Origin of the sequence: Hydrosulfovibrio ferrireducens (assembly GCF_046883345.1) — a bacterium.
GTDB classification, from domain to species: Bacteria; Desulfobacterota; Desulfobulbia; order Desulfobulbales; family Desulfurivibrionaceae; genus Thiovibrio; species Thiovibrio ferrireducens.
This window is the reverse complement of record NZ_JALKCW010000025.1, coordinates 56862-287547: the sequence shown is the minus strand read 5'-3', so window position 1 is coordinate 287547 and position 230686 is coordinate 56862. Positions and strand designations below refer to the sequence as shown.

The 230686-nt window shown below is 58.4% G+C and carries 215 protein-coding genes, 3 tRNA genes, 1 other RNA gene, 3 pseudogenes and 1 riboswitch (2 of these 223 only partly in view); of the genes and pseudogenes, 114 read left to right on the top strand and 108 right to left on the bottom strand.

The genetic code is table 11. The annotated features are described in order from the left end of the window. The 7 genes from MWR57_RS13540 to MWR57_RS13510 all read left to right on the top strand — a co-directional run. Positions 1–176, top strand: the final stretch of a protein-coding gene (locus MWR57_RS13540) for a branched-chain amino acid ABC transporter permease (protein WP_423125355.1). The gene continues 880 nt to the left of window position 1, outside the view; the window shows 176 of its 1056 coding nt (coding positions 881–1056); its start codon lies beyond the left edge, outside the window; the stop codon is at positions 174–176. Then, positions 176–937, top strand: a complete 762-nt coding sequence (locus tag MWR57_RS13535; RefSeq protein WP_423125354.1) for an ABC transporter ATP-binding protein — start codon at positions 176–178, stop codon at positions 935–937. Before MWR57_RS13540 ends, MWR57_RS13535 begins: the two co-directional genes overlap by 1 nt. Continuing rightward, positions 930–1655: an ABC transporter ATP-binding protein gene (locus tag MWR57_RS13530; protein WP_423125353.1), complete on the top strand. Its 726-nt coding sequence runs from the start codon at positions 930–932 to the stop codon at positions 1653–1655. The genes MWR57_RS13535 and MWR57_RS13530 overlap by 8 nt, the downstream gene beginning before the upstream one ends. 12 nt (positions 1656–1667) lie before the next feature. Beyond that, a complete protein-coding gene (locus MWR57_RS13525; RefSeq protein ID WP_423125352.1) occupies positions 1668–2966 on the top strand; it encodes a phenylacetate--CoA ligase family protein in 1299 nt (432 codons plus the stop codon). Positions 2967–3196: 230 nt separating this feature from the next. Continuing rightward, entirely contained in the window at positions 3197–4375 is a 1179-nt protein-coding gene (locus MWR57_RS13520; protein WP_423125351.1) for a pyridoxal phosphate-dependent aminotransferase, read from the top strand. Between the two features lie 177 nt (positions 4376–4552). Next, positions 4553–5263 carry a TerC family protein gene (locus tag MWR57_RS13515; RefSeq protein ID WP_423125350.1) on the top strand — a complete coding sequence of 237 codons (711 nt, stop codon included), beginning with the start codon at positions 4553–4555 and terminating at the stop codon, positions 5261–5263. Between the two features lie 4 nt (positions 5264–5267). Beyond that, positions 5268–6488 carry an MFS transporter gene (locus MWR57_RS13510; protein ID WP_423125349.1) on the top strand — a complete coding sequence of 407 codons (1221 nt, stop codon included), beginning with the start codon at positions 5268–5270 and terminating at the stop codon, positions 6486–6488. Here the strand turns inward: MWR57_RS13510 and MWR57_RS13505 are convergent. Next, positions 6451–7278: an amidohydrolase family protein gene (locus MWR57_RS13505; RefSeq protein WP_423125348.1), complete on the bottom strand. Its 828-nt coding sequence runs from the start codon at positions 7276–7278 to the stop codon at positions 6451–6453. The two genes, MWR57_RS13510 and MWR57_RS13505, sit on opposite strands and share 38 nt — an antisense overlap. A 221-nt stretch (positions 7279–7499) precedes the next feature. On the opposite strand from MWR57_RS13505, the gene MWR57_RS13500 reads away from it, so the two are divergent. The 10 genes and pseudogenes from MWR57_RS13500 to MWR57_RS13455 all read left to right on the top strand — a co-directional run bounded on the left by MWR57_RS13500 (position 7500) and on the right by MWR57_RS13455 (position 23025). Beyond that, on the top strand, positions 7500–7916 hold the full coding sequence (locus MWR57_RS13500) for a secondary thiamine-phosphate synthase enzyme YjbQ (protein ID WP_423125347.1): 417 nt from the start codon (positions 7500–7502) through the stop codon (positions 7914–7916). An 81-nt stretch (positions 7917–7997) separates the two neighbouring features. Continuing rightward, a pseudogene (locus MWR57_RS13495) lies at positions 7998–8090 on the top strand (hypothetical protein); the annotation flags it as partial. A 38-nt stretch (positions 8091–8128) separates the two neighbouring features. Next, entirely contained in the window at positions 8129–8515 is a 387-nt protein-coding gene (locus MWR57_RS13490; RefSeq protein ID WP_423125531.1) for a hypothetical protein, read from the top strand. Between the two features lie 266 nt (positions 8516–8781). Continuing rightward, complete coding sequence (locus tag MWR57_RS13485; protein WP_423125346.1) at positions 8782–15408, top strand: YDG domain-containing protein; 6627 nt, start codon at positions 8782–8784, stop codon at positions 15406–15408. A 17-nt stretch (positions 15409–15425) separates the two neighbouring features. Further along, positions 15426–17111 carry a ShlB/FhaC/HecB family hemolysin secretion/activation protein gene (locus tag MWR57_RS13480; protein ID WP_423125345.1) on the top strand — a complete coding sequence of 562 codons (1686 nt, stop codon included), beginning with the start codon at positions 15426–15428 and terminating at the stop codon, positions 17109–17111. Positions 17112–17296: 185 nt separating this feature from the next. Then, complete coding sequence (gene hrpB, locus MWR57_RS13475; RefSeq protein WP_423125344.1) at positions 17297–19891, top strand: ATP-dependent helicase HrpB; 2595 nt, start codon at positions 17297–17299, stop codon at positions 19889–19891. A 373-nt stretch (positions 19892–20264) separates the two neighbouring features. Beyond that, positions 20265–20894 (top strand): bifunctional 4-hydroxy-2-oxoglutarate aldolase/2-dehydro-3-deoxy-phosphogluconate aldolase, encoded by a 630-nt coding sequence (locus tag MWR57_RS13470; RefSeq protein ID WP_423125343.1) that lies wholly within the window; start codon positions 20265–20267, stop codon positions 20892–20894. A gap of 49 nt (positions 20895–20943) precedes the next feature. Next, positions 20944–21894 (top strand): aldolase catalytic domain-containing protein, encoded by a 951-nt coding sequence (locus MWR57_RS13465; RefSeq protein WP_423125342.1) that lies wholly within the window; start codon positions 20944–20946, stop codon positions 21892–21894. 118 nt (positions 21895–22012) lie between these two features. After that, positions 22013–22486, top strand: a complete 474-nt coding sequence (locus tag MWR57_RS13460; protein WP_423125341.1) for a hypothetical protein — start codon at positions 22013–22015, stop codon at positions 22484–22486. Between the two features lie 23 nt (positions 22487–22509). Then, positions 22510–23025 (top strand): O-acetyl-ADP-ribose deacetylase, encoded by a 516-nt coding sequence (locus tag MWR57_RS13455; RefSeq protein WP_423125340.1) that lies wholly within the window; start codon positions 22510–22512, stop codon positions 23023–23025. Here the strand turns inward: MWR57_RS13455 and MWR57_RS13450 are convergent. The 4 genes from MWR57_RS13450 to MWR57_RS13435 all read right to left on the bottom strand — a co-directional run bounded on the left by MWR57_RS13450 (position 23022) and on the right by MWR57_RS13435 (position 25174). Continuing rightward, positions 23022–23249, bottom strand: a complete 228-nt coding sequence (locus MWR57_RS13450) for an RNA-binding S4 domain-containing protein (protein ID WP_423125339.1) — start codon at positions 23247–23249, stop codon at positions 23022–23024. The genes MWR57_RS13455 and MWR57_RS13450 overlap by 4 nt on opposite strands. Before the next feature lie 17 nt (positions 23250–23266). Beyond that, complete coding sequence (locus MWR57_RS13445; protein ID WP_423125526.1) at positions 23267–23584, bottom strand: cupin domain-containing protein; 318 nt, start codon at positions 23582–23584, stop codon at positions 23267–23269. 172 nt (positions 23585–23756) lie between these two features. After that, positions 23757–24221 carry a bactofilin family protein gene (locus tag MWR57_RS13440; RefSeq protein ID WP_423125338.1) on the bottom strand — a complete coding sequence of 155 codons (465 nt, stop codon included), beginning with the start codon at positions 24219–24221 and terminating at the stop codon, positions 23757–23759. A 62-nt stretch (positions 24222–24283) separates the two neighbouring features. Further along, positions 24284–25174 carry a M23 family metallopeptidase gene (locus MWR57_RS13435; protein WP_423125337.1) on the bottom strand — a complete coding sequence of 297 codons (891 nt, stop codon included), beginning with the start codon at positions 25172–25174 and terminating at the stop codon, positions 24284–24286. A 311-nt stretch (positions 25175–25485) separates the two neighbouring features. On the opposite strand from MWR57_RS13435, the gene MWR57_RS13430 reads away from it, so the two are divergent. The 6 genes from MWR57_RS13430 to MWR57_RS13405 all read left to right on the top strand — a co-directional run bounded on the left by MWR57_RS13430 (position 25486) and on the right by MWR57_RS13405 (position 28784). Beyond that, positions 25486–26025: a Smr/MutS family protein gene (locus tag MWR57_RS13430; protein ID WP_423125336.1), complete on the top strand. Its 540-nt coding sequence runs from the start codon at positions 25486–25488 to the stop codon at positions 26023–26025. 24 nt (positions 26026–26049) lie between these two features. Next, complete coding sequence (locus MWR57_RS13425; protein ID WP_423125335.1) at positions 26050–26268, top strand: hypothetical protein; 219 nt, start codon at positions 26050–26052, stop codon at positions 26266–26268. A gap of 112 nt (positions 26269–26380) precedes the next feature. Continuing rightward, a complete protein-coding gene (gene htpX, locus MWR57_RS13420; RefSeq protein ID WP_423125334.1) occupies positions 26381–27229 on the top strand; it encodes a zinc metalloprotease HtpX in 849 nt (282 codons plus the stop codon). A gap of 3 nt (positions 27230–27232) precedes the next feature. Next, a complete protein-coding gene (locus tag MWR57_RS13415) occupies positions 27233–27847 on the top strand; it encodes an HAD family hydrolase (protein WP_423125333.1) in 615 nt (204 codons plus the stop codon). Between the two features lie 37 nt (positions 27848–27884). Continuing rightward, on the top strand, positions 27885–28322 hold the full coding sequence (locus MWR57_RS13410; protein WP_423125332.1) for a phage protein GemA/Gp16 family protein: 438 nt from the start codon (positions 27885–27887) through the stop codon (positions 28320–28322). Positions 28323–28433: 111 nt separating this feature from the next. Then, complete coding sequence (locus tag MWR57_RS13405; RefSeq protein WP_423125331.1) at positions 28434–28784, top strand: hypothetical protein; 351 nt, start codon at positions 28434–28436, stop codon at positions 28782–28784. 7 nt (positions 28785–28791) lie between these two features. On the opposite strand, the gene MWR57_RS13400 is transcribed toward MWR57_RS13405, so the two are convergent. Beyond that, positions 28792–29370, bottom strand: a complete 579-nt coding sequence (locus tag MWR57_RS13400) for a DoxX family protein (protein ID WP_423125330.1) — start codon at positions 29368–29370, stop codon at positions 28792–28794. Between the two features lie 262 nt (positions 29371–29632). Here MWR57_RS13400 and MWR57_RS13395 point away from each other — a divergent pair, with 262 nt between their 5' ends. Both MWR57_RS13395 and MWR57_RS13390 read left to right on the top strand, forming a co-directional pair. Further along, positions 29633–30559, top strand: coding sequence for a pentapeptide repeat-containing protein (locus MWR57_RS13395; protein WP_423125329.1), 927 nt, complete (start codon positions 29633–29635; stop codon positions 30557–30559). Positions 30560–30596: 37 nt separating this feature from the next. Continuing rightward, positions 30597–31202: a methyltransferase family protein gene (locus MWR57_RS13390; RefSeq protein WP_423125328.1), complete on the top strand. Its 606-nt coding sequence runs from the start codon at positions 30597–30599 to the stop codon at positions 31200–31202. Positions 31203–31285: 83 nt separating this feature from the next. On the opposite strand, the gene MWR57_RS13385 is transcribed toward MWR57_RS13390, so the two are convergent. The 3 genes from MWR57_RS13385 to MWR57_RS13375 form a co-directional block, all read right to left on the bottom strand. Beyond that, entirely contained in the window at positions 31286–31543 is a 258-nt protein-coding gene (locus MWR57_RS13385) for a hypothetical protein (protein ID WP_423125327.1), read from the bottom strand. Between the two features lie 179 nt (positions 31544–31722). Next, complete coding sequence (locus MWR57_RS13380; protein ID WP_423125326.1) at positions 31723–32514, bottom strand: C40 family peptidase; 792 nt, start codon at positions 32512–32514, stop codon at positions 31723–31725. After that, positions 32511–33518, bottom strand: coding sequence for a helix-turn-helix transcriptional regulator (locus MWR57_RS13375; RefSeq protein ID WP_423125325.1), 1008 nt, complete (start codon positions 33516–33518; stop codon positions 32511–32513). The genes MWR57_RS13380 and MWR57_RS13375 overlap by 4 nt, the downstream gene beginning before the upstream one ends. 108 nt (positions 33519–33626) lie before the next feature. Here MWR57_RS13375 and MWR57_RS13370 point away from each other — a divergent pair, with 108 nt between their 5' ends. Both MWR57_RS13370 and MWR57_RS13365 read left to right on the top strand, forming a co-directional pair. Beyond that, positions 33627–33842 carry a hypothetical protein gene (locus MWR57_RS13370; RefSeq protein WP_423125324.1) on the top strand — a complete coding sequence of 72 codons (216 nt, stop codon included), beginning with the start codon at positions 33627–33629 and terminating at the stop codon, positions 33840–33842. A gap of 150 nt (positions 33843–33992) precedes the next feature. After that, positions 33993–35222 (top strand): cyclic di-GMP phosphodiesterase, encoded by a 1230-nt coding sequence (locus MWR57_RS13365; protein WP_423125323.1) that lies wholly within the window; start codon positions 33993–33995, stop codon positions 35220–35222. Between the two features lie 377 nt (positions 35223–35599). Here MWR57_RS13365 and MWR57_RS13360 read toward each other — a convergent pair whose 3' ends face one another. Then, positions 35600–36013, bottom strand: a complete 414-nt coding sequence (locus MWR57_RS13360; protein WP_423125322.1) for a PilZ domain-containing protein — start codon at positions 36011–36013, stop codon at positions 35600–35602. Positions 36014–36221: 208 nt separating this feature from the next. On the opposite strand from MWR57_RS13360, the gene MWR57_RS13355 reads away from it, so the two are divergent. From MWR57_RS13355 to MWR57_RS13325, 7 genes are all read left to right on the top strand, one after another. Further along, entirely contained in the window at positions 36222–36482 is a 261-nt protein-coding gene (locus MWR57_RS13355; RefSeq protein WP_479723981.1) for a cupin domain-containing protein, read from the top strand. 23 nt (positions 36483–36505) lie between these two features. Next, complete coding sequence (locus tag MWR57_RS13350) at positions 36506–37603, top strand: phosphotransferase enzyme family protein (RefSeq protein ID WP_423125320.1); 1098 nt, start codon at positions 36506–36508, stop codon at positions 37601–37603. Then, on the top strand, positions 37600–38127 hold the full coding sequence (locus tag MWR57_RS13345; RefSeq protein WP_423125319.1) for a DOMON-like domain-containing protein: 528 nt from the start codon (positions 37600–37602) through the stop codon (positions 38125–38127). Before MWR57_RS13350 ends, MWR57_RS13345 begins: the two co-directional genes overlap by 4 nt. A gap of 132 nt (positions 38128–38259) precedes the next feature. Beyond that, a complete protein-coding gene (locus tag MWR57_RS13340) occupies positions 38260–39669 on the top strand; it encodes a protein kinase domain-containing protein (RefSeq protein WP_423125318.1) in 1410 nt (469 codons plus the stop codon). A gap of 101 nt (positions 39670–39770) precedes the next feature. Further along, positions 39771–40013, top strand: coding sequence for an AbrB/MazE/SpoVT family DNA-binding domain-containing protein (locus MWR57_RS13335; RefSeq protein WP_423125317.1), 243 nt, complete (start codon positions 39771–39773; stop codon positions 40011–40013). Next, a complete protein-coding gene (locus tag MWR57_RS13330; protein WP_423125316.1) occupies positions 40007–40315 on the top strand; it encodes a type II toxin-antitoxin system PemK/MazF family toxin in 309 nt (102 codons plus the stop codon). Before MWR57_RS13335 ends, MWR57_RS13330 begins: the two co-directional genes overlap by 7 nt. Before the next feature lie 69 nt (positions 40316–40384). Further along, the gene (locus tag MWR57_RS13325) at positions 40385–41290 is read left to right on the top strand and encodes a DUF4238 domain-containing protein (RefSeq protein ID WP_423125525.1); all 906 of its coding nucleotides are present in this window, start codon (positions 40385–40387) and stop codon (positions 41288–41290) included. 68 nt (positions 41291–41358) lie between these two features. Here MWR57_RS13325 and MWR57_RS13320 read toward each other — a convergent pair whose 3' ends face one another. The 3 genes from MWR57_RS13320 to MWR57_RS13310 all read right to left on the bottom strand — a co-directional run bounded on the left by MWR57_RS13320 (position 41359) and on the right by MWR57_RS13310 (position 43311). Beyond that, positions 41359–41730 carry a type II toxin-antitoxin system VapC family toxin gene (locus MWR57_RS13320; protein WP_423125315.1) on the bottom strand — a complete coding sequence of 124 codons (372 nt, stop codon included), beginning with the start codon at positions 41728–41730 and terminating at the stop codon, positions 41359–41361. Next, positions 41727–41933 carry an AbrB/MazE/SpoVT family DNA-binding domain-containing protein gene (locus tag MWR57_RS13315; protein ID WP_423125314.1) on the bottom strand — a complete coding sequence of 69 codons (207 nt, stop codon included), beginning with the start codon at positions 41931–41933 and terminating at the stop codon, positions 41727–41729. The genes MWR57_RS13320 and MWR57_RS13315 overlap by 4 nt, the downstream gene beginning before the upstream one ends. Positions 41934–42159: 226 nt before the next feature. Then, positions 42160–43311 (bottom strand): THUMP domain-containing class I SAM-dependent RNA methyltransferase, encoded by a 1152-nt coding sequence (locus MWR57_RS13310; RefSeq protein ID WP_423125313.1) that lies wholly within the window; start codon positions 43309–43311, stop codon positions 42160–42162. Between the two features lie 228 nt (positions 43312–43539). Between MWR57_RS13310 and MWR57_RS13305 the strand changes: the two genes are divergently transcribed. Then, positions 43540–43740: a hypothetical protein gene (locus MWR57_RS13305; RefSeq protein ID WP_423125312.1), complete on the top strand. Its 201-nt coding sequence runs from the start codon at positions 43540–43542 to the stop codon at positions 43738–43740. 179 nt (positions 43741–43919) lie between these two features. Here the strand turns inward: MWR57_RS13305 and msrB are convergent, their stop codons facing one another. The 3 genes from msrB to MWR57_RS13290 all read right to left on the bottom strand — a co-directional run bounded on the left by msrB (position 43920) and on the right by MWR57_RS13290 (position 47625). Further along, complete coding sequence (gene msrB / locus MWR57_RS13300) at positions 43920–44984, bottom strand: peptide-methionine (R)-S-oxide reductase MsrB (RefSeq protein WP_479723975.1); 1065 nt, start codon at positions 44982–44984, stop codon at positions 43920–43922. A gap of 188 nt (positions 44985–45172) precedes the next feature. Continuing rightward, the gene (truA, locus tag MWR57_RS13295; protein ID WP_423125311.1) at positions 45173–45970 is read right to left on the bottom strand and encodes a tRNA pseudouridine(38-40) synthase TruA; all 798 of its coding nucleotides are present in this window, start codon (positions 45968–45970) and stop codon (positions 45173–45175) included. A 482-nt stretch (positions 45971–46452) separates the two neighbouring features. Further along, positions 46453–47625: an MFS transporter gene (locus tag MWR57_RS13290; RefSeq protein WP_423125310.1), complete on the bottom strand. Its 1173-nt coding sequence runs from the start codon at positions 47623–47625 to the stop codon at positions 46453–46455. Positions 47626–47908: 283 nt separating this feature from the next. Here MWR57_RS13290 and MWR57_RS13285 point away from each other — a divergent pair, with 283 nt between their 5' ends. After that, positions 47909–48385, top strand: a complete 477-nt coding sequence (locus MWR57_RS13285) for a glycine zipper domain-containing protein (protein WP_423125309.1) — start codon at positions 47909–47911, stop codon at positions 48383–48385. A 290-nt stretch (positions 48386–48675) separates the two neighbouring features. Here the strand turns inward: MWR57_RS13285 and MWR57_RS13280 are convergent, their stop codons facing one another. The 12 genes from MWR57_RS13280 to MWR57_RS13225 form a co-directional block, all read right to left on the bottom strand. Further along, on the bottom strand, positions 48676–50685 hold the full coding sequence (locus tag MWR57_RS13280) for a proton-conducting transporter transmembrane domain-containing protein (RefSeq protein ID WP_423125308.1): 2010 nt from the start codon (positions 50683–50685) through the stop codon (positions 48676–48678). A 437-nt stretch (positions 50686–51122) separates the two neighbouring features. Continuing rightward, on the bottom strand, positions 51123–51875 hold the full coding sequence (locus tag MWR57_RS13275) for an NADH-quinone oxidoreductase subunit B family protein (RefSeq protein ID WP_423125307.1): 753 nt from the start codon (positions 51873–51875) through the stop codon (positions 51123–51125). Between the two features lie 154 nt (positions 51876–52029). Continuing rightward, positions 52030–53559, bottom strand: a complete 1530-nt coding sequence (locus MWR57_RS13270) for a hydrogenase large subunit (protein WP_423125306.1) — start codon at positions 53557–53559, stop codon at positions 52030–52032. Further along, complete coding sequence (locus tag MWR57_RS13265) at positions 53556–54998, bottom strand: proton-conducting transporter transmembrane domain-containing protein (RefSeq protein WP_423125305.1); 1443 nt, start codon at positions 54996–54998, stop codon at positions 53556–53558. The genes MWR57_RS13270 and MWR57_RS13265 overlap by 4 nt, the downstream gene beginning before the upstream one ends. 160 nt (positions 54999–55158) lie before the next feature. Then, positions 55159–55803, bottom strand: a complete 645-nt coding sequence (locus MWR57_RS13260; protein ID WP_423125304.1) for a hydrogenase — start codon at positions 55801–55803, stop codon at positions 55159–55161. Positions 55804–55810: 7 nt separating this feature from the next. Next, positions 55811–56719: a respiratory chain complex I subunit 1 family protein gene (locus tag MWR57_RS13255; protein WP_423125523.1), complete on the bottom strand. Its 909-nt coding sequence runs from the start codon at positions 56717–56719 to the stop codon at positions 55811–55813. Positions 56720–57050: 331 nt separating this feature from the next. Further along, positions 57051–59036 carry a proton-conducting transporter transmembrane domain-containing protein gene (locus tag MWR57_RS13250; protein WP_423125303.1) on the bottom strand — a complete coding sequence of 662 codons (1986 nt, stop codon included), beginning with the start codon at positions 59034–59036 and terminating at the stop codon, positions 57051–57053. After that, positions 59033–59719, bottom strand: a complete 687-nt coding sequence (locus MWR57_RS13245; protein ID WP_423125302.1) for a helix-turn-helix domain-containing protein — start codon at positions 59717–59719, stop codon at positions 59033–59035. The genes MWR57_RS13250 and MWR57_RS13245 overlap by 4 nt, the downstream gene beginning before the upstream one ends. Before the next feature lie 412 nt (positions 59720–60131). Next, complete coding sequence (locus MWR57_RS13240) at positions 60132–60833, bottom strand: GIY-YIG nuclease family protein (protein ID WP_423125301.1); 702 nt, start codon at positions 60831–60833, stop codon at positions 60132–60134. 265 nt (positions 60834–61098) lie between these two features. After that, positions 61099–61437: a type II toxin-antitoxin system PemK/MazF family toxin gene (locus MWR57_RS13235; RefSeq protein ID WP_479723980.1), complete on the bottom strand. Its 339-nt coding sequence runs from the start codon at positions 61435–61437 to the stop codon at positions 61099–61101. Continuing rightward, entirely contained in the window at positions 61437–61673 is a 237-nt protein-coding gene (locus MWR57_RS13230; protein ID WP_423125299.1) for a CopG family ribbon-helix-helix protein, read from the bottom strand. The genes MWR57_RS13235 and MWR57_RS13230 overlap by 1 nt, the downstream gene beginning before the upstream one ends. Positions 61674–61736: 63 nt before the next feature. Next, positions 61737–63851, bottom strand: a complete 2115-nt coding sequence (locus MWR57_RS13225) for a peptidase U32 family protein (RefSeq protein ID WP_423125298.1) — start codon at positions 63849–63851, stop codon at positions 61737–61739. Between the two features lie 269 nt (positions 63852–64120). Between MWR57_RS13225 and MWR57_RS13220 the strand changes: the two genes are divergently transcribed. Continuing rightward, positions 64121–64615, top strand: coding sequence for a cytochrome c3 family protein (locus tag MWR57_RS13220; protein WP_423125297.1), 495 nt, complete (start codon positions 64121–64123; stop codon positions 64613–64615). An 8-nt stretch (positions 64616–64623) separates the two neighbouring features. Here MWR57_RS13220 and MWR57_RS13215 read toward each other — a convergent pair whose 3' ends face one another. After that, positions 64624–65163 carry a hypothetical protein gene (locus tag MWR57_RS13215; protein ID WP_423125296.1) on the bottom strand — a complete coding sequence of 180 codons (540 nt, stop codon included), beginning with the start codon at positions 65161–65163 and terminating at the stop codon, positions 64624–64626. A 116-nt stretch (positions 65164–65279) separates the two neighbouring features. Here MWR57_RS13215 and MWR57_RS13210 point away from each other — a divergent pair, with 116 nt between their 5' ends. Then, a complete protein-coding gene (locus MWR57_RS13210; RefSeq protein WP_423125295.1) occupies positions 65280–66122 on the top strand; it encodes a rhomboid family intramembrane serine protease in 843 nt (280 codons plus the stop codon). A gap of 34 nt (positions 66123–66156) precedes the next feature. Here the strand turns inward: MWR57_RS13210 and MWR57_RS13205 are convergent, their stop codons facing one another. The 15 genes from MWR57_RS13205 to MWR57_RS13135 form a co-directional block, all read right to left on the bottom strand. Continuing rightward, positions 66157–66678 carry a hypothetical protein gene (locus MWR57_RS13205; RefSeq protein WP_423125294.1) on the bottom strand — a complete coding sequence of 174 codons (522 nt, stop codon included), beginning with the start codon at positions 66676–66678 and terminating at the stop codon, positions 66157–66159. Between the two features lie 322 nt (positions 66679–67000). Continuing rightward, positions 67001–67537, bottom strand: coding sequence for a hypothetical protein (locus MWR57_RS13200; RefSeq protein WP_423125293.1), 537 nt, complete (start codon positions 67535–67537; stop codon positions 67001–67003). Positions 67538–67656: 119 nt separating this feature from the next. After that, complete coding sequence (locus MWR57_RS13195) at positions 67657–70125, bottom strand: heavy metal translocating P-type ATPase (protein WP_479723979.1); 2469 nt, start codon at positions 70123–70125, stop codon at positions 67657–67659. Between the two features lie 80 nt (positions 70126–70205). Next, a complete protein-coding gene (locus tag MWR57_RS13190; protein WP_423125291.1) occupies positions 70206–70754 on the bottom strand; it encodes a SelL-related redox protein in 549 nt (182 codons plus the stop codon). Between the two features lie 106 nt (positions 70755–70860). Next, a complete protein-coding gene (sbtA, locus tag MWR57_RS13185; RefSeq protein WP_423125290.1) occupies positions 70861–71130 on the bottom strand; it encodes an SbtA family thio(seleno)oxazole RiPP natural product precursor in 270 nt (89 codons plus the stop codon). A 159-nt stretch (positions 71131–71289) separates the two neighbouring features. Beyond that, positions 71290–71949, bottom strand: coding sequence for a response regulator (locus MWR57_RS13180; RefSeq protein ID WP_423125289.1), 660 nt, complete (start codon positions 71947–71949; stop codon positions 71290–71292). Between the two features lie 12 nt (positions 71950–71961). Continuing rightward, positions 71962–72405: a response regulator gene (locus tag MWR57_RS13175; protein WP_423125288.1), complete on the bottom strand. Its 444-nt coding sequence runs from the start codon at positions 72403–72405 to the stop codon at positions 71962–71964. Positions 72406–72421: 16 nt separating this feature from the next. Continuing rightward, on the bottom strand, positions 72422–74851 hold the full coding sequence (locus MWR57_RS13170) for an ATP-binding protein (protein ID WP_423125287.1): 2430 nt from the start codon (positions 74849–74851) through the stop codon (positions 72422–72424). A gap of 11 nt (positions 74852–74862) precedes the next feature. After that, entirely contained in the window at positions 74863–76026 is a 1164-nt protein-coding gene (locus MWR57_RS13165) for an ABC transporter substrate-binding protein (protein WP_423125286.1), read from the bottom strand. 126 nt (positions 76027–76152) lie between these two features. Then, entirely contained in the window at positions 76153–76893 is a 741-nt protein-coding gene (locus MWR57_RS13160) for an endonuclease/exonuclease/phosphatase family protein (protein ID WP_423125285.1), read from the bottom strand. 81 nt (positions 76894–76974) lie between these two features. Then, positions 76975–78567, bottom strand: a complete 1593-nt coding sequence (gene sbtM, locus MWR57_RS13155; RefSeq protein ID WP_423125284.1) for a thio(seleno)oxazole modification radical SAM maturase SbtM — start codon at positions 78565–78567, stop codon at positions 76975–76977. Positions 78568–78717: 150 nt separating this feature from the next. Continuing rightward, positions 78718–78796: riboswitch (cyclic di-GMP riboswitch) on the top strand. Between the two features lie 261 nt (positions 78797–79057). Further along, complete coding sequence (locus tag MWR57_RS13150; protein ID WP_423125283.1) at positions 79058–79900, bottom strand: ribonuclease H-like domain-containing protein; 843 nt, start codon at positions 79898–79900, stop codon at positions 79058–79060. Positions 79901–79908: 8 nt separating this feature from the next. Continuing rightward, positions 79909–80646: a SagB/ThcOx family dehydrogenase gene (locus MWR57_RS13145; protein ID WP_423125282.1), complete on the bottom strand. Its 738-nt coding sequence runs from the start codon at positions 80644–80646 to the stop codon at positions 79909–79911. A gap of 169 nt (positions 80647–80815) precedes the next feature. Beyond that, positions 80816–82954, bottom strand: coding sequence for a sensor domain-containing diguanylate cyclase (locus tag MWR57_RS13140; protein WP_423125281.1), 2139 nt, complete (start codon positions 82952–82954; stop codon positions 80816–80818). Between the two features lie 17 nt (positions 82955–82971). Continuing rightward, on the bottom strand, positions 82972–83796 hold the full coding sequence (locus MWR57_RS13135) for an alpha/beta hydrolase (RefSeq protein ID WP_423125280.1): 825 nt from the start codon (positions 83794–83796) through the stop codon (positions 82972–82974). A gap of 214 nt (positions 83797–84010) precedes the next feature. On the opposite strand from MWR57_RS13135, the gene MWR57_RS13130 reads away from it, so the two are divergent. Both MWR57_RS13130 and MWR57_RS13125 read left to right on the top strand, forming a co-directional pair. Next, positions 84011–84811, top strand: a complete 801-nt coding sequence (locus MWR57_RS13130) for a nitroreductase family protein (RefSeq protein ID WP_423125279.1) — start codon at positions 84011–84013, stop codon at positions 84809–84811. A 26-nt stretch (positions 84812–84837) separates the two neighbouring features. Then, positions 84838–85008 (top strand): hypothetical protein, encoded by a 171-nt coding sequence (locus MWR57_RS13125; RefSeq protein WP_423125278.1) that lies wholly within the window; start codon positions 84838–84840, stop codon positions 85006–85008. Positions 85009–85166: 158 nt separating this feature from the next. On the opposite strand, the gene MWR57_RS13120 is transcribed toward MWR57_RS13125, so the two are convergent. Next, positions 85167–85664, bottom strand: a complete 498-nt coding sequence (locus tag MWR57_RS13120) for a YchJ family protein (protein WP_423125277.1) — start codon at positions 85662–85664, stop codon at positions 85167–85169. 111 nt (positions 85665–85775) lie between these two features. Here MWR57_RS13120 and MWR57_RS13115 point away from each other — a divergent pair, with 111 nt between their 5' ends. From MWR57_RS13115 to MWR57_RS13105, 3 genes are all read left to right on the top strand, one after another. After that, positions 85776–86957: an NAD(P)/FAD-dependent oxidoreductase gene (locus MWR57_RS13115; protein ID WP_423125276.1), complete on the top strand. Its 1182-nt coding sequence runs from the start codon at positions 85776–85778 to the stop codon at positions 86955–86957. An 84-nt stretch (positions 86958–87041) separates the two neighbouring features. Continuing rightward, entirely contained in the window at positions 87042–87350 is a 309-nt protein-coding gene (locus tag MWR57_RS13110) for a HigA family addiction module antitoxin (protein ID WP_423125275.1), read from the top strand. 109 nt (positions 87351–87459) lie between these two features. Continuing rightward, on the top strand, positions 87460–88131 hold the full coding sequence (locus MWR57_RS13105) for a hypothetical protein (RefSeq protein ID WP_423125274.1): 672 nt from the start codon (positions 87460–87462) through the stop codon (positions 88129–88131). A gap of 407 nt (positions 88132–88538) precedes the next feature. Here MWR57_RS13105 and MWR57_RS13100 read toward each other — a convergent pair whose 3' ends face one another. The 9 genes from MWR57_RS13100 to MWR57_RS13060 form a co-directional block, all read right to left on the bottom strand. After that, positions 88539–88814, bottom strand: coding sequence for a type II toxin-antitoxin system RelE/ParE family toxin (locus tag MWR57_RS13100; RefSeq protein WP_423125273.1), 276 nt, complete (start codon positions 88812–88814; stop codon positions 88539–88541). 2 nt (positions 88815–88816) lie between these two features. Continuing rightward, the gene (locus MWR57_RS13095; RefSeq protein WP_423125272.1) at positions 88817–89080 is read right to left on the bottom strand and encodes a hypothetical protein; all 264 of its coding nucleotides are present in this window, start codon (positions 89078–89080) and stop codon (positions 88817–88819) included. A gap of 145 nt (positions 89081–89225) precedes the next feature. After that, positions 89226–90245 (bottom strand): 4Fe-4S binding protein, encoded by a 1020-nt coding sequence (locus MWR57_RS13090; protein ID WP_423125271.1) that lies wholly within the window; start codon positions 90243–90245, stop codon positions 89226–89228. A 110-nt stretch (positions 90246–90355) separates the two neighbouring features. Further along, positions 90356–90877 (bottom strand): type 1 glutamine amidotransferase domain-containing protein, encoded by a 522-nt coding sequence (locus MWR57_RS13085; RefSeq protein WP_423125270.1) that lies wholly within the window; start codon positions 90875–90877, stop codon positions 90356–90358. Positions 90878–90936: 59 nt separating this feature from the next. Beyond that, positions 90937–92736, bottom strand: coding sequence for an ABC transporter ATP-binding protein (locus MWR57_RS13080; protein ID WP_423125269.1), 1800 nt, complete (start codon positions 92734–92736; stop codon positions 90937–90939). Positions 92737–92901: 165 nt separating this feature from the next. Further along, complete coding sequence (locus MWR57_RS13075; RefSeq protein WP_423125268.1) at positions 92902–94686, bottom strand: ABC transporter ATP-binding protein; 1785 nt, start codon at positions 94684–94686, stop codon at positions 92902–92904. Positions 94687–94697: 11 nt separating this feature from the next. After that, positions 94698–96812, bottom strand: a complete 2115-nt coding sequence (locus tag MWR57_RS13070) for a CHASE2 domain-containing protein (RefSeq protein ID WP_423125267.1) — start codon at positions 96810–96812, stop codon at positions 94698–94700. Between the two features lies 1 nt (position 96813). Next, positions 96814–97734 carry a M48 family metalloprotease gene (locus MWR57_RS13065; RefSeq protein WP_423125266.1) on the bottom strand — a complete coding sequence of 307 codons (921 nt, stop codon included), beginning with the start codon at positions 97732–97734 and terminating at the stop codon, positions 96814–96816. Next, positions 97724–98224, bottom strand: a complete 501-nt coding sequence (locus MWR57_RS13060; RefSeq protein ID WP_423125265.1) for an SH3 domain-containing protein — start codon at positions 98222–98224, stop codon at positions 97724–97726. Before MWR57_RS13060 ends, MWR57_RS13065 begins: the two co-directional genes overlap by 11 nt. Positions 98225–99243: 1019 nt before the next feature. On the opposite strand from MWR57_RS13060, the pseudogene MWR57_RS14460 reads away from it, so the two are divergent. Next, positions 99244–99945 (top strand): annotated as a pseudogene (locus MWR57_RS14460) (methyl-accepting chemotaxis protein); the annotation flags it as partial. A gap of 364 nt (positions 99946–100309) precedes the next feature. Here MWR57_RS14460 and ppnP read toward each other — a convergent pair. Beyond that, positions 100310–100624, bottom strand: coding sequence for a pyrimidine/purine nucleoside phosphorylase (gene ppnP / locus MWR57_RS13050; protein ID WP_423125263.1), 315 nt, complete (start codon positions 100622–100624; stop codon positions 100310–100312). A 215-nt stretch (positions 100625–100839) separates the two neighbouring features. Further along, positions 100840–101778, bottom strand: a complete 939-nt coding sequence (locus MWR57_RS13045; protein ID WP_423125262.1) for an Lcl C-terminal domain-containing protein — start codon at positions 101776–101778, stop codon at positions 100840–100842. Between the two features lie 126 nt (positions 101779–101904). On the opposite strand from MWR57_RS13045, the gene glgX reads away from it, so the two are divergent. The 4 genes from glgX to MWR57_RS13025 all read left to right on the top strand — a co-directional run bounded on the left by glgX (position 101905) and on the right by MWR57_RS13025 (position 106788). Then, positions 101905–104004: a glycogen debranching protein GlgX gene (gene glgX / locus MWR57_RS13040; RefSeq protein ID WP_423125261.1), complete on the top strand. Its 2100-nt coding sequence runs from the start codon at positions 101905–101907 to the stop codon at positions 104002–104004. 7 nt (positions 104005–104011) lie between these two features. Beyond that, complete coding sequence (locus tag MWR57_RS13035) at positions 104012–104518, top strand: GDSL-type esterase/lipase family protein (protein ID WP_423125260.1); 507 nt, start codon at positions 104012–104014, stop codon at positions 104516–104518. A gap of 125 nt (positions 104519–104643) precedes the next feature. Continuing rightward, the gene (locus MWR57_RS13030) at positions 104644–106194 is read left to right on the top strand and encodes a sigma 54-interacting transcriptional regulator (RefSeq protein ID WP_423125259.1); all 1551 of its coding nucleotides are present in this window, start codon (positions 104644–104646) and stop codon (positions 106192–106194) included. Positions 106195–106203: 9 nt separating this feature from the next. Next, positions 106204–106788 carry an epoxyqueuosine reductase QueH gene (locus MWR57_RS13025; protein ID WP_423125258.1) on the top strand — a complete coding sequence of 195 codons (585 nt, stop codon included), beginning with the start codon at positions 106204–106206 and terminating at the stop codon, positions 106786–106788. Positions 106789–106887: 99 nt separating this feature from the next. On the opposite strand, the gene MWR57_RS13020 is transcribed toward MWR57_RS13025, so the two are convergent. After that, positions 106888–107658, bottom strand: a complete 771-nt coding sequence (locus tag MWR57_RS13020; protein ID WP_423125257.1) for an outer membrane protein assembly factor BamD — start codon at positions 107656–107658, stop codon at positions 106888–106890. A gap of 142 nt (positions 107659–107800) precedes the next feature. After that, positions 107801–108130 carry a thioredoxin gene (trxA, locus tag MWR57_RS13015; RefSeq protein ID WP_423125256.1) on the bottom strand — a complete coding sequence of 110 codons (330 nt, stop codon included), beginning with the start codon at positions 108128–108130 and terminating at the stop codon, positions 107801–107803. A 182-nt stretch (positions 108131–108312) separates the two neighbouring features. On the opposite strand from trxA, the gene MWR57_RS13010 reads away from it, so the two are divergent. Next, positions 108313–108567 (top strand): hypothetical protein, encoded by a 255-nt coding sequence (locus MWR57_RS13010; protein ID WP_423125255.1) that lies wholly within the window; start codon positions 108313–108315, stop codon positions 108565–108567. Here the strand turns inward: MWR57_RS13010 and MWR57_RS13005 are convergent. Continuing rightward, positions 108521–109183: a class I SAM-dependent methyltransferase gene (locus MWR57_RS13005; protein ID WP_423125254.1), complete on the bottom strand. Its 663-nt coding sequence runs from the start codon at positions 109181–109183 to the stop codon at positions 108521–108523. The two genes, MWR57_RS13010 and MWR57_RS13005, sit on opposite strands and share 47 nt — an antisense overlap. A gap of 159 nt (positions 109184–109342) precedes the next feature. Here MWR57_RS13005 and MWR57_RS13000 point away from each other — a divergent pair, with 159 nt between their 5' ends. The 10 genes from MWR57_RS13000 (at position 109343) to MWR57_RS12955 (ending at position 117010) form a co-directional block, all read left to right on the top strand. Next, positions 109343–110878, top strand: coding sequence for a methylenetetrahydrofolate reductase C-terminal domain-containing protein (locus MWR57_RS13000; RefSeq protein WP_423125253.1), 1536 nt, complete (start codon positions 109343–109345; stop codon positions 110876–110878). Between the two features lie 97 nt (positions 110879–110975). After that, complete coding sequence (gene purF / locus MWR57_RS12995; protein WP_423125252.1) at positions 110976–112412, top strand: amidophosphoribosyltransferase; 1437 nt, start codon at positions 110976–110978, stop codon at positions 112410–112412. Between the two features lie 14 nt (positions 112413–112426). Then, positions 112427–113398, top strand: a complete 972-nt coding sequence (locus tag MWR57_RS12990) for a KpsF/GutQ family sugar-phosphate isomerase (protein ID WP_423125251.1) — start codon at positions 112427–112429, stop codon at positions 113396–113398. A gap of 501 nt (positions 113399–113899) precedes the next feature. Further along, positions 113900–114466 carry a 4Fe-4S binding protein gene (locus MWR57_RS12985; RefSeq protein ID WP_423125250.1) on the top strand — a complete coding sequence of 189 codons (567 nt, stop codon included), beginning with the start codon at positions 113900–113902 and terminating at the stop codon, positions 114464–114466. Positions 114467–114479: 13 nt separating this feature from the next. Then, a complete protein-coding gene (locus MWR57_RS12980) occupies positions 114480–114956 on the top strand; it encodes a hydrogenase iron-sulfur subunit (RefSeq protein ID WP_423125249.1) in 477 nt (158 codons plus the stop codon). Continuing rightward, positions 114953–115621, top strand: coding sequence for a methylenetetrahydrofolate reductase C-terminal domain-containing protein (locus tag MWR57_RS12975; RefSeq protein WP_423125248.1), 669 nt, complete (start codon positions 114953–114955; stop codon positions 115619–115621). Before MWR57_RS12980 ends, MWR57_RS12975 begins: the two co-directional genes overlap by 4 nt. Positions 115622–115782: 161 nt before the next feature. Continuing rightward, positions 115783–116061, top strand: a complete 279-nt coding sequence (locus MWR57_RS12970) for a type II toxin-antitoxin system Phd/YefM family antitoxin (protein ID WP_423125247.1) — start codon at positions 115783–115785, stop codon at positions 116059–116061. A gap of 28 nt (positions 116062–116089) precedes the next feature. Then, positions 116090–116365 (top strand): type II toxin-antitoxin system RelE/ParE family toxin, encoded by a 276-nt coding sequence (locus tag MWR57_RS12965; protein ID WP_423125522.1) that lies wholly within the window; start codon positions 116090–116092, stop codon positions 116363–116365. Positions 116366–116508: 143 nt separating this feature from the next. Next, positions 116509–116751 carry a type II toxin-antitoxin system Phd/YefM family antitoxin gene (locus MWR57_RS12960; RefSeq protein WP_423125246.1) on the top strand — a complete coding sequence of 81 codons (243 nt, stop codon included), beginning with the start codon at positions 116509–116511 and terminating at the stop codon, positions 116749–116751. After that, entirely contained in the window at positions 116744–117010 is a 267-nt protein-coding gene (locus MWR57_RS12955; RefSeq protein ID WP_423125245.1) for a type II toxin-antitoxin system RelE family toxin, read from the top strand. The genes MWR57_RS12960 and MWR57_RS12955 overlap by 8 nt, the downstream gene beginning before the upstream one ends. 91 nt (positions 117011–117101) lie before the next feature. Here MWR57_RS12955 and MWR57_RS12950 read toward each other — a convergent pair. From MWR57_RS12950 to MWR57_RS12920, 7 genes are all read right to left on the bottom strand, one after another. Next, positions 117102–117186 (bottom strand) — tRNA-Leu (locus tag MWR57_RS12950). 32 nt (positions 117187–117218) lie between these two features. Next, the gene (gene secG / locus MWR57_RS12945; protein WP_423125244.1) at positions 117219–117560 is read right to left on the bottom strand and encodes a preprotein translocase subunit SecG; all 342 of its coding nucleotides are present in this window, start codon (positions 117558–117560) and stop codon (positions 117219–117221) included. A gap of 16 nt (positions 117561–117576) precedes the next feature. Then, a complete protein-coding gene (tpiA, locus tag MWR57_RS12940; RefSeq protein ID WP_423125243.1) occupies positions 117577–118335 on the bottom strand; it encodes a triose-phosphate isomerase in 759 nt (252 codons plus the stop codon). 184 nt (positions 118336–118519) lie between these two features. Continuing rightward, entirely contained in the window at positions 118520–119704 is a 1185-nt protein-coding gene (locus MWR57_RS12935) for a phosphoglycerate kinase (RefSeq protein ID WP_423125242.1), read from the bottom strand. A 26-nt stretch (positions 119705–119730) separates the two neighbouring features. Next, the gene (rimI, locus tag MWR57_RS12930; RefSeq protein WP_423125241.1) at positions 119731–120165 is read right to left on the bottom strand and encodes a ribosomal protein S18-alanine N-acetyltransferase; all 435 of its coding nucleotides are present in this window, start codon (positions 120163–120165) and stop codon (positions 119731–119733) included. Between the two features lie 103 nt (positions 120166–120268). Continuing rightward, positions 120269–121477: a type I glyceraldehyde-3-phosphate dehydrogenase gene (locus MWR57_RS12925; RefSeq protein ID WP_423125240.1), complete on the bottom strand. Its 1209-nt coding sequence runs from the start codon at positions 121475–121477 to the stop codon at positions 120269–120271. A 147-nt stretch (positions 121478–121624) separates the two neighbouring features. Continuing rightward, entirely contained in the window at positions 121625–123010 is a 1386-nt protein-coding gene (locus MWR57_RS12920) for a DNA recombination protein RmuC (protein ID WP_423125239.1), read from the bottom strand. Positions 123011–123240: 230 nt separating this feature from the next. On the opposite strand from MWR57_RS12920, the gene MWR57_RS12915 reads away from it, so the two are divergent. The 6 genes from MWR57_RS12915 to ispD all read left to right on the top strand — a co-directional run bounded on the left by MWR57_RS12915 (position 123241) and on the right by ispD (position 127548). Further along, a complete protein-coding gene (locus tag MWR57_RS12915; protein ID WP_423125238.1) occupies positions 123241–123903 on the top strand; it encodes a nitrite/sulfite reductase domain-containing protein in 663 nt (220 codons plus the stop codon). Positions 123904–124049: 146 nt separating this feature from the next. Next, a tRNA-Ile gene (locus tag MWR57_RS12910) sits at positions 124050–124126 on the top strand. Between the two features lie 190 nt (positions 124127–124316). Next, complete coding sequence (locus MWR57_RS12905; protein ID WP_423125237.1) at positions 124317–125198, top strand: Nif3-like dinuclear metal center hexameric protein; 882 nt, start codon at positions 124317–124319, stop codon at positions 125196–125198. Beyond that, positions 125195–125914: a zinc ribbon domain-containing protein gene (locus tag MWR57_RS12900; RefSeq protein ID WP_423125236.1), complete on the top strand. Its 720-nt coding sequence runs from the start codon at positions 125195–125197 to the stop codon at positions 125912–125914. The genes MWR57_RS12905 and MWR57_RS12900 overlap by 4 nt, the downstream gene beginning before the upstream one ends. Before the next feature lie 87 nt (positions 125915–126001). Beyond that, an RNA gene (rnpB, locus tag MWR57_RS12895) (RNase P RNA component class A) lies at positions 126002–126358 on the top strand. A gap of 11 nt (positions 126359–126369) precedes the next feature. Beyond that, positions 126370–127548, top strand: a complete 1179-nt coding sequence (gene ispD, locus MWR57_RS12890; protein ID WP_423125235.1) for a 2-C-methyl-D-erythritol 4-phosphate cytidylyltransferase — start codon at positions 126370–126372, stop codon at positions 127546–127548. Here the strand turns inward: ispD and thpR are convergent. Continuing rightward, positions 127545–128087 (bottom strand): RNA 2',3'-cyclic phosphodiesterase, encoded by a 543-nt coding sequence (gene thpR, locus MWR57_RS12885; protein ID WP_423125234.1) that lies wholly within the window; start codon positions 128085–128087, stop codon positions 127545–127547. The two genes, ispD and thpR, sit on opposite strands and share 4 nt — an antisense overlap. Positions 128088–128235: 148 nt before the next feature. Between thpR and aroD the strand changes: the two genes are divergently transcribed. The 3 genes from aroD to aroA are packed head-to-tail and all read left to right on the top strand — an operon-like array spanning position 128236 to position 131045. Then, on the top strand, positions 128236–128946 hold the full coding sequence (gene aroD, locus MWR57_RS12880; RefSeq protein WP_423125233.1) for a type I 3-dehydroquinate dehydratase: 711 nt from the start codon (positions 128236–128238) through the stop codon (positions 128944–128946). Continuing rightward, positions 128936–129757, top strand: coding sequence for a shikimate dehydrogenase (locus tag MWR57_RS12875; protein WP_423125232.1), 822 nt, complete (start codon positions 128936–128938; stop codon positions 129755–129757). The genes aroD and MWR57_RS12875 overlap by 11 nt, the downstream gene beginning before the upstream one ends. 13 nt (positions 129758–129770) lie before the next feature. Further along, positions 129771–131045: a 3-phosphoshikimate 1-carboxyvinyltransferase gene (gene aroA, locus MWR57_RS12870; RefSeq protein WP_423125231.1), complete on the top strand. Its 1275-nt coding sequence runs from the start codon at positions 129771–129773 to the stop codon at positions 131043–131045. Between the two features lie 62 nt (positions 131046–131107). Here the strand turns inward: aroA and MWR57_RS12865 are convergent, their stop codons facing one another. Then, positions 131108–134368, bottom strand: coding sequence for a bifunctional diguanylate cyclase/phosphodiesterase (locus MWR57_RS12865; RefSeq protein WP_423125230.1), 3261 nt, complete (start codon positions 134366–134368; stop codon positions 131108–131110). A gap of 103 nt (positions 134369–134471) precedes the next feature. Next, entirely contained in the window at positions 134472–136136 is a 1665-nt protein-coding gene (locus tag MWR57_RS12860; protein ID WP_423125229.1) for a glucose-6-phosphate isomerase, read from the bottom strand. A gap of 294 nt (positions 136137–136430) precedes the next feature. Here MWR57_RS12860 and MWR57_RS12855 point away from each other — a divergent pair, with 294 nt between their 5' ends. From MWR57_RS12855 to cobO, 3 genes are all read left to right on the top strand, one after another. Next, positions 136431–137318, top strand: coding sequence for a DnaJ domain-containing protein (locus tag MWR57_RS12855; protein ID WP_423125228.1), 888 nt, complete (start codon positions 136431–136433; stop codon positions 137316–137318). A 92-nt stretch (positions 137319–137410) separates the two neighbouring features. Then, positions 137411–139258: a M48 family metallopeptidase gene (locus MWR57_RS12850; RefSeq protein WP_423125227.1), complete on the top strand. Its 1848-nt coding sequence runs from the start codon at positions 137411–137413 to the stop codon at positions 139256–139258. A 9-nt stretch (positions 139259–139267) separates the two neighbouring features. Beyond that, positions 139268–139792: a cob(I)yrinic acid a,c-diamide adenosyltransferase gene (gene cobO, locus MWR57_RS12845; RefSeq protein WP_423125226.1), complete on the top strand. Its 525-nt coding sequence runs from the start codon at positions 139268–139270 to the stop codon at positions 139790–139792. 16 nt (positions 139793–139808) lie between these two features. Here cobO and MWR57_RS12840 read toward each other — a convergent pair whose 3' ends face one another. Continuing rightward, positions 139809–140486 carry a hypothetical protein gene (locus MWR57_RS12840; RefSeq protein WP_423125225.1) on the bottom strand — a complete coding sequence of 226 codons (678 nt, stop codon included), beginning with the start codon at positions 140484–140486 and terminating at the stop codon, positions 139809–139811. 233 nt (positions 140487–140719) lie between these two features. Here MWR57_RS12840 and hemG point away from each other — a divergent pair, with 233 nt between their 5' ends. Then, entirely contained in the window at positions 140720–142084 is a 1365-nt protein-coding gene (gene hemG, locus MWR57_RS12835; RefSeq protein ID WP_423125224.1) for a protoporphyrinogen oxidase, read from the top strand. A gap of 21 nt (positions 142085–142105) precedes the next feature. On the opposite strand, the gene MWR57_RS12830 is transcribed toward hemG, so the two are convergent. Together MWR57_RS12830 and dnaA are read right to left on the bottom strand one after the other, a co-directional pair. After that, positions 142106–142294, bottom strand: a complete 189-nt coding sequence (locus MWR57_RS12830; RefSeq protein WP_423125223.1) for a hypothetical protein — start codon at positions 142292–142294, stop codon at positions 142106–142108. 66 nt (positions 142295–142360) lie between these two features. Continuing rightward, complete coding sequence (gene dnaA, locus MWR57_RS12825; RefSeq protein ID WP_423125222.1) at positions 142361–143701, bottom strand: chromosomal replication initiator protein DnaA; 1341 nt, start codon at positions 143699–143701, stop codon at positions 142361–142363. Positions 143702–144181: 480 nt separating this feature from the next. Between dnaA and MWR57_RS12820 the strand changes: the two genes are divergently transcribed. The 18 genes from MWR57_RS12820 to MWR57_RS12735 all read left to right on the top strand — a co-directional run bounded on the left by MWR57_RS12820 (position 144182) and on the right by MWR57_RS12735 (position 160218). After that, a complete protein-coding gene (locus MWR57_RS12820) occupies positions 144182–145252 on the top strand; it encodes a hypothetical protein (protein WP_423125221.1) in 1071 nt (356 codons plus the stop codon). Further along, complete coding sequence (locus tag MWR57_RS12815) at positions 145252–147903, top strand: cytochrome ubiquinol oxidase subunit I (RefSeq protein WP_423125220.1); 2652 nt, start codon at positions 145252–145254, stop codon at positions 147901–147903. Before MWR57_RS12820 ends, MWR57_RS12815 begins: the two co-directional genes overlap by 1 nt. 251 nt (positions 147904–148154) lie before the next feature. After that, positions 148155–148406, top strand: coding sequence for a FeoA family protein (locus MWR57_RS12810; protein WP_423125219.1), 252 nt, complete (start codon positions 148155–148157; stop codon positions 148404–148406). Beyond that, positions 148406–150589 carry a ferrous iron transport protein B gene (gene feoB / locus MWR57_RS12805; protein WP_423125218.1) on the top strand — a complete coding sequence of 728 codons (2184 nt, stop codon included), beginning with the start codon at positions 148406–148408 and terminating at the stop codon, positions 150587–150589. Before MWR57_RS12810 ends, feoB begins: the two co-directional genes overlap by 1 nt. A gap of 27 nt (positions 150590–150616) precedes the next feature. After that, complete coding sequence (locus MWR57_RS12800) at positions 150617–150796, top strand: FeoB-associated Cys-rich membrane protein (protein ID WP_423125217.1); 180 nt, start codon at positions 150617–150619, stop codon at positions 150794–150796. A gap of 65 nt (positions 150797–150861) precedes the next feature. Continuing rightward, the gene (locus MWR57_RS12795) at positions 150862–151752 is read left to right on the top strand and encodes a selenium metabolism-associated LysR family transcriptional regulator (protein ID WP_423125216.1); all 891 of its coding nucleotides are present in this window, start codon (positions 150862–150864) and stop codon (positions 151750–151752) included. Between the two features lie 81 nt (positions 151753–151833). Beyond that, positions 151834–152640, top strand: a complete 807-nt coding sequence (locus MWR57_RS12790) for a PCP reductase family protein (protein WP_423125215.1) — start codon at positions 151834–151836, stop codon at positions 152638–152640. Between the two features lie 86 nt (positions 152641–152726). Continuing rightward, a tRNA-Arg gene (locus MWR57_RS12785) sits at positions 152727–152803 on the top strand. Positions 152804–153312: 509 nt separating this feature from the next. After that, on the top strand, positions 153313–153594 hold the full coding sequence (locus tag MWR57_RS12780) for a helix-turn-helix domain-containing protein (protein ID WP_423125214.1): 282 nt from the start codon (positions 153313–153315) through the stop codon (positions 153592–153594). Positions 153595–153724: 130 nt separating this feature from the next. Continuing rightward, on the top strand, positions 153725–154639 hold the full coding sequence (locus tag MWR57_RS12775) for a hypothetical protein (protein WP_423125213.1): 915 nt from the start codon (positions 153725–153727) through the stop codon (positions 154637–154639). A gap of 40 nt (positions 154640–154679) precedes the next feature. Continuing rightward, positions 154680–155900 carry a site-specific integrase gene (locus MWR57_RS12770; protein WP_423125212.1) on the top strand — a complete coding sequence of 407 codons (1221 nt, stop codon included), beginning with the start codon at positions 154680–154682 and terminating at the stop codon, positions 155898–155900. A 43-nt stretch (positions 155901–155943) separates the two neighbouring features. Then, positions 155944–156126, top strand: a complete 183-nt coding sequence (locus MWR57_RS12765) for a hypothetical protein (protein WP_423125211.1) — start codon at positions 155944–155946, stop codon at positions 156124–156126. A gap of 216 nt (positions 156127–156342) precedes the next feature. After that, on the top strand, positions 156343–157425 hold the full coding sequence (locus MWR57_RS12760; RefSeq protein ID WP_423125210.1) for a metallophosphoesterase family protein: 1083 nt from the start codon (positions 156343–156345) through the stop codon (positions 157423–157425). Next, complete coding sequence (locus MWR57_RS12755; protein ID WP_423125209.1) at positions 157422–158168, top strand: metallophosphoesterase; 747 nt, start codon at positions 157422–157424, stop codon at positions 158166–158168. The genes MWR57_RS12760 and MWR57_RS12755 overlap by 4 nt, the downstream gene beginning before the upstream one ends. A gap of 3 nt (positions 158169–158171) precedes the next feature. Continuing rightward, entirely contained in the window at positions 158172–158576 is a 405-nt protein-coding gene (locus MWR57_RS12750; RefSeq protein ID WP_423125208.1) for a hypothetical protein, read from the top strand. 3 nt (positions 158577–158579) lie between these two features. Continuing rightward, on the top strand, positions 158580–159101 hold the full coding sequence (locus MWR57_RS12745; protein WP_423125207.1) for a hypothetical protein: 522 nt from the start codon (positions 158580–158582) through the stop codon (positions 159099–159101). Between the two features lie 27 nt (positions 159102–159128). Then, positions 159129–159455, top strand: coding sequence for a hypothetical protein (locus MWR57_RS12740; RefSeq protein WP_423125206.1), 327 nt, complete (start codon positions 159129–159131; stop codon positions 159453–159455). Between the two features lie 196 nt (positions 159456–159651). After that, complete coding sequence (locus MWR57_RS12735; protein ID WP_423125205.1) at positions 159652–160218, top strand: hypothetical protein; 567 nt, start codon at positions 159652–159654, stop codon at positions 160216–160218. Positions 160219–160482: 264 nt separating this feature from the next. On the opposite strand, the gene brxL is transcribed toward MWR57_RS12735, so the two are convergent. The 9 genes from brxL to MWR57_RS12690 form a co-directional block, all read right to left on the bottom strand. Continuing rightward, on the bottom strand, positions 160483–162552 hold the full coding sequence (gene brxL, locus MWR57_RS12730) for a BREX system Lon protease-like protein BrxL (RefSeq protein ID WP_423125204.1): 2070 nt from the start codon (positions 162550–162552) through the stop codon (positions 160483–160485). Positions 162553–162566: 14 nt separating this feature from the next. After that, on the bottom strand, positions 162567–165065 hold the full coding sequence (gene pglZ / locus MWR57_RS12725) for a BREX-1 system phosphatase PglZ type A (RefSeq protein ID WP_423125203.1): 2499 nt from the start codon (positions 165063–165065) through the stop codon (positions 162567–162569). Continuing rightward, positions 165062–166321: a Shedu immune nuclease family protein gene (locus MWR57_RS12720; RefSeq protein ID WP_423125202.1), complete on the bottom strand. Its 1260-nt coding sequence runs from the start codon at positions 166319–166321 to the stop codon at positions 165062–165064. Before MWR57_RS12720 ends, pglZ begins: the two co-directional genes overlap by 4 nt. Further along, entirely contained in the window at positions 166314–169850 is a 3537-nt protein-coding gene (gene pglX / locus MWR57_RS12715; RefSeq protein WP_423125201.1) for a BREX-1 system adenine-specific DNA-methyltransferase PglX, read from the bottom strand. The genes MWR57_RS12720 and pglX overlap by 8 nt, the downstream gene beginning before the upstream one ends. Before the next feature lie 276 nt (positions 169851–170126). Further along, positions 170127–171797, bottom strand: a complete 1671-nt coding sequence (locus MWR57_RS12710) for an ATP-binding protein (protein WP_423125200.1) — start codon at positions 171795–171797, stop codon at positions 170127–170129. 9 nt (positions 171798–171806) lie between these two features. Continuing rightward, on the bottom strand, positions 171807–175346 hold the full coding sequence (gene brxC, locus MWR57_RS12705; RefSeq protein WP_479723978.1) for a BREX system P-loop protein BrxC: 3540 nt from the start codon (positions 175344–175346) through the stop codon (positions 171807–171809). A 13-nt stretch (positions 175347–175359) separates the two neighbouring features. Further along, positions 175360–175971, bottom strand: a complete 612-nt coding sequence (locus MWR57_RS12700; protein ID WP_423125198.1) for a DUF1788 domain-containing protein — start codon at positions 175969–175971, stop codon at positions 175360–175362. Continuing rightward, positions 175968–176561 (bottom strand): DUF1819 family protein, encoded by a 594-nt coding sequence (locus MWR57_RS12695; RefSeq protein WP_479723977.1) that lies wholly within the window; start codon positions 176559–176561, stop codon positions 175968–175970. Before MWR57_RS12695 ends, MWR57_RS12700 begins: the two co-directional genes overlap by 4 nt. 90 nt (positions 176562–176651) lie before the next feature. Next, positions 176652–176897, bottom strand: a complete 246-nt coding sequence (locus tag MWR57_RS12690; RefSeq protein WP_423125196.1) for a hypothetical protein — start codon at positions 176895–176897, stop codon at positions 176652–176654. 334 nt (positions 176898–177231) lie between these two features. On the opposite strand from MWR57_RS12690, the gene MWR57_RS12685 reads away from it, so the two are divergent. Genes MWR57_RS12685 through MWR57_RS12675 form a run of 3 tightly spaced genes read left to right on the top strand, consistent with a single transcriptional unit; the run spans position 177232 to position 179231 of the window. Further along, on the top strand, positions 177232–177675 hold the full coding sequence (locus MWR57_RS12685; protein ID WP_423125195.1) for a LexA family protein: 444 nt from the start codon (positions 177232–177234) through the stop codon (positions 177673–177675). A gap of 8 nt (positions 177676–177683) precedes the next feature. Beyond that, complete coding sequence (locus MWR57_RS12680) at positions 177684–178982, top strand: Y-family DNA polymerase (protein ID WP_423125194.1); 1299 nt, start codon at positions 177684–177686, stop codon at positions 178980–178982. An 18-nt stretch (positions 178983–179000) separates the two neighbouring features. Further along, complete coding sequence (locus MWR57_RS12675; RefSeq protein WP_423125193.1) at positions 179001–179231, top strand: thermonuclease family protein; 231 nt, start codon at positions 179001–179003, stop codon at positions 179229–179231. A 63-nt stretch (positions 179232–179294) separates the two neighbouring features. On the opposite strand, the gene MWR57_RS12670 is transcribed toward MWR57_RS12675, so the two are convergent. Together MWR57_RS12670 and MWR57_RS12665 are read right to left on the bottom strand one after the other, a co-directional pair. Beyond that, positions 179295–182810: a DUF4020 domain-containing protein gene (locus MWR57_RS12670; RefSeq protein WP_423125192.1), complete on the bottom strand. Its 3516-nt coding sequence runs from the start codon at positions 182808–182810 to the stop codon at positions 179295–179297. A gap of 238 nt (positions 182811–183048) precedes the next feature. Continuing rightward, positions 183049–184038, bottom strand: a complete 990-nt coding sequence (locus tag MWR57_RS12665) for a site-specific integrase (protein ID WP_423125191.1) — start codon at positions 184036–184038, stop codon at positions 183049–183051. Positions 184039–184396: 358 nt separating this feature from the next. On the opposite strand from MWR57_RS12665, the gene MWR57_RS12660 reads away from it, so the two are divergent. The 3 genes from MWR57_RS12660 (at position 184397) to MWR57_RS12650 (ending at position 186605) form a co-directional block, all read left to right on the top strand. After that, positions 184397–184618: a two-CW domain-containing protein gene (locus tag MWR57_RS12660; protein WP_423125190.1), complete on the top strand. Its 222-nt coding sequence runs from the start codon at positions 184397–184399 to the stop codon at positions 184616–184618. Positions 184619–184854: 236 nt separating this feature from the next. Beyond that, positions 184855–185409, top strand: a complete 555-nt coding sequence (locus MWR57_RS12655) for a YcbK family protein (RefSeq protein WP_423125189.1) — start codon at positions 184855–184857, stop codon at positions 185407–185409. 98 nt (positions 185410–185507) lie between these two features. Further along, on the top strand, positions 185508–186605 hold the full coding sequence (locus MWR57_RS12650; RefSeq protein WP_423125188.1) for a L,D-transpeptidase family protein: 1098 nt from the start codon (positions 185508–185510) through the stop codon (positions 186603–186605). A gap of 15 nt (positions 186606–186620) precedes the next feature. Here MWR57_RS12650 and MWR57_RS12645 read toward each other — a convergent pair whose 3' ends face one another. The 6 genes from MWR57_RS12645 to MWR57_RS12620 all read right to left on the bottom strand — a co-directional run bounded on the left by MWR57_RS12645 (position 186621) and on the right by MWR57_RS12620 (position 191873). Further along, a complete protein-coding gene (locus tag MWR57_RS12645) occupies positions 186621–186983 on the bottom strand; it encodes an EamA family transporter (RefSeq protein WP_423125187.1) in 363 nt (120 codons plus the stop codon). After that, complete coding sequence (rffA, locus tag MWR57_RS12640) at positions 186983–188119, bottom strand: dTDP-4-amino-4,6-dideoxygalactose transaminase (protein WP_423125186.1); 1137 nt, start codon at positions 188117–188119, stop codon at positions 186983–186985. Before rffA ends, MWR57_RS12645 begins: the two co-directional genes overlap by 1 nt. Continuing rightward, a complete protein-coding gene (locus MWR57_RS12635) occupies positions 188116–188808 on the bottom strand; it encodes a WbqC family protein (protein ID WP_423125185.1) in 693 nt (230 codons plus the stop codon). The genes rffA and MWR57_RS12635 overlap by 4 nt, the downstream gene beginning before the upstream one ends. Beyond that, complete coding sequence (locus tag MWR57_RS12630) at positions 188805–189749, bottom strand: glycosyltransferase family 2 protein (RefSeq protein ID WP_423125184.1); 945 nt, start codon at positions 189747–189749, stop codon at positions 188805–188807. The genes MWR57_RS12635 and MWR57_RS12630 overlap by 4 nt, the downstream gene beginning before the upstream one ends. 145 nt (positions 189750–189894) lie before the next feature. Next, positions 189895–191556: a hypothetical protein gene (locus MWR57_RS12625; protein ID WP_423125183.1), complete on the bottom strand. Its 1662-nt coding sequence runs from the start codon at positions 191554–191556 to the stop codon at positions 189895–189897. Then, the gene (locus MWR57_RS12620) at positions 191553–191873 is read right to left on the bottom strand and encodes a hypothetical protein (protein ID WP_423125182.1); all 321 of its coding nucleotides are present in this window, start codon (positions 191871–191873) and stop codon (positions 191553–191555) included. The genes MWR57_RS12625 and MWR57_RS12620 overlap by 4 nt, the downstream gene beginning before the upstream one ends. A 122-nt stretch (positions 191874–191995) precedes the next feature. Between MWR57_RS12620 and MWR57_RS12615 the strand changes: the two genes are divergently transcribed. Next, positions 191996–193633, top strand: coding sequence for an ABC-F family ATP-binding cassette domain-containing protein (locus MWR57_RS12615; protein ID WP_423125181.1), 1638 nt, complete (start codon positions 191996–191998; stop codon positions 193631–193633). Between the two features lie 154 nt (positions 193634–193787). Here the strand turns inward: MWR57_RS12615 and MWR57_RS12610 are convergent, their stop codons facing one another. The 6 genes from MWR57_RS12610 to zwf all read right to left on the bottom strand — a co-directional run bounded on the left by MWR57_RS12610 (position 193788) and on the right by zwf (position 200273). Further along, positions 193788–194192: a hypothetical protein gene (locus MWR57_RS12610; protein WP_423125180.1), complete on the bottom strand. Its 405-nt coding sequence runs from the start codon at positions 194190–194192 to the stop codon at positions 193788–193790. Positions 194193–194350: 158 nt separating this feature from the next. Next, a complete protein-coding gene (locus tag MWR57_RS12605) occupies positions 194351–195001 on the bottom strand; it encodes a bifunctional 4-hydroxy-2-oxoglutarate aldolase/2-dehydro-3-deoxy-phosphogluconate aldolase (RefSeq protein ID WP_423125179.1) in 651 nt (216 codons plus the stop codon). A gap of 47 nt (positions 195002–195048) precedes the next feature. Then, positions 195049–195852, bottom strand: coding sequence for a hypothetical protein (locus MWR57_RS12600; RefSeq protein ID WP_423125178.1), 804 nt, complete (start codon positions 195850–195852; stop codon positions 195049–195051). Between the two features lie 93 nt (positions 195853–195945). Next, a complete protein-coding gene (gene edd, locus MWR57_RS12595) occupies positions 195946–197802 on the bottom strand; it encodes a phosphogluconate dehydratase (protein WP_423125177.1) in 1857 nt (618 codons plus the stop codon). A 13-nt stretch (positions 197803–197815) separates the two neighbouring features. Continuing rightward, a complete protein-coding gene (pgl, locus tag MWR57_RS12590) occupies positions 197816–198511 on the bottom strand; it encodes a 6-phosphogluconolactonase (protein ID WP_423125176.1) in 696 nt (231 codons plus the stop codon). 310 nt (positions 198512–198821) lie between these two features. Then, complete coding sequence (zwf, locus tag MWR57_RS12585) at positions 198822–200273, bottom strand: glucose-6-phosphate dehydrogenase (protein WP_423125175.1); 1452 nt, start codon at positions 200271–200273, stop codon at positions 198822–198824. A 42-nt stretch (positions 200274–200315) separates the two neighbouring features. Between zwf and MWR57_RS12580 the strand changes: the two genes are divergently transcribed. After that, positions 200316–201107 (top strand): 3'-5' exonuclease, encoded by a 792-nt coding sequence (locus tag MWR57_RS12580; RefSeq protein ID WP_423125174.1) that lies wholly within the window; start codon positions 200316–200318, stop codon positions 201105–201107. Positions 201108–201131: 24 nt separating this feature from the next. On the opposite strand, the gene MWR57_RS12575 is transcribed toward MWR57_RS12580, so the two are convergent. From MWR57_RS12575 to MWR57_RS12555, 5 genes and pseudogenes are all read right to left on the bottom strand, one after another. Beyond that, positions 201132–201389 (bottom strand): TFIIB-type zinc ribbon-containing protein, encoded by a 258-nt coding sequence (locus tag MWR57_RS12575; RefSeq protein WP_423125173.1) that lies wholly within the window; start codon positions 201387–201389, stop codon positions 201132–201134. Positions 201390–201404: 15 nt separating this feature from the next. Next, a complete protein-coding gene (locus tag MWR57_RS12570) occupies positions 201405–201626 on the bottom strand; it encodes a hypothetical protein (RefSeq protein ID WP_423125172.1) in 222 nt (73 codons plus the stop codon). Positions 201627–201910: 284 nt separating this feature from the next. Then, positions 201911–202114: a hypothetical protein gene (locus MWR57_RS12565; RefSeq protein WP_423125171.1), complete on the bottom strand. Its 204-nt coding sequence runs from the start codon at positions 202112–202114 to the stop codon at positions 201911–201913. Continuing rightward, positions 202111–202797 (bottom strand): DedA family protein, encoded by a 687-nt coding sequence (locus MWR57_RS12560; protein WP_423125170.1) that lies wholly within the window; start codon positions 202795–202797, stop codon positions 202111–202113. Before MWR57_RS12560 ends, MWR57_RS12565 begins: the two co-directional genes overlap by 4 nt. Positions 202798–202936: 139 nt before the next feature. After that, positions 202937–205674, bottom strand: a pseudogene (locus tag MWR57_RS12555) (cation-transporting P-type ATPase). Between the two features lie 146 nt (positions 205675–205820). Here MWR57_RS12555 and nhaR point away from each other — a divergent pair. Next, positions 205821–206726 carry a transcriptional activator NhaR gene (gene nhaR / locus MWR57_RS12550; protein ID WP_423125169.1) on the top strand — a complete coding sequence of 302 codons (906 nt, stop codon included), beginning with the start codon at positions 205821–205823 and terminating at the stop codon, positions 206724–206726. Here the strand turns inward: nhaR and MWR57_RS12545 are convergent. The 4 genes from MWR57_RS12545 to MWR57_RS12530 all read right to left on the bottom strand — a co-directional run bounded on the left by MWR57_RS12545 (position 206713) and on the right by MWR57_RS12530 (position 211057). Further along, positions 206713–207684: a tRNA dihydrouridine synthase gene (locus MWR57_RS12545; RefSeq protein ID WP_423125168.1), complete on the bottom strand. Its 972-nt coding sequence runs from the start codon at positions 207682–207684 to the stop codon at positions 206713–206715. The two genes, nhaR and MWR57_RS12545, sit on opposite strands and share 14 nt — an antisense overlap. Positions 207685–207863: 179 nt before the next feature. Next, the gene (locus tag MWR57_RS12540; protein ID WP_423125167.1) at positions 207864–208238 is read right to left on the bottom strand and encodes a YdbL family probable chaperone protein; all 375 of its coding nucleotides are present in this window, start codon (positions 208236–208238) and stop codon (positions 207864–207866) included. 25 nt (positions 208239–208263) lie between these two features. Beyond that, on the bottom strand, positions 208264–208464 hold the full coding sequence (locus MWR57_RS12535; RefSeq protein ID WP_423125166.1) for a hypothetical protein: 201 nt from the start codon (positions 208462–208464) through the stop codon (positions 208264–208266). 16 nt (positions 208465–208480) lie between these two features. Further along, positions 208481–211057, bottom strand: coding sequence for an intermembrane phospholipid transport protein YdbH family protein (locus tag MWR57_RS12530; RefSeq protein ID WP_423125165.1), 2577 nt, complete (start codon positions 211055–211057; stop codon positions 208481–208483). Between the two features lie 543 nt (positions 211058–211600). Here MWR57_RS12530 and MWR57_RS12525 point away from each other — a divergent pair. Both MWR57_RS12525 and MWR57_RS12520 read left to right on the top strand, forming a co-directional pair. Next, positions 211601–212131: a YIP1 family protein gene (locus MWR57_RS12525; protein WP_423125164.1), complete on the top strand. Its 531-nt coding sequence runs from the start codon at positions 211601–211603 to the stop codon at positions 212129–212131. Between the two features lie 105 nt (positions 212132–212236). After that, positions 212237–212611, top strand: a complete 375-nt coding sequence (locus tag MWR57_RS12520) for a YajD family HNH nuclease (RefSeq protein WP_423125163.1) — start codon at positions 212237–212239, stop codon at positions 212609–212611. A 108-nt stretch (positions 212612–212719) separates the two neighbouring features. Here MWR57_RS12520 and MWR57_RS12515 read toward each other — a convergent pair whose 3' ends face one another. Continuing rightward, positions 212720–213820 carry a SprT-like domain-containing protein gene (locus MWR57_RS12515; protein ID WP_423125162.1) on the bottom strand — a complete coding sequence of 367 codons (1101 nt, stop codon included), beginning with the start codon at positions 213818–213820 and terminating at the stop codon, positions 212720–212722. 181 nt (positions 213821–214001) lie between these two features. Next, positions 214002–214706: a ribonuclease HI gene (gene rnhA / locus MWR57_RS12510; protein WP_423125161.1), complete on the bottom strand. Its 705-nt coding sequence runs from the start codon at positions 214704–214706 to the stop codon at positions 214002–214004. Between the two features lie 589 nt (positions 214707–215295). On the opposite strand from rnhA, the gene MWR57_RS12505 reads away from it, so the two are divergent. After that, positions 215296–215463 (top strand): hypothetical protein, encoded by a 168-nt coding sequence (locus MWR57_RS12505; RefSeq protein ID WP_423125160.1) that lies wholly within the window; start codon positions 215296–215298, stop codon positions 215461–215463. After that, complete coding sequence (locus MWR57_RS12500) at positions 215460–216338, top strand: radical SAM/SPASM domain-containing protein (protein WP_423125159.1); 879 nt, start codon at positions 215460–215462, stop codon at positions 216336–216338. The genes MWR57_RS12505 and MWR57_RS12500 overlap by 4 nt, the downstream gene beginning before the upstream one ends. On the opposite strand, the gene rlmN is transcribed toward MWR57_RS12500, so the two are convergent. Further along, complete coding sequence (gene rlmN / locus MWR57_RS12495; RefSeq protein ID WP_423125158.1) at positions 216335–217432, bottom strand: dual-specificity RNA methyltransferase RlmN; 1098 nt, start codon at positions 217430–217432, stop codon at positions 216335–216337. The genes MWR57_RS12500 and rlmN overlap by 4 nt on opposite strands. Positions 217433–217593: 161 nt before the next feature. Between rlmN and MWR57_RS12490 the strand changes: the two genes are divergently transcribed. From MWR57_RS12490 to MWR57_RS12460, 7 genes are all read left to right on the top strand, one after another. Then, the gene (locus MWR57_RS12490; protein WP_423125157.1) at positions 217594–218271 is read left to right on the top strand and encodes a TetR/AcrR family transcriptional regulator; all 678 of its coding nucleotides are present in this window, start codon (positions 217594–217596) and stop codon (positions 218269–218271) included. Next, positions 218268–219548: an efflux RND transporter periplasmic adaptor subunit gene (locus tag MWR57_RS12485; RefSeq protein WP_423125156.1), complete on the top strand. Its 1281-nt coding sequence runs from the start codon at positions 218268–218270 to the stop codon at positions 219546–219548. Before MWR57_RS12490 ends, MWR57_RS12485 begins: the two co-directional genes overlap by 4 nt. A gap of 7 nt (positions 219549–219555) precedes the next feature. Beyond that, positions 219556–220284 (top strand): ABC transporter ATP-binding protein, encoded by a 729-nt coding sequence (locus tag MWR57_RS12480; RefSeq protein WP_423125155.1) that lies wholly within the window; start codon positions 219556–219558, stop codon positions 220282–220284. Further along, positions 220281–221648, top strand: coding sequence for an ABC transporter permease (locus MWR57_RS12475; RefSeq protein ID WP_423125154.1), 1368 nt, complete (start codon positions 220281–220283; stop codon positions 221646–221648). Before MWR57_RS12480 ends, MWR57_RS12475 begins: the two co-directional genes overlap by 4 nt. A 205-nt stretch (positions 221649–221853) precedes the next feature. After that, positions 221854–223326: an efflux transporter outer membrane subunit gene (locus MWR57_RS12470; protein WP_423125153.1), complete on the top strand. Its 1473-nt coding sequence runs from the start codon at positions 221854–221856 to the stop codon at positions 223324–223326. Positions 223327–223439: 113 nt separating this feature from the next. Beyond that, on the top strand, positions 223440–224399 hold the full coding sequence (locus MWR57_RS12465) for an RluA family pseudouridine synthase (RefSeq protein ID WP_423125152.1): 960 nt from the start codon (positions 223440–223442) through the stop codon (positions 224397–224399). Between the two features lie 125 nt (positions 224400–224524). Beyond that, on the top strand, positions 224525–225106 hold the full coding sequence (locus tag MWR57_RS12460) for a hypothetical protein (protein WP_423125151.1): 582 nt from the start codon (positions 224525–224527) through the stop codon (positions 225104–225106). A 165-nt stretch (positions 225107–225271) separates the two neighbouring features. On the opposite strand, the gene MWR57_RS12455 is transcribed toward MWR57_RS12460, so the two are convergent. Beyond that, on the bottom strand, positions 225272–226633 hold the full coding sequence (locus MWR57_RS12455) for a sensor domain-containing diguanylate cyclase (protein WP_423125150.1): 1362 nt from the start codon (positions 226631–226633) through the stop codon (positions 225272–225274). Between the two features lie 413 nt (positions 226634–227046). On the opposite strand from MWR57_RS12455, the gene MWR57_RS12450 reads away from it, so the two are divergent. The 4 genes from MWR57_RS12450 to MWR57_RS12435 all read left to right on the top strand — a co-directional run. After that, a complete protein-coding gene (locus MWR57_RS12450) occupies positions 227047–228147 on the top strand; it encodes an alkene reductase (protein WP_423125149.1) in 1101 nt (366 codons plus the stop codon). A 79-nt stretch (positions 228148–228226) separates the two neighbouring features. Beyond that, positions 228227–228913, top strand: a complete 687-nt coding sequence (locus MWR57_RS12445) for a hypothetical protein (protein WP_423125148.1) — start codon at positions 228227–228229, stop codon at positions 228911–228913. A 140-nt stretch (positions 228914–229053) separates the two neighbouring features. After that, entirely contained in the window at positions 229054–229602 is a 549-nt protein-coding gene (locus MWR57_RS12440) for a class I SAM-dependent methyltransferase (protein ID WP_423125147.1), read from the top strand. Positions 229603–230027: 425 nt separating this feature from the next. After that, positions 230028–230686 carry the 5' portion of a hypothetical protein gene (locus MWR57_RS12435; RefSeq protein WP_423125146.1) on the top strand. 142 nt of this gene lie beyond the right edge of the window, so the window shows 659 of its 801 coding nt (coding positions 1–659); the start codon lies at positions 230028–230030; its stop codon lies beyond the right edge, outside the window.

Below are 230686 nucleotides of genomic sequence, written 5' to 3'. Positions count from 1 at the left end.
GCGCCTTGGTCATGGGCTCGTTGCTCAACATCATGTCCCTGCGCGGGATGTTCGGTTCCTACGACGATGCGGTCTTCGGCCTTATCCTCATCGTGATCATGCTCTTCGCTCCCCGCGGCCTGCTCGGGCTTTCCCTGCCCCAAGGCCTCAAACGCCTGCTGAAGCGAGGTGAGTGATGCTGCTTGAAGTCAACAATCTGAACCGCCGCTTCGGCGGACTCCAGGCGGTGAGCGATGTCAATTTTTCCGTGCACCCCGGGATGATCAAGGCGGTGATCGGCCCCAACGGCGCGGGCAAGACCACGCTCTTCAACCTGATCTCCGGCGCCCTGCCGCCAAGCTCCGGCGCCATCCATTTCAAGGGCCTGCCCATCCATGGATTGCCGCCCTTCCGCATCGCCGAGCGCGGCATGGCCCGCACCTACCAGAATATCAAGCTTTGCCCCGGAATGACCGCTCTCGAAAACGTGATGATCGGCCGCCATTGCCGGAGCCGGGCCGGGTTCATCTCCGGAATGCTCAATCTGCCCTGGACCAGGCGGGAAGAAATAGCCATCCGCGAGAAGAGCCTTGAGCTGCTGGCCCTGCTCGACATCGCCGACCTGGCCGAGGTCGAAGCGACCAGCCTGGCCTTCGGCCAGCAACGGGCCGTGGAGTTCGCCCGCGCCCTGGCCATGGAACCGGAGCTGCTGCTCCTGGACGAACCGGCTGCCGGGCTCAACATCTACGAAACCGCCGAAGTGGCCCGGCTGATCAGCACCATCAACCAGCGCGGCATCACGGTCCTGCTGGTCGAACACGACATGTCCCTGGTTATGGATATCTCCCACGAAATCGTGGTGCTCTCCTTCGGCCAGAAGATCGCCGAGGGCACCCCCGCCGAGATCCAGCATAACAGCGAGGTGATCAAAATCTATCTGGGGGAAGACGATGCTTAGGATAAAAAATCTGGAGGCAGGCTACGGCAAGCTCCGGGTGCTCAAGCGCATCTCCCTGCACGTCAACCCCGGCGAGATCGTCACCCTCATCGGCGCCAACGGCGCGGGCAAGACCACCCTGCTTTCCACCATCACCGGGCTGGTCCGGGCAACGGCCGGCGAAATCGTCCTCAAGGGGCAGAACATCGAAACCCTCAAGGCCGAAAAAATCGTTTTCCGGGGCTGTTCGTTGGTGCCCGAGGGCAGGCAGGTTTTCGCCACCATGAGCGTGCGGGAAAACCTGGTCCTGGGCAGCTATGTGCAGCACCGGCAGGGAAAAGAGCAGTTGCGGGAAGGGATTGAATACATCTACGACCTCTTCCCGGTGCTGCGCGAACGCAAGGCTCAATTGGCCGGCACCCTTTCCGGCGGCGAGCAGCAGATGCTGGCCATGGGCAGGGCGCTCATGGCCAAACCCGCCCTGATCATGCTGGACGAACCCTCCACCGGCCTGGCCCCGCTGGTGGTGAAAAACATCTTCCGCATCATCGAACGGCTGCGGGAAGAGGGCAACACCGTGCTGCTCATCGAGCAGAATGCCAAGGCCGCCCTCAAGGTGGCGGATCGGGGCTATGTGCTGGAAACCGGCAAGATCATCCTCGAAGGCCAGGCGGACGAACTGCTGGCCAACCGGGATGTGCAGCGGGCCTATCTGGGAAGGGATGTGAAGGAAAATTAGCAGGAGGCGACCATGTACTGGGATGAGAAAAACGAATGCATGCCCCGCGAGGATCTCGGGCAACTCCAGCTTGAGCGGCTCCAGTCCACCCTCTACCGGGTGGCCACCCATGTGCCGTTCTACCGCCAGAAGTTCAAGGAACTCAAGGTCGACCCGGACGGCTTCCGTTCGCTTTCCGAGCTCACCAGCCTGCCCTTCACTACCAAGCAGGACCTGCGGGACAACTACCCCTACGGCCTGTTTGCCGTGCCGCTCCGGGATGTGGTCCGGGTCCATTCCTCCTCCGGCACCACCGGCCAGGCAACAGTGGTGGGCTACACCCAAAACGACCTCAAGACCTGGGCAAACCTCATCGCCCGGATTCTTACCGCCACCGGGGTGACCAACGATGACGTGGTGCAAATCGCCTTTGGCTACGGCCTGTTCACCGGCGGCTTCGGCATGCACTACGGGGCCGAACGGGTGGGCGCCTCGGTGATCCCCATATCGAGCGGCAACACCAAGCGGCAGATCCAGATCATGCAGGATTTCCGCACCACCGCCCTGATCTGCACCCCCAGCTATGCTCTGGTCCTGGCCGATGCCATGCAAGAGCTGGGGATCAACACCAGCTCGCTTAGCCTCAAATACGGGCTATTCGGCGGCGAGCCCTGGTCCGAGGCGATGCGCCAGGAGATTCAGAACAAACTCGGCATCATCGCCACCGACAACTACGGCCTCTCCGAGATCATGGGCCCGGGAGTGGCGGGCGAATGCCGGGAATGCAGCGGATTGCATCTTGCCGAGGACCATTTCCTCTTCGAGGTCATCAACCCCGAGACCCTGGACCCGGTCCGGCCCGGCGAGATCGGCGAGCTGGTGATCACCACCCTGACCAAGGAGGCCTTTCCGGTCATCCGCTACCGCACCCGCGACCTCACCCGGATCATCGAGGAGCCCTGCCCCTGCGGCCGCACCCTGCGGCGGATGCAGCGGGTCTTGGGCCGCACCGATGACATGCTGATCGTCAAGGGGGTGAACGTCTACCCCTCGCAGATCGAGCACATCCTCTTTGAGATCGAAGGAACCCGGCCCCATTACCAGATCGTGGTGGAGCGGGAGGGCAGGCTGGACAAGATCACCGTCCTGGTCGAGGTGGTGGAGTCGATCTTCTTCGACGAGATGAAAAAACAGCGGGAGATCATTGAAACGATCAAGCGCCAGCTCGCCTCGGAGCTGGGCATCGGCGTGGAGGTCAAGCTGGTGGAGGAAAAAACCCTGGAGCGCAGCGACGGCAAGGCGAAACGGGTGGTCGACAAACGGAAATTGTAATACACTGAAAAATTGCAACAAGGCTGGACCCCGGCATTCGCCGGGGTGACGATTCTTTTTACGAATCAAGCGATACTGTTGCTTCGGTGGTTAAATATCTAAACCGTCATTCCCGCGAAGGCGGGAATCCATGGGTGTGGATGCCCGACTAAGGCATTCGGGCATGACGTATTTACTCGCCGGGTCAATAACAAACAACTTTGCGTTACAACTCTTTCAAGGTGAACCCCATGGCCATCTCCCAAAAAATGCTCGCTTTCGCGGAACGCTCCTCCTGGATCCGCAAAATGTTCGAGGAAGGCGCAAAACTCAAGGCCCAATACGGCGCGGACCAGGTCTGCGATTTCAGCCTCGGCAACCCCGACCTGCCGCCGCCCGCCCAATATCAGGAGGCAGTACGCAAGGTGACTGCGGCGGAAGGCCCTGGCAGCCACGGCTACATGGCCAACAACGGCTACCCCTTTGTCCGGGAGGCGGTGGCAAAACAGATCGGCGCCGAACAGGGCATGGCCGTGGGCCAGGACGATATCTTGATGACCGTGGGCGCGGCCGGGGCCATCAACGTGACCATGAAAGCCCTGCTCGACCCGGGCGACGAGGTGATAATCCTCGCCCCCTTCTTTGTCGAATACAACTTCTATGTGGACAACCACGGCGGGGCAACGAAGATCGTCAACACCGCGCAGGATTTCAGCCTGGACCTGGCAGCCATCGAGGCGGCCATCACGTCCAAAACCAAGGCAATCATCATCAACAGCCCCAACAACCCCACCGGCCAGATCTATTCGTCCGCGGAGCTTGCCGGACTGGCCGAAGTGCTCAAAAAAGCCCCGCAGACCGTCTACCTGATCAGTGACGAACCCTACCGCAAGATCGTCTACGACAATCATACCGTGCCCAGCATCTTTGCCGCCTACCCCAACAGCCTCATCGTTTCTTCCTATTCCAAGGATCTCTCCCTGCCCGGCGAGCGCATCGGCTACATCGCGGTGCATCCTGAAATCGAGGGCAAAGCCCAGTTGCTCGGAGCCATGACCCTGGCCAACCGGATTCTGGGCTTTGTCAATGCCCCGGCTCTGATGCAGCGGGTGGTTGCGGAGCTGCAGGGAATCACGGTGGACACCAGTATCTATACCCGCCGCCGCGAGCTGTTCTGCAAGGTGCTGAGCGAGGCTGGCTACGAGTTTGTCCCGCCCAAGGGCGCCTTCTACATGTTCCCCAAATCGCCCATCGGTGACGATGCCCAGTTTGTCGGGCTGCTGGCCGAGGAGAAGATTTTGGGCGTGCCGGGGAGGGGCTTTGGGATGCCGGGTTATTTCCGCCTTGCCTTCTGCGTGGAGGATGCGGTGATCAGCCGCTCCGCCGAGGGTTTCAAAAAGGCATTGGCCAAGGCCAAGACTCTGGCCTAACAGAGCAGAAGGACAACCCCCTTCGACAGGCTCAGGCCGAACGGAAAAAATCAATCATCAGTAGTAAAAAAATCCGCTCCTCCTGAGCCCTTCGGCAATCTCAGGAGAGCCCTGCCGAAGGATCGTCATGCCACCTTGGTGGCAAACAAAATAAAGCATCACATCGAGGTTGCACACATGGGAGACGCATTGGCGCTACTCGCCCTGTTGGTTGGGCTGGAACTGGTTCTCGGAGTAGACAACATCCTGGTCATCTCGATCTTTGTCGGCCGCTTGCCCGCGGAAAAACGCGACTCCGCCCGGTTGGCCGGGCTCGCCTTTGCCCTGATCGCCCGGATCGGCATGCTGGTCGCCCTGCTCGGCCTGGCCAACCTCACCAACACCGTGCTGCTGGATTTTTCCGTCCGGGATCTGATTCTGATCGCAGGCGGGCTCTTTCTGCTCTTCAAGGCGGTGAAGGAGATCCACCACACGGTGGAGGCCAAGGATGAAACGGGCGGGCCGGGCATGGTCATGGGCGGCTTTGGTGCGATCATCAGCCAGATCGTCCTTTTAGACATCGTTTTTTCCATCGACTCGGTGATCACCGCCATCGGCCTGACCAATCAGATCTGGATCATCATCAGCTCGGTCATTGTCTCCTTCGTGGCCATCCTCTTTTTTGCCCGGCCCATCGGCGAGTTCATCCTCCAGCATCCGGCCATCAAGATCCTCGCCCTCTCCTTTTTGATCACCATCGGGGTGACCATCTTCATGGAAGGGCTGCACAAGCACGTGCCCAAGGGCTATATCTATCTGCCCATGGGATTTGCCCTCCTGGTCGAGATCCTGCAGATGCGCTACGATCACAACCGCAAAAAGATCCTTACCGCCGGGCAGACATCCTAAGGGCATGACAACGGAGCGGAAAACCATCCATTACGGCTGGCACATCGTCTGGACCGGAACCTTCTGCATCTTCGCCTGCCTCGGTCTGGGCCGCTTCGCCTTGGGCATGATCCTGCCGGCCATGGGCCAGTCGCTGCATCTTTCCTACAGTCAGATGGGATTGGTCGGCACCGTGAACTTCGCGGGCTACCTGGTGGCGGTTCTGTTCTGCGGCGCCCTGGTCGACCGGATCGGCTCCCGGCGCCTCATCGTCATGGCCCTTGCCGCCATCGGCATCACCATGATTCTCATCGGCCGCAGCACTTCCTTTGGCATGATCCTTCTCTGCTACACCATCACCGGCATGGGCAGCGGCGCGGCCAATGTGCCGATGATGGGCCTTATTTCCCAATGGTTCGCAAAAAGCCACCGGGGCAGGGCCACCGGCTTTGTCGTGATCGGCAGCGGCTTTGCCATCCTGCTTTCCGGCAGGCTGGTGCCGTTTTTGAATCGTTTGGGCGGAGCGGAGGGGTGGCGGTTGAGCTGGCAGGTGCTGGGCGGGATCATCCTGCTGGTGGCGGGGCTCTGCCTGCTGATGCTGCGCAACACCCCGCAGGAGAAAAACCTGCACCCCTTGGGTGAAACCGGGCATGAGGCGGAGGAGAGACTGAGCGGAGCAGAGACCACCGTCCGCTTGCGGGACATCGTCCAACTGGGGGGGCTCTACTTTTTGTTCGGCTACACCTACGTGATCTACGCGACCTTCATCGTTACCTCCCTGATCCAGGAACACGGGTTCTCGGAAACGGAGGCGGGCAGTTTCTGGTCCCTGGTCGGGGGGTTGAGCCTGCTTTCCGGCCCGGTCTTCGGCGCCCTTTCCGACCGGATCGGCCGCAAATACACACTGGCCATGGTCTTCGCCATCCAGACCGCGGCCTACCTCCTGGTTTCCCGCCCGCTGGCCACGCCGTTTCTCTACCTGTCCATCGGCTGCTTCGGGGTGGTGGCCTGGTCGATTCCCTCGATCATGGCGGCCCTGGCCGGCGATTACGCCGGTCCGCGCAAGGCGGCCAGAATCTTCGGGCTGATCACCTTCATTTTTGCCCTGGGCCAGATCGCAGGCCCGGCAGTGGCCGGGTTGCTGGCCGAAAAAAGCCTCGGTTTTGGCAGCAGCTTTTTCATGGCCGCCTGCTTCACCGCTGTCGGCGTTATTCTTGCCCTGACCCTGAGGGCTCCGGCCAAGTAGTTTTCAGGAGCCTGGCCGCGTTTCCTCCCCTGATCTTTGCCTCCCTCTCCGCGCCAAGCCCTAGGGCGGCAAGCTGCGCCAGCACTTCCTGCTGCCCGGCCCAGGGCGAATCGCTGCCAAACAGCAGATATTCCTCCGGATGGGCCAGGGCCATATTCCTGGCCCGGTCCGGAGGCAACAGATGCAGGGCGTAGGAAAGATCAAGATACACCTCCCTGCCGATCAGCAGCTCCTCCACCTCGTCCCAGAGATCCCAGGCCCCGAAATGGGTGGCGACAAATTTCAGCGCCTCCACCCGCTCCACCACGGCCACGATCTTTATGGGATCGGCGATCCGCTCCCTGGGAAAACCGATGTCAAAGCCGGTGTGCATCACCAGGATCAACCCCTCGGCCGCGATCCTTTCATAGAGCGGCCACATCCGCTCCTCATCCAAGGCAAAATTCTGGTAGTAGGGGTGCATCTTGATCCCCGCAAACCCCGCCGCCCGGATGGCGCTGATCTGGGCCAGGGCATCGGCTGCCTCGGGATGGAAGGAGGGAAAAGGGATGATCCGGGCGGAGCGGATAGCTTGCGACCAGGAGAGAATCGAGGCAAACTGTTCGGGTCGGGTGGCGATGGAACAGATGACGCTTTTCTCGATGCCGGCTTGGTCCATGCTGGCGAGAAGCGAATCGAGCCGCCCGTCGAGGCAGGCCGTGACCTGGCCCGCCTCTTCCAAGGCCGGAATGGCCCGGGCCGCCACCTGATCCGGAAAAATGTGGGTGTGGAAATCGATGATCTGGGTCATGGAGAGGCCCCTGTTTGGCTGTGGTATGTTGGCGAAATTGCCGATTGTACCACGCCGGCATTTTCTTGCCACCCCCTGCCCTGCCCTGGCATATATTTTCAATATTGACAGATTGCCGGGGAAAATGCCATGCTCCGGGGAGAGTTTTCCCCCGCAATCCCGGCGTGAATGACCACCGGCAACCTCAAACCCCTCTTTTCCGAAAATATCAGGATTCCCCCATGAAAAGCTTTCGCAAGGAACTTCTCTTCAATGTCCCGGGCCGCCGCGCCTTTATCAATATCACCCCTCAGGTCGCGGAATGCCTGCGGGAATCGGGAATCAAGGAAGGGCTGGCCCTGGTCAACGCCATGCACATCACCGCTTCGGTCTTCATCAACGACGATGAACCGGGATTGCACCACGACTACGAGGTCTGGCTCGAAAAGCTTGCCCCGCACGAGCCTGTTTCCCAGTACCGCCATAACGGCTACGAAGACAATGGTGACGCCCATCTGAAGCGGCAGATCATGGGCCGCGAGGTTGTGGTGGCCGTAACCGGCGGCGCCCTCGACTTCGGCCCCTGGGAGCAGATTTTTTACGGCGAGTTCGATGGCGGCCGCCCCAAACGGGTGCTGGTAAAAATCATCGGCGCATAGGCACCTCACTTGCCCAAAAGAGCGCTTACCATCCCCAACCTCTTGAGCATCCTGCGGATCCTCCTTGCCCCCCTGCTTCTGGTGGCGGCGGCAACGGATCTCCCCGGCCCTTTTCTTTTCCTCTTCCTCCTCTCCCTTGTAAGCGACGCCCTGGACGGCTTTCTGGCCCGGCGCCTGAACCAGGTTTCCGAGTTGGGCGCCCAACTCGACAGTTGGGCGCCCAACTCGACAGTTGGGGCGACCTTGCCACCTATCTTGCCGCACCGGTCGGGGCGTGGCTGCTTTGGCCGACGCTTATCCGGAGGGAGCAGATCTTTATCCTCCTCGGCCTGGGCGGCTTTCTCCTCCCGATCCTGCTGGGTTTTTGCAAATTCCGCCGCCTCACCAGCTACCATACGAGGGCGGCACGATTCGCCGCAGTCCTTCTGGGCATTGCCGCCCCGCTGCTCCTGGTTGGCGGCCCTGCTTACCCCTTCCGCTTCGCCATAATCCTCTTCCTGCTGGCCGAACTGGAAGAGGTGGCGATCACCCTGCGCCTGAAACACTGGCAGGCGAATATCCCGAGCTTTTGGCACTGTTGCCGGCGGCCGCCCGAGTAACCAACCGAAGGGGATTGCCATGGCGCGCCCCCAAATCACTTCCCCGGGAAAACGGTGATCTATATCTGGTGCCTCTATGATTGGGCAAACTCCTCCTTGGTACTCACCTTTGTTTATTTATGCCACCGACTTTACCCAGAAGATGACACACCTCTTCCAGAATCGATCTAAAATTAATGTAACCACAGGGACTATTCATGATAAAATAGGTTTTAAGGAGAAGAGAAAGGCCACGGGAAAATAATTCCGAAAATGGAACAAAAACCATGGGCCGCATCTATTTCTTGAGGTGGAACACATGGCAGGGCGCACCTGCCCGCGTAGCAACACATACCCCCAGCAAACGAACAGGGGGGCTGTTGCGCCACCTTGCCCTGGCGCTGGCTTTCCCTGCCTGCGCCCTCGCCCTGCCCGACGGAGGGCAGATCAGCGCCGGCAGCGGTAATATCGGCCAGAACGGCACCACCCTCACGGTTACCCAAACCAGTCCCAAACTCGCCATCAACTGGCAAGGCTTCAACATCGGTCAAAGCGAGACCGTCCATTTCAATCAGCCCGGCAGTAGCGCCATCGCCCTCAACCGGGTGCTCGGCCAAGCCCCCAGCCAAATCCTCGGCAACCTCCGCGCCAACGGCCAAGTCTTCGTCTTGAATCCCAACGGCGTCTTGTTCGGCAGCACCGCCCAAGTGAATGTAGGCGGCCTGGTCGCCTCCAGCCTGAGCCTGAACGATGCCGATTTCCTGGCAGGTAGCTATACCTTCCGCACTAGCGGTGCGGCGGGATCAGTGGTCAACCAAGGCGCGCTCACCGCCGCGAATAGCGGCTACCTCGCCCTGCTCGCACCCGAAGCGCGCAACGAAGGGGTGATCAGCGCCACCCTCGGCACCGCCTTGCTCGCCGCGGGCGATACCGTGACGCTCCATCTCCACAACGGCTCGCTGCTTTCCTACACCATTGATCACGGCACGTTGAACGCCTTGGCCGAGAACAAACACCTCATTCGCGCCGATGGCGGCCAAGTCATCCTCTCTGCCCAGGCAGCCGGCCTCCTCACCCGCTCGGTGGTCAACAACACCGGCATCATCGAAGCACACACCATCCAGAACCAGGGCGGGGTCATCACCCTGTTGGGCGATAGGCAAGGTGGCCAGGTGAACGTCAGCGGCACGCTCGATGCCTCCGGCCGCAACATCGGCGAAACCGGCGGCACCGTCAAAGTGCTGGGCGACCACGTCGCGCTGTTAGACTCCGCGCGCCTCGACGTCTCCGGCGCTTCCGGCGGCGGCACCGCGCTGGTCGGCGGCAACTTTCAGGGCAAGGGCCCGGAGCCAAACGCCACCTCCACCTTTTTCGCGCCGGGTGCGCAGCTCAACGGTGACGCCCTGACCAACGGCAACGGCGGCAAGGTGATCCTGTGGGCCGATGATACCATGCGTGCCTTCGGCTCGATTTCCGCCCGAGGCGGCGCCCAGAGCGGCGACGGCGGTTTCGTCGAAGTTTCCGGCAAGCAGTCGCTGGGGTTTGCCGCTGTTGTCGATACGAGCGCGCCCTACGGCAGAACAGGCTCGCTGCTGCTCGACCCGGCTTACGCGATCATCAGCTCCAATCCAGACGGGACGGTGGGAGACACTCAAACGATCAATGCAACCTCGTTGGTAACCAACCTCAACAGCACCGATATCACGGTGCTGGCCGACACCAAGGTGACGGTGGATGCCGCCGTTAACGCCAGCGCCAACGCCAACGCCCACAATTTGGCGCTCGACACGCCCACCATCGATCTCAACGCGGCGATCACGCTCAAAACCGGGGGGATTCTTTCGGGAACAGCGAGCACGGTCAACGTCAACAGCCCCACCGCCAGCATCCAAAACGGGTTGGATGTGGCCGCAAGCGGCGGCACCGTCAACGTGCTGGCTGGGACTTACAATGAATCCCCGACCATCGCCAAATCGGTCACCCTTCAAGGCGACACGTCCGGCAGCCGGCCCTTGCTTGAATTGCCCAGCGGCACGGCGGGCACGTTGACCATCAGGGCCAGCAACGTGACCGTTCAAGGTCTGCAAATCAACAAAGATGACCAGGACTCGGATACCGCTTTGATAACGATTCCGCGGGGCGGGAGCGCGCCAAACTATACCATTGCCTATTCGGACATCGGGCTGAACAATCTCCTCTTCACCAAGGGCCGCCGTGCCGCCTTCATCACCGGCCAAAACATCACCGTTGAAAACAGCACTTTTAGCAACCAACTCAGGGACGCACTCTACTTTGATGCCGTGGCCGGGACCACCACCATCACGGACAACCAATTCAGTGGCGCAGCCGACTCCAAGAAAGCCATTGTCATCGAGGGACTTACGGGAATCCCGAGCAGCAGCGGCACCGTGAACATTTCCGGAAACACCCTCAACGGCAAGGCCAATTTTTTCGTCTATAACTCCTGGGGCGACCCCGCCAACCAGATCAGCCTCAACCTAACCAACAACACGATCATCAGTTCCAGCAGCAACGGCATCGCGATCTACGATCCCCGCGAGTACGATCCGTTGTTTGACCCGGCCAACTTCGCCAAAATCGCTTCGGTGGTGGTGACCGGCAATGACCTGTCCGGGGTAGCGGCCGGACAATATGGCGTTGTCGGCATCAGCGACACGGACTACCCCGTGGCCGTGAATGCCTCCGGCAACTGGTGGGGAACCGCCAACCCCGCTACCGCCGCCGCCCAAATGACAGGACCGGTTGATTTCACCCCGATGCTGGCGTCCGGCACCGATACAAATGCGGGTGCGCCCGGATTTCAGGGTGACTTCTCGACGTTGATCGTCCATACCGTCGGGCAGCAATCGGGCGCGACCGGCCGTATCCAGGAGGGCGTAAATCTGGTCAATGCCGCCGGCATGGTGGAGGTTCTCGCCGGCACCTACCCGGAGGCAGTCGATATCTCCACCAACAACGTGACGCTGAAACTCGACGGCAACACAACGATCAATTCGCTGGCGGACACAGCAGCTTCCACGTTCGTCAATCTGCAGAGCTTCGCGTTGACGACCGGAGATACCACAAGCACACAGTACGATGGCGCAATCAGCGGCACAGGCAGCCTGACGAAACAGGGTAGCGGGACATTCACACTCTCCGGCAGCAACACCTATAGCGGCAACACGACGATCAGCGGCGGTACCCTCTCGATCAGCGCGGACAACAATCTGGGGGCGGCGCCTGGTGGGCCGACCCCGGGTTCCCTGACCTTGAACAACGGCACGCTGCAAACCACGGCCAGTGTCACACTGGATGCAAACCGCGGCATTGCCTTGACGGGAGCCGGGATTTTCGACACCGACGCACCCTCTGACACGCTCATTTTCGGGGTTATCGCCGGTGCCGGTACGCTGACCAAGACCGGCACAGGCTTACTGACACTGGCTGGCGTAAACACCTACACCGGCGCGACATCGATCAATGGAGGCAAGCTGCTCATCGGAAATGACACCGGACTGGGAACAGCACCAGGCACGGCGACGCCGGGACATTTGACCTTTAATGGCGGCACGCTGCAAATGTATAATTTTCCCCCTCTCACCGTTGCCTTAAATGCGAACCGAGGCATTGCTCTGATGGCGGGAGGGGGAGAGATCGAAATCGGATCGGGGAACACGACGACCTATGCCGGAATCATCTCGGGCAGCGGGACATTCAGCAAAGGTTTGGATGGCACGCTGGAACTCTCCGGGACCAACAGCTACACGGGCCTGACCACGGTGAGTGCCGGCACGTTGCGGCTTACCGGCGGCGCGGCGATCGCGGATACCGGCGCGGTGGATCTGAACACCTCCGGGGCGGTGTTGCGGCTGTTGGCCAACGAGACCATCGGCTCGCTGACGGGTATTGCGGGAACGAGCGTGATCTTTGAGAATAATTCCACGTTGACCACGGGGGATGCAGGCAACACAACCTTTGCTGGGGTGATGAGCGGCGCGGGGGGCAATCTGAGCAAGCAGGGGGCAGGGACCTTCACCCTCTCAGGGCTGAATACCTATACCGGGCTCACCACGGTGAATCAGGGGACCCTGGCCTACGGGATTACCGACGCCCTGGACGCAGGACCGGTGACCGTGGACGGCGGCACGCTGAATATTGGCGCCTTCTCGGACACGGTGGCCGCGGTCACCCTGGCCAGCGGCAGCATCACCGGGACGACCGGGGTGCTGACCGGCACGAGCTACACTGTACAGAGCGGCACGGTCAGCGCCATTCTCGGAGGGACGGCGGCGCTGACCAAGACCACGGCCGGCACGGTGACGCTCAGCGGGGCAAACACCTATGGCGGGACGACGACGGTGAACGCGGGCACGCTGGTCGCTGCCAACGCTACCGCGCTTGGCGCAACAGCGGGCAGCACCACGGTGGCGAACGGGGCAACCCTGGAAATTGCCAATGTCGCCATGGGTGACGAAGCCGTGACCTTGAACGGTACGGGCATGGGTGGTGCCGGAGCGTTGACCGGCTCCGGCACGGCGTCGCTTTCTGGACCTGTCACCCTTGCCACCGCCAGCGCCCTGGGCGCGGCGGCCGGAAATGCGCTGACGCTCAGCAACACGATCGAAGGCGCCGGCGCGCTTGATGTTCTGGGGGGCGGCACCGTCACCCTGGGCGGAACCGTGGGAAACAACACGGCCCTTGCCTCGTTCAGCACCGCCGCCGGGACTGCCTTGGCGGTTAACGGCGGCTTGGTCCGCACCACCGGCGCGCAGACCTATGGCGGCGCCACCACCTTTGGCGGCGCGACAACCCTGCGCACGACAGCGGGGGGGACTGTCAGCGCGCCCGGCGCCATAACCGCGACCGCCGGGATGCTCACCCTCGACACGGGCGCGGGCGACGCGACCTTCACCGACAGCGGCAACGATTTCAGCACGGTTGCGGCAACCAGCGGCAGAAACATCTCCCTGGTCGACGCAAACAGTCTCACCCTGGCGGGCATTGCCGCCACCGGCCTGGTGGATGCGCGCACCCAAACCGGCGACCTGACCTTAAACAACGCCATCGTAACGACCAGCACCAGCGCCAATGCGGTCACTCTGGTCGCGGATGTCGCTGCCACACCAAACGCCACGGGCAGCGGCGGCAACTTCAAAAATCCCGGTTCATCCGCCATTACCACCGGCGATGGCGGCGCCTGGCGCATCTATACCGGCAACCCAACCGGCACCAGTCGCGGCGGACTGGCCGAAGCGGGTAAACGCTACAACATTGATGATGGCAGCGATCCGCTTGCCTCGGGGAATCGACTCTACTTCCGCATTCAACCGACCCTGACCCTGACCGCCGAGAATAAGACCAAGACATACGGCGATGCGAATCCCGCCTTCACCTACAGTTACGCAGGCCTGATCGAAAGCGATTCGGTCGCTGCCGCCATCAGTAGCGGGCCCAGCTACACCGTCGGCGGCACCACCTCCACCTCCGGACAGTTAACCGCGGACACTCTTCACAATATCACCCCGAGCGCAGCAACCGCCACCAGCCTCGGCTATTCCTTGGCCTATGCCAACGGCGCACTTACGGTGAACCAGAAAGCCCTGACCATCTCCGCAACCGGCGTAAACAAGGTGTATGACGGTGGCTTAGGGGCGATTGTCACCTACGCAGACAACCGCGTGACAGGCGATCTTCTCACCATCGGCGGCACAGCCGCCTATCTCGACAAAGACGTCGGCGTCGGCAAAACCGTGGATGTAAGCGACATCACTCTGGGCAACATGGATGCAGGCAACTACACCTTCAACACCACCGCCACGACCATTGCCGATATTACCCGCGCAAACCTCGCAATCGCCGGGATTACCGCAGCGAACAAAGTATACGACGGCACCACCACCGCCACCTTGGGCGGCGCGGCCACGGTCAGCGCTTTGGGCGGCGACGCCGTTTCCTTGGGCGGCAGCGGCAGCGGTGTTTTCACCGACAAAAATGTTGCTCTCGGCAAAACCGTCATTGTCAGTGGCTACAGCATCAGCGGCGCGGATGCCGGTAACTACACCCTGCTGCAACCGACCGGCGTGACCGCCGACATCACCGCCCGCCCTCTGACCGTCACCGCAACGGGGGTGGCCAAGGTGTATGACGGCACCACAGCGGCGATTGTCACCTACGCAGACAACCGCATAACCGGTGACCTTCTGACTATCAACGGCACAGCCGTCTATCTCGATAAAAACGTCGGCACCGGCAAGAGTGTGAACGCAAGCAACATCGCCCTAGACAATGCGGATGCAGGCAACTACACCGTCAACCCCACCGCCGCGACCACCGCCGATATCACCCCCCGCGCCCTGGTGGTTGCCGCAAATGATGCAACTAAATTTTATACCGGTATTTCCTTCATGGGCGGCAATGGGGTGACTTACACCGGCTTCGCCAACGGCGAAACCGCCGCCGTGCTCGGCGGCGCCCTGGCGTATGGTGGCACCTCCCAAGGCGCAATCAACCCGGGCACCTACCTGATCACCCCACTGGGATTGACCTCTGGCAACTATAGCATCAGATACACAGATGGCGTATTGACGGTGAAGCCGGCGCCGGCAGCGGGAGGAATGCTGGCCGCTATTGCCGAGGCAGTGGTTGCCTTGCCCGGTGAGGAGGCTAACCTGCTTACCGCGTTCAATGCGGCAAGGATGGCAGCGATAGCACCAGTTGCTCCTGTCTTCGTTCCCGCAAGTATCCCCGACGTTTTCGAACCCCACAGCACCGGCGTCAGCATTGAAAACAATCACACCGTCGAGCAGGTTGGCAGTCTTACCCTGGTGAACGGCGGAGTCAAATTGCCTGTCGGCACGAAGAGTTCCCCAGGGGAAAAGGAAAAGCCCGATGCCAAGACCAGCGGCGAGTAATTAAAAAGGACAGCTCTGTGAACATCCGACACACCCAACACTGCACGCTGTCCGCCCTGACCTTGATCTTCTTGGCGACCCTGTCCGCCCATGCGGCCCCGGCTGCCCCGGACGCCGGGCAGACGATCCGCGAGTTGCAAAAACAACCCGAGTTGAACGCACCGAAGACAACACCTCCCTTGCAGCTTGAAGAGAATATAACGCGCAGAGACTCAGCCCAGGGCGATGTGCGCATCGTGGTAAGCGGTATCCGTGTTTCCGGCAGCAACACCTTTGCCGCGGCTGAACTGGAAGCCCTGGTCGCCGACCTGATCGGCGGCGAGCACACCCTTGCCGAGCTCTATCAAGGGGCGGCACGGATCACCGCCTACTACCGGGAACGTGGCTATATCATCGCGCGGGCCTATCTGCCGGCCCAGGAGATTCAAGACGGCGTGGTGGTGATCGCCGTGGTGGAGGGTCGCATCGGCGAGCAGCAAATCAACAATCAATCGCGACTGTCCGATGCCCGGGCAAACGGCTATTTGCGTGAAATCAAGAGCGGGGAGGCGCTGCGGGCCGCACCGGTGGAGCGCGCCCTGCTATTGTTGAACGATACGCCCGGAGTGGGCTTCACCCGCGCCACGCTGCAACCCGGCGCCAGCGTCGGGACATCCGACCTTGTCGTGGAGATCGACCCTTCCGCGCCCTATTTCGCCAGGGTCGCAGCGGACAACTTCGGCAATCGTTATACCGGAGAAAACCGCGTGGATGGCGCGCTGGCCCTGAACAGCCCGCTGAAAATGGGTGATCAGTTCACCGTCCGCGCCCTGGCCAGCGACCAAGATCAGACCTATGCCCGCGTCGCCTATCAGGTTCCGGCAGGCAGCAGCGGGTTACGCCTGGGTGCGGCGTATTTCAATACCCGCTATCGTCTGGGCAAGGAATTCGCCCCATTGCAAGCACACGGCACGGCTACCGGGACCAGCCTGTTCGCGGTGTATCCATTCATCCGCAGCCAGGGAAGCAATCTCTCCGGCACCTTGACTTTAGAAGACAAAAAACTCGACGACTTCACCGATGCGCCGGTTACCGCAGCCGCCCAACACATTCGCCTCGCCAGCCTTGGCCTGGCCGGCAATTATCACGACCTGCTGGGAGGGGGTGGGGTTACTTCCTGTGATCTTGCGCTGGTCGCGGGCCACTTGGGCATGGATACCGAATCGCAGGCAGCCGACGAACTCTCTGCCCGCCGCAATGGGGGATTCACCCGATTGGCCTATAATGTCACGCGATTGCAACGATTGACCGATCGTGATGCGTTGTCCGTTTCGCTCTCAGGTCAGTGGGCCGGCAAGAACCTCACCTCTTCCGAGAAATTCTTTTTGGGCGGGGCCTACGGCGTGCGGGCGTATCCGCAAGGGGAAGCCGAAGGCGACCAAGGCTGGTTGACGACCCTGGAACTGCGCCATCGCTTTCTGCCCGATCTCCAGGGTGTGGTCTTCTACGATGCGGGATCGGTGCGGATAAACCACGATCCTTTCCTTGCCGGGGAAAACACCCGCACCATCTCCGGCGCCGGGGTGGGGGCGAATGCCAATTTTCTTGGTTTGCAGATCAATGCCTATGTGGCCTGGCGCATACATGGCGGCCAGCCCAACTCGGAGCCCATCAGCTTGAATCGCAATCCGAGATTATGGGTGCAGGCGAGTTGGGCACTCTAACAGGATGTTGAAAAAAGCCGTCCTGGCTTTTTTCAAGCACGATCCATCCCTGGATCGCACGCAGGGCAGCGAAAAACGAGTTTTTCAACACCCTGCCCAGCATGGGAAGAGCAGAGCTACTTATTGACCATAGCCCCCCTCTTTGGTAGCATCGCGCATGGCTCGAATGTCGCGGGTTATAGTAAATGGGATCCGCCCCAATCACCTGCGCGGCAACGGCAATTACGTATGGTGTCCCAATAAGCACCCTCCCCATCCACGAAATCATCCCCACGCTGCGGACGCAGCTCGCCAGCCGCGAGGCGGTGGTGCTCAGCGCTCCCCCAGGTTCGGGCAAGACCACGGTGGCACCCCTGGCCCTGCTGGGTGAACCCTGGCTAGCGGGAAAAAACATCCTGATGCTCGAACCGCGCCGCCTGGCCGCCCGGCTGGCCGCCGGTTTCATGGCCCGGCAGATGGGGGAGGAGGTCGGGAAGACCGTGGGCTACCGGGTCCGTTTTGAGGCAAAGGTCTCGCCGGCAACCAAGGTAGAGGTGGTTACCGAAGGGGTGCTCACCCGGAGGATGCAGGACGATCCCGAGCTGGCCGGGGTGGGGCTGGTGATCTTCGACGAGTTCCACGAGCGCAGCCTGCAGGCAGATCTGGCCCTGGCCCTCTGCCTCGATGTGATGACCGGGTTGCGCGACGACCTCAAGCTCCTGGTCATGTCCGCCACCCTGGACACCGAGGCGGTCAGCCGATTGCTGAATAACGCCCCGGTGGTTTTGGGCACGGGCCGGAGCTATCCCGTGGGCGTGGAATACTGCCCGGGTGCACCGCCTGCGCAGCCCCAGCCCCGCGAAATCGCCAAACAGGTGGCCGCGGCCATCCACAAGGGGCTGACCGAGCAGCCGGGCGATATTCTGGCCTTTCTCCCCGGCGCGGCGGAAATCCGGCATACCCAGGCGCTGCTGACCGCCGGACTGCCTCCAGGGGAAATCGCCATCCATCCCCTGTACGGCGACCTGAGCCTAACGGCCCAGACCGCTGCGGTGCAGCCGGACCCGAAGGGACGACGACGCATCATCCTGGCCACCCCCATTGCCGAAACCAGCGTCACCATCGAGGGCATCCACACCGTGGTGGACAGCGGCTGGAAACGGAGCCCGCAATTCGACCCCAACAGCGGCTTGAGCCGGTTGACCACCCAACGCATCTCGCACGCCTCGGCCACCCAGCGGGCCGGGCGTGCCGGACGCCGCGGCCCGGGGCACTGCTATCGGCTGTGGAGCATGGGCGAGGACCACGGCCTCAAGCCCTTCGACCCGCCGGAGATCATGAGCGCCGACCTGAGCCAAATGGTTCTGGATCTGGCCCGCTGGGGGGTGCATAAACCTGACGGACTGCGCTGGCTCGACCCGCCGCCGGCAGGGCATTTCGCCCAGGCGCAGTCGGTGCTGCTCACCCTCGGCGCCCTGGACCGCCAGGGACACATCACCCCGCTTGGCAAAAAAATGGCCGAGCTCCCCACCCATCCGCGCCTGGGCCATATGCTGCTTGGGGCTGCCAAGCACAACGCGACCGATTTGGCTTGCGACTTGGCCGCCCTGCTCTCGGAACGGGACATCATCAAGGGGCGGGAGCGTTCGGCGGACATCGAAGACCGCATCCACGCCCTGGCCGCCTTCCGCACCGATGGCCCGGCCGCGGCCAGAGCCCTTGAGGCGGACACCGATGGATGCCGCCGGGTGGCGCAGACCAGCAGACAGCTTCGGGAACATCTGCCCAAACCCGCCAGACCCAAAGGCAATGACAAGGCAGCGCCGGCGGCGAACGCGGGCGAACTCCTTGCCCTGGCCTTCCCGGACCGGATCGGTCAGCGAAGGAACGAGGGGAGGGGGCAATACAAACTCACTTCCGGCCGGGGAGCGGTTCTCCCTGCGCATGACCGCCTCGCCGGCCAGGAATATCTGGCCGTGGCCGAACTGGACGCGGGCCGGATCGAAGGGAGAATCTTTCTCGCCGCCCCCCTTGCCAGGGAGGCTATCACCTCCCTTTTTGATGCCAGGCTGCAACGGGAGGAAAAGGTTTTCTGGGAAGAACAAAGCGGCACGGTCAAGGGGCAGCGCCTCCTGCGCCTGGACGAACTTGTCCTGGAGACCGCCCCTCTGGCAAAGCCTTCCGCCGAAGCGGTGCTGACCGCCCTCTTGTCCGGCATCCGCACCCTCGGGCTTGGAGCCCTGCCTTGGAACGACAAGGCACGGGAGCTGCAGGCCCGCATCATCTGCATGCAAGGCTGGCAGCCGGAGGCGGGCTGGCCGGAGGTTTCCGATGCCAGCCTGCTCGAAACCCTTGAGCAATGGCTGGCGCCCTACCTCACCGGAATGCGAAGCGCCGAACATCTCAAAAAACTCGACCTCTTCGCCATCTTGGCCGCCAAGCTCGACTGGCAACAGCAGAGCCGATTGGAACGAGAGGCCCCCACCCACCTCACGGTGCCCAGCGGCTCCAAGGTCCGGCTGCGCTACACCCCCGGCGAGCCGCCGGTGCTGGCGGTGCGCCTCCAGGAGATGTTCGGCTTGGCAGATACCCCAAGAGTCTGCAACAATACGGTGCCGGTGCTGCTCCATCTCCTCTCCCCGGCCCAACGCCCCATGCAGATCACCCAGGATCTGCGCGGCTTCTGGGAAGGAGCCTACCATGAGGTGAAAAAAGAGCTCCGAGGCCGCTATCCTAAGCACCACTGGCCGGACGATCCCTGGCAGGCCCAACCCACCAGCCGGATCAAGCCCCGAAAATAGACGAAGTTTGAGGGAAGCAAACTCCGTGCGCTTCGAGCCCTGCATGGTACAATAATCCCGCGAAAAAAATCTGCTAACCTGAGCAATCTCAGTAAAGCCCTTTGTTTTCATATGCAGTCAAAATCCCATTGTCACGCAGCCGAGCACCGGAGAGGCTGCCGAAAAAGGGCTTTGCACTGTTTGAGGCGTTAGCCGAGTTTGCAAAGCCCCGGCAGCATCGAGGAGCACAGGGCATCCCGCCTACGGCGGGACAAGTGGCGGGGGTGCCCTTTCTTTGGTTCGTTTCTTTGGGCAAGCAAAGAAATGAACAGGAGAATCACGCATATTCCTCCTGTTGCTAAGATTGTTGAGTAATCACAGAAAGGAGCAACCCATGGAATTAAAAGTTCCGGTCATCGGCATACTGCGGGGAGTGGAAGGTGATTTCTTCGGCGAGGTCATGCAGATCTCCTTTGCCGCCGGGCTCACGGCCATGGAAGTCACCATGAACACGCCCGGCGCCGAGAAGATAGTTGCCGAATACCGTCCTGCCGTGCCCGATGGCAAGCTGCTGGGCATGGGCACCATCCGTAATCTCGAAGAAGCCAGGCGGGGTGTGGGTGCCGGGGCCATGTTTCTCGTCACCCCCAATCTGGATACGAGAGTGATCGAATATGCCAAGGCGGAAGGCATCCCCATTGTCGCCGGAGCCCTGACTCCCACCGAGGTCTACGCCGCCTGGTCCGCCGGCGCCGATCTGATCAAGGTCTTCCCCTGCGGCGCCATGGGCGGCCCCCAGTATATCAAAGACCTCCTCGGCCCCTTCGATCACCTCCGCCTCGTTGCGGTGGGCGGGGTGAGCCTGGCCAATCTTGCGGAATATTTCGGGGCGGGCGCTGCGGCAGTCGGGGTTTCCACCAGCCTCTTCGGCGCCAAGGCGTTGCGGGAGAAGAACCTCGACCAGATCGGGCACAACGTAAAAAATTTCATTGCACATTGCCGCCCGGCAAAAGATCGGGTATGATCCCTTCCTTTACTTGCTAAAATAGCGTCTTTTTCAAGGAGACTTCCCCATGTTCAGACCGGAAATCAAGGTTATCGACTGTACTGTCCGCGACGGCGGCTTGATGAACAAATGGCAGTTTGACGACACCTTTGTCAAACAGGTGTACCATGCCCTGGCCGACGCCGGGGTCGATTACATGGAGATCGGCTACCTCAGCTCCGAATCCGCCTTTGACCGCAAAGAAGTCGGCCCCTGGCGCTTTTGCGGGGAAAAGGATCTGCAACGCATCATCGGGGATTCGGAAAAGAAGATCAAACTCTCGGCCATGGCGGATATCGGCAGGATCGACTACGACGATATCCCGGTGCGCTCGGAAGGCTCCCTGGACATGATCCGGGTGGCTTGCTATGTTCACCAGATCGACAAGGCCGCAGCCCTGGCGCACCATTGCATGGACAAAGGCTACGAGACCACGATCAATCTGATGGCGGTTTCCACCGTGGGCCCGCGCGATCTGGAAGAGGGGCTCAACGACCTGGCCAAGTGCCGGGTTCCCATCATCTATCTGGTGGACAGCTTCGGCGCCTTCTACCAGGAGGACATCGAGGTGCTGGCCAAGATGTACATGGAGCGGATGCCGGAAAAAACCATCGGCATCCATGCCCACAACAACCAGCAACTGGCCTTTGCCAACACCATCTCCTCCATCATCTGCGGGATCAATTACCTGGACGCCACCCTGTACGGCATCGGCCGCGGCGCGGGCAACTGCCCCCTGGAGCTGCTGCTTTCCTTCCTGAAAAACCCCAAGTTCCAGGTTCGCCCCCTGATCAAGGTGATCGAGGAGCAGATCCTGCCCTGGCGGGAAAAGATCGACTGGGGCTATTTCATCCCCTACATGGTTTCCGGGGTTCTCAACCAGCACCCCAGAGCGGCCATGGCCTGCATGGAATCAGACAAGAAAAACGAAGTGACCGAGTTCTATGATCAGATGACCAGCGCCGCCGCAGGCATCTGAGTTTTCCCCAGCGCAGGCAATAAAAAAGGCAGATCCCTTCGCGGGATCTGCCTTTTTTATTGCCACCCTTCCCCCTCTTTCGGCATATAATTGAGAAAAGAAACAAGAGGAGGATGCCATGCGTACACATTTTCCCAAGCTCATCGCCTTGTTGGCGCTACTCCTGGTCGTTGCCGCCTGCGGCCGGCCCACCTTTATTTTCCAGGAGGATCTCCGCATCAACGAGGCCCTGGAATCGTATCATCCCTTGCCGGGGTATACCTACTACTACAGCGGCCCGGAAAATTTTCCCCTGGCCATCCTGGGCATCAGGCCGGAGTTCCGCCTGAACAGGGAGTTTTGGATCCCGGTGGACCTGACGGAAAAGAAGCTGCAAGGCTGGATGGAGATCATCGACAACCCCCATCGCAACCTGCAAACCAGGTATCACGGCAAGGTGATCCGCACCCCGGAGGGGGAGGAGATCGGCATCTGGTATTCGCCCCAGGAATGGAGCACGGTGAAGATGGGAGCGGATCGGGAGGTTACCATCTATTCCCCGTTCAACACCCTGTATCACACAGTCACCGGCAACGAAGGCGGTTTCCCCTGAACTTCCGACGAAAAGAGCCAACCATGCCACGCAGCGGAATCCAACTGACGGAAGAGGATATCACCGGGATCAAGGCGGATGCCATCGTGAATGCGGCCAACAATTCCCTGCTCGGCGGCGGCGGGGTAGACGGCGCCATCCACCGGGCTGCCGGGCCTGGGCTGCTGGCGGAATGCCGAGCCCTGGGCGGCTGTCCGACTGGGGAGGCGCGGATCACCAAGGGCTACAACCTGCCTGCCGCCTGGGTCATCCACACGGTGGGACCGGTCTGGCACGGCGGAAGCCAAGGGGAACCAGAACTGCTGGCCCGCTGTTACCGAAATTGTTTTGCCCTTGCCCGCGAATATGGCCTGAAAACCATCGCCTTTCCCGCGATCAGCACCGGGGTCTACGGCTATCCCAAGGAAGAGGCGGCCCGCATTGCCGTGCGGGAGGCACGGCGAGCCCTGGCAGAAAACGCACATCTCGCCGACATCCTCTTTGTCTGCTTTAACAGCGCAACACGCCTGGCTTACGAGAAGGGTTTGGCTAAAACCTAAGCGCCCGCCTTCACGACAACCTCCAAGACCTCCCCGCCAAACTCCACCAGATCTCCGGGCACAAGCTGCCGCCCGCGCCTGGTTTCCACCTCGCCGTTGACCTTTGCCTCGCCCTCCTGGATCCGCAGCTTGGCCTCGCCGCCGGTATCAACCACCCCGGCCAGTTTGAGAAACTGCCCCAGCCGAATAACCTCGTCGCGCACTGCCACCTGCTGCCTGTCCATACTCTCTGTTCCTTTCCTTAAAACGGCGGGGCGATGGTCACCAGAATCCGCAGATCGGTGTGCGCCCGGACGCCATGGGGCTCGTTGATGTCGCAGAGCAGCAAATCGCCTGCCTGCGCCGGAATGGCCTGGTCATCCTTGCCGAGGAATTCCCCTGTTCCCTCCAGCACCTGGATGGAAAGCTGGCCCTCCGTATCATGGGAATGCACCGGGAAAACCTGGCCGGCACTGAGGTTGAAATTCAGGATTCGAAACCAGGGCGAATCGTGCATCAATACCTTTTTCATGCTCCGGCTGTCAAAAATCCTGGTCTCGGCAAGACTCTTTTTTTCCATCATCGCGGCACCTCCTGTGGGCAGCTTACCTGCATTATCTTGCTCCCATCATACCACGAGCAGAACCCTCTTCTCCTTGACCTGAATCAAAAACCTCGCGATGCATCACAAAAAAAAACCGCCATCCGGGATTCGCATGGCGGCAAACAGAACTATGACCCAGTGCTGCTGATTACTTGGCGGCAATCCCCTTTTTCTTGACCGGGGCTTGGGCAGCGGCTTCCTTCATCCGCACATCCCAATCCTCTTCCGTAGCAGACGAACCGGGCACCAGCCGCAGCTCCTGGCTCCGGGATTTGATTTCCCCGTTGAGCACGGCGCCGGACTCCACCGCCAGGTCCATGGTTTCGACCTTGCCTTCGATAAAGCCGCTTTTCACCACATAGAGCTTTTGGACATTGACCGTGCCCTCAACCCGTCCCGAACAGACAAAGGTGGAGACAACCACGTCACCGGAGATGGTCCCGCTTTCCCCGAGAATGAGATATTCCCCGCGGATGTTTCCCTCGGCCTTGCCGTCGAGCCGCAGCTTGCCCTTGAACGAGATATCACCGGCCAGTTGCATGTCCGCACCGATGACGCTGGTGATCGTCTCCGGCTTTGCCTCTCCGATGCCCTGCCTGCTAAAAAATCCCATACCGATCACCTGTCGCGGATTTCCTGAAGAATTTCACTCCGGACGCAACGCCCGGAGCCGCATCATTTGGCCATTGCCGCGGCCTGCTTCGTCTGCAAGGCGGCGGCGCGGGAAGGCACCTGGATAAACTTGACCGGATCGATCAACTTGTCCCGGTATTTTATTTCATAATGCAGATGGGCCCCGGTGCTTCTCCCCGAGTTGCCCACCAGTCCGAGGCCCTGCCCTCTGGTCACGGCCTCGCCGGTCTTGACAAACCCCTTCTGCAAGTGGAAATAGCTGGTCTGGAATCTGTTGCCGTGATCCACGACGATAAAGTTGCCGTGCCCGTTGTCATAACCGCTGGCGACAACAACGCCGCCCGCCGGGGCAATGATCTTGGCGCCGGGATTATTTCTGATGTCAACCCCGCTGTGGAAGGCGGGTTGCCCGTTGATGGGATCGAGCCGTCCGCCGAACTGGGAGGTAATGGTTCCCCGGACCGGCGCGCCCAAAGGCACGGACTGGATGGTATCCACATAATGGTCCACCCTCAGGGTCAGGCCTTCGTAGGAATCCTGAGGCTGCCGGGTGAAAGGTCCGCCCGCGCCTTTCGCGCTTTCGTGCACTTCGAGATTCACCCCCACCGAAGCGAGGATCGATTCGATAACCCGGCTCTTGTGTTTCAGGTCGGTCAGGGCGGCGTTCAACAGGGCCTGCTGCTCTTGCTCCTGCTTGGCAGTCCGCGCCTGCAGGCTGGCGTTCGAGGCGACGGTGACGTCCAGCTCCTTTTGCACTTGCGCAAGCTGCTTGCGCAACACGATATTTTCCCCGGAGGAAAACCAACCGAACCCGCTGCCGAACAGGAAAAAACAACAGAGACCCAGCACAACCTTGACGGTCTGTCTGGAAAGGGCAAACGAACGGATTTCTCCCCGTTCGCCGGTCACAATACAATGTATCTGTTTATCCATGCGGCAGAGGCCCTCTCTGGTTTGCGGTCCGGCGGTCAAACCTTACCCGCACCCACGGCAACCGGCCCGGGCGCGAAAACTATCTCCTCGAAAAAGGAGGGAAATTTACTACGGCTTGGGAAGAGAGTACCAGGAATGGGAATGGCAAACCAGATTTTTTTTGGCCCTTTGCGCAGGGGGATCCGCAACCCTTTGCAGTCCCTGCCTTTGGCCGGGTATTTTTTGTCTCTTGTCTCTTCTCCTGAAAAACGCTATGCATATTTTTAGATACGCAACACTTTCTTCTTCCCCTCTTTCCTTTGCCGAGATCGATGCGCAAACCAAACCGCTCCCCACGGCAGGCAGAGCCCGCCGTCAGGGGCTCGAAAAAAAAGACCGGGAAACAGCCCATCCGCAAATTGACGGCCAGCGAGGACCTGGGCGTTCTTTTTTGCCAAGGCCAGGAAAACGACCTCCCGCACAGCTTCGCCAGCGCCCTGGCGAGCGGGATTCCCGCCGCAACCCTTACCGAAATCCTCACGGAAAAAGAGGAACTGCCAACCCCTGCCCAAGCGCTGCAAGCAACGATACAAAGCTCTCCCCCGCCCCAGGAGAGGCTCGATCTCCATGGCTGCACCGGTTCCGAGGCGGAAATAAAAACGGAAAATTTCCTGGCCCGAGCCCGGCGCAATCATCTGCAAACCGTCCTGGTTATAACCGGCAAGGGGCTCCACTCGCCGGAAGGCTCGGTGCTCAAGGACGTCATCGAGGCCAGGCTGAAGATCATGAAAAGCAACGGAACAATCCTCGCCTATCTCTGGGAAAAAAAGGACCGGGACAAAAGCGGGGCCCTGCTCGTCTACCTGCCTTGAATTGCAACCACAAGGATTATTGCCATGCCCCTCCATCAGGTCGCTGTTTTTAACCCCTTCCCCTTTGTCGTCGGCCAGAGGATTCACATTGCCGGGGGTCCGCGCAGCGGCGACTGGCAGGTGATCGGCCTGGGCGAACGCAAAGTCCAGCTCCGGTGCCCGGTTTCCGGCCGGGAGGTGGAGTGGGACCGCTTCTGTTATCTTGCCGAAAACCGCGAACAGGAATGGCCCATGCCGCGCTGACATTTCAAGCCATAGTCCCCTTGACTTGGATACGACACGAATTATATTCCCTGACACTACGAGGGCTATACGAACGGCTGAACATGCCCACCAACAGGCAACGAGGATATCCATGGGAAACACGATAAAAACAGGCATGTTGATGGCGGCCTTGACCGCCCTCTTCATGGTGGCCGGACAGGCCATGGGCGGCCAAAGCGGCATGACCGTGGCTCTGCTCATGGCCCTGGCAATGAATTTTTTCGCCTACTGGTTCAGCGACAAGCTGGCCCTGAAAATGGGCGGCGCCCGAGAGGTGGAGCAGAGCGAGGCGCCGGTGCTGCACAGCCTGGTTGCAGGGCTGGCGATGCGGGCCGGACTGCCCAAGCCCCGCGTCTATGTCATCGACAGCGACACCCCCAACGCCTTTGCCACGGGCAGAAACCCCGCCCATGCCGCGGTGGCCGTAACGCGTGGGTTGATGACCATTCTCAGCCGCGAAGAGCTGGAAGGGGTTCTGGCCCATGAACTGGCCCATATCAAGAACCGCGACATCCTGATCAGCTCCATGGCCGCGGTCATGGCCGGGGCCATCAGCTCCCTGGCCACCATGACCCAATGGGCCATGCTCTTCGGCATGGGCAGAAGCACCGACGACGAGGAGGGCGGCGGCGGGATGCTCGGCGCCATCGTGATGATGATCGTCGCCCCCATTGCTGCGGCCCTGATCCAGATGGCCATCTCCCGCAGCCGCGAATACCTGGCCGATGCCACCGGCGCCCAAATCTGCGGCCATCCGGCCTCGCTGGCCAACGCGCTCAAGCGCCTTGAAGAGGTCAACCATCAGCGCCCCATGGAGGTCAACCCGGCCACGGCCCAGATGTACATCGTCAATCCTCTCTCCGCCGGGACCCTGGCCAGCCTGTTCAGCACCCATCCGCCCATGCAGGAACGGATCCGCCGCCTTCTCGCCATCCGCTGAGCCATGCCCCACGCCTCCTCCATCACCACCATCCTCTTCGACTATGGCGGCGTTTTGGCCGAAGAGGGATTCACCCTGGGGCTTGAGGTCATGGCCAGGGAAAACCATCTTGACCCGGCTGAATTTTTCCGCACCGGTGTCGAAGCCATTTACAGTTGCGGCTACGTCACCGGCAAGACCACGGAACAGGCCTACTGGGAGCTGCTCCGCAGCCAGACCGGCATCAGAGGCGAAGACCGGACGCTGACCGAAACCATTCTCAGCCGCTTCATCCTGCGGCCCAGGATGCTTGGCGCGGTCCGCGCCCTGCGGAAACAGGGGCTGAACCCGGTCATCCTCAGCGACCAGACCGACTGGCTTGAGCGCCTCAACGCGCGTCAGCCGTTCTTCCAGGAATTCAGCCGAGTCTTCAACAGCTTTCATCTCGGGAAAACCAAGCGCGAGCCGAGCCTGTTCACCGACGTCCTCGCAACCCTCAAGGTCGAACCCGGACAAGCCCTCTTTGTGGATGACAACCCGGGCCACATTGCAAGAGCGGCAGCCCTTGGCCTGAAAACCCATCTGTTCCTAAGCGAGGAGCTGTTTTTTGCCGACCTTGCCCGGCTCGGCCTGGCCTGAAGCGGGCCGGAAAATTTAGGAGAAGGAGCAGAACGGAGTGCTGGATCACAAAAAACTCGCCGTCATCCATATTGTCAAAAAAGAGCTGGGCGCAAGCGACGAGGAATACCGCGACACCCTGGAAAAGGTGGCGGGGGTCCGCTCGGCCAAGGATCTGGACGATGCCGGCTTCCAAAGGCTCATGCGCTATTTTGCCAGAAGCGGCCATTATCGCGCCAGACGGGAGGGCATCACCTTCCGGCAGAGGATGTACATCAAGCACCTGGTGGAAGATCTTGCCTGGGATCCCAACCATTACGCCAATTTCCTGAAAAAATACTACAAAACCGGGGAACCGGGGACACTATCCAAGACAGAGGCCAGCAAGGTGATCGAATCGCTGAAGCATATTCTGGCCGGACAAAAAAAATGGGAAGGAAAGGAAAACGAACTATCCAGCCTGGAGCCAAAAAATGAAAAAAACCACGGAGCGTAACTGTTCAGCAGTGGTGCAGATGCTAGGAAGAGGTCGGCGAAGTGTGCTAGTGCACATGAGCTGGCCGATGACAACGCAGATGCGGTGCTGCTGGACAGTTACGGGACAACAATGACGGCATTCAAGGATGAATGGGACCTGGGCATGGCGCTTGAGGTTCTGCACAGCGAAACCGTGGACGGCAAGCTGTGGAGCGAGGCGGTGAAATGGCTGTTTCTCTTTGGCCCCCCGCCAATCCGGGAGATGATCAGCCAGGCCTCGAGCATTGCCACCGGCGAATTTTTTCCCGAACTTTCCCCAATCGGCTACACCGACGAGGGGGAACCGCTGTATGACATCAAGAAACTTGCCGAGAGCCTGGGGATGAGTGAAGAGGAGGCCTTGGCCAAGATGGCGGAACTGGAAGCGGAACACGATGTCCAGAGCCTGTATGAAGCGCCAAAGGCGCGGACAATCCAGTAGGCGGGATTCAGAAGACGAGTCCGCCCCGCCGTTTGTCCCTGGCCAGCATCCGATCCAGGGAAAGCATCCCCCCGCCCCGCACAACAAGGGCCAGGGCAATCCCCAGCACCAGGAGATGGTATTCATACCCCTCGCCCTGCTGCTGCCCGAGCCAGTTCATGAAAAACCCATGCTGCAGATGGTTCATTTTCAGGCAGATGGCGATGGCTACGCCGATGGCCAGGGCCCACACCCTGGTAAAAAGGCCAAACACCAGCAGCAGCGAACCAAACACCTCGGAAACCATCAAAAGGATAATGGCCCAGAACGGAAAGCCCAGGGCGGAAAAAGTGGTGACCGTTGCGCCGTAGCCGGGCCCCCCGAACCAGCCGAGAACCTTTTGCGCGCCGTGGGGGAAGATCACCACCCCCAGAGCCAGACGGATCAGGAGTTGCGCAGGGCTGTTATCTGTCGCTGCCAGGGTTTTCACCATCTCCAAACCTCTCAATAAAAACCGGTTGTACTTGTAGAGCCGGATTGCCGTGGAAAGAGCGGCTTCCGCCCCGAAATCCAGAAAATGAGACAATTTATCAACATACCCGTTCACCCGCGAAATTTCCAGTTGAAAAACTTGGACCCGTCTCGGCAAACAGGGAAATTTCGCACAATGGGCATGGCGTTTTATTTTTTTTTCAGGTAAGTTAAAAAAGTTTACCGAAAGAGCGGAAACGCAACGGATGTCAGGTGTCGCCACGGCGAGGCTTCCCCCCTTTCCGGGCCGGAATGCATCCCGTTTTCGCAGGGAAACCCTTTGCCGCAGCCATTGCCGCACCCCGGATGATGACACAGTGAACCACGAGGAGAGAACATTGAACGCTCAATTCCGTTATTTTTTCCTGCCTTTGACCCTGCTTCTTTTTCTTGTTGCCGGTTGCGGCATAATGCAAGAGGAGACAAGCACCTCGGAAAAAACACCCGCTGGGGCAGGAACCAAAATCACCGGCGCGGAACTGATCGATCTTCTTTCGGACAACACCATTTCCATCCATGAATACGGTGAAACCGCAATCATCGCGATGTACGCCAGCGGCAAGATGTACGCCGAGAAGAGCAAAACGGAGAAAAATGACGGGACCTGGGCAACGGAAGACGACAAGCTCTGCCTCCGATTCAAGCGCTGGGGCTTCGGCGAGGAGATCTGCTACGATGTGTTTCGCAAAGGGGAAGAGTATCACCTGTATACGGAGAGCGGCATAAAATCGAGTTATTTCACCATAACACCCGGCGTTAAAGAAAGACCGGCAGAGAAACGCGCCGCCTCCAAGCGGAAGCAGCCAAGCAGACGGACCGCCGCCACCACCTCTCCCGATGTGGTGGTGGAGGAACCGATCGCCCCGCCGGTATCCACCCCCACAATCCAGGAGACCAACCAGGGCTCCAGTCCGCAAGCGGCCAACCGGGATCTGGGCATGATTTACCGCGGCATGAGCCAGAACTGCCCGGGCTGCAACCTGCAGGGCGCCAACCTGGCCGAAGCCAGCCTGATACGCGCCAACCTGGCCGGGGCCAATCTCACAAACGCCACCCTCGTCAAGGCCAACCTCAAATGGGCAAACCTGAAGGGGGCTAATCTGACAAGCGCCGACCTCTCCGGCGCCAACCTGGCCGGGGCAGATCTGGCCGGAGCCAACCTGGAGCGCGCCGACCTGACCGGGGCCAACCTCGAACAAGCCAACCTCCGGGGCGCGACAATCACCGGCGCCATCGGCCTTGACCTGAAAAAGGCGATCCGATAGAAACCTGTCTCAACTCTTTCGGGGAGAACGAATCATCATGCATACCGCAGCGGAACGCTACCGGCTTGGGTTTAGCTGGATTGCCGGGCTTTTCTTCGTCTTCAGCGTTCTTTTTTCGGACTCGCCGTACAGGGAAAGCCAACTATACGAGTTTTTGGAACTTGTGGGCTATGTGCTGATTGTCTTCGCAACCCTGGGCAGGATCTGGGCCACCGTTTACATCGGCGGACGAAAGGACGAAGAATTGTGCCAGGACGGCCCGTACTCCATCTCCAGAAATCCGCTCTATCTCTTTTCACTGTTTGGAGCGGTCGGCATCATTTTGAGCGCCCAGAAACTGACCCTTCTGGCGATCATCCTCCCATTTTTTGTCTATTATTACTTCGTCATCAGGGGTGAGGAGACACGGTTGCTCCATTTTTTCGGACAGGAGTATGCCGACTATTCCAAGCGAGTCGGCAGAATCTTGCCGACCTTCAAGACATACACCTCCCAGGAGAGCTTTACCGTCTACCCGAAGGTACTGTTCCGCTCCATGATCCATGCGAGTATATTCATGTGGATATTCATGCTGCTGGAGATTCTTGAATACTGCAAGGACCGCACTGCCCTGATCCCGACCCTGTTTACCTTGCCCTTCTGAAAAAATCACCCCGGACACTGAAATCCATGGGGAGAGGAACCTCCACCACCGAAAAACACGCCTGAGCCAGGATCAGCCAATCCTCACTTGGCCCGGCGCACCGCCCTGGTCATGGCCGGCCACTGCCGCGGCGCCAGGCACAGAAAGGGATAGAGCAGCCAGCGCAGCTTGCCGAGGCGGGCAACGGTCACATCCTTGCACCGGCAGCAATCGCAGGAGGCGGCAAGATCCTTTTCCTCGCCGAGCCATTGATGCTGATACAGCAAAAACACATGGGAATTGGCTTTGGCGCATTCCTCGCACAGCCACTGAATGGTTCCGTTTATCTGCCACTTCTGCATTAGAGATTTCCTTCCTGAGTCCTGATCGTTTGCCAGCCATTCCGAAGCAATACTCCCAACACCACAACTATCGGTATCCTTTCTCTTTTCTTTAATATTTCCACACCCAAGCATCATTTTTGCCCGCGGCGGGAAGCAGGCGGCAAAATCAGAAACCATGCAGGAGACAGGGGGACCGGTCACCCATCCTTGCCCAGGTAAGTCCGCGCCCCCAGATAACACCCTTCGTAATAGCCGTTGCGCAGCGAACTCTGCCGGATGGTCTCCCCTTTTTTGGGCGCGTGGATGAATCTGCCGTTTCCGGTATAGATCCCCACATGGGATACCGTCCTATCCCCGTTGGTGGCAAAAAACACCAGATCCCCAGGGGCGAGGTCTTCACGGCCCACCGGGATTCCCGCCTGGAACTGGGCTCTGGAATTACGCGGCAGATTGAGGCCGTTGAGCTTGTAGGTGGTCATGGTCAGCCCGCTGCAATCAAAGCCCCTTTCCACCGACTCCCCGCCCCATTCATAGGCAATCCCGAGAAACCCCTGCGCGGTGCTCACCAGCATCCTCCGCAAGGCGGCATCCTCGTAGTGGCGGAAGCGGGCGGCGGCATATTCCCCCGGCGCGACCAGATAGTATGCCTCAATCACCCCGGCCTTGCGCAACCGCGCGGCCTGGGAAGCCGCTTCCTTCCGCGAGGGATAATCCCCGAACCGCACCTTGTACAAGCCGTCGGCATGGCGGTAATAATAGGCGTCAAGCCCCAGTCCATCAAGTTTTTGCATCAACCGGACCGCGTTATCCAGCTTGGCAAAGGCGCCGACCTGGATGGTGTGCCCCAGCAGGGCCAGTTCCTGTTTCGTGGCTGTCCGGGCCGCGCCTCCATCCTCCGGCCCAATCGGAGCGCAGCCGGCAAGCCCAGCCAGAAAAAGGATCAGCAGCAGCCAGCGGACCATCCCGTCCCCGCGCCCAACCGTGCTCACGAAGCCACCTCTTTCGTGGCCGGTCCGTAATCCGCCAGCGCGGCACCAAGCTCCCCACGCAACGCATCAACCAGTTCCTTGGGGGCAAGAACCTTTGCCCCGCTTCCCCAGGACAACACCCAGCGCCTGACCTCGTAGAGGTGGCGGGCAGGAAAACCGAGCACCACTCCCCCGTCTTTTTCCCGGACCAGGGTCTGCCCGGGATGCCATTCCCGCTCCAGAACGTAGGGGGCATGCTCCTTGGAAAAACGGATCTTCACCGTCACCTCTCGCTCCCCGCTGAAAATACCGAACTGGGTCCCGCTATAGCGCGCATGGTCGAACCCTTTGGGCACCGAAAACCTGTCGGCAAGGAGCAGGACCGTTTCGATTCTGGACATGGCAAAGGTGACAATGGCGCCCCGCCTGTGGCAGTGGCCGATGAGGTACCACTCCCCCTGGTAGCGCGTCAGATGGTAGGGATCAACCCGCCGCTCGGTGCTCTCCCGCCCGCCTGGTTTGCGATAGGAGATGGCCACCGTCCGGTTGTTCCCCAAGCCCGCCGACACCGCCTCCCACACCTCCGGCGCAAGCCGGGTTTGCCGCTCCGGGATCACCGAGAGCTTGTCTTCCACCCAGCCGGGATGGATGGAGACCTTATCGGGCAGGGAATCCTCGATTTTGCGGAACACCTTCTGGAGCTTGCGGTATATGGGCGTATCCTCATGCATCCGCAGGGCTTTTTCCGCGATGCAGATGGCGAACAGATCGCTCTCGTTCAAGGAGATGGCGGGCAGGGCGTAATTTTCCTCGGTGTAGTAATAGCCCCGCTTGGTGGCATCGTAGGCAATGGGCGCATCCCGCTGACTGCGCAAATAGTCGATATCCCGCAGAATGCTCTTGGCGCTCACCTCATATTCGGCCGCCATGGAGCCGCAGTTGGCCATGATCCCGCTTTTCATCCCCTCGCGGATCTTGCGGTCGATGAAGAGCAGGCGTAAAAGCTGAGTTTTGTCTTTTGCCATATTGTTTGCAAAAAAAAGTTTACAGGTAGGACACCATTTGTCCTACCTGGCATGATAGGCTCTGTTCAGAACAAAACACAACCCAACTTTTTCATCTGGAGGAAAAAAATGTATCATACAGAGCACGGCTTCACGCAAGGATTTCTCTCCGCCCTTAACCGGTGCATGACAACTTCCTTTTTCACCGCGCCCCATGGGCCCAAAAAGGAGAGCACAAACCACCCCGCCCTGGAGATGGTTCCCAGGTGCCCAAAAATCATTGCCCAGGAAAGATATCTCGCCATCCCCACCTTTATCCGGCAAGGCAAAAACCTGGGGTTGTAAAAAACGGGGCCCGCAATCGGGCCGCTGCATATTGGTCCGGGCGCACAGCAACCTTCTTGCCCCTCGCCGGGCCTTGGCGTATAGTAATGGGAGTGGATCCGCAATCTATTCCGAAACCATAACGCCCAATGCCGCCAGCCCGAGCCTGCCATGATCAAGAAGGTTCCCATCGAAGAACTCCAGCCCGGGACACATATCAAGCGCTTTGATTGCGGCTGGCTGGATCACCCCTTTCTCTTCAACCGCAAAAGGATCAAAAGCCGGGAGGATCTCGAACGCCTCAAGACCTGGGGCGTGACCCATGCCTACATCGAAATCGAGCCGGGCCCTGATCCGGCCCCGGTTGAGAGTACGCCGGAAAAATTCCCGCCGCCCGTGGAGTTCAAGCACATTATCACCCCGCAAACAGCGCGGGTTGACCGCGAACTCAAGCATATCCCGGTCCACCATGAGATTGTCCGGGCTCAAAAAGTACGCCAACAAGCAAGTCTGGCCGCAAGGAACATCCTCGCCGACGTCCGGGCCGGAAAGAAGGTTCGAACCCACGAGGCCGAGGCGGCAGTGGGCGAGATGGACAACTCCATCTGCCACAACAAGGACGCGCTTTTCCTGCTCATGCGCTTGCGCAAAAAGGATGAATACACCTTCGACCATTCGGTGAGCGTGGGCGTCCTGCTCCTGGCTTTTTGCCGGACCATGGGCTTTGACCAGGAAACCACCAGGGCCATCGGGTTGGGCGGGCTGCTGCATGACGTTGGCAAGATGGCCGTTCCCCTGGCCATTCTCAACAAACCCAGCGCTCTCAGCGATGCGGAGTTTAAAAAGATCCAGCAGCATGTGGTCTGCTGCAGGGAAATACTGGCCGACACCCACAACCTTCCGCTGTCCGCGGCCCAGATCGCCATGGAACACCATGAGCGATTCGACGGCACCGGCTATCCTTACGGCCTGAACGGTAAGGCCATCAGCCTGGGCGGACAGATGGCCGCCATTGCCGACGTTTTCGACGCCCTGACCTCGGACCGCTGCTACCGCAACGGCATCGACCAGGTGGAGGTGCTGCGCAAACTCTATGGCTGGAGCCGCAGCCATTTCAACGAAGAATTGGTGCACCGCTTCATCCGGTGCATCGGCATCTATCCGGCCGGCACCCTGGTGCAGTTACAAAGCGGCATGCTCGGCGTGGTGGTTGAATCGACCGACAGCCTGCTGTGCCCAGTGGTTCGTCTCGTCTATGACACCAAACGCGACTGGGCGGTCAGCCCGAAGGACATCGATCTTTCCAAGCCCAACGGCAAGGGCGGCGAAGAGCGCATCATCGGCTATGAATGCGCAAAACGCTGGCGAATCAACCCTCTCAAGATTCTCGGCATCACCTGATTTCCCAAGAGAGTACCGACCTTCCCCCACCCCGGTTTACTGACTGTTCCCCATATATTTTCCAGGCCAGCTCAGGTAGAGTGTCGGATATCTGTCCCCCCTTCCCTGACGGACGCTCCTGGCATCAGCACACAAAGGAACCGGCATGAGCCACTGCAACCTGTCGAAAAAATGCGTTTTCTTCACTGTGCACGAAGAGGAACAGGAGATGCGCGAGTATTTCACCGGATTGTACTGCTCGGGGAATTTTGGCGATTGCGCACGGTACAGAGCGGCGCTCAGCATGGGGCAGGAACTGGTGCCGGATGATATCTTCCCGAACGAAGATGATTTTCTGAGCCTTTTCGCCTGGTCGATGCAGCAACCGGGCAATCCGGTCAGCAGGCGCTGTCGCCAACGCGGCCCGGACCGGCGGCCGATTCCCGGGTCAGAAAAGACCGCAGCTTCTTCCGGTCGTCTTCCGGCAATTCGTCAAACTCGCAGCCAACGCTGACGCTGCTCACCATGGGAAGGTCCAGAATCCAGCGCACGGTAAGCGGCATGGCCCTGTCGCAGACAATCTCATCCCCCTTGACCAGCCGGGCCAGAACGAGCTGACGGCCAAGCTCCAGAGCATTCCACTCCTCCCGTTTCAGGGTGAAGTGCACCCCCCCCAGGCTCAGATCGAGAAGCAACGCGGAAAAGGAAAATCGCTCGAAATCAGGAAAAACAAAGACCCCGCAAATATTTTCTCCCGGAGAGAAATACACCCTCTCTTCTTTTCTTTTCTCTTCAAAACCGCCAGTCATCATCTTCTCCCCTGTGGCCAAAGACAGGCCTCGCCGCCGCCCCCTGACCATAATTGCCGAACCATCCCGGTTGCTTCCATTTTTATATCTGGCGATACTTTTTTTGGCAAGCCATACCTCGCGCCCCTGGTCTTAGGAATTGACAAAGAGAGAGCCCACGGCTATCTGTTAACAACAATCCCTAACCCTTCACCAAGGATCCGCCATGCCGATCACCATTGAAAAACTCTCCCCAAAAAAACGCGACTCCCTGCGCCTGGACGGCTGGCCGATCTGGCAATGCGAGCCTTCGACCTTTCCCTGGCATTACGACCAGGAAGAATCCTGCTATATTCTCGATGGCGAGATCACCGTGACCACCGCGGACCAGACCGTGCACATCGTGCCCGGCGATTATGTGACCTTCCCCCAGGGGTTGGATTGCCAGTGGCAGGTGCATACCGCGGTTCGCAAGCATTACCTGTTCCGCTAGAGCGGACCTTACCGGCAATCCCCGTGACCGATCCCGCCGCCATCGTCCGACAGTTCGCCTTGCCAGGCGAGATACGATCCGTGGCTGAGTACGGCTCCGGCAATGTCAACGACACCTATCTGGTCCGGGTCGCAGACGGCCAGACCACCCTGGACTTTATCCTGCAACGCCTCAACCCCGCGGTCTTCCCAAAACCCGAACACATCATGCACAACCTGCGGGTGCTCGACGACCATGTCCGCCCCAAACTGCGGACGCAGCCGAACCGCCGCTGGGAGCTGCCGAACATCGTCCCCTGCCGGAACGGCGCTGATTATTGCCGGGATCAAACCGGAGCCCTGTGGCGGGTCCAGACCTTTATCGCCGGATGCAAGAGCTTCGCCACCATCAAAAGCGAGTCCCAAGCCGAAGAGTCTGGCCGGGGGCTGGGCTTCTTCCATGGGCTGATCCACGACCTGCCCGTGCATCTGCTGCACGACACCCTGCCAGGCTTCCATGTCACCCCCGGCTATCTGGCCGCATACGAGGCCCTGGCCGCCTCGCCGCCCCGGCCCGATCACTCGGAGCAGGCCATTTTCTGCCGCCGCTTCATCGGTGAACGCCAAGACGGGGCAGAGGTGCTCGAAGCCGCGCGCCTGCGGGGAGAATTGGCCCTCTGCCCGATCCACGGCGATCCCAAGCTGGCCAACATCCTCTTTGCCCGCGACACCGGCCAGGCCATCAGCCTCATCGATCTGGACACCGTCAAACCCGGGTTGCTCCATTACGACATCGGCGACTGCCTCCGCTCCTGCTGCAATCCGGCCGGCGAAGAGGCGGACCTTGCCGGAATCACGTTCAACCTTGCTTACTGCGCTGCCATCCTGCGGGGCTACCTGCCCGAGGTCGCCTCCTTTTTTTCCGTTGCCGATTATCACTCCATATATGACGCGGTCCGCCTCATCGCCTTTGAGCTTGGGTTGCGCTTTTTTTCCGACCATCTGGCTGGGGATGTCTATTTCAAGGTCCGAACCCCTGGCCAGAACCTGCGCCGGGCCATGATCCAGTTCACCCTTTGCCAGAGCATCGAGGCCCAGGAGCGCGCGATCAAAAAAATCGTCGGAGAGCTGCAACCAACATGACCGCTTTCAGCCTGCACCCTTTTCCAGGCCAGGATTCCGGCGGAATAACCATCCAGGGCGCTATCGAGCGCGCGGGTCAGGTCCTGGCGTTTTCCTTTCTCCTGCAAGGAAAGGTGGATGATCTCATTCTGCCGGCCGCAACCGGAGCGAACCGGCGCGACAACCTCTGGCAAGCCACCTGCCTGGAGCTGTTCTGGGCGGAAGAGAGCAACGAAAACTACTGGGAACTGAACCTTGCCCCGAGCGGGGGTTGGAATGTCTACGCCTTTACCGGCTACCGCACCGGCATGCGCCAGGAAGAACGGATTACCGCGCCGTTTGTCGAAATACAACATACAGCGAAGAGCTTCTCCCTAACCGCCACACTGGAGATCGGCAATCTCCATGCACATGATGCCCCCCTCCGGATCGGAGTCAGCACCGTGCTCAAGCACCGGGATTCCCGGCTGAGCTACTGGAGCCTGGCCCACCCGGCAGAAAAGCCCGATTTCCACGCTCCCCAGTGCTTTCTCTTTCGGATGTGATTCCCGCCCCGACGCCACACCATCTTGATGGCGAAGCACCGGGCCGATGCCGCAAAAAACTTGCCATGCGCCTGGCCGGTATATATCCTAATCCGACAGCCGAGCAATTTCAGCCAGGAGCAGACAGACAGGGTGAACACAGAGATTCCGAAAACCATCGGCCGTTATCGCATTGTGCGGCAAATCGGCTTGGGCGCCATGGGCGAGGTCTATCTTGCCCTTGACGAACTCATCCACCGCAAGGTCGCCATCAAGCGCATGCGGGTCGACCGCTGTAAAAACGAGCAAAAACGGCAGAAAACCCTGGAATCCTTTCTGCACGAAGCCCGCATTGTCGGAAACCTTGACCACAGCCACATCACTGCGGTGTACGATATCGGGGTGCAAAACGGCGCACCCTACATCGTCATGGAGTATATCGAGGGCGACAACATCAAGGAGCTGATCCGCGGCAAGGCTGCCTTCTCCAGCGAGGAAAAACTCCGCCTCATCGCCATGGTGGCCCGCGCCCTGCATTTTGCCCATAAGCGGGGCATCCTCCACCGGGATATCAAGCCGGCCAACATCATGATTTTGCAGCAGAGCCGACTTCCCAAGATCACCGACTTCGGGATTGCCCGGGTGATGGACACCTCTTCCTTCGGCTGCATCGAAAGCAACATCGACGAAAAAGGCTTGATTCCCGGCACCCCGTTGTATATGTCGCCGGAGCAAATCCGCAACGAAGAGCTGGACACACGGAGCGACATCTTCTCCCTTGGGGTGCTCGCCTACGAATGGCTCAGCGGCGAAAAGCCCTTTGCCGGGCAGGATCTCAATACTCGCCTGCAATCAGTGCTCACAGACAACCCGAAACCGCTCAGCGATTTCCCCGGCATTGACCCCGAGATCAGCAGCATCATCCTGCGAGCCCTGGCCAAATCCCGGACCGAACGCTACCAGAGCGCCGATGAGTTCGGGGACACCCTGGAACTCTATCTCAACTCTCAGGAGAAGAAAAAAACCGAGGGAAAAACAGGATTTTCCTTTGATAAAAAGGAGATCGTCGAGCGATTGCGTCAGCGCTACCTCTTTTTTGCCGACTTCAGCGACGAGGAGCTGTACGAGATATTCCGCACCTCCAGCAAGGAGGAGTTTGCCATGGGCGATTATCTTCTCCGCGAAGGCACCTCGGGCTCAGAAATGTACATCATCATTTCCGGCGCCGTTATCGTGCTGACCGAAACCGAAGGCAAGCGGGTGGAGCTTGAAACCCTGCGGGACGGCAGTTGTGTTGGGGAAATGTCGATGATCGACCACCTGCCGCGCTCCGCCTCGGTGGTGGCGTTCAAAAAAACCGTGGCCCTAGCCTTAAATGAAACGGTACTCCGCCACAACAACCCCAAGCTCTGCCTCAAGCTCTACCGGAACCTGGCCACCACCCTGTCCGAACGGCTGCGGGCCAGCGAAACCAAGTATCTGGCCCTGCTGGCCACCCACCATGCCTGGGGTGATAAAAGTGGGCTGGAGCCCTCCGAGTTTGAGGCAGAAGCGGATTTCTAAAATAAATCTGCCTCAGTTTTTCGGAACCATCGTGAAAATATCATTGTTTTCCCTTTCATCGTGTTATAATTTTGTTATAACAAATATGGAGGTGCAAAAAAATGCAAACAACTATCCGCAAGGTGGGAAATTCACGCGGAGTGCTGATTCCGGCGGCCTTTCTGGCGGCATGCGGAATCGGCACGGAGATCGAAATGCGGCAGGAAGGCCGACGCATCATCATTGAGCCGATGAACCCTCCCCCGAGACTCGGGTGGTTTGACACCTATCAAGCCGACAAAGAGGTGGACGCCTGGGCGGGAATTACCGAGACCCCGGCGGAAAGCGAGGAGTGGCAATGGTGAAGCGCGGGGAAGTGTACTGGGTAAATCTTGACCCCACCGTGGGCACGGAAATCAAGAAAACCCGCCCGGCGCTGGTGGTCTCGCCCGATGACATGAACGAGGTATTGCCCAGGGTGATCGTTGCGCCGCTGACCAGCAAAGGCCAGCCCCTGGGCTGCCGCCCGGAGATAACCTTAGGAGGCAAGCAGGCCAGGATTCTTCTGGACCAGTTGCGTTGCGTGGATAAACTCCGCCTGGCTGGGAAAATGGGCGAAGTGGATATGGCCTTGTGGCATCCGCTTCTCCTGGAGATGTTGGCCTGACAGCGAAGATCCACCGGAGGTTCCTTAATTAGGGCAACCAAGGAGCCAAGGGTGGATTCACACGTTCACATGAGGCAAGAGAGCTTGTGGCATAGCAATCCCGCTCGTAGACACCATTTCATTCCGCGGTTCTACTTGCGAGCTTGGTGCGGAGAGCAACGGCAATTGTGGGTTTACGGTCGGAATCGGGTGGGAAAGCTCTTTCTGAAGCGTAGGCCTGATAAGGCGGTTGGTTATGTAGAGGACCTTTATGCACTGAGGCCCGAAGGTGTGCATCCAGCGCTCGACTACGCTCCGGACGCTATTGAGAGAGATTTTTTCTCGCGGCTCGACAACGATGCGGCTGTTGTTTACGCGAACCTTGTTGCGAATGGACCGACGGTCCTTTCTAAGGAGGAGCGGCAAACGTGGGCGTTGTTCCTCAATTCGCTGCTAGAACGTAATCCGCGGCGGCTTGACGAGTTGCGCAAGGTACTACCTGAGACAATCGAAGAGAGCAAGCAGCAATGGCCATCGTCTCGCCTCGGGGCAGACTTAGAAAGCATGGATTGGAATGCGGTGGCGCACAACAACATGCTCTCGGCACTCGTTGCATATATCGAGAATCCAGAATTTATCGAACACATTTCTGCAATGGAATGGCGGGTCTTATGCCTGCGCCAGGACTCTGAGGATCACTTCTTGACAAGCGATTCCCCGTTAGTGGTGAATGGTGGTTTATCAGGAGCTCCGGTGAAGCTACTTTCTATTGCGCTGACACCAAAACACCTGCTAGTGATTCACCCAGCGGTGCCGGAGTTCGACTTTGAGTTCCTTGGGAAGTTGGCCATGATGCATGGCTTTCAAGTCACGAAGCAAGCTGGGAAGCACGTGTTTTCATCAAGGGAGATTCGCAACGGGAAGTATGTGAAATACCTCAAGGGCGCAGAAGAACTGTTTGCGAACCGCGATGGGCAGACCAAGTCGCCTACGTAGGATCGAAATTCCGGGGACACCTTACTTAATTTCCGGGAATTCCAGTGACCTCCACGACCCATCCATTTTTATTTCTGAAAATAATTAACGCCTGGAATATTCTCGAAATGTACATCTTGGGTCCAAATTGTTGCATTGCTGTCCATGGCGGTGGCAAGGATAATACTATCAGCCATTGGCAGCTTGTATTGCAGGCTTATTCTGGATGCGGCAATTGCCAGTCTTGTTGTAAGCGTAACAACAGAACCTTTTTGCATTGCCGCGACAGCTTGTAATGCTTCATTCTCTCCAGATTCTCGCAGAACCACCTTCGATACTTCGTAAATAGTGATGGATGGGACAACAAGTAACTCAATATCCTGCAGGGGAATTTGAAAATGTTTTGCTGAAGGCTCGTCGGCGAAATATGCCAACCAACCTGAAGAATCAACAATGTTCATACCCTGTCATTCTCTCGCTCAAAATCAATATTGATCCCTTTAAGGAATCCTCGAAGATCGGCAATGTCCCGTTCTGGAATAAGTTCAATTCTCCCTGCATATTCGACAACCTGCATTTTTTGCCCAGGACGAAGATGCAATGATTCTCGCACCTCACGGGGAATAACCACTTGGAACTTTGGTGAGACTGTCACTGTTTGCATGATATACCTCTATCGATAGATTTATGGTATTACAATATACGCATCGATACGGATTTGCAACTCATTGAGGCAACAAGACGCCCAGTAAAAATGGGCCAGATTTTTATTCTGCAGAAACGTAAACGTTCAGCAGTGCCGCAGATGCGCGAAAGAGGTCGATTCGCCATACTCCAGTATGCGAATCGACCGATGACAAAGCAGATGCAGTGCTGCTGGACGTTTACAATCAATACATCTCATACTTGGCCAACACCCCATCCAGCCCGCCGTTACTCAACGGCTTCTTCCAGGCGGGTTTGAGGCCGATCTTCTTCACCAGCTCCCGGTCGCCGAAATAGAGATAGGCTGTTGAGCCGGTGCATTTATGCTTGAGAAAACTACCCAGCTCCCCAACCAGGGCAGCGGCCTCTTCCTGGGCGCCTAGCCTCACCCCGTAGGGGGGATTGGCGACGATGACCGCATTGCTGATCGGCTCAAGTTCCTGGAAACGGCTGGTGCGCACCACCACCTCTTTGCCGTAGGGCAACTGACCGAGATTGATCCGCGCCGCCTTCACCGCTAGTTTTGCGGCGTCGCTGCCCGTGATCAGCCCCTCGGGCAAATCGCGAATCTGTGCATCCGCCTCGGCTTTCACCCGTTGCCAGGTCTCGGGCTCAAAATCGGGCATGCGCATAAAGCCAAAGCTCTCCCGCAGATACGAAGCGGGAATCCGGCAATACCGCATCAAGGCTTCGCAGAGCAGGGTGCCGGAGCCGCACATGGGGTCGATCAGGGTGCGCTCGCCGTCCCACTGGGTCAGGTCGATGATTGATGCAGCCAGGGATTCCTGGATGGGCGCTTCCACCGACTCCTGCCGGTAGCCCCGCCGGTGCAGGGAGGCGCCCGAGGCGTCGAGGCTGATCACCGCCGTGTTTTTATGGATATGGAGGTTAAAGACCAGATCGGGGTTGCGCTTGTCCACGTTGGGCCGACCGCCGAATTTCTCCTGGAACTGATCGACGATGGCATCCTTGAGGCAGAGCGAGGCGTACTGGGAATGGGTGATCTTGCTGTCGCTCACCGTGGCGGTGATGACAAAGGTCTGCTCCCGGTCGAACAGCTCGACCCAGGGGATGGTCAGCGCGGTTTTGTAGAGGTATTTGGTGCTGTGGCAATCGAAATGCAGAAGCGGGGCCAGCACCCGGGTGCAGAGCCGGGTCTGGTAGACGATCCGGTACAGGGCCTCGGGGGTGGCGGTGAAATAGACGCCCCGGTACACCGGGTTGACCTGGGTCGCGCCTAGGGCCGTAAGCTCGCGCTCGGCAAGGGGCTCGACATTCTCCGCGACCTGGGCGAAGTAACTGTTGTTTTTCTGATAGACAAAGGGTTCCAACACCATAACCTCGCGCAGCAGGAATTTATTTGCAGCAGGCGAAAATCCCGCCTCCCCATGAACATGCGATGGTACACCGAAAAACGCGGAAATGCCAGGGGCAAGGCAAAACCCCGCCCCATTTGCCGACCTCGCCCAACCGCCTGTTTTCTTCTCTTGCAATCCGGGAAAAGACCGGGTAACTCTGGCTGCGGAAAGTCAGTTGCTTACCATACGTTTTTGGGAGAAAAGACCATGGAATTCGACTCATTTGAACAGGCCTTGCATATCTGCATGACCGCCGCGCCCGGCAGCGACGAGCAGGAGGCCGCCCTGATCTACTGCCTGGACAACGCTCCGCCCGAGCTCAAGGACAAGATCGCCGCTGCTCTGGCAAATTTCCACAAGGGCCACGCCGATGGCTGCGGATGCGGCTGCAATCACGATCACGATTAAATAAGGAAGCAAACCCTCCAGCTATCTCGCAACTGGTCACGGGGTGAACCCACAAAGAATACACCCCAAGAACTAAGCGATCACAGGGTGGTGCAGATGCGCGGAAGAGGTCTGCGACGTGTGCTGTTGCACATGAGCAGGCCGATGACAAAGCAGATGCGGCGCCCTATGGTCGCTTACTATTTCTTTTGGAAAAGCGGGACAAACTCGCCGTACCCTTCCTTTTCCAGATCGGCCACGGGGATAAACCGCAGGGCCGCCGAATTGAGGCAATAGCGCAATCCCGTGGGCGGCGGGCCATCGGCAAAAACATGCCCCAGATGCGAGTCGGCTTCCCGGCTGCGCACCTCGGTCCGCTTGACAAAGAGCTTCCGGTCTTCTTGCTCGACGATCCGCTCCGGCGACAACGGTCTGGTAAAACTCGGCCAGCCCGTGCCTGAGTCAAACTTATCCAGCGAGCTGAACAGCGGCTCGCCGGAAACAATATCCACGTAGAGCCCGGCCCGCTTGTTGTCCCAGAATTCATTGCGAAAGGCGGGCTCGGTGCCCTCTTCCTGGGTGACCTTGTACTGCAAGGGGGTGAGCCGGTGGCGCAGTTCCGCCTCGCTCCATTTCTTGGCCGCCCGGCTCTGATCCCCCCAGACCTTTTCCAAAAATTGATCCCGCCCGGAGCCGCTGCGGTACACGCGGTAGCGGATGGGGTTCTTCTTATAATAATCCTGGTGGTACGCTTCCGCCGGGTAAAACCGGGTGGCAGGCACAATCGGGGTCACGAGGGGCTTGGCAAAAACCTTGCGGCTGGTCAGCTCGTTTTTGGATTTTTCTGCCTGCTGCCTCTGCTCCTCGTCCAGGTAAAAAATCCCCGAGGTGTAGGCGCGGCCCCGGTCGACAAACTGGCCACCGTTGTCGGTGGGATCGATCTGGCGCCAGAAAACATCCAGCAATTTCGTGTAGCCGACCTTGGCCGGATCATAGACGATCTCAATCGCCTCGATATGCCCGCCAGCCCCATAATTTTCATAGGTGGGGTTTTCCGTCCTGCCCCCGATATAGCCGGAGGTGACCGAAACCACCCCGGCCAGTTGCTCAAAGGGCTTTTCCATGCACCAGAAACACCCCCCGGCAAAGATCGCCTTTTTGGTTTTTTCCGCCGCGCCTGCCCCTGATGCGGCCAACAGGCTCAGCATGGCAACGCCCAGCACAAGAAGAGACGCGTTTTCCACGAGCTGTCCGATCATTTTCATGCGCTCACCTCTTTGGTAATTTTTCCAGACTTGCTCAATAGAGATGGACTTGCACTTCAAACAAGTGCTTCGACAAGCACAGCACGAACGGAATATATCTATCTTAAGACAAAACCGTTCGCCCTGAGCCTGTCGAAGGGCTGTTGTTACTGTTCCACAAACAATAAGCACGCACCGAAAAAAAACGATCAGAAAAAAGCCGGAGGCACTGTCTCCTGGGCCAGGAAACCATCCAAATCCTCCTGGTCGTAGAATGCCCGCTCAAAGAAAAGCCCCTGGCTCGGGGCGGTGTACTGCTTGAGGACCACCGGCTTTTCCAAAAAATTCCCCACCTCGGCCACGGTGAGCTGCCCCTTGCCGACCTCAACCAGCACCCCGACGATGCGGCGCACCATCTTCCAGAGAAAATGCGAGCCCACGATGCGAAAGAGGATGAGATCCTCGGTTTCCGCGATCTGGGCCTTGTGGACCATGACCAGCGGGGATTTCTTCTTGATCACCTGCAGGTCGGTGAAGGAGGTGAAGTCGTGCATCCCCACCATACTGGTCGCCGCCTCCTGCATGAAACCGGCGTGCAGCGGCTCCGGGATCTGCCAGACATAGTCCCGGCCCAGGGCGGTCTTGCGTTTGGCGATCTGGTAGAGATAGCTGCGGCCTATGCAGTTATGCCGGGCATGGAAGCGCGCCCCTGCCCTTTTGCATTCCACAATGGCGATATCCTTGGGCAGGAGTTCATTCAAGCGTTCCCCGATCTCCTTGGGGCTGTGCTCGGTATGCGCCTCCAGATGGGCGGTAAACCGCAGCCCATGCACCCCGGTGTCGGTGCGGCCGCTGCCCTGCACATCCACCTCGCCTCCGAAAAGTTCGGCCGCCGCCTTAAGCAGGCTACCCTGAATGCTTTTGGCGTCATCCTGCTTCTGCCAGCCGCTGTAGCGGCCTCCGTCAAATTCCAGGGCCAGCTTGAATCGTTTTGGGTGTTCATTCATCGTGATGGTCCTCTAAAAAAGTAGCCCGGAGATTCCGGGAAGAATGATGATGTTTTTTCTGTTATTCGCGCTTTCTTCTTTTGCGTGCCCAAAAGAAGAAACAAGAAAAAGGCACCCCAGCCAGTCCTGGCCCTGCGGGCTTCCCTTGCTTCTCGACGAGGGCGGGACGCTAAAAAACTCGGGCTTCGCCCTCAGACGACAGTTTTAGCGTCTTTTTCCGCCCCCGTCTGCGAGGCGCGGCAGGACAAATGGGGGGGGGAAATCCCATTGGCACGCAGCCGAGCACCGGAGAGGCTGCCGAAAAAGGGCTTTGCACTGTTTGAGCGCAGCGAGTTTGCAAAGCCCCGGCAGCCTCAAGGAGTACCCCATGCGGGGCATAAACTCCGGGCATCCCGCCTTCGGCGGGACAAGGGACACAGGGGGCCCTTTCTTTGGTTCGTTTCTTTGGGCAAGCAAAGAAATGAATTGACGAACTCATCTGCTTACTTCTCAATTTCCTGCCACCCCACCGCCTGCCGCCGCGTCGCGCTGAACCCGATAAAGGCGAAGCTGCCCGCGACAAAACAGAGGACAAACAGGCCGCTGCCCATGAAGGAAGCGCCATAGCCCCACTCCCGGTTCAGGCTCCCGGAGATCACCGCGGCAAGAAAGGTGGCCAGGGTGCGCACCCCGTAGAGCAGGCCGGAGTTGCCGCCCAACCGGCCGGAGGGAAAAAGCAGCGCCACCAGCACCCCGAGTTCCAGCAGAGCCACGGTATCACCCAGGTTGTGGAGCAACCGGATGACCACCAGGCTCCGGATGCCGACCGCCAGCGGGGTCAGCATCTGAAACACCGCGGAAAAGGCCATGCCCCCGAGAAAAAAGAGGAACACCGACCTCCGTTTGTCATGATATTTGCCGACCAGGGGAACAGCCAGGGCCATCCACAGCCCCATGCAGGCAAAGACCAAGCCTATCTGCCGGGGGAGCAGCCCGAATTTTTCCTTCAGCAGCAGGGAAAAAGAGGTCTGCTCCACCCCGAAGTGGGTGCCCAGGACAAAAAGACAGGCGATCAGCAGCAAGGGCTTGAACTGGAGGACATCCCCGCTGTATTCCTTAAAGGAAAAGACAATGGGCTCATAATCAATTAGGAACAGCGAGAGCAGAAAGATGGCTCCTGCCCCGGCCACGGCAAAAACAAAGATCAGCTCCGGCGCGGTCTGCACCACAAGGCCGCCGGCCAGGGGGCCGAGACCGAAGCCCAGATAGGTGCTCAACTGGTAAGTCGCCACCCTGCGGCTCCGCTGAATCTGCCCGAAATGCTTGAGATACAGGGATTCGCTCACCACCACCAGGGCCGCGCTCCCCAAGCCCCCGACGCAGACCGCCGCCAGAATCCAGCCAAAGGAGCGGGCAGTCAGGAGGGCGCCAAAATACCCCCCATAGAGCAAGGCACCGCAGAGCATGGTTCGCCGGGGCGAAAAAATATCGGAAAACAATCCCAGCGGCAGCATCAACGCCATGGAGGAGAGGGAAAAAAAGCCGATGGCCATGCCGATCTGCAGGTCGCTCAGGCCGTAGCCCTTGAGAAGCAGGGGCAAATAGGCCAACACCAGCCAGTGCGTGAAGTAGATGAGAAAACGGATGGCGATGGAGAGCAGGATCTGGCGGCGCATGGGGAGTCCCTGGTAAACGGAATCTATTCTCCCTTCTAGCATGCTTGAGCCAAAGAGGCAATTCCTGATGGATCCGCACCCAGGGAAAAGGATGACGGATGGATTGCACCCCCCGCATTGACCCGATGTCCGCACGGGAGAACCCGACATCGGGTCGACATTGCCCCAACCACGCCCCATATCGGCTGGAAAAACCGCTTATCCCGGCGTACGGTGAAGCTGAAAACAGGGTGTGCACTTTTTGCAACACAGTCTAAAAAGTTTATTCTCGCAAGGAGGGAATATGCTGAAACGAACACTGCTCGCAGTAACATGTGCCGGATTATTGCTTACCAGCCAGAATGCCATGGCAGACAGCGCAGCGCAAACCGGGGCTTTGGGCGGCGCGGCCGGGGGCGCCATTCTCGGTCAGGCCATCGGCCGCAACACCGAGGGTACCCTGCTGGGCACCGCCATCGGCGGGGTACTCGGCTATATCGTCGGCAATGAGATGGACAAGAACCAGGGCCAGACGGTCCGAGTATACTCCCCGCCTCCCAAGGTTGTTTACCGCTACGAGGACGACTACCCGGAGGTCCGGGTGCGGACGCGGGTATACGAGAGGCCTGTGGTATACTACCAGCCGGAACGGGTGGTCAGACAGACGGTGATCATAGACCGCGATCACCATCCCCGCCACCGGGGCCAGGGCCGTGACCATTGGCGGGAATCCAGATATCGCCCGGAGCATCGTGGGTATTCTGAACGGGGCAGGTGGTAAGACCGCCCCTCCCGGGACATCTCCCGCAGGACAGCAGGTTTAGCACACGACAACCGCAACAACCCGACAGGCGGCTTCTCCATTCGGGGAAGCCGCCTGCGCCTTTTCAGAAGCCATTCGTTATAACGGAACAACCATCGCAACTGTCCAACTTGGAGCAAAAAAAGAACATAGGCCAAGAAAACCAGCCAACCAGCAGTGGTGCAGATGCCAGGAAGAGGCCGGCGAAGTGTGCTGTTGCACACGAGTCGGCCGATGACAACGCAGATGTGGTGCTGCTGATTGGTTGGTTACGCCCGCAGCCACAACAGCAACAGGCAAAGAGTCAGGGCCGAATAGAGCAGATACACACCGATCCACCCCTGATGGAGAAAGGAACGAACAGCAAAGGCGGCTCGGGATAAGGCCCGGCAAACGGGATGGATCAGACGGTCCAGAATCAGATCCGGGGTATGGGTAACAAGACTGGTTGCGGCAGGGGAAAAGCCAATGGCCCGGCCGCCGGCAATGTCGCTCCGCAAACCCCAACGAAAAAGGCTGACCAGCATCTCCGCAAAGGAAACCGCCGTATACTGCATGCGTGGCGTTCCCTCTCTGTAACCGCATCCCCAGGTCGCTGGCCGATTCTCGCGGCCAGGCTCCGGAAAAGACTTCTGCCGAAGAAACAAGCCAAGAGAGAAGGCCAGCAGCAGGAAGGCGCAGAGGCTAAGCCAGTACACCGGCGCCAGACTCCCGATCAGCATGCTCTCCGCACTCCCGGCCGCCGAGAAGGTGGCAAGCGTCATGCCCGCCCAGGCGCCAACAGCCCGCTGCAATAGGGGAACAATCGCCCAGGGAGCCAGACCGATGAACAGGCAGCAGAGAAAGAGGATGGCCATGGGCAACAGCATGCTGCCCGGCGCCTCGCTGGGCGTTGTGGAAAAACGACGGCGCGGCGTGCCCAGAAAGGTGACGCCAAAGACCTTGACAAAGCAGGCCACGGCCAGACCGCCGGTCATGGCCAGGGCCGGAGCGGCCAGGATCGTCAGGGAGAGCGGAAAGGGTACGCCTTCGGTCTGACTGTGCAGCAACCCAAGGTAGATGAGCCATTCGCTGACAAAGCCGTTGAGCGGCGGCAGGCCGCAGATGGCCACGGCCCCGCCGAGAAAGAAAAAGGCGGTGCGCGGCATGGTGCGCAGCAATCCGCCGTAACGGTCGATTTCCCTGGTGCCGGTTGCCTGGATCACCGCGCCGGCCCCGAGAAAGAGCAAGGACTTGAACAGGCCGTGGTTGACCACATGGAGCAGAGCCCCGGCCAGGCCGAGGACGACGAGGGCTGGGCTGTGGAAGGTTTTTCCCAGCAGGGCGCAGCCCAGGCCGATCAGGATGATGCCGATATTCTCCACGCTGTGATAGGCAAGCAGCCGCTTGATGTCATGCTGGGCCAGGGCAAAGACCACGCCCATTATGGCCGAAACAACGCCGAGAGCGAGAATGACCCCGCCCCACCAAGCCGGCTGGCCGGTGTAGAAGCCCGCCACCCGGATCAGTCCGTAGATCCCCATCTTGATCACCACCCCGCTCATCAGGGCGGAAACATGGCTGGGCGCGGCGGCATGCGCCCCGGGCAGCCAGATATGGAGAGGCATGATCCCTGCCTTGAGGCCAAAACCGAACAGGGCCAGCAGAAAAATCGCCCCGGCCTGAAACGTGGCGCCGTCAAGGGTGGCGGCCTGGGGGAAAGCAAAGCTGCCGTTGGGTCCGGCCAGAAGAATGAACATGGCAAAAAGAGCCAGGGTGCCGGTGTGGGTGGCGGCAAGATAGACGTAGGCCGCCCGGCGGGCCGCTTCGTTTTCCTGCTCGGTAAGGATCAAGAAAAAGCCGCCGAGGGCCATGACCTCCCAGGCCATGAGGAAGAGAAGGCCGTTGCGGCTCACCGGCACAAGGGCAATGGCCGCGCCCAAAATGCCGTAAAAAAGACGGAGCCTGCCCGCCGCCACGCCATGCCGGGACAGGGGGAAGTAGCCGAGCCCGTAAACACCGCCCAGGCCAAGGATAAGCAGGCCGGGCAACAGGAAGAGCGCGGCCAGGCCGTCCAGTTCGATGAGAAAACTACCGCCGGGGATGGACCAGGCGGCGGCCAGCATGGGCGCGGGAGTTTGCCAGGCCCCGGCAAGCGAGGCGCCAAGGGAGAGGATTACCCCGGCCAAAAGAAGGCTAACGGAAAGAATTTCACCGCTCCTTGCCCACCTCCCCCACGCCAGGGCAGGCAGACCGGAGCAGAAGATCAGGCTTACGGCGGCAAGGTAGCACTCGACCAATGTCCCATCCTCCCTCTCTTCAGTTCAAACGTTGTATAGAGGTTCTTGCAAAAATGCCTTCTTGTGCCGAAGGCTCTTGCGAGCCCTTCGGCAAGCTCAGTTGGTAGGTCGGGTAGAGCAAAGCGAAACCCGACAGTATTGTTATCGGAACACTCAATACTCGCCTCATCACACAATAACCTTCGCCGCCCGTGGGTTACGACGACACAGAAAAAATGTCGCGCCTCTTACCCGTGACCGGCGGTATTGCATGTGTGGCCTTCTGCGCTAACTGTATCGTGTCGGATTTCGCTGCGCTCTACCCGACCTACGCCCCTTCGACAGGCTCAGGGTGAACGGAAAAATCAATGATTTCAAGCCGACTACCGTTCGCCCTGAGCCTGTCGAAGGGTGTTTTGGCGGTAATCGGACGAATGGCCGTTTAGCATGAACACGGCCTATCTCCTGCCAAGCAAGCGCAACAACCCATCCAAGATGGTATAAGGATGCGGCGGACAGCCGGGGATATAGAGATTCACCGGCAACAGGGAATCGAGCCCCGGGCTCACCTCGCTGCTCCCCGAAAACGGCCCCCCATTGATGCCGCAGGCCCCGACCGCAATGACGATCTTTGGCGCAGGCGTCGCCTCATAGGTATCCAGCACCGCGCTGCGCATATTCTCCGTGATCGGCCCGGTCACCAGGATGCCGTCCGCGTGGCGGGGGGAGGCGACAAACTGGATGCCGAAGCGCCCCAGGTCGAAAACCAGGGTGCCGAGCACGTTGCAATCCGCCTCGCAACCGTTGCAGCCTCCGGCGGAAACCTGGCGCAGCTTGAGGGAGCGGCCGAACAGCTTCAGCCGCTCGGGCTCAAGCGGTTGTGCCAGTGCATATTCCCCGCCGCTGTACAGCAGATCCTGCCGCTGCCGGACGGCAAGGCGGTAGTCGTTGCCAAAGGTGATCCGGCCATGGGGACAGGCCGGGCAATCGGCGCAGAACAAGCAACGGCCCAGATCAAGAACCAGCCGGCCATCCACCTGCTTGCAGGCCCCGGAGGGGCACAGCGTTTCACAGGCTTTGCCGCAATCGGGCGGGCAATCTCCGCTGAACGTGGGCAACCCCCGGAAGCGCGGGGGCAGAACCGGCTCCGCCTTAGGGAACTTTCCCGTTCTGAAGCCCTGACGCCACCGTTCCCGTATTATCTGCAGCATATTCTTTTGTCCTCAGATTCTCTTTTTATCCCCCCCTTTCACAAAGGGGGGCGAGGGGGGATTTTACGAATTGGCCTGTTGAATCCGTCGTTTTAAAATCCCCCTCAATCCCCCTTTGTCAAAGGGGGAGGTGAAAAGCACGGCCTTCGGACCGCTATAGATCAAACCCACAGTAGGACAAATTAAAACTCTTGTTGCACAAGGGAAAATCAGAAATCTGCTCATCGCGCATCGCCATGGCCAACCCGCTCCAGTTATGGAAGGAGGGGTCAACAATCTTGTAGCGCCGCAGACGGCCATCGCCATCGGTGAGACCGACGTGCACCACCTCGCCCCGCCACCCTTCCACCATGGAGATTGCCAAGGCATTACCCTGAAGCGGCCCCATCTGCGCCCGGATGGGACCTTCCGGCAGAGTATCCATGATCCGCCGGAGCAGCTCGATGGAAACAGTGATCTCCCGGCTGCGCATCCTGGCCCTGGCCATGGCATCCCCGGTTTCCTCGGTGATCAGGTCATCAAACAACTGGCGGTAGACCCCGGTTGGATGGAAAAAACGGCTGTCGCGGGGCACGCCGCAGGCCTTGGCCGCAACCCCGACCAGGCCGAGATCCTCGGCCACCGAGCGGGACACCCTGCCTCTTCCTTCAAACCGGCTCAGAACCGAGGGCGCATCAAAAAAGAGGTCCAGAGCGCCCATGGTATTGCCCTCGATACCCTTGAGCCGGGCCAGCATCTCTCCGGCCAGAGCTGGTTCGAGATCAAAGAGCACCCCGCCCGGCCGCACCAGCCCCCGGCCAAACCGGCTACCGCACAAGGCTGCGGTCAGGTTGAGGTAGTCGCCGCGCAACCGGCCGCAATAGGAGAAGGTGGGCAGAAAGCCGACATCGCCGGCCAGAGCGCCGATATCCCCCACATGGTTGGCCAGCCGCTCCAGCTCAAGGGCCACGGCGCGGATGGACTGGGCTTGGGCAGGAACCTCGCAGCCGCTTAAGGCCTCAAGTACTTGGCAATGGGCCAAGCCATGGCCGATGGAGGTATCGCCGGCAATGGTTTCCATCTGCGCCATGGTGGACGGATGGGGGCCGTTTTGCAGCATCCGCTCGATATCCCGATGCTGATAGCCGAGCGAGATCTCAAGGTGCATCACCTTCTCGCCGTAGCACTGGAAACGGAAATGACCCGGCTCGATGATGCCGGCATGGACCGGACCGACCGCCACCTCGTGCACCCCTTCCCCGTCCACCCGGTAAAACTCCATCTCCCCGATGCGGGGATGCTGATCCGCCGGACGGCCCCAAACATCGGCCCCGCTCCGCCAAGCGCTGTGAAAGCGGAGCGGCTTGAGCCAGGGATGCCCTTCCGGCACTACCCCGTATTGCTCGGCGATTTCCCGCTCGAAAAGATGCATCTGCGGGCAATCCGGGGTCAGGGAGGGAAACCGCTCGCTGATGCGGGTCCGGTACACGGCGACACAGGCGTTGCGATCCCGGGCGACCAGGGCGAAAAGCTCCAGATCTCGCCCCCCTTCGGCAACGGGCACTCCAAAACAGGCCGCCACCCTTCCCTGTTTCCGTACCTCCGCCAGCAGGCAGTCCCTGAAATCCCCAAAATCAAGAATTGTCACCGAATCCAGAGCGACGGCCTCGCCGTTTTTCAGCAGTTGCGGGTTCAGGTTCCTCATGGCTTCACCTCCAGCAGGGCGGCCGCTTCGGCAAAGAGCTTCCTGGCCGGCTCGGGCAGGGAGAGCCCCAGGAAAAGAATGATGAGGAGCAGGACCAACGGGGTGCCGGTGGTCATGAGAGTCTCCCGGTAGTTGGTGTCTCCCTTCCGCTCCAGAGGCGTGCCGAAAACCACCGAGAGCACCGTGCTGCCCATGCCGATGAAGATGACGGCCAGAAAGAAGAGAAACAGAGCGCCGGTGAGATAATGGCCGCCGGAAAAAATGCCCCGGAGGATGGTGAACTCGCTGATAAACGGGGCAAAGGGCGGCGAGCCGGTGATCGCCAGAAAGCCGAGGAGAAACAGGCTGGCGGAAACCGGCACCAGGGTGATGGCGCCCTGGACCTCACCCACCCGCTTGCTCGCGAAACGGCGATGGATGTTGCCGGCGGACAAAAAGAGCACGCCCTTGGTCAGGGCATTGTTCATCAGATGCAGCATGGCCCCGAAGGTGGCGACTCCGCCAATGGCAACGCCAATGGCGAGTATCCCCATGTGCTCGACGCTGGAATAGGCGAGAAGCCTTTTGAAATCCGGCTGCCGGATGACAAACACCGCGGCAAAACCGAGGGAGACAAGGCCCATGGCCAGGAAGGCCTCGCGGGCCATGGCCCCATCGCCTGCGGCATCCATGATCTGCAGGGTGCGCAGCAGAGCAAGAAAGGCCACGCTGGTAAGGCCTCCGGCCAGAAGCGCGCCGACCAACCCCGGCGCTTCGCCGTAGGCGTCCGGTTTCCAGGTGTGCAGGGGGGCAAAGCCGGCCTTGGTGCCGAAGCCGACGAGCAGAAAGACGAAGCCGGCCCGGAGCCACGGCGTGGAATAGTTTGCGGCCCCAAGCAGGATGTCGTCGAACTGCAGGCTGACCTGCGCGCCTCCGGCCAGGGCGGCGTAGGCGACAAACAGGATGCCGAGCATGGCCAGGGCAATACCCACGGAGCAGAGGATCAGGTATTTCCAGGTGGCCTCGATGGAAAGGCGGTTGCGGTTGTAATAAATCAGCGGGGCGCTGGCCACGGTGGTCGCTTCCACCGCCACCCAGAGGAGGCCGAGATGCCGGGCTACGGCCGCCAGGCTCATGGCGGAAAGAAAAAGAAGCAGGCAACTGACAAAGATCCTGTTCCCCCAGGCGATGCGGTAACGCAGGTAGCCGACGGCATAGAACGAACAGCCGCAAAAAAGCAGGCTGACAATGAGCAGGATGAGGCGGCTGAACGGATCGACCACGATCCAGTTGCCGGCCAGGGGCAGCGGCGCGCCCTGCCCGGACTGAATAACAAAAAAAGTCAATATCAGGTGCCCCAGGCCGCAAACCGGCAGCAACAGAGGCCGCAAACGGTCCGAAGGGAGACAAAAAGCGGCAAGGCCGCCGCAGAAAGGCAGGAGGAGCAGTGCGGCTATCATGTTATTCCCTTAAGTAACTATCCAGCTTGATGCCGGAATTGGACGAAAACCACATAATGTAACTATTCAACAGTGGTGCAGATGCGCGGAAGAGGTCTGCAAAGTGTGCTGCTGCACATGAGCAGGCCGATGACAAAGCAGATGCGGTGCTGCTGAATAGTTACTCCCTCAAGGAAGAAAGTTGGCCGGTATTCATGGTGGAAAATTCCCGGTTGATCTGGTGCATGACAATCCCCATGACAAAAACCGCGACCAGCAGATCGAGCAGCACCCCGGCCTCAACCATCAGGGGCATGGCCTCGGCCAGAAGCATGCCGAAGATGAACACCCCGTTTTCAAAAATCAGGTAGCCAAGGGCCTGGGTGATGGCCTTGCGCCGGGTGATAAGCATGAGAAACCCGGTGGCCAGGGTGGCCAGGCCGACAGGGATGAAGAGCGAACCCCGGTGCGCCTCGATAAGCGGCAGCCGATCGCTGAAAATAAACGCCCCGGCCGTGGCCAGGGTGCCGAGGAGCAAGGTCGGCACATAGCCGAGCAGCGGCTCCATTTCCCTTTTGATATGCACCTGGCGGATGGCTCGTAACAGCAAAAAGGGAATGGCCAAACCCTTGAGCAGAAACGCCCCGCCGGCCAGAATCAGGGCATGGCCCGTAAATCCGTGGAGAAACAGGGGCAGCAGCGAGAGAATACCGCCCTGGATGGCCACGGTCCGGATGCAGGCGCCCAGGCGGCTGCTCCCCAGGAGAAAGAAGTTAAACAGGATGACCAACAACAGCAGCAGATTGGCCGGATTGTAGTTATCCATTATTCCCTTACCTCAAGAGCAGAATCAGCGAGAAAAAAGAAAGCAGCATGGTGCCGACCAGCAACTGCGGCACCCGCAGCAGCCGCAACCGCGCCATGGTGGATTCGACCACCCCGACGACCACGGCCAGAAGCAGCATCGAGCCGCTAAAGAGCAGGGCGTCAAGCAGCACATTTCCGGTGGCGCCGGGAAACACGAGGCGGACAACCAGCGCGCCCAGAACAAAGAGCTTCATGGCGGCGCCGTAGAGAATCATGCCGAAATCAGGGCCGCTGTGGTCGAGCACCATGACCTCGTGGATCATGGTCAGCTCCAGATGGGTATTGGGGTCGTCGAAGGGGATGCGGCAATTTTCCACCAGGACCACGACAAACAGGCAGGCCAGGACCAGAATCAGGGAGGGGCCCGCGCTCTGCCAACCCGCATTCAGGGTTTGGCCGAACATGGCGTCCAGGGAAAGGGCGCCGGAAAGCCTGGCCAAAACGATGAAGCAGAAGAACACCGTCGGCTCGGCCAGACAGGAAAAGGTAACCTCGCGGGCCGCGCCCATGCCCTCAAAAGAGGAGCCGGTGTCCAGGGCCGCGCTGGCCGTGAAAAAACGGGAGAGCCCGAAAAGATAGACGAAGAAGATCAAGTCGCCGGCAAAGGAGAGCGGCGCGCCTATGGCGCCGAAGGGGACCATGAGCGCGGCAAGCACCGGCACGGCAAGACCGAGCACCGGCCCTGCCCGGAAAACCCAGGTGGTGGTGCGGCTGATGACCAGACCCTTACCCAACAGTTTCCAGATATCGTAGTAGGACTGCAAAAACGGGGGGCCAACCCGCCCGGCAAAAAGGGCCTTGGTCTTGCCGATCACCCCGGGCAACAGGGGGGAAAGGCCGAAGAGCAGGAGAAGGTGCAGGAACAGTTCGAGCATCACGGTTCTCTCTTTAAAAGTGCGGAATGCAAAATTAACAATGACGCGATGACACCATGAGTTGGAGCGGCGCAAGCCGCTCCTCTGTTTTCCCCATTGTCACGCAGCCGAGCACCGGAGAGGCTGCCGAAAAAGGAGTTTGCACTGTTTGAGGCGCAGCCGAGTTTGCAAACTCCCGGCAGCATCGAGGAGCACAGGGTATCCCGCCTGCGGCGGGACAAGTGGCGGGGTGCCCTTTCTTTGGTTCGTTTCTTTGGGCAAGCAAAGAAATGAACAGTCCTGGCGTTGCCGGAATACATGGCTGATATTCGCTGGCAATCAAATTCCCTTTTCATCGTTGCCCCACCCAAAAAAGTAGGAGGATCGTGGCGCTGAAGATATAAAGCAGATACACATGCAACTGGCCTGCCTGCAGGCCGCGAAAGCCGCTGCAAACATCAGCGGCCCACCGGAAGAAAGGCTTGAACAATCGGGCCAGCACCGGATCCGGCGCGGCAAAGAAAAAGCGCGTCACCTCCGGAAAAAATCCGATGGTCCGGCCATCTTCGGTGGATGGCGTGAGACAACTGCAGAACAGGGCGCTTTGGGGCAGCTCGGTATAGCTTTCCGCACTGTAAGACATCCGGCTCGTGGGAAAGGCAAAGCCGCAGCCCCAGGTGGTCGAGGTTGGCACCGGCTCGCGCCCCTGCCGCCAGCGAAGCAAGGTGTACGCCGCCAGAATACAACCAAGCAGCACAACCGCCATGATCCCCAGCCACCAGGGTTCAAAAGCCGTGTCGGCCAGCATGGTTGCCGCAGCCGGATCAAGCAAGGTTGCAGCCCGTCCCGCCACCTGGAGCAGCAAAACCGGCATGATACCGCCGGCCAGACAGAGCAGGGCCAAACCGGCCATGCTGCTCCACATGGGCCAGCCTGCCTCAAGCGCCCGGGCAGCCGCTTGGCTGCGCGGCTCCCCGGCCAAGGCGATGCCGATGATCCTGGTCATGACGACAATTACCATGCCGCCCACCAAGGCAAGAAGGCCGATGAGCACCAAGGGGAAAAATCCGGGCAGGCCGGAGAGCACGGTGCCGCTCTCAAGCAAGGCCCGGTAGATGAACCATTCGCCGACCAAGCCATTGAAGGGCGGCAGCGCGCTGATAGCCAGGCCGCCGCAGACAATGAGCAATCCGGTAACGGGCATGCGGCGCATGAGGCCGCCCATCCGGTTGAGATCCCGGCTGCCGCTGCCGTGCATGAGCGAACCGGCCCCCATGAAGAGCAGGCTTTTGAACAGGGCGTGATTTAAAAGGTGGATCAGCCCCCCGGCCAGGGCAAAGGCGGCGGCGACATGGTGCCCATTGGCCCGGCTCTGCATCCAGAAACCGAGGGCCAGCAAGATGATGCCGATGTTTTCCACGGTGGAATAGGCAAGGCTCCTTTTCACATCGCGCTGCATGGCTGCCATGGCGATGCCGAACAGGGCGCCGATGATGCCGATGGCCATCAACAGGCCACCCCACCAGGCAGGTCCGGCAGGCAAAAAACCGGACAAGCGGAGCAACCCGTAGATAGCGGTCTTCACCATGACCCCGCTCATGAGCGCGGAAACATGGCTGGGCGCGGCCGGGTGCGCATCGGGCAGCCAGACATGAAAGGGGAAGATGCCTGCCTTGCTGCCGAAGCCGATGAGCAGTAGCAGAAAAAGCGCGGAGGCAACCGGGAGCGAGAGTTGGCCGAGCACCTGAAAAGAGGCGAATTCCAGGCTGCCGGAAAGCGCGGAGGCCGAGAGAAAAAAGGCAAAAAGAAACGCCGCGCCGAGATGCGTGGCGAGCAGATAGGTCCATCCGGCCTCCACCGCTTCCGCCAGATCGTACTCGCTGATCACCAGAAAAAAGGAGGTAAGCGACATGCACTCCCAGGCAAAAAGAAACAGCAGCCCGTTGGCCGCGGTCACCACCAAAGTCATGGAAAGGATGAGCAGGTTGTACCAGGTCCAGTGCAGCCCCGGCCTCAGCCGTTCTTTGCCGCCCTTCATATATTCGGCCCCGTAGAGGGCGCCGGTCAGGCCAACGATGAAGAGAGGCAGCAGGAAGAAGGCGGAGAGGCCGTCCAGCCGCAGGGAAAACGCCCCGCCCGGCATGGACCAGGGAAGAAAAAATGTTACCGCCCCTCCTCCAAGCAGGCTCTGCCCCGCCGCAACCAAGCCGCACAGGCACCCGAGGATGGCGCTGCCGCTGCCGAGGAGAGTGGCAGTTTTATCACCGCCGCGCCCAGGCAGCAGTGCCAACAGCGCGCCCAGGATGAAAAGAAAGAAGGCAACACACAGAAGATTCATGCGGCAGGTCCCTGGTGAAAAATCATGGCTTCCTGCGCGCCGATGAACTCAAGGAGTTTCTTGCGGGTGGGCTGCTCCCGGATGCCGTGCAGAAAAGGGGCGGCCATGGAAAGCCGCCACAGTTTACGTTCGAGGATGGCCAGTTCGGCATTATTGGCGGGCAGCACCAGAAAAAGCAACTCGGTTTTGCGGTGGTCCAGCGCCTTGAAATCCACCGGATGTTCGAGAAAGGCGAGAATCACCATGCTCTTTTCCAGATAGACCGGCAGGGCGGGGTCGGGGGACATCCAGGCAATGCCGTCCATGGAGGAGGAGGCCACCGATTCCCGGGAGAGCAGGGAGATCTTGATCGCCTTGGCATCAAAGGTCGTGGAATAGGGCTGGGCCGCCAGCAGCTCGTCGATGATCTCATCGCGATTGCTGCCGTGGATGCGATAGAGGACCGCACCATTTTCCAGGGCATCGACCAGGGAGATTCGGTGATCCGTCTTCCGGCGAGGCGCGGCAACGCCGGGCTTCTGACTGTCGATCCAGTCCACCACCTCATCGGCCTTGAAGCGCCATTGCCCGCCGATCTTGACGGCAAAGGGGATCTGGTTGTCGTTCACCATCCGGTAGATGGTCTTCTCAGAAACCCCCAGCTTTTCCGCAACACCCTTTATGGAGATAAATGTTTTATCCATTTCTGTCCAATATTGTCCAAACATGACTAAGCATTGGTATCCTTTAAGCTGTTGCCAAGGGGTTGTCAATATTTTTCAAGAAAACGGGAGGGATGGGAGAAAATTGAGGAAAAGCAAGGGAACCAGCATTGTCCGACGAGAAACTTGCAGACTCCCCCAAAAAATCCCCTCTCCCCTTGCGGGAGAGGGATAGGGTGAGGGGGAAGGTGCTGATTGGGATGCCGTTGCCAACTTAAATCAATAGCAAATCAATAGGGGACAGACTGCGGTTGTTTTGCTTGAAGCTATAGTAAAACGTGGTCTGTCCCCTATTTGCACACCTATTTGCACAGGCACAATGGGGACAACCCCGGAGAAATAGGTATTATGTCCCCAGATTACAGATGTTCCCAGATTACGTTTCTTCTCCTCCCTAAGAATTAATAAAACTAACAATGGATCGCACTTCATCAATGGTGGTAGTGAACCACTCGTCCCCCGGAGCATCCTCTTTCCAGCGCCCCCTTGCTTTAAGCACGGCATGAATGGCGTCCTCTACTTGGGCAACCCGTTTGACCTGCCAGCGCCCAATAATCTCTGGTTTCTCAAAGAATCCAGCCCCCTTGCATTGCCCAAACACGCGTGCCTCCACTTCAACGGCTGAGGTGAACCCAACCTTGATTGGGAAGGCTTCATTGCCTTTCTTGATCGCCGGGAAGGTGAAAGCATATATCCAGCCGTTGAATTCTACATCGGCTTGTTCCTCAATGGCTTCGTCTTCGTCCTCGACAGCTTCTAGCGTCAACTCCGTGTCTGACTTGAGGCGATACATCCCTGACTGTCCCAGCCAAACAAAAGGTGATTCCGGGCCACGCTTTGCTCGCAGAGAAGTGAAGAACCGAAGTCCTGTGCCGACTTGGTGCATTTTCCCTTCCGTGTCACGCGCTGGGTAACTTAGGCCCATCTGATCTTCGGTCAAATATCGGCCCAGGACTCTGTTGAGGATAAGGTTCAGCTTGAAAGGCTCACCCGACAGTGCTTCAGGTTCTTGTGCTAGTTCCGGCAGCAGATGATAACGCGCAAACTTGTAGCAGAACGATGCATTTGGTTGGAATTCGATCGGTAGTGGTTTCATTGATGCTCCGCTGGTGTTGATTCCGGGGACATAATACTTAATTCCTGTCAACTAGAGGGGGTCGAAGGGGGCGGAGGTAGTTTATTAGCTTAATCTTCCCCTGCCATGTCTGGAAAAGTCAGACTGTGCCTCGCGTTCTCTGTCACCTGAGCCGACACTGATTTTGTAGTTCAGGCATCGCGGGATTACAAGCAAAAACCATAACGAGAATGCCTCAAAGAGGCGAGTGGAAGAGCCAAACCGGAAATCAGGCGAGACGCTAATCCTATAGCTTCAGGACTAACCGCAACCCATCATCAACCTGGTTCATAATTGCATTTGGAAGGGTGTGAACCTTTTCGGTTAAGAATGATTTATCCATGGTGATTATCTGAGAGACATTGATCACGCTTTCTCGCGGTAGTTGCGAGTTTTTGGCTGTGAGCAGGATATTTCCCGGCGCGGCTGCTAAACGGATATTTGAGGTGATTGCCACGGCAATCAGGGTGTTGATTTTGCTTTTGTTGAATTCGTTTGCTTGGACAATGAGTATCGGCCTTTTATAACCGGGAGTTGAGCCAACCGGGTCAGGAAACGAAGCCCACCAGATTTCCCCCCGATTTATTACCATTCTTCTTTATCTATAGAGCTGAATTGCATTGCTGAAAGAGCGTCATCCAGTTGCGCAGGCTCGGATGAATACACTGCATCGAGTTGTCTGGTGATCTGGCCGGAAGGATGCTGTTCAAGATATTGGGCAACGGCTTCGGAAAAGAGCTGGCTTCGGGAAAAGCCGTGGCTTTTGGCGAACTGATCCGCGGCACGAAATAATTTGTCCGGTATGGAGATTGCTGTTTTCATGTTTCAAGTATAACCATAGTTATACCGTGCGTCAAATTGTATTTTTTATATGAGGGGAAGGATTCAAGCCAGGCCGCGCCGGTAGTTGAAAGTGGTGGTTTCCGGCAGGGGTTGATCGGCAGCACAAGCGGCCAGCACCTGCTTGCCCCTGGCGGACATGGCTCCGCACTGACTCAGATCAACGATGATCCGAGTGCAGCCCAGCCCTTTAAGTTCGGCGAGATGGCCCAGCAGGGAAAAATCCTGCTCCGCCAGAACCTCGGTGAGGTCGTGGTGCTGAAAAACGCGGTACCCCTCGCCCCCTTCCGCCCGCAGCACCGCGCCGGGCCGCACCCCGCGCACCGGGATGCGGGAAAGCATCACCACCAGCGGACTGTAGGCGGTGATCGCCAGGGGGGGAAGATGTTCGCTCCGGCGGAAGAATTCCTGCAGGTTTTTGCGGTCGTCCTCCAGATCGGCGGTGAGTTCAGCCATACCCAGCTCCTGCCAAGCAAGGGCGGCCTGGCTGTTCAGGGTGTAGCAGCGGAAGCCGCCCAGCAGGGTCAGATCGGAGAGGCCGGCAAACAGGGGGAGATGCCCCAGGTTGTTGACCCGGAAGCGGCAAAAGCCCTGCCCTGCCAGCATCCCCACCGCCCTCCGGTATTCGTCCCACTCGACTCCGAAAAGCATGGGGGGAATCTCCCATATGACCCGCCCCTGCCAATCAGCGCGGTGGAGATCCACCTTTTTCAAACCCGCCAAGGTCTCCGGGGTCAGCATCAGCTCAAGTTCGGCAACCCCCGGTTCGTCGAGGACACGCATATCCTGGGGTTCCCGACCGCGCACGGTCAGGGTCTGCACAGAGGGTGCCGGGGGAGCAGCTCCAGGCAACAGACTGGCCAGCGCCTGCGCACGGGCCTGGGCCAGGATTTCTTTTTGGGCCGGGCTCTTTTCCGGCACTGCCACCTGATCCAGCGTGGCCCGACAGGCTTCCGGGCTCAGAGTAAAAGCGGCCTTGCCCCCTACCTTGAAGATCGTGTCTCCCACCTGAAAAAAGCCGCCCTTGTCGGGGATTCGCACCCGGACAAAATCCCCGGCCTTGACGACTTTTTGTTTTTTCTGCTCAAGCCAGAGCTCCCGCACCGTAAAGCCGGTGCCTGCCTGATCGTTTTGCGGCTGGACGCGAATCCGGTCCCCCACATGCAGCCGGTCGCTGGTCGTAAAACCGATCATGCCGCCGCGCAGCGAAGTCACCTGGCCGAGATGCTTACCCAGAGTCCCTTGCGTGGCGGAATCGGCAATCGCCGAGGGGATAGAACCGGTAAGAAACCCCTTGGTGGACTTACGGCCAAAGGAAAGGGCCAATTGCTCCTCGGCCTCCTGCATCGCCTGCTTGCGCCCGCTTTCCGGGGCGTCCAGCACCAGGCGGTAGGCCGCCACCACCCGGGCCACGTATTCGGCGCTCTTCATCCGCCCCTCGATCTTAAGGCTGATGACCCCGGCCTTGAGCAACTGGGGCAACAGGGAAAGGGCGGAAAAATCGCTGGTGGAAAAATGGTAGCCCGGCTGTTCCCGGTTGCGATAGCTCCGGCGGCAGGGCTGGGCGCAGCGGCCCCGATTGCCGCTCATGCCGCTTACCGCGGAAGAAAAGAGGCACTGGCCGGAAACGGAAAAACAGAGGGCGCCGTGGACAAAATGCTCCAGTTCGATAGTGCTCTGTTGCCGGATCGCCCCGATCTCGGCCAAGGAGAGCTCCCGGGCCAGCACCGCCCGGGTAAAGCCCATCTGCTCAAGCATCCTGACCCCGGCCGCGTTGTGCACAGCCAACTGGGTTGAGGCGTGCAGGGGCAAACCGGGGAAATGGGTGCGGGCCAACCGCCAGACCCCGAGATCCTGGATGATCAGGCCATCGACCCCGATCCCGGCCAGATCGGCCACAATCCCCACCACCCGGGGCAGCTCCTTTTCCTTGATCAGGGTGTTGAGGGCGATGTACAGCCGACGGTGGTGGTGGTGGGCATGGGTGGTCATCTTCTCCACCTCGTCCACAGTAAAATTCTTGGCCTTGGCCCGGGCGGAAAACTCCTGCAGGCCGCAGTATACGGCATCGGCCCCGTTCTCCAGGGCGGCGAAAAATGACTCCACGCTCCCCACCGGGGCCAGAAGCTCCGTTTTGCTGCTTGATTTCCGATGCGTCATCTTTCCCGTCCCTGTATCACAAGCACACCCGCGCATTCTGTCTTCTTTTTACCGGGGGCCAGACTACCACGCCCGTCAAAACAGGGGCAACGGAAATCGATGGCTGCCCGGCACGGCCACCCGACATCCCCTGCCCAGCAGCCGATGTCGCCAGACATCACCCCATGTCCTCTAGGAAAACCTCTGGGGCGTGGATAGGATACAGACAACAGGAAAGGGATGTACCAGGGGCCACCCCTGGAAACAAAAAAAACTTAGGAGGAACCACGATGAAAAAAACAATGATTGCTCTTGCCATGGTGTGCGCGGCCGGTCTGACCATGACCATGACCGGCCTGAATACGGCCCAAGCCGCTGGAAAAACCGCGGCCCCGGCCCAGGATCTGGTGATCAAGGGGAAGAAGCCCGCCCTTTTCAGCCATGCCAAGCACACCGCCCTTGGCCTTGATTGCGGGTCCTGCCATCACGATGCCAAGCACCAGCCCATAACCGAGGCGGCCATCGCCGGACTGGGGAAGACGGATGGCTTGCAATGCGCAAGCTGCCACAATGCGAAGTTTGCCAATGCCAAGCTCCAGAAGCCCATGGACGTGTTCCATGCCCGGTGCAAGACCTGCCACGCCACCGGAGTAAACGGCAAGAAGGGCCCCACCGGCTGCATCGTCTGCCATACAGCGGCTGCCGCTGCTCCGGCACAGGCTGATACCCCGGCCGCAGCTCCTGCCCCGGCCAAGAAAAAAGGCAAGGCCGTGGAAGGCTGCTAACCGGCGGCTCAGCCGATCAGCGTACCCCGTTGCCGCAGAAACTCCAGCAGCAGTTGCTCCAGGCCATACTGCTGCTGGAGCAGGCGGCCGACTCCCTGGTCCAGCCTGTGCATCGGGGCTGGGCCAGCACCCTGCCTGATCTGCCCGCAGTCATAATTCAGGCAGAACATGGGCTTGAACAGAAGCAGACAGCCCCGCTCTCCGAGAAAACAGCACTCCCCGTCCTCCCGCAGGATTCGCACGCAAACCCCGGCCAGGAGATTGATCAGCAATTGGATCACGTCATTCTCCCCGGCCATGAAGCTGCTGCAGCACCCGCCGCCAACCTTGGCGCCGCAAACGGAGCAGAGGGCGCCGAGGTCCAGGTCGGCCATGATCCGGCTCAGCTCTTGCTGGCAAAGCACCGCCTGGGACAGCAACCGGGAAAACGGTTCGGCAGCGGCCAGCTCCGGCCCAAGATCGGCATAGAGCCTTTGCGCCACACCGAGCCGGGCATGGATGCTGCCGCCGTAAAAATCCTGCAAGGTAAAACGAGCCTGAGACTCCATGGTGGTCTCCGCCAATGACTCAGACCATGCAGTCACGCTTTTTCTGGTTTTTTCAGGCCAGGTGTGGTTAGCTGGAGCGATACACAAATGAGCCCAACAACCATCCAAGCCTCCCTATGACAGACTCCCGCAAGACCTCGCAACTCTGCCCCAATTGCCGCCGCCTCATCAGCCGGGATGAACCCTTCTGCCCGTATTGCGGCATCAGGACTCCCGGCGTCTGGTGGAAAAACCACGCCTTTCTGCGGCTGTTCCACGACCAGGATCTCTTTCTCACGGGTTTGAGCGGTCTCAACATCGCCCTCTTTGTCCTCTCGCTGCTCATGAATCCGCGCGGCATGTCCATGGGCATGAACCCCTTCGGCTTTCTCTCCCCGGACAATCGCAGCCTCCTGCTGCTGGGCGCGACGGGCACCATGCCCATCGATGGCCTGCACCGCTGGTGGTCGCTGGTTTCCGCCAGCTACCTGCACGGCAGCCTGCTCCATCTCGTTTTCAATCTCATCGCCCTGCGGCAGATCGGCCCCCTGGTGATCCAGGAATACGGCCTGCCGCGGATGTTCACCATCTATACCCTGGGCGGCATCGGCGGCTTTCTGCTCTCCTACCTGGCCGGAGTTCCCTTTACCATCGGCGCTTCGGCCGCGGTCTGCGCCCTGATCGGGGCGGCGCTCTATTACGGAAAGAGCCGGGGCGGCAGCTATGGCCAGCAGGTGTACCAGCAGATCGGCGGCTGGGCCATAGGCATCTTCGTTTTTGGCCTGCTGGTGCCGGGGATCAACAACTGGGCCCACGGAGGCGGCATGGCAACGGGCATCCTCTGCGGGCTGCTTCTGGGCTATCAGGAAAACCGCCGCGAGCTGCTCAGCCACCGGCTGCTTGGCGGAGCCTGCGCCGGGGGAACGCTCCTGATCCTGCTCTGGGGTGTGGCAACCTCGGTCATCTACCGCTTTTTCTGAGCCATACGATCACGAATGGCGAGGGGACGGACGCCTATTTTCTGCGTTGCCGCGCCTTGGCAAGGCATCGGGGGCAGATGCCGTGGGAGAATTTGGCATCTGTCCGCTGAGAGATGTAGGACTCGATCTCTTTCCAGGATTCCTGGGCCGAGGAATCCCCGCCCGTGGTTCTGATCTTCTTGCATTCCATGCAGATGGGCAGCAGCCCCTGAATGGTCTGCTGGATCTCGCTGATCATCCTGGCATGGAGCGTGATGCCGAGAAATACGAAGACCGCCCCGAGCAGAAAGATAATGCTGACCCAAAACATGCCCAGGTTCGCCTTGCCCAGGAGCACGCTCATGGCGACCACCACATAGCCGGCGAGAAAAAAGAACATCAAGAGCCGGTTTATCCTGAGAAACCGCAGCACATAGGCCTGACTGCGCTCGGCAATGAGCGGGGTCGCCTTGAACAGCCCCCGCAGATGCACAATGCTGATCCCGAGGATCACGGCACCGCAGGCGATAAAAAATACCGCGATGCGGGTCTGCCAATCCAAGGCCTGCCAATCCATGTTTTTCCTCTGAATACCGTTCCGACTCCTCCACGATCCGCCCCCATTATGGCTCTGTTCCAAGGCCGGACCAACGCGAACCACGATACAATCATTTTTTCCGGTTTCCATCAACAGGTTATTTCACGACTCCCCCGGAAGCATCTACGGCACGGGGCAATAAAAAAAAGGCAGGTCTCCCTGCCTTTTTGAAAATTGTTTCCGGAACGCAACCTGCGTTCGTTCAGCGAATGCCGGAGGACGCCGTCTACTCCGCTCTCTCACTTTATACAATGGAAAAACCGGAGCGGCGTCATCCGGGCAAAAAGGAGAAGGGCACAGGCTACTTCTTCATCATCATGTTCTGCTGGTCCATCATCCCCTGCATCATTTCCTGCATCATTTGCATTCTTTTTTCCATCGTGGCCATGCATTGCTCCATCATCATGCCCTGGCCGCCCATCATCATCCCCTGGCCACCCTGACCACCCATCATCCCGCCCTTGCCGCCCATCATCATGCCCGGACCACCCTGACCACCCATCATCCCGCCTTTGCCGCCCATCATTCCCATCATGGCCTGCATGCCCTTCTGCATTTCCGCCATATGCTCCTGCCGGAGCTTCTGCCGCTCGGCCGGGGTTTTCGCCTCCATCATCTTCTTGCGCATCTCCTGCATCCGCTGCATGCGGGCATCCATTTCCTGCATCATCTTGTCGGTGGCGGCCTGATCCTGGACCGCCTTGTCGGCCGCCGGGGCCGGCGCAGGCGCCTTGGCCGCGGCGCCGTTCTTGTCCGCCTCATGATGCTCGTCAACAGCATAAGCAGGGGTTACGGCAAAGGCCAACAACAGCGCGGTTCCGATCATCATCTTTTTCATGGTTTCCCTCCTTGCTTTTCTTGATCGCCATGCCCGAAAGCCGGAACTTCCAGACTCCTTCGTGCCCCAATAAAATCAGCACTTCCTCCCGATCCGGGGGAAGAACACCCTGTAAAAGTTTACAATTTCACCCGACGCAACCGCAGGGCATTGGCCACCACGGAAACCGAGCTGAAACTCATGGCCGCCGCCGCGATCATTGGGCTAAGCAGCATGCCGAAAAAAGGAAACAAGACGCCTGCGGCAATCGGCACGCCCAATGCGTTGTAGATAAAGGCAAAGAAAAGATTCTGTTTGATGTTCGCCATGGTGGCCCGGGAAAGCCTGCGGGCCCGCACAATGCCGCGCAAATCGCCCTTCACCAGGGTAACGCCGGCACTTTCCATGGCGACATCAGTGCCGGTGCCCATGGCGATACCGACTTGCGCCTGAGCCAGGGCCGGCGCATCATTAATGCCGTCGCCGGCCATGGCCACGATCTTGCCTTCGCCCTGAAACCGCTTGACGATCGCCGCCTTTTCCTCGGGCAGCACCTCGGCCACCACCTCGTCGATATCAAGCTTTCGGGCCACGGCCTCGGCGGTAACCTTATTATCCCCGGTAAGCATGACCACCCGTATTTTCTCGCCATGCAGTTGCTTGATGGCCTCCGGGGTGGTTGCCTTGATCGGATCGGCAACCGCCAGCAGGCCGGCGATCTTGCCGTCCACGGCAACGAACATGACGGTCTGCCCCTCGGCTCGCATCACCTCGGCCTTTTCCAGCAAGGCACCAGGGGCGACCTTGAAATCCTCCAGCAATTTCGCATTACCCAATAATACTTGCTGCTCGCCAACCTTGCCGGAAACCCCCTTGCCGGTGTGGGAGTTGAAGTCGTGCACCTCGCCGATCTCCGCCCCCCTTTCCCGGGCGCCATCAACAATAGCCGCGGCCAGAGGGTGCTCGCTTCCTTTCTCAAGGCTTGCCGCTAAAGACAAGAGGGGGGCTTCAGCAAACCCCTCGGCGGAAACCACTCCCACCAATTTCGGTTTTCCTTCGGTAAGGGTGCCGGTTTTGTCCACCACCAGGGTATCGACCTTGCGCAGAGTTTCGATGGCCTCGGCATTCTTAAACAGCACCCCCATGGTGGCGCCCTTGCCGGTGGCGACCATGATCGACATGGGGGTGGCCAGCCCCAGGGCACAGGGGCAGGCAATAATCAAGACCGAAACCGCCACGATCAAGGCATAGGCCAACCGCGGTTCCGGCCCCCAGAAAAACCAAACCGCAAAGGATGCCGCGGCAATGGCAATCACAATCGGGACAAAATAGCCCGACACCATATCGGCCATTTTTTGAATCGGGGCCCGGGAGCGCTGGGCCTCGGCCACCATATGGACGATGCGGGCCAGCACGGTGTCGCTGCCCACCCGTTGGGCCTGCATGATAAAGGAACCGGTGCTGTTCACCGTGGCCCCGACCACCGGATCGCCGCTTTTTTTGCTCACCGGCAGCGGCTCGCCGGAAATCATCGATTCGTCCACGTTGCTTGTGCCTTCCAGGACCACGCCATCCACCGGCACCTTTTCCCCAGGCCGCACCCGCAACCGATCACCTGCCTGGACATGCTCAAGCGGAATATCCTCTTCCCGGCCGTCGGCAAAAACCTTCCTGGCCGTCTTGGGCGCCAGACCGAGCAAGGCTTTGATCGCTACGCCGGTGCGGCTGCGAGCCCGCAGCTCCAGAACCTGACCCAATAAAATGAGGGTTACGATCACCGCCGCCGCTTCAAAATACACTCCCACCGCCCCTGCATGGGTAAGCATGGCCTCGGGAAAAAAACCAGGAAAAAGCACACCAACCACGCTATAGACATAGGCTACCGACACACCGAGACCGATGAGGGTGAACATGTTGAGGTGCCTGTTGACCACCGACTGCACACCCCGGACATAAAAAGGCCACCCGGCCCACAGCACCACCGGGGTGGCCAGCAGAAGTTCCAGCCACTGAAAGACCTTTGCCGAGGCCAGGGTATCAAGGAGGTGAGCCCCCGGAATCAAATCCCGCATGGCAATGATCACCACCGGCACAGTAAAAATTGCCCCCACCATAAATCGGCGGCGCATATCATCGTACTCCTGGTTCGCCTCTTCCCCGGAGGCAGAGAGCGAACGATGTTCCAAGGCCATGCCGCATTTCGGGCAATTCCCCGGCGTATCCTGCACTACTTCAGGGTGCATGGGGCAGGTATATTCGGTTTTACCCGCTCCAGGGGACGGGGGAATAATCGGTTCAAGGGCCATGCCGCACTTGGGGCAATTCCCCGGCGTATCCTGCACCACCTCCGGGTGCATGGGACAGGTGTATTTCCCTGCGCCAGGGGATTGATGGATTATGGGCTGTTTCTTTGCTTCCTCTCCCCCATAGGCTGCGGGATTCTCCTTGAATTTTGCCAGGCAGCGGGCACTGCAAAAATAATGTGTCCGCCCCTCGTGTTCATAAGGGGTAAACGCTTGAGGATCCTCCGTGCTCATGCCGCAGACCGGGTCGGTGTAACGCGCCGCCGAGTCATTCGTTTTGTGCTGGTGACCTTCCCCGGATTTCATGTCCATATACTTTCCCCCTCCCTGGCAGCTCACAGAATCAAGAATCGTGACCTTTTTCTCCCGAGGGCCTGCCCACGGCGCTAACCTGTGCCGCCCGGCCTGCCTCGGATCGTTGCCAAAAGTTGCCCCACGGAAGGTCGATCCGCCGGCCCTTCTCCCACATGGTGCAGGCGGATGATGCCGCTCGGGTCGATGAGCACGTCACCGCCGCGCTGGGAAATATCGCCCTCCGACCTGTGCAACTTTTGCCCGGCAATCATCGCCTTGGCATAGGCCAGCCAGCTTTTCACCCCCCAGATATCCCAGAAGGAAGCGGCAAGCATCCCGTAACCGCTGTAAAGTTCCCGTTTTTCATCGACCAACAAAGGCCAGACCAGACCGGACTCCTCGGCATACTGCCGGGCCAGAAAGCCCGCTTCAAAGGTAACCACCGCCACGGCAACACCGAGTTCCGCCAGCTTTGCTTCGTGCTCCCGCAACCGCGAGAGATGGGCGCGGCAGGGCAGTCAGCCGAGGTGGCGGTGAAAAACCAGCAACAGCCAAGAGCCTTTATAGTCAGCCAGATGGTGCATCTCCCCTTGACTGTCGGGAAGCGCAAACGGTACGGCGGGTTTTCCGGTCAAATCCATGGTGTCTCCCCCTCAAAAATCACTCACGCCGCCAATAAAAAAGGCAAGTCTCCCTGCCTTTTTTACAAATATCTTCGAACGCAACCTGCGCTCTATTTCAGCCGCCTCAGCCGCTTTTTCCGGATTTACTTTTTTCTTCTTCCTTCTTCTTTTTGGCTTTTGCCGCTTCCTCTTCCGGCGTGCCTTTCTTTTCCACTGCTCCTTTTTCCGTCCCAGCCTTGGCCTTTTCCTCAGTGCTCACGGCACTGCCCTTGCTGCCGCCTCAGCCGCTGCCGCCGGCGCCATTCGCCGCAGGGGGCGCGGCCAGGCCGGCCCCGGTCAGCAGGCTGGCAATGCCAAACCCCGCCAAAAATTTTTTCAGATCCTTGGTTTCCATAAGACCCTCCTTGCAATCGCTCGCGTAGTGGAGAAATGAGAAAACCGGATTCTTCCGGCCCCCTGCTTGACCGAATCAGGATAGGACTGTCCGATCAAATCCTGGTAACAGTATCAGGAAATCCCATGCAAAAAGCAACAAAAAATCCCGCGGGCACCGCTAACATTCCTTGAAGGGATCGGTATTCTCGGGCGGTTTCGGGTAGAGTTCCGGGTAGAGCTTGTGGCTGCAATCCGGGCAGATCGAATGGCTGAACTCGGCATTGGAGTGTTTCTGGATATATGCCTCCACCTGTTGCCAATATCCCGTGTCGTCCCGGATTTTTTTACAGGAAGCGCAGATCGGGATAAACCCGCTCAACAGCTTCACCTTTGCCAGCGCCTCCTGCAGTTCGGCAATAACCTGCTCCTTTTCGTTCTCGATCCTCTTGCGCTCAATGGCGTAGCGGATGGAACGGACAAGCATCTCCCCGTTGACCTGTCCCTTGACCAGATAATCCTGCGCCCCGCAGTTCACCGCCTCAAGGCCAACCTCGTGATCCGCCAATCCGGTCATCACCACAATGGGCAGATACTTCACCCCCGAGGCCAGCTTCCGGACAGTATCCATGCCCTGGCTGTCCGGCAGTCCGAGATCGGAGATGATGATGTCGAAGGCGCCCTCCCCTGCCAGGCGAATCCCATCGTCGAGCCGGGTAACATGCTGGATGGCAATATCCCCCGTTGCCGCGCTCCCGCCGGTTGACGACTCCCGCAGCATCTCCCGGATAAGAAACGCATCGGCCTGATCATCTTCGATAAGAAGAATCCTGATTTTCATGGGGGCACCTTCCTATTGTTCTTTCGCCGGCATCCTGACGATGGTGAACCAAAATTCCTCGATCATGGCCACCACCTTGGTAAAGGCCGCAAAACTGATCGGCTTGGTGATGTAACAGTTGGCGCCCAGATCGTAGCATGCGGCAATGTCGGCCTCCGCCTCCGAGGTGGTGAGCACCACCACGGGAATAGAGCGCAGGGCCGGATCACCTTTAATCTCCCGCAGCGCCTCCTTGCCGTCTTTCCGCGGCATATTGAGATCGAGCAGCACGATATCCGGCCGCACCGCTTCGGCGTACGGCGGTTCTTTCCGTAAAAATTTCAGGGCTTTTTCGCCGTCATCCACCACATGCAGATTGACCAGCATCGTGGCCTCCCGCAGCCCTTCCCTGGTCAATTCCACATCGCCGGGGTCGTCTTCCACCAGCAGGATGTCTATCCGGTGCGGATTGGTCATGATTGCATCCTCTCTCTCACGTACTCTGCTCCTCCTCTTCCTGGCTCCGCACTCCCGGCAGGGTGAAGAAAAAGGTCGATCCCCGGCCCGCGGCGGATTCCAGCCAGATCTTCCCGCCATGCCGCTCGACGATCTTCTTGCACAGCGCCAACCCGATACCGGTGCCGGAATATTCCTCACGGGTGTGCAAGCGCTGGAAGAGCTGAAAAACCCGCTCGAAATGCTGCGGCTCGATGCCGATCCCGTTGTCATGCACCGAAAAAAGCCATTCGCCCTCACGCGCAACCGCTGCCACGTCAATCTCGGGCGCCTCCCCGGAGGCGCAATATTTGATGGCATTGCCGATCAGGTTCTGAAAAACCTGGCCCAACTGCACCGCATCCGCCATGACCGTGGGCAGATCGCCCACGCTGAGACGGGCGGAGCTCTCCTTGACGGCAAGCTCGAGATCGAGCTGCACCCGCGCCAACAGCGCGTTGCAATCAACCGGTTCGAACTCCTTCCCCTTGGTGGTTACCCGGGAGAACGCCAGCAAGTCGTTGATCAGAGTCTGCATCCGCTGGGCGCCGTCGACGATATAGCCGATGTAGGCGTCGGCCTTCTCGTCCAACTGGCCCTGGTACTTCCGGGCCAGCAGCTCGGTGAAGCTGCCGATCTTGCGCAACGGCTCCTGCAGGTCGTGGGAAGCCACATAGGCGAAATGCTCCAGCTCCTTGTTGCTCCGCTCCAGGGAAACGGCGTATTGCCTCAGCCCCTCCTGGGCCTGGCGCAGCTCGGTGATATCCCGGAAAATGGCATACAGGTATTGGTGTTCGCCAAGAGTCAAGATCTGCGCCGACACCGCAATATTTCTGACCTCTCCGGACTTGGTCCGGTGCTCGGTTTCAAAGTTGTCGGACTCATCCCGCCTGATTTTTTCAATGCGAGCCTGAATCTCCTCGGGCCGTTCCCTCACCTCGTAATCCGCCAGCGAGAGTCCGGCAAACTCTTCCCGGCCATATCCCAACTGACGGTGGGCCACGTCATTGAATTCAACGGCCTTGCCCGTTTCCAGATCGATAATCAAAATGCCGTCCGGCGACTCGTCGAAAATGGCGCGGTACCGCTGCTCCGATTCGTGGAGCAGGGTTTCGACCCGCTTGCGCCTGACCATCTCCCAGGCGCTGCCCATGTAGAGAATGAGCTGCCGGATATCATCCGCATCATAGGGCTCTTCCTTGTTGCCGACCCCGAGGACCGCGACGATGTTCTCCCCGTCGAAGATGGGAATGCTCAGGTGCCGCAACAGCGGAAAATGCCCTTCGGGCAGCCCGTTTTTTTTCGTCAGCTTCGGATAATCGTTGTGCACCACCGGCTGCCGCTGCCGCACGCAATCGGCCCAAATTCCAGCCTGCTGCAATGGGTAATGCGGGGTTTTCTCCGTCTTGCATGAATCCACGACCGCCTCGGACCATTGAAAAAGGCGCAGGGTCTGCTGGTCCTCATTGAAAAAATGCAGATAGCCGACCTTGCTGCGGGCCAGCCGCACCGCCTCCTCCAAGGCATAGCGGATCAGTTCCTCCTCGGTGTCGAACTTCCGCTGACTGAGAGCAAGCAGGACCGCCAACCGCTCTTCGTTCAACCTCAGCTCCGCATTGGCACCGGACAGATCCCTGGTCCGATCCTCCACCCGCGCCTCAAGCTCAAGGTTCAGACGGTGCAAGGCCAGGTTGCTTTCCTGCAGACGCTGGGCCATGGCGTCAAAGCCCCGGGAAAGATTGCCCAACTCGTCCTTGGCCACGCTCCCGATACGGTAGCCGAGATCACCACCGCTGACCGCGGCAAAGGCTTCGTTTAAAACCCGGACCGGGACCGAAAAGGAACGGATGATCAAAAAGGAAAGGACCAGCAGCAGAATCGCAATGGAGCCAACCACCAAGACGCCTGTCATCTCAATCCGGCGGGAAAACGCGAGAGAGCGGTCATGGTTCAGGTCATGGAGGGCGTGCGCCGCCGGAGCGGCCACGGCCAGATCCTGAAGAATCCTGGCCGTAAGCCGGTCGTGGAAGCTTTTCTCCTGCCCGGAAAGGTGCAGCCCCTTGCCATGATTGGGATGCGGCCCGTACTGGGCAAAAAGAAAACCCAGGTTGCGGGCGGTTCGCGAGAGGTGCTCCAGCAATGCCTGTTCCTCGGCCGAGCCGAAGAGCGCTGTTTCCGCCTTGATCTGTCTGTCCAGAAAGGTATGCTTATCCACCCACTGGACATGGGCGCGTTCCTCAAAATAGATATGGTGCTCGTAGGTCAGGATGGACAGATCGGAAAGGGTGGAAGCCAGTTCATCGGCAACGATGGCCTTGTGGGTGGCCCGCTCCACCTGACTGGTCGCCCAGAGAAAGAGCGCGGTCAGGGTCAGCAGCAGGACCACCGGAATAATGCCGATCAGGATGAGTTTGTTCCGAATCTTCACCAAAACCCCCCTCAACGCTTGAAAACCGAGACCGCATCCGGCTTGATGGCCCGCAGATATTCCGGCAGGACCAGATCCAGATAATTGGGCATGCCGCCCCTAAGCCCCTGGGAGCCGCCGCGCTCCACCTGCCAGCGGTACTGGTCCTCCAGATGGACGAAGAGGAAGTTGGGCAGGGCAACATCGATGGTTGTTCTCGCCCAGAGGCATTCGATCTCCCGGGGGGAAATCCTGTTCTCCTTGCCCACCAGCTCCTTGGCCGTGGCCGGGTCGTTCTTCACGAATTGTTCGGCCCGGATCAAGGCGCGCAAGAGCCTGGGAGTTGCCTGGAGATTGAGCGGGATATCGGGCCGGGTGGAGAGGATGCCGAGGATGGGATTGAGTCCGGGCTCGGCAAAGACCACGCTTTTGTCGCCAAGGGCCGTGGCCGCGGCATTGATCATCCTGTTGGTCATGGAAAACCCGTCGATCTCGCCCTTGGCCAGGGCGGACTGAAAGGCCTCCGGCTCCATGAACACCCGGTCAACCTCGTTTTGCGCCAACCCATGTTTCATCATGAACAGGTCAAGGAAAAGCTGGCTCAGCACTCCTTTTTTCACCCCGATCCGCTTGCCTTTGAGATCCTGGGGCGTACCGATGCCCAGGTCGCGGCGGGCGATGATCCGGGTGGAATCATAATCGGACAAGAGCGTGGCCAGGATGGCGAAGGGGGTGCGCTGCGGGTCGGCCAGCACAATGGGCGGCGCCCCGCTCACGGCAAAATTGCAATCACCCTGCAGCATGAAGTCAAAGGCCTGCTTCCCGTCGAGGTCCTTCAGGGTGACCGTGAGGCCCTCTTCGGCGAAATAGCCCTGTTCCAAAGCGATCCGGGGCAGGATATCGGTGACGCTGCCATGGCACAGCATCACGGCCAGCGGTTCCTGCCGCCCCGGGGAGCTTGTCTCCTCTTGCTGTTTGCAGCCTGCGGCCGCAAGCAGCAGCACGAGCCCCGCGGCAACCACAATGCGCCAGCCGGAGTCCCATGCCGGGATTTTCACCTGAGCTTGCATGCCGCACCTCCCCATGATGATGGTTTTGCAACACATGGCCCAGCCTTGCACGCTCGCGCCCCCTCTTTTCCCTTGGGCCGCGGCGCTTTTGGCCGGGTTCCTCTGTTGCTCCCTGTCATTTTTCAAGCCTGCCAGCCTCCGGCTTCACCGCCTGCAATGGTTCTTCGGCCTCCGCACAGGAAAGACACACTGATATGCTCAGGAAAATAACCGCCAAAGTCAACGAAAAAACTCGTTCGGCAACACCCTAACTTACATCTGCAGATCAACAATAACGGGCAAATGATCGCTGGCGACCTTTGAGACGCGAAGACGGCAGCGCTTGCCGCCCAGCACGGTGATAGGCCCCCGGCAAAACACCTTGTCCAGGCCGGTGGAGGGAGAAAAGGAGGGGTAGGTCAGGATGGCATTCTGGTAGCCGAGGCCATGATTGGTCGCGCAGACAAAACCCAGCGCCTCGGTAAACAACGGCGCGAGCCGCGTCCACCAATCGTTGAAATCACCGGCCACCACGCAGGGAGCCTCGACGGTGAGGCTGGTAAACTCCGGAGTCCGCACCAGCCGCCCCACCTGCTGAGGGCGCTCCTTGAAAGAAAGCCCCAGATGCAGATTGAACACCGGCAACAGCGGGAAGGCTGCCCGTGAGGGCAATTCCAGCTCGGTGAACAGACAGCCCCGGGACTTGCGGCCATCGAGGGTCAGATCAATATTGCGCTCACGGGCGATGGGATAGCGGCTCAGGGTGGCGTTGCCGTACATCCCCTTGCGCAACTGGACATTCAGCCCCACCGCGAAGTAGGGATAATTGCAGCTCTCGGCCAATTCCCGGGCCAGATTCAATTCCCGCGAGCGGGGCACTCCCACGTCCACCTCCTGCAGCAAAACGATATCGGCATCGTAATGGTCCAGAACCTTGACGATGCGCTCCGGGCGAAACCGCCGGTCAACGCCGATGGCCCGGTGGATGTTATAGGAAAGAATTCGCAAATCCATGGGTAGTGCTCCAGCCCTGATTAAACAGGATACGTGCGTTAACGAAGTTGTTTTCTGCCCAAAAAGCGCAGAAACCACCTTCTAGCTTTCTAAAAAACAGTAGGGGTCGCGCTGGGTGAAGACATCGAGGCCGAAGCCGTGGCTCACGGCGAGGCATCCTCCGCAGGCGGACCGCAGGCGGCAATCCCGGCAGGCCAGGCACCCAGCCCGGTATTTCCTGGCCGCTGGCGCATCATAGATCTCCGCCAGGGATTGACGGAAGATGTTGCCGATGAGCGAGGGGAACTTCCGGCAAGCATGCACTTCGCCATCGGGCAGCAAGGAAACGAAATTAAAGGCCGCGCCGCAGCCGAATCCGGCGCACCCTCCCAGCAGAGGCTCCCCTTTTTCGGCACGGAGCAGATTGAAAAGATTATCCTTGAGCCCCATGTCCGGGTTCTCTTGGGCCGCGGCCACATAGCGTTCCAGAAATCCACGGTACTCGGCAACCGGAACCGACTCCAGCAGGGAACCCTCGCCGACCATGGCCAGCCGGTTAAAAACAAAAAGATCGACCCGGTCGCGGAGCAGCTCGGCCAGGGGGAGAACCTGCTCCATATTGCCCCGGGTCAGGGTGAGCATCACCATGGAATAGATATCCAGCTCGCGCAAAAGCTCAAGAAACTTGAGAACCCTGGCAAAATAGCCCTTGCCCCGGATGAAGTCGTTATGCTCGGCCAAGCCCTCAAGGCTTACCTGATAGAAGACCGGTTTCCGGATGGCCAGCAGGGGCAGGAGATGCTCTTTTGTGGTGGCGTTGCCCAGGATGGCCACGCCAAAACCCCGATCCACCGCCGCCTGATACAGCTCGAGAAAATGGGGATACAGCAAGGGATTGCCGCCGGAAAAGCTCACCTGCCCCCGCACATGGCGGCTTTGGCAGAAGGCCAGCAGATCATCGAGCACCGCAAGGCCGCTGGCCAGGGGCAAGGGAGCGCGGTCGCTCCGGTCGTAGCAATGCTTGCAATGCAGATCGCAGACCTGGGTGATGTGCCATTGCAGGGTGAAAACCTCGGCGCTCAGAAAGCGGGGCTCCACCTCCTCGGTGATGGGGAAGCTCTCCGCATCCCTGCGGATGCGCGAGGGGGGGGCAAGCAGAATCCCCTTGTCCGTTGCCCGCTCAAGCGTTGCCAGAACAACCCCGACCGGCAACTCCCCAAGGGTTGCGGCCTGACGGGGCTCAATCCCTTCGGCAACCAGCTTCAAGGCCAGCAGATCCTCTTGCGCGGCCGCCTGCGCCTGGGGTGTTCCCGTTGCCGGATCGAGCCAGACTAAAATCATCTCCGGATGCTGGACGGGCTGCCCCCCATCTTCCCCGAGCAGGGCGGGCAAACCGCTAAAGGAGGAATGAAGCAGTTGCAGCGAAGGATTTATCGTGCGCTGCTCCACTTCGGCGGGCAGGGAGGCGCCTTCCTGGCCCGCCCGGTACAGGGCCAGCTCCAACCGGGCCAGATCCGCGAGATATACAGGAGCATCCGGGAATGTCGCCGCAGGATCGGCAAGCAGTCCGGACAGTTCGGCAGGGTTTTCGGCAGGACTCAGGAAAGCGATGAATTCCTGCCACTGCGGGTCGGCCAACAGCCTCCGGCAGGCAGGAAAGATTGCGGCATGGTTACAGGCTATGGTGTTGGACATGATACCCTTCCGTGGTAATGGGAAACCCTATTTTTCGGGATCAGTGTACCACAAGCCGGGGAAAAACCAACCTCCTCCCTGATCGGCGGGAAAAACAGATTGACAGGAGCAGAGGCACTGTGCCACTATGAACGCACAGCGAAACGCTGTCTTGGAAAAAGGCAAACCCGGAGTAATCCGGGGACGCAAAGCCAACGGGTCCGCCAATGCGGATGGCCGGGTTGCCGATAGGGAAAATGGATTGCTCACACCCATCTCCGGCAACAGAGGTGGGTTTTTTTATGCCCTCTCAGATGTAACGCACCAAAAAACCAGGTTGGGGGGGGGACCTTCAACCCTGGGTGCTTCGCTCCGGAGCGGGCGAATCACCTTATAGCCACGCGCGCACTGCCCAAACACCGTATCTACCCTGATTCTCTGCCTTGCTACAAAACGCGTGGCTCCTCCCTGGGAGAGAGCCCGGCACCCGCCGGGCTCTCTCCGTTTTTCTTCAGTACCCGCCCCGCATCCGTCCCTGCAATCGCGCGATGAGCGCCACATCCGGCAGAAATGCCCTCTCCGGTGGAATCGGCATGTCCAACCGGTGGCTTTCGGCAAACGGGGTTCCCGCCAGTTTCAGGTTATAGGCCTGCACTAGCAGCGATTCAAGGTTCACCGTATCTTCCACGTTGTAGGCAAGCAGGGTTTCCAGCACCCGGGGCTCCCGCGTCCGGCAATATTCCCGCCAGAGCAACACGGCAAAGTACCCGTCCACCCCGGTCAGCTCCCCGCGATCAAGCCCCATCTGTTTTTCGCATCCCTTGAGGCCGCCGACAAATCCCAGCCCCTGCAACAGGGGGCGCAGATCGATGTGGGCCTGGGTCAGCCTGAAGCCGAAATGACGCTCGAGCATGGGAACGTCAAAGGCCTTGCCGTTGTAGGTAACGATCAACCGGTACCGCTGGATGTCCTCGGCAAACTCCGCGAGATTTTCCCCCTGGACATAGGTAAAGACCTCTTTCCCGTCGTAGAGGCTGATGGTGGTGATGCAGTGGTCGTTAAAACTTAAGCCCGTGGTCTCGATGTCGAGATAGGCCACGGAATCCCGGTAATGCGGAAAGATCCGCCACCGCTGGGCCGCTGGCAGTTGCCGGAGAAAATCAAGGGGCGCCTGCTGCGCGGCCTGGGCGCGGCTGCGGGCCAGATGGTCTTGGATGAGCCGCACCTTCTGGCCGGAAAGAAACGCAGGGTACGGCTCGACAAATTTGTCCCAGGTGGTGACCCCGGCCTGCCAGAGCCGCCGCTCCGTGGTCTCGCCGATCCCTGGGATATGCACAAAGGTATTAAAGAGCATCGGTCTCCCTATCCCTTCCGGCCTAGGGAGGCGAGATAGAGCACCGACTCCTCCTGGCCGTCCACCCCGAGCAGACCATTCACCTCCTCATCGAAAAAAGCGGCGACCGGACAACCACCCAGGCCGAGAAAGCCCGCGGCCAGCAGCAGGTTCTGGCAGATATGCCCGGCGTCCAGCAAAATATAACGCAACCCCCGATGCCCGTATTTGGCCATGTTCCGCCGGAAGATGGCGGTCCAGATAAAATTGACCGGGGCCTGGGCCAGAAAGCTCTGCCCCAGGCAGGCTTCAGCCAGCGGTTGCCCGGGCGGCAAGACGGAAAGACGCTCTAGCCGGAAGCCCTGCACATCAAAATGGTAGATACCGGGCGCAAGCCCCTCCACCCGTTGGCTGGCCAGATAGGTCTCCATTGGGTACAGGGCTCCGGCAGAAGGCGCGGTGCGGAAAAGATAGGACCCGGCTTGGCCGGTTATGCCTTGGCTGGCCCAGAGCAGCAAGGCCAGCTCCTCCAGGGAGATGGATTCGGCGACAAAGCTGCGCTGCGAACGGCGTTGCTGGAGAAGCGAGAGAAGATCCGCGCCCTGCTGCGGCCAGGCCCTGGGCAGCTCCACCACCTCCGCCTCCGGGTAGGTCTTCCAGCGCTCTGTTCTCTGGATTGCGGGGGGCGCTTGCCCGTCCTTCGCTTCCCTGGCGCATTTTGTCGCCTGCAAATATTTGTGGCCCAGAGATTCTTTCAGTTCCGGCATACGCTCTTTCCCCATACGACACAGCGGGGCGCAGGCAAAGAACCTTGCCGGGCCCAACAATCGCCGATACATTTTGATGTGTGTGGTTGAAAAATCCGTCGTCATTCCGGCAGAAAGCCGAACGTACCTGAACGTGCGAGGCTCCGAGCCAACGAAGGCAGTCAGCCCATCATTCCTCTTCCCAGAGAACCACCCGGTTGCGCCCCTGTTTCTTGGCCCGGTACAACGCCTGATCAGCCCGCCTGATCAACCGCTCCTTGTCCGTTCCATGGTCGGGATAGACGGCAAGGCCCAGGGACAAGGTAATCCGCACCGGACCGCTTTCGTGATGGAGCACCATTTTTTCGATCTCCTGCCTGATCCGCTCGGCCATCTGGAGGCCTCCCCGCTCGCCGGAACCCTCCAAAACAAGGACGAACTCCTCGCCGCCGTATCTTCCTGCCAGATCCACGCTGCGCGCCGCTTTACGCAGGATGGTGGCCACCTCCTTGAGCACCTTGTCGCCAAAGGGATGGCCATAGCTGTCGTTGATCTTCTTGAAATGGTCGATATCGCAGAGCAGCAGGCTCAAGGCCCCTGCCCGCCGCTCTTCCCTCACCAGCATCACGTCAAAGCCATGCTGAAAGGTGCGGTGATTGATCAGGCCGGTGAGCCCGTCGATGGTGGCCAGCCGGTTGATCTCCTCATGGGCCTGCCCCAGATCCACCTTGACCGCCACCTGGGCTGCGATCAGCTCCAGAATCTCCTGCCGGGGCTTGGTGAAGACCTCCGCTGCTTTCACCGCCACGGTGAGCGCTCCGGTGGCCTCCCCCTTCTCTTTTTGCAGGGGCAGGACCAGCAGCGAATTGTAGCCGGTGAGCAGATGATCGTGGCCGAACACCTGAGTCGGCCCGTGGCACTGGGCCTTGGCCGGCAGCGGCCGGTTGATCTTGAGCACCTGGCCCACCAGCCCCTCTTCCCGGGAAAATTCACGGCCCATGAGCTGCTCGGCCCCTTCCCCCTCGGCCAGGGCCACGCAATGCCCGTTGCCGCAAACCAGGCTGATGGAGATAAAATCAGCGCCCACCAGGGTCCGCACCGCCTTGATGGTTGCGCCCAGAACCTGCTCCAGCCCCAAGGCCCCGTTCAGTTCCCGCATGGCGAGACAGACCCGCTGGATGGCGCTGCGCTCATGGGCCATGGCCTGAAACTGCCGTGAGGTGGCCACGTCGAGAGCGAGCTTCCGGGCGGCCAGGGTCATGATGTTTTTTTCTTTCTCGGACCAGGGTTCCTGGCCGGGGCGATCCACGCAGAGAATTGGGGCGATCTTCTTGTCGTCAAACCCGAGCCATTCCTCGGCGTCATCGGGCAGGCGGACCGCGAGAATCCCCCCCACCTCGATCTGCTTCAGATAATAGGGCACCCCCAGGGAAGGCGTGGCCGGGGCCAGGCTTACCAGCTCCTCCGCCCCCATCAGCGCCCCGGTAATGCCCGCCCCGACCTCAAACGGCCCGGGGGCTATGTCTTTTCTGGTGGTGGCGATGCTGCGCAGCCGGTACTCCTTGCCTTCGGGGTCCGGCCAGAGCAGGGCCACCGTTGACAGGGCCAGGGTCTGGCGGATGAGTTCGAGCTGCAGGTCAAAGGCGGCGGTGATGGTTGCCACCGCGGGCTGACTGCCCGCCTCGGGATCTTCGATGAGATCGTTGTCCGGCAACACGTTGAGAATGCCGGGCGTCTCGTCAAACAGGCCAAGATCCCGGGCATACTGCCGGCTGGCGGTATCCCTTTTCGCCCGGATCAGCGCCTTGCGCATCCGCTGGCGGTAGGCCTTGCTGCTCATGAACACGCTGAGCCCCAAGCCGGCGGCGGTGTAAGCCGCCAGATTTCCGGCCAGCCCGGTTGTTTCCTGAAAATCAAAGGCCCACAGCCCTGCCTCCATGGCGATCACGGCCACAAGGGGCGCGAGCAGGGCTTGCAGGGGGAAACTGATCACCAGCCAGCCGATGAGCCCGACCGGCAACAGGATCAACTGGGGGGCAACCTGGCCGAAACCGCGAAAAAAAATCCAGACGCCAACGGTCCAGAGCAGAGGCCCGGCCGTGCCGAAGAGAGAAGAATCCGTGGGCGAATCCCCCCCTCCCTGCCGCATCTCCAGGAGGGAAAAAACCAGGACCAGACCGGCAAGAATCAGGGCCAGACCGGGGAAATCGGAGCCTGGCTCGTAGAGCCCCACGGCAACCGCGCCGCTTCCCAGCAGCCCGACCGCGAAACCAGCCCGCCGGAACACGGTGCCGGGGCTCCGGTTTGCCTGGCGCCTTCCTCGTGCCATGCCCCCCCCCGGGTTTCTCAACCGCGAATCCCGGAGCGCCGCGGCCCGTGGGATTTGCCGACTCTTTTGATGAATTGCTTGATTGCCTGAAAATAGAGCTTCCCGGTCCGCTCCAGAATATTGTTGTGATCGGCGCCGGGAATCATCTGGAACTCCTTGCTCCGCGCCCCGCAGAGACTCTGCAGCTCCTCGGCCTCGGAGAGGGGGATGATCTGGTCGTGCTGGGCATGGAGAATATAGGTGGGCTTTTGCACCCGGGCGATTTTTTGCAGATTGCCGAAGCCGTCCTCCTCGGTAATGCCCAAACCCTGCGGATCAAGACCGATGGTGCGCAAAAGGGGCAGGGTCCGGGCAATGCCGCTTTCGACAATGAGCCCGGCCACCGCCTCTTCCGAGGAGGCCAGTTCGATGGCCGAAACGCTGCCCAAGGAGCGGCCCATCACCACCAGATGGCCGGTGCGCCCCTGGCCGGCCAGCCAGGCCAGCACCCAGTGCAAGGCGCGATGCGCGTCTTCAATCATGGCGCCCACGCCGGGAGTACCGGTGCTCCGCCCGTAGCCACGGTAGTCAACGGCCAGGAAATTAATACCCTGTTCATTATACCGGGGGCCGACATCGTCATAATCGGAAACCACCTCGCCATTGCCGTGGAAAAAGAGGAGGTTGACCGCAGCCGGGTCATCGGTCAGAAAAAACCGCGCCCCGAGCTTTTCCCCTGCTTCCACCCCTATCTCGTGATCCTGGGCGGTGGCCGGCGGGGGTGTCGTTTCCTGCCTGGCATAAAACAACGCCGCGAGAACCTCGGGGCGATCAAGTTTTTCGTATGTTCGTTTCTGCTCCATCTTCTCCCCTTTGCCTGCGCACCATCAGGTGCCGGCCTCCCGTGAGCGCCCCACCGGCTACCTCTTCAACTATACCCATTCAGAATGGCAATATCTACCCAATTTTCTTGACTTTTTCTTTTCTCTCCCCCCAGCCCTCCCGGGCAGGAAAACAGTTTGCGCATCCTCGGCAGGATGTTTATGGTAAGGGAAATTCTTTGCAGGAGAGAACCACATGGCCATGCTTACCATCGACCGTAACAAATGTAAAAAAGACGGGATCTGCGTGGCGGAATGCCCGTTCAACCTTATTTCGCTCACCGGCGAGGAAGGCTTTCCGGATATTCGCCCGGCCGCCGCCCGCCTCTGCATCCAGTGCGGGCACTGCGTGGCGGTTTGCCCCCATGACGCCTTAGGCCTCGCGGGCATGAACCGGGAAGACTTCCAGCCCATCGGCTACGGCTCCCCTCCCACCCTTAAAAAAGTCGGGCAACTGCTCACCGGACGGCGCTCGATCCGCACCTACGAGCAGCAGTCCATTCCCCGGCCGCATATCGAACAGCTCCTCGACCTGTGCCGCTGGGCCCCGTCCGCCAAGAACAAGCAGCCGGTGCATTGGCTGGTGGTGGAAAATCCCGAGGAGGTGCAACATCTGGCCGGACTGGTCGTGGACTGGCTGCGCACCACCGCAAACTATCCCGGCATCGTCACCGCCTGGGATCAGGACAAGGACATGGTCCTGCACGGCGCCCCCCATCTGCTGGTGGCCCACGCCCATACGGACAGCCTCAAGCCGGAGATCGACTGCACCATCGCCCTGACCTATTTTGATCTGGCCGCGGCCAGTTGCGATATCGGCACCTGTTGGGCCGGCATCCTGATGAGCGCGGCGATTGCCGGGCATCAACCCCTGCTCGACGCCCTGGCCCTGCCCGAGGGACACCGTCCCTACGGGGCCATGATCTTCGGCTACCCGAGATTTCCCTATTTCAAGATCCCGCCCAGAAAAGAAGCACGGGTCATCTGGCGCTCGTAACCCGCCCGCACACCACAAGGACACGCATGGACAGCACCGTCGAGAAAAAAAAGCCCAACCCGGAGCGGGTAGCCATACTCCGTTCCCTGCCCCTGGAGATCAAAAGCCGGATCACCGGGGAAGAGGCCCAGGCCTTCATGTACGATGAGGACCTGCCGGATAGCCTTCTGGAAAAGCTGAAGGATTATCTGGAGTAAAATGTGACCGTACCGTTCGCGGTGAGCTTGTCGAACCGCCGTTTTCTTGTCACGGCAGGCCTTCGACAGGCTCAGGCCGAACGGTAACACTTTTAATGGAAAATCCCATATTCAGCTCCGTCACCCCGGCGAAGGCCGGGGTCCAGAGGCTCTTTACATTATTTAGCCTGGCAGCATTTCTTGTACTTCTTGCCGCTCCCGCAGGGGCACGGTTCGTTGCGCCCGATCTTTTCGCTGGTCACCGGGACCCTCCCCGGATTCACCTTGCCGTCCACATACAGCCACTGCCCATCTTCGCAAACAAACTTGGCCCGCTCATGCAGCCGGTGGTCCTGGCCATGCCCGGAAAAATTGGCGATAAACTCCACCACCCCGGCCTGTTCCCCAGCACCTCCTGCCTCGGTCTCCAACACCTCGATCCCGTGCCAATCGAAACTCGCCTCATCGGATAAATCAAGACTGGCCGGACGGGTGCTCCGGTGCCAGGAGCGCAGGATGTAGGGAACATCCTGCTCGGCAAAAGCGGTGTAGCGTGAACGCATGAGCGCCTCCGCGGTCGGGGCGGACTGGCTGCCCTCCAAAAACGGTCCGCAGCATTCGGCAAACTTCAACCCGCTGCCGCACGGGCAGGGGCGATTCAACTCTTTCTCGGTCATTCCTATACCTTCCTTTTTATATATTTGCGGGAATACTTGTACATCCCCAACGGACTGTGCCACAATATATCTATTCTCCCCTCCCTTCAACCTCCTTCTGAGATGCCCGCCATGAAAACGAAAACCTATCTGATCATCGGCAACGGCGTAGCCGGAACCACCGCGGCGGAAACAATCCGCAAGCAGGACCCCACAGGCAGCATCACCATCCTCAGCGAAGAGGACATCCCTTTTTACTACCGGATCCGGCTCAACGATTTCATTGCCGGGGAGGTGAGCGAAGACAAACTCATCGCCAAGAAAAAGGCCTGGTACCAGGAGCAGCGCCTCGAGCTGCGGCTCAATACGCGAATCGCCGGGCTCGATGCGGCGGCACAACGACTGACCAGCGACAGAGGCGAAAAACTATCCTTCGACCGTCTGCTCCTCGCCACGGGCAGCCATTCCTTCCTGCCGCCCATCAAGGGCATCGGCCAGCAGGGGGTCTTCGCCCTCCGCCACATCAAGGACGCCCGGGCCATCCTGGCCCAAGCCGGAAAAAGCGAGGAGGTGATCCTCATCGGCGGCGGCCTGCTCGGGTTGGAAGCAGGCAATGCCCTGCGCAGGCTGGGCAAGAAGGTCACGGTGGTGGAATTTTTTCCGCGCCTGCTGCCCCGCCAGTTGGACAGCAAGGGGGCAAAACGGCTCCAGAAGCTCATGGAGAAGATGGGCTTTGCCTTCCGCCTCTCGGCCATGACCAAGACCATCACCCACAGCAGCACAGGGAAGGTTGACGGCATTGTCCTCGAAGGCGGCGATACCCTGCCCGGCCAGATGGTCATCGTTTCCGCCGGGGTCCGGCCCAATCTGGAGCTGGCCCAAAGTGGAGGTCTTGATTGTGACAAGGGGGTCACGGTAAACGACCGACTGGAGACCAGCGCCAACGGTATTTATGCGGCAGGCGATGTGGCCGAACACCAGGGGGTGGTTTCCGGCATCTGGCCCGCGGCCATGCAGCAGGGCAAGGTGGCGGGAGCCAACATGGCGGGCGGCGAGGCCCTATACCAGGGCGCCACCATGAGCAACATCCTTAAGGTGGCAGGCATCGACGTGGCCGCCGCAGGCAACATCGACGCGGAAGGCCGCTATGAAGCGCAGGTGGTAAGCTCAGGCAGCATTTACAAAAAATTGGTCATCGAAAATAACCGGATCATCGGCTGCGTCATGGTGGGGGATACCGCAAATTTCAGCACCATCACCCGCTACATCACGGAACAGCGGGATATCACCACGCTCAAAAATAGCCTGCTGTGAGCTCCGCATACTATCCATTGACGACAGCAACTTCGATGAATAGTACAGAACCATGACCACGGTCGGCACAAACAAGCTGACACTATGACCAAGCGAGATTTTCCTCCCGTCCACCCCGGCGAGATACTGGTGACCAAGTTCCTGGAACCGATGGGTATCACCCAGTATCGCCTGGCCAAGGATATTGGCGTAACCGCCCGCAGGATCAATGAGATTGTGCATGGCAGACGCTCCATAACAGCCGACACGGCGCTCCGCCTTGGCCGTTTCTTTGGGATGGAGGCCCAGTTCTGGCTTAACCTGCAGACCCATTATGATATGGAAGTAGCCCAGGAAGCACTGGCGGACCGGCTGGATACAGAGGTTCACCCATTTTCGCACGCGGCAGAATAAGGGACAAGATTTTGCTACGGTACCCTCCCGAAAATACACTTGACACTACACTCAAACTCATATATTTTTAGAAAAAATGTTAGTCTTAGTTTTTTTTGGAGGTAGTACTATGGATGCAATTGCGGATCTTCAAAAAGAAAAAAGTAAAATACTATCAGCCATTTCTCTGGCAGCAAGCGAAGAAAAAACAGCACTAGTGTTGTCGGAAAGCCAAAAATTAGAAAAAGTTGAGCTTCTGATTAACCGCCACAGACAAATCATCTTAGAGCTAGAAGAGTTACGAGGCAACAAGTTTGACTTCCCGTCCTTGGTCAACACCACAAAACAAGAGCGATACAAAAAAAATGCTGAATTACGACCAGTTAGACCTATCGACTCAAGAGAACTTGGAGAAAAACTACGAAAGAAATTTCTCGAAAAATTAGAGTGGATGGGCACCCGCCTCCAGTTAATCAAGGGAAAAACTATTTATCGCACAAAATCAGGCAAGCGAGTGGGTATTGCGGTAGCTACAGAGCGGCAACCGAACAGATGGTTCCTTGGCTTACCCGTCGGGGGTTTTGATCATGCGGTGCTTCTATGCCAACGTAAAAACGAAGAGGTAATCGAAGTCCCACTACCAGAAAAATTCTTTATTAAATATGGCCAAGTTATGAGTCAATCCAAAGGCCAGCTCAAATTTAATGTTGTGCATAGGGACGGCGATTTGCTGATACAGGTGCCAGGAACAGACGGTATAAGCGGGAACTCTTTCTCGGGCGACTACACTTTCTTACTGTAGTTTCAAGTGTCTCCACATAAACTTAGCAGACAAGATAGTTCCGACAAGATGAAACTCAAAAACAATTTGGCATAACAATGGGGGGGCAATCGGAATGTGAGAGCGTCGGCGACCATGACGCGGCACCGCAACAGGCTACCACCGGCGTTCAAAAAACAAGAACTTTAAGGGAAAACAAAATGTCTTGGCAAAAGATAGTGATAGTTATAGTGGGACTACTTCTGGTACTCATTGCGTGGCTTGGACGGTACACCTTTGTTGCCGAAGGAGCAGCCGGACACGCCTATCGCCTTGATCGCTGGACTGGCGAAATCGTCTGGGTACAGGGTGAAGACGGCGGAATTGTTCCGTTCAGAAAATAGGGAAACTCCTCAGTGCTTATGTCATCAGGTGCCTTGAAGCACCTCCTACCGATACACCGCATCATGGCTGCCAACATCAAGCAGGATGATTTCCTTTTCCGAAATCAGGAGGGTCAGGGTTAGGCGGTAACTGGAGGTGATGCTGATTGCCTGCACACCCTGTAGCTTGCCGCCAAGGTGGTGGTACCGCAGATGCGGTTGAAAGGGATCGCGCTCCAGATCACCGAGAATCGTTGCGAACTTTTCCCGCAATTCCGGGTGGTGTTTGAAAAATTTGCCGGCCGCGCGGGTGAAGCCGGAGGTCCAGACGAGGGTGTACATCCTCAGCCTTCCATGCCCAGCTCTTTCAGCAACTCCGCAGCGGTGCCCCGTTGCACCCGCCCGGCACGCAGGTCTTCCAGCGAGGCCAACACTCGCGCCGTATACGCCTCATCCTCCGCCTCCAGCAACGCCTGATAACGATCCTCGGAAAGCACCACGTATTGCGGCTGATTATTGCGGATCACATGGAGGTCGCCCTTGGCAATGCAATCATCCACTGCCGCAATGCCGCGGCGCTTGATCTCTTGAGCGGGTATGGTGTTCATAGCATGGACTCCTTTTGATACTCATTCAAGTACCAAAATACCACATCTCGCCGGGAAAAACAAATCTCTTTCCGTTTTCTGATTAACAGGCCTTTGCCTTGTGCAGTCGGTGGATACCGCCCTGCCGATTGTTCGCCGCAGTCTCTTACGGATGCCCCATCTGGTCTGCCAACGGGTAGTAGCTCTTAAAAATTTCCAGAGGGATTGCCGATTGCCAATGGCCGGTTATGTTGGCCACCGCCCAAACGATGAAAAAGAGAGCAAGAACCCCCAGCGGCAGGAGCCACGCCGGCAGTTTTCCGCCACCGTAGGTTGAAACCTGCAGGCAGTTGCTGACCGGGCAGGTAGCCACGCATTCCAGGCAACCCAGGCATTCGGGATTGGTCACGACGGTATGCTCGGCCACCCGGATTGAGCCGGGACAGACCTTCTCGCACCTCTTGCAGTTGATGCAGGTTTGCTCGTCCCGGCTGATCCGCAACGGACCAAACCAGGCGAGAATACCCATGAGCGCCCCGTAAGGGCAGAGATAGCGGCACCAGAAATTGCGCAGAAAAAAAGAGGCTCCGACCAGGATACTCAGCACCCAGATGGTCGTTGTGGTCGGGGCAATGAAAAAGAGCAGCATCCGGGCATCCACCACCAGGTTGTACGGGGTGCTGGAGAAGGCCTCGATGGCGGCCAGGTCCATCTTCGCCAGGATAAGCCAGGAGAAGAAGGCCAGCAGGAGGTATTTGAGGCTGAGCAGGGGATAGTCGAGCCAGTCCGGCGGAGTCAAAAGCATTTTCAGCCGCCGGGCAACCCGTTCGACCACATGGGAGACAAAGCCCACGGGACAGATCCAGCCGCAGAAGCCCTTTCTAAAAAAAATGGCGATCAGCAGGGCGGCGATGAAGAGCGTCAAGGCGGCCGGGTGGATGCGGTCATAGATTCCGGTAAGCAGGAAGCGTTTGAGACTGACCAGGCCGCTGATGGGCAGAAAGCCCTCGACCGCCGGCGGACGCGCCACAAAAGTCGCTGAATTGCCGAGGGTCCATTGATAGAACTGATAAAAACGGTACCCAGCGTAGAGACAGGTCAGCAAAAAAGCGGATTGCACCAGCAGCCGCAGGGTGTGTAAATCAATACGGAACCGGTCCGCCGGTTCTTTCTGCCTGGAACGCATTGCCATCTCCTTGAAAAAAACTGGGGGAGTTTTGCTTCCTTGACCAAACACCTTTCAACATCCTATCAATCGGCACTCATTCAACCGGAGGCGACGGCGGTTGCATCGGCTCAGGCAGCCAACCCCTTGATGATGGCCCGCAGGAAGGCGGGCAGGTCGTCGGGGGTGCGGCTGGTGATAAGATTGCCGTCCACCACCACCTCCTGGTCCAGGTATGTGGCGCCGGCATGCACCAGATCAGCCTTGATGGCAAAGAAGCCGGTGACGCTCCTGCCGTTCAGCACCTCGGCCGAGGCCAGCATCCAGCCGGCATGGCAGATGGCGGCGACAACCTTGCCGGCTTCCGCCATATCCTTGACCAGCTTGACCATGGCCGGATGGCGGCGCATATGGTCCGGGGCGTAGCCGCCGGGGATGACCAGACCGTCGAAATCATCGGCCCGCACCTCCTTGATGCCCGCATCGGCGGTGGCCTTGATGCCGGCGGCGCCGCTATAGCTCATGCCGCCCTCCGGGCCGACCACCGTCACCTGGGCGCCGGCCTCCTTGAGGCGATAGTAGGGGTACCAGAATTCGCGGTCGTTATAGGTCTCCTCCACCAGCAGTATTACCTTCTTGCCCTCCAGTTCCATGCGGCACCTCCTTATGTTATGGGTCGTGCGGAATGCTTAGTTATATCATGAAACCATGGTCATGCTCCTGACCCGGCGCTGAAAATGGTCAGCAGCCTCCGGTACGCCCCATTGGCCGCCGCCAGTTCCGCGTGGCTCCCCTGCTCGATGATCCTGCCCTCGGCCATGACCAGGATATGATCCGCCCTGCGGATCGTGGAAAGCCGGTGGGCGATAACGATGTTGGTCCGCCCGGCAAAGGTCGCGCCAATGGCCTGCTCGGTGAGCATCTCGCTTTCCGGGTCCACGCTGGCCGTAGCCTCGTCCAGCACCAGGATGCGCGGTTCGCGGGCGAGCACCCGGGCAAAGGCCAGCAATTGCCGCTGCCCGGCGGAAAGATCCATGCCGCCCTCGCCCACTCTGGTGGCAAGCCCCTCGGGCAACTGGCGGACAAAGCGGGCCAGTTGTGCTTTTTCCAGAATACCCCACAGGGCTTCGTCTGTTTTTTCTCCATCGAGCAGGATATTCTCCCGTATGGTGGCTGGCAGGAGAAACACATCCTGCATGACCAGCCCCACCTGGCTTCGCAGCCAGTTCGGGTCCAAAGCGCGCAGATCGACGCCGTCCAGGAGAATCGCTCCGGCGTCCGGATCGTAGAACCGCTCCAGCAGATTGATGATCGTGGTCTTGCCGCTACCGGTGGCGCCGACGATGGCCAGGGTCTGACCGGAGGGAATCTTCAAGGAGAAATTTTCCAGCACCGGATGCTCCGGCGCATAGCCGAAGCGCACCTCCTTAAACTCGATCTCGCCCTTGCCGGAAGCTGGCCTTAAGGGAGAGGCGGCCAAAGGCAGGGTCTCCTTGGAGTCGAGCAACTGAAAAATGCGCTCCGCCGAAGCCAGGGCCGACTGGACGATGGAATATTTCTGCGACAGCTCGCGCATGGGCTGAAAAAAGAGGCGCATGTAGGAGAGAAACGCCACCAGCATCCCGATGGTCATCTTCCCGGCCATGACCTGGCTGCCGCCGTACCAGAGGATGGTGCCGATGGTCAGCGCGCTCATCAGCTCGATGAGCGGCATGAACACGGCAAACACCTTGATCTGATAGAGGGCCTTGGCAAAAAATGTTTGGTTGAGCTGGGAAAATTGCGCCTGGCTGGACTCCTCGCGGCGGAAAAGCTGGATCAGCGAGACGCCGGAGAGCGATTCCTGCAAGAATGAGTTGATCTGGGCAAGATGGGTGCGGATCTGCCGAAAGGCATCGCGGGCCAACCGGCTGAACCAGAGGGTGTTGCCCACCATCAGCGGCAGGAGCAGGCAGATACCCAAGGCCAGCCGCCAGTTCATCCAAAACAAAATCCCCAGAATGCCGAGGAGTTTGACCCCGTCGTTGAACAGGGTGACGATCACCGAGGTGAACATCTCGTGCATGTTCTGGACATCGTTGGTCAGCCGGGTTACCAAACGGCCTGCGGGGTTGCGGTGAAAAAACTTCAGATCGAGATGCAGGAGATGGACAAACATCATCTGCCGCATCCGGTGCATGATCCTCTGCCCGGTCCACTCCAGAATCAGCACCTGGACAAAGTTGCCGGAAAACTCGAAGGCCATGAGGCCGCAGAAGAGAAGAGCAAGGTGCTTGAGCCCCGCAAGGCGGAACTCTGTAGCAGCGGTGGTGTTGAGGATGAAATCGTCCACAGCCAGCCGGATCAAATAGGGCAGGGCCAGGCCGCAACCCACCACGGCAAAGGAAAGGAGCACGGCCAGCAGAGCCCCGAGCCAGTAAGGCCTGCCCAAAAAAACAATCCGCCGCCACAGGCTGAGATCGCCGAACTTGCCCAGTTGGTCTTCTTCGAAATATCCGTAATTATCGTGCAATGTTGACCTTCTTGCAAAAATCCAACAAGTTCCCTCTCCCCTTGCGGGAGAGGGTTAGGGAGAGGGGGAAACAGGTAGTAGATCGGCAGGGTGCAACTTCACCCACCCCCTGCCCCCTCCCGTCGAGGGAGGGGGAATTCAATGTGGCAGAGTTTTGCCCGAGGCTCAAAGCGGCAGCTCCTCTTCGCGATGACTCTGCATCTGCTGCTGGTGATACATGGTCCGGTAAAAATCGCTGCTTGCCAGCAGCTCGGCATGGTTGCCCTGGGCCAGCAGCCGCCCTTCCTCCAGAACCATGATCCGGATCGCATCCCGCAAAGGGGCGATCCGGTGCGAGACGATGAGGCAGGTCCGCCCCGGCAGAAAATCGGCCAGGCCGGAGATGATCTCCTGCTCGGTTTCCAGATCCACGGCAGATAGGCTGTCGTCGATGATCAGCATGGGCCGGTCGAGAAGAATGGCCCGAGCCAAAGCGATGCGCTGGCGCTGGCCGCCGGAGAGCTTGACGCCCCGCTCGCCGATCCGGGTCTGGTACCCTTCGCTGAAGCCGAGGATCTCCTCGTGGATGCGGCAGATTTTAGCGGCACCCTCGATCTGCTCTTGGCTGGCCGCCGGATTGCCGAAACCGATGTTCGCGGCCACGGTGTCGGAAAAAAGCAGCACATCCTGCGGCACATAGGCCACCCGTTCGCGCACCGACCCCAGAGACAACCGATTGACATCAACGCCATTGAGAAAAATGGCGCCGTCCGCCACGGGATACTGCCGGGCCAGAAGATGGCACAGGGTGGATTTCCCCGAACCGCTCCTCCCGACCAGACCGACGATCTCCCCTGCCCGGATCGTACAACTGACCTCGGCCAGGGCCGGTTGCTCCTGGCCCTCGTATTGGAAATGGAGGGTCCGGAGGGTGATCTCCGTTTGCCCTGCGGGAAAAGCGAGGGGCTGGGGGGGATCGACCAGGGTGGGCTTGGCGTTCATGACCTCGTCCAACCGCCCCAACGAGGTGAGCCCGCGCTGGAAGAGATTGGCCACCCAGCCCACCGCCATCATGGGCCAGGTCAGGAGGTAGAGATAGGAGATAAAGGCGACAAAATCACCCACCGTGATGACGCTGCCGACCACCAACCGCCCGCCGAAAAAGATCACCAGCAGCAGACTGGTATTGCCCACCAGCCCGGAAATGGGAAACAGCGTGCCGTGCACCCTGGCCAGACGGAGGTTGTCCTGCTGATACTGGCGCCCGAGGCGGCCAAAGACCTCGGCCTGCGGCGCTTCCTGGGTGTAGGCCTTGAGCAGACGGATATTGGTGATGGTGTTGCGGGCAAATTCGGTGAGATGGGAAAACTGCTCCTGCACCTTCAAAAAACGGCGGTGCAGCCGGGCGGACAACACCCTGGTCAACACCGCCAGCAGGGGCATGGGAATGACGGCGATCAGGGTGAGCTGCGGGCTGATATAGGCCATGCAGGCCAGGGCGGCGATGCCCATGATCGCCGCGTCGGCGCAGGCGACCACGCCCATGCCCCCGGCCAACTGCACCGCGGCCAAATCATTGGTGGCCAGGGCCATGATCGCGCCCACCGGTTTCTTTTGAAAAAATGGCCGGTCCAGGGTGAGGAGATGGCGGAAAAAATCATCGCGCAGGTCGCGCTCCACCATCCGGGAAAATCCGAGAATCAGGTAGCGCCAGACAAACCGGCACGAGGCAATGCCCACGGCAAGCGCGAAGATGGCAAAAGCGCTTTGCGCCAGGGCCGTCTGGCTGGCCGCTCCCTGGGACAAAAGATCCACCGCCCGTTTCACCAGCCGGGGGATGCCCAGTTGCAGAAGATCGACAATCAGCAGGGCGACAAGCCCGCCGACAAGGCGGAAGGAATACCGCCGGACAAAGGGGCGGATACGTTCCAGGGGGGAGGCGACCCTCGCCCCTGGAACATCGCTCTGCATCTCGCCCGGTCTCATTTGGAATTCATCCGCCAGACCCCGTCCCAGGCAAGGGGCGGATTGGCCAGCATTTCCCGGCAACGGGCGGCATAGCGTCCGGCCACCACATCGTCCGCCCCCATATCCTGGAAGGCTTCCCTGGCCTTGGCAACCTCGCCCTGGTAATACAGGGCAAGCGCCGCGGCGAAACGATCACGCAGCGTCCGTCTCGCATCGCCCGGAGCAAGGGGCTCGAACACGGTGATGGGCTCCTTGCGCCCCACCACCCCAACCCTGGCGATCTCCCGCACCGTTATGCCCGCGGGCAACTGGCGGCAACACGATTCGGAGATGAGGATCTGGGTGTCGAATTCCTTGTTGACCCCCTCCAGCCGGGCCGCGACATTGGCGTTGTCGCCCAAAATGGAGTAATCGAAGCGTTGACTGGAGCCGAGATTACCCACCACCACCGGCCCGGTGTTGATGCCGATCCGCATGAACAGGTCGCAGCCGAACCGCGCCTTGAAGTCCGGCCGCAGCTCGGCCAGCCGCTCCTGGCAGCGCAGGGCGGCCTGCACCGCGCGGCCGGCATGATCGGCCTGGGAAAGCGGCGCGTTCCAAAAGGCGATGATGGCGTCTCCCTCATACTTGTCGATGGTTCCGCCCGAAGCCAGGATAATGTCGGTCATGGCGGAGAGATATTCGTTCAGGAGCAAGGTGAGGCGCTCCGGCTCCAAACGCTCGGACATCCCGGTGAATCCGGCCAGATCGGAAAAGAAGATGGAGAGCTCCCGCTTCTCGCCCCCCAAGCGTAGCCGCTCGGGGTTTGCCACCAATTGGTCGATCACGGTGGGATGGAGATACTGGCTGAAGGCGCGCTTGATGTAACGCTTTTTCCGCCCTTCGGTGGCGAAGTTGAACACCACTCCGCTGATCAGGGCAAGCAGCACCGCCGTGGCCTGGACAGCAACAGGCAGCCAGAGTCCTTTCCCATAGGCAATAAAGCCTGCAACAAAGGGCAAGGGGAGCAGGAGGACAAAGGCCAGGGAGGATTGCCAGGCGTTGCGGCAAAAAAGAATGATCATTGCGGCCAGCACCCCGAAGAACAGGGTCAGGAATACCGCCAGCCAGACCGGGCTGTCGCGGAGAAAATCCTGGGACAGCAGGTTGTCCAGCATGGTGGCGTGGATCTCGACCCCCGGATAGACCCCGTCAATGGGAATGGCCCGCAGATCATACAGCCCCGGCGCAGTCATGCCCAGAAAAACATACGTGTCCTTGAATTCGGCCGGATCGATGACCGGGATTTCCCCGGCGGCAAGCTGCAGCTCGGACTGCACCACCGCAGCCAGGGAGATGGTTGTGACCGTGCCCGATGCCCCCCTGAAATTGAGGATGGACTGCCCGGTTTCATCGAGGGGCACACCGAGTTCCCCCACTTGGAGGTGTTTTTTGCCAAGCGACAGGGGAACCGGGCCGGGGAGGGAAGCAAGATAGGCGGCCAGGGCCAGGGAAGGCACGGGTTGGCCGGCGAGGGTGACAAAGAGGGGTGCTCTGCGGAACACCCCGTCCGGATCGGGACGGGTGCTGATATTGGCCAACATTGCGCTGCTTGCGGCCAGTTCAGGCACCGGCATGGTCACCGACTGGGGCAGCACCGGCGCGCGGCTTCCGGCGAGCCACTGGGAAAAGCCGGAAATGGTGAGCACGGAAGGGGCTGAGCCATTCTCCGCCTGCCCCTGTCCGGGAGGCGCAAGGGTGCAACTGAGCACCACCGGCCCGTTTTCCCGCATGGCCAGGGCCAGGGCTTGATCATCGCCCACGCCGTGTACCGACGGTTCGCTGAACAGCATATCAAAGGCGACCACCCGAACCCCGGCCCGTTTGCAAAAGGCGAGGAGCGTGGCATACGCCTCCCTCGGCCAGGGCCAGGAGAGGTTGTTTTCCTTGCGGCCCCAGTCCAGGCTTTTCTGGTCAAGGGCGATGATCCGCAAGCGGCTGGTGGCCGCAGCCGGTTGGGCAAAATGGGCAACCCGCCACTGCCAGGCCGCATGCTCGAAACCGGTGAGCGCGCCCTGCTGCCAGAGAAAAAACGCCATCGCACAGACGATCAGCCCGAGGGTAAGCCCGGTACAACCTTTCTTGATCACGTCAGATGCTGCCCAGAAGGCGCTGGAACCGTTGCTGCCGCAGGGCCATGCCGGTTGGGGTCTTGACTCCGGCAAGCTGGGGTGCAAGGTCGGCCATCCGGTCCGCCGGGTCGGGATGGGTCTTGGCGAAATCAAGCCCCTGCGGGTTGAGCCGCTGCTTCATCTCGCCAAGCATCCCAACCAGGGCCCGCTGGTCATAGCCGGCCCGGCCGAGAATCTCCAGGGCCGCGACATCGGCCTCCCGTTCAAAGGCCCGGGAATAGCCGCTGTTGACCAGGGTTGCGGTGACATCGTGGATGGAATCCTCGAATATTCCGGTGAGTTGCGCCAGTTGCACCCCTCCGGCCTGCTTGGCCCCTTCCGTGGCCATGATGGAAAAAGCGCTGGTCAGCCTGCTGGTCTTGATGGCCTGCAGCCCGTGCTTTAGTTGAATATGGGCGATTTCATGGGCCAGCACCGCGGCCAGGGTGTCCTCGTCCTTACAGCAGCGCAGCATGCCCCGGCTGATAAAGATCAAGCCTCCCGGCGCGGCAAAGGCGTTGATCCCCTCATCCTCCAGGAGGACAAAATGATAGCCGCCGTAGGTTTCCGGCATGTCGGAGACCCTGGCCAGGGACTGGCCGACCAGATTGAGGTACTGCACGGTCTGGGGGTCGGTGCGGGGCTGGTATTTCCCCAGCAGGGTGGCGCCCACCGCGCGGCCCACATAGTATTCCTGCTCCGGAGTGATATCGGTGAAGGCCTTTTCCAGGGCCACGGCGGTTTTCTTGAGCGCGCCCACCTGGGACTCGCTGAGCCTAAACCCGCCCACCTGGACCGCTCCGAGGCCGTCAATCACATCGGTGGTCTTGCACCCGGCAACCAGCACCGGGCAAGCGCAAAGCAACACAACCGCGAGGAGAAAGGTTCGTTTATTTGCCATGGCCGGCGCCTCCCTCTGGGCTCTGCAAGCCGCCCTTGGCAAGGAATTCCCGCATGGCCTCGGGACTCACCTGAATCCGCTCCATCCAATCCACCGAGGCATAATCGAGATTCTTGCCCCTGGCCTTGTACTCGGCCTCCACCTGCGCATTGAAGCCCTTGCCGCCCAGGGCCAATTCATCCTCCGAGGCTCCACCCCCAAGCCGCTCTCCGGGCTTTAGGGTAATGGGCTTGGCGATGAGGCTGGCGCTGTGCATCCAGCCTTCCCGCCCTTGCCGTTGATCCCGCACCTTGAACCAAAGGCCTTGCTCCGCCAGCACGTTCACCCGCTCACCATAGCCGAGGGTGGCAATGATCTTCCCGAATGGCATGGGGGAAACCCTTACCGCGCCCTGCCGCACGGCGACGCTCCTCCAGCCCTGCCCGGCCCAAACAGCCGTGGCGGCAAGGGAGAGCACCAGAACCAATACTAGCTGTATCCGGAGGCCCATGATGTTTTTCCTGAAAAAATTTGCTGTTTTGAACAACGGCCACTGCTCATCCTAGCACAGGAAATTCCCCGAGACAATGGGACAGCAAGTCATTTTTTCCGGTTGAACCATGCCGGAACATATTCCTTTTTTCCGCTACACCACAGCTTGCAATCCACTCCCTGTTCCCCTAAACTATTTTTATTTCCTTACGCGAGGCACGCAGACTCATGCTCCGCGGCAAGGAACACACATGCTCCCGGCCCGCATGCCAAAATAGGGGTTGAAAACAATAATTATAATTACTATATAATGGGCAACTAAAATTGCCTCGTTGTCACAGACACCCGCAATCCTTTGTCCACAGGCCAATTCTATCCCCTCTCTGGAGCAGACCGATGAATTTTGCACATTTTTCCCTGGCCAAAAAACTGGCAGCGGGCTTTGGCTTGCTGGTTCTTCTTTCCACCATCGGCGCAAGCTTTGCCGTGTTCAAATCCTCGCAGATGGTGACCTCCGTCAAAGACCTGGAAAACACCCATCTTCCCTTGGCCTATCTGGGCGGCGACCTGGCCCTTTTGGTCAGCCGCCAGCAGCTTGCCGCGGCAAACTTCGTCATCCACAAGGACGCTGCCTACCGGGATCGCTTCGACAGCCTGGATAAAGAAGCGGACGAAACCTTTGGACGCGTCCGCACAACCATTCAGGCAGACGAAGAATTGGTGCAGGCTGGCTGGCTTGAGAAGATCGAGACCATCGTTCAGTTGCACGACACGCTGGCCCCGGCCGGCCGGGAGATGATGGACGCGGCCCAGGCGGAAAACCCTGCCCTGCTCTCGGAAAAGGCAGAAGCCGAGGAGGCGGCAGGGGACAAGATCCGCGAGGCCATCTCCGGATTCGGTGCAATCAACACCACCGAAGGGGAACATGTCGCCAACCAGGCCCTTACCGAAGGCCGCACGCTCCAGACCCTGATGATCCTCATTGCCATCGGCATCTTCATCGGCGGCTGCGCCCTGACCTTTGTCATCACCCGCGGCATCACCGTACCCCTGAGAAAAGCAATCAACGGGCTGACCGCGGGCGCCAATCATATCTCCGCCGCATCCGGGCAGGTGGCGAGCGCAGGCCAACAACTGGCGGAAGGCGCCACCGAACAGGCGGCCGCCCTTGAAGAAACCTCCGCCTCCATGGAAGAGATTTCCGCCATGACCAAAAACAGCTCGGACAACGCCCTTGAGGCCAACACGGTGATGAGCGAAGTAAACAGTGTCGCCAACCAGGCGGCCGCCTCCATGCAGCAACTCACCTCCGCCATGGGCGAAATCTCCGTCGCCAGCGAGAAGACTTCCAAAATCATCAAAACCATCGATGCAATCGCCTTCCAGACCAACTTGCTCGCCCTCAATGCCGCCGTGGAAGCGGCCCGCGCCGGCGAGGCCGGAGCCGGCTTTGCCGTGGTGGCCAACGAGGTTCGCAGCCTGGCCATGCGCGCCGCGGAGGCGGCTCGGGAAACCGCGGATCTCATCGAACAAACGGTACACAAGGTCCAAGAAGGCACGGTGCTCGTTCACAAGACCAACGATGAGTTCAGCAAGGTTTCCACCGGCACCGGCAAGGTTTCGGTGTTGATCAATGAAATTTCCTCCGCAACAAAAGAGCAGACCGAAGGGGTCGGCCAGATCAACAAGGCCCTGCAGGAAATGGACACCGTGGTGCAGAGCAATGCCGCCACCGCCGAGGAATCGGCTTCCGCCTCGGAGGAACTCTTTGCCGAAAGCAACACCCTGCTCGGGCATGTCCGCGAACTGCAAACCTTGATCACCGGGGAGGGCGGACCCAGTTCCGGCGCAATGGTTTCCCAGACGCCAAGCAACCCGGCGCGCGGCAAAAACACAGGGCTCCGGCCGGCAATGCAGCAAAAACAATCACAGCCCCGCGCCATCTCGCACAGCGCAAAAAAGACGGCCAAAGAGGTAATCCCCTTTGACGAGGAAGAATTCGAGGATTTCTAAACCGGAATGAAATGGCGGGGCAACAACAGGCCCGTTACGGAAAAAAAAGCCACCGGCGCAACCGCGTCGATGGCTTTTTTTGTTGGCGATTCTACTTTAAAAACGAACAACAATAATCGGTAAGGCTTCGCACCTTCAAGCCGAACTTGGAGTGGGACGGCACCTCGAAGGATTCTCCGCCCTTGACCGTCTTCCACTCCGACGTCCCAGGCAGCAGAACCTCCAGTTCGCCGGCCATGATCTCCATGAGCTCCTTGTCCGCCGTGTTGAATTCATATTCTCCGGGCAGCATGACGCCCAGGGTCTTCTGGGAGCCGTCGGCAAACACCACCGTCCGGCTGGTGACCTTGCCGTCAAAGTAGACATTGGCTTTTTTTACGATGGTGACATTGTTGAATTCAGGCATGGGTGTGTCCTCTCTTGTCTTGCGGTTTCTCAATAAAAAAATTCCCGTCCGGAGAGAAACGGGAAGATATGATGTTCCTTCCAACCTCCTAGCTTCTTTATAACCGGGCCGGACAAATTGCAAGATTTTGTTGCGCGCCCTTTCCCATGCCCCGGATAAGAAAAAAGGCCACCCGTGGGCAGCCTTTTTCGTATACGCCTTATGTGTTTACCGGATCACATGGTGCGGCACACCCTGCCGAACCCGCCCGGGATGGTGCCCGAGGCCCAGAATGCCCTGGCCTGCTTGAAATCCATAAACCAGTAGCCGCCGGGCTTGCGCTGGTCGGCTAAAAAGATAAAGGGCTGCTCCTTGGAAAAACAGGGATGGAGATGGACGCCCTTTGCATTAACCCGCGGTTCGAGGAGGGAGAAGCTCTCTTCCATGGTGGGCAGCCGCCAATCGGAGAAGCCGGCAAAACGCTGGTCATTCAATTCCGCCACATATTTCTGCACATTGCGGATGGTGGTGAGATCGCAGCCGCCCCGCTGCCACATGAGCCCGGTGGCCCCATCGGTAACGGTGAGGCCGTCGCCGTTGTCCACCAGCAGGTTGCGGAAATTCCCCATGGGGTTGCGGCGGCTGTCGTAACAGCCGATTCTCGCCGCAAGAGTCGCAGCCTCCAATTCGCTTACCACTCCACCCGCCGCCCGCAGACGGACCGTCTCCACCGTTGGCAAGGAATCACCCTTGCGCGGAAGCCCTGTCTCCATAACCTCCTGCGGTACGGAATTGTCCACCAGCGCAATCCGGGAGGAATCCTCGCTCTCGATGATTTTTTCCAGCAGCCATTGCTTGATTCCCTCGTCAATGGCGTAGCTCTGGTCCCGCATGTCCTTGCCCTGCCGGGACACGCAATTCTTCAGCATTTCCTGCGGGCAATCGATGTGGGCAAGAATCTTGGCATGCTTAACGCCCCGCTCCATTAGGCAGAGCTTGGCGGGAGAACTCCAGTTATCGATATAAAAATAATAGTGCAGCTCCGAATTGTTGCGAATCCGTTCCTGGTCCTTGCCTCCCCAGCTCTCGAACATGGCAAAGGTATCCGAGGGGGTAAGATCCCAGTCGATCGACACAGGCTGATCACCCATACCCAACTTTTCCGCTAATCCCATGGCACACCTCCTCAGTTTTATTGTCATCTTCTCTATGGAAACGATATAATGAATGCATAATTTTAAAAGTAATAATTATTACCAATAATAATTACTGGTTTCATTCCGGGCAAGAGGAAATACGCCATGCGCAAAGAAAAAATTATCACGGGCGCCGGATACCCGCTTCCCCTGGGCTCCTTTTTGAAGCCGGAAGGGGTTAATTTCGCCATATTTTCCCGCCATGCCGAGGCCGTTACCCTGGTCTTGTTCAAGTCCGGCGCCGAGGATCCCTGCGCCGAGATCCCCCTTGACCCGAAGATCAACCGGACCGGCAACATCTGGCATATCCTGCTCCACGATCTCGACACCAATCTGCGCTATGGCTACCGCATGTCCGGCCCATACGACCCCAAGGGGGCCGGCCATTTCTTCGCCACCGAAAACCTGCTGCTCGACCCCTACGCCAAAGCCCTTACCGGCGGATCGGAGTGGGGGGTCGCTTACTGCCGCTCCGGCCTCTGCACCCCGCTGTCCACCTTTCAGCGGCGCTGCTGCATTATCGGCGACGAATTCGACTGGGAAGGCGACCGTCCCCTCAATATTCCCCTGGAAAAGAGCATCATCTACGAACTCCATGTCCGGGGCTTCACCCGGCACGAAAGCTCCGGCGCAGCCAATCCCGGCACCTACCGGGGAATAGTGGAAAAGATTCCCTATCTCAAGAAACTGGGCATTACCGCGGTGGAGCTTCTGCCGGTCACCGAGTTCAACGAGCATGAGATCACCAACGCCAACCCCTTCACCGGGGAGAGGCTGAAGAATTTCTGGGGCTACAGTCCCATCTCCTTTTTCGCGCCCAAGGCGGCTTACGCGGTCAACGGCCGCAACGGCAACCAGGTCCGGGAATTCAAGGAGATGGTCAAGGCGTTGCATAAGGCCGGGATCGAGGTGATCCTCGACGTGGTCTTCAACCACACGGCGGAGGGCGGCGGCAATGGGCCGGTGATCAGCTTCCGGGGGCTGGACAATGTCATCTACTATCTGCTGGACCCGCGGAGCCGGGAGTATCTCAATTTTTCCGGCTGCGGCAACACGGTGAACTGCAACCATCCCCTGGTGAGGCATCTTATCATGGACTGCCTGCGCTACTGGGTGATCGAGATGCATGTGGACGGCTTCCGCTTCGATCTGGCCAGCGTCCTGGGCCGCGACCAGCAGGGCAACGTGCTGAGCAACCCGCCCATGGTGGAGAAAATCGCCGAAGACCCCATCCTCGCCCACACCAAGATCATTGCCGAGGCCTGGGATGCGGCGGGCCTCTATCAGGTGGGGAGTTTTTCCACCAACCGGCGCTGGGCCGAATGGAACGGCCAGTTCCGCGATGATGTCCGCCGCTTCCTCTGCGGCCACGAGGCCATGGTCGCTCCGCTTGCTACCCGCATCGCGGGCAGCGCCGACCTCTACCAGGACGACGGCCGCTCCCCGCGCAACTCCATTAATTTCATCACCAGCCATGACGGCTTCACCCTCTACGACTTGGTCAGCTACAACAACAAACACAACCTGGCCAACGGCGAGGACAACCGGGACGGCGGCAATGATAATCTCAGTTGGAACAGCGGCAGCGAAGGACCAACGGACAACGCAACCATCACGGAACTGCGCCTCCGGAGGATCAAGACCTTTGCCGCCATCCTCATGCTCTCGCAAGGGGTGCCCATGCTGGTGGCGGGCGATGAATTCGGCCGGACCCAGCAGGGCAACAACAATGCCTACTGCCATGATAACGAGATAAGCTGGCTCAATTGGGAATTGGCCAAGCAGAACCACGGGCTGCTGCGCTTTTTTACCCGGATCATCGCTTTACGGAAAAGCCACCCCGTATTCCACCGCACCGATTTTTTCCCCGCCACGGAAGAGAACCCGGAAATCGAGTGGCAATCCACCACGCCGGGAAGACCGGACTGGTCGCCAGCCTGCAAGACCCTGGCCTTTGTCCTGCACGGAACCACCGCCGGGGTGCGGCGCGACGACGATTTTTTCGTCATGCTCAACGGCGGGCACCTTCCCGCCGACTTCATCATCCCGGCCCCGCCCGCAGGCCGATTCTGGCACGGGCTGATCGACACCAGTGCTGCATCCCCGAAGGATATCGTCAACGAAACCAAGAGCCAGCCGGTGCGGGACGCCTCAATTACCGTGGCGAATCTGGCCGCGACAATCTTTATCTCCAAACCCTGCTGAGCCAGCCATGCAGCTCCTGTTCCTCGGCGATTCCCTTGTTGAATTTCACAACTGGCAGACCTGTTTTCCCGCGCATCGGGTGGTCAACGCCGGCAGGGCCGGAGAAACCGTGGCCGGCCTGCTCGCCAACCTTCCCCGGCTTCTGCGCCGCTGCCCCGACCCGGAGCGCGTGGTTATCATGATCGGCACCAACAATCTGCTCAGGGAGGAGTATGGCTTTCTGCCCGAATACGCGGAGATCCTGGACGTTCTGGGCAGCACGCTCCCCCCGGCGCGGATTACCGTTACCAGCCTGCCGCCCATTCGGGCCGCCCATCTGGCGCCTTCCGTCGTACCCCGCCTGAATGAGGGGTTGCTCCGGCTCAGCCAACAGAAAAAAGTTGCGTTTCTGGACCTGTGCGCGGCCTTCAACACCGGGGCGCCGGACGCGGCTGCCTGCTTCGCTGAGGACGGAGTCCATTTCAGCGACCTGGGATACACCATCTGGTCTGCCTGGCTTGCCCGCGTTTTGTAACATTTCCCCTTCGAATCTTCCCGTTGTCGTACATTTTCAGATGCACTATCAGACAAATTTGTTACAATGGGTCGCCGCGCACCGCATAACGTATACCAAACCGTAAGAAAGACCCGGGAGAAGCCATGTCTGAAAACAATCGCCAGCCCATTGACCTGGCCACCCTGTACGAAATAACCCGGGCCTTGGCCTCCTCGGACGATTTGCGCAAATGCTTGGAAGAAAGCCTCACCGTGCTTGCCGCCCGCACCAGCCTTGGAAACGGCGCGGTGACCATCGCCAATCCGCTCACCGGCCAGATCGAAACCGAGGTGGCCCCAAGCATGACCGCGGAAGCCCGGAAGCGCGGAATCTATAAATTCGGCGAGGGCATCACCGGACGGGTGGTGGCCAGCGGCGCCCCCATCGTGGTGCCCCAGATCAGCCAGGAACCGCTCTTTTTGAACAAGACCCGAGCCAGGGGTGAGAAAAACCAGGAAGCCCTCTCCTTTCTCTGCGTGCCCATCAAGCACGGGGCCAGCACCATCGGCGCCCTGAGCGTGGATCGCAGCTACCACGAGGGGTTGGACTTTGAAAAGGATCTCCAGTTTCTCACCGTGCTCTCCGGCCTCATCGCCCAAACCGTGGTCCGCATCCAGGCGGTGAATCAGGAACGGGAGCGGCTGGTGCAGGAGAACACCCAGTTGCGGCGGGAGCTTTCGGAAAAATACCGGGTGGCCAGCATCGTTAGCAACTCAAACCGGATGCAGGAGGTGTTCGAGATGATCCACCGGGTGGCGGACTCCAACGCCACCATCCTGCTCCGCGGCGAATCCGGCACCGGCAAGACCATGGTGGCCAAGGCCGTGCACCACAACAGCAAGCGGGCCAAGGCCCCGTTCGTGGTGGTCAACTGCTCGGCCCTGCCGGAAACCCTGCTGGAGTCCGAACTGTTCGGCCACGAAAAAGGGGCCTTTACCGGGGCGCAGGCCGCCAAAAAGGGCCGTTTCGAATTGGCCGAAGGCGGCACCCTGTTTCTCGACGAAATCGGCGAACTGAGCCAGAGTGTGCAGGTCAAGCTGCTCAACGTGGTGCAGGACCGCGAATTCCAGCGGCTGGGCGGCATCGCCCCGATCAAATGCAATGTCCGGCTGATCACCGCCACCAACAAGGACCTGGAAAAGGCCGTGGAAGACGGTTCTTTCCGGGAAGACCTCTACTACCGGCTCAACGTCTTCCCCATCTACCTGCCCCCTCTGCGGGAACGGCGCACCGACATCATGCTCCTGGCCGACTTCTTCCTCCAAAAATACAACGAGGAAAACAACAAGCAGATCCGCCGCATCTCCACCCCGGCCATCGATCTCCTGGTCCAGTACCACTGGCCGGGCAATGTGCGGGAGCTGCAAAACTGCATCGAACGGGCGGTGCTGATCTGCGACGAGGACTCGATCAAGAGCTACCACCTGCCGCCGTCGCTGCAAACCTCCGATTCGGTGAGCGAACACGCCAACCCGGTTTCCTTTGCCGCGGCAGTGGACAATTTCGAGCGGGAGCTGATCATCGACAGCCTGAAGAAATGCCAGGGCAACCAGACCAAGGCCGCGCAACTGCTGGACACCAGCCTCAGGATCATCAACTACAAGATCGCCAAGCTCAACATCAATCCCCGCCAGTTCAAGCTCAATAAACCATAGAGGTGGGCCATGACCGTTCTCCTCCACCTCTGCTGCGGCCCCTGCACCATCTTTCCCCTCACCGCCCTGCGGGAACAGGGGTTTGCCGTGCAGGGCTATTTTCATAACCCCAATATCCATCCCTTCCGGGAGTTCAAGCAGCGGCTCGCCACCCTTGAGGATCTGGCGCGCCGGACCTCATTGCCCGTGGAGTACGAACGGGAATACGGCCTCAGGGAATATCTGCGCCGGGTGGTTTTCCACGAAGAGGATCGCTGCCCGCTCTGCTACCGGATGCGCCTTGCGGCAACGGCAAAAAAAGCCAGGGAGCTTGGAGCCGAGGCCTTCAGCACCACCCTGCTGTACAGCCGCTACCAGCGCCATGAAACCATCCGGGCACTGGGCGAAGAGCTGGCAACACAATTCGGGGTGCCGTTTTATTACGAGGATTTTCGGGTCGGCTGGCAGGAGGGGATCGACGCCAGCCTTGAGATGGGACTGTACCGCCAGCCCTACTGCGGCTGCATCTACAGCGAGCAGGAACGTTACGACAAGAAGTTCAGGAAGGGAAAAACCACAGCCTTGCTAACGGAGAGTGGGACAAGCAACGAGTAACCGTTCAGCAGTGTTGCAGATGCGCGAAAGAGGTCTGGCCGCTATACACATGGTATGCGGCCAGACCGATGACAAAGCAGATGCGGTGCTGCTGAATAGTTACTCCTTGGCAGTCCCGCCGCTGCTGCCGCCGCCGGGCAGGATGCCGAAGGCGGAGGTAAAGGTCTGCCAGTCCGGCAGCGAGAGCGTGGGCACGAACCTGCGCCAGGATTTCTCAATGCCTTTGCCGGACTTCAACTGGGCCAAGAGCTCGGTGGCCCGGGGCGTGATGCTGGCCTCGGGATAGGTGGCAAGCAGATACTCAAGCCGTCCCTGGGCCTGCTTGTCTTCATCGATGCGCAGATAGAACGTGGCAACGGAAAACTCGTGCTGGGCCAGAAAATCGCGGGCGGCCCGAATCCGGGCTGAAGCCTCCACAAAATAGGGCGACTGCGGATAGGCGCGGTTCAACCGCCCAAAGGCCTGCACCGCGTTCTGGGCGTTGCCCGGATCCCGGTCATTGGTCCCGATCTGGCTGTAATAGCACATGCCGATCTGGAACAAAACATAGGGCACCGCCTCGTTGGTCGGATGGTTGGCCTCGAACTCTTCGTACAGGATCTTGGCCTCATTGAACTTGTCCATGTAATAATTGGAATCGGCGGCCTTCAGTTCGGCCAGCAGCGCCACCTCGCTGAAGGGAAACCGGTCTTTTATCTCCACGAAACGTTTCAAGGCCGCGCTGTATTTCCCGCGGTTGAAGTCGGCCATCCCCTCCATGGCCAGGGCTTCCGGGGTTTCCTGCACAGTGGCGCCCTCGCCAAAACCAACCCAGCCCAACATGGTGTCAAGGGTCGCACAGCCGCTGAGCCCAGCGGCCGGGATACTCATGACAAGAGCCAGAACACAGGTCCGAAAAAACCGACTATTCCGTTGTGAAAAAATCATGTCCCGCTCATCCATTTCAGCAAAAAGAGAAAAGGCCCGGCATACTCGAACCGGGCCCGAAAACCATCATGAATCACGCCGGAGACTAAAGAGCCTTTTCGATCATGGCCTTGAGCTGCTGCTTGCCCACCGCGCCGGTCACCTGGTCGGCAACCTCCCCCCCCTTGAAAAGAATCAGGGTGGGAATGGCCCGAATCCCGTATTTGCCGGGAGTAACAGGATTATCATCGACATTCATCTTGCCGATCTTGACCTTGCCCTCGAACTCGGCGGCCAGCTCATCGATAACCGGGCCGATCGCCTTGCAGGGTCCGCACCACGGCGCCCAAAAATCCAAGAGAAACGGAGTCTCGGACTGCAGGGCTTTTGCGCTGAAATCGCCGTCGGAAACCTGGATAACCTTGTCGCTCGCCATAATTTTCTCCTTTTATTTCATGGGGATAATTGTATTCAGAGTGTAATTACCTCATCTTACAAAGGGAACCGGGTGCTGACAAGGAAAATCTTGTGTGCTCCCGCCTCCCCCAGCGAGAGAAAAGGGCAAAAGCCGCACCTCCTTCTTGACAACCAACAGGCAGTCGCTATATGGTTATCACCATGCGTACACGAACCTGCCCCTTCTGCAAGGAAGATATCCATTTCCAGGCCCTGGTCTGCCGCTATTGCACCCGAGACCTGCCGCCCTTGACGCAGCGCCACAGGAAAAACTCCCCTGGCTGGCTGGCGGCGATCGCCGCGGCGGGAATCATCGTCAGCGGCGCGACCTTTCTCGCCGTCGAGTTCCTGCGGGAACGGAAAAACTGGCTCACGGACCAGCCCCGGCGACCAGCACCGCAAACCCAGCCTGACTGACCAGCCCGGGCTGGGAGTGCTCCATCTCCCGTAACGCTTCCGGCGCTTGCCTCAGAGTGGAGCGTCTTTCCTCCACCACAAACCCGCACTCGGCCAGACACCCCTCCGCCTCGCTCGGATCATACACTGTGGCATGTTGATAGAACGGATGCCCTTCCTGCTTTTTTTGCCGGAGCATCCTCCCCCACGGGCTGTCGGCCACAATGAGACCCAGCACCAGATGCCCGCCGGGCTTGAGCACCCGTCGGCATTCGCGCAGCACCGGGCAGGGATCGGCCAGGAAACAAAAGGTGAAGAGCAGCAGCACCGTTCGCAGGCTCTCTTCGGCGTAGGGCAGCGCCTCCCCCACCGCCTGACTCACCAGCACCCCCCGTTTTTTGGCAAACGCCAGCGGAGCAAGGGCCGGATCGATTCCGAACTCCACCCCCAGTGCCTCGGCAAAGCGGCCCGGACCGACGCCGACCTCCAGCTTCGGGCTCGCAAGCGGCGTTGTCAGTTCCTTTAGCGCGGCGCGCTCAATGGCAAAGAGCAGGCTCCCCTCAAACCAGGCGTCATACTCCTCGGCCCGCTCGTCAAAGACCTGGGCTGCCTGGTGCCAGAGCGTCTTTTTTCCCATCCTGCCCTCCCACTCCTTGAGCCTTTAGCCTTGAACCTTGGGCCTGCCCCTCTGGCCCGGTTGTTTCCTTTTCCGGAAATAATGGTTATGCTTACTTCCATCCGTTTCTGTTGAGCAAGAAAAAAAATCATCCCCTCCAACCCCCGGACACCCTTGCCCATGCTGGCTGAAAAAAAATCCCCCTTTCGGCAATCGCTCGTTACCCCCGCCCAATTCACCATCACCCTCGAACTGGTGCCCAGCCGGGGAGGACACAGCCGGGAACACGATCGCACCCTGGAACTTGCCGAAAAACTGGCCCGCGACCCGCGCATCCAGGCGGTGAGCATCACCGAAAACGCTGGCGGCCAGGCCGCCTTGTCGCCGGAGGTTCTGGGCCGCGAGATCCAGCAGATGGGCCTTGACGTCATTGTCCATTTTTCCAGCAAGGACAAGAACCGCAACCAGATGGAAAGCCTGCTCTTTGCCTGGGACCGCCTGGGCATCCGCGACCTGCTGGTGATCACCGGCGATTATCCGCAGGAAGGCTACCAGGGCTGCCCCAAACCGGTCTTTGACCTCGGCTCGGTGCATGTCCTGGACCTCATCTCCCGGATGAACAAGGGCAACTACGGCCCGGACCGGGGCAAGGGCGCGATCCAACCCACCTCGTTTCTCATGGGCGTGGCCCTCTCCCCCTTCAAGCGGCTGGAAGCGGAGCTGCTGATGCAGTACGCCAAGCTCCACCGCAAAGCCGAGCAAGGCGCGGACTATATCATCACCCAGGTCGGCTACGATGCCCGCAAATTCCACGAATTGCTCCAGTATGTCCAACAGAGCAACCTGAACCTGCCGGTGCTGGGCAATGTCTTTATCCCCAACCTCACGGTGGCCGCCCTGATGCACACCGGAAAAATCCCCGGCTGCATCATCACCGACAGGCTCTACGGTGAAATACGCCGCGAGGCAACAAGCCCGGACAAGGGCAAGCAGGCCCGGCTGCTGCGGGGGGCGAAGCTGCTGGCCATCCTCAAGGGGTTGGGCTATGCGGGCGCCCATCTCGGCGGGCCTGGGCTTACCTATGAAAACATCGACTATCTCCTCTCCACCGCCGATTCCCTTGCCGGGAACTGGCAGGATTTGGTCCCGGAGATGGATTACTGGCACCAGGACGGCTTTTATCTCTACACAAAGGATGCGGCGACCGGCCTCAACACGACGGAGCCCGCGCCCCGCGACGAGAGGCAAGCAGGGCTGCAGGTCAATTACCGGATGGCCCGGCTCGTCCACAACCTGGCATTCACCAAGGACGCACCCCTCTACCCGGCGTGCAAAAAAATCTGCCTTGCCCTGGAAGGCGGTGGGCTGGATAACGGACTCACCCACCTGGAACACGTGACCAAATTTCTCCTCTTCGGCTGCCAGAACTGCGGGGACTGCACCCTGGGCGACCTCGCCTTTGTCTGCCCGCAAGCCGGCTGCGCCAAATATCTGCTCAACGGCCCCTGCGGCGGCAGCCGCGACGGCTGGTGCGAGGTGTACCCCGGCAAGAAGCGCTGCCTCTACGTGCGGGTATACGAACGCCTTGCCGCTCACGGCCTGCCGGAATCCATGCAAAGGGGTTTTGTCCCCCCGCGCAACTGGGCGCTCAACAACACCTCCTCCTGGCTTAATTTTTTCCGAGGGCTGGACCATGCCGGGGAAAGCCAAAAATAGTCGCGCCAAAAAAATATTTCCCATCCATATAATTAGGATGTATATTTCTTCTTTTTTTTCGGATGGACGGCAAGCACATCAGAAGGAACACAACGCCATGACATACTCAGACGCATCACGCCCCAAGGACGAATGCGGCGTTTGCGGAATTTTCGGCCATGAGGACGCAGCCAAGCTCACCTACTTCGGCCTCTACGCCCTCCAGCATCGCGGCCAGGAGTCCGCGGGCATCGTGGCCAGCGACGGCAGCCAGGTCTCCCTGCACAAGGGCATGGGCTTGGTGCACGAAGTTTTCAGCGAGGCCACCCTGCAAGAGCTGAAAGGCCACCTCACCGTGGGGCATGTCCGCTACTCCACCACCGGCGCCTCCAACATCGTCAACGCCCAGCCCTTCACCGCCACCCACCAAGGCTGCACCGTGGCCGTGGCCCACAACGGCAACCTGGTCAATATCCGCTCCCTGCGCAACGAGCTGGAAAAAAAGGGCTCCATCTTCCAGTCCACCATGGACAGCGAGGTGGTGGTCCATCTGCTCGCCCGCTGCTCCCACCTTGGCCTCGAAAAAGCGCTCATCGACACCTTCGAGAGCATCAAGGGCGCCTACTCCATCCTGCTCATGACCGAGGACAAGCTCATCGCCGTGCGCGATCCCGGCGGCTTCAGGCCGCTGTGCCTGGGCAAACTCAACAACGGCGGATTCATCATCGCCTCGGAAACCTGCGCCCTTGATCTGGTCGAGGCCCAGTATGTCCGCGACATCGAGCCCGGCGAAATCCTGATCATCGACCGCGAGGGCCAACGCTCCCTCCATCTTGAAACCAGCCAGCGCCGCAGTTTCTGCATCTTCGAGCAGGTCTATTTCGCCCGGCCCGACAGCGACATCTTCGGCAAGAACGTCTACCAGAGCCGCAAACGCATGGGCGAGATCCTGGCCCGGGAATGCAAGATCGAGGCGGATTTCGTCATGCCCTTTCCCGACTCCGGCAACTACGCGGCCATCGGCTTTTCCCAGGCCTCGGGCATCCCGCTCGAGATGGGGGTGATCCGCAACCACTACGTGGGCCGCACCTTTATCCAGCCCACCCAGTCCATGCGCGATTTTTCGGTGCGGGTCAAGCTGAACCCCATCCGCTCTTTTTTGAAAGACAAACGGGTCATCATCCTGGACGACTCCATCATCCGGGGCACCACCGGCCGCTCCAGGGTCAAATCCCTGCGCGAAGCCGGGGTCAAAGAGATCCACATGCTGATCAGTTGCCCGCCCACCCGCAACCCCTGCTATTACGGGATCGACTTTCCCTCGGGCGGCGAACTCATCGCCAACAAGAAAACCGTTGACGAAATCCGCGATTATCTGGGCCTTGACTCCCTGTATTACCTCAGCCTTGAGGGGTTACTGGAAGCATGCGGCGGCCCGCCGGAGAACTATTGCAAGGCCTGTTTCGACGGGGAATACCCTGTTGCGCCGGACAAGGATTTCTGCAAGCTTCTCCTCGGCACCAGGAACGCCTGCCAGTCCACGGGCAAAAAATAGGAATCCCCAGACCGATGAGCATTGAACAGGCCAAGGAAGTTCTCAGGATTGAGGCGGAAGGCATCACCGCCCTGCTTGAGCAGATCGACGCCGATTTTGAAAAAGCGGTGGCCATGATCATGGCCTGCCCGGCCCGGGTGGTGATTACCGGCATAGGCAAGTCAGGGATCATCGGCCAAAAGATCGCCGCCACCATGAACAGCACCGGCACCCCGGCCCTGTTTCTCCACCCGGTGGAAGCCATGCACGGCGACCTCGGCATGGTGGACCCCCAGGACGTCATCCTGGCCATCTCCTACAGCGGCGAAACCGCGGAACTTGCCCTCCTGATCCCCAACCTCAAAAAACGCGGGGCCAAGATCATTGCCATGACCGGCAACCCGAACTCCAGCCTAGCTTTGAGCGCGGACGCTGTACTCAAGGTCGCGGTGCCCCAGGAGGCCTGCCCCCTGGGGTTGGCCCCCACGGCCAGCACCACCGCCGCCCTGGCCATGGGCGACGCCCTGGCCGTGGTCCTTCTGAACCTCAAGCAGTTCAAGGAAAGCGATTTTAGGCGCAACCATCCGGCCGGCAGCCTTGGCGAACGCCTCAAGGTCAATGTCGCCGAGGTAATGCTCACCGGCGCGGCGATTCCCAAGGTTTCCCAAACCGCCAGCCTGCCGGAGGCCATTGCCGAACTGAACGCCAAGAACCTTGGCGCGGTCCTGATCATGCAGGAAGATGAAATCACCGGCATCCTCACCGATGGCGATCTTCGCCGTTTGCTGAGCCAGAAAGGCGGCAGCCTGAGCGGACTCCCCCTGGCGGAGGCCATGACCGCCAAGCCTAAAACCATTACCACGGAACTTCTCGCCGCCGACGCCCTCAGCATCATGCAGCGCCACGAAATCACCTTCCTGGCCGTGACCGATCACCGCGGCAAGCTGGCCGGCGTGCTCCATCTTCAGGATTTGCTGGGCAAGGGAGAGTTCCGGTTTCTGGTCTAGAGGAGGAAACCCCATCGACAGGGCTCTCCTGAGCTTGTCGATGGGCGCAGGGTGAACGGACATTCCTTCACTTCATGAGGCTCTTGCGAAATGACCGACATGTCATTCCCGAGTGCTGTTATCGGGAATCCATTGTTGTATATTTAGCATATTTAGCCTGTTATGGATTCCCGCCTCCGCGGGAATGACGGTGTTGGGGGTTGATTTGTCATTTTGCAAGAAGCCCCTCATTACATTAGATACTCCGCTCGTGCTGAGCTTGTCGAAGCACCTGTCTGAAGGAAATTCCATTTTTCGGGGAAACATCAACGCCTATTTTCGCCGAACCGACCCCCGAAAAACCGCTTATTCCGGTAGATATACCTATTGGGCGGGGCTATTTTTTATGCTAGAGTACGCGACGCTTTTTTGTTTCAATTGGGTCTCATCCCAGGACCAACCGGGAAAAAAATCAATCCGGCGCCCTTTGCCGGGTTTCATATCTTCATATGAGGCTTTGTTATGGCAATCTCCAGCAAGGATATCAATTCGGCCTTCAGCGCCGAGGTAACGGCGATTCCGGGAGGCGAATTCTTAAACCGCTGTTTTTCCTGCGGCGCCTGTAGCGGTATCTGCCCGGTAAGTCAGGCAATCCCCGACTTCGACCCCCGAAAGATCATCCACATGATCCGGATGGGGCTGAAAGACGCGCTGCTCAAATCCGATCTGCTCTGGTTCTGCTCCCGGTGCCGCAGTTGCATCTTTGTCTGCCCCCAGGACGTCCGTTTTGCCGAGATCATGGTCGCCCTGCGCCAGTTGGCCATGAAGGCAGGCTACATCACCGACCAAGACCTGCTGGACAAGGGCAAGGCCGCTTGGGTGGAACGCGACCTCTGCGTCTCCTGCCTCACCTGTGTCCGCGTCTGCCCGTGGCGGATTCCCAAGATCGACGACCAGGGCAAGGCTGTGATTGATCCCCAGGAATGTAGGGGGTGCGGCATCTGCCCCTCCGAATGCCCGGCCCAGGCCATCCGCTTAAACGAGTCCGAGGACGCGCGACTGATCGCCGCCTGCGGCGCAAATCAGTAGCACGGTGATTCCAATGCCCTTTACTCCAAATATCCAAGCATTCTGTTGCCATTATACCTCCCAGCAGACCCTGGCCGAAGGGCCGGAAGGGTTGCAGGCCGATGGTTTCCCCAAAAGCGTGACCATCCACCGCTTGGTCTGCACCGGCAAGCTCGAGGTCAGCACAATCCTCAAGGCTTTTGAAGACGGCGCGGACGGCGTGTATGTGGCCGGCTGCCCCCTGGACAAATGCCACAACCTCATGGGCAGCCAGCGGGCCGCCAAGCGGGTTGCGGCCATCAAGAAGGCCCTGGCCGAACTGGGAGTCGAACCGGAACGCATTGAGATGTATCACCTGGAACGCGGCTTCCACCCCGACTTTGTCAAGGCGGCCCAGGAGATGGACGAACGAATTACCACCATGGGCCCGAGCCCGTTTAAAGCTGAGTTGAGCAGCTTGCCTGCTCAAACGAAACTTATGCCCTCAGGGTGTCAGGGAGGCGCGAAATGATTATTGCCGAAAGAAAACCCATCAATGAAATCATGGACATGGTGAAGGATGCCAAGCGTATCCTGGTTCTGGGCTGCCGCGGCTGCGTCACCGTTTGTTCCGCCGGGGGCGAGCGCGAGGTGGAGATCCTGGCCTCCCTGATCCGTCTGGGCAAGCAGAAGGCAGGCCAGGAGGTTTCTACCATCGAGGCCACCCTGGTGCGCCAGTGCGACAAGGAATACATCGACTCCATCGACCAGTGGGACGGCCAGTACGACGCCATCGTTTCCATGGCCTGCGGGGTGGGGGTCAACTTCATCGCCAATCTGCGGCCCATGGCCAAGGTCTATCCGGGGGTGAACACCGTATCCTTCGGCGGCTCCGCCGAGCAGGGCGTGTGGAGCGAGCAATGCGCCGGTTGCGGCAACTGCGTCCTCCACCTCACCGGCGGCCTCTGCCCGGTGGCCCGTTGCGCCAAGAGCCTGATGAACGGCCCCTGCGGCGGTTCGGTGGGCGGACGCTGCGAGATCCACAAGGATGTTCCCTGCATCTGGCAGTCCATCCACGACAAACTGGTGCGCATCGACAACAAGGAAGGCCTTGCAGCCATCGCCCCGATCCGGGACTGGAGCACGGCAGGCCACGGCGGCCCCCGCAAGACGGTGCGCAACGACCTGACTGTCTGATCTGTTTTGATTCACTGACAAAAAAGGCGGAACGCTGATCAGCGTTCCGCCTTTTTTTTTATGGACTATGGACTAATGAAATCCAATGCCCCTCTGTTTTTTCATGTTTCCCTCACTGACCACCAGTGGTACTTCTTGAAATACAACAGGAGGTACAGACAATGTCAAAAGCACCTCGGATCATTCCCCTCTCGGACTTCCGTCAGGATGCAAGCGGCATCCTCAAGCGCATGACGGCTTCACACGATCCTCTATTCATCACCCAGCGTGGCCGTGCGACTGCCGTAATGGTCAGCATGAAAGAATACGAACACACCCAGCACGAGCTTGAAATTTTACGCTTACTGGCCCGTGGCGAAAAAGAAATCGAGGCCGGAACCGGTTTCGACCTGAAAACCATGTTGGTAGAAGCGGATGCCCTGTTGGCGGAACAACCGTGAAGATCGTTTTTAGCCCCATCAGCGCGCGATCAATTTCTTACACGCACTTGCCTACATCCGCCGCGACAAGCCGTCAGCGGCGGTTTCGTTTCGGAACAAGGCGGAAAAAGCACTCTCGCGACTCCAGGACTTCCCGGAGTCCGGACGCACTCTCCCGGAGTTCCCCGATATTCATTACCGAGAGGTGATTGTTCCCCCGTATCGCTTTTTCTACAGGGTTAAAGAGGATGTTGTCTGGATTGTAGCCCTGTGGCATGGCGCACAGTTGCCGGGCAACCCGGAAGCGGAGGCGGAGGACCAGTAAGGGGAGCGCCATAAAAACATGGGAGGATGGTTGGTGCAGGTCTTTTCGATGGGCGAGCCCAAAGGGACATCCTATTGCCCTTCTTGTCCATCTTGACTATTTTAGCCAAATTGGTTATTTTGGCTCTATTAGGAGGTGGTCTCATGGAAATTACAGCCACGGAATTAAAAAATAGGTTCGGGAAATACCTTGATATCTCAAGGGGAGAACCGGTGATTGTTGACAAAACCGGCAGAAAGACTGCGGTGTTGCTCTCTTATGAGGAATACAAGCGCCTCACTGAAATGGAAGACGCATACTGGGCACAGAAGGCTATCGCGGCAGAACAGGAAGGGTATGTCGGCACTGAAAAGAGTCTGGCATTTTTGAAAGAGAACCATGCTTAAGCTCGATCTGACCAAGAGAGCCTTGGGTTTTCTTGAACAGTTGCCACCAAAACAGTTCAGACAGGTGGCGAACAAGGTGTTCAGCTTGATGGAAAACCCGGAACCTCACGACTCAAAGGATCTCACTGGTTACCCCTTTCGTCGTGCCGATGTTGGAGAATATCGAATCGTATACCGGGTGGAAGGCGATATCTTGAAAGTTGCGCTCATCGGTAAACGCAATGATGATGACGTCTATAGGCAGATGAAGCGGACTTAGAGGACATGTGGGGATGATTTGAGTCCCCGCGCTTCTCCCCAAAAAAGAAAGGCCCCGTAACCGTTGTCGGTTACAGGGCCTTTTATAAATATGGTACCGAAGGCCGGACTCGAACCGGCATGGGTTGCCCCACAGACACCTCAAGCCTGCGTGTCTACCAATTCCACCACTTCGGCAATCCTTATTTTTTCAGATCAAACAACAACTGCTACTTGCCCTGCGCCGGAGCCATGGGCACATCTTTGTCCGCAGAAGGCAACGGAATCGGCGCGCTCTGGGGCTCGGCAATCGGGGCGACTTCCTTCATGACCGAGCCATCGCCGACCCTGGTTGACATATAGGCCAGGGAGATGGAGGTCAGCATGAATACAACCGCAGCCCAGGTGGTGATCTTGTTCAACAGCGGCAGGGGTCCTTCCGTGCCGAACACGGTCTGGCTGGAGCCGCCGAAGGCAGCGCCCATACTGGCGCCCTTGCCGTGCTGCAACAGCACGATCACGATGAGGAACAGGCAAACAACTACATGCACAATGGTCAGTAAAGTGGTCATGCTCTCTTGGTTACCGTTATTGCCGAAAGTGGATGATGCGTTCGAAGGAATCGGCCTTGAGCGATGCCCCGCCAACCAGGGCCCCGTCTATATCAGGCTGCCGCAACAGGGCATCCACGTTCCCCGAATTGACGCTGCCACCATACAGTATTCTCATTTGGTGGGCAATACTTTTCTCGTACATCGCACCCAGCAAATTCCGCACGAATTCATGGGCTTCCTGGGCCTGTTCTTCGCTGGCGGTTTTGCCGGTGCCGATGGCCCAGACCGGCTCATAGGCAAGGACCATGTTTGCAGGCTCGGCCACAACAATGCCGCTCAGCCCTGCCCGAACCTGCCGCTCAAGCACGGCCATGGTCTGGCCTGCTTCGCGCTCGGCCAGGGTTTCGCCAAAACAGAGAACCGGGGCAATCCCGTGCCGCATGGCCCCGGCCACCCGTTGGTTGATGAGCGCATCGGTCTCGCCGAAGATCTGCCGCCGCTCCGAATGGCCGATGATGGCCATGGTGCAGCCCAACTCCCGCAGCATACCGGGAGCGATCTCCCCGGTAAAAGCGCCCTGCTCTTCCCAGCAGACATTCTGGGCGGCCAGCCGGACCTCTGAGCCGTGCACCACCTCGGCCACCGTGGCCAGGGCGGTGAAGGGCGGGGCGATCATGACCTCCCGGCCGGTCAGCCCCTTGCAGGCGGAGACCACAGCAGCGGCAAGAGTTCTGGCCTCGGCAAGCGAGGTATACATCTTCCAGTTCCCGGCAATCAGGGGGATGCGCTCCATGAACTGCTCCTTATTCCGTTACTATCCCGCTCAAAAGGAAAAATGACGCATTGCTTCCGCACGGTAACTATTCGGCAGCGCCGCTTCGCTGCTGCGGCAGATGCGCGGAAGAGACCGATTCGCCATACTCCGGTATGCGAATCGGTTGATGACAAAGCAGATGCTGTGCTGCTGGATAGTTACCTTATTCTTTTGCTTCCAGGGCCTCGACTCCAGGCAGCTTCTTGCCTTCCATCAGCATGAGGAAGGCGCCGCCGCCCGTGGAGATGTAGGAGATGTTGCTCGATTCGCCGGCCTTGTGCACCGCCACATCGGTATCGCCCCCGCCGACAATGGTCAGGGCGTGGGAGCGGGCCACATGCTGCACCATGGCCATGGTCCCCCGGGAAAAGGCGTCCATCTCGAAAGCGCCCATGGGGCCATTCCAGATGATGGTCTTGGCGGTCTCCATGGCCTCGGAAAAAAGCACCGTGGTAGCCGGGCCGATGTCGAGCACCATCCAATCGGCCGGCACCTCCTGCACCGTTACCCGCTTGGATTCGGCCCGGGCCTCAAATCGGTCCGCCACGATGCAATCCACCGGCAGATAGAGCTTGACCCCAAGGCGCTTGGCCTTGTTGAGCAATTCCCGCGCCGTATCGAGCAGTTCATCTTCGACCTTGGACTTGCCCATGTCATGGCCGATGCTTTTCAAAAAGGTATTGGCCATGGCCCCGCCGATGATCATCTTATCCACCCGGTCCATGAGGTTGTCCAGGGCGCCGAGCTTGCTTGAGACCTTGGCCCCGCCCACGATGGCCACCAAGGGCCGCATGGGCTCGCTCACCGAGCGGTGGAAATAATCCATCTCCTTTTGCAGCAGGAACCCGGCCGCGCACTGCTCGACGAATTGGGTCACCCCCACCACCGAGGCATGGGCTCGATGCGCCACGGCAAAGGCATCGTTGATATAGATATCGCAGAGGCTGGCCAGTTGACTGGCAAAGCCGTCGTCATTCTGCTGTTCCTCCGCATGGAAGCGGAGATTTTCCAGGAGGACCACACTGCCGGGCTGCATGGCCTCGACAATGGCCTTGGTTTCCGGCCCGATACAATCCGGAGCCAGAACGACCTCCTTGTTCAGCAGCCGGGAAAGACGCTTGGCCGCAGGGGCCAGGCTGAACTGGGGTTTGCGCTCTCCCTTGGGCCGCCCCAGATGCGAGCAGATAATGACCTTGGCATTTTCATCCAGGGCGTAATTGAGGGTGGGCAACACCCCGCGAATCCGGATATCGTCGGTGATGTTCAGTTGTTCATCCAGGGGCACGTTGAAATCAACCCGGATGAGCAGCTTCTTTCCCTTGATGTCAAGATCCCGGATATTCTTCATGGGGGGTGTTCCTTTCGCAAAGTTTGTTAATGCAGTGCTGAAATTATCTTTTCCATGAGTATCGCATCTTCCAGCGGCGAGGCGTAGTAATTTTTCCTCAACCCCACCCGGCGAAAGCCGAACCGTTCATACAATGCCAGAGCCGGAAGATTGGCGGCGCGCAGTTCCAAAAAACAGCGCTCCACCCCCTGCGCCGCCAGATAGCGCAGGGTGTGCGCCACAAGCTGCGCCGCTATCCCCTGCCGCCGGTGTTCCCGGCCCACCGCGATTTTCAGCAGTTCACCCTCCCCAACGCAGCTCCGGCCACAAACAAAGCCGCACACCTGCCCGGAAGCGCTGGCTTCGGCGACAAACTGCCAGCCGCCCTCCTGATCCAGTTCGCCGGCCAGTTGCCCACCACTCCACGGCGCGGGATTTTGGGATTCGATGGCTGTCACCGCCCCAAGATCCTCGACGGCCATGGGGCGAACTATACAAGGGCACGATTCAAGGCGCGAAGCTGAAGGCGGGAGGATTTTCCCCTTGGGCCTTTCACCTTTCACCTTTTTCCTTTTCCCTGCCTTTCTAGATCATCTGCTCGGCGATGGAAACGGTCCGGTCGCCCAGCACGTTGGTATAACTGCCCAGTTCGTTGTCGTACCAGGCATACACCACCGCCTGGGTCACCGGCACTTCCAGGGTGGAGGGGCCGATATTGCATCCGAGCTTGGCCAGATTCACCTTGAGGCTGCCCGTGCGGGTGTGGGTCTCGGAGCCCTCGATAACCGCGGCGGCAAAAGGCAGACCGATGATATCCGTGGAAACGTGCTGCTCGTCGCTGTATTCCAGATACCGGGAGTTCTTGGCGTAATCCCGGTAGATGGAGTTCACCAGCTTCCGCTTGATGGGGTTTTCCATGCTCTCATCCTGGAGGTTGAGCACCAGGACAATCAGAGAGCCGGTATTGGTGGGAATCCGCACCGACTCGGCGATGAAGCCGATGCTCTTCATCTCCGGGATAACCAGGGGCAGAGCCTTTGCCGCGCCGGTGGTGGTCAGGATGATATTATTGAAGATGCTGCGGCTTTTCCGCAGATCCGTGGCCCCGGCATTGGGCAACCGGTCAAGGACCTGCTGGCTGCCGGTGGCGGCATGAACCGTGACCATGGAGGCGCTCAAGAACCGGTCCGCGCCGAAATGATCCAGCATGGGCTTGATCATGTAGGAAAGGCAGGTGGTGGTGCAGGAGGCCGCGGAAATCAGGGTGTGCTGGGACGGGTTGAAATCGCCGTCGTTGATGCCCATTACCGTGGTGACCGCGTCAGCGGGCATTTCCACCCCTTTGTTCTTGATCTTGAAGGGGGCGGAGAGGAGCACTTTTTCGGCCCCGGCCTGCACATGGCCACGCAAGGCGCCCTTGGGACTGTCGGCGTCCGCGGTGGGATCGGTAAAGGCGCCGGTGGTGTCAACAACCAGACGCACTCCGTTCTCCTTCCACTGGATCCCGGCGGGATTCCTTGCCTCACGCAGGATCTTGACCGGTACGCCGTTGATGGTCATGGTGCCGTCCGCGTCGTTGAGGTTTTCAATAACCTGGGAGCCCTTGCAGCCATGGAGGTACATGCCGAGCCGCCCGTAGGAGCTGTCCCGGTCGATGGAGCTTGCTATATCCTGAAGCCCGGTGCCCACCTGCCGCCCCACGTTGACCACAATCTCGGAAAAATGCTTGCGGGAAACATGATGCCAGAGTGAAAGCTTACCGATCCGACCCAGGCCGTTAATGCCTAATTTCATGGGGATACATCTCCTTCTGCGCTTTAATTAAACAGGCACATCTTGTGCTGCGAAACAATCCGTGGATTATACGAAAGGGTCATGCTTCCGGCAAGGAAAACTTTACGGCCGCGCCCCCGAAGACATTGGTCGCATAGGTAAAACAACCTACTCGCTTTCCGGAGCCAGAGGCGGCCGGGCAATCTTGTGCAGAGGCTCCATGGGCGCTATCTCCCTGGCCAGCCCAGGGTCCATGTCCTGCAACTTCCGGGCGGTGACCAGCACCCGCCCCTCAAAGGAGCCCACCGCCTTATTGTACGATTCCACCGCCCGATCGAGCCCCTTACGCATGTCGTGAAAATGGTCGCCCAACACCCCGAGCCGCTCATAGAGGGTGCGCCCCAGCTCGCCGATGACCTGGGCGTGCTCGGCGATCTTTTCCTGCCGCCAGCCGTAGGAGACCGCCCGCATCAGGGCGATCAGCGTGGTGGGCGTGGCAAGGATGACCTTTTGCGCCACCCCGCATTCAATCAATTCAGGGTCCTGCTCCAAGGCCGCGCTGAAAAAATTCTCGCCGGGCAGGAAAAGAACCACGAACTCCGGCGTGGGCTGAAACTGCTCCCAATAGGATTTTCCGGCCAACTGGCCGAGATGGGTGCGCACCTGCCGGGCATGCTCCTTGAGCCGGGCCTGCCGGGTCTCGTCATCCCCCGCCTCCATGGCCTCTAGATAGGCGGACAGCGCGGTCTTGGAATCGACCACGATATTCTTGCCGTTGGGCAACCGGACGATCAGGTCCGGCCGCAGCCGGCCGGTCTCGGTGCCCACCGACCCCTGCTCGACAAAATCGCAATGCTCCACCATCCCGGCCATCTCGACCACCCGCCGCAGTTGCATCTCGCCCCACCGGCCGCGCACCGAGGGCTTGCGCAAGGCGTTGACCAGATTGGTCGTTTCCCCGTGGAGGCGGGCCTGGCTGGTGGCCAGGGACTTGACCTGCTCGGTCAGCCCGGCATACGCCTCGACCCGCTCTTTTTCCACCTGGCGGATCTGATCATCGACCTTTTTTAAGGATTCATGCATGGGCAACAGCAGCTCCTGAATGGAGCGTTTTCTGGTTTCCATGTCGGCCATGCCCCTTTCCTGGAACTTGGCCAGGGTCTGCTGGGCAAGCTCTAAAAAACGCTGGCTGTTGCTTTGAAAGATATCGGCGGAGATGGACTTGAAGGCGTTGGCCAGTTCCTGCCTGGCCTCCTGCAGAAGCGCTTGTTTTTCCTGGAGTTGCCGCTGCTCCACCTCAAGCCGCGCCGCAAGTTCCGCGACCCTGGCTTGCAGCAGCCCGTTTTCCCGCCGCAGTCCGGCCCGCTCTTCCTCTCCGGCGGCCAACCGCCTCTCCAAATCGACACGCTGACTCTCCCGAAGCTGCACCCGTTCTTCGGCCAGCCCGCGCTGTTCGGCCAAACGATTTCGCATGAGCAGCCACATCACTATGCCACCGCAGCACAATCCGGCCAATCCCGCCCCTGCCAGATAAAAAAGAAAGGATACATCCATCGGCACATTCCTCAAAAAATATGTGGGGTTCAGTCAAGCCGCCATTGCGGGGGGGTCCCTTTTTTGCGGGTCCATCGATCTTGACATTTCCAGGAAAACCATTCATTTTACAAAAAACGAAACACGCGGACTGCGTTGTTCTGCCCCACTGTAACACAGACACCAAAAGGGCTCACCTGTTGAGCCCTTTTCTTTTTTATTGTTACGCTATTTTGCAAGGAGAAGACCCCATGTTGAACGACGGCGAAAAAGGAGCTGTACTGCAACGCGACAAGGAAACCTATGCCATTGTCCCCCATCTCCCGCTCGGCCTCATTACCCCGGCGCAACTGCGAAAGATTGCCGACGTAGCGGAAAAATACAAGACAGCCGCCCTCAAGATCACCAGCGCGGCCCGCATTGCCATTGTCGGCCTCAAGGAGGAGGACATCGACAATGTTTGGCAGGATCTGGACATGAATCCCGGGGCAGCCATCGGCCTCTGCGTTCGCAGCATCAAGGCCTGCCCAGGCAACACCCTCTGCCGCCTTGGCCAGCAGGATGCCTTGGCCATGGGCATGGAACTCGACACCCGCTACCACGGCCTGGTGCTGCCCGGCAAGATGAAAATGGGGGTCTCCGGCTGTCCCAACCAGTGCGCCGAGACCTCGGTAAAGGATCTGGGGCTGGTGGGCAAGGCCAAGGGCTGGACCATCCTGGTCGGAGGCAACGCCGCCTCCAAGGCGAGGATCGGCGTCACCCTCTGCGAAAATCTTTCCAGTGAGGAAGCGCTGGCCACCTGCGCGCGGATCATGGCCTATTTCAAGGAAAACGCCAAAAAAGGCGAGCGGATGGGCCGGTTCCTGGACCGAATCGGCTTCGAGACCTTCCAGGCCGCCGTGCTGGCCGGATAATTTCTATTTTCGGGCCAGCCATGGGTTTGCCGCCCATGGCTGGCCGGCCCCGCACCCTTCTTTTCTCCCGCCAACCAATCACAAATACTATTGACAATCTTGAAGTATCGGCTATTTTGTTTGATTCAGTCTTGATTAGAGAATATGGGCCTATAGCTCAACTGGCTAGAGCCACCGGCTCATAACCGGTCGGTCCCTGGTTCGAATCCAGGTAGGCCCACCACAAAAAGCCGGAACAGACAGAGCAGGAATGCAGTGCACGCGCGACAGAAATCAATACATCCGGATATGTTTTGGCAAGGCCAAGGCAGGGTTCCGGACACAAGGTGCGACCACACACGGTTAGCGCCTTTTTTTTATTGTACGGCTATTTTTCAATAACGGCCTAGGCTACCCACGGACACCAACAAAGGATGCCGGAAGAAAAATTTTCCACAACAGCGCTTCTCTCGATCCTCGACTCCATTGCCCCGTTTGCCATGGCTGAACCATGGGACAACGTCGGACTCATGGTCGGGGATCCCGGCCAGCAGGTCAACGGGATCCTCATCGCCCTCGACCCAACAGAAGCGCTCATTCACGAAGCCCTCTCGCAGAACCTGAACACCATCCTCACCCACCACCCCCTGATCTTCCATCCCCTGAAAACAATCCGCTCCGACACCCCCATGGGCCGTATCCTGAAAACAGCCCTTGCCCATAACCTTTCCCTCATTGCCTGCCATACCAACCTCGATCTCATCGCCGCCGGGGTCAGCAACGCCCTGGCGGAAAAAATTGGCCTGCACGACACCAGGCCGCTCACCGGCCAAGAACCCGCCGCTGCAGACCAGAGCCCCGGCTTCGGCAAAATCGGCACCCTGTCCGCCCCCCTGCCCTCCAAAGAATTCCTGAGCCGCCTGCTGACCGGTCTCAATACCCCGGGCCTCCAGCTTGCCGGCCCCCTGCCGGAGACCGTCCACACCGTGGCCCTCTGCGGGGGAAGCGGTTCCGATCTGGCAGAAACCGCCTGGTCCATGGGAGCGCAAGTCTATATTACCGCCGAGGTGAAGCACAGCGTGGCCCGTTGGGCAGAGGAGGCAGGGTTTTGCGTAATTGACGCAGGCCATTACCCAACCGAAAAACTCATCGTCCCGATCCTGGCTGAGACGCTGAAAAAAACCTGCGCCGCCAGAGGATTCACCCCGGTAATCACCACCACCGCCCAACAGGACAATCCCATGCAATGGGTTGTCTCGGATGATAACAAACCCAGATTCTGTCAACCAATAGAACCATTGAGGAAGCACAATTGAAAGCAAACATCTCGCATCTCAGGGAACTCCAGGCCATTGACCAAAAAATCAGCACCCTGGACAAGGAAATCGCCGCCAGCGCCGCCGAAATTGACAGCCGGCGCGCCAGTCTCGTTGGCCACAAAGAAGCCATCGACCTGTTGACCGAGAAGATCGCCGCATGCGAACAGCAGCGCCGTGAACTCGAGGCCGAACTCGAAGACGAGCAGGTCCGGATCAAGGACCGGCAGGCCAAACTGATGAATGTCCAGACCAACCGCGAATACCAGAGCATTCTCAAGGAAACGGAAGACGGAAAAAAAACCAACACCCAACGGGAAGAGACCGTGGTTCAGCTCATGGAGCAGATCGAGGCCCTCAAGACCAAGATCGAGGAAGAGAGCAAGATCTGCGAGGAAGATGAAAAAATGCTTGCCGAGGACATCGCCGCGGTTGAGAAAAAGACCAGCCAATTCACCGCGGAAAAAAGCAAGATCCTGAAAAATCGCGAAAGCAAGGCCAACGCCGTAACCGCCAGTCTTCTCAAAAAATACACCTCCATCCGGGACAAACGCAACGGCCTGGCCATTGTCCCGGTTACCGGCGGCGTCTGCCGGGGTTGTTTCATGAACATCCCGCCGCAGCTCTATAATGATCTGATGAAGGAAGACAAGCTCATCTCCTGTCCCACCTGTCACCGCATCATGTTCCACCAGACCGAGACCGAGGAAGAGTAAGGCCTCCGGCCGGCACACGGAAATTCGGCAGGATTGCGGAAGGGCTTCTTGACCTTTTCCGATTCTGCTTGCAGTTGTAGCAGTGTAGGGAGTGGGCGCATGATCGCTGGCGGCTTTGGCCGCCAGAGGAAAGTCCGGACTCCGCAGGGCAAGGAGGTTCGTAACGCGAACTGGGGGCGACCCCGAGGAAAGTGCCACAGAAAACAAACCGCCGGGCAACCGGTAAGGGTGAAAAGGTGGGGTAAGAGCCCACCGCTTGCGTGGCGACACGCAAGGCACGGCAAACCCCTCCTGGAGCAAAACCAAATAGGGAAGCGTTTGAGGGCGGCCCGCCCGAAGCTTCCGGGTAGGTTGCAAGAGATGCCGGGCAACCGGCATCCATAGAGAAATGATCATGGCCCCTGCAAAGGGGTACAGAATCCGGCTTACAGCCCACTCCCTTTTTTTATTTTCACATGCAAAAAGCAACAGCCATCATTGCCGCGGGCGGCGCAGGGTTACGCATGGGAACCTCCACCCCCAAGCAGTTCAGCGAACTGCTTGGCGTCCCCATTCTGATCCACACCATCCGCGCCTTTTGCCAAGTCCCCGCCATCAATGCCATTGTCGTGGTGGTCCCGGCCCAACACCGGGAGCTGACCTGCGCCCTCCTCGCCCAATACCAGCTTGACGGCCGCTGCACCGTGGTGATTGGAGGCAAGCTGCGCCAGGATTCGGTGCGCATCGGCCTGGCCCAGGTGACGGATGACTCCTCCCTGGTGGCGGTGCACGACGGCGCCCGGCCCCTCATCACCCCCCAAGACATCCAACGTTGCCTCGCTGCGGCCGCAACCACAGGCAGTGCCATCATGGCCGTACCGGTGAAGGACACCCTCAAGGCCGTGGCTCCGGACACCGCCATCCGCCATACCGTGGAGCGGGAAGGACTCTGGCAGGCGCAAACCCCCCAGGTGGTCCGGACCGGTCTTTTGAAGGAGGCCTTTGCCAAGGCGGACCAGGACGGTTTTATCGGCACGGACGAGGCCTCGCTTCTTGAGCACGGCGGCTGGCCGGTCGTGGTGGTGGAAGGCTCGGAAACCAACCTTAAGATCACCCGCCCGGATGATCTGCGCATGGCGGAGGCCATCCTCATGAAACAACAGCCAGCCCAGCAACTGCGGATCGGCCATGGCTTTGACGCCCACCGGCTGGTCACGGGCAGAGCCCTGATCCTGGGCGGCATGGAAATCCCCCACGAACTGGGGCTCCTGGGCCATTCAGACGCCGATGTCCTCACCCACGCCCTGTGCGACGCCATCCTGGGCGCATGCGGCTGCGGCGACATCGGCCGCCATTTCCCGGACAGCGACCCGCAGTACAAGGGCATCTCCAGCATCAAGCTGCTTACCCATGTGGTCGGGTTGGCCGCGGAAAGACATTTCCGTCTGGTCAACGCAGACATCACCGTGGTGGCCCAACGCCCCAAGCTCGCCCCCCATTTCCCGGCCATGCAAAAGATCCTCGCCAAGGCCTGCCGGGTGGAGCCTGAGTCCATCAACCTCAAGGCCTCCACCACGGAACAGATGGGCTACACCGGCCGCGAGGAAGGAATCAGCGCCCACGCCGTGGTGTTGATGGCAAGCCAGCCCGCCTAACCCGCCTGGAGAGAGTAGGACGCCTCGATGGTGTGAAACGCGCCCTTGGCGGTCAGTTGGCTGGAGTAGAGATGAACCTCCGAGACCAAAAACGGCTCCGTGGCAAAGAGGGAGTTCCCGGCCAGAAAGCGGCCCAGTCTGGCAAGCGGGGTGTCGTGCAGCCTGGCCAGGGTGATGTGCGGGGAATACTTGCGCCCCTCCGGTTCAAGCCCCATGCCGATAAGGCGGTTTTCAATCCTGTTGCGCAGCCCGCTCACCTGCTCCACCGGTGCAATCCCTGCCCAGAGCACCCTGGGCGTTTTCCGGGGCGGGAAAAACCCCAATCCCTTGACCTGCAAGGAAAAAGCAGGCGCCTTGATGCTCCCGAGCCCCTCCTTGATATCCTGGAAGATGCCGCCGTCCACCTCGCCGATGAAGCGCAGGGTCAGGTGCATCTGTTCCGGTTGCACCCATCTGGCCCCGGGCACCCCGCCGCAGAGTCCCTGCAACCGGGCGATAATATCCGACGGCAGATCGATGGCGACAAACAATCGGTACATGCTGCATCTCCCAAGGCCCTAGGCAAGCGCCCCTGCTCATGCCTGTTGACAAGCGATTCGCGATGGAATAGTTTTGCGGTGCATTATTAATGCGTTTATTGTGTGTCATTGTATAATTTTTTTCAGCCTTTTTCCATGGAGCAACCCCATGTTGAATGTTACGACCAGTGCAGTGCGGCGCCTCTGTGTTTCCATTGCCGGAGCCACGCCGGCAGAAACGCTTGCTCTGGCCAAAAATTCCGAAGCAGTCGCCGATGTCATCGAGATCCGGCTGGACAGCATGACAGAACCGGATATCCCGTTTTTCCTCGATGGCCTCAGCAAACCCCTGTTGTTCACCAATCGTCCCACCTGGGAAGGCGGCAACTGTGCGGACGAGGAAAAGGCCCGCATCAACCTGCTCAAAAAAGGTGCCGAAGCCGGGGCTGCCTATGTGGATATCGAGCTCAACGCCGATCCCACCCTGGCCACGGAGCTCATCGGAGCAGCCCGGGCCAACAACTGCAAAACCATCGTCTCCTGGCATGATTTCAAGTGCACCGCCTCCAGCCAGGCCCTGTCCGAAATCTTCCAGCGGCAATGCCGGAGCGGCGCGGACATCGGCAAGATCGTCACCACGGCCCGCTGCTTTCAGGATGTCTTCCGGGTGCTTGCCCTGCAAGAACAGGCCGCCGAGCTGGGCTTGCCCCTCATCGCCTTCTGCATGGGCCCGGCCGGCATGATCAGCAGGGTGGCCACCACCGATCTCGGCGGCTACATGACTTACGCCGCCCCGGACAACGGCCCGACCACCGCACCCGGCCAACTGCCCGCCTCATCCCTGCGCCGCATCTTCACGGAACTTGCGCATGCACATTAACGGCGCCACCGAACTCTACGGCATCATGGGCAACCCGGTTACCCACAGCCTGAGCCCGGCCATGCACAATGGCGCCTTTGCCGCCCTGGGCTTGAACAAGGTCTACCTCCCCTTTGCGGTGCAGGATGTCGGCCAGGCCATGACCGGATTGCGGGCCTTGGGCATCAAGGGGGTGAGCGTCACCATCCCCCACAAGCAGGCGGTGATGGAGCATCTCGACTCCCTTGATCCGGTGGCCAAAAAAATCGGCGCGGTGAACACCCTGGTCATCAGCAACGGCGCCATCCACGGCGCCAACACCGACTGGCTCGGGGCCAACCGGGCGCTCTCCGAAAAGATCAGCCTTCAAAACGCTTCGGTTCTGCTCCTCGGCGCCGGCGGCTCGGCACGGGCCATCGGTTTTGGTCTGCTCGAGGCCGGGGCCTCGCTCACCATTGCCAGCCGGACCCCGGAAAAAGGCCAAGCGCAGGCAAAGCTGCTCGGCTGCCCCTGGCTGCCCCTGGCCGAGGCCGCCACCTGCAAGGCTGATGCCCTGGTGAACGCCACCTCGCTGGGCATGGCCCCGCAACAGGACATGCTGCCCATTGCCCAAGAAGCTCTGGCCAACTTCCAAGTAGTCATGGACATCGTCTATGCCCCCCTGGAAACCCGCTTGCTGCAGGAAGCCAAACTGACGGGCTGCCAGACCATCAACGGCCTTGCCATGCTCCTCTATCAGGGCGCGGCCCAATTTGAACTCTGGACCGGCCTGCAGGCCCCGGTGGAAGTGATGCGTCAGAGCCTGCTCACCAGCTTAGGCTGCAACCCATAACGATTACCAGACCATGAAAGAAATCCGCCCCCTTGCCTCCATTAACACCACCCTCACCGTGCCCGGTTCAAAAAGCCTGACCCAGCGGGCTCTCATTGCCGCGGCCCTGGCGAACGGGGAAAGCATCCTGCACTACCCCCTGGCCAGCGAGGACACCGAATACACCTCCCACGCCTTGGCGGCCATGGGCATCAGCGTAACGCCCGGTCAGGATCAATGGCGGGTGCAGGGCAACGGCGGCGCCATCGCCACGCCGGAGCAAGAAATATTCCTGGGCAACAACGGCACCGCCACCCGTTTTCTCACCTCGGTGGCGGCCTTGGGGCACGGCCCCTTTACCATCAACGGCGACCAGCGCATGCATGAACGGCCGATCAAGCCCCTGATGGAGGCGCTATCCGGCTGGGGGGTTGCAATCCGCAGCGTCCATAACACGGGCTGCCCGCCGGTCGCCATCGCGGCCAACGGGATCAAGGGCGGCAAGACCCTGCTGCCGGAGGGCAAAAGCAGCCAATACCTCTCCTCCCTGCTGCTGGTCGCGCCCTATGCCGCGCAGCCCGCCGAACTCCTGGTGGCCGGGGAGGTTTTGTCCAAACCCTATGTCACCATGACCCTGGCCGTGATGAAAGATTTCGGCATTGAAGTAACGGCAAACCCGGAACTCAACCACTTTTCCATTCCCCAGGGGTGTTACCAGGCCAGGAACTATGCGGTGGAAGGCGATGCCTCCAGCGCCTCCTACTTCTGGGCCGCCGCCGCGGTGACCGGCGGCAGGGTGACCGTGGCCAACGTGCCCTCGCCATCGCTGCAGGGGGATGCGGTGCTGGTGGATATCCTGGCCCGGATGGGCTGCGGAGTGGAGCGAACCGGAGCGGGCATCACCGTGACCGGTTCCAGCGAGTTGCGCGGGGTGGAGGTGGACATGGGCGATTGCCCGGATGTGGTCCCGACCCTGGCGGTGGTTGCCGCTTTCGCCAAGGGGCGGACGGTGATCAAAAACATCGCCCATCTGCGGATCAAGGAATGCGACCGCCTCCATGTCATGGTCACGGAACTGGCCAAGCTGGGCATCACCGCGGAGGAGCGGCCGGACGCCATGATCATCGCAGGCCGGGAGGGAAACCGCCCCCTCTCTGGCGCGGAGATCGACACCTACAACGACCATCGCATCGCCATGAGCTTCGCGGTGGCCGGGCTGGTGGTGCCTGGGGTCCGGATCCGGGAAGAAGGGTGCGTGGTCAAATCCTTTCCGGATTTCTGGGAACGGTTCGAATTGCTGTACCGGTAAAGCAGGCTGATCGACGATCACCCATCAGCAGGGTTGCCGTTGCCGGTTTTCCGCACCCCCGCCTAAACAGCAGCCTCACCCTTGGCGACAAAGGGCAGCGACTGCTGCGGGCTCTTGGCATAGGAGGCAACATCAAGCTGGGCCCCACGATCGAGCATCTCCAGCAGCACATCCATTGCCACCGGTTTGCTGAACAGAAAGCCCTGCATCTGATCACAGCCGTGCCGGCAGAGAAAATGCAGTTGCTCCCCGGTTTCCACCCCCTCGGCCACCACCCGCATATTCAGGCTCTTGGCCATGGCGATGATGGCCGCGACAATGGCCACGTTATCGCCCCGCCCCATGATGTCGCGGACAAACCGCCGGTCTATCTTCAATTCGCCGATGGGCAGTTGCTTCAAGTAATAGAGCGAGGAATAGCCGGTGCCGAAATCATCGATGGAAATTCCCGCCCCCATTCCCCGAAGCTCGCCGAGCAGAACAATGGCCTTCTGCTCGTTTTCCATGACCGATCCCTCGGTAATCTCAAAAATCAGCCCTTCCGGCCCGATCCCGGCCGCTGACAGGGTAGCCCGGATCTTGCCCAGCAGATTGTCCTGCCGGAACTGACGGGGGGAGAGATTCACCGACATCTTGATCCCGTAGCCTTTGCCGAGGATCTCGCCAAGATCGGCGCAGGCCTGGCCAAGCACCCAATCACCGATCTCCACGATAAGCCCGGTGTCTTCGGCCATGGGAATGAAATCCGCCGGGCTGATTATCTCCCCGTCGCCATGACGCCAGCGGATGAGCGCCTCTACCCCCACGATGCTGCCCGTGTTCAAATCCACCTTGGGCTGGTAAAGCAGAAAAAACTCCTTGCGATCCAAGGCCCTGCGCAGGCTGTTTTCAATGGCCAGCCACTCGGTGACCCGCTTGTTCATGGCCGGGGTGAAAATCCGATAGGTGTTCTTGCCGCTTTCCTTGGCGCGGTACATGGCGGTGTCCGCGTTCTTGATCAGGGTGTCCTGATCCTGCCCGTCCTCGGGATAGAAGGCGATGCCCAGGCTGACGGTGAGATAGAACTCCTGCCCCTGGATGCTGATCACCGGGGCCAGCCCTTCGATGATTCTCTGCGCGGCCAGGAGCACATCTTCTTCCTGCTCTACTCCCTGGAATAAAATGATGAACTCATCGCCGCCGTACCGGGCCACGCTGTCAATCTCCCGCAGACAACGGACAAGCCGGAGCGCCACCTCCTTGAGCAGCAGGTCGCCAACCGTGTGTCCCAGGCTGTCGTTGATCCGCTTGAAATTGTCCAGATCGAGAAACAGGACCGCCACCTTGTTTTCATCCCGCCGGGCATGGGCCATGGCCACGCCGAGCCGGTCGTGGAACAGCACCCGGTTGGGCAGGCCGGTCAGGGCGTCGTGGTGCGCCTGATAGCGCAACTGCTCTTCGTGCAGCTTGATTTCGGTCATGTCATGGAACACGCCGACATAGTTCACGATATTTCCCTGGACATCGCGGATGGAGGAAATGATCAGCCACTCGGGATAGATCTCTCCATCCTTGCGCCGGTTCCAGATCTCCCCCTGCCACTGCCCGGTTTCCACCAATCCGCGCCACATCTCGACAAAAAAACCTTCCCCGTGCCGGTCCGACTTGAGGATTCTGGGATTCTGCCCGATCACCTCCTGCGCCCCGTAACCGGTAATGTCCGTGAAGGCCCGGTTTATCCGCTGAATAACCCCGTCGGCATCGGTGATCACAATGCCCTCGATGCTGTTTTCAAAGACATTGTCCGACAGCACCAGTTGCTGGGTGGCGTGCTTCGCTTCGGTGATATCCTGGATAATGCCCATGAGATGAACGGCCCGGCCATGCTCGTCCCGCTTGACCTCGGCCTCGGTGTGCATATACCGTTCCGCGCCATCCGGGCGGATTATGCGAAACTCCAGATTGCCGAAGGAATCTCCGGCCAGCAAACCCTGCAGCCACGCCTGCACCTGAGTCCGCTCCTCGGAATGGACATAATGAAGAAAGCCTTCATAAGTGTAGGTCCGGCTCTCCTTGTCCACCCCGAACAACCGGTAGGTCTGCTCGGAACAGACAAGATTGTTTTTCGTAACATCCCATTCCCAGTATCCGAGTCTGGCGATGCTCTGGGCTCTTGCCAGGCTTTTCTCGCTGCGCCGCAGACTTTCCTCGATGCGCCCCCGTTCGAGAATCTCCTGGTTGAGATCCTCATTGGTCTTGGCCAGATCCACCGTCCGCTCGACCACGAGCTCCTCAAGACTTTGCCGATATTTTTCCAGCTCCGAATAACTCTTGCCAAGCTCACCCTTGGAAGAAGAAAGGGCCTGATTCGCCGCCTTCAGTTCCCGATGCGAAGCGGCAAAGGTAAAATGCAGCGCCAGAAAAGCGGCAATCCCCCCCGCAAGGGTCAAGACGATGCTTAAACCGATAAAAGCGTTGAATTCCTCGACAAACTGGGTCACTTCAATGGCCAGGGCAACCCGACCGACGGTTTCTCCCTTGAAATCCGGCAGAGCCAGCCTGGTATCAAAGACATACCAACGCCCTTGGATTTGCTGCGGAGCGAGATTTCCGCCGGAAAAACGAAAATCCTTGGGCAGGTGCCGAAAGACATTGTCGCAGCACTGGAGCAGGATCTGATCTCCCAGCTCCTGCAGCGGATAATGCGCCGAATGCTTCGCCCCTTTCCAGGTGGCCCGGTCAAACAGCATGGCCATCTGCGCCCCTTGCCCGGGCGCCATAAGCTCCGCAAGCCGCTCCGCCTTGAAGCCCAGGGAAACGCCGCCGAGATAGGTTTCCCCATCAAAAATGGGCTGGGTGATCTGGTAAAAAATCCCATCGCGCCCGGTTGCGTAACCGGCCAGAGGCTTGTGCCGGCGGTTGGTTTCTACAACCATGGGGTGGGAGGAAAGATCGTCGCCGTAGCGTTCCGGCTGATGCACCCGCAGGAAGGAACGGTTGTCCGGCGTGTAAAAATGAAATTGCACCAGGGTGGGATTTTCGCGCTGCAAGACCTCGTACAGGGGAAGACACTGGGCCAGCAGCGCGGCGCGGTCTCCTGTGGCAAGGGCGGCGATAAGCTGGGGCCGGGTAACGGTGATGCTGTGGATCCGCAGCCGATACGGAGCAAAGGAGTGCTTGACTGTCAGATCGAACAGATTGTGTATATGCCGCTGCTCCGCGGCAATCCTTGCGTCAAGGTCATGATGACGGGCTCTGATTCCCCAGAACAAAAATACTCCGGCCAGGCAGAAAATCGTCCCCACCACCATCGCGGTGGCTTTCCACTGTCTCAAAGAAGGCATGCGTGTGTTCTCGTAATCCGTTGAATGGTAAAAAGGCCGACATCTTGCCTCCCGGCGCTTTTCGCCACGCCTCTGCGCAGAGGAGTTTTTTGCATCCCGCCTCTCACTCGGCAAGCATCCCGGCGGCGCTGAGCAAGGCCCAGCCAAGCACATCAGTCGCCTCCCCGCTGTATCCCGGATTCTGCCGCAGACCAGCATAGTGGGCCAAGAGGCGGACTGCCAGTTTTTTTCCCAATTGCACGCCTTCCTGGTCAAAGGAGTTGATGTTCCAGATAAACCCCTGGAACACCACCTTGGCCTCGTAGAGAGCCAAGAGCGCGCCCATGGTGTAGGGGGTCAGCCGGTCGGCCAGGAGCACGGCGCTGGGCCGGTTGCCGGCAAATCTCCGGTTGGGATTCTCGTGGGGCTGGCCGGTGGCCAGGGCAAGGGCCTGGGCCAAGAGGTTTGCCACCAGTTTTTCCTGGGAGGTAGTCTGCTCGATGAGCAGGTCGCGCCCATGCTGGCTGCGGCGAAATCCGATGAATTCGGCGGGCACGATGGCGGTTCCCTGATGGATCAGTTGATAAAAGGCGTGCTGACCATTGGTGCCCGGCTCCCCCCAGATGATGGGGCCGCTTTTCCAGGCAAGGGGCTTGCCCTGCCTGGTTACGGATTTGCCGTTGCTTTCCATGTCGCATTGCTGGAGATGGGCGGTGAACCGCACCAACGCCTGGCTGTACGGCAGGATGGCCAGGGTTTCGCAGCCGAGGAAATTATGGTTCCAGATGCCCAGCAGGGCCAGAAGCAGGGGCGGGTTGCGGAGGATGTCCGGCTCTTCCGCGGCCAGATCCATGGCGTGGGCGCCGCGAAGGATTTCCATAAGCTGCGGGTATCCCAAGCCAAAGCCGAGCATCACCGCGCCGACCATGGAGGTGGCGCTGTACCGCCCGCCGATGGAGTCGAACATGTAAAAAGAACGGAGATACCGGGCGGGGTTGTCCATGGGCGAGCCCTTGCCGGTAACCGCCAAAAAATGTCGGCTTGGCTCAAGCCCCGCCTCGGCAAAGGCCTTGCGCGCCAGCTCCTCGTTGGTCATGGTTTCGAGGGTGGAGCCACTTTTCGACACCACATTCACCAGGGTTCTGGCCAGATCCAGCCCGGCCAGGGTGGCGGCGGCGTCATCGGGGTCCACGTTGCTGACAAAATGCACCCTCCGGCCCGCAATCCTGTAGGCGGCCAGGGCGAGATACAAGGCCCGCGGGCCAAGGTCCGAGCCGCCGATCCCAATCTGGATCAGATCGGTGAATGGCTCCCCGGCCGCATTGACAATGGCTCCAGAATCCAGGGCTGCGAGAAAATCGGCAAGCTTATCCAGCTCTGCCTTGGCCTGGGCCGAGGCCTCCGGCGCCGGAGTTACCGGCGCGAAGATGTCGCGACAGGCGGTGTGCAGTACCTGCCGCTCCTCGCTGGCGTACCCCTCGATCCGGTTCAGCACCGCGCCCTTTTTCATCAGCAGAAACTGGGGGATCGCCCCGCTCTCCTCGGCAAGCCGTTGCAAGGCGCAAAGCGCGGCGTCATCCACCCGCTGGGTGGCATACAACAGGTCAATCCCGGCGGCATGGGCTGTGTACCCATGGATCCTTGCCGGCGAAAGGGCGCCGGGCGCGGTCAGGTCATAGGGCGATCTGGCAAGCACATCAAGCTCCGCCCATGCTGCCATCGTATTGAAATCACGAGAAAAATATTGCGAAGACTCTGCTCGACTCCCGCTCTCCCTTGACTGCGCCATAAAAAAAATCCCCATTCGCACCAGAATTTCATGGATATACGAACAAAAAATGTTAAAAAATAAGATGTTATCTGCTACATAATAATGTTACTTACTTAGCACAGGATACATACTGTTCTCTTGAGACTGTATCTTATCATAACCGGGTCATATCATTGCATAAGACTTACACTGCAGCACATTTTTTTTGCCGCGGCGCAACGGGCGAAAAAATTCGCCTTTCGCCAGCCCCATGCACCTTGCCTGTCCAATTTTCCTTTTTCACTCTAACCTCCAGGGAGTACGAGGCACGCCATGGAAACAGTTGCCGCTGAAAAGGAACTCTTTCGCTCCTGCGAAATCATTTTCGGGCCGGAGCTCACCATTTCCCGGGAATTCCTCGACTATCTCCAGCACTCAGGCATCAAGAGCGCGTACCGCAAGCGGGCCATGGAAACCCACCCGGACCGGGCCGGTCTGGAAAATGAGCGGGAGCAGCGGCAGCGCCACGACCTGTTTCATTCGGTACAGGAGGCCTACGAAAACCTGATCACCTTTCTGGACGCCAAGGAAAGAGGATATTGCCTCCCTCCTCCTGCCCGGCAACCGCGGCCTCGGACTCAGCCCCCCCGCCCGGCGCCAGCCAAGCCCCACCGGCCCCAACAAGCAAAAACGACCCAGAGCGCCTCCCGCCCCCGCCCGCAGACCCAGGCCGGAGCCCGGACACACGCCGATTTTCGGGGCAGCGCAGCCCAGCCTTCCACCTTCTGGGACACGGAAAGCCTCTACCAGGGTCCCCTGCCGAACCGCCGCCTGCTTCTCGGCCATTTTCTCTACTATTCCGGCCTGATCAACTGGCGGACCATTATCCAAGCCCTCATCTGGCAACGTACCGAACGGCCGCGCCTGGGAGAAATCGGCCAGCGCTTCGGCCTGCTCAACGAGACGGATGTGGTCCATATCCTCCGCAATCGTCCGACCATGCAGCCATTCGGCCAGACAGCCATGGATCTCGGCCTCCTTTCCGAGCCGCAGCTTCAGATGCTCGTTTCCCACCAGAAGCGGCTGCAGAAAAAATTCGGTGAATTCTTCCTTGAAAAACAGATCCTCGAACCCCATGAGTTGCGCGCCCTGCTCCAGCAATATCAAGAACACAACGCCAGAATCTCCGGCCAGGCGTACGGCTCAGCCTTCCGGCGCTGAGGCCCTTTTTTTCCTGCATCCCCTCGTGACGGCGCCACGCCACCGGCCTGATTTGTCTCGCCGTTTACCCCTCGAGCCCACAACCGACGCCAATGTACAATAATCTCATCTACCTCCTGGTCGTCATCCTGATTCTCACCACCGGGTCGATTCCGGAACAGCCTCAGATCCCATGGCCTGTTGCCCTGTTGCTCTTTTGCGCCAAGCTCGTTCTGTTCAACCAACTGGCCCGTTATTTTTTCCGGCGCACCCCCGACACCAGCGCGGCCCGCTACCTTGCCGTGGAACAAAGGCTTTCCATCCTGGCCATTGTTTTTCTCTCCTTGGACATCTTCCTGCTGGAGGGGCGCTACTACCTGAGCCGGTTGCCGCTGGCCGAAGAACTCCCGGTTCTTGGCCATCTCTCCGGGGTCATGGTTTTCTTCGGCTACCTCTGCCTCCTCTGGCTGGCAGCACTTCCCAGCTACCAGAGGATCTTTGCCCGAAGCCTCACCGCCCGCTCATTTGTTGCGGCAAACCTCAAAATCAATTTCGCCATTCTGCTCCCATGGCTCATCATCTCCTCCCTGTTCGACCTGCTGCAACACGCCCCCTTTCCCTGGCTGAGAACCTTTCTCGCCTCACCCTGGGGCGAACCGGTTTTGATGCTGCTCTCTCTTTTCGGCCTGGTTTTTTTCCTTCCCCTGGCCATAGTCCGCCTGTGGGGCTGCACCCCGCTCCCGCCCGGACCGGCGCGACAGCGCATCGAAGAGTTCTGCCGCAGCCAGCGGTTGCGGTTTGCCGACATCCTGTTCTGGCCGCTTTTTGAGGGGCGCATGCTGACCGCCGGGGTCATGGGCCTCAGCGGCCGCTTCCGGTATCTCCTTGTCTCCCCCGCCCTGCTCGAAGCCACGACGCCGGAGGAGATGGAAGCCGTCATGGCCCATGAGCTTGGGCATGTCAAGCACTACCATCTCCAGCTCTATCTTTTTCTCTTTCTCGGCTTTGGCCTGCTGGCCCAGATAAGCTCCGCCCCGCTCCTCCTGCTCCTGCTCAGCTCGGACTTTTTTTATCAGTTGATCACCCTGACCGGCACGGCACCGGAAACCATCCTGGCCCTGGCCAGCGCCGGCATCCTCTTCGTCATGATGCTTGTCTACTTCCGTTTCATCTTTGGTTTTTTCATGCGCAACTTTGAACGCCAAGCAGACCTCTATGCCTTGAGCGCCATGGGGCATGCCTCTCCTCTGATCCGGGTCTTCGAAAAAATCGCCCTGCTCGGCGGCAATATCCGCGATCTGCCCAGTTGGCACCATTTCGGCCTGGGGCAGCGCATCGATTACCTGCACCGCTGCGAAACCGCTCCAGCCGTAATATCCCGCCATCACCGCAAGGTCCGCCTGGCCTTGGTCTTCTATGCGGCAATCCTGCTGGCCGGCGGTTTCGCCGCCTGGCGCATGCCCCAAGATCTTCTCGGCGAAACCCCGAAAGCCAGATTCGCCGAGGCGCTTATCCGGCAAAAAATACAGGAACAGCCTGGCAACGGCCTCTGGTTCCAAGTCCTGGGCGATCTTCACTACAGCCGCAACCGGGAACCCGAGGCCCGCGACGCCTATGAGCAGGCGCTCCGCCTTTCCCCCGCCAACACGGAGGCGCTGAACAATCTGGCCTGGCTCCTGCTCACCGCCCAGGAACCGGGGCTGCGCGACCCGGAAAAAGCCCTGTTTTTGGCCCATAAAGCAGCCGCTGCGAACAGAACCCCGCATGTGCTCGACACCCTGGCCACCGCATACTGGGCAACAGGCAATAGGGAAAAGGCGTTGGCCATTGAAGAGGAAGCCCTGACCCGCACAAAAACGCATCAGGCCTTCTACCGCAGCCAGATGGAAAAATTCCGCACGACCGAATATTCATCCTCCACCCTCTTCCCGGAACCCGGGCGGAATTCGGACCTTCCTTAGAGGAAACAGATGGCGACACAGGGTTTGGTTATCATCAACACGGGACACGGCAAGGGGAAAACCACGGCGGCCTTCGGGCTGGCGTTGCGGGCGGCGGGACAGGGGCTGAAGGTCTGCATTATTCAGTTCATCAAGGCACAGGCAAAAACCGGCGAGGCGCAAGCCTTGACCGCAGCCTTTCCCGGCCAGATTGAACTGCATCTCGCCGGCACCGGCTTTACCTGGCAGCAGGACAAGGAGGTCGTCAAACAGGCGGCCCTGGCAGGCTGGCAACTCGCCAGGGAAAAAATCCTGAGCGATGGATACGACCTGGTCGTACTCGACGAGCTGACCTATCTGCTCGGCTTCGGCATTCTCACGGAAGCGGAGGTCATCTCCCTGCTGCGGGAGCGACCGAAACGGCTGCATCTGGTCATCACTGGCCGCGATGCAGCGCAGGGGCTCATGGAATACGCGGATCTGGTCACCGAGATGCGCGCCGTAAAACATCCCTTTCAGCAGGGGATCACAGCCCAGAAGGGGATTGAATTCTAAGGCAGGCGCGCCGCGTTCATCTGCCGCCCTGCCCGGCCCGGCCGGAAATACAGGAGAGATTCGTAAGGGTGTCCCCGCGTTGCAAGGCCTGGCCGATGGCCGCGCCAAAGGCGAAAGCCTCTTCCTGCTGCTCCCGGCTGTGTCCGTAGCGCGGATAATAGCGGCCAAGCCATGGGGACCGTTCCGGCACCCGGCCGGCAAGCTTGAGGAATACCCCGATGGTTCGCCAGGGCTCCTTGCTGGGATGGGCAAAGATCATCTTCCCCACCACCTTGGCCCCGCACCGCGCAAGCTGAAAACGCAGGCTCAACCAGTGCATCCGCCAGTAGCCCCGGCAGGAAATCAGGGGCAGCACCTGCCGGCCTGCAAAAAGCCTTGCCCCATCGCGGTCGAGCAGGGAGAGAACCGGGCCGCTGGGATTATAGGACCAGGTGGGCCCGGCCAGCACGATCAGGTCATAGTCTTCCCAGCAGAGGGGAGACAGCGGCTGAATGGGCATCCTGACCCGCAGAAAGGTGAGGAGCATCATGACCAGGGTAGCCGGCACGGTGCCGATGGGGAATTTGCCCGGAACAAGGGGCTGCAGCCGCTCGCAGACCAGATGCACCCCCTGTCCCTCAAGACCTGCGCCGAGACGGTGCACCAGCCCGCTGGTCTGGGCGCTGAGCGAATAATAGAGGATGAGAACCTTCACCGGTTGGGAATCCGAGAGCTGATTTTTTTACGGCGCATTGCCGACGAGGCCGGGTTTTCTTCCACCGGGCCCGGCCTCGCCATTGCACTTTTTTTCATTACGACCCCGGACAATATCGGGTACAGTCCTTATACCATATATAATGCTATCCCTGAAGAGGGAAACCTGCCCCAACAGGGGACAAACGAGCCTTCCCGCACACACGCAGAGCCCTTCACCCCGGATGTCCACCCATGCCTGAGACACACGAAATACTCATTGTCGGCGCCGGCCTTTCCGGCTTAAGCACCGCCCATTTCCTGCACACCAGCGCGCCGGACCTGGACATCCTCATCCTTGAACAGGATGGGCGCCCCGGCGGCGCGGTCCGCTCTTTTAAGGAAAACGGCTACCTGGCCGAGTGGGGCCCGCACGGCTTTTTGGACAACAATCCGGCCAGCCGCGCCCTGCTCAGCGAAACCGGCCTGGACCGCATTGCCCAGAAAGCCCCCTTGGGCAATTTTGTCCGCTATGTCTGCCACGGCGGCAAGCTGGTGCAGTTGCCGCAGAAACCGCAGGCCCTGCTCGCGACCCCGCTCTTATCCCCCCTGGGAAAATTGCGCCTGTTGGGCGATCTTTTCAAAAAACCGCGCTCCGCCGAGCAGAGCGTGGGCCAGTGGGCGGCATACCGCTTCGGCGCCGAGATTCTGCCCCTGGTGGATGCCGCGATCACCGGCACCTTTGCCGGGGATTATGAGCGGATCAGCATCGATGCGGTGATGCCCGGGGTGCGGGCCCTGGAAAAGGAAGCCGGTTCGGTGCTCAAGGGGCTGCTCCGAAAAAAGAAAGGCGCACAGGGCGCGACGCTGCCGGCCATGACCAGCTTTCCGCAAGGCATGGAGCAGCTCATCACCACCCTGGCCGCCGGGCCGAACATCCACTACCACAGCCCGGTGCGGGCAGTCACCCACCAGGGTGAAGCATGGGAGCTGCACACCGAAACCGGAACCTACCGGGCAGCCACCGTCATTCTCGCCCTGCCCGTCAACCGCGCCTTGGCGCTGCTGGCCTCCCATGCCCCGCCCGTGCCCGCCATCCCCACGGCCCGGATCGCCACCGTGGCCCTGGGCTTCACCGACAAGGCGCAAGTGCCTTTCGGTTTCGGCTATCTGGCCCCGGAGCGGGAAAAACGCTTTGCCATGGGCGCGCTTTTTTCCACCCATATGTTTCCCGGCCGCGCCCCGCAGGGCAGAGTGCTGATGGAGGGGCTGGTCGGAGGCCGCCGCCACCCGGAACGGCTGGAACTCGACGACGAAGAACTGGTCAGCCGGATCTATGACGATCTCCGGCAACTGATCCACCTGCCCGAGCCCCCCTGTTTCCATCGGGTGCTGCGCGGCGACAGCGGCATTCCCCAACTGGAAATGGGCTACCCCGCGCTGCTGGCTTGGAAGGATGCCATGGAGCAGCGCCTGGAAGGCCTGCATCTCTGCGGTTTTGGCTGGGAAGGAATCGGCATGAACGACATGATGAAGACGGCCAAGACAGTGGCCGAGAGGATACTGCACCGGGTGGGCGGAAAGAGACAACAGCCCGAGGTCAAGCCGGTTTATTTTTAAGGGTCGGCAAGGAACCTCCCGTTACGATACTTTCGGCACGGGCTGTGCGGCCCCCCGTTCGCTTGACCAGGCGCGGGAATACTGCGCCATGGTTTTGTCGAAGCATTCCGGGCAGAACCCATGGGACACCCGCACCTCGGACTCGATCATCTGCTCAAGCCAATCCCCTTTGCATTTCACCCTGCGACACACACAGCAAACGGTTCGCATACCCCCCCCCTTGTCGTGATTACCCAGGCCCCCGCCCCGGGATGGTTAGTGCGTCCTGCTTTCCCTTTACCCCTGATTTTTCAAACGCTCCACCAGATGCTCCACCTGCCCGCGGATGGAACCGCTGCGGACAATGGCTTCAGTAATGACCCGGATGGAATGCACCACCGTGGAATGATCACGGTTAAACGCCTTGCCGATTTCGGACAGCGCTTCCTCGGTGAGCTTCCTGGCCAGGTACATGGAGACCTGCCTGGGAAAGGCGATGGTCTTTTTCCTTGCCTTTGACTGCATCTCTTCGATGGAAACATCAAACTGGCCGGCCACGAAATTCCGGATCAGCACGGAGGACAACTCCTGGCGCTGCCCGATGATCCCGGCGACGATCTCCTTGACCATGTCCAGATCCGGCAGGGTCTTGTGCAGGGAGGCCTTGGCCTTCAGGCCGATGATGGCGCTTTCCACCCGCCGGATATCGCCCTGGATCCGGTCGGCCAGGAACTCGATGATCTCCCCGGTGAGGGTCAATTTGTTGTTGCGGGCCTTACGCTCGATGATCAGGCAACGGGTCCGCCGGTCCGGAGGATTGATGGTGGTAATCAGCCCGGAGGAGAGCCGGGAACGCACACCGTCATCAATGTCCGGGATATTGCGCGGGGAAACCGCCCCGGTGAAAATAACCTTTTTCCCGCAATCCATCAGAACATCAAGGGCCTCGGCCAGCTCGGCCTGGGTCTTGGTGCGGCCGGCCAGGGATTGCACATCCTCCATCAGCAGCACATCACACTGGTTGTGATATTTTTCCTTGAAATGATCCATGGTGTTATTCTTGATGCTGCGGACCATCTCGGAGGTGAGCTGCTGGGAGGTGACATAATGCAGCCGGGTTCCGGGGGAATGGCTCGTTACATAGTGAGCCACCGCATGGGTCAGATGGCTTTTGCCCAAGCCCGTTCCCGCTTCGATAAACAGGCAGGGGCTCAAGGCGGAATCGCCGCCGGCCATGGCCTCGCAGGCCGCGTAGGCCATGGCGTTTGACTCGCCAACCATGAATTCGTCAAAGGTATACCGCGGATGCAGGGTGCGCACCGTGGAGCGAGCCACGGGCATGCTCGGCAACCGGAGCTGGCTCTGTTTCTTTTCCGGTTCCGGCAAGAGGGGTTGCTCTTTTTGCGCTGCGCCAACCGAAAGGCGCACCGCCCCGCCGGTAAAGCCGGCATCCTGCAAGGCGTTCTGAATATCGGTCAGATAGTTCTCCCTGACCCAGGAACAGAAATACGGATCAGGCCCAGCCAGTTCGACGCTCTGGGCATCGAATTGAACGCATTGCAAGGGTTCGATCCACAGCTTGAAGTCGCTGTCGGAAACTTTTTGGGACAAAACACTCTTAACTCGCTGCCAAAGCATCTTTTTCCCCTGGTTCAGTCACGAAAAAACAACCGATTAAAGCGAATTGAGACCGCTGAGATAATTTCTGCCCGTTTTTTTAAAGGAAAACCATCCCCCTGTCAAAACCGGTCTCACGGAATTTCTCACCCGTTGTCCGCCAAGTTTTCAACAGCCCATAACCCCAAGTAAACGGGCGAAAATCTCCTTAAAACCCTCTAAAAACCGGATATCTCGCCCATTTCCCCACCGAGGGCAAAAAACGCAAAATTCCATGTGGTTAGAACCGGAAGGGGAGGAGAAAATATCATTTCATTAACCGCTAAATCTTCATCATTTCTCTTCATAGCTCGATATTACTGCTATTATCTCGTTTTATCTTCTTTCCAGTTCAGGCTTTTTTTCACTATTCCCGGCATGCCCCTGTTCTGTCGTATTTTTCCCCTGGAAACATTTTTTTTGTGCTATACGTAAGAAAGTTTACCCCTCAGGAGACCTGCCATGGATCCAACCCAGCTCATCCCGACCCCAGACACCATCCCGGCGCCCTGGGAATTTTTCCAGCTCCTTCTTATCCTGACCTTTTTCGCCCACCTTGTGTTCATGAACGCTATGCTGGGCAGCGCCATGATCGCGCTGGTCAGGGAAATGCGGGCCAAGCCCGCCGACCCGCCCCCCTGCCGGGATATCGCAGGCATCCTGCCATATACCATCGCCTTTGCCGTGAACTTCGGGGTGGCGCCCCTGCTTTTTCTCCAAGTGCTTTACGGCCATTTCATCTATACCAGCTCCATCCTCATGGGGGCGTACTGGCTTTCCATCATCGGGCTGCTCATTCTCGCCTACTACAGCGCCTATCTGTATAAGATGGGCGGCGACCTGCCACGGGCCACCCGAATACGGGCCCTGACCACGAGTATCCTGCTCTTGCTGATCATTGCCTTTCTCTTTGTCAACAATCTCACCCTGATGCAGACGCCCCAGCACTGGAACGCCTATTTTCAGAGGCCGGACGGCACCCTCCTCAACCTGGCCGACCCGACCCTGCTGGCCCGCTACCTCCATTTTGTCGTGGCCTCCGTGGCCATGGGCGGTCTTTTCCTGGCAATTCTCGCCCATTTTCAACAAAAAAAAGGCGTGGTCGGGGCCGAAAACCGGTTGCGCGGTGGAATGCAATGGTTCACCTACGCCACAATGGTTGAAATCGGCATCGGCATCCCCTTTCTTTTTTCCCTGCCCAAAAATGTGCACCAACTCTTTGTCGGCGGTGCTCTCCTGCATACCGCCCTGTTCACCGCCTCCCTCGTCACGGCCTTTTTCGCTCTTTACTACGGCGCCAAGGAACGGGTCTGGCCGGCCACCAGGACCATGGGGACAACCATCCTCCTCATGGTCCTGGTGCGGGATCTGGCCAGGCAGGCCTATCTGGCCCCCTATTTCCATCCCGCCGACCTGCAGGTCGTGCCGCAGTGGTCGCCGCTGGTGCTCTTCCTGGCCATTCTGGTTATCGGGGTTGCGGTGGTCGTCTACATGCTGAAACTCGCGGCCCGGGTGCCTAGGGAGGTGCGCTGATGAACTATCCGGTCTGGCAGTTGGCTTTCTCCGGCGGCGGCCTGCTCATCGCCCTGATCGCCGTGCTTCATGTATACATCTCCCATTTCGCCATCGGCGGCGGCCTCTTTCTGGTGCTCACCGAGATTAAGGGCTACCGGGAAGGCTCGCAACCCATCCTTGACTACACCCGGCAACACACCAAGTTTTTCCTGCTCCTCACCCTGGTGCTCGGCGCCATAACCGGGGTGGGCATCTGGTTCACCATCGCCCTCATCGCCCCGGCCGCCACCTCCATTCTCATCCATAATTTTGTCTTCGGCTGGGCCATCGAGTGGGTATTTTTTCTCGGGGAGATCGTGTCGATCCTCATCTACTACCAGACCTTCGGCCGCATGGAGCGGCGCAGCCATCTGCTCATCGGCTGGCTCTACTTCATCTTCGCCTGGCTCTCCCTCTTTGCCATCAACGGGATCATCGGCTTCATGCTCACCCCGGGCGAATGGCTGGCCACCGGCAACTTCTGGGACGGCATCTTCAATCCCGCCTTCTGGCCGGCCCTTTTCTTCCGCACCTTCCTCTGCCTCATGCTGGCGGGGCTGTATGGCTTTCTCACCTCCACCGCGATCAAGGAAGAAGCCTTCCGGTTGCGCATGGTCCGCTACTGCGCCGCCTGGCTCCTTGCCCCCTTCCTGCTGTTCCTGGCCTCGGCCTGGTGGTACGTCCAAGCCCTGCCCGAGCCGCAACGGGCCTGGATTGCAAACTTCAGCCCGGAACTGGCCCCCTTTCTCACCGTCTTTCTCTGGGCTTCGGTGCTTCTTTTCCTTGGCGGCCTGATCATGGTGATCCGGCTGCCGAAAACAGCCACCCGCTCCCTGGCCGTGGTGCTGCTGCTTCTCGGCATCACCTACATGGGCGCTTTTGAGTACATCCGGGAGGGCAGCCGACGGCCCTTTACCCTGTACGGCCACATCTACGCCAACTCCATCCTGGTCAAGGATCTCGGCGCGGTCCAGGCCAAGGGCATCCTCGCCTCAGCCAAATGGACCGGCAAGGAGATCACCGCGGAAAACCGGCTGGTGGTTGGCCGGCAGCTCTTCAACATCATGTGCTCCCCCTGCCATTCCGTGGGCGGCCCCATGCGGGACATCAAAAAGATGAGCGCCAAGTACGAATCGGTCTATGCCATGGAGGCGGAGATCAGCGGTCAAGGGCGGCTGATCCGCTGCATGCCGCCTTTTGCAGGCAACCTCCAAGAGCGGCACGCCCTGGCCGCCTATATTATTGAAGGGCTGCACAACAGAAAGGAGCAGACGACGCCTCCCCCGCAACTGTCTGCCCCGCCGCTGGCCCCGCTGCCCTTTGACCCGGAGCAGGACGGCTACGTCCTTATTGCCTGGAACAGCCTTGGCATGCACAGCATCAGCGATGCGGACGGCACTTTCAGCCTCATGCCCCCGGCAAACGATCTTTTTGCCCAGCTTATCAAGCGCGGGCCAATCCCGGAAGTGGTCACCGAGGGAGTGGCGCTTTCCTTCCGCGTGGAACAGGGCTTTGAAAAACCCGCCGCACAGGTGGGGTTCTGGAAAGACCTGCCCGCCCTGTTCGGCCGCAGCCTGCCCGACAATATCGGCCTTTCCGGCCAGGGGCTTTCCGGCGTTATGCAGCGCAAGCAAGGGGGCAGATCCTTTGTCGCGGAGAAGGTTCCGGTGGTCCCCTATCCCGCTCAGGGGGGATACCAGCCCTATCCGAGCTTTACCATCGAGGCCAGGGACAAGACCACCAACACCCTGCTTGCCGCCACCCGCATGGTGGCCCCGGTTGCAACCGAGATGGGCTGCAAGACTTGCCATGGCGGAGGGTGGCGCAGGGGAAACACCGGAATCTCAACCGCCGCGGCGCAAGACATCCTGACCATGCATGACCGGTTTCACAAAACCAAACTTGCAGCCCAGGTCAAGGCAGGCAAGCCCGTCCTCTGCCAGAGCTGCCATCCGGACCCGATACTGAACGGACCCGGCAAAGCAGGGCTTCTCAACCTCTCCGCCTCCATCCACGGCTTCCACGCCAACTTTCTCGGCGGCCGGGGCGCCGAAGCCTGCGCGCTCTGCCACCCGAGCAGCCCGCAGGGAGCCACCCGTTTCCTCCGCGGCATCCACCATGAGGCCGGACTTGACTGCACCACCTGCCACGGCGCCCTGGAAGACCACGCCCTGGCCCTGCTTTTGGCGGAAAAACAGGCGGGAAAACCCGGAGCCCAGCGGCTCATGCAGCACCTCACCCCACAGGGAGCAACACCCCTTGCCGGGATTCAGCCGCGCACTCCGTGGCTGCAGCAACCGGATTGCCTGACCTGCCATGTCAACTTCGGACCGCCGGAGACGGACAGCGCCTTCAATGTCTGGACCACCGGGGCCGACGCCCTGTACCGCAACCGGCACGACGATGCGGGCAGCATCCATTGCGCCGGTTGCCACGGCAGCCCCCATGCCGAGTATCCCGCCACCAACCCCTACGAAAGGGAGCGGGACAACTTCGCTCCCCGGCAGTATCAGTCCAATCCCTACCCGCTGGGCGCCAACCGCAACTGCAAGCTCTGCCATACCGTGGACATGGACACGGACCTGCACCACCCAAATTCCCTGAACATGATGCGGAACACCAGGGAATAGCAGCAATCGCATTTCCGGTTGTTACGCCGTCCCGCTCTCTTGTCAAAGGAGCGGGACGGCGCCATTTCCGCACTTCCTTGCGCCCAACCCCGCATACCACTCCTCCCCGCCTGCACATGGGCTTCACCCATAAAGTTTGGGCTGCATAATTTTATTCTGTGCACTAAAAAAGATATTGACTTCTTAACCGCCCTTTTTTATTATTGCCCCTCAGCAATAATAATTGAAACACAGCCCCACGGAGAACACCCATGCCCACAATTCTGCTCCGCCAAATGCAGAAAGATCAATCCGGCTTCATCACCGCGGTCAAGGTCGGCGGCGAACTTGGCCGGCGTATCCGCGACATGGGCATTGTCCCCGGCACCCGCATCACCATCATGGGCCGGGCACCCCTCTACGATCCGGTGGCGATCAGAATCATGGGCGGCACCCTGACTCTGCGTAACAGCGAAGCAGATTACATCGAGGTGGACGTCGCCAACCCCGAGGAGAAGCTGTAATGGCAACGATCACCATCGCCCTGGCCGGCAATCCCAACGCGGGCAAAACCACCCTCTTCAACACTCTCACCGGCTCCCGCCAGCATGTGGGCAACTATCCCGGGGTCACCGTGGAAAAAAAAGAGGGCGGGTACACCTTCCCCTCCGGTGAACACGCCTCCATCATCGACCTGCCCGGCACCTATTCTCTCACCGCCTATTCGGTGGAAGAGGTGGTGGCCCGCGATTATCTGGTCCAGGAAAAGCCCGATGTGGTCATCAATATCACCGACGCCTCCAACCTGGAACGCAATCTCTACCTTTCCACCCAGTTTCTTGAACTGGGCGTGCCCATGGTCATCGCCCTCAACATGATCGACGTGGCCCAGGATCGCGGCATCAGCCTTGATGCGCAAAAGCTCGCCGAGCTTCTCAAGGTGCCGGTCATCCCCATTATCGCCCGTTCCGGCAAGGGCACCGCCGAACTGATGGGGGCCGCCCTTGCGCTGGCCAAGGAAAACAAGCCTTGGGATCCTCTGTACATCTCGTACGGAGAAGACGTTGACCTCGCCCTGCAGACCATGGCGCAACGCATCACCGCAACCTCGTTCATGACCGAGAACTATGCCCCGCGTTGGCTGGCGCTCAAGTACCTGGAAGGCGACAGCCAGATCCGGGAAAAAGGGCGCGCACACAATCCGGCCGTGGACGCGGAGCTCCAGGAGATTGTGGAGAGAGTCTCCGCCCACCTGCACAAAACCATGGAGACCTATCCGGAGGCCATCATTGCCGACCACCGTTACGGCTACATCAAATCCGTACTCCGCCAGGAGGTGATCACCCATACCTTCGACATCGACCGGCTCCACGCCTCGGACCGGATCGACAAGGTCCTGACCAACCGCTTCCTGGGACCGCTCATCATGCTGGGTGTTCTGCTGGGCCTCTATAAATTCACCTTCACCTTCAGCGAACTACCCGTTGCCTGGCTTGAGACCTTTTTCGGCTGGGCGGGCGATAACCTGAGCAGCTTGCTGCCGGACGGCCACCTCAAGTCCATGCTCATCTCCGGGGTCATCGACGGGATGGGCGGGGTGCTGGGCTTTGTGCCGCTGATCATGTTCATGTTTTTCGGCATCGCCATCCTTGAGGATTCCGGCTACCTGGCCAGGGTCGCCTTCATGATGGACCGGGTTTTCCGGATCTTCGGGCTGCACGGCAGTTCGGTCATGGCCTACATCGTCTCCGGCGGTATTGCCGGCGGCTGCGCCGTGCCCGGGGTCATGGCGGCCCGCACCCTGCGCTCCCCCCGCGAACGGCTGGCCACCCTGCTCACCGTCTCCTTCATGAATTGCGGGGCCAAGCTGCCGGTGCTCGCCCTGCTCACCGCCACCTTCTTTTCCAACAACCAGGCCCAGCTCATGTTCCTGCTGACTTTGCTGGCCTGGGGCGTGGCGCTCACCGCGGCCAAAATTCTGCGGCTCACCGTGTTGCGGGGCGACTCCACCCCCTTTGTCATGGAGCTGCCGCCCTACCGCTTTCCCACCTTCCAGGGGTTGTTCATCCACACCTGGGAACGGACCTGGCAGTATATCAAAAAGGCGGGCACCACCATCCTGACTATCTCCATCCTGATCTGGGCCATGATGACCTTCCCGGGGCTGCCGGCCTCGGAAGAAGAGAACTTCGCCCGGCAGCGCCAGGAAGTAGAGTCTTTGTCCGCCCAGACGCCGGAGGAGGCCCTGCAACGGGAAGAGAAGCTGGCCGCCATCGACAGCGACCGGGCGGGCAGCGGTCTGCGCCACTCCCTGGCCGGCCGGCTCGGCACAGCCATGGAATCCGTGAGTTGGCTGCCCGGTTTTGACTGGCGGACCAATATCGCCCTGGTCGGCGGGTTTGCCGCCAAGGAGGTCATCGTCGCCACTCTGGGCACGGCATACTCCCTGGGCGAAACCGACCCGGAAAATACCGCCTCCCTTTCCGAAACCCTGGCCAAGGATACGCACTGGAACCCGTTGGTGGCCATGGCCCTCATCGTTTTCGTCATGTTTTACGCGCCCTGCTTTGTCACGGTGGTGTGCATCTCCCGCGAGTCCGGCTCCTGGAAATGGGGGCTTTTCTCCATCTGCTTCAACACCGGTTTCGCCTTTTTGTTGGCCACCCTGGTCTATCAGGGTGGCCGGGCGCTGGGATTTGCCGGCTGAGCCAAAACGAGACCAAGGAGGGACGCCATGTGGCAGAACATTATCATTTTTTTGATCATCGCAGCCTGCGTGTTTTTTATCGGCCGCCGCATCCGCCGCCAGCTTGACGGAAGCAAAACCGGCTGCGGCTGCTCGTGCAGCGGCTGCGACAATCCCTCCGCAAAAACAAAGGATTGCCAGACAAAAAACACGCCCCCCTTGCATTAAGACAACAAATAGTCTATATCGGCTATACCTATCCAACCCAATAGCCGAGAAGGGGGGGTTTTCCCGTGGACATTCATCGTCTCGAGGTCTTTTGCAAGGTCGTTGAGCTGAAGAGTTTTACCAAGGCAGCCGAGGCCAGTTTTCTTTCCCAGCCCACGGTGAGCGAACACATCCGCAGCCTGGAAGAGCTGCTCGAAGAGCGGCTGGTGGATCGGTTGGGCCGCGAGGCCCTGCCCACTCAGGCAGGGCAGATCCTTTACAAATACGCGAAAAAAATCATCCGCCTCCGCCAGGAGGCCATGCAGGCCATGGCCGGTTATCGCGGCGAGATGGCCGGCCATCTCGCCCTCGGGGCCAGCACCATCCCCGGCGCCTATGTCCTGCCGCAACGGATCGGCGGTTTCAAAAAACTCCATCCCGCCATCCAGATCACCCTTTCCATCGGCAACTCGCGCACCGTGGCGGACGGGGTTCTGGCCGGCGACACCGAGTTCGGCGTGGTGGGAGCCCGCTGGAGCGATCCGGCCCTGGAATGGCGGGAAATCCTCGACGATGAGCTGGTCCTGGCCGTGTATCCGAGCCATCCCTTTGCCAAAAAAACAGCGGTGGAGCCCGCGCAATTGCTCACCGAGCCGATGATCATCCGGGAACGGGACTCCGGCACCCGCAGGGTGGTGACCCAGTTGCTCGAAAAACACCTGGATCTTTCCCGGTTGCGGATCGTGGCCGAGATGGGCAGCACCGAGGCGGTCCGCCAGGGCGTCAAGGCAGAGGTCGGCATCGCCATCCTCTCCCGCCGGGCCGTGGCCGAGGATATCGAACGCGGCTCCCTGGTGGCTGTGGACGTGAGCGCCATCCGCCTCTCGCGCCCATTTTACCTGATCACCCGGAAAAACCGGCAGCCCTCTCCCATCTGCAGCACCTTTCTCGCTTTCTTGCAACACGGGCCGGATTGATTCGCCGTCCTTGACTTGGATCAAGGCCTTTCGTCGCTTTCCGCGCTATTCTCTGCTCAAAATCATACGTTGAGGTGAGCCATGGAGTGGGACAAGGATGCGGAGCAGGCGGTGGGCACGGTGCCTTTTTTCGTTCGCACGCGGGTAAAAAAAAGGGTGGAAACCGAGGCGCGGCAAGCCGGAGCCGCCAGGATAACGATGGAACATGTCACGGCCTGCAAGCAACGCTCCCTGCATCACCAGGAAAACGAAGTGCAGGGTTTTACCGTGGAATCCTGTTTCGGCCAGAGCGGCTGCCCCAACCGCATCGACACCGGGGAGAACCTGAGCAAACGGCTGGAATCCCTGCTACGCGCGCACAATCTCAAGGAATTCATGCAAGGCCGGGTGTCCGACCCGCTCAAGCTGCACCACGAATTCCGGGTTACCTTGGCCGACTGCCCCAACGGTTGCTCCCGCCCCCAGATTGTCGATATCGGCCTGATCAGCGCCGCCCTCCCTGCACGAAGCGACTCCCCCTGCTCGGAATGCGGGGCCTGCCTTGATGCCTGCCGGGAAAAGGGAATCACCCTCGCTGAACCGGAACCCGGACCGCAATTCGATTGGCGGCGCTGCCTGGCCTGCGGCCAATGCGCCCGGGTCTGCCCGACCGGCGCCATCGCCCAGGGACTCAGCGGCTACCGCATCCTGCTGGGCGGCAAACTGGGCCGCCACCCGCAGCTTGGCCGGGAACTTTCCGGGATCTTTTCCGCGGAAACCACCCTGGCGATCATCGATGCCTGCCTCGCCCATTTCAAGGCGGAGAACAGGCACGGTGAGCGGTTCGGCGAAGTGCTCAACCGCACCGGCCTCGATTTCCTGGCCGCCTATGCCCACAGGAGCGCTTGAATTTTCGCAAAAAAATTCAGCAGGAAGCGGATGATAAACTTGTTGCCGAACAGGACAATGTGCGGTATAAATCCCATCTCATTTATGCGCCCGTAGCTCAGCTGGATAGAGTGTCGGACTACGAATCCGCAGGTCGCACGTTCGAATCGTGCCGGGCGCACCAGCAATAGCAAGGGCTTGGAGTCAATCCAAGCCCTTTTTCTTTTCCCCCGTAGGGCCTCACGCCATTCGCAAAAAAAATACTAAATAATCAGCTAGTTACCATCTGCAAGAAAAGTCACCCGACTCAAAAAAAGCTATATTTTTTTGTCCAACGTGTCCACATGTTGTCCAAATGTTGATTGCTGTTGAAAATCAACCGATGCCGCTACATTTTTACTTTGTCCAAATTTTGTCCATTCTGATTTCTCACTGCTAGCAAAGAACTCCGCTTGTTCGCCCCGTTACAAATTTCAAATATTTTTTCGCAGATCCATTCTTCTCATAATTCGCGCTCATCATATTGATTTGTCGCAAATATACCCTCACAATTTTTTTTTGTAATTTCTGTATCGTATATATGACATAGAAATTACAAACGATTACAGGTAGTTACATTATTTTTCCCCTGTACATGGTTGTTTGAAGGTGGTAAAAGTTGATCATGCTTCACACAACCAGCAGGAGGACAATATGACAGAAGAAAAAATGAAAAAAATGTACAGCCTTAAAGAAGTTGCGGAATTGACCCAAACAAAACCCCAGACTTGGAGAGTTTGGGTCATGCGCGGCAAGTCGCCGATTTTATATGTAAAAATGGGAAAGATTATCCGTTTCCCGGCGACAGAAGTGGAGCGCCTGCTGGCGGGGAGACCTGCAACTCGACGTGTTGGCCGACCATCAAAAGAAGAACTGGCTGCCCGAGAAAGAGAAAAGCGATTTGAGTTTGAGGAGGCGAATAATGATGCAGCCTAACAAAAAAGCGGGGATTGCCGATGTTACGAGCACCGACAACCCCCTAGCCACCAAACATACGCATGGGAGCGATTTCGATGGGTTACACATCATACAGTAAACCTGTATCTTTTGCGAGGGGGGCGGTCACATGATCATTAGAGCTCCCCGACTCAACAATAATTTTTACATTTTGGATAAGCAAATAAGCGAAGATTCTCGCCTTTCCTGGGCTGCGCGAGGCATGTTGATTTACCTCCTTGGCAAGCCAGATGATTGGCGTGTGCAAATTGGACATTTAGTCAAGCAGACATCTAATTCATGCAGGAAAACGGGTAGAGATGGGATCTATGTCCTAATCGAAGAGTTAATGGAAGTTGGTTATGTTACCCGAATGCAAAATCGCGAGGATGGCAAATTTCAATCCACTGATTACATCGTGCACGAAACTACACAAAAACAAGAAGATGATCCGCATCCGGATTTGCCGGATACGGTTTCGCCGGATACGGCAAATCCTCCACAAGTAAGTACTGATATTTCACCTAAAACTGAAAAAACCACCAACCACCAAGCCCCATCCCCAGAAGCCCTTGATCTTGCTCGCCAGCTACTAGTGGCCACGTTGGATGGTGGAGGCCTTGTTAAAAATCCTAGAGGATGGGTGCTTGCCGTCGCGTCACGATTGGATGCACAAGGCGGGCTTGCGGCAGAAGACACAGCGCTGCTTTCTATCTCAGCCAACCAAAAAGCTAAAAATCATCTACCACCTCATTCTAATATCTCTCCCCCCAAGGCTATTCCTGCTGAAGTGGTTTCCCCCACCTTGGAAAAAATAAAATCGACCTTGTCGGAAAAATTAAGTGAAGCAGATCAAAAACTGTGGATCGAACCTCTTATCTGCATTCTTGATGAGGAGGCAAGCGGAAAATTAATTTTGGCAGGGCCTGACCCGTATTTTTGTTCCTGGTTCCGAGATAATTTTTTGGCTGAAATTAAGGCTATTTTGCCCAAAAGGATTGTGACGGTTGAGGCTGTGGGCAGCATAGCGTTAAAGGCAGCATAATAATGAGAGGCTTAAAACGAACATCGAGTGGAGAGATTTCATGGCCAAAGACCAGCAATCCGACGCATCTAGTCCTGCACATTATTCCACCAGCAATTTTGCGTGGAATAATGTGGCGTGTGGTCCTGGTAAGAGTCTTTTGAACGACAGTGAAAAAGTTTCTTATCAGGATGAGCGTCAGCTCAAACACGCCTCAGTTAACTTGGACAATTCCAACCACCAAGGGAACCATGATCAGCTCAAAAAAGAGGAATCTTTTAAACTGATCATCAAAGCACGGGAGCTTGTTAAAACTTGGAAAACGCCGTCACTGGTCACCATGCAACAATATCAGCCTGCCGTGAAAAGACTTCGGCAAAGCAAAAAATGGCCTGAAGACTATGCCCAAACAAAAGATGGGTTTTACTATTATCGCGCCGCCTTGGTTGCCAATGCTCTTTCTGTTCTGCAAAAAACATTAGTGATTATCAACCAGTTGCAAAAAAAAGACGACCCGGCATGGATCAGCGCAACAACCACTCTTGTAGGCCCACTCAAGATTTTGTCTCGTTACCCTCCCGATCAGGAAAAAACACATCTGGGACTAGAGATCAAAAGTCTGTGGCAAGGAGCAAACAAAAATCCGCGTTCGAATGCAAAACGCAAAGGGATCGGCACGCTCCCTCCGAACTGGCGCGCTGATTTCTGGAAAAATTTTCCGGAAAATTCTCCACATCGGCTTGCGCTAGCCATCCTGAGCACAACAGGCTGCAGGCCGAGCGAGTTGAGCAAGGGCGTACAAGTGAAACTCGACGAACACGGCAATCTCAAGGTAAGCATCAGAGGGACCAAAACCCACGACTGCCGTTATGGGCAAGAATACCGTGAACTGACCATCATGGTTGAAAGTAAGGAAGCCCTGTTTTTACAAAATAGCGTCATAGCAAACGCTGAACCCCTGCATGTTACCATCAAAAACCCAAAGGCCTTATCGGAGGCGGTACGGCGGAATTCAAAAAAACTCTGGCCCAGAAGAAAATACGTGGTTTCCCCATACAGCTTCCGGCACCAATTTGCAGCTGATCTCAAAAATGACCTCTATCCTGAAGAGATCGCTATGGCCATGGGGCATTCAGTTTGCAAAACTCAGCAGCACTATGGCACGCGCAATCAAGGGAAATCAGGAGTACCGTTAATCATGGTTACTGCAGAAAAGAACCTTTTTCAAGAAAAGGACCACAGTATCAACTGTAAAATTGTGAGAACAGAATTGGGAGGGTGACGATCTCCAACATGGGCTGAAACAACAAAAAGGAGAGATAAAGATGACGAACTCAGCGAAGAAAATTGGCACAGCAGAAATATTCCAACTTATGGATGAGAAGGCGAAAAAATACGGAGGAAGGCTCCCCCCCGAGGCCTTTGAGACGAAGGAAGAACTCTATTCCTTTTTTCAAGCACTTCACGATGAACTTATCGAAATCATTGCACCAACAATCGTCGAATAGCCCCTCCGCAACCAGGGCCATCCTGCCTGGAAGAAAATTCCCCATACAAAAGCACCATCGCAAACCAACCGTGCATGGATGATGATAAATCTGCATAACTTTTTCTGATGAACATTTTTTTCGTTAGCTCGGGCTAAGGTTTTTTATTAGCCTAGACCGTTATCTGTTGACGGCCTAGGCTAAGGCTAACGGTCTAGGCTAGCACAAAGATAACATGTGGATATAAAACAAGATATTTCTGTAAAATCGATTAAAATAGAAAAAATGATCATCCACAAAACCGAAAAATTTAAGCGTATCTTGGCGATCGGCGATATCCACGGCTGCGGCCGTCATTTGCAGCGCCTGCTCGATGTCGTCAAGCCGACCCATGAGGACCTGATCGTCACAATGGGCGACTACATCGACCGCGGCCCGGACTCAAAAGACGTGATCGATACCCTTCTTGCCCTGCACCAGGACCCGGAAATCAATATCGTTTCCTTATGCGGGAATCATGACGCGATGCTACTCCAGTGCCTCGATGACACCACCACCGAAGAATATTATCCATCCGCCGATGGTCTCGACAAGGAGACCGGCAAGGACTGGAAGATCGTGAGCAGGCAGCCGCCCATCCAGCTTTGGTTCGGCAACCAGGCTTTGTCCACTCACCGATCCTATTGCCATCCTTTTTCAGACCATGAGGCGCGCCTGGGCGATCTTGACGCCAATGTCCGTCTCTGCAACCCCAGACTTTATCGGAAAACCTTACGGGATCTCATGGCCGAGATCATCCCCCAGGAGCATATCAATTTTCTGCAATTGGGATGTGCCGATGCCTGTGAGACAGACGATTTTATCTTTGTACATGGAGGTCTTTGCCCTGATCTGCCCCTGGCTGACCAGCCTCTATTCGCACTCCACTGGAAGCGATTCGACAAAGATTGCAAGCCGCATGTATCGGGGAAAAAAGTGATCTGCGGCCACACTCCCCAGCCGGATCTGTTAGTGCATGATCTTGGCCATACGGTCTGTCTCGATACCGGCGCCTACATGGCCAAAGGCTTCCTCACTTGTATGAACGTTATGAATGGCCAGTGCTGGCAGATTGACAACGATCTACAGTTGATCCAGCTGCCGGTTGTCCACTATGGCGGCAAGATGCCATTCGTGCGGATATCTGAGTTGCCGGACGGCGAACGTCAAGCATTCAAAAGCTGGCTCATAGGCCGCAGCGCCCCTTCACCTGCGGGCGAGGAGAAAGACTACTGCGCCTGGCCGAATGACTACAGGCAATGGTGGTGGCGGAAACGATGAAACTCCAAATCCTCACAGACCTGCATATCGAGTTCGGGCCCTTCGAGCCGCCCGAGACCGATGCCGACCTGGTAATCCTGGCCGGCGACACAGATCTCAAGACCCGAGGGATCACCTGGGCAAAGGAGGCCTTCGCCGGCAAGCCGGTGATCTACGTCCCGGGCAACCATGAATACTACGGCGAGACCTACCAAAAGTTGAAGGCCGAGATGCAGGAGGAGGCGGACGGCTCGAATGTCCACGTCCTCGATTTCGGCAAATATGAGCAGGATGGCGTGGTGATCCTGGGCGCCACTCTGTGGACGGACTTTCACCTGCTGGGCAGCCAGGCGATTGCCATGCTGACAGTTGAGTCCGGCATGAACGATTTCAAAAAAATCCGAACACTGCCGTCATATAAAAAGTTCAGAGCGCTCGACGCCCTACAGGCTCATTCCAAAGAAAAAGCCTGGCTTTCAAAGGAGATCGAGGCCGCTGCGGGGAAAAAGCTCGTGGTGGTCACCCACCACTTGCCATCGCTCAAGTCGATTCCGGATCAATGGAAGAACGATTATCTCAGCGCTGGCTATGCGTCCAACCTTGACGACCTGGTTGCACGATCCGGAGCGGCCCTATGGATTCATGGCCACACGCATACCGCGTGTGACTATATGATTGGCGAGACTCGGGTGCTGTGTAATCCCCGCGGATATATCGGCCGGGAGGATAGCGGATACGACCCGGCATTGGTGGTGGAGATCTGAGCCATGCCATCCCATCAAGAAATTGACCAGCGCAGCCTGGCTCTGCATCGGTTGATCGCCGAGAAGATACGACAAGATCCAAGCCTGTTCGAGAAGCCGAGAGAAACCCTTGGCCGGTGGCGCAAAACCGTCTGCACCAATTCCCAGCCTTACCTTGAAGAATGGCAGCGACTTGTGGATATGGGCATAGAGGAATGCCTTACCGTGGCCACGGAGGACTCGGAACGAGCAAATGCGATGCGCCAGGCCTCACCATTCTGTCGAATTCTGACCAATGAGGAACGATGGGAATTCTTGCTGGAGTGGGACAAGAGCCATGGGGCCAGTGACCAAGAGATCAAGGAACGGCGCCAGAAGATGATCGAGGATCAAGACCTGCTGGAAAAAAACAATTATTTTGTGAAATAATCCATGCCCGATCTGACCCAACATAGTGCCACTTGCCAGAAACTTCTCGGCAAGGCCTTCAAGGAGGTCCACGCCTTCCTGGACCATTTTTTCCCGCAATACGGAATGAACCACCGCCAGATCCTGCATCATCGCCTAGGGATAGATTTGACCGCTGCTCAATTCGGAGAAGAAACCCGGATCGCGGCCGAACTCCATATCATCGATGACCTGCTGCCGGGAGTAGAGTTTGATCAGGACTGGCAAACACTGAGGGGCCAGATCCCCGCAACCTGGCTCCCATACGGAGAGCCGCTGTTTGTGGACTTGACCCTGTACGACGAGCTCGCCCAGGAGCTGCTGAACATCTACGGCGAGGACCTGGTCCGGACTGTGGAAAACGGGAAAAGTAGAATCCTTTATGAAATGCACGAGACCGCTCATGGCTTGCACAAAATTGAGCTGGTCGATAAGCGTCGCATGTTTGAGTTTGAAGCCCTTTGCGAAAAAGGGCTCCGAAAGGATTTCAAAAAGGGCCGGCAATGATCAAGGGCTAGGTCTGGAAGGAAAGCTATGGCATACTTTCACGAACATTGCGCAGATTGTCAGAAACTGCTGGGCCGCGAGTGGCGCGAAGTCCATCAATGGCTCGATGCCCTTTTTAAGGAGTACGGCCAAGACCACCGCTGCCACCGGCACCATGTTGAGTGGATTGAAGAGATCCGTCGCATGTGGGGCGATGAGGCTGCGGTCGCAGCCAAGATCCATATACTCGTGGACTGCTGGGGCATTCCTTCGCGAGCCGACTATGAGAATGAGTGGGTAAACGTGAACGGTTTCACCGAAGAATCAACTGAAGCCGAGGCAAAGATGATGCTGCAGGAGATCGGGAAAAAATAAAGGCCCCTTTCGGGGCCCAGCATAAGCTGCCGTGGCCGATTCAAATGGGGTTCAACTACGGCGGCCATCGAATTCATTCATGGCCGCAGCATAACATTTGTTGTCTAACTTAAGTCCTGATTAATAATGATAATATAGCATGGACCAAGCAAAAAATTGCTTGATGACGCGGCACCAATCGTGGAGACATTAACTTATGTTGAATGTGATTAAATTTCAAAACAGCAAGGAAGGGTTCGAGGCTCCCCTTTGGGTGAAAGAATCTCTGGAAAATTTGGGCCGCTTTATCCCCATACTTTCTGAGGTTAGAAATTTAGTGCAGCGATTGAACCGTTCAGGAATGTGCGAAGCAAGGCTGGCTGAGTTGCTAAAACACCATGCTGACGATTTCTATGGTGCTTGGATGGCTTCTTCCACCGAGGTTACGCGGGCGATTGGCACCCAATCCACTCTGGAGCTTTTACGACTTTTTCGCACTTTCCATTTTATAACGTGGCCGACCGAAGGTTTGACAATACTGGAAGATCTCCCAGAAAAACTCAAAATTTTCCGAGGTGAATCCCCGTCGTTGGTAGCGTCTGGCGTTGAAGGCTTATCGTGGACACTCAATGAAGGAACTGCCGAATTTTACAAAAACAGGCACCACGATGGCATATTGCTTGAGGGAGTGGTTGACGTGAAAGATGTACTTGTCATTTTCATGGAAGAAGCAGAAGTTGTGGTGACACGAGGGGCGGTCAGAGTTGAACGCGCAGCAACCTGATAATGAACAAGGGCGCGCCCAGGCAAATAGCGTTCAGCGTAATTTTTTTATCCCTCTCGCAAGTTTCCCTGCATGATGTCTTGGTCTCAGCCTGAATACAGCAACGATCAAACCCGGGACACGAAATGGCACAGAGGAAGACATGTGGATAAAGGTGCCACTATCTTTCAAATTACGCTAACACCAAGATATGCCTTGCGGAAAGCGGGGACTCAAAATTGGATAACCACCATATCTGAGCCTCACCCAAAAACGTTTCGACGGTCACTCCTTGTCTCTTAGGTATGTCACCTCAAACGCCTTACATGGCCTATACTGCTGTAGGCGGTTGGCGAAGGTGAAAGCTTCATTCATTTCATAATGCTGAAAGATATCCAAACCCCGATCCAAAAGAATCTTCCACCCGTGGTCGGTCACGATATGCCGAGCATGGATGGTGCCGGTGTTATCAAACTCCCAGGTGAAGTCGATGCCTACCATTCCGGAAGACTCCTTGATTTTCTCAAGGTGATTTCGCTGTAGCTCTCCCTTGAATTCGTCTTCAGTCGTTATCAGGTGCACAGCCACTTCCTCTTCCCTTGGCTTGTGCTTCACAACCGTTTCCAGGAATTCCATGAAGTTTCTTAGCTGATAGAAAAGGCGGACATAGGGGTCGGTGACAGTGATTTTGCTCGGTCCTGACAGATACGGACCAAACAAGGAATCATAGGAGATGCCGCGCTGATTCTCCTGAAAGGTTAAGTGCTGTTCCTTGAGGGTCTGCGCCGGTGCGGGAGCGGATGACTCTTCCTGGGTGGCGCTCAAGGCTGCCGTTGGCACATCCCCTCCCTTGCTATCCTCTGTGCTGCTGCCGTCAGCTACCGTCTTGTGGTAATAGTGGAAATACTCTTCCTCTTCGAGCGTTTTTACCGGATTGGCCTTGCCTGAAGCTGCATCCAGGTAGGTGAAGCATACATTGGGGTAGGTGGAATCGATGCGCATCAATTGGTCCTTGACACGTTTACGACCTTCAATGGCGACCTTGAGCAGTTCCTCGGTCTCTTCTTTTGAAGCCCCGCCCTGGGGAAAAAGGATCTTCATCAACCCGGAGAAGGTTTTATTGATGCCATCCCGGTCGCGGGTGGAAATATCTGAGGAGAGGGAAAATTGCTCCTTGTAGCGATCCGAATAATCGTGATTGCGCATAGAACGCAGAATTTCGGCAAGGTAATCCACTACGAAGCCATAGCCATCGGAGAACATCTCCCCTCGGATGATATCCACCTCCCAGCCAGGGATATAGAAATGGATCCGGTCAAGGAAGGCAGAATCGTAAAATTTCTCGGGCAGCTCCTCGAACAGATTTGAGTGCTTGAGCATATAAGGCACAGTATGCTGGGTATTACCGACAAAGACCATCGATGCCTCTGCCCCCAACGTCTCCACACCCCGAGAGAAGGATTTGTTGGCCATATAGTTCTTCATGATGTCGACCAGGGCATTATCAATCCGTTTCTTCTTCCCTGCGAATTCATCAAATGCCACTGCATCCCAGTAGCCGACCAGACCTATCTTCCCGTTAGAATTATTGACAAAGAGTTTAGGGACGGTAACTTCTCCCCCTGAAATTAAAATGCCATGGGGAGAAAATTCGGAATAGATATGCGACTTGCCAGTCCCCTTCGGGCCAAGCTCAATAAGGTTGTAATTCCTTTCGCAATAAGGGATCAGACGGATCAACTGCAGCAGTTTGCTTCGCTTGCCGAACATCTCCGGATTGAAGCCAATGCTCTGGATAAGCAGATCGATCCACTCGTCGGTGGTGAACTTCTTCCGGGCCTCTACATAGCCATCGAAATCAAAGTGGGATAACTGGATCGGCTTCAGAGATGACAAGATCCATGGGCAGGCCCGCTTGTCCTCGGTAAACTCGTACTCGATATCCGCGATAGACCAGACTCCACTCACCAGCAGTTTGGGGTGGGCCTTGACCGTGCCGGAATCGACCAGCACCTTCTTGATGCCGAGGTTGGAAAACTCCGCCTCATAGACATCGTCCTTGTCATTGAGGGCCACGCTGATCTTGTCGATGACCTTGTAACGCCCCTTCTCTTTAATATTGGAGCGGATCAGCCCAGCTTCATTGCGGTGTACATAGTGCTTGCCCAGGATCTCCTTAACGGTCTCTATGCCGGTCTGGATTGTCGCCTCGTCGCTGGTTGCGCAGTATTGCCCCAGAAGGTATTCAAGAACATAGGTCGGGACAATCGCGTTGCCTTTGACGGTCTTGACAAGATCCTTGCGAACAACCAGCCCCTGGAAATGTGTGTTGATTTTCTGGTCAAGCTCGTTCATCGGTCGCCTGTCCTTTAAAAGTCAAAATCACTGGTAAATGAACGCCGCATCTGATATCGGAGCAACTTATACTCCTTGTAATGTGAAGTCCCGGCATGCTTTTCCTCCAACTTCAAGATGACCTCCTGGCCATTCGCTTCGTCGGCCTTACGGGTGAGAACGAAGCGCACTTGCAGCTCCCGTTCCCTCGGGTTGTCCGAAGTCAGATCGAAAGTCAGGTCATGACTGTCGGAGATCAGGTCGCCTTCCTCGGTGTAGATGCCGGCCCGAAGTACTCTTGGTTGCACCTTGTCAGTGACCGGCCCGGCCTGGTAAAGCGCCACGGCCAGTTGGCCTGAGGTGATCACCGAGCTTGCACCCCGGAGAATGTCCACCTCTACGGTTGAGACATCGCTCTGCCGTTTCTTGTTGATTTTAAGCACCGGAATTACTACTTCCTGCAATGATGCGCCACCGTGAACATAGCGACTGCCGGAGCCCTTAAGACGCAGACGATTGATCGATTTGGGGATCTGCACCTCCACGTCTCCAACCAGGCCTAGCTCTGCTGGAGTAAACTTGCGCAGACTGGGAAGCTCTTTCAGCCCTTTGCCGAGCACGAAGCGGCGGTCCCGGAACAGAATCAATTCACCCTCGGCATCGACCCCGGAGAAGTCACTCTCCTCAATGGCGCGGTTCTGGTAGATGAAGCCATGGTCCGATGTCACAACGAAGTTGTACAAATTGGCATTATTCAGCTTCTTGATCAAACGGATCAGCTCCTGTAGCGTCTCTTCCACCGCTTCAAAAACCCGCTCTTCTGACTCCCGCTTGTCGCCAGTGCCATCAATGCGGTTGTGGTAGATATAGATCACATCGTGATCACGCACCAGCGCCCGGCAGTCATCCCCCTTTAACGCCATTAGCTCTTCGGCCTTACACGCTGTTGCCCTCTGAGTTTTGGCCTGACAGAGAATCTTGATGCGATTGGGGGTCCCCTGCGAACTCTGACCATCCACCAGCACAGTGCCGGTTTCGTTATCCGCAATCGCCAGTTCTTTGTTGGGCAGAAGCGCTGCCATACCAAGTTGAGTGTAGCTGGGCAGCATTGCCAGTGAGGCCTCCAGCTCCGCACTGTAGCGGTCCTCCTGGCGGATAAGGCCGAGCAATTCGTCGCCGATCTCATAGCGCATGCCATCAGAGATGATCACGCAAACCTTGTTATCCTTCTTAAGAAATGGCCGAACGCAGTGTTCGAAAAAGGTTCTCTGTAAAGGAATAGGCGTGGCATCCCATTTGTTGGCCTTGTCCACAAATGATTGCCAGTGGTCGTTGACCTTCAGGAGATAGTTGTTGGAGTATAGGTTCTCGATTTGGTCGGTCAACGCGCCCATTAACGACGCCTGCCCCGAGATCCGCACATGGTACGTGAACTTGCGGTAAAGCTGATCCAGCTGACACCAGAAGCGGGTATAGCGCTGCACCCCATCCACCAAGCTGTCCATGTCAAGTTTCGCCTCGCTCATGGCATTGACAAATTGCGCCGCGAAGTCGACCGCTTCATACAGATGCCGGTATTCCCGGTACCAGTGGCCCTGCCGCCGTTGACGCACCCAGAGCGCCACGTCTCCGCTGGATACCGTCCGCGATACCACGGCCCGAACAAGGTCACTAATTATCTTCAGGTCAATCAGGCGAAAGTAATCTAGTTCGATCAGCTCACGAAAATCACGCTTGGCCAAATCTTGCTCGATATTCAACACCTCCGCGCATTCATCAGAGAGGGTTTCGAATCCAGCCTCAAACTGACGGCTATCCTTCCAGCGCTTGAGGAACACCAGCGCATCGCTGGTCAGCCGCACCTGGCCATCAGTGCCCATGGCATAACAGGATTTGAACAGATCGATACCAAAATCGCGAATGGCCGGCTCGTCTGACTTGTATCCATAGCAGCGGGTCATTTGTTCCCACAGGAAACCATCCAGCCCGCAGCGCCCAATCAGCTTGACCTTGTCGTCGCGGCCATCGGCCAACTCCTGCAGCAAGCTTTCCGTCACAGCATCCATGCGTGGTTCGCTGCCCGCACATACCGCCAGCATTTTGAGGCGGATCATGCCTTGCGTGTCGTCTTTCTTGAGCAGCCGCTTCAAGCCCTCCTTCCGTTTCATCGCCCGGTAAAACTCAGCATGTGCCTGCACCACCTCAGCAAAATCCAGGGTGAGCTCCAGCTCCGAGAGCCAGATTCCCACCTGGTCGGTGCGAAACTCACCTTGGCCCAGTTGCACATCCAGCAACCAGTTATCAAGATCCGCAGGCTGCGGCCCTTCGCGGTAGAGCAGAAACTTCTGCTCCGGTTGTTCGCGCAGAATGCGATATTTGAGGCAGTATTCGTTGTTGGAGACTTCCAGCTTTTCAATGCCGGGTAGCGATAGGGCCTCGAAGTCGTCACGCAGCTCGTGCTTGACGTCGTACCAGAAGACGATGCGGTGGCGGTCAAAGAGATTGATCAGGGCCTGGGCTATGCGTTCGTTCATGCATGCCCCCCCATGGTTCCCAATTTTGAAAAGTTGTGATGAATCATAGCGATGATATTGTCCAACCGGCGCAATAGATCGTCATACGTCATGATGTCGACAATATTGGCGTATTTTCGCTTAATAATTTCAAAATCGAACTTTTGTCTATCATCAAAATCTTTATCTCGCCCGAGAATGAGCATTGCTTTTGGATTGGTAATCCTGATATCGAAGCCAGAGGGCAATTCGGCCTTGCGCTTTTCCTGAATGACACGCTCACCGGCTCGCCCCCATTTACTCAGGTGGAAGAGATACTTCTCAACCTGCATGACAGCCTCTGACAGCTCGCCATTTGGGGTATAATTACCGCGAGATCCTGGATTTCTAGAAAGCAGCTGATGTGGACGCGGCCGCTTAACTTCAATGACATCCACATTGCCATTCGCATCGACCAACAGCAGGTCTATGAAACGGTCAGTTGCTTTAGCAGAGGCAGAATAAAAATCCTTGATATGAACGTTTTCGAGAACCGCCACATACTTGGGAAATATGAGCAGCAGGAATTCCACAATCTGCCGTTGCCAGTCTTTCTCCTTGAAGGCATCCGGCGTGGCCTCAACCTCTCGCAGCATTGCCAGAATCTCATCTCGAACATACTCGAACTTTTTCGGTTCGTAGTCCTTGATGAAATCAATTTTCGAGCGATTCCGAATTGACTTTTTCTGGTTGAGATAGCTGTCCAGCTTGATTTGAGCATCCGACATGGTACCCAGGTAATCTTTCAAAACTCCGGTTACTCTGGCTCTCGCATAATGCGTTAATTCCGTGGTGGTTGGGAAGTTTGCCAATAGTTCATCAAAAGATTCTAGCGGAATTGCGACATCCGCATTGCCACCTACCACGATAGGCTCATCAACAAGCGCATCGATTCTGCCAAAAATGGAAATGTCTCTATTGGCAATGAATATCTTGTGAGTAAGTGGCATCTGCTTACAAAGTAACAGGTCTTGCTTGAGACCAAGAATACGGCGGCTGATTCGGAAATAATCGCCTTCGGCTATGCCAAAGACAAAGGTCCGCTCGCCTTCATCGAACTCATTCGATTCAACTTGTTCAACCAAGTCTGTGCTTTCAAAGGTGAACACTTTTCTTATTGTGGCTCTACCTTCTGTTTCTAGCTTGCGCACAACATAAAGAGGGTCTCGAATATCGCTAGGCTGGTATTTGAGCAGAAGTCGATCTTGCTCTGCGATGAACTTAATAGCCTTACTCATCGGCAGCATCCAGGCCGACGATTTTCTTCAAGGCCGCGCCAAGTTTGGGGTAGTTGACCTTCACTCCATCGTCGAGATTGATCTCCACCTGTTCGGTGGCCAGCGGGTAGAGCACCTCGCGCTCGTACTCCTCCATCTCGGCGATCATCTTGTTGCTCTTTTCGATCTCCTTCAGGGCCTTGGTCTTCTCGCCCTGGGATGCGCTGGCGCTGATACTCACCGATTCCAGATGGTTCTTGTGGGAGGTGAGCTTGGTGCGGAACTCGCGCAGGTAGTCGTTGAGCACCACGCTGACCGTGTCCGGGCGGTAGCGGTGCATGTAGATCAGGGCGTTGAAGCTGCCCTTAGGGCTGGAGAACAGCCAGTAGATGGGGCGCTTCTTGTAGCGCTTCACATGGTCGCTGTAGAAATCCTTGAGGAAATAATCGCGGATGTCGCGGGGTTTGCCATTCTTACCCAGTGCCTTCTCGATGAATTGGAGGTTCTCCGCGTAGTGTTCCTCGCCAAAGGCCACGCGAAGGAACTTGCGGAAGCGCTCGGCGATGTCGTCGGTGAACCAGTCCCCGTCAAGCATGGGAATGACGTTGTCATCATCGGCCGGAAAGCTGGGCTCCGGAACCCGTTTCAGATAGTCCGCGATGGTCTCGCCATGGTTGGCCAGGATCAGCCCCGGCTTGTCCAGCGCGTAGCGGCCGAACATGCAGCCCACGGCATAGGAAACCAGCTCCCGCATGGTATCGGAGAGCAGCAGTGCCTCCAGCTCATCTGCGCTGTTTTCGTGGCCGTAACGATAGTAAGGATTGCTGTCTAGAGTGACTTCAGCAGCATTCACTTCAGATGAAACTATTTCGTTCAAGTCGAATGAGTCAATGAAACGTTTCTTGTTTCGTTTTTCTAATTCAATAGCAATGCTGAACTCTTCTGACCATTCATCTCGCAACCGTTTGTAGACAGACGATAATCTCTCACCGTTCAAGTATTTTTCAATCAAGCTGTTCCTTAAAAAATCCCAAGACCTTTCCATGGAATCCCAGGATTTTTTGGACAAAGCAATTAGTGCATCCACGTCTTCTTCAAGTTCACGCAAATCATGAATTACTGGCTCTGGCAATGTGCTTACATTTCCAGGCTGTAAATTCAGAGTCGGATTCATAAATTTAAGGATATATTGGGCCACGCCTGAGCAAAAATAGCCGATATACTTCTTGAGATTTCCATTTTTTGGAAATGCGGAACATCCGGCGTAGTCAAAGAGATGGCCTGCAGGAGTATATCTGGCACCAAAGTAAGAAGAACTAATAAAAGTCCAAGTGATACCTTCTCGAAGCATATAATCGAGATTCTGTATATACCTTGACCAATGCCCCCCATTGTTCCTGATTACTGCATATTCTTTTATTTCCCTACCATTGTTGGCCCAATTAACGACATTATCAAAATTACCGTACCACTTCCTAAATTCGCCCCCCTTGTTATATGGGTACCATTTAGGGGTATCACACTCGGTTTCTTCCAAAGCCTCAGCACCAAAGCCAACATTTGAGAAGCTTGGTTCAAACCAGAATTTTACAAACCTGCTATTGTCACCTGTATTCTGGCCAGATTTCGCATCCACATAATTCCTTAAAAGGTCATCCTTCTCATACTGTTCTATTAGCTTCTCTGGCATATCATAGGAAATTGGGCAACCCGGAATTTTCTTATAATTAGCGGCAGAGGCTCGGAAGAACCAATCACATTCCGGGTTATTAATAGCTTCCAGCGTTTTCGGGGCCTGATTTTCAGAACCTCTAAAGTTCGACAATCGAATGTAGCCACCTTTAAAGTCAGGACGATGTGTGTTTTCAATTGTAAATGTGCAGATTGGCACTGTCGCACCATCGAAACCTGAATACTCCAATTGCACGAGAGAAGTAATCGTCTTTTGATTAATCAAGAAACTGCGCAGTTTTTCGTAGGACGAAATGAACATCCAAACGAATGGTGACATAAACCCTAGCTGCCCTTTCGGCAACGATAGTTCCGTATTGCGAACGAAGAATGCAGAAAATAGATCGGACTTCACATCGGCATAGTTGTCTTTCAGCCATCCAGCTAACCGGCCGTTCATGTTCCTACCACCCATATAAGGCGGATTGGCAATCACCACATGGTATTTCGGGCTCAAGTAATCGGCCTGCCGCAGGGCTTGCAGAACCTTCTGATGAGTCATACTGATAAACAGCTGCCCCGAGACGTTTTTTGACTCCAGAATCCTGAGCATGCCGTCCACGTCGGTGACATCGGGGCGGATCAGGGAGCCAAAGTTGTTGGCCTCTTCGAACTGGCGCAGGGTGGTTTGCAACGGGGCAATGAACAAATCGCGCCCGACAAAGTCCATGTAGATCTTCAGCTCACCCTCGTCGAACCGGACGTTCTCCAGCACGCAGATGTTCGGCTTGACACCCTTGTTGAAGAACCGGCGCTGTTTGGCGCGGGCCTTCATGGTCAGAGCGAAGGCGGCCAGCTCCCCGGCGCGTTCATCGATCTCGATGCCGTAGAGGTTATTTGTGAGGATCTTCTCAGGGATCTCGGCAGGTTCGTAGCCTTCCTCCTCGTAAATGGCGTAGAGCAGGTCAAAAGCATAGGTGAGCATGTGGCCGGAGCCGCAGGCCGGGTCGCAGATCCTGATCTCTTCCGGCTTTCCGATGCGCAGGAAGTCCGTCTCGGCCTGTTCGGGCTTGATGTAGTAGTCCATCTGCTCAACCAGCTTCGAGCCAGAGCGATTGAGCAGCCACAGACGGCCGAGGGAGTTTTCCACCAGGTAGCGGACGATCCAGTGCGGGGTGAAGAGCTGGGTGGCGGCGGGGATGTTTTCGGGCGTGATCTTCTTGTTCTTCTTCAGGCCGTCGAACACCTCATCCTTCTTCTCAGAGATGTAGAACTGGTAGAGCCAACCGATCACCTCGACATCTTCGCAGGCATCCGGCGTCATCGCCTCACGGGTATAGGCTAGGATGGAGTTGCCTGAGAGCAGATCGTCGGGCATCAGCAGTTCGGTGTAATCGTCGATCCGCCCGAACAGGAAAGGCATGGCCCGGTTCCAATCGTTGCAGGCGGCCACCAACAACAAACGGTAGACTTCTCCTTGCGGATCATGGCTCGGTGCTTTACCGTTCAGCAGGGCAAAAATCTGCTGCCTGGTCATCTCGGGCACCATCTCTTCGTCGATATGGCCCATCTTGGCCTCGGCCAGGATCTCCGGCTGGAACTGCCCATCGGCAGGCGAGACCACGCCGATGCGGGTGTAGCGATTCACATCCATGAAGCGCAGGGCGCAGAGGCGGTTGAACCAGATGTAGGCCACCCGTTCGATGACCTGCTCCTTACCATGCTGTTGGATCACCTCTTCGAGCTTCTTGATCGCTTCCACGCTTTCACGCCGCGCCGCACTACCTTCAGCCAACACCAGCGCCAGCTTGGTGGAAACCTGTTCGATCAGGGTCCGCCGAGCGAGCTGGGCGAATTTTTTGAGTTTGGAGGTTTCCATTACCAAGATCCTTTATCCGTGGAATACACGGCAAGCCGATTAATTCGTTATGAGCCTGTTATGAGTCGGCTCAAAACCTATGCGCTCCGCTCATAAATCGAACCCTTTCAAGAGCTGTTCCCCAATCGCCTTTTCCACCGGCAGTTGCGAAGCATTTCAACCTGGTCCCGACTTGGTCCCTGGTTCGGGTGTGAATTCACTGGTGCTGATCATCGCGACCGATTTATACACGGCCCCATGCACGCGTGTATAGAATCAAAACACGGCGTGTATAGACTATTGGTGCCGTGTATAGGTCGCATATCGTCGCTCGCCGTTTTTCTTGATTGTCCCTTGGTCTTTAAGGCGCTTGAGAAGGTGGTAGGCCTGGGGTGGCGTCAAATGGCAAAGATCCGCCACATCGGCCCGCTTAATTGATCCGTGCTTGTCGATATAGCTAAGCACCATTTGTTCCTGCTGGATGGGATTAAAACCGGCCTGCCGGATGTACTCCGATTTCTTTCCAGCCCTCAGGTAGAGAGCCACACTGAGAGTGTACGTTCGGCCTCGTCCGGTTCCATGCGATTCGAGAAAGCCGGTTTCAACCAGCTTTTCGAGGGTCGCCCGGACAAAGGCCTCTGACTTCTGCACCGAGGGGACAAGGTCGAGGGTGGTCAATCGCCGTTCTCCGCGCAGGCGGGAGAGGATAATCAGGGAATCAATCGGCATATTGCCGAGTTTGTCGGCATGCTCCACCACCATCTTGAGAAATTCGAGGTCAGCGGCGGTATTAGCCATGTGCACGCTAACGGTGAAGGCGTTGGACATGGAGTAATCCGGGGCAGGCCGACCATAGCGTAGCATGCCTTCATAGATGCGGTCGATGCCGCGCCCGGTGCGCTCGGCCAAACCAATGCGCTTAATCACATCGGCCAACAGTGGGTTACGTGAGCGCGGATCAGCAACGAGGAGATTTTCCAAGGTCACGCCATCGACGAAGCCGCCGGGGTTGCTGATAGAAAGGCCGTCATCGCCGATCTTAACATGCACGGCTCCCAGACGGCTGAAATCCCGATGCACCAACGCATTGACAAAGGCCTCGCGGAAGGCGCGGCGGTCATAGTTGGGAATGGGTACCCGGAAAAGCCCTACCTGGATCTCTTCCTCCTCCACCCGCGCCTTGAAAAGAAGCTCGACCTCCTCAAAGGTTTCCAGCAGCGGCTTTCGATAAAATTCATTGACCTTGACATCGGTTCCCTGAAGCACCTGAAAGGCAACCTCATAGGCAGGAATGTGCTGACGGAGCAATTCTTCCGTTCCAAGCATCAGGAGGCCGGCCACGGTCGGGCAGCGTTGTCCATTGTGCTCCTTACACAGACCAAGGGCGCCATCCAGTTCGTTGTCCGCCAGTGCCAGCAAAGACTGGTCGCCGCCGTACTTCTTGATGGCGTTGCGAATACGCAGCCGCTGCAAGGGATCGAGCAGATCAACGGCGACACCCTCCACCGGCATGGCGGAGGGGTCAACCAGGCCGAGTGAGGATTGGCGCTGGATGAACTCATGGGGGTAAAAAGGAACAGCTTCCGGCGTCCCATCCAGTTTCAAGCGGCGGCGAAGCAAAAGGCCCTCGGAGGTGGAGACCAGTTGCCGGGCCTTGGGTACGAAAATTCGGGCAATGTGATGGCCTTGCACCGTAATGGGTTCTACCCTGACGGAGATGGCGGGGTTGGTTCGATTGGCGATTAGGGCGGGCAACCCGGCAAGGCTTGCGTGATTGACGTGCAGGCCGGTGATGGCGCCATCGTCCTCAACGCCGAGCAGCAGGTCGCCACCCTCGGTATTGGCCAAGGCAACCACGGCCGCAATCAGCTCGCGGTCGGGCAGACATTTGAGATCACTCTTGAACTCCAGCACAAGGCTTTCGCCTTGCTGGATACGCTCAAGAATCTGGTGTTCGTTCTCGTTCATCACTAAGTCCTAGATTTGGATTCGTTTGCCCTTGCGGATTTCGTCCAGCAGCGCCTTTTTCATGGATTGTAGGTAACGATCCACATCGGTCTCGTCGGCCAGCCAAGCCTTATCAAAGGCGACAGGAACAGCCCGGGTGGACACATATTCAATGGCAGGTTCCTTAGTCTCTGTCGTGACTGATGTCTCAGGAGAGAAGCCGGAAGCTTTTTTATCTTTGGGGGATGTCTTAGGCTGCGGTGTAGGTTGTGCCCAAGAAGCCATTTGCGACAGTAGGCGCTGATAGTCAGATTCCTCAAAACGGCGCAGGGTATCACAAATGACGGCGATCAATTTCTGATTTTCAATAGCAGTAGCAAACTCATTGAACGGCCGGGTAATCTGCTCCTGCTGATCGCCGCTCAGGGAGTTAAATTCAGCCATCCCGCACAGGCGGTCTTTGAGAGCGGCAACGGTTTCCTTGGCCTTATCGATCTCTGCTGCAACGTGAGTCTCAACCTTTGTCTGCAGGGTGCTGACCAGGGTCTTCACCTGCTGCATACGGTTGCCCTGGTAGCACTGCGGATCGTTTAAGGTCTGGATGACCTGAGAGCTTTCCTCTCCTGCAAGGTAGGAAAAATTGGGCTCTTGCGCTTGGACAAATTTCCGGGCCTCGTCAAAGATCCCCTTCAATGGGCCACTCATAAACTTACGAATCGGATCAATGACTTTTTCCTTCATATCAAGGAGAGCATCTTCCTGGCGCAGTAACTCGGTCAGATACCAGGTATAGGGTTTGCCGATGATCTCCTTCAGCCCCTCAATCACCGGGTTCAAGGCAGCCAAGAAGGGATATTGCGTTGACTGAGCGGCGAGGGGGGTGAGCTGATGCAAGAGCTCCTGTAGGGCCTTGCCGGTCTCCTTTCCTAGGGCTTTGGCCTCATTGGCTTGGGGAGGAGAATCAAAAAAATCCTGATAAAACTCCTTGAGACCACGTACCTGTGAGGCGGTAAAATCGACCTGGGGTTCGAGGACGACATTGCCATGACCGTGGGTATTGCGCAAAGCGCGTTCGAGATCCTCATCCTCAAGGATGTTGCCGTCCGTCCGCACCTCCACTTTGCCCCGGGCGCAGAGTTTGGCCAGGATGCAAAGGATGGCTGCGTAATACCAGCCGTAAGGTTTGCGCTCCATCTTTTCAAGTAGCATCTTCAGGGTGGTACGGACACCACCACGGCTGTTGCTCTGGATAAAAGCGAGCATCTCCTGCTCGGACTCCATAAGAGACGAGACCCCCTCAAGTGTCCCCTGCCGGTCGCTCAAGATAACCTTGATCAACTCTTCCTTGTAGGTTATCCCCTTCAGCATTCGCAGGTTTGGATAGGCCCGGGTCACCAGCTCAGAAAATCCTCGGTTGATGCGATTTTGCGGGTCTTCACCACTGATCTCGATTTCTTTGCCAGCCACATAGAGCCTTGCCTTGCCCAACAAACGATGGATAAGTCGTTGCAGGTCCGCATAACGCTCTTGATTTTGCGATCCTTTGTCGACCAGTATCCGCTTGACAGCCTCCTGCTGGGTCGTGGAAATATTTTGGCGGATAAACTTTTCTGTTCGCTTGTACATCAGGATGTCACGGACGAGTCGATCATCCGGCGGCATCACTACCAGCAATTCATCCCGACCGAACGAGTGCATGAGGAGCGAGGCCTGATTATCGGCGAACTCATGAAAGGGGGTGACAACATCGATCGCCAACTCATTTTCCCGCCCATGGAGCCGATCATCGAGTTTCCGAGAGTAAGGGAAGTCCTGACCGTTCTCTTCATAACGAATTTTGCGGTTCTTGATAACATGATCGAAAATGATCTTTTCAAGCTCACTCGCAACATCGGTTGACTCTACCTCGGTATTTTTAATCTCCTGTTCGACATCTTTCTCTTCATCGGTCAGATATTCGTACAGATCGCCATTGCGCTGGATAAAGGTCTGCTGCTCAAGAAGATTCAGGGCTTCTTCAATCTTTTTCTTCAGCCCTGGCAGGTCCTGGCCGAAGCTTTCCAACATGAGGACACAGAGGTTGCGGATCGTCGGCTTGAATTCTTTGACATACTTGACGAGAAAGAGAGCCTTGAGCAGCTTGATGGCAAAAGTATTGGTCAGTAGCCGTTCGGCATCCAGAACGGCCTTTTGGGTCTGCGCCTTCAAAGCAGTTTGAATTCCTTCAAACATCAGATCAAATGTCGCCAATTGGCCCAGCTCGTAGGCACTAATTTGAACGGCAACCTGCTGGAAGACCCCCAGCATGGAGCGCTCACCAACCGAGCTATGTTTGCCTTCGAAGGCGTTGTGTCGGGACAAATTTTCAATGGCCGACTGGAAAAGCTCAAACTGATAAGGGACAAAAGGATAGCTGCGGATGAACTCGTCCCGATCCTTGTAAACCTTGTATTCCCGCGAGCCATCGGTAAAGTTGAACAGTGTCCCAAAGTTGTTTTCCTGGCGATGGAAGAGATCGGAAACCAACTCGGCCCCATCCTCTGTTTTGGCCAAGAGCCTCTTCTGGATTACTTCCGCAACATCGGTGCTGGTCAGCAACATTTTGTTGGCAAAGCGGGCCATGATTTTAGAAAAGTCATTGCTCTGCTGACGGTTCATCTCACCAAGAACCGTGGACATATCATTCTGCGAAGTCACAATCACCCACGCCCGCCCCCGACATTTGGTTGCCAGACTTTCGGCGATGGTTTGCAGATTGGTCATCAACTTCACATTCTCGGCAATATACTGCCCGACCTCGTCAACAAAGAAATTCAAACGAAAAGTTGGCGATTGTCTGTCGAGATAGGCCATGACTTGATCGGCAAAATCTTCGATGGAAACCTTGTATTGACTGCGGTATTTGTCGAGAATTCCCTGTGCGGACGATTCCGGGCTATTGGTCACCTTGGCGTAGGCCTTGGCGATGTTTTGTGCTTCCAGCAGGGCTTGTTCTCTTCCCTTGCGCCACTCTCTTCCGGACAAGTCTTGGTAAGCAGCCTTGAATTGATCGTAGATGCCTCGGCTGTCGAGATCGCGCTCAAAGTGAGCAATGTGGCCCTGTTTACCGTAGTAGCCGCACATCTCATCGAACACTTTGACAAAGACGGCGAGCAACGCATCGATTTGTGTTTTGCTGATGACATCGGCTTTTTGATCGATGTTAAACAGGATGCTCTTGGAAGGGATGGCGACGGCTCTTTTGAGGTCGCCGCGCAAGATTTCATTGTCGCTGCACTTAGGCAGGAACAGCTCAAGGGCCGAAGTCCCATCAATCTCACGATTTTCAAGCAGGAGGGCCAGTATCTTCAGCAGATGCGATTTGCCAGAGCCAAAGAAGCCGGAAATCCAAACGCCGTTAGCGTTCGCATAGTTGTTATAAGCGTCGAGAAAGGATTCGAGGCGTTTGGAGACCTCGTTGGTCAGGACGTACTCCTCAAGTTCAAGGCGCAGGCTTGCCTCATCATCGGCTTTGATGACTCCCTCAATCAGGCGATCTACTGGCTTATTGAAAATACTCTTGAGAGTCATCATGTATTCCTTTTTACGCTTCACAGTGAAAAATATTGAAAGCCCGATAGTACTTGTCGTCTTGCAACCTATTAAAAAGATCGAGCGAGGCCCCAGATTCCAGAGAATGCGTATAAGCGCCGGGGAAAAACATAACGGTTGGTTTATCCTTTGCCGTGCTTTGTAGATTATTCAGCACATTGTGAGATCGGATATAGGGGAAGACCTCTCCCACTCCTGCCAGGAAAAGCACGTCAAATTCATTGGTGACAAGCTTGGCGGCGATAGCAGGGACCAAGTGCGCCTCAGGATCTAAGACCCCCTGCAACAATTCCTTAAACTCCTCCTTGGACACGGAAGATTCCATTTCCAATATCTGTACCCAGATCCCCCGCTCCTTGAGAATCTCAATGGAAAGATCGTAGAGGTTAAGTTCCAATATCCGGATACCGGCTTGCTCTAGCCGATTTACAAGCTGCCGTTGAAGCCTTTCGACATCAACGGAGACATCAACATCGTATGGGCAGATAAAGAAAGGAACCTCATTGCCAAGCCCTTGTTTCTGCAAAAAACGTTGACCGGAAAGGACAGTCAGCAGATGCGCAAAGCTTTCTTGTATATTTGACTTGGTAATAGAGGATGTCATTTTTTCCACCCGGCCAATTCGGACTCAAAAAATGGAAAGAAGGAAACATCCTGGCGGCTGCCAGGAGGGATTGCCTCCAAGAGCCGAGGACTTAACATGACCGTATTGATTGTGTTGTTTGCGGTCAATAGGCCAGCTTCCCGTAATATTTTGAACAACACTTGGCGGAGCTTATTTCTGGTCACTAGCTGTATTGCCTCCAATTCAGGATGCCATTCTGATTTCCGATGAAAAAAGGAATCGAATTCTTCGTAGTGCAGATCGGCCTTCAGGCCGAGATAGCGCTCTCGGATAATCTCGACGGCAAACTCGGCAATAAACTTATAGCTCCGGCAAACAGAGATCCACAAGAGATATCCTTGCTCCTGGGCGGTACCATGAACCAGCAATTCCAGTTCGCTGGGATTGAGACTTTTCAGTCTGGAAATAATCTCACGACAGACACGCTGCGAGGAAGAAATCGTCCTCGTCTGCAACAGGTTCTCCGCAAGAACCTTGTCGCGAATAGCATCCCAATCCCTTAGCTCTAAAAACAACATGGCCAGTTTCGTCGATTCACGGCTGAATAATCCACCAGTCGTGAACGACATTTTATATTTTTCCACTACAGCCCCATAAAATCATCTAGTGACTTTCCATGCGCATTAGCCAGAATTGTATCTGATGCGCACTTCAGTACCTTATTTCACATCAACGTCGAACTGTTCCGGTTCGACCCCAGGCTCCAAAGTTATGGTCTCACCCCGAGGCCCTCTAAACACAGTCTCACCGGTCAATTTCTTGTACCCTTTCCACTCACCACCGTCACTCTCTTTGCACACGACTTCGCCGGTAAGTTTTTTATAACAGTTCAGCTTGGTCTCAGCATGCGCCGAGGTCCATGCACCGATTGTCAAAAACAAAATCACGGCAAAATATTTCTTCATGTCTCGCCTCAAAGTGAGATCCCGATGTTCTGCTGGCCAACCTCTCACTTGATGACTTTTTAATATTGCTCCAGAGAACCAGAAGCCACCACAAAAGCTAGCCTATCTATCCAACAAATGCCCCACAAAAGTCAATACCGGGAAAATACGTGGCATCCAAGCACAATAGCATTTCATTGCGCTATTGTGCTGAAAACATCCTACCCCCACACCTAGGACAACTGGTGTCCTACATCAAAAAAAAATCCCTGAATGTCCACATTCCGCCAATCAGCCAACCCATCACCGTTCTTCCCACGATGACACGCCCGATCTTATCCAGTATATTGGACCAATGAATCCATCATCCAGCCCAACTATTTCGGCAGTCTATACCTTCAACCGCAAGGGCAAACTGAAACGCCCTCTCTTTGCATGTAGCGTCTCGGCAGGGTTTCCAAGCCCGGCGGACGACTACATTGAGGGAAGGCTCGACCTCAATGAACTCATGGTGGCTAACCCCACCGCCACTTTCTTTGTCCGTGTGGCCGGCGACTCCATGATCGGTGCCGGCATCCATCACAACGACATCCTGGTGGTGGACCGGTCTCTTGAGCCAACCAGCGGCAAGGTGGTGATCGCAGTGGTCAATAATGAACTGACCGTGAAACGCCTAATCAAAAACGGTGAAAACATCTACCTGAAAGCCGAAAGCCCTGACTATTCCGATATCCATATGACAGAAGGAAGCACCTGCGAAATCTGGGGTGTGGTCGCCTTCGTGATCCACGCCCTGTAGGCTTGCCCATGTCATCTATCTTTGCCCTGCTCGACTGTAACAATTTCTACGTCTCCTGCGAACGGCTCTTCAACCCCAGGCTCGAAGGTCGGCCGGTGGTGGTGCTTTCCAACAACGACGGCTGCATCATCGCCCGGTCCAACGAGGCCAAGGCCCTGGGCATCAAGATGGGCGAGCCCTTCTTCAAATGCTGCGGCCTGATCGCAGCCCACCAAGTCCAGGTTTTTTCCTCCAACTACCCCCTGTATGGCGATCTTTCCCAACGAGTCATGGATGTGCTCTGCCAGCTTGAGCCCGAGGTGGAAGTGTATTCCATCGACGAGGCCTTTGTACGCATACCTCAGGCCAAAGAAGAGGCACTGCTTGAGAATGGCCGCCATCTCCGCGCCACGGTTAAGAAGCAGGTCGGCATCCCGGTGTCCATCGGCTTTGGCTCCACCAAGACCCTGGCCAAAATCGCCAACCGGATCGCCAAGAAGCGTCCAGAGCATGGCGGAGTGTTTGCCCTGCCGGATCAGGGGCTCGATGCCCTGTTGGCCACCATCGATGTGGGGGATGTCTGGGGTATTGGCCCACGCCAGAGCCAGAAGCTCTTTGCCTGCGGTATCCGCACCGCCCTTGACCTGAAGAACGGCAATGACACCTGGTTGCGCAAACACCTGACAGTGACCGGCCTACGCACCGCCATGGAGCTGCGCGGGATTTCCTGCCTGCCGCTGGAGGATATACCTCCGCCCAGAAAGTCCATCACCAGCTCCCGATCATTCGGTCAGCCAGTCACTGACCTCGCCTGGCTCCGGGAAGCGCTTTCCTCCTATATTGCCATTGCCGCCGAAAAGCTGCGGGCAGAGGAGATGAAAACCAGGTGTGTCCAGGTGTATCTCACCACCAACCGGTTCCGGGAAGGAGATCCGCAGTACGCCAACAGCAAGACCGTTACCCTGCCAATCCACACTTCTTCAACGCTGGAGCTGATCCACTATGGCGCCGAGGCATTGCGGCAGCTCTTCCGTCCCGGCTATGCCTACCAGAAGGTCGGAGTGGTATTTATGGATCTGGTTTCAGCCAGCCACGCGCAGGGCCATCTTTTCTATGCCCCGCCAAAGGGGCAGGAATCGCTCATGCGCGCCGTAGACAAGATTAACCGAAGGTGGGGCAGAGATACCCTGCACAGTGCCGCAGCGGGATTCTTACGGCCCTGGAAACATAAACAAGGAAGGAAGTCGCCATCCTACACGACCTCTTGGAATGAACTGCCGGTGGTGAGCGCTCCCTCCATTGTTAAAACGACAGGGAGGGCTGCGTAGCAGATTGACATTGAACCAGTGGACATTGACCGATACGGCCGCACCGTGGGGATTGTCAGGGCAGTTGGCGCCGTGATCAACGGTGAGATGGTAAAAAACGGATATGCCTGGGTGTATGAGCAGTATTGCCGACGTGTGGAATGCAGAGACTGGAAGGCCGAGCAGGCGCAAGCCGTGAAAACTCGCTGGGGGCTTTGGCAAGATCCAGCCCCTACCCCGCCCTGGGAGTGGAGAAAAAGAAAACGATAGGGCCAAGACTTGGGACTGAAAGCACCTTTGTTTTGGCGATAAGACCTTTTTAGCCAAACATGCTTAACTTGCGCCAGCAAGAGCTAGCCCCTCATCGAGTCTACATTTCAACTCCGGTTCCAAGTCGGGCAGACGTGCTGCCACAGTGGCCAAGTCTGAGGGGTGATAGACGACTTGGCACTTGCAAAGATAGATCAGCAATTCAGCCGTTTCGGTGGGGTAACGCGTCACTATGTCGCTTTTGCGTAACTCGAAAAGCATATGGCTGTGTTCGATTCGAATAGGCGGGAAATGAACAGCCAACAAGACAGCCACGGGGAACAATTCATCAAGGAGCGGCAACCAATCCAGCATATTTCGGATTTCCCCAACGTCTAGTGCAGAGGGGACAGCCTGTTGGCGCGCCTGCCAGTAACGGTACAACCAGCTATCCCACAGTTGTTGCTTGGTCGCTGCATTCATCTGACGAAGGAAGTAACCGAGTTGAGAAGTGAAATTAATTCGGTCTTCGAGTGAGCCGTGTTGGAAGAATTCTGGCAGTAACTGCTTCATCGGGTCGGAAACATGAAACACCGCGAGCATAGCGTAGAACTCAACGAAACGGTTACGCCGGCGAGCAGGGAAATCTACGTCGAGTCGCGCAAGTGCAGCAATAAACGCCGGCAAAAGGGCGTCCACCAGCGCTGGATACAAACGACCCCAGGTCAGGAAGCCATCCCAAGCCTGACGAAACTTTTGACTATCAGCGTCGCTGAACAATGGAACGATATTCTCCCGCGTCCAGACCTCGCTGAGGCCGAACAAAAACGCTGTCTGACTGGCGAGCACACTGCGGCCCAATCCGCCATTTGATGTCGGATCTTGTATCACATCGGTAAACCACTTCCGATAGTTGTCGGGTAAAGTTCGTTCTGGTCCTGACTTGCCGTGCATAAGCAAAGAAAGGCCATTAATCCAAAATTCGACGATTACACCAGCTGGCCGATTAATTGCACACGACAACCAGTCGTCCATATCCTCGTCTTCCTCCTTGGCTTCTATGGCTAGCCACACGGGCAACGCGACATTATTTGCCTGTACCAACAAATCGAGTGCGAAAGGTTTTCCTCCGTCCCTGACGAGGGCGAAAAGCAGATTGGCCACATCATACAGGTGCTCGACATGCAACTTCTGGTTAGCAGTCATTGCCAGCACCGCACGCCAGTCGTCATCGGTTAGTTCACTTTCCTGCCATCCTCTGATTACAGCAGGCCAAAGATCGGATGTCCAAAGAAATTTCGCTGCTAACTCCTTCGCGAGTGCGAATGCCCAAAAGGGTTGAAACTTGCAAGCCTCCTTAATCGCGGCGATTAGGCCAACTCGGTCAGGTTCATGTAAACTGTTCCCTTTTCCTTTGAACGTCAGAAAGTCGTCGAGCTGCTCCCCTGGTTCCCTAGCTAGAAGCTGATCGACTGTCCAAGGGCTTTGGGAGCCTGTCCACTCCGCCGAACCACTCCAGTGCAAGAGGTCAAGATGATCAGAAGGTCCCCAGTCGGGATATTCTGCTTTTATTGGAGCCAATGCAGCCTCGGCCAGAGGGCAATCTGGTCTCGCCTGAATCAGCCACGAGAGCCAGTCAAAATGTGAACGAGCAGTCCGAATGTCTGCAGGATAATAATCACTCGCTGGCAACTTATGCGCACACACCATATCCACGACGGCCTGACGTGCAGTTGCGCTTGCGGAAGGATAATTCAATGCCATCGAGCGATAAACCTCGTGATGTTCCGCAATACTATGCAGGCCTAAGCGCTCCATCAACCAATTAAGACGCTCATCCGCAGTTTTTTCTGTATGAACTGTGATAGCGTGAACGGCAAGGCGACGCAGTATGGACACATCAGATATCACCAGTCTTTCGATCCACGCATCGAGTAATGCTGGAGAATCGACAGCAAGCCATTCCAAGCTATCCCGCGCCACGTCAATCAATACGTCAATGGCTTTTGGGTAACAATCCTGCTCATGCGGTTCAATGGCAGAGCGATTATAAGTATTGGGGTCCCACTCGCGTGATCCCTTGTCCCATGCCATGAGATCATAGTGAATTTCCTCAAACCGATTGATGCTGCCAGACAGAAGGGACTGAACGACCAAAGCTATGTGCGGCTTCAAGTGCTTGGCCCAGACTTCGTTTAACGACCAATGATCGGCGCGTAGCGGACAGTCAGCCACCAGGCGTCGGCCATGCTCGGCATCTTCCTGATCGTGCCAGAAGCCTGGTTTAACAGTAAGGTCGTGCCCGCTCATAAAGAGGAACACCTTCAGTGTGAGATGAACAAATCCAAAGGCAGCGCAACGTTCTGCCAACCACATTAAAACGTGATGATCTGGTTGGTATGGCGCGCAGGCAAGTAGGATCGTGATCCAACGCTTGAAGGTCGATTCCTCCAGTATCTTTTCCGTCGTGGCTCCTAGCTCACGGCTAATGTTCCACCAGAACACAGGATTCAGCCGCAGGCCGTGAGCCGCGATCAGACCAAACATCGCTTCCGGATGCTCAATTGTAAAATTTTGAGCAAGCCAACCAGCCAGCAGGTTGTCTCGCTCACTCAGTTTGCCGATGCCAAAAAGCGCGTCAAGATGCTTGTGTGCATTTAGCCACCTCGGCCATTCGGCATCCCTCGCTACATTGGTAAGAAAACGCGTGGTGTGAACTTCGCGGAGTGCTTGTTCAACTTCTCCAATGGCTTCTTCGTCGGCAGGCGGAACACGCCCCCCGATCTCGGCCAGCCGTGTTTGCCAATCCAACACGCCCCGAATGACTCGGTCGGTAAGTTGCTGAACGCCGTCATAGAGTTCTTTGTAAGCATCGTCACCGGTACCCTTATTGAAGCGGATAGGTTTGATGCCCAGGAGTTCCCAACTCCCCTCCTCATCTGTGAGAACAAAACGGCCAGCAACGCGATCGGCCGGCAATGCACGAGCGAGATAGTTCATAACTACATCGTTGTGACTATAGCCCACAAACAACACAGTGTACCGGCGAAAGACATCGACCAGGAAACGCCGAGCCCAGCCTTCGGTCAAATAGGCTCGGCCGAAGTCAGCATCGGTCAGTACCATCTCACTGGAGCGTACCAGTGAACCATGAACATGAACAATTCCGTTGAACTCACACCCGAGCGGCAAAGCCGGCGCCCGGTACACATCGGGCAAATTTTCGAACAAGGTTTTGGCTGCGATCTCGAAGTGCTGATCGAAGTTCGTTGTCACTAAGCGAACGCGTTCGCCAGCGCGGAACAATCGAAGTAAATTGTGATGCAGATCGTTAGGCGCACTGCCCGTGGGAGACAGTAACTGTGCGGCGCGTTGGTGTACAGCCACATTTCTGTGATGAAGTTCCCCCAGAAACCGATCCAGGGGCTCAACTGCCACTTGCCCGGTTCCCATGGCGATGTCATTAGCAAGCTTCTTAAAGCTAGCCAAATTCGACGGTGACCCGGCCGAAACTCCCGCTCCAGCAAAGACCACGAGATTGTCATCTCGCAACGCATCCAAAATACAGTCGTCGAAATCAATGGGGCCAATTTTTGTCATTACTATCGCTTTTTTTATTTGTCGCTGACGTGAGCATTACCCGGAGCAGCCTTTTTCGGCGATCGGGTGTCCGCACCTGTTGGACGATCATTTTTTCTTGGCAAGGCTCGTCTTTTTTTCGCCATTTTCAGCGCAGGTCCAAAAGTTCAATTTTAGCTTACATATAAAGAAAAAAGAAATTATTCTTAATCCCCCAGAGTGGTTGCTAGAGAATCAAAATTTGTGCGAGGCCTGCTGATCACCCAAGTTTCACAGCCAGATCCTCGGCTCGAAGGTGAGTATACCGCTTCAGCATCTTTAGATCCTTATGGCCGGTGATGGCCGACACTTCCATAATATTCAGCCCTTTTTCAAAAAAACGACTGGTGGCTTCGTGGCGCAGGTCGTGAAAATGAAGATTCTCAATCTGGGCTCGCACGCAAACTCTTTCGAAAGCCTGGGTGATCCCTTGCTCTCGGCAAAACCTCCACACGTTGCCATCAATTATCCTAGTAAGTCGCTGCAAAACCTCTATAGCCTTCATAGAAAGTGGTACTGTCCGCGGGGTGCCATTTTTTGTTTCCGGGATATGCCAAGTTTTTCGGGCCAGGTTGATATATTCCCAGCGCATAGCCGCGATCTCGCCCCGTCGCGCGGCCGTTTCTAAGGCTATGTCGATCATCGGTCCGATTTCACAAGACTTTGACTTGCTCGCAGCGTTTCGCAGCCGATCCGCCTCATCACCCTGCAACCTTCGATCTCGCTCTATCGATGGCTTCGGCATACGGATTAGCTGAACAGGATTAACCAGGCTTTCCATACCCCATTCTTTCCTGGCAATGGTGAACAGGTGAGAGATGATGGCAAGCTCCAGCCGAATCGTATTGGAAGCCTTCCCCGCGAACAATCTTTCGTCACGATATTTTGCCAAATCGGAGCCCCGAAGAGAAGCGAGAGATCTTAGCGCGAGAGGATGGTTCTTCCATATCTTGATGCGCTGTAGCTCTTGTGCATGACCTTTTTTCTCTGGCGAAATCTCCCTGGCATATCGCTCAAGAGCCTCTTCGAGGATCGTTTGTTCAGCTTCTTTTGAGCAAATAAAAGTTCCTTGTTCCATTGCTGCCAACGTTTTCCGTACCCACTTTTCGGCTGCTTCCCGACTCGAAAGGGTTTTGGTTTGAGAAGGAAAGCCTTTTTTTGTAATTCTTGCACGAAATTGCAGTGGACCACGCTTGTCGATCGATGCCATCCTTGAAAACCTCTTTCAAATTGTCAGGGTGTCCACATTTAGTCCAATAATTGTTTTATACTTTATCAAATTGTGTAAAATCAGCAAGTTATTTGTTTAGAATACCGGACTACGAATCCGCAGGTCGCACGTTCGAATCGTGCCGGGCGCACCAGAAACAGCAAGGGCTTAGAGGATATCCTCTAAGCCCTTTTTTCATTCCAGGCCGCCGCGGCTATCCGTATTTTTAACGTATTGACTCGGCTTCCAGCCTTTTGTTATGGTGTTGCCCAAGCCGCCTTTCCCCCATTTCCGTTCAGCCGGGGAATACGATGAACGGCTTGACCACGAATCGATCCCGTTCCCGGGGAGGAGCGCCATGCAGTGCTGGGATTTTCACAACTGCGGAGAAAAGAAAAAAAATTGCCCGGCCTTCCCGGTTTCGGGAAAAAACTGCGCCTTGCTGGCCGGCACCATCGGCTCCGGCCAGCCCCTGTTTACCTTTGCCCAAAAAAGTGAACGGTGTCTGCGCTGCTCCTTCTTCCACAGCGAACACTACGCCGAGGAGTTTGACGGCAAAATCGATTTCGAGCCGTTTTAGCGAGAAAACCATAATTCGGGCCGGAGAACGCGGAAACACCATGGTTTCAGCAGGGGTGGCGTACCCCATATTTTTTTTGTTTTCGATCCCCCCAGACCATCCATGTTAAAAAAAATGTGCAAATCCAAGCAAATGCGGTTAAACTAGCAACCATTGACGAAATTACACCATAACCGTACTTCCCTGCAGCCGCGCACACCGCCCCATCTGCCCCGATACACCAGGAGACTCTTTCCATGCGCTTTCCCTCCAGCAGACGCTCATTCCTCAAGGCCTCGCTGCTGACCACCCTTGCTTTTCTCCATCCTGAAACGACATGGGCCAATTTTTCTCCCGCAAATCAGCCCTCGGGCCGGTTGAACCTCTACAACATCCATACCGGCGAAAAACTCAACACCACCTATCGCGACCCGGACGGCCAGTACAATCCGCAAGCCATCCAGGAACTGAACCGGCTGTTGCGCTGCCACCATACAAACGAGCAGCATCCCATTGACATCCAAACCCTGGATTTTCTCGACCTGGTGAACACCCGATTGGGGCGCAACAACGAGATCCACATCGTCTCGGGCTACCGTTCGCCGAAATACAACAACATCCTCATCAGCCGGGGCCACAAGGTGGCGAAACACAGCCTGCATCTCGAAGGCCGCGCCCTGGACATCCGCATCCCCGGCACCCGCCTGGCCGAACTCCAACGCACCGCCCTCTCGCTTCGCATCGGCGGGGTGGGCTATTACCCCAGCGGAGACTTCGTCCATATCGATTCAGGAACCTTCCGCACTTGGTAGTCAGGGCGAAAAACCCATCTGCTCCCATGTCTCCGGCCCCGCACCTCTTCCGCTTTTTCTGCTGCGCCCTTATCATTGCCCTGTTTCCGGTTTCGGCAATGGCAGAGCCCGAAGCGCCCTCGGCAAGGGGAGAGCTTTGCTTGTTGCCCGGGCTGGAAAAGGCCCTGGCCCAGTATCACCAGCTTGCCGCGCAAGGCGGCTGGCCGCAGGTTCCTGGCGGCCCCACCCTGCACGAAGGCGACATGGATGTCCGCACCCCCCTCCTGCGGCAACGCCTTGTTGCGAGCGGAGACCTGGCTTCGCCTAGGGAAGAGGAATATTTTTTCCTTTTCGACAAAACTCTCCGGGAGGCGGTGCAGAGGTTTCAGTCCCGCCATGGCCTCATTGCCGATGGCGTTGTCGGAACCAAAACCCTGACCGAACTCAATGTCCCGGTCAGCGAACGCATCCGGCAACTCGCCGCAAGCCTCGAACGCTGCCAGCCGCTGCCGTCCCTTCTGGAGCCGCGCCATATCCTGGTCAATATCGCCGATTTCACCCTCAAGCTGTACGAGGATGGCGAACTCCGGCTCTCCATGCCCGTGATTGTCGGCAAGACCTACCGGCAAACCCCGGTGTTCAACGGGCGCATCTCTTCCCTGGTGCTCAATCCGACCTGGGAGGTGCCGCACTCCATCGCCACCAAGGATCTTCTCCCGAAGATCAAAAAAAATCCAGGGTATCTCCGCAAGTCCGATATCCGGGTATTTCTCGGCTGGAACCCCAGCACGGAGATCGACTCGGCCGGGGTCGACTGGACCAGCCTTTCCCCTTCGCGCTTTCCCTACCGGCTGCGCCAGGAACCCGGACCGGCCAATGCCCTTGGCCGGGTGAAGTTCCTCTTTCCCAATCCCTACGATGTCTACCTGCACGACACCCCTTCCCGGGATCTGTTCCAGAAGGACGACCGCACCTTCAGCTCCGGCTGCATCCGTTTGGCAAGGCCCCTGGATCTGGCGGTCTATCTCCTCCAGGGCACCCCCCTGGGTTCCATGGAAGCCCTGACCGCGGCGATCGCCAGCGACAAGACGCAGAGCATACCCATCCCCTCGCCCATCGCCGTATATATGGCCTACATGACCGCCTGGGTTGATCGTGACGGCACGGTCCAGTTTCGGCGGGATATCTACAACCGCGATCCGGCTCCGCAACGCTAAGGGTGGGGGAGGAAATCAGCCCCTGCTTGAGATGACGATTCCCAGCACAATGAGGGTCAGGCCAGCCACCTTGTACAGGGTGACCTGTTCGTTGAGCAGGATCGCCGAGGCCAGAAACACCAGGACAAAGTTGAGGCCCATGAAGGGATAGGCATAGCTGAGATCAAAGGCGGTCATGGCGGCCATCCAGCAGAGCGAGGCCAGAAAGGCCGCGACAAATCCGCTCATGATGAAGGGGTCGAAAAACAGCTTGAGCAGAAAAATAAGTTTGGGGAGCATCTCGCCGGGCAGGCTCCCGTGAAACGGCACCCGCCACTTGATGATCAACTGGCCGTAAACCGTAAAGAGTATGGTGCCGAAGATGTACAGATGTGCCATCAGTTTTTCCCGCTCCATTCCGTGATTTTCTCGCAGACCGTGTCAATCTCTGCCGTGGTAATGCCATAATACAGCGGCAAACGGATCAGCCGTTCGCTCTGGCTGGTGGTATGGATATCCCTGCCGGAAAAACGCCCGTATTTCAACCCGGCCGGGGCGCTGTGCAGCGGCACATAGTGGAACACCGCCCAGATCACATACTGCTTGAAAAGATCAAGCAGCGCGGTGCGCTCCTCCAGATCCTTGACCTTGAGATAAAACATGTGGGCGTTATGCTGGCAGGTTTCCGTAATCACCGGGAGTTCGATGACTCCGGCAGCAGCCAGGGGGCCCAGCTTGTCGCGGTAGGCCAGCCAGCTTTTGAGCCGATCACCATTGATGGCTTCCGCCATCTCCAGCTGCCCCCAGAGGTAGGCGGCCTGGAGCTCGCAAGGCAGGTAGCTGCTGCCGATGTCCACCCAACTGTACTTGTCCACCATGCCGCGGAAAAACTGGCTGCGGTTGGTGCCTTTCTCGCGGATGATCTCGGCCCGCTCGGTAAAGCGCCCGTCGTTGATGATCAGCAAGCCGCCCTCGCCGCCGCTGGTGTAATTCTTGGTCTCATGGAAGCTGTAGGCGCCGAGATGGCCGATGGTGCCAAGCGGCCTGCCCTTGTAGCGGCTCATCATGCCCTGGGCCGCATCCTCGATGACAAAAAGGCCATACTTCTCGGCCAGGGTCATGATGGTGTCCATCTCGCAGCCCACCCCGGCATAATGCACCGGCACAATAGCCTTGGTTTGCGGGGTGATCGCCGCCTCGATCCGGGTTTCATCGATGTTCATGGTGTCCGGGCGGATGTCCACGAAGACGATGCGCGCCCCGCGCAAGGCAAAGGCATTGGCGGTGCTGACAAAGGTATAGCTGGGCATGATCACCTCATCCCCGGGCTCGATGCCGATGAGGATAGCGGCCATCTCCAGGGCATGGGTGCAGGAGGGGGTGAGCAGGGTTTTCCGGCAGCCGAGCTGCTCTTCGAACCAGCGCTGGCACCGCTTGCCGAACGGGCCATCACCGGAAATCTGCGGGCTCTTCATCGCCTCGAGGACGTACTGCTCTTCGTTGCCGGTATGCGGAGGCTTGTTGAAGGGGATCATCGTTGCACGCCTTTCATGAATTTCGGGGCATTGGCGCCCTCGTTGAACAGCAGATCCACAATGGACACCCCGTGCTCAAAGGGCGGGAAGAGCTGGGTGTATTCGGGATAGCCGCTGTAGTCCATCCATTCGACCCCGATCCCCGCCTCCGCGAAAATCGCGGCGTCGAGATAGTCCTTGGCTGCCGGGCCGCTCAGATAGGTGGTCGCGCCCAGGGTCTTGCATAATTCCAGGAGGCGCTCGCTTTTGCCCGGCGCCAGGGGGAATTCGCTGGAGCAGCGGATGGTGGTGGTGATCCCCAGCAGCCCGTTGATGGCCTGGATGAATTTGCGGTTTATCGCGCTGAGAGAGGTTTCGGTTGCGCCCAGATACAGCTCCTCGAAAACATCCTTGTACTCCTTGAAATGGCCGGCCTTGGCGTAGTTCTGGGCCAGCATCTTCCAGTGCTGCTTGTGCCAGGCCGGATTGGCGATCCTGGTCTCCAGGATCGTCTGGGACAACGATTCCACCCGCACCGGAATAGTGATCCACTCCAGGCCTTTTTGGGTCTTGATCTTGTTGCGGTTGCGCCAGTCGTTCTTGGTGTACTGCATGTCGTCGTAGAGCACAAACTCGTCGACGCTGCCGATGATGTCGAAATATCCCTTCCAGGGGATATAATTGGACTGGAGAATGGCGACCTTCTTCATGACCTGGGCTCGATATTGACAACTTCCTGAATGATATACAGCGGCCGCCCTTTGACCTCGTCGAAGATCTTACCGATGTACAAGCCCAGAATCCCCAAAATGCCGAAAAGAAGGCCGAACATGAAAAACATCGAAACCATCAGGCTGGTCCAACCCTCGGCGATGTCGCCGTAGAGGAAATAGCTCAACACCAGCCACACGGCGTAGAGCATGCTGCCCAGGGCAATGAAAAAGCCGAACTGGATGAAGAGCCGCAGCGGTTTGTTGGAGTGGGCCACGATGGAATCGATGGCCAGATTGACCAGCTTGCTGAAGTTGTAGGAGGATTTGCCGTACAACCGGTCATCGTGCTCCACCGGGATCTGAGTCCTCTTGAAACCGGCGATCTTGACAAACAGCGGAAAAGAACGGTTCTGCTCCCGAAAGCGGTTGACGGTTTCAATCACCTGGCGCGAAAAGATGCCGAAATTGGCAATGGTTTTGTCATGCTCCGTGTCGGTGAAATACTCCAGCACCCAGTAAAACAGCCGGGAGGAGAGCCTCTTGAAAAAGCTGTCCTGCCGCTCCACCCTCTGCCCGAAAACGATGTCGTATCCCTCCCGTGCCTTGGCGTAGAGCTTACCGATCTCCTCGGGCTTGTCCTGCAGGTCGCAATCCATCACCACCACCCAATCGCCCTGGGCATGGTCGAGCCCGGCGGTGATGGCGTAATGCTGGCCAAAATTGCGGGAAAAATTGATCCCCTTGATTCTGGGGTCCTGGCGGGCAAGCGCCTGGATATGCTCCCACGAACCCTGCGGGCAGGCATCGTTAACCAGAATGATCTCAAAATCGTCGGCAATGGGGGCAAGGGTTGCGGCAACCCTTTCGCAGAGCGCGCCCAAACACTCCCGGCAGCCATACACCGGGGATACCACACTGATCTTTACCGGCCTGTCCATGGGAGTTCCTCTTTTTCGTTGACTCGTGCCGCTCTAACAGGATGTTGAAAAAAGCCGTCCTGGCTTTCTTCAACCACGATCCATCAGTGGATCGCACACAGGGGGTCGAAAAACGAGTTTTTCAACACCCTGCTAAAAACCACGGTCATTCGCCCTCTCTGCAGGCGCGCCCTTTCTCGGCGATGCCGGGAAGGGGATTCTCGGCAAAAACAAACACCGTGTAGTTGCCCTGGGAAAAGGATTCGGCGGGCTGGGGCAGGGAAAGGGTTTCACACCCATCCTCCCAGTTTTCGAGCTTTTCACTGGGCACCAGAAAGAAAACCTTGCCGTCGGCATAGCCCTTTTCGTACCAACGGTCGCTGGAGAGCCACAGACACAGGCCGACTCCGCGCGTGTCGATATCAAGGGGGCGGATGCTCACCTCGCCCTTGCTCAGCACGGTGTAAACATGCGAATCCCAGTACGGGGCATACCCCGAGACCAGCCCGCGTTTTTTGAGAACCGTGATCAGATCGGCGCGGGATTGGGCCATCTCCCGCCAGCCCTCTGGGGAGATGTTGTTCCAGGTGGAAGCAATTGCGAGCAACAAGGCCACGACCAGCGCCGCCTTGGCAATCTGGGGGAAAAACCGCCACACCACCACCGGACAGACCAGAACCATCATCAAATAAGGAATGATATACCTGATGTTGTTGCGGGCGGCGTACGCATTTTCGTGCAGGGTGCTCACCGAGTATAAAAAGAAGATCAGGGCAAAGCCGAGGTAGGAAAGAGCCACGAAAAATCTTTGCCCCTGCTCCAGGCGGGAAAAATTCCTCTTGGCATAGTAGGCGGGCAGCACCAGGGCCAGGGGATAGAACCCCAACCGCAACAGGGAAACCACCCCTTCCACGGAGGCCAGCTCCACCTTGTCCTGCCACTCCGCGCCGATGAAGTGCAACAGCCCCAGCACCGAATAGGCGGCATGGAAAGGCAGCTCCTGGAGCGGGACCAGCATCGCATGATTGGCGCCTTCGGCATGAAGAACCTCGGCAAGCAACACCTTATAGCAGAAAACCCCCAGCACGAACACCCCGGCAATGGCTCCCGCCGGAAGGCTCTTGGCAGAAAGCGCTGCCCGCCAATCACCGTATTCGCCCCGGAACAGCGCCTCCCGCTCCGCATACACAAGCAGCAGGAAAGCGCCACAAAACGGCGCGACGTAGTAGATCATAAACCGCACCGGATTTTCGAGCACCACGAGATAGAGAAGGACGAGCAGAAGGCCGAACAGGGCCAGCCTCGCATTCTTTCCGGAATCCGGCCGGTCGGCGCGGAGCCACAGGAGCAGAAAGGAAATGATGAAGGCAAAGTACCAGGTGTAGGCGGCCTCGCCGTAAACCTCCCGCAGATACAGGGGCGAATACCCCAGGCCGATAATGGTGCAGCCCATCAGCGCCGCTGTTTTCGACAGCCCCAGATCCCTCAGGAGCAAGGCGAGCACCGCCATGGTAATCAGAACCACGATGGCAACGGAAACGCCATGGGCAAAAAAGCTGTTTTCCCCGGCCATGACCCACGGGATCAGCAGCAGATGCTTGTAGAACACCCAGAGATCATCGTTGACATACCACCAGTTTTTTGGAAAAAGCTCACCGGCCCGGACAATTTCTTCCGCCAGGATATTGGCAATGGCTGCGTCGGAATTAAAAAACGCCCGGTACGAGCAGAAGATATACACGCCAAGGGCGGCAAGGGTGACGGCGAGCAGAAGTGCCGCGCCGCGAAAAAGCCATTTCTGCATGGGGGAGGTTGGCACGATAGTCACTGCGCTCTTTGGGTCCGTAGTCGGCAGGAGGAAAACAGGGTCACGCCCAGTGGAAGATTCCGGGGGAACAGACACCGACCGTCACCTGCTTTGGCAGCGGCGTCGCGCCCCTTGAAAAAATACCTGCCCCAGGCTGGATCGTCGCGAAATAATACAAAAAATTCTCCGACACTGTCAAGGGGAATCAGCAGGCAGCCAAAGGCCTGCCGCACCAAGAATTCGCTGGGACGAACCAGGCCTCGGGCAAACGCCAGCGGTTGCGGCGCAATGGCTGTTTCCCCCACAAAAACACCCATATTCGTATCGTTCTCGCGCAACTGCCATTGTCATTGTGCGCCATCTACAGTATAATACGCGGTTTACGCCAGCCGGCGCCCTTCATTTCCGCCGAGGGGGCCGGAACCACCCATGCCTTATTCATCGCACCCAAGGAACCACCATGATCAGCGCAGTCAATATCGCCCTCTCCTACGGAAAGAGGATTATCTTCAAGGACGTCAACATCAAGTTCACCCCGGGCAACTGCTACGGGCTCATCGGCGCCAACGGCTCCGGCAAATCCACCTTCCTCAAAATCCTGGCCGGAGAAAAAGAGGCGGACAAGGGCGAGATCGTGGTCGGCCCCAAGGAGCGGATCGCCATGCTCCGCCAGGACCATTTCGCCTTTGACGAGGAAAGCGTGTTCGACACCGTGGTCATGGGGCATCGTCGGCTCTACGAACTGATGCACGAACGCGACGCCCTCTACGCCAAAGCGGAGCTCACCGAGGCGGACGGCATCCGAGCCGGGGACATCGAGGCGGAGTTCGCCGAAATGAACGGCTACGAGGTGGAATCCGAGGCCGCCGTGCTGCTCAAGGGGTTGGGCATCCCCGAGGAGTTCCGCGACAAAAAGATGAAGGAGCTGGAAGGCGGCGACAAGGTGCGGGTGCTCCTGGCCCAGGCCCTGTTCGGCAACCCGGACGTGCTGCTGCTGGACGAACCCACCAACCATCTGGACCTCAAGTCCATCACCTGGCTGGAGGATTTTCTCTTCCGCTTCCAGAACACGGTGATCATCGTCTCCCATGACCGCCATTTCTTAAACCAGGCCTGCACCCATATCGCGGACATCGACTTTGGCGAGATCCGGGTCTATGTGGGAAACTACGATTTCTGGTACCAGGCCAGCCAGCTCTTTTTCAAACAGAAGCAGGACGAAAACAAGAAGACCGCGGCCAAGGCCAAGGAACTCACCGATTTTATCCAGCGCTTTTCCTCCAACGCCTCCAAGGCCAAGCAGGCCACCTCGCGCAAGAAGCTGCTGGATAAGCTCACCATCGAAGACATGCCCGCCTCGTCGCGCAAATACCCCTTCGTGGTCTTCAAGCCCGAGCGGCCCTGCGGCGACATCATCCTGGAGGTCACGGACCTGGGCAAGGAGATCGACGGGGTCACGGTCTTAAACGACTTCTCCCTCACGGTCCACAAGGGCGACAAGATCGCCTTCATCGGCCTCAACTCCGTGGCCAAGACCACCCTTTTTGAGATTCTCACCGAGGCGATGCCCCCGGATCGCGGCAGCTTCCGCTGGGGGATCACCATGACCACCGCCTATTTCCCCAAAGAAAACAGCAGTTATTTCGACAAGGATATGACCCTGGTGGATTGGCTGAGCCAGTACACCCCGCCCAACGAGGGGGAGAGCTTTGCCCGTGGATTTTTAGGCAAGATGCTCTTCTCCGGGGAAGAGGCCCTGAAAAAAACCAGCGTGCTCTCGGGCGGCGAACGGGTGCGCTGCATGCTCTCCCGGATGATGCTCACCGGGGCCAACGCCCTGATCCTGGACGAGCCCACCAACCATCTGGACCTGGAATCGATCACCGCCTTAAACAACGGGCTCATCGCCTTCCCGGAGGTGATCCTCTTCGCCTCCCACGATCACCAGATGGTGGCTTCCACCGCCAACCGGATCATCGAGATCCTGCCCAACGGGATCATCGACAAGCGGATGGATTTTGACGATTATCTGGAAAGCGCGGAGGTGATGGAGCTGCGGGAATCGCTGAGCAATGGCGAGGCTGCGTTGAGCCTGTAGTCGCGCAATCCCGCCGGGTTTCGGAAAGGCTGCCGAAAAGAGGCACTGCTGGACCGAAAGCCGAGGGTGCAAATCCCCGGCAGCCCATGGCGGAGATGTTACGAAAAACAACTCGCGGCGCAAACTGCCCGATCGCCGCTTTTTCCTCCCGGCTTCATTTCCGATGGCAACTGCGGCAGAGGAAGCTGCCACGGTTGTCCATGGCGAGCGCCATGCCGCTGTGCGGTTCAAAGCCGTGACAGGTGGCGCATGTAATGATTTTCCCCTCGTAGAGCACCAGTTCGGGCGGCAGGCTGCTCGCCGGAAGCAATTCCTTGTTGCGGGCGGCCAAGTCGGCATAGGAGACACTGACGATATGGCCGCCGCACTCGGCCAGAAGGCAGAAACTCGCATGCGAGCCATTGGCGTTCTCATGACAGGTGAGACAGTCTGCCGAAACCGGATCAAGCTTTACGGGAGCGCCCTTCAGGGAGGGTGCCACCCGCGTCTCCGCCGCAGAAATAGTGGCGGCGATCAGCAGCAGGGGAAAGGCAAGAGCGACAATACGCCGGAAACTCATATGCTTTCCCCCCCTTGGAAGTGAGGTGACAGGAAATCGCTTTCCTGGTTGCCCAAAAAATCCGAACTTTCGCCCGAATTCCTTTTTTTTACTCTGGGCAATCCGCTTTCCGCACACCGCGCGCTCCATGGCCGGGGCTGTGCGGATAAAAGAAAAAACTATTTCCCAACGCCCAGGACTGCATCCCTAGCCAATTGGCTGATAAGCCCCCAATCCCCCCGAGCCACCGCCTCGGGCGGCGCCACCCAGGACCCGCCCACGCACGCCACATTGCCCAAGGCCAGATAGTCGCGATAATTCTCCACACTGATCCCGCCGGTGGGGCAAAAAACCACCTTGGGAAACGGCCCTCCAATGGCCTTGAGCATGGGGATGCCCCCCGCCGCTTCGGCGGGAAAGAACTTGAAATGATCATAGCCCCGCTGCAACCCGGCCATCAGTTCGGAAACCGTGGCAATGCCGGGGATCAGTCCAATATCCCCCTGATTGGCCGCATCCAGCAGCTCCGGGGTAAGCCCAGGGCTGATGGCAAAAACCGCCCCGGCCTCGCTCACCGCCGCCAAATCATCGACAGAGGTCACGGTCCCAGCCCCCACCACAGCCTCCGGCACCGCACGGGCAATCTCCCGGATAGCCTCAACAGCAACAGGGGTCCGCAGGGTAATCTCCAGCACCCTGATCCCGCCCGCCACCAGGGCGCGGGCCAAGGGTACCGCATGGGCAAGGTCCTTGATCACCATGACCGGCACCACCGACCCCTGGGCAAAAACCTCGGCAGGGGCCATCTTCCATTTTCTTATCAGCGCCATCCTTGATTCCCTCGCGACATATCTACAGCTTGTTCAATTACCACACACTATTGCATGCCGACAGCTTTAAGCACAAATGCGCGCTGATCCATCACATTATCCCCCGTCAAACCGCACGCACGTCCATTTTTCTCGTCAATAACGTATCGCAAAAACGCAAGTTTCTGACCATCTCGTCTGTCGGTAACAGTCAGTTCATGCGTAACCATACCCTGTTCCGGTGTAGCTTTTTCAAACTCTTCCTCATGCCTTATTCGATATTCAACCACAACATCCGCTGTCAAAGCGGGAAGTTCGTAACCACCTCCTTGTCGAGGAATATGAAAGCATGATCGCCGTAACCCTTCAGATCTTGCGGCGCTGCTACGCTCGGTAAACTCTATTGTGGCGGGATATGCAAAAGCATAGTGCGCTCTCGAATTAAGTCTATTGCCGAAATTGACCGTAAAGACGTTGAGATAAGAAGGGTCTTCTTTTGTTTGCCAGTCATACGCTATGGAACGTACCGGAGACGCTGGCAATTTATAGTACTGCACCCCGGCGGTTTGACATTCTTGCGTGAATGCTGGGGAAGTCGGCGAAAGAAGGAAAACAAGGTGTTTCCCTAGCATGAAAACTTGCCCGACTAATAACACTTGGACCATTGGCGAGACTAATGCCAGTGCAGCGAGGATGACCTTTCCTTGAATTGCTTTCTTCCTTGCGAACAAAAACGATCCAATATATGCGACTAGCAACATCCCCTGAAGAAGGGAGTAAAATTGACGATTGTGGAGCGTTGCAAGACCCAGCCCCATATAGGAAAAATATACCCCTATGGCCGTGGCGACTATATAGATGATAATATTCATGGATACTATGACCACTGATTGTCAGGTTAAGTTATCTTGACAAGTTGATAATTGCCGCCAAATCAAATAATAAAATCGGGACATTCACCACCCCTACGCTTCCACCTCAAAATTCACCTTACACTTCTCCTTCACATAGGTGAACAACGAACTCGCCCCTTCCTCGGCACCCAGCATATCGCTGCGCAAGGCGGCAAATATCTGCCTGCCCACCCCGCACCGCTGTTCGCCAAGCTCGGCCTCAACATACTCCCGCTTGGCAAGCTCCGCTGCATCCACCAGCAACTCCAGAACCCCGGCGCCCACATCGAGCCGGATCAGATCCCCATCCCGCACCTTGGCCAGCAAGCCGCCGCACAACGCCTCCGGGGTCACGTGGATGGCGGCCGGCACCTTGCCGGATGCGCCGGAGAGCCTGCCGTCGGTGACCATGGCCACCCGATAGCCTCGGCCCATGACCACGGAGAGCGGAGTGATCAGCTTGTGCAGCTCGGGCATGCCCGTGGCCTGGGGGCCTTGAAAGCGGATGACCGCCACAACATCGCGGTCCAGCGTGCCTGCCCGGAAGGCCTCTTCCAATGCGGCCTGGGTGTGGAAGACCATGGCCGGGGCCTCGATTGTGGTGGCTGCCCCGTCCGCCAGGGCCGAAACCTTAATCACCGCGCGGCCGAGATTGCCGGACAATGCCTTGAGCCCGCCGGAGGGAGAAAAGGGCTGGGCCAGCGGGGCGATGACCTCTTTCTCCCGCGATTCCTTGGGCTCCTCGGACCAGCGGATCTTGCCCTCCTCCAAAGTGGGGCTCTGGGTGTAGCGTTCAAGCCCCTCCCCGGCCACGGTCATTACCTCGTTGTGCAGGAAGCCGCCCTCCAGCAGCTCGCGGATCAGCACCGCCATGCCGCCCGCAGCCTGGAAGCTGTTGATGTCGCCGGGGCCGTTGGGGTAGATCCGCACCAGCAGGGGCACCGCATCGGAGATCTCGGAGAAATCGTCCCAGTTGATCCGGATGCCTGCGGCCCTGGCAATGGCCACCAGATGCATGGTCTGGTTGGTGGAGCCGCCGGTGGCCACCAGCCCGACGATGCCGTTGACCACGGACCGTTCGCTGACCACCTTTCCAAGGGGGGTATAGTTTTCGCCCAAATGGGTCAGCTCGCACACCCTGGCCGAAGCCGCATTGGTCAGCGCTTCGCGCAGGGGATCGTCCGGGTTGACAAAGGAGGCGCCGGGCAGGTGCAACCCCATGATCTCGGCGATCAACTGGTTGCTGTTGGCCGTGCCGTAAAAGGTGCAGGTTCCTGCCCCGTGGTAGGAGGCGCATTCCACCGCCAGCATCTCCTCCTTGCTGATCTTGCCCTGGGCGAACTGCTCCCGGGCTAAAGCCTTCTCCCGATTGGGCAGCCCGGTGCGCATGGGCCCGCCCGGCACCAGGATCATGGGCAGGTGGCCGAACTGCAACCCCCCCATCAGCAGGCCGGGCATGATCTTGTCGCAGATCCCCAGGAGCAGGGCGCCGTCAAAGACGTTGTGGGACAAACCGATCACCGTGGACATGGCGATGACGTCCCGGCTGATCAGGCTGAGATCCATGCCCGGCTCGCCCTGCGTGACCCCGTCGCACATGGCGGGGACGCCTGCGGCCACCTGGGCCGTGCCGCCCGCCGCAGCCACCGCCTTCTTGATCATGGCCGGGTAGTGCTCATAGGTGTGGTGGGCCGAGAGCATGTCGTTGTACGAGGTGATGATCCCGATATTGGGGCCCTGCCCACCGCGCATGGCCTGGCATTCCCCGCCCTGGCAGACCGCCAGGCCATGGGCCAGATTGCTGCTCGGCAGCCGGTGGCGAAACGGCCCGGCCACCCTGGCTGCCTCGATATGGCGCAGATATCCCTCACGATTGGTCCGGCTGCGCTCGATAATCCGTTGGGTGACTTTTTCAACAACGCTGTTCATGGCTGTTCCTTTATTATGGACACCAGAAAACCGTGACCGGCGAAATGGTCTGATTCAGCACCGCCCGGATGGGCATCTGGGCGATCGGCCCCTCGGTGAGCGCCTTTTCATACACCGCCCGCTTTTCCGACCCGACGAGATGCAGGATAATCTGCCGGCTTTGCAACAGGGTGGGCAGGGTCAGGGTCATCCGTTCATGGGGCGCGGCCGGCGGGGTGATCGCCATGCAGAGTTGGCCGGAGTCCAGGGCCAGCGCGCTTTTCAGACGCACCGCCTCCGGAAACAGCGAGGCGGTATGGCCGTCGTTGCCCATGCCCAGGATGAGGGCATCAAAAGGCCGGGGCACTTCGGCAAGATGGTCGGCACACTCGCTTTCCCCCTCGGCCGCCGTGGCTGCTCCGGTTTTGAGCCCCACGAAACGGGCCAACGCCGCCCGGTTCTGCAAAAGATGGCTCCGCACCAGACGTTCATTGCTGGCCGCATCGCTCGGCTCGACCCAGCGTTCGTCCGCCAGGGTGATCGTCACATCTTCCCAGTCAAGCGGCAGATCCGAAAGGGCAGCAAAAAACGGCACCGGGGTGGAGCCGCCGGACACTGCCAGACTGGCTCTTTCCCGCGCCCTGATTCCGGTCCGCAGCAGCTCGGCAACCTGGGCGGCCAGCACCGCCACCAGCGTGGCGGAATCCTTGAACTCCTTAAATTCAGGCATGATCTGCTCCCTTAATTATCATGACCATTCCACCGGCAACCCCAAAAAACTGTTTCATTTTTTAAGGACCTTGCAACGTGCTGCAAACTGGTGCTTCGACAGGCTCAGCACGAACGGAAGGCCACTGTATTACGACGATATCCGTTCGTGCTGAGCCTGTCGAAGCACTAATCCAGAAAAAAACCAACACACGCTCGAAAAAGTAACCGGTCAACCGTGACACAGATGCTAGAAATAGGAAGAGGCGTGCGAAGTGTGCTGTTGCACATAAGCCGGCCGATGACAAAGCAGATGCGGTGCTGCTGACCGTTTACTCATCCCAGGCTCTCCCATCCCTGGCCATCAACGCCACCGAGGCCACCGGCCCCCAGGTGCCTGCCGGATAGGGCATGGGTGCATCGTTGCTCGCCTGCCAGGCATCCTGAATGGAATCCACCCAGGTCCAGGCCTGCTCCACCTCGTCCCGCCGGACAAAGAGGGACTGGCTTCCCTCCATGGCGGCCAGAAGCAGACGCTCGTAAGCATCGGCGACATGCACCGACTGGAAGGCCTCGGAAAAACTCAAGTCCAGGGTGGTCCGCTGCAGCTTGACCCCCGAGCCGATGCCCGGCACCTTGTTCAGCATCTCGATCTCCACCCCCTCGTTGGGCTGGAGGCGGATGATCAGCTTGTTGGAAGGCAGGTTCTTGTAGCTTTCCCGGAAGATATTGTGGGGCAGCCTTTTAAAATAGATCACCACCTCGGAGAGCTTCTTGGTCATGCGCTTACCGGTGCGCAGATAAAAAGGCACCCCGGCCCAGCGCCAGTTGTCGATATCCACCCGCAGGGCGACAAAGGTTTCCGTGAAACTCCGCGGGTTGCCCCCCTCCTCCTCGTGGTAGCCCGGCACCGGCCCGCCCTTGAGAAACCCGCCGCTGTACTGGCCCCGGACGGTCTTTTCCTCGACGTTATCTCTGGTGATGGGGCGCAGCGCCTTGAGCACCTTGAGCTTTTCGTTGCGGATGCTCTCGCTGCCCAGGGTGACCGGCGGCTCCATGGCCACCAGGGAAAGGATCTGCAACAGGTGGTTCTGCACCATGTCGCGGAGCTGGCCGGACTTGTCGAAATAGCCCCAGCGGCCCTCGATGCCCACCTCCTCGGCCACGGTGATCTGCACATGGTCGATGGTGGTGTTGTCCCAGTTGGTGGTGAAGATGGAGTTGGCAAAACGCAGCGCCACCAGATTGAGCACGGTTTCCTTGCCCAGGTAATGGTCGATGCGGTAGACCTGCTTTTCCTGGAAGAACTCGGCCACTGCGTCGTTGATCACCTTTGAGGAGGCAAGGTCCGTGCCCAGCGGTTTTTCCAACACAACTCGGGTTTGCTCCGTGATCAATCCGGCCTGGGACAGGCCCTTGCAGATATCGCCATAGATGGAGGGCGGCACGGCACAGTAGTTGACCATGACCCGTTTGGCCGGGTCGATGATCTCGCAGAGCTTGCGGTACTGGTCGTGGCTGGCAAGATCGAGCTGCACATACCGCAGACGCCCGGCAAACCGCTCCCAGACCGCGCCGTCCACCTCCTCCTTCATGAAGGTTGCCAAGCTTTCCCTGGCCAGGGTGACATACTCGTCAGCGGTCATCTCCCGACGCGCCACCCCGACAATCCGCAGGTCCGGCTCCAGAAGCCCGGCCTTGTCCAATTGGTAGAGCGAGGGCACCAGCTTGCGGGTGGCCAGATCGCCATGGGCTCCGAACAAGACAAAATCACATGGTTGCATCTTTTTCTCCCTGATCTTCTCGGCCCTATGAAGGGAAACATTTTGCGCATCCCGCAGCTTCTCTCAAAAGGCTACGGCTGTTTCAAAAATGAAGTCAAGGAAAATGTGGGGCTTCCCTCAAGCATCGGCGTCTTTCCGCACGGCAGAAGCCGGAGAGCCATTGCAGGCCCGCGAATAAAATCCTTCCCAAACCGGCAACGGTTCCCGTATATAGACTCCATGCACACCACCGACCCTCGCCCCGGCTTTGCCCAGCGAATGACCAAGGAAGAAATCAACGTCTGCCCCATCCGCAGGTGGGAGGGGGTGGTTCGCGTGGTTCGCACGAAAGAGGAGTTAAGCCAGGCAATCCAAGCCCTGGCAACGGAAACCATCCTCGGCTTTGACACGGAAACCCGGCCCGCCTACCACAAGGGGGAAAGCTACCTGCCCTCGCTCCTGCAACTGGCCGGGGAAAAAGAGGTCTACCTTTTTCAGTTGAGGCATCTCGGCTTGCCCGCTCCCTTAAGGGAAATCCTGGCCGACCCCAAGGTGGTCAAGGCAGGGGTTGCCCTGGCCTATGATCTTCAGGAACTGCACAAGCTGGCGCGATTCAAGCCGGCGGGCTTTGTGGATCTCGGCACCCTCGCCAAGAAGGCGGAGATAAAAAACCACGGGTTGCGGGGACTGGCCGCGGTGCTGCTGGGATTTCGCATCGCCAAGGGGGCGCAGACCTCGAACTGGGCCAGGGATGTCCTGGCCCCGGCCCAGATCCAGTATGCGGCCACCGACGCCTGGGTAGGAAGGGAGTTGTATCTGAAGCTCCGGCCGGACGGGGAGGTTTCCTGCCGCTAGAGTCTTCCTGGATGCAGGGCGCAATCAGAAATCGAACAGCTCGCCCAGCAGGCTCTTGTGCTTCTGTTTTTTATGGTACCCGTGGCCATGCTGGTCGTAACCGCCCTGATGCTGCGGCGCAGCCTGAGGCGGGTGCGAGGCCGGAGCCGCGGTGCGCTCGATGATCTTGTCCAACTCCCCCCGATCCAGCCAGATGCCGCGGCATTGCGGGCAATAATCGATCTCCACTCCCTGCCGATCCGTCATCATCAAATCCACCTGTGTGCATACCGGACATTTCATTGATTCTCTCCTTGGTTATTTTTCTTCGTCTTTTTCCGTATCAGAGTCCTTGCTCGACTCGGCACCTTCTTTTTTATCCTGATCCCCGCCACCGTTGACCGCCTTGCCAATCTCGGAAACCACGTCCTGCTTCGCTTTTTCCGCCGCCTCGGTGGCCAGATCCTTCATCTGATCGCAACCGCTCAGCCCCACGGCCGAGAGAAGCAAGAGAGCGGTGATTGCTTGAAGCTGCTTCATTGTCTGATTCCTTCTTTGGTTGTTGCGTAATGAGCCATTAGACACGGACCGTTTTTTTGTGTTTCACCAACTCTTTTCAATCTCTTCAACACAAAAATACACACCCGCCGAGCCTGGCTGGCCTCAGACGTCTAGGAGGAGGAGGGGGGGGGAGAGTTGTGCCTGGAGTTACGAGTCGTTAGCAAATTCAGCCAGTTACAATCTCAACCCCTCCGCGTTTTAGTGGCAGGCGTCAACTGGTTCCTGCCCCTACTGACGATTGCGTTTGCAATGACCAGTCAACTCTACTCACGGACTCTCTTGAGAGTCCCATTGTTGAGCATTGCATGAAACTGGGCAAGCAGAACCTGTTCTTCTTTGTCTATGTGGCCATCGTCGTGTGCGTGGTCCATGATCTGCTGATATTCGCTCGGCGTGATCTCAAGATCACTGATGGCGTGGTTGATGAGTTCTTTCAGGCTGGTTGCGGAGCTGCTTGGCTTTTTCATTGATGTTCTCCTTGGTTTGGTGTGATTGGTTGTTTGTGCAAGGTATCGGTTCCATATGCCGCAGGCATCTCACCCCATGGTTTTGCGCGCCTCTTTTTGTGCCAATACAGATAACCGGCCAGCAACAGCACACTGCCGCCAATCATCCAGACACTTGCCTGCCGCGACAGGCTCATGATCAACTGCTGGTTGTCGCCGATGGCGTACCCTATCCAGGCCAGTACCGCGCACCAGATCGTAGCGCCCAGGCTGGTATACAAAGCAAACCTGACATGATTCATTCTGCCAAGTCCCGCAGGGATGGAGATCAGTTGCCGGATGACCGGCAGCAGCCTGCCGATGAAGGTGGAAATTTCGCCATGCTGCCGGAAAAAACCCTCGGTTTTTTCGAGTTTTTCCTCGGCAAGGCCGACAAACTTGCCATACTGGAGCAACAGGGGCCGGCCCAGATACAAGGCGGCATGGTAATTTGCGTAGGCGCCGGCCAGTGAACCGAGCCCCCCAGCCAGCACCACCAGCCACGGATTCATCCGGCCTTGAAAGACCAGATACCCAGCAGGGGGCATGACCAATTCACTGGGAAAAGGGATGGCGGAACTTTCAACCATCATCAACAGAAAGATGCCGGGGTACCCCAAGGCGCTTATGGCTTCCACCAGCCAAACGGTCATGCTTTCAAACATCCCTTTTCTCCCTCGTGGCCAACTGCGAACACGGCTTCATGAAGCGGGCCTTGCCGGTTCTTGCCGAAAACGACCCCGAATGCTTGGCAGAGAATTTTTTTTCATACCAACTCTCTTTTCCTCTCCGTGAGCGGAACAATCACGCCCGCCCAGTTCCTGCTTTTCTCCACACCATTTTTTCGATTTCAATAATCACGAAAACCACCAGCCCCGCCGCCACTGTTCTCCCCCAAACAGCCGGACCAACCGGGGCGCTCTGGAAGAGCCGGTTCATCACCGGCAGATAGGTGTAGGCAATCTGCACCAGGGACATGGCGACCACGCCGCCAAGCACCCAGAGGTTTGAGAAAAATCCGAGCTGAAAAACCGACTTATCCAGAGAGCGGCAGTTGAACAGGTAGAACAGCTCCACCATGACAAAGGCGTTGACCGCAGCGGTGCGCGCCTGGGCAAGGGTGGCGCCGCCGGAGAGTTCCCAGGAAAAAATCCCGAAGGCCGCGCCCAGCATCAAAAAGCTCACCAGGGTGATCCGGAAAATCATGCTGTGGCTGAGGATCGGCGCGTTGGGTTGCCGGGGGGCCGCAGCATAATGCCCGGCTCCTTGGGTTCAAAGGCCAAGGCCAAGCCGAGAAACCCGGCGGTGGTCATGTTGATCCAGAGAATCTGCACCGGCAGGATGGGCAGGGTGACGCCGAGGAAGATGGCGGTAAGTATCACCAGTCCTTCGCCCAGATTGGTGGGCAGGGTCCAGGTAATGAACTTGACCAGGTTGTCGAACACCCCCCGCCCCTCTTCCACCGCCGATTCGATGGAGCTGAAGTTGTCGTCGGTGAGCACCATGTCCGCCGCCTCCTTGGCCACCTCGGTGCCGGTGATGCCCATGGCCACGCCGATATCCGCCCGCTTCAGGGCCGGGGCGTCGTTGACCCCGTCGCCGGTCATGGCCACCACCTGGCCCCTGGCCTGGAGCGCCTCCACCAAGCGGAGCTTCTGTTCCGGGGTCGCCCTGGCAAAGACCACGGTGTCTTCGGCCCGGTCGATGAATTCGCTGTCCGAGAGCTTTTCCAGTTCGGCGCCGGTGAGCACCGGAACCCCATTCCCTTGGGTTGAGCCCAGGTTGTAGAGCCCGACCTGTTTGGCAATGGCCGCGGCGGTCACCGGATGATCGCCGGTGATCATCTTGACCCGGATCCCCGCGCCCTGGCAGATCTTGACCGCGGCCACCGCTTCCGGCCGCGGCGGATCGATCATCCCCTGCAAGCCGAGAAAGATCAAGCCGCCGGTCAGATCAGCATGATGAATCTCCGAGGTTTCCTCGCCCACCTTCTTGCCGGCCATGGCCAGCACCCTTAAGCCCTTGGCAGCCATATTCTCCACCGCGGACTGGATTTCGGCAACCCGCAGGGGACCAGGATTGCCCAATCCGTCAAGCTGGCTGGCGCATCTGGCCAGGACCGCCTCCACCGCGCCCTTGAGATAGACCCGCCTGGTCGATGCGCCGGGTCCGGCCCCATGCAGACTGGCCATGTATTGATGTTCCGATTCAAAGGGCACTGTGTCCAACCGGGGGCTTGCGGCCACGGTTTCCGGGCCGAGGCCGCCTTTGCGGGCCGAGGTCAGCAGCGCCCCCTCGGTGGGGTCGCCATGCACCTGCCAGACCCCCTCCTCTTCGACAAGCTGGCTGTCATTGCAGAGCAGCCCGGCCCGCAAACATTCGAGCAACGCCGCGGATGTGCTGGCTGTGCCGCCGGAAGCCTCGTCCGGCGCCTCAATCCTGCCCTGCGTGGGATTGTAGCCGGTGCCGGTCACTGCGTACGACATGCCGCCGGCCACGATCTCCTGCACGGTCATCTGGTTTTCGGTGAGGGTGCCGGTTTTATCGGTGCAGATCACCGTGGTGGAGCCCAGGGTCTCCACCGCGGGCAGCTTGCGGATAATGGCCCGTTTTTGAGCCATGCGCGACACGCCTATGGCCAAGGTGATGGTAACCGCGGCGGGCAGACCTTCGGGAATGGCGCCCACGGCAAGAGCCACCGCGGCCATGAACATATCGACAAAGGTCTGGCCCCGGAGAAGACCGATCATAATGGTCAAACCGGCCAACCCCAGAATCACATAGAGCAGGACGTTGCTGAATTCGCTGATCTTGCGGGTGAGCGGGGTGGCCAGCGCCTCGGCCGTTGAAATCAACTGGGAGATCCGACCCACCTCGGTTGCATCCCCGGTGGCCGTGACAATGCCCCAGCCCTGACCGTAGGTGACCAGGGTCGAGGCATAGGCCATGTTCCGTCGGTCGGCCAGGACGGTGTCGCGGCCATGGAGCGCGTGATCCTTGACCACGGGCGCCGACTCGCCGGTAAGCGCCGCTTCGGCGACCTGCAGATCGCGCACCTGAAACAGCCGCAGGTCAGCGGGAACCTTGTCGCCACTTTGCAGGAAAACGATGTCGCCCACCACCAGTTCCGTGGCCGGAATGCGCCGCTTCTCCCCCTGCCGCAGGACCGTGGCCTCGGTGGTCATGGTCCGGGCCAGGGCTGCCAGGGCGTTGACCGCCTTGGCCTCCTGGAGGTAGCCGATAACGGCGTTGACCAGCACCACCCCGAAGATGACCCCGGAATCCACCCACTCCCCAAGAACTGCGGTGACCAGGCCGGAAACGATGAGGATATAGATTAGAGGCTGATGGAACTGGAGCAGAAACCGGATCAGCGGCCCCTGTCCTTTCTGGGCGGTGATGGCATTGGGCCCGAACGCTTCCAGCCGGTGCTCGACCGCGAACCGGTCAAGCCCCCGCTCCCGGTCCGATTCCAGCAGCTCCGCAACTTCGTCGATGGGCAGGTGGTGCCAGTGGCGGGCGATCAAATTCACATCTTCCATGGTCTTTCCTCTCTATTGCTACGGTCCGGCCCGATCTCCCGGCCGGCCTGATTTGTTTCCCCGCATAAAAGATACCGCAGGAAAATAGTTTGAACAATTAGAAAATATGATTATAACAGTTCGAAATAAACGAATCGGAGGCTCCCTTGGAATGGCTCAACTACCACCATCTTTTCTACTTCTGGACCGTAATGCGCGAAGGCAGCCTGACCGCGGCCAGCGCCCGTCTCAGTCTGGCTCCCTCCACGGTCAGCGCCCAGTTGGGGAAACTGGAAGAATCCCTGGGCGGCAAGCTCTTTCAGCGGGCGGGACGCAACCTGGAGCCCACCGACCTGGGACGCCTGGTGTTCCGCTATGCCGATGAGATCTTTTCCCTGGGCAGGGAGATGATGGACACCATCCGGGGCAGACCCACGGCAGGCCCCCTGTCCCTCAAGGCCGGGGTGGTGGACGTGCTGCCCAAGCTCATTGTCCGCAGGCTGCTGGAACCGGCCCTGCAACTGTCGGAGCGGGTGAAGCTGGTTTGCCTTGAAGACAAGGAGGACGCCCTGCTGGCCGAACTGGCCATGCACTCTTTGGATGTGGTGCTGAGCGATGCGCCCTTGCGGGCGGGCTTGAGCGTCAAGGCCTACAGCCATCTGCTCGGCGAGTGCGGCATCACCTTTTTCGCGGTGGAAACGCTGGCCGGACCGCTGCGGGGAAAATTTCCCCTTTCGCTTCATGAGGCGCCCATGCTGCTGCCCATGGAGATGACCGCACTCCGGGGCGGGCTGGAGCGGTGGTTTGCCTCCCTCTCCATCCGGCCGTCCATTGCCGGGGAGTTCGACGACAACGCCCTGCTCAATGTCTTCGGCCAGGAGGGCGACGGCATCTTTGTGGCGCCCACGGTCATTGAACCCGAAGTGCTGCGCCAGCACAAGGTGCAGGTAGTCGGCCGGACCCAGGCGGTCAAGGAGCGCTACTACGCCATATCGGTGGAGCGGATCATCAAGCATCCGGCCGTGGCCGCCATCCTGGAGGCAGCCCGCCACAACCTGTTCATGACGAAATAAGCAGCTCCCCGAACTGAGCCAGGCTCTTGCTCCGCTTGAGCTGCCGGGCCAAGGGCGCCACCTCGGGGTCGTGGACATGGCAAAGTACCTCCTTCATCTTGCAGAGGATCTGGTGCTCGCCGCAGAACAGCGCCTGGTAGCGGCCCAGCAGCGCTTGCAGATAGTCGCGCAGCTCGGCAACCTTGGCGGCAGGGATCGATCCCTCCGGATATCTTCCCCGCAACCGCTCAAACAGCAGGGGATCGGCAATGGCGCCCCTGCCCAGCATCAGCCCGGCGGCCCCGGTTTCGGCCAGAACCCGCTGGCCAATGGCCGCGGTGAAGATATCTCCGTTGGCGATGACCGGCAATGGGGTCTGGCGCACCACTTCAGCGGTGATTGCGTGGTCTGCCGGGCCGGCGTACATCTGTTTCACGGTGCGTGGGTGGACCACGAGAAAATCGATGCCGCTTTCGGCAAAAATGGTGAGCAGGGAAAAGATCTGGGCCGGGTCGTCAAAGCCGGAGCGCACCTTGACGGAAAAACTGCCCCGGATTTCTTGGCGCAAAGCCGCGAGCATCCGCGCCAGGGCAATAGGCTCGCGCAGCAGGGCGCCGCCCGCGGTCTGGCTGGTCATCCTGCCATAGGGGCAGCCGAGATTGATGTTGAGGTGTTCGGCCCCCAACTCCTGCACGGTATTGGCCGCGGCCAGCAACGCCTCGGTGTCGGTGCCGATGAGCTGCACCACCAGCGGCACCCCGCCGTGAGTGCCGGCCACTTCCTGCCGGTCGTTGGCGGTGATATTCTTCTTGGTGCTGGCCTTGACCCGGACAAATTCTGTAAAAACCACATCCGGGCGGACCCGCTCAATGAACAGAGCGCGCAGGGCCCGGTTGGTCAACCCCTGCATCGGGGCCAGCATCAGGGGCAGGCTTCCCTCCGCCCATGGCAGTTTGGTATTGGCATGCATCTCGCCCATCAACAATGACCCCCACAGTGTAAAAATCTCAGAATCTCGGTGCATACCCTGTCGGGGTCTGGCCGTCAAGACCGGCCTTGCCCTGGGCGCCGCCGAGATCATCCGTGGCAGCATGAATAAAAAATCCCTGCCCGGGCATGACCGGACAGGGATTTTCGCTATCGCCAAGGTCGTTACTGCTATTTCTTATACCAGCGCCCGTTTGCATCCTGCAGCCAATGGGTGGGCAGGGCAATCTCCGTAATCTGCTGGGCCCGCCGCCGTCCTACCAGATCGGCGGTGGTGCCCTGCTGCTTGGCAATGGCCTGGTAAACCTGCAGGCGGTCATCGTTTTCCGCCTGCACCAGCTCCGCCTTTTCCTTGGTTGCCCCAACAAACTGCAGATAGCCCAGATTGTCTTCGCCGATTACGCCCTTGTCCTTCAGGCCCACGATCTCCGGCAGCCTTGCGGCCATGCGTTCCTTGATGCCGTTGGCAGCGGCGCTTGCCACGGAGCAGAAAACCAGGAGAAAAATCAAACCCGAGAGCAGGGAAAAAACCCGTTGTCTTTGCATCTTCATCACCACTGTGTCTATTTTTTTATTTCTGCTGCTCCGTGGCAGCCTTGTCCAGATCGCCGAAGAAATCATCCAGGGCCCGATCCACCTTGATGTTGACATCGATGGTGATGTGGATGGGTTTTATCTCGATGGGCGCCACCTGCACCGCATGGCGGGTGCAGCCCGACAGCAGCAAAAGGGCCAACGCCCCCAGCAGTGCCAATCTTCTTTTTCTCTTCATCACTACTCCTCTTGCCTCACTGGGTCATTTTATACAACTTCTGCATGCCGCCACCGTATTCCAGGATCTTCTCAAATGGCAACCGCAGGTTCAGATCAAGACGAATGGGATGGGTGACTCCCCCGGCTTCCCCTTCCGGCAGACGGGTGAAGCTGCCGAGCTGGCTATTGTATCTGAAAGGTATAGGCTGGGCCGGCTGACCGTCAAGTTTTATTTGCAGCAGCAGCGCATCACCCTCGCTGTTCAGCCGCACCTTGGCCCAATTGTAACGGAAATTTTTCAGGGCCTCACCGGCAAAATCAAGCTGGGAAAACTGCGGCGTCTCCTTGGGAATCCCGGCGGTCAACAGACCGCTATCCCTCATTCGGATAGTGCCGCCCTCACCTGGGGGGGAATTGAGAAAACCATCGGCAAACCGCACCCTGCCGTCGACAATCGAAAGAGGAATCCTGCCGTTCAGGGTGCCTTCCCCCTCCGCCCCCTCCATGCCAAACTGGGCAAGGAGGCTGGCAAGACTCAGGCGGTCACAGAATAAGGTCAGCGCATAATCGTTGCGGGCTGTGCTCAATCGCACTCCCCTGGAGGAAACATGGCCGCCGCACCAGGCAAAGCGGCCGCTCTCCAGCAGGAGAGCGGTGGGGGATTCTATCTGGAAGGCAAATTTCCCATCGGTTAGGGCAAGATCACCAACCTTGGCTGCGGCAAAGGTAAGGGGCTGGGCCGGCAGGCTCTTTTTCAGGAAAAGATCAGGCATTACCAGCGAAAGGCTGAGGCCGGAAACCGCAATCCCACGCTTGGGCAGTTCCAGGCGCGCATTGTCAAGCTGCAGACGCAGGTTCCCGCTCTGTCCGCCCTTTTTGAAGGATCCCCCAGCCTGTAGTCCGAACTCGCCGGCAAGGGTTATCTCCTGTTTTGCCTTGACAAACCTCCCAAGATTAAAGGCCGCGAACTTCTGCCGGGGTGCGGAAAGGCGCAGGGCGCCGTGCAGTCCGTCCACGATCGAGCTGGACACCTCTCCCGTGATCTTGATGGCAACCCCGTCCAAGGCCTTGCTTGTGTGGCTACCGGCAAAGCCAATACCCTCTGCCTGCTGCTCTGTTGCAAGCACCAGCCCGCCCAGATCCTGACCGTTGAGTCTGATCCTGGCAAGCTGCACCTTCCCCGCTGCCGCTCCCCCCTTTTCTCCCCCGGGCAGCGGCAGGGTTGCGGCAACCCCTGTCAGGCGCAGCTCCGTCTGACCATCCCGCACCGTCACCTCAGGCACATGCAGCTCCGCCTGCCCCCTCTTGCCTTGGGAACCCCCCGGCATAACCGCAGCAATGTTGAGCTCCGGCAGCAGCAGTTCCCCCCCCTTATCCTGGCGCAGGACAAGGGAGGAGATGCTTGCCGCGAGCGTAAGCGCTGCGGACACCTCCTTTTTCAGCTCCAGGCCGAAGGCTTTACAGGCAAGGGGGGGACGGGGGGTTTTGCCTGCCTGCGAAGCTCCCTTGAGAGAAAAATACCACCCAGACTGCTTGCTGAATCCTGCCTCAAACGCCCCTTTTGCGTGGATTCCCTCCTCTTTTTGCCCCGCAGGCCGCACGGAAAGAAGTAGAGAACCGGCGCCACTGCCTCCGTCACCGGTAAGCACGCCTGCCCCCGCAAGCTCGGCAACGGTCAACTCAACCGGGGAGTGCACCACCAAGCCATTGCTTGTAAAGTGAAATTTGTCCTCGGCCGCGGCGAGCGAAAAAACAAAAGGCGGCTCCTCTTCCCCGCCTGCTCCCCCTGCTCCATTGATCCGCCAGATGTTGCCCTCACCCCTGAGGACGAATCGTTCAATCGCGCAATGCAGCTCAAAAAACCTGACCGCCAGCGGCTTCAACCCGAGCCTGCCCTCCGCGGCAAATTGCAGACTCCCCGCGAGATCCTGTCCCAGAACACCCGCCAGGGAGGCAAGCGGGAAATCCCTGGCTCCCACCTTGAAGCTGAGCACCCCCTCCGCCACTTCTGCCGTCAGGGCGAGGGCAAGCTCCTGGTCTTCCGGATAGAGGGTGAGCGAACCAGCCAGCGGCGCACTGCCATCTCCCATCCCCGGGCGGTTTCCCTGGACAAACTGCAGTTGAAAAGGCAATTGCGCCATGCGACCGCGCACCCCGCTGCGGAGCAAGCCGTTCTTGACCGTGAGCTGCCCGATGGTGCCGGGCAGGGAATAATCCGTCTCTCCCGATTTCTTCCCTGCCCCCGCTTCGTTTCCGGAAAACCCCTCAAGGACAAAGCGGCCATCCCGCCACTCCCCTTGCACCACCACCCCCTCCAGGGCCAGACGGTCTATATGGCGGGAAAAAAGGCCGGGCAGGGAATAGTTGAGCTGCAGGGAATCGAGGCGCAGTGCCGGCTTCCCGGGGTTCCCCAGAACAATCGCCTCAAGAGCGGCCCCGGAAATTCCGACCCGGCGCACCGTGCAGGAAAAAGGCTGACCCGGCAGGGATCTGGCCACCAGATACTCTATGCTTTTTTCCACCAGCACAGGGAGGCTCAGCCACAGCAGAGCCCCAAGCGCCAGCAGCGCCACAGCCCCTCCGCCTAAAGCCCAACCAAGCCGTTTCACCATACAACTCCTTTCCGGTTCGCCCAGAGTCAAAAACCCCATCCTGCCAAAAGGCAAGTGTAACAGAAAAGGCGGCCTGCTCCCGTCATTTTTCCCCCCCCTCCTCTTTCCCAAGACCCGCACCGGTGAGAGTCGGAGATCAGCCCCCACTACAAGGGAGCAAAAAGGAAATAGCCGCGCGCTCTTTCCGCCTTGGCAGATTTTTATCGAAGAGGAGAATCCCAACTGTCTCGATTTTTCCGTATGCCGAGGCAAATGGGTAGCATTGCCCGCGGCCAGCGTCCCCCGCTTAAAGGAACTGCGCCGGAAAGCCTGGCCATTCCAACATTTTTCAAGTATTGACAATCTCTTAGGCGTATGGGATGTTTTTATGATTGCTGGGGGATGACCGTGCTTCCCCGGTTTGGCCGGCAATGGGTACGCTCTCCCCAAAATTTCCGGGAGGCTGGCTTGACTTCTTGACCATTCCGTCCTGCGCCGCAATTGCAACCACGGGTTTGCGCCCATCATTCCCACCTGAATATTCAATACTTGTAAGGAGCTACGATGAACACTTTTACCAATCGGATAATTCGCGCGGCGAAATTGGATGCCCACCTCTATGAAGAGGTCGAAGCGGACAAAGGCACCATGCGCCAGGCCATGGCGGTGGTGGTGCTTTCCAGCCTCGCCGCGGGGATAGGCAGTATTTCCAACCTGGGGATCGCCGGGGTTTTGCTCGGGACGGTGGGCGCCCTTGGCGGCTGGTATGTATGGGCCTATCTCGCCTACTTCATCGGCACCAAATTCCTGCCGGAACCGCAAACCGAAGCCGATCTTGGCCAATTGCTGCGCACCACCGGCTTTTCCAGCTCTCCCGGCCTGATCCGGATATTGGGGCTCATCCCGGGGCTGGGCACGCTGGTTTTCACCGTGGCTTCCATCTGGATGCTGGTGGCCATGGTAATCGCGGTCCGGCAGGCCCTTGATTACACCGCCACCTGGCGGGCCGTGGTAGTATGCGCCATCGGTTGGATCATTCAGACCCTGATCCTGGTGCTGCTGTTTTCCTTGCTGGGTGGCCCCCCGGCCCTCTGATGCCGGGGCAAGAAAATAATCACCCCGGACAGCGCGAAAATTCACCCAGCCGCAGGGGCTTGCGCCAGGAAGCCCCTTTTTTTTTTAACACGGAACCAAAAACCCATGACACCACCGGCCAAAAGCGATACCAAAAACCGGCTGCTTCCAGAGGCCCAGCGGGCACAGGAACAGCGGGCCCAGACCTACCGGGAAAAAGCGCTCAAGATGTATCCCTGGATCTGCGGCAGGTGCGGCCGGGAATTCACCGGCAAAGCCTTGCGCGACCTCACGGTCCACCATAAGGACCACAACCACGAAAACAATCCGCCCGACGGCAGCAACTGGGAGCTGTTGTGCATCTACTGCCACGACAACGAGCACGACCGCCAGAGCGTGGCCGACGCCTATGGCGCGCTGAAACCGGGAGAAAAACAGGATTCGATTGCCACCTCGAACCCCTTTGCCGCCCTCGGGGCATTGCTACAGGAGAAAAAATGACGAATACATCCGTTCGGCCTGAGCCTGCCGAAGGCCCGTTGTAGCAATGGAACTGCGGTTCGACAGGGTTCTCCTGAGCAAAGTCGAAGGGCTCACCGCGAACGGAAATTAGCCCTCGACCAGCAACAAACCCGTGCCGGCGCCGGCAGCCTCGGAGCCGACCCCCTTGTGGATGACCAACTGCTTCCCCTCCTGCTGCCCGGCCTGATAGGGATCTCCATACACCCGGGGTCCGGCATGCTGCACGGTGCGTAGACGGGGATAACGCGCCCGGTAGTAGCGGATCAGCCCCGGATCCGAGGCGCAGATCAGGCTGCTTTCGGTTTCATTGCCGGTGACGCCCATGGCCTCTTGATCCTGGCGGCGAAGCTTTTCCCGAAAGCCGTTGAGCACCCCCAGCCAATAGGAATTCTTCTCCCTGGACGCAGCCCCCGTATTTTTCCGGTATTCCTGCCAGAGATACCCCAGTCGCCTGACGAGAAAATGATAGACGTGATCGGCCACGGCCAGGTTTTCCTTGGCGCCGGTCAGCTCGATCACCCGCAGGGTTTCGCCGCTTTTCGCCTCGAATTGCCGGGCGATGACCACGTTGACATAGAAAAAATCTTTAAGAAGCGCGGCAATGGCCCGCTGGTGGGCGGAGATCCGCTTGGTTCCCGGCTTGAGGATCAGGTAATCGTAATCCGTGGCCTGGCGGTCGAGCCGTTCCAGGTTGTACCGGCGCAGAATGGTGTTGGCCTTGGCCATGGCCAGGGCAGCCTCATGCTCGTTGGCGCTCTGGGCCAGGGCGAAGAGCTTCTCCACCCTGGCCAGCATGGTTCCGGACTTTTGCCCCGCCCCGGTGAGCAGCCGCGGGATTGCTCCCTGGGCGGTGCGAAATTCAGGATGCACCCCCAGACGGTCGCACGCCTCCTGAAAGGCCGGGCCGTGGGGAAGCTCATCCCCCCTCCCCAGGTGCTCGACATACTGGTGGCTCATCTCATGCTTCAACACCTCCAGCACCACATCCCAGGAATGATCCCGGATCAGCCAGGAAGCGAGGCTGAGGGTGTCCAGCCCCGGCGACCAGGACCCGGCCCGGCTCTGGCCCTCCCGGATCTCAAAGAGCGGCGGCCGGAGCTGCACCCGGTACAGCCAGCAGAGATGGCGGTATTCCTGGGCCAACTGCCTGCGCCAGGTCTCCATGAGTCGGCTTTCGTTTTCGCTCACCCGCACTCTCTTCTTGCCTCGTTGTCCGGCTGTTTTTTTACAGAAACTTCCCTCCCTCGGAGTCTACGCTTACCTGACGGGAGGGGCTGGGGGTGGGTGAAGGTGCCGACCTGCCGATTACCTGGCTGTTCCCCCTCTCCCTAGCCCTCCCCCCCAAGGGGGAGGGAACTTTTTCTACCCTTTAGCCCTTGTATCCGACATCCACCGGCAGATCCGGCTGGCGGGCCGAGGCCACGGCCAGTTCATCGCAACGCTCGTTAAAGGGATTGCCATTGTGCCCCTTGACCCAATTGAAGGTGATGTCCAGCCCCTCGACGAGGTCCAGCAACTGGCCCCAGAGATCGGGATTCACCGCAGGCTGCCTGTCCGCCTTGACCCAGCCCCGTTTCCGCCACCCCTTGGCCCACCCTTTGCTGATCCCGTTCACCACATAGCTGGAATCGGAATACAGGGCCACCGGTTTGTCGCGGTGCTCCAGCTCGCGCAGGGCCACGATGCAGCCCATCAACTCCATCCGGTTATTGGTGGTCAAGCGAAAGCCGCCGGACAGCTCCTTGCGCTGACCGTTGTAGATCTGCACGATGCCGTACCCGCCCGGCCCAGGATTGTAGCGGGCGCCGCCATCGGTGTAGATGCAGACCACGCCCTCCTTGGGGGAGGTGTCCGATCCTGCCGCAGGCCCGGATGTAACCGTGCTTTTGGCGCTACTTGGCCTGCCCTGGCCCGAGGTGGGATTCTGCAGCCAGGCCTCGGCCTCGGCCCGGGTGACAAAGCCCTTGAATCGGGCGCCCTGAAAGCCGGTGACCTGGGCCTGGGCCTTGGGCCAGTTATCGTAGATGCCAGGCACTCGCCCGGCCAGGATTGCGTAGAATTTCTTTGCTGCCATGTTTGGGTTGTCCTTTTTTTGATTCCGCCCAAAAATCCGGGGAATATAACTATGACCTTTCTGCCGTTCTCTCTTTCTTCTTTTGCGTGCCCAAAAGAAGAAACAAGAAAAAGGCACCCCAACCAGTCCTGGCCCTGCGGGCTTCCCTTACTTCTCGCCGAGGGCGGGACGCGGAAAAACTCGGGCTTCGCCCTCAAACAGTTTCCGCGTCTTTTCCGCCCCCGTCTGCGAGGCGCGGCAGGACAAATGGGGGAGGGAAGGAAAAATCCCATTGACACGCCGCCGAGCACCGGAGAGGCTGCCGAAAAAGGGCTTTGCACTGTTTGAGGCGTTAGCCGAGTTTGCAAAGCCCCGGCAGCATCGAGGAGTACCCCATGCGGGGCATAAACTCCGGGCATCCCGCCTTCGGCGGGACAAGGGACACGGGTGCCCTTTCTTTGGTTCGTTTCTTTGGGTAAGCAAAGAAATGAACATACTGATTTCTTGCCGCATTCCATAATTTCAACTATGTTGCCCAAGCAAGAATACACCATCGCCACACAGCAGCAAATGGCGATGCTCCCATTACCTTCGCAACCAGGTGAAAAGAATGAAACTCTTTGTTACGCCCCAAGGCGACCGTTGGCTCTGCTCCGAATGTGAAGAGGAGTTCGCCGAGACCATCACCAAAGAGGGGTGGCGGGTGGCCTTTTCAAAAATCGACCCCATGCTCCGCTGCTCCGAATGCAAACACGGCGACATCGAAATCTTTGATTGATCCCGCTCTCCTTGAAAAAATTCAAGAAGATATATATCGAGATCACCAACCGCTGCAATCTTGCCTGCAGCTTCTGCCTCCGGAGCGACCGGGCCAAAGCCTTCATGCGGCCGGAGGATTTCCGCGCCATCCTCGGGACAATAGGGGGGTACACCGACTACCTTGCCCTGCATGTCCTGGGCGAACCGTTATTGCATCCGGAACTCGCTGAAATCCTCGCTCTCTGCCAGGAACACGGTCTCAAGGTCAATCTGACCACCAACGGCATCCTGCTGTCCCAGCGCCGGGAACTTTTACTGGCCAGCCCTGCCCTGCGCCAGGTCAACATCTCGCTGCACAGCTTCAGCGAACAGGATGGCGACCCAACCATTTCCGGATATCTCCCAGAAATACTGAGTTTTATCCGGGAAGCCGAGGCAACCGGGCTGCTGATCAGCCTGCGGCTCTGGAATCTGCCGCCCAAAAGCACCAATCTTCCCTCCCCCAACGAGACCATCCTGAAGACGCTCGAGGATTTTTTCGGGTTGCCCGAACCGCTTGCCGACAGACTCACCCCAGGCCACGGCCTCACCCTGGCCGCCAAGGTTTTCCTGAGCCAGAACCCCCGCTTCACCTGGCCCCATGGACCGGCCCCGGATCTGGGCGACAAGGGAACCTGCCGGGGGCTCAAGGATCATGTCGCCATCCTGGTGGACGGCACCGTGGTGCCCTGCTGCCTCGATGCCCAGGCGGATATCCCCCTGGGCAACATCCACGCGCAATCCCTTGCAGAAATCTGCGCCAACCCCCGCGCCGAGGCCATGCGCACCGGCTTTTCCCAGCGCCGCCTTACAGAATCCCTCTGCCGCCGCTGCACCTTCCGGCAATCCTTCTAAATCTTACCAGCCAACTGGCCGCAGGCCGCGGAGATATCCGCGCCCCGGCTCTGCCGGATAAAGGTGTTGAACCCCGCCTCGCGCAGTACCTTCTGGAAGGCCAGGGTCTGCGCTCCGTCCGGGCAGGAGAATTCCGTATCCCCGGAGCCGTTGTAGGGCAGCAGGTTGATCCGGCTGGGGATACCCTGCAGCTTCTCCGCCAGCAGGTGCGCATCGGCCAAGGAGTCATTGATCCCCTTGAGCATGATGTACTCGAATAAAATCACCTTCTTTTTCCCCAGCGGATACCTGCGGCAGGCCGCGAGCAGCGCTTCCAGCCCATGGGTTTTGTTCACCGGCATCAGACTGCTGCGGACCGCGTCATCGGCACTGTGCAGCGACACGGCGAGATTGACCCGGATATCCCGGCCCAGATCGTCCATGCGCGGGACAAGGCCGCAGGTGGAGACCGTTATCCGCCGCTCGGAAAAGCCGAGGCCATGATCGTCCATGAGGATCTTGAGCGCAGTCAACAGGTTGTCGTAATTGGCCAGGGGCTCGCCCATGCCCATGAACACCAGATTGTTGAGCAGCTCCCGAGGCGTGGCCCGCTCGATCCCGCCCGCAACCATATGGGTCATCACGGCCAGCACCTGGCCCACGATCTCGGCGGGGCGCAGGTTGCGGACAAAGCCCAACCCCCCGGTGAGGCAGAAGCGGCAGCCCATGGCGCAGCCCGCCTGAGAGGAAACGCACAGGGTATGGCGGCCGTCCTCGGGGATGAGCACGCTCTCGATCATGGCGTTGTCTTCGAGCCGGAAGGCGAATTTTTCGGTGGTGTCCGCCGATTTTTCCACGGCAACCGGGGAAAGGCTGCTCATGGCGGCATGCTCGGCCAGGAGGGTTGTCACCTCCCGGCTGATCCCGAGTTGGGAAAAATCAAGAACCCCGGGACGGTGCAGCCGGGCAAAGATCTGCTTGGCCCGCTTGCCGGGCAGCCCCAGCCCCGCGACAAACTCGACCAACCGCTCCAGGCTGAGATCGCGCAGATCGGTTGGCCCGCCCTGCGGCGAGCTAGTATCCTGCCTGTGCGCACTCTGTTCTTTGTGTTCCATATCCATGCCCCCTCTGTACCATATTTCCCTCCCTGTTTCAAAAAATGATGCCCTCGCGAAAAACGACACACGCGCACTGATGCGCCCCCGCTCGAAAATCCTTGACGCAGCCTGGCAAATAAATCAAATATACATTTAACTTATCTTAAAGGACCTATCCCGTGCGAAAACAACGAAGCGACGGCCAGGAAACCCGCCGGAATCTGCTGGCGGCAGCAGGCGAAATCTTTGCCGCCAAAGGCTTCCGGGAGACGACCATCGCCGAGATCTGCAAGCAGGCGGAAGCCAACACCGCCGCGGTCAGTTACCATTTCGGCAGCAAGGAAGCCCTGTATGTAGAGAGCTGGCGCTATGCCTTCACCCGATCGTTAAGCATCTATCCCCCGGATGGCGGCATCCCGGCCGAGGCCCCGGCGGAAGAACGTCTGCACGGGCGGATCCGGGCAATCATGCGGAGGATCATCGACCCGCAAAGCCATGATTTCGACATCTTCCACAAAGAGATGGCAAATCCCACCGGTCTCCTGGCCACGGCCACGCAAGAATCAATGGAGCAGATATTCAAAGGCCTCTCCCTCCTGGTCTGTGAATTGCTGGACAAAAAAACCGACTCCCAGGAAGTGCAGCTCTGCGCCATGTCCATCCGGGCCCAGTGTTTCGGCCCCTTGCTCCACGCCCGGTGCCGCAAGAGCGTGCAGGGTCTGCCCACCACCGGCCTTGAACCCCTGCTCGAAAATGTGGAGCAACTGGCGGACCATGTCACCCGCTTCAGCCTGGCCGGAATCAGTGCGCTCCGCCGCCGGCAGCCGCAACAATCCCACACAGAGGTTGACCCATGAAACACCCCGGCCGAAAAACCCTCATCGCCCTCATCGCCGTGCTGCTTTTCGTCGGCCTGGCCGCATGGCAGCTTACCCGGCGCCAGGGAAATAGTCTTGCCTACCGGACCGCCGAGCTCAAACGCGGGGATCTGGTGGTTACCATCAACGCCACCGGCACCGTGGAACCTGAAGAGGTCATCGACGTCGGCGCCCAGGTTGCCGGGCGGATCGTCTCCTTTGGCACGGACGCCAAGGACAAAACCGTGGACTACGGCTCGCTGGTCGAGGCGGGCACGGTGCTGGCCCGGATCGACGACTCGCTTTACGCTGCCGACGTGGCCCAGGCCGAGGCCCAGCTCCTCTCGAACAAGGCCGGATTGCAAAAGGCCACGGCGGATCTTTTCAGAACCGAACAGGAATGGAAGCGGGCCCAGCAGCTCGGCCCCTCCCAAGCCTTGTCGCAATCCAGTTATGAGGGGTACGAATCAGCGCATAAAACCGCGCTGGCCCAGGTGGCGGTAAGCGAAGCCTCAATCCGCCAGGCCGAGGCGGCGCTCAAGCGCGCCCAACGCAACCTCGGCTACTGCACCATCACCTCGCCGGTCAAGGGCATCATCATCGACCGGCGGGTCAACATCGGCCAGACCGTGGTGGCGAGCCTCAATGCGCCGAGCCTCTTCCTGCTGGCCAAGGATCTTACCCGCATCCAGGTCTGGGTGGCGGTGAACGAGGCGGATATCGGCAAAATCCACCCCGGCCAGCCCGTGACCTTCACGGTGGACGCCTTCCCCAATGAAACCTTCCGGGGCGAGGTGGGCAAGATCCGGCTCAACGCCGCCATGACCCAGAACGTGGTGACCTACACGGTGGAGATATCCACCGATAACGCTGATGGCCGGCTCCTGCCCTATCTCACCGCCAATGTCCTGTTCCAATTGCAAAAGCTGGAGAATGTACTCCAGGCGCCCAACGCGGCCCTGCGCTGGAACCCGCCTGCCAAGGAGGGCGAGAGCGAGGGCCGCACGAAAAAAGAAGGCAAGGGGCCAGACTCGGCAAAGGGCCCGGCCGGCGGCAGCCTCTGGGTGCTGGACGAGAAACAGAACCCCCGCAGGATCGAGGTCCAAACCGGGCCCAGCGACGGGATCAACACCGCGGTGGAGAGCACGGAGCTGCGCGAGGGGATGCAGGTCATCACCGGGATACGGATGTCCGAGGCCGACAAGAACGGGAGCGCGGGCGGCAGCCCCTTCACCCCCAAGTTCGGCGCCGGGAAGAAAAACAGCGGGGCCAAATAGGGCTGCCATGGAACTCATTACCCTGCGCGGGATCGAAAAGACCTACCAGATGGGCGACATCGCGGTGCCCGTGCTGAAAGGCATCTCTTTAGCCATCCGGCAGGGGGAGCTGGTCGCGCTCACCGGGTCGTCCGGCTCCGGCAAATCCACCCTGATGAATATCCTGGGCTGCCTGGACCGGCCGAGTGCGGGCGAATACTGGCTGGAGGGCCAGGAGGTCTCCCAGCTTTCCGCCGACGAGCGGGCCCTGCTTCGCAACCGCAAGCTGGGCTTTGTCTTCCAGAGCTTCAACCTGCTGGCCAGAACCAGCGCCATCGAAAACGTGGCCATGCCGCTTTCCTACGGCGCCGAGCATTTGAGCGAACGCGAGGCAAGGGAGCGGGCCGCGGAGATGCTGACCAAGGTGGGGCTGGCCGACCGGCTGGACCACCATCCCTCCCAGCTTTCCGGCGGCCAACAGCAGCGGGTGGCCATCGCCCGGGCCCTGATCAACCGCCCGCCGGTGCTCTTTGCCGACGAGCCCACCGGCAACCTGGATTCCAAAACCAGCGAAGAGGTGCTGCAGATGTTCGAGCGGCTCCACACCGAGGACCGTATCACCATCATCATGGTGACCCATGACCCCAAGGTGGCGGGACACGCCAACCGGGTGATCCGCATGGACGACGGGGTGATCCAGGGCGATGCCCCCCCTGCAGCCGAGCCAAACCCAAAAAACCCGGAAAGCGCGCCATGATGATGTATACCACTGCACGCACAGCCTTCCGCACCCTGCGCCGCAACCCCATGCGGGCCATGCTCACCACCTTGGGCATCGTCATCGGCGTGGGCGCGGTCATCGCCATGATGGAGATCGGCGCCGGCGCCTCGGGCGCTCTGAAAAAAACCATTGCCAGCATGGGGGCCAATGTTTTGGTGATCCGGCCCGGCACCGCCTCCAGCGGCGGAGTCTCCTTCGGCGCGGGCACCACCACCACCCTGACCCCGGAAGATTGCCAGGCCATCCTGCGGGAATGCCCGGCCGTACGCAACGCCGCGCCCATGGTCCGGGCCCGCACCCAGGTGGTGTACGGCAACCGCAACTGGGTACCCAACGCCATTTACGGCACGACCCCGGCCTATCTCGACGTGCAGGACTGGTCCATCCTGGCCGAGGGCGAGCCCTTCAACGACCGGGATGTCTTAAACGGCAACCGGGTCTGCATCCTGGGCCAAAGCCTGGTCCGGGAACTGTTCGATGGTGAATCCGCGGTGGGCAAGGAGATCCGGATCAAAAACATCGCCTTTCGGGTGGTCGGTGTGCTGAGCCCCAAGGGCGCCAACATGATGGGCTTCGACCAGGACGATGTCATCCTCGCGCCCTGGACCACCATCAAATACCGGGTCACCGGCGCGAGCGCCTCCACCGCCAATCAGAGTGCCTCGGTTGCCAGCGACTCGGTGAATACCCTGTCCAATCTCTATCCCACGGCCCAGCGCAGCCTCTATCCGGAACGCTCCGCTGTCCAGCAGGCCAACAACCCCATGCCGGTGCGCTTTGCCAATATCGACCAGATCATGCTCGCCGCCAACAGCTCGGCGGAGATTCCCCTGGCCATTGAGCAGATCTCCGGGGTGCTCCGGGAACGGCACCGCATCCGTGCCGACGAACCGGATGATTTCAACCTCCGCGACATGGCCGAACTGACCCGCACCCTCTCCACCACCACCAAGCTGATGACCAACCTGCTCCTGGCCGTGGCCATGATCTCCCTGGTCGTGGGCGGGGTGGGAATCATGAACATCATGCTCGTTTCGGTTACCGAACGGACGCGGGAGATCGGGCTGCGCATGGCTGTCGGCGCCCGGGGCCGCGACATTCTCCGCCAGTTTCTCGTGGAAGCCGTGGTCCTCTGCCTCACCGGCGGGGCCATGGGCATCGTCCTCGGACACGGCGGCTCCCTGCTGGTCCGGTTCCTGCTCAAGTGGCCGGTGGAGACCTCGCCCGCGGCCATTGCCACCGCGGTGCTGGTTTCGGCCGGGGTGGGAATCATCTTCGGATTCTATCCGGCCTGGAAGGCCTCGCGGCTCGATCCCATCGAGGCCCTGCGTTATGAATAATTGTTTAGCAGCACCGCATCTGCGTTGTTATCAGCCTGCTCATGTGCACTAGCACACATCGCAGGCTTCTGCCTAGCAGCTACGGCACTGCTAAACAATTACCGTTCGGGGTTTAGCCTTATTTCCCTACTCCGAGCTGACCGTTATTGTGTAAATAATGACCGGGCCAACCTCCCGGCACATCTTTATTATAAGGAGCATCCCCATGATCCCCAAACCATACCGAACCTCCCTGGCCCTCTGCCTCTGCCTGCCCCTCCTGGCAAGTTGCATGGTTGGCCCTGATTTTCAGCGCCCGGAGGCCAAGGTCTCCTCCCAGTGGCTGGGGCAAGCGCCCACAGTCCCCGCAGCTCCCGAGGCAGCGCCCACAGCGGAACAAAACCTGGCCCAATGGTGGACGATCTTCAACGATCCCCAGCTCACCTCCCTGGTGGAGCGGGGCATGCAGGCCAATCTGGACCTGCGCATGGCCCAAAGCCGTATCCGCCAAGCCCGAGCCTCCATGGGCATCGCCGGGGCGGACCTCGGCCCGACCGTGAACACCAATGCCTCGCTTACCCGCAGCCGGACCCCGGCATCTTCGACCCGGAGCGAGGTGACGACCGGCAATCTCTACCAGGCAGGATTTGATGCCGGGTGGGAGATCGATCTCTTCGGTGGCTTGCGGCGCGGAGTTGAAGCAGCGGGCGCGGATCTCGACGCGGCCATGGAAAACCGCAACGATCTGCTGGTGAGCCTGAGCGCCGAGGTGGCCAGCAACTACCTGAACCTGCGCTCCTTGCAGCAGCGGCTCGCCATTGCCCGCGAGAATCTCAAGGCCCAGGCCCACACCGCCGACCTGACCCGCCAGCGCTTCAACGTGGGCTTTGCCAGCAAGCTCGATGTGGTGCGGGCGGAATCCCTGGCCGCCACCACGGCCGGACAAATCCCGCTGCTGGAGGCGCAGGTTCGGCAAACCATTTACAGCCTCAGCCTGCTTTTGGGCGGCGAACCGTCCGCCCTCTTGGCGGAACTGACCCCGGAGGCACCGTTGCCAGCGGCCCAGGCCACGGTGCCCGTGGGGCTGCCTTCGGACCTGCTCCTGCGCAGGCCCGACATCCGCAGGGCGATTGCGAAGATCCATGCAGCCACCGCCCGGATCGGGGTGGCCAAGGCCGATCTCTTTCCCAAATTCACCATCTCCGGAGCCTTCGGCTACCAGAATACCAATTCCAATGCACTCTTCAACACCGCCAGCAGCTTCTGGTCCCTCGGCCCGGCCCTGAATTGGCCGCTCTTTGACATGGGCCGCACCCGCGCCAACCTGGAGCTGAAAAAAGCCCTCCAGGAAGAAGAGCTTCTGGCCTATGAACAGACAGTGCTCAATGCCCTGCGGGAGGTGGAAAACGCCCTGATCGCCTCGACCAAGGAGGAAGAGCATCGCCAAGCCATGGCCCAGGCCGTGGCAGCCAACCGTACCGCGGTGGAACTGGCCACCTCCCTCTATACCGCGGGGCAAAACGATTTCCTCGCCGTGCTGGACGCCCAGCGTTCTCTCTATACCGCCGAGGATGCCCTGGCCCAGTCCAGCCGCACCGTTTCCACCAATCTCGTTGCCCTGTATAAGGCGCTGGGCGGCGGCTGGCAAACGGAAGAGGCGGCCCCTCGACAGGCTCAGGGCGAACGGGAAACTGATTGATTCTCAGCCGCCAACACTGCACCCCCGAGTCTTTCGATGAATTATCCGCTCGTCCTGAGCCTGTCGAAGGACTGCTGTAACCAAATCAGGGGCTTGTCACACATGACCAAGCAATGATGCAAAGAAAAACCTCGGTGCGCATCCAGTCCCAGCAGGCAGGCCAGCCGCTCCTCGATTTCGTCAGCCAACGCTTCACCTACCGGAGCCGGGAGGAATGGCAGGCGGAGCTGGCAGCCCACCGTTTTCTGCTCAACGGTGCCGAGGCGCGGGGGGACACCATCCTGGCCCCCGGCGACCTGCTCGTCTACCTGATGCCCGCCCTGGTGGAACCCCCGGTTGACCCCAACTACACCGTGCTCCACGAGGATGACGACCTGCTGGTGATCAACAAGCCCGCTCCCCTGCCCTGCCATCCCGGCGGCCGCTTCTTCGCCCACACCCTTTGGGCCCTGCTCAAGGAGCAGCACGGACTTGCCGACCCAAGGTTCATCAACCGGCTGGACCGGGAGACCTCCGGCCTCGTGCTGGTGGCAAAGAACAAGGCTGCGGCCCGTCTGTGCCAGGAGCAGTTTGCCCAGCACCGTGTGGAGAAGATCTATCAGGTGGTGGTGGAAGGGGTTTTCCCGGACACGCCACGCACGGTGGAGGCCACGGGCTGGCTGGGGGGGGACCCGGAGAGCGCGATCCGCAAAAAGATGCGGTTCTATCCGGAGCAATGCGCTGTGCCGCCCGGCGCCGTGGCATCCAGCACCCAGTTCCGGCGCATCTGGAGCGCAAACGACACCAACCTGAGCCTGCTGGAAGCACGGCCGCACACCGGCCGCTGCCATCAGATCCGCGCCACCCTGTTGCACCTGGGCTTTCCGGTGGTGGGCGACAAGCTCTATGGGGTGGACGAGCAGCTTTTCCTCCGTTTCCAGGAAGACCGGCTGAGCGAGGCCGACCACGCCCTCCTCCGCCTGCCCCGCCAGGCGCTGCACGCATCGAGCCTTCGCCTCAGCCATCCGGCAACAGGCAAGGAGCTGAAATTTTTCGCCCCCTTGCCGCTGGCAGTTCAGGGATTGCTGGAATAGATATCGGTTTACTTTTCCAGTGATATTCCATACCCTATCAGACAATATCGCTCTCTGCGAAAACCAACCGCACGAAAATCGAGGAGTGTCCCTGATTTCCCTGGCATTGAACTAAGGAGCAAACCATGACCATCATCGAATCCGTACTGCTCAGCGCATTGCCGATCTTTCTTATGACAGGCAGCGTTGCCGGCTTGCTTGCCGGTGCCATTTTGATTTTACGACCGCACTGGTTGCTGCGCGCGGGCCCGATTGCCAACCGCTGGATTTCCACGGGTTCCTTCGACAGAATGTTAAACATCCCCATCAATGCTGATTCTTGGTTTTACCGTTATCGCCGCGCCAGCGGTTTAGTTACGTCAGCGGGGGCGATGTATGTCCTGTATTTTTTCAGCGTACAGATTGATACAACCAGCGCCGGTTCAGGGTACGGTGGAATGTTCTTTGAGACAATGGTATTGATCGCGCTATTGGGCGCGGCGCTTGCCTTGTTCGTCAGCCTGATCGTGCTGTTTCGCCCAAGCCTGTTGCGCAAATTTGAATCCGCCGCCAATGAATGGATTTCATTGCGTGACGCGCTGAAACCACTGGAGATTTTGCATAACAACGTGGATGAATTTACTTTCCGCCACACCCAGCAAGTGGGCGTGATCTTGGTGCTGTGCAGTGTATATACCTTGGTGGTCCTCACCTTCTTGGCAAGGTGAGAAAAGAAATATTGGGGGAGGCATTTCTGGGCGAGAGGGAGATAAGAAAAGCAGAAATCAGGGACACGCCCCTGGTTTTTTCTTCCCCTCTCTTCTTGATGCCTTCCCGCCGGAGTGGGGATGGTACAAAGAGGGGGTCCGGCGCAATCCAGGCCCGCCCGGAAACTAACCGGCCAACGAGGCAGCAGCGGTGACCGGCGAAGTCCGCAACGCTGTTTTCTCTTTCTTCCGGGCCTTCTGGGCATACATCCGGGTATCGGCCAACGCCAGCAGATGCGCCATGGTCTCGCCCTCGGCCCACTGGGCCAGACCGTAGCTGAAGGCCAGCGCATACCCCTTGCTCCAACTACTGTTCACCTGGGCAACCCGCGCCTCAATGCGCTCGACCAAACGCGCCGCCTCCCCTTCCGTGCAATGGGACAGGATGAGCAGAAACTCGTCGCCCCCCATCCGGCAGGCATAATCACTGGCACGCATCTCCCGGATCAGTTGGCCGGCAAAGGCCTTGAGTAGACTGTCGCCCTCGGCGTGGCCAAAGGTATCGTTGATCTGCTTGAGGCCATCCAGATCGAGGTAACAGATGGTGAGCGGACTCAGCTCCCGCCGGGTGGCGCTCAGGTGCTTCTGGAGCAGGGCCAGGGCCGCCCGCCGGGTAAAAAGATCGGTCAGTTCATCAATGGCGACCTGGCGTTCCAGCTCCGCCTCCTTGGCCTTCAGCTCCTTAAAAACAAGCTGATAGGGCGAGCGAATTCCGGTCTGCACGATGGCCCGATAAATCATATAAAAAGAGACGATTTTGAAGTAGTGGCCCACCATATTGGAGAAGCCGTAATTGCTGATGTAAAAAGTAAAGGATAGTTCCGACAGGATGGTACACACGAGGGAGATCATGAGATAGCCGAAGACCTGGGGAGAAAAAAGCTGCCGGTGCCGGTAGGCCAACCAGGTGGCCAGGCCGAGAATGGCGCAGATAAAAAATTCACTCCAGATCTTAAAAGGTGTCTGCCCAACCCCTTCGATGAAGCAAATTGGGAATATCCGCCACTGGAAAATCGAAAACAGAATCAGGGCGGTGACCACCGCATAACCGGCCTCGAGCACATAGGGACGTAACGTTATCCGCCTCGGGGCCAGGGAAAAAGCCGCCAACAGGGTGAGGCTTTCCAGCAAACGGGTGGCGACCCACAACTGATTGGCATAGAAATCATAATCGGTAAAGATCTGCATCCCTTTGTAGGAAAGGGTGTGCATGAGGTCGAGAAACCCGATGAAGAGGTAGGCAATTCCCAGGAGATAGAGATAGGAATCCGCCAGATGTTCCCGGGAATTCCAGGCAATGATGAAGATGGTAAAGGCAATGACGATGCTGAAAATCTCCACCAGGCTGTGGAAGAGGAGATAATTGCGGAGGCCCACATAATAGAGGGCGACAAATCCCGCCCCCATGAGGAGAAACAGTAGCGAGCGGGCGAGCGCACCGCCCGCCGATGGTCGCTCAAGATGTGTCTGTTGTTCCCTCTCCATCATGCGCCTCTGCCTGTTTGCCCCCTCGGCATCCCACCACTTATATTGTCGCGAAGCACACGCCGAACCACAAGTTCAACCCCGCGCCGTTCGCGGAAACAACAAAAGATGGAAACGGGGAGAAGAAATCGTCTTTTGGGGGGGCTTCTAAAAAAACCGAATCGCGCCCGAACTACTTTCTAACCTAGCCGGGATGCTTTGGGTACAACCTTTTTTTCTAATTTCCCCAGAGACCGGACCGCTTCGTTCTTTTCTTGTTGCGACAAAAGGACGCACCCCTCTTTCCTGAGATGGATGGCGCGTCAACATCTGTGGTAAACTGAATTAAAAATTTGCTTAAAACCGTTGCGCAGGAGCCAAAAGTACGCTTTGCGCCCCAAAGACGCCAGGCAAGCAGGCTCACAAAAGGAGATGCCATGAAAACGAGCAGGCTATTCGAACCACTCTCCATCGGAAATCTCCACTTGAAAAACAGAATCGCCATGGCCCCCATGACCAGATCCCGGGCCGGGTCGGCACGGGTGCCCAATGCATTGATGGCCGAGTATTACCGGCAGCGCTCCTCAGCCGGACTGCTCATCACCGAGGCCACCGTGGTGTCCGAGCAGGGCATCGGCTGGCACGATACACCGGGCATCTACACCGAAGAGATGGTCGCGGGCTGGCGGAAGGTTACCGACACGATCAAACCCACCGGCGCGCACATGTTTCTGCAGCTCTGGCATTGCGGCAGGGCGTCGCACAGCGATTTCCACGACGGCGCGCTCCCGGTTTCCGCCTCTGCGGTGCAACTGAACGGCGATTATATCCACACCCCGCTTGGCAAGAAGCAATACGAAATTCCCCGCGCCCTGACGGTTGAGGAAATCAAGGCGACCGTGGCTGATTACCGCCAAGCCGCGAGCAATGCCAAGGAGGCAGGGTTTTCCGGGGTTGAGGTGCACGGGGCCAATGGATATCTGATCAATCAATTCCTCGATCCGAAAACCAATCTCCGCACGGACCAATACGGCGGCAGCCTTGAAAACCGTTTCCGTTTTTACAAAGAGGTGGTCGAGGCGGTGCTTGAGGTCTGGGCCCCGGAGCAGGTAGGCGCGCGCATCTCGCCCAACGGGGTTTTCAACGATATGGGCAGTGACGACTTCCGGGAAACGTATCTGTACGCGGCCAAGGAACTCAACACATTCAACCTCGGCTATCTCCATGTCATGGACGGGCTGGCCTTCGGCTTTCACGGCAAGGGCGAGCCCATGACCCTGGCGGAATTCAGGCCGCTTTTTCAAGGCAGGATCATCGGCAACTGCGGTTACACCATGGCAGCGGCTGAGCAGCGATTAGCCGAAGACACCGCGGACATGATCGCCTTTGGCCGCCCTTTTATCACCAATCCCGATCTGCCCGAACGCTTCAAAAACAATTACCCCCTCAACCCTGCCGAGGATATGTCGCTGTGGTATACCTCTGGGGCCAAGGGATATACGGATTACCTGCCGTATGCCCCTTCTGCTTCCGTGTGAGGCTGAGAAAAAAGGGGGACGGTTTGTTTTTTCCTTTGCGGCTGACTTAAAGAATCAAGAACTAGCACAAGGAGGGGGCATGAAAAAATCGATCGCAATTTCCACCGCATTGAGCATCCTCGCAGTAACTGTGTCTGGATGCGTCCTGGAAACCGTAACCATCAAACCGGACTCTAAGAGATTTTATTTTCCCACATCCAAATCGGGACACGCAACCATGCCGGCATCTCCCATAGGCATCCCCTGCCCCAGCGCCTGTTTCGCAACCATGGGAACCAGTTGCACCGTGCAATTGCCAGCGGACGATTCAACGATCGTTGGCTTTTCCCACAACTATGACCACGGCACTGAGCCTTGCCGATGCTGGGAATATGCAAACTGCGCATACAGGGGCTATGTGGGTTTTAATTTGTCTGCGCTGCAAGGGAAAGGCATTGGCTCCGCGAATCTCAAATGGGATTCTTCAACACAAAAAAGTTATGGGGATACCGCCTCAAATGAAGGCACCTGCGTAAAAAAAGTTTTTATTGCCCTTGAGCCCTGGCAACAGAACACAACAACCCAAGGCGAGGACTTGAATGTCGACTGGCCAACTGGGAATATCAATGTCAGTTCGACCGTCCGGGATTGGATGTCCGGCGCTCGCCCCAATCATGGCTTCTTTTTTGTAGGGCCGGATGAAAACCTCGACGTGAAAAATAACGATAAATGCCTGACAATCATGGAGAATTTACGCCTCGAGGTGTTGGTCTCAGAAAAAAAATAATCCATGCACAAAGGGACCGGCTCCATTAACCTCCTGAGGATGCGCACATGAAAAAAATGGTTTTAATGCCGACCCGGCAAAACAGACGACTGCCTTATTAAAAAAGGTTTTTGGCGCCAAATAGAAACAGGGATTCCCCCATGGCAAAACATGTGTGCCCCTGGTGGCTGGCCTATGCCTTTGACAATCCGTTGCGGCGGCTCTTCCACAAGCCGGAGGAGATCTTTGCCCCGTATCTCCAGGAAGGGATGACAGCCACCGACCTCGGCTGCGGCATGGGGTATTTCTCCATCTCCATGGCCAGGATGGTTGGCGAAAGCGGAAAGGTGCTCTCCGTTGATCTGCAACAGCAGATGCTGGATACCCTGATGCAGCGGGCCGCAAAAGCCGGGGTCGCCAGCCGCATCACCCCCTTGCTCTGCGATGCGAGCACTATCTGCCACCACGACGAAGTTGATTTCGCCTTGGCGTTCTGGATGGCGCACGAAACTCCGGATCAATTCAACTTTCTCACGCAGGTCCAGGCGATCCTCAAAAAATCGGGCAAGCTCCTCCTGGCCGAGCCCAAGCTCCATGTCACCGGAGGTGAATTCCAAAAAACGCTGCGCATCGCCCATGAAGCAGGGTTCAAACATCTTGGTTCGCCTCTCATCTCCTTGAGCCATGCGGCTCTGTTTGCAAAGCAATGATATACACCAAACCCTGTCCCCCCTTCCCGGCTTAGCCCAGGCGAAGGACCAACCGGCGACGCATTCCTGGTATTCCGGTCGCCTCCCACGATTCCTTCCTGATCAACCTCGCCTCGCCCAATCCGGAAACAACGGATTGGGCGATTCTTCCCATTCTCCTTATATGTCGCGTCCCTTCCGTTTCTCTCCGCTCAACAGTTTCTGACGCGGAACCGGTCATTTTTTGATGGGCCGGAATCCTGCCCCACGGGCGGCCGGCGGACCACCTCTTGCCAACAGCCGCGGTTGGCGCGGGGTTGTGCGAACAATCTCCCTGGTGATTGCAATGGCATGGGAATTGCTGAGCGACAGGGGGAGAGTTGAGGTTTTGTTTCCGGAGACAGGAACAATCACACTGAATTTTTTTTCAAGAGGCACACATAGAAATGATGCGATTAGAAAACGGTGGACGACGTTGGGCGGGACTACTTGCCGGGGGGCTGTTCCTGACCACGGCGGCATGGACGCAGGCCATTGCTGGGGGAAGTGAACTCCTTCCCGGAGACTGCATAAAATGCCATGACCAGGCGCCCCTGGATATTGCCAAGGCCGGGGGAGCGCACAAAGAAAAAGTAAGCTGCGTGGACTGCCATGTCAGCCATCCTCCCAAATCAAAGGATATCATCCCGAAATGCAGTACCTGCCATGCCGATACCCCCCACTTCAAGTTGCAAGGGTGTGTCGGCTGCCACAGCAACCCGCATACTCCGCTGGTGGTGACGATTCCCTCGGGAATTACCGAGCCGTGCCTAAGTTGCCACAGCAAGCAAATGACCGAGTTGCAGCAGGAGGTCAGCAAGCACACCGCCGTGGCCTGCTCCACCTGCCACCGGGAACGGCACGGCCTTATCCCCAACTGCACCGACTGCCATTCGCCCCATGCCGAAGGGCAGGTGCAGAAAGATTGCCTTACCTGCCACAAGGCCCACATGCCGAAAAACGTCACCTACCCGGCAGATATATCCTCCAAGAATTGCGCGGGCTGCCATGCCGCGGCCTATGAAACACTCAAAAAGAGCACGGCCAAGCATGCCAAGCTGGAATG

Coding starts and splice junctions, on each gene's coding strand:
- MWR57_RS13010 (WP_423125255.1), top strand. CDS start 108,313: ATGCGTACACGAACCTGCCCCTTCTGCAAGGAAGATATCCATTTCCAG.
- MWR57_RS13515 (WP_423125350.1), top strand. CDS start 4,553: ATGGGAGACGCATTGGCGCTACTCGCCCTGTTGGTTGGGCTGGAACTG.
- MWR57_RS12525 (WP_423125164.1), top strand. CDS start 211,601: ATGAACACTTTTACCAATCGGATAATTCGCGCGGCGAAATTGGATGCC.
- MWR57_RS12975 (WP_423125248.1), top strand. CDS start 114,953: ATGATTATTGCCGAAAGAAAACCCATCAATGAAATCATGGACATGGTG.
- MWR57_RS13230 (WP_423125299.1), bottom strand. CDS start 61,673: ATGAAAACAGCAATCTCCATACCGGACAAATTATTTCGTGCCGCGGAT.
- MWR57_RS13285 (WP_423125309.1), top strand. CDS start 47,909: ATGCTGAAACGAACACTGCTCGCAGTAACATGTGCCGGATTATTGCTT.
- MWR57_RS12925 (WP_423125240.1), bottom strand. CDS start 121,477: ATGAAATTAGGCATTAACGGCCTGGGTCGGATCGGTAAGCTTTCACTC.
- MWR57_RS13445 (WP_423125526.1), bottom strand. CDS start 23,584: ATGGAAAAAAAGAGTCTTGCCGAGACCAGGATTTTTGACAGCCGGAGC.
- pgl (WP_423125176.1), bottom strand. CDS start 198,511: ATGCCTGAATTTAAGGAGTTCAAGGATTCCGCCACGCTGGTGGCGGTG.
- MWR57_RS13005 (WP_423125254.1), bottom strand. CDS start 109,183: ATGGGAAAAAAGACGCTCTGGCACCAGGCAGCCCAGGTCTTTGACGAG.
- MWR57_RS13205 (WP_423125294.1), bottom strand. CDS start 66,678: ATGGATTGGCAGGCCTTGGATTGGCAGACCCGCATCGCGGTATTTTTT.
- MWR57_RS13360 (WP_423125322.1), bottom strand. CDS start 36,013: ATGATGACTGGCGGTTTTGAAGAGAAAAGAAAAGAAGAGAGGGTGTAT.
- MWR57_RS13200 (WP_423125293.1), bottom strand. CDS start 67,537: ATGAAAAAGATGATGATCGGAACCGCGCTGTTGTTGGCCTTTGCCGTA.
- MWR57_RS12475 (WP_423125154.1), top strand. CDS start 220,281: ATGATGATGTATACCACTGCACGCACAGCCTTCCGCACCCTGCGCCGC.
- MWR57_RS13100 (WP_423125273.1), bottom strand. CDS start 88,814: ATGTACACCCTCGTCTGGACCTCCGGCTTCACCCGCGCGGCCGGCAAA.
- MWR57_RS13375 (WP_423125325.1), bottom strand. CDS start 33,518: ATGGCAAAAGACAAAACTCAGCTTTTACGCCTGCTCTTCATCGACCGC.
- MWR57_RS12850 (WP_423125227.1), top strand. CDS start 137,411: ATGTACAATAATCTCATCTACCTCCTGGTCGTCATCCTGATTCTCACC.
- MWR57_RS13140 (WP_423125281.1), bottom strand. CDS start 82,954: ATGGCACGAGGAAGGCGCCAGGCAAACCGGAGCCCCGGCACCGTGTTC.
- MWR57_RS12455 (WP_423125150.1), bottom strand. CDS start 226,633: ATGATGGAGAGGGAACAACAGACACATCTTGAGCGACCATCGGCGGGC.
- MWR57_RS13440 (WP_423125338.1), bottom strand. CDS start 24,221: ATGGGATTTTTTAGCAGGCAGGGCATCGGAGAGGCAAAGCCGGAGACG.
- MWR57_RS13250 (WP_423125303.1), bottom strand. CDS start 59,036: ATGAATCTTCTGTGTGTTGCCTTCTTTCTTTTCATCCTGGGCGCGCTG.
- msrB (WP_479723975.1), bottom strand. CDS start 44,984: ATGAAAATGATCGGACAGCTCGTGGAAAACGCGTCTCTTCTTGTGCTG.
- MWR57_RS13125 (WP_423125278.1), top strand. CDS start 84,838: ATGGACAGCACCGTCGAGAAAAAAAAGCCCAACCCGGAGCGGGTAGCC.
- MWR57_RS12680 (WP_423125194.1), top strand. CDS start 177,684: ATGTCATCTATCTTTGCCCTGCTCGACTGTAACAATTTCTACGTCTCC.
- MWR57_RS12960 (WP_423125246.1), top strand. CDS start 116,509: ATGGAAATTACAGCCACGGAATTAAAAAATAGGTTCGGGAAATACCTT.
- MWR57_RS12530 (WP_423125165.1), bottom strand. CDS start 211,057: ATGGTGAAACGGCTTGGTTGGGCTTTAGGCGGAGGGGCTGTGGCGCTG.
- thpR (WP_423125234.1), bottom strand. CDS start 128,087: ATGTACCGATTGTTTGTCGCCATCGATCTGCCGTCGGATATTATCGCC.
- MWR57_RS12780 (WP_423125214.1), top strand. CDS start 153,313: ATGACAGAAGAAAAAATGAAAAAAATGTACAGCCTTAAAGAAGTTGCG.
- MWR57_RS12545 (WP_423125168.1), bottom strand. CDS start 207,684: ATGGGCGAGATGCATGCCAATACCAAACTGCCATGGGCGGAGGGAAGC.
- MWR57_RS12660 (WP_423125190.1), top strand. CDS start 184,397: ATGCAGTGCTGGGATTTTCACAACTGCGGAGAAAAGAAAAAAAATTGC.
- MWR57_RS12810 (WP_423125219.1), top strand. CDS start 148,155: ATGCCCACAATTCTGCTCCGCCAAATGCAGAAAGATCAATCCGGCTTC.
- MWR57_RS13020 (WP_423125257.1), bottom strand. CDS start 107,658: ATGAGTATCCCGGCCGCTGGGCTCAGCGGCTGTGCGACCCTTGACACC.
- MWR57_RS13405 (WP_423125331.1), top strand. CDS start 28,434: ATGACGGCATTCAAGGATGAATGGGACCTGGGCATGGCGCTTGAGGTT.
- MWR57_RS13085 (WP_423125270.1), bottom strand. CDS start 90,877: ATGGAACTGGAGGGCAAGAAGGTAATACTGCTGGTGGAGGAGACCTAT.
- sbtM (WP_423125284.1), bottom strand. CDS start 78,567: ATGTCCAACACCATAGCCTGTAACCATGCCGCAATCTTTCCTGCCTGC.
- MWR57_RS12570 (WP_423125172.1), bottom strand. CDS start 201,626: ATGAAGCAGCTTCAAGCAATCACCGCTCTCTTGCTTCTCTCGGCCGTG.
- MWR57_RS12450 (WP_423125149.1), top strand. CDS start 227,047: ATGAAAACGAGCAGGCTATTCGAACCACTCTCCATCGGAAATCTCCAC.
- MWR57_RS13435 (WP_423125337.1), bottom strand. CDS start 25,174: ATGGATAAACAGATACATTGTATTGTGACCGGCGAACGGGGAGAAATC.
- MWR57_RS13470 (WP_423125343.1), top strand. CDS start 20,265: ATGGAATTAAAAGTTCCGGTCATCGGCATACTGCGGGGAGTGGAAGGT.
- MWR57_RS13370 (WP_423125324.1), top strand. CDS start 33,627: ATGTATCATACAGAGCACGGCTTCACGCAAGGATTTCTCTCCGCCCTT.
- MWR57_RS13500 (WP_423125347.1), top strand. CDS start 7,500: ATGAAAAGCTTTCGCAAGGAACTTCTCTTCAATGTCCCGGGCCGCCGC.
- MWR57_RS12565 (WP_423125171.1), bottom strand. CDS start 202,114: ATGAAAAAGCCAAGCAGCTCCGCAACCAGCCTGAAAGAACTCATCAAC.
- zwf (WP_423125175.1), bottom strand. CDS start 200,273: ATGCAACCATGTGATTTTGTCTTGTTCGGAGCCCATGGCGATCTGGCC.
- MWR57_RS13255 (WP_423125523.1), bottom strand. CDS start 56,719: ATGCTCGAACTGTTCCTGCACCTTCTCCTGCTCTTCGGCCTTTCCCCC.
- MWR57_RS12645 (WP_423125187.1), bottom strand. CDS start 186,983: ATGGCACATCTGTACATCTTCGGCACCATACTCTTTACGGTTTACGGC.
- MWR57_RS13530 (WP_423125353.1), top strand. CDS start 930: ATGCTTAGGATAAAAAATCTGGAGGCAGGCTACGGCAAGCTCCGGGTG.
- MWR57_RS12720 (WP_423125202.1), bottom strand. CDS start 166,321: ATGAGTAAGGCTATTAAGTTCATCGCAGAGCAAGATCGACTTCTGCTC.
- MWR57_RS12990 (WP_423125251.1), top strand. CDS start 112,427: ATGAGCATTGAACAGGCCAAGGAAGTTCTCAGGATTGAGGCGGAAGGC.
- MWR57_RS12615 (WP_423125181.1), top strand. CDS start 191,996: ATGATCAGCGCAGTCAATATCGCCCTCTCCTACGGAAAGAGGATTATC.
- MWR57_RS13505 (WP_423125348.1), bottom strand. CDS start 7,278: ATGACCCAGATCATCGATTTCCACACCCACATTTTTCCGGATCAGGTG.
- MWR57_RS12815 (WP_423125220.1), top strand. CDS start 145,252: ATGAACTATCCGGTCTGGCAGTTGGCTTTCTCCGGCGGCGGCCTGCTC.
- MWR57_RS13180 (WP_423125289.1), bottom strand. CDS start 71,949: ATGAAAATCAGGATTCTTCTTATCGAAGATGATCAGGCCGATGCGTTT.
- MWR57_RS12755 (WP_423125209.1), top strand. CDS start 157,422: ATGAAACTCCAAATCCTCACAGACCTGCATATCGAGTTCGGGCCCTTC.
- MWR57_RS12790 (WP_423125215.1), top strand. CDS start 151,834: ATGGAGTGGGACAAGGATGCGGAGCAGGCGGTGGGCACGGTGCCTTTT.
- MWR57_RS12740 (WP_423125206.1), top strand. CDS start 159,129: ATGGCATACTTTCACGAACATTGCGCAGATTGTCAGAAACTGCTGGGC.
- MWR57_RS13455 (WP_423125340.1), top strand. CDS start 22,510: ATGCCACGCAGCGGAATCCAACTGACGGAAGAGGATATCACCGGGATC.
- MWR57_RS13035 (WP_423125260.1), top strand. CDS start 104,012: ATGCAGCTCCTGTTCCTCGGCGATTCCCTTGTTGAATTTCACAACTGG.
- hrpB (WP_423125344.1), top strand. CDS start 17,297: ATGGGATCCGCCCCAATCACCTGCGCGGCAACGGCAATTACGTATGGT.
- MWR57_RS12765 (WP_423125211.1), top strand. CDS start 155,944: ATGACGAACTCAGCGAAGAAAATTGGCACAGCAGAAATATTCCAACTT.
- MWR57_RS13145 (WP_423125282.1), bottom strand. CDS start 80,646: ATGCCGGAACTGAAAGAATCTCTGGGCCACAAATATTTGCAGGCGACA.
- MWR57_RS13210 (WP_423125295.1), top strand. CDS start 65,280: ATGACAGACTCCCGCAAGACCTCGCAACTCTGCCCCAATTGCCGCCGC.
- rffA (WP_423125186.1), bottom strand. CDS start 188,119: ATGATCCCCTTCAACAAGCCTCCGCATACCGGCAACGAAGAGCAGTAC.
- MWR57_RS13225 (WP_423125298.1), bottom strand. CDS start 63,851: ATGACGCATCGGAAATCAAGCAGCAAAACGGAGCTTCTGGCCCCGGTG.
- secG (WP_423125244.1), bottom strand. CDS start 117,560: ATGACCACTTTACTGACCATTGTGCATGTAGTTGTTTGCCTGTTCCTC.
- MWR57_RS12905 (WP_423125237.1), top strand. CDS start 124,317: ATGCCGGAAGAAAAATTTTCCACAACAGCGCTTCTCTCGATCCTCGAC.
- glgX (WP_423125261.1), top strand. CDS start 101,905: ATGCGCAAAGAAAAAATTATCACGGGCGCCGGATACCCGCTTCCCCTG.
- MWR57_RS12485 (WP_423125156.1), top strand. CDS start 218,268: ATGAAACACCCCGGCCGAAAAACCCTCATCGCCCTCATCGCCGTGCTG.
- MWR57_RS13220 (WP_423125297.1), top strand. CDS start 64,121: ATGAAAAAAACAATGATTGCTCTTGCCATGGTGTGCGCGGCCGGTCTG.
- MWR57_RS13485 (WP_423125346.1), top strand. CDS start 8,782: ATGGGCCGCATCTATTTCTTGAGGTGGAACACATGGCAGGGCGCACCT.
- MWR57_RS12830 (WP_423125223.1), bottom strand. CDS start 142,294: ATGCGAACCGTTTGCTGTGTGTGTCGCAGGGTGAAATGCAAAGGGGAT.
- MWR57_RS12560 (WP_423125170.1), bottom strand. CDS start 202,797: ATGTTTGAAAGCATGACCGTTTGGCTGGTGGAAGCCATAAGCGCCTTG.
- MWR57_RS13130 (WP_423125279.1), top strand. CDS start 84,011: ATGGCCATGCTTACCATCGACCGTAACAAATGTAAAAAAGACGGGATC.
- MWR57_RS13120 (WP_423125277.1), bottom strand. CDS start 85,664: ATGACCGAGAAAGAGTTGAATCGCCCCTGCCCGTGCGGCAGCGGGTTG.
- MWR57_RS12575 (WP_423125173.1), bottom strand. CDS start 201,389: ATGAAATGTCCGGTATGCACACAGGTGGATTTGATGATGACGGATCGG.
- MWR57_RS13430 (WP_423125336.1), top strand. CDS start 25,486: ATGCGCAAACCAAACCGCTCCCCACGGCAGGCAGAGCCCGCCGTCAGG.
- MWR57_RS13245 (WP_423125302.1), bottom strand. CDS start 59,719: ATGGATAAAACATTTATCTCCATAAAGGGTGTTGCGGAAAAGCTGGGG.
- MWR57_RS12480 (WP_423125155.1), top strand. CDS start 219,556: ATGGAACTCATTACCCTGCGCGGGATCGAAAAGACCTACCAGATGGGC.
- MWR57_RS13465 (WP_423125342.1), top strand. CDS start 20,944: ATGTTCAGACCGGAAATCAAGGTTATCGACTGTACTGTCCGCGACGGC.
- MWR57_RS12460 (WP_423125151.1), top strand. CDS start 224,525: ATGACCATCATCGAATCCGTACTGCTCAGCGCATTGCCGATCTTTCTT.
- MWR57_RS12635 (WP_423125185.1), bottom strand. CDS start 188,808: ATGAAGAAGGTCGCCATTCTCCAGTCCAATTATATCCCCTGGAAGGGA.
- MWR57_RS13110 (WP_423125275.1), top strand. CDS start 87,042: ATGACCAAGCGAGATTTTCCTCCCGTCCACCCCGGCGAGATACTGGTG.
- MWR57_RS13460 (WP_423125341.1), top strand. CDS start 22,013: ATGCGTACACATTTTCCCAAGCTCATCGCCTTGTTGGCGCTACTCCTG.
- MWR57_RS13090 (WP_423125271.1), bottom strand. CDS start 90,245: ATGCGTTCCAGGCAGAAAGAACCGGCGGACCGGTTCCGTATTGATTTA.
- MWR57_RS12935 (WP_423125242.1), bottom strand. CDS start 119,704: ATGAAGAATATCCGGGATCTTGACATCAAGGGAAAGAAGCTGCTCATC.
- MWR57_RS12665 (WP_423125191.1), bottom strand. CDS start 184,038: ATGGCATCGATCGACAAGCGTGGTCCACTGCAATTTCGTGCAAGAATT.
- MWR57_RS13315 (WP_423125314.1), bottom strand. CDS start 41,933: ATGCAAACAGTGACAGTCTCACCAAAGTTCCAAGTGGTTATTCCCCGT.
- MWR57_RS13345 (WP_423125319.1), top strand. CDS start 37,600: ATGACCGCTTTCAGCCTGCACCCTTTTCCAGGCCAGGATTCCGGCGGA.
- MWR57_RS13320 (WP_423125315.1), bottom strand. CDS start 41,730: ATGAACATTGTTGATTCTTCAGGTTGGTTGGCATATTTCGCCGACGAG.
- MWR57_RS12685 (WP_423125195.1), top strand. CDS start 177,232: ATGAATCCATCATCCAGCCCAACTATTTCGGCAGTCTATACCTTCAAC.
- MWR57_RS12610 (WP_423125180.1), bottom strand. CDS start 194,192: ATGAGTTTCCGGCGTATTGTCGCTCTTGCCTTTCCCCTGCTGCTGATC.
- MWR57_RS12655 (WP_423125189.1), top strand. CDS start 184,855: ATGCGCTTTCCCTCCAGCAGACGCTCATTCCTCAAGGCCTCGCTGCTG.
- MWR57_RS13310 (WP_423125313.1), bottom strand. CDS start 43,311: ATGGTGTTGGAACCCTTTGTCTATCAGAAAAACAACAGTTACTTCGCC.
- rnhA (WP_423125161.1), bottom strand. CDS start 214,706: ATGGCAGCAAAGAAATTCTACGCAATCCTGGCCGGGCGAGTGCCTGGC.
- aroD (WP_423125233.1), top strand. CDS start 128,236: ATGTTGAATGTTACGACCAGTGCAGTGCGGCGCCTCTGTGTTTCCATT.
- brxC (WP_479723978.1), bottom strand. CDS start 175,346: ATGACTCTCAAGAGTATTTTCAATAAGCCAGTAGATCGCCTGATTGAG.
- MWR57_RS12770 (WP_423125212.1), top strand. CDS start 154,680: ATGGCCAAAGACCAGCAATCCGACGCATCTAGTCCTGCACATTATTCC.
- MWR57_RS12865 (WP_423125230.1), bottom strand. CDS start 134,368: ATGCCTTCTTTGAGACAGTGGAAAGCCACCGCGATGGTGGTGGGGACG.
- MWR57_RS13045 (WP_423125262.1), bottom strand. CDS start 101,778: ATGGGATTAGCGGAAAAGTTGGGTATGGGTGATCAGCCTGTGTCGATC.
- MWR57_RS13195 (WP_479723979.1), bottom strand. CDS start 70,125: ATGAAATCCGGGGAAGGTCACCAGCACAAAACGAATGACTCGGCGGCG.
- MWR57_RS12445 (WP_423125148.1), top strand. CDS start 228,227: ATGAAAAAATCGATCGCAATTTCCACCGCATTGAGCATCCTCGCAGTA.
- MWR57_RS13365 (WP_423125323.1), top strand. CDS start 33,993: ATGATCAAGAAGGTTCCCATCGAAGAACTCCAGCCCGGGACACATATC.
- MWR57_RS13095 (WP_423125272.1), bottom strand. CDS start 89,080: ATGAACACCATACCCGCTCAAGAGATCAAGCGCCGCGGCATTGCGGCA.
- MWR57_RS12735 (WP_423125205.1), top strand. CDS start 159,652: ATGTTGAATGTGATTAAATTTCAAAACAGCAAGGAAGGGTTCGAGGCT.
- edd (WP_423125177.1), bottom strand. CDS start 197,802: ATGAACAGCGTTGTTGAAAAAGTCACCCAACGGATTATCGAGCGCAGC.
- MWR57_RS13115 (WP_423125276.1), top strand. CDS start 85,776: ATGAAAACGAAAACCTATCTGATCATCGGCAACGGCGTAGCCGGAACC.
- MWR57_RS13510 (WP_423125349.1), top strand. CDS start 5,268: ATGACAACGGAGCGGAAAACCATCCATTACGGCTGGCACATCGTCTGG.
- MWR57_RS13390 (WP_423125328.1), top strand. CDS start 30,597: ATGCATACCGCAGCGGAACGCTACCGGCTTGGGTTTAGCTGGATTGCC.
- MWR57_RS12650 (WP_423125188.1), top strand. CDS start 185,508: ATGGCAGAGCCCGAAGCGCCCTCGGCAAGGGGAGAGCTTTGCTTGTTG.
- MWR57_RS13265 (WP_423125305.1), bottom strand. CDS start 54,998: ATGATAGCCGCACTGCTCCTCCTGCCTTTCTGCGGCGGCCTTGCCGCT.
- MWR57_RS12465 (WP_423125152.1), top strand. CDS start 223,440: ATGATGCAAAGAAAAACCTCGGTGCGCATCCAGTCCCAGCAGGCAGGC.
- trxA (WP_423125256.1), bottom strand. CDS start 108,130: ATGGCGAGCGACAAGGTTATCCAGGTTTCCGACGGCGATTTCAGCGCA.
- cobO (WP_423125226.1), top strand. CDS start 139,268: ATGGCGACACAGGGTTTGGTTATCATCAACACGGGACACGGCAAGGGG.
- MWR57_RS13030 (WP_423125259.1), top strand. CDS start 104,644: ATGTCTGAAAACAATCGCCAGCCCATTGACCTGGCCACCCTGTACGAA.
- MWR57_RS12875 (WP_423125232.1), top strand. CDS start 128,936: ATGCACATTAACGGCGCCACCGAACTCTACGGCATCATGGGCAACCCG.
- aroA (WP_423125231.1), top strand. CDS start 129,771: ATGAAAGAAATCCGCCCCCTTGCCTCCATTAACACCACCCTCACCGTG.
- MWR57_RS13260 (WP_423125304.1), bottom strand. CDS start 55,803: ATGGATAACTACAATCCGGCCAATCTGCTGCTGTTGTTGGTCATCCTG.
- MWR57_RS12860 (WP_423125229.1), bottom strand. CDS start 136,136: ATGGCGCAGTCAAGGGAGAGCGGGAGTCGAGCAGAGTCTTCGCAATAT.
- MWR57_RS12520 (WP_423125163.1), top strand. CDS start 212,237: ATGACACCACCGGCCAAAAGCGATACCAAAAACCGGCTGCTTCCAGAG.
- MWR57_RS13160 (WP_423125285.1), bottom strand. CDS start 76,893: ATGGATTTGCGAATTCTTTCCTATAACATCCACCGGGCCATCGGCGTT.
- MWR57_RS12700 (WP_423125198.1), bottom strand. CDS start 175,971: ATGACATCCTCTATTACCAAGTCAAATATACAAGAAAGCTTTGCGCAT.
- MWR57_RS12505 (WP_423125160.1), top strand. CDS start 215,296: ATGAAACTCTTTGTTACGCCCCAAGGCGACCGTTGGCTCTGCTCCGAA.
- MWR57_RS13175 (WP_423125288.1), bottom strand. CDS start 72,405: ATGACCAATCCGCACCGGATAGACATCCTGCTGGTGGAAGACGACCCC.
- MWR57_RS13330 (WP_423125316.1), top strand. CDS start 40,007: ATGGTGAAGCGCGGGGAAGTGTACTGGGTAAATCTTGACCCCACCGTG.
- purF (WP_423125252.1), top strand. CDS start 110,976: ATGACATACTCAGACGCATCACGCCCCAAGGACGAATGCGGCGTTTGC.
- MWR57_RS12695 (WP_479723977.1), bottom strand. CDS start 176,561: ATGTCGTTCACGACTGGTGGATTATTCAGCCGTGAATCGACGAAACTG.
- MWR57_RS12955 (WP_423125245.1), top strand. CDS start 116,744: ATGCTTAAGCTCGATCTGACCAAGAGAGCCTTGGGTTTTCTTGAACAG.
- hemG (WP_423125224.1), top strand. CDS start 140,720: ATGCCTGAGACACACGAAATACTCATTGTCGGCGCCGGCCTTTCCGGC.
- MWR57_RS13240 (WP_423125301.1), bottom strand. CDS start 60,833: ATGAAACCACTACCGATCGAATTCCAACCAAATGCATCGTTCTGCTAC.
- MWR57_RS13535 (WP_423125354.1), top strand. CDS start 176: ATGCTGCTTGAAGTCAACAATCTGAACCGCCGCTTCGGCGGACTCCAG.
- MWR57_RS12855 (WP_423125228.1), top strand. CDS start 136,431: ATGGAAACAGTTGCCGCTGAAAAGGAACTCTTTCGCTCCTGCGAAATC.
- MWR57_RS12710 (WP_423125200.1), bottom strand. CDS start 171,797: ATGAACGAGAACGAACACCAGATTCTTGAGCGTATCCAGCAAGGCGAA.
- ispD (WP_423125235.1), top strand. CDS start 126,370: ATGCAAAAAGCAACAGCCATCATTGCCGCGGGCGGCGCAGGGTTACGC.
- MWR57_RS13385 (WP_423125327.1), bottom strand. CDS start 31,543: ATGCAGAAGTGGCAGATAAACGGAACCATTCAGTGGCTGTGCGAGGAA.
- MWR57_RS13520 (WP_423125351.1), top strand. CDS start 3,197: ATGGCCATCTCCCAAAAAATGCTCGCTTTCGCGGAACGCTCCTCCTGG.
- MWR57_RS13270 (WP_423125306.1), bottom strand. CDS start 53,559: ATGAGGAACCTGAACCCGCAACTGCTGAAAAACGGCGAGGCCGTCGCT.
- MWR57_RS13150 (WP_423125283.1), bottom strand. CDS start 79,900: ATGCTCTTTAATACCTTTGTGCATATCCCAGGGATCGGCGAGACCACG.
- MWR57_RS13065 (WP_423125266.1), bottom strand. CDS start 97,734: ATGGCAAATAAACGAACCTTTCTCCTCGCGGTTGTGTTGCTTTGCGCT.
- MWR57_RS13135 (WP_423125280.1), bottom strand. CDS start 83,796: ATGGAGCAGAAACGAACATACGAAAAACTTGATCGCCCCGAGGTTCTC.
- MWR57_RS13275 (WP_423125307.1), bottom strand. CDS start 51,875: ATGCTGCAGATAATACGGGAACGGTGGCGTCAGGGCTTCAGAACGGGA.
- MWR57_RS12800 (WP_423125217.1), top strand. CDS start 150,617: ATGTGGCAGAACATTATCATTTTTTTGATCATCGCAGCCTGCGTGTTT.
- MWR57_RS12630 (WP_423125184.1), bottom strand. CDS start 189,749: ATGGACAGGCCGGTAAAGATCAGTGTGGTATCCCCGGTGTATGGCTGC.
- MWR57_RS12980 (WP_423125249.1), top strand. CDS start 114,480: ATGCCCTTTACTCCAAATATCCAAGCATTCTGTTGCCATTATACCTCC.
- MWR57_RS12920 (WP_423125239.1), bottom strand. CDS start 123,010: ATGGATGTATCCTTTCTTTTTTATCTGGCAGGGGCGGGATTGGCCGGA.
- ppnP (WP_423125263.1), bottom strand. CDS start 100,624: ATGCCTGAATTCAACAATGTCACCATCGTAAAAAAAGCCAATGTCTAC.
- MWR57_RS12775 (WP_423125213.1), top strand. CDS start 153,725: ATGATCATTAGAGCTCCCCGACTCAACAATAATTTTTACATTTTGGAT.
- brxL (WP_423125204.1), bottom strand. CDS start 162,552: ATGAACGAGCTTGACCAGAAAATCAACACACATTTCCAGGGGCTGGTT.
- MWR57_RS12915 (WP_423125238.1), top strand. CDS start 123,241: ATGTTGAACGACGGCGAAAAAGGAGCTGTACTGCAACGCGACAAGGAA.
- MWR57_RS13000 (WP_423125253.1), top strand. CDS start 109,343: ATGCTGGCTGAAAAAAAATCCCCCTTTCGGCAATCGCTCGTTACCCCC.
- MWR57_RS12820 (WP_423125221.1), top strand. CDS start 144,182: ATGGATCCAACCCAGCTCATCCCGACCCCAGACACCATCCCGGCGCCC.
- MWR57_RS13290 (WP_423125310.1), bottom strand. CDS start 47,625: ATGCGCCGCCAGATCCTGCTCTCCATCGCCATCCGTTTTCTCATCTAC.
- htpX (WP_423125334.1), top strand. CDS start 26,381: ATGGGAAACACGATAAAAACAGGCATGTTGATGGCGGCCTTGACCGCC.
- MWR57_RS13425 (WP_423125335.1), top strand. CDS start 26,050: ATGCCCCTCCATCAGGTCGCTGTTTTTAACCCCTTCCCCTTTGTCGTC.
- MWR57_RS12440 (WP_423125147.1), top strand. CDS start 229,054: ATGGCAAAACATGTGTGCCCCTGGTGGCTGGCCTATGCCTTTGACAAT.
- MWR57_RS12750 (WP_423125208.1), top strand. CDS start 158,172: ATGCCATCCCATCAAGAAATTGACCAGCGCAGCCTGGCTCTGCATCGG.
- MWR57_RS12470 (WP_423125153.1), top strand. CDS start 221,854: ATGATCCCCAAACCATACCGAACCTCCCTGGCCCTCTGCCTCTGCCTG.
- pglZ (WP_423125203.1), bottom strand. CDS start 165,065: ATGAACGAACGCATAGCCCAGGCCCTGATCAATCTCTTTGACCGCCAC.
- tpiA (WP_423125243.1), bottom strand. CDS start 118,335: ATGGAGCGCATCCCCCTGATTGCCGGGAACTGGAAGATGTATACCTCG.
- MWR57_RS12540 (WP_423125167.1), bottom strand. CDS start 208,238: ATGCAAAGACAACGGGTTTTTTCCCTGCTCTCGGGTTTGATTTTTCTC.
- MWR57_RS13075 (WP_423125268.1), bottom strand. CDS start 94,686: ATGCAGAGCGATGTTCCAGGGGCGAGGGTCGCCTCCCCCCTGGAACGT.
- feoB (WP_423125218.1), top strand. CDS start 148,406: ATGGCAACGATCACCATCGCCCTGGCCGGCAATCCCAACGCGGGCAAA.
- MWR57_RS12600 (WP_423125178.1), bottom strand. CDS start 195,852: ATGAATATTATCATCTATATAGTCGCCACGGCCATAGGGGTATATTTT.
- MWR57_RS12535 (WP_423125166.1), bottom strand. CDS start 208,464: ATGAAGAGAAAAAGAAGATTGGCACTGCTGGGGGCGTTGGCCCTTTTG.
- MWR57_RS12985 (WP_423125250.1), top strand. CDS start 113,900: ATGGCAATCTCCAGCAAGGATATCAATTCGGCCTTCAGCGCCGAGGTA.
- MWR57_RS12690 (WP_423125196.1), bottom strand. CDS start 176,897: ATGAAGAAATATTTTGCCGTGATTTTGTTTTTGACAATCGGTGCATGG.
- MWR57_RS13325 (WP_423125525.1), top strand. CDS start 40,385: ATGAGGCAAGAGAGCTTGTGGCATAGCAATCCCGCTCGTAGACACCAT.
- MWR57_RS13525 (WP_423125352.1), top strand. CDS start 1,668: ATGTACTGGGATGAGAAAAACGAATGCATGCCCCGCGAGGATCTCGGG.
- rimI (WP_423125241.1), bottom strand. CDS start 120,165: ATGGCCGTCGAGGATCTTGGGGCGGTGACAGCCATCGAATCCCAAAAT.
- MWR57_RS12605 (WP_423125179.1), bottom strand. CDS start 195,001: ATGGCGCTGATAAGAAAATGGAAGATGGCCCCTGCCGAGGTTTTTGCC.
- MWR57_RS12970 (WP_423125247.1), top strand. CDS start 115,783: ATGTCAAAAGCACCTCGGATCATTCCCCTCTCGGACTTCCGTCAGGAT.
- MWR57_RS12745 (WP_423125207.1), top strand. CDS start 158,580: ATGCCCGATCTGACCCAACATAGTGCCACTTGCCAGAAACTTCTCGGC.
- dnaA (WP_423125222.1), bottom strand. CDS start 143,701: ATGCTTTGGCAGCGAGTTAAGAGTGTTTTGTCCCAAAAAGTTTCCGAC.
- MWR57_RS13215 (WP_423125296.1), bottom strand. CDS start 65,163: ATGGAGTCTCAGGCTCGTTTTACCTTGCAGGATTTTTACGGCGGCAGC.
- MWR57_RS13025 (WP_423125258.1), top strand. CDS start 106,204: ATGACCGTTCTCCTCCACCTCTGCTGCGGCCCCTGCACCATCTTTCCC.
- rlmN (WP_423125158.1), bottom strand. CDS start 217,432: ATGGAACACAAAGAACAGAGTGCGCACAGGCAGGATACTAGCTCGCCG.
- MWR57_RS13415 (WP_423125333.1), top strand. CDS start 27,233: ATGCCCCACGCCTCCTCCATCACCACCATCCTCTTCGACTATGGCGGC.
- truA (WP_423125311.1), bottom strand. CDS start 45,970: ATGAATGAACACCCAAAACGATTCAAGCTGGCCCTGGAATTTGACGGA.
- MWR57_RS12670 (WP_423125192.1), bottom strand. CDS start 182,810: ATGACAAAAATTGGCCCCATTGATTTCGACGACTGTATTTTGGATGCG.
- MWR57_RS13335 (WP_423125317.1), top strand. CDS start 39,771: ATGCAAACAACTATCCGCAAGGTGGGAAATTCACGCGGAGTGCTGATT.
- MWR57_RS13450 (WP_423125339.1), bottom strand. CDS start 23,249: ATGGACAGGCAGCAGGTGGCAGTGCGCGACGAGGTTATTCGGCTGGGG.
- MWR57_RS13105 (WP_423125274.1), top strand. CDS start 87,460: ATGGATGCAATTGCGGATCTTCAAAAAGAAAAAAGTAAAATACTATCA.
- MWR57_RS13060 (WP_423125265.1), bottom strand. CDS start 98,224: ATGGGCCTCCGGATACAGCTAGTATTGGTTCTGGTGCTCTCCCTTGCC.
- pglX (WP_423125201.1), bottom strand. CDS start 169,850: ATGGAAACCTCCAAACTCAAAAAATTCGCCCAGCTCGCTCGGCGGACC.
- MWR57_RS13305 (WP_423125312.1), top strand. CDS start 43,540: ATGGAATTCGACTCATTTGAACAGGCCTTGCATATCTGCATGACCGCC.